Source organism: Kribbella sp. NPDC004138 (assembly GCF_053603655.1).
Window position 1 is genome coordinate 1 of the sequence record NZ_JBSGFZ010000017.1, and the last position, 207,623, is coordinate 207,623.

Annotated in this window: 210 protein-coding genes, 1 tRNA gene, 1 rRNA gene, 1 pseudogene and 1 riboswitch; of the genes and pseudogenes, 113 read left to right on the forward strand and 100 right to left on the reverse strand. The window is 69.3% G+C overall.

Going from position 1 to position 207,623, the window contains the following annotated elements; all coding sequences use genetic code 11:
- Positions 1-225 precede the first annotated feature (225 nt).
- Positions 226-1,128, reverse strand: a complete 903-nt coding sequence (locus tag ACWEOO_RS23490) for a LysR family transcriptional regulator (RefSeq protein ID WP_452144815.1) — start codon at positions 1,126-1,128, stop codon at positions 226-228.
- Positions 1,129-1,220: 92 nt separating this feature from the next.
- Here ACWEOO_RS23490 and ACWEOO_RS23495 point away from each other — a divergent pair, with 92 nt between their 5' ends.
- Positions 1,221-2,435, forward strand: a complete 1,215-nt coding sequence (locus ACWEOO_RS23495; protein ID WP_452144816.1) for an MFS transporter — start codon at positions 1,221-1,223, stop codon at positions 2,433-2,435.
- A 12-nt stretch (positions 2,436-2,447) separates the two neighbouring features.
- Positions 2,448-3,272 (forward strand): phosphotransferase enzyme family protein, encoded by an 825-nt coding sequence (locus ACWEOO_RS23500; RefSeq protein ID WP_452144817.1) that lies wholly within the window; start codon positions 2,448-2,450, stop codon positions 3,270-3,272.
- Positions 3,273-3,380: 108 nt separating this feature from the next.
- Here the strand turns inward: ACWEOO_RS23500 and ACWEOO_RS23505 are convergent, their stop codons facing one another.
- A complete protein-coding gene (locus tag ACWEOO_RS23505) occupies positions 3,381-3,833 on the reverse strand; it encodes a winged helix-turn-helix transcriptional regulator (RefSeq protein WP_355693912.1) in 453 nt (150 codons plus the stop codon).
- An 85-nt stretch (positions 3,834-3,918) separates the two neighbouring features.
- On the opposite strand from ACWEOO_RS23505, the gene ACWEOO_RS23510 reads away from it, so the two are divergent.
- From ACWEOO_RS23510 to ACWEOO_RS23520, 3 genes are read left to right on the forward strand one after another with little or no spacing between them, the layout of a single operon-like run.
- On the forward strand, positions 3,919-4,509 hold the full coding sequence (locus tag ACWEOO_RS23510; RefSeq protein ID WP_452144818.1) for a dihydrofolate reductase family protein: 591 nt from the start codon (positions 3,919-3,921) through the stop codon (positions 4,507-4,509).
- Positions 4,510-4,521: 12 nt separating this feature from the next.
- Entirely contained in the window at positions 4,522-4,905 is a 384-nt protein-coding gene (locus ACWEOO_RS23515) for a TIGR03618 family F420-dependent PPOX class oxidoreductase (RefSeq protein ID WP_363706412.1), read from the forward strand.
- Positions 4,906-4,920: 15 nt separating this feature from the next.
- Complete coding sequence (locus ACWEOO_RS23520; protein ID WP_452144819.1) at positions 4,921-5,610, forward strand: dienelactone hydrolase family protein; 690 nt, start codon at positions 4,921-4,923, stop codon at positions 5,608-5,610.
- A 2-nt stretch (positions 5,611-5,612) separates the two neighbouring features.
- Here ACWEOO_RS23520 and ACWEOO_RS23525 read toward each other — a convergent pair whose 3' ends face one another.
- Both ACWEOO_RS23525 and ACWEOO_RS23530 read right to left on the reverse strand, forming a co-directional pair.
- Positions 5,613-6,353, reverse strand: coding sequence for an SDR family oxidoreductase (locus ACWEOO_RS23525; RefSeq protein ID WP_452144820.1), 741 nt, complete (start codon positions 6,351-6,353; stop codon positions 5,613-5,615).
- Between the two features lie 78 nt (positions 6,354-6,431).
- Positions 6,432-7,247, reverse strand: coding sequence for a hypothetical protein (locus tag ACWEOO_RS23530; RefSeq protein WP_452144821.1), 816 nt, complete (start codon positions 7,245-7,247; stop codon positions 6,432-6,434).
- A gap of 82 nt (positions 7,248-7,329) precedes the next feature.
- Here ACWEOO_RS23530 and ACWEOO_RS23535 point away from each other — a divergent pair, with 82 nt between their 5' ends.
- Positions 7,330-8,232: an AraC family transcriptional regulator gene (locus ACWEOO_RS23535; RefSeq protein ID WP_452144822.1), complete on the forward strand. Its 903-nt coding sequence runs from the start codon at positions 7,330-7,332 to the stop codon at positions 8,230-8,232.
- Between the two features lie 18 nt (positions 8,233-8,250).
- On the opposite strand, the gene ACWEOO_RS23540 is transcribed toward ACWEOO_RS23535, so the two are convergent.
- Together ACWEOO_RS23540 and ACWEOO_RS23545 are read right to left on the reverse strand one after the other, a co-directional pair.
- Positions 8,251-8,775 carry a putative immunity protein gene (locus tag ACWEOO_RS23540; protein WP_452144823.1) on the reverse strand — a complete coding sequence of 175 codons (525 nt, stop codon included), beginning with the start codon at positions 8,773-8,775 and terminating at the stop codon, positions 8,251-8,253.
- Between the two features lie 39 nt (positions 8,776-8,814).
- Positions 8,815-9,747, reverse strand: a complete 933-nt coding sequence (locus ACWEOO_RS23545; protein ID WP_452144824.1) for an AraC family transcriptional regulator — start codon at positions 9,745-9,747, stop codon at positions 8,815-8,817.
- A gap of 91 nt (positions 9,748-9,838) precedes the next feature.
- On the opposite strand from ACWEOO_RS23545, the gene ACWEOO_RS23550 reads away from it, so the two are divergent.
- Positions 9,839-10,672: an NAD(P)H-binding protein gene (locus ACWEOO_RS23550; RefSeq protein ID WP_452144825.1), complete on the forward strand. Its 834-nt coding sequence runs from the start codon at positions 9,839-9,841 to the stop codon at positions 10,670-10,672.
- A gap of 131 nt (positions 10,673-10,803) precedes the next feature.
- On the opposite strand, the gene ACWEOO_RS23555 is transcribed toward ACWEOO_RS23550, so the two are convergent.
- From ACWEOO_RS23555 to ACWEOO_RS23565, 3 genes are all read right to left on the reverse strand, one after another.
- Positions 10,804-11,961 (reverse strand): hypothetical protein, encoded by a 1,158-nt coding sequence (locus tag ACWEOO_RS23555; protein WP_452144826.1) that lies wholly within the window; start codon positions 11,959-11,961, stop codon positions 10,804-10,806.
- 94 nt (positions 11,962-12,055) lie between these two features.
- A complete protein-coding gene (locus ACWEOO_RS23560; RefSeq protein WP_452144827.1) occupies positions 12,056-12,865 on the reverse strand; it encodes an ABC transporter permease in 810 nt (269 codons plus the stop codon).
- Positions 12,865-13,833, reverse strand: a complete 969-nt coding sequence (locus ACWEOO_RS23565; protein WP_452144828.1) for an ATP-binding cassette domain-containing protein — start codon at positions 13,831-13,833, stop codon at positions 12,865-12,867. Before ACWEOO_RS23565 ends, ACWEOO_RS23560 begins: the two co-directional genes overlap by 1 nt.
- A gap of 87 nt (positions 13,834-13,920) precedes the next feature.
- Between ACWEOO_RS23565 and ACWEOO_RS23570 the strand changes: the two genes are divergently transcribed.
- Together ACWEOO_RS23570 and ACWEOO_RS23575 are read left to right on the forward strand one after the other, a co-directional pair.
- Positions 13,921-14,886 (forward strand): helix-turn-helix transcriptional regulator, encoded by a 966-nt coding sequence (locus ACWEOO_RS23570; protein WP_452144829.1) that lies wholly within the window; start codon positions 13,921-13,923, stop codon positions 14,884-14,886.
- Complete coding sequence (locus ACWEOO_RS23575) at positions 14,883-15,467, forward strand: YdeI/OmpD-associated family protein (protein ID WP_452144830.1); 585 nt, start codon at positions 14,883-14,885, stop codon at positions 15,465-15,467. Before ACWEOO_RS23570 ends, ACWEOO_RS23575 begins: the two co-directional genes overlap by 4 nt.
- Positions 15,468-15,572: 105 nt before the next feature.
- Here the strand turns inward: ACWEOO_RS23575 and ACWEOO_RS23580 are convergent, their stop codons facing one another.
- The 5 genes from ACWEOO_RS23580 to ACWEOO_RS23600 all read right to left on the reverse strand — a co-directional run bounded on the left by ACWEOO_RS23580 (position 15,573) and on the right by ACWEOO_RS23600 (position 20,325).
- The gene (locus tag ACWEOO_RS23580) at positions 15,573-15,914 is read right to left on the reverse strand and encodes a hypothetical protein (RefSeq protein ID WP_452144831.1); all 342 of its coding nucleotides are present in this window, start codon (positions 15,912-15,914) and stop codon (positions 15,573-15,575) included.
- A 67-nt stretch (positions 15,915-15,981) separates the two neighbouring features.
- Positions 15,982-16,791 carry a phytanoyl-CoA dioxygenase family protein gene (locus ACWEOO_RS23585; protein ID WP_359936009.1) on the reverse strand — a complete coding sequence of 270 codons (810 nt, stop codon included), beginning with the start codon at positions 16,789-16,791 and terminating at the stop codon, positions 15,982-15,984.
- Between the two features lie 176 nt (positions 16,792-16,967).
- Entirely contained in the window at positions 16,968-17,870 is a 903-nt protein-coding gene (locus tag ACWEOO_RS23590) for a UbiA prenyltransferase family protein (protein ID WP_452144832.1), read from the reverse strand.
- 57 nt (positions 17,871-17,927) lie between these two features.
- A complete protein-coding gene (locus ACWEOO_RS23595; RefSeq protein ID WP_452144833.1) occupies positions 17,928-18,764 on the reverse strand; it encodes a Vgb family protein in 837 nt (278 codons plus the stop codon).
- Complete coding sequence (locus ACWEOO_RS23600) at positions 18,751-20,325, reverse strand: ABC-F family ATP-binding cassette domain-containing protein (protein WP_452144834.1); 1,575 nt, start codon at positions 20,323-20,325, stop codon at positions 18,751-18,753. Before ACWEOO_RS23600 ends, ACWEOO_RS23595 begins: the two co-directional genes overlap by 14 nt.
- A gap of 101 nt (positions 20,326-20,426) precedes the next feature.
- Here ACWEOO_RS23600 and ACWEOO_RS23605 point away from each other — a divergent pair, with 101 nt between their 5' ends.
- The 3 genes from ACWEOO_RS23605 (at position 20,427) to ACWEOO_RS23615 (ending at position 22,602) form a co-directional block, all read left to right on the forward strand.
- On the forward strand, positions 20,427-21,005 hold the full coding sequence (locus tag ACWEOO_RS23605) for a TetR/AcrR family transcriptional regulator (RefSeq protein ID WP_452144835.1): 579 nt from the start codon (positions 20,427-20,429) through the stop codon (positions 21,003-21,005).
- Positions 21,006-21,067: 62 nt separating this feature from the next.
- Positions 21,068-21,781: a VOC family protein gene (locus ACWEOO_RS23610; protein ID WP_359935999.1), complete on the forward strand. Its 714-nt coding sequence runs from the start codon at positions 21,068-21,070 to the stop codon at positions 21,779-21,781.
- Positions 21,782-21,834: 53 nt separating this feature from the next.
- Entirely contained in the window at positions 21,835-22,602 is a 768-nt protein-coding gene (locus tag ACWEOO_RS23615) for an SDR family NAD(P)-dependent oxidoreductase (protein ID WP_452144836.1), read from the forward strand.
- Here ACWEOO_RS23615 and ACWEOO_RS23620 read toward each other — a convergent pair whose 3' ends face one another.
- A complete protein-coding gene (locus ACWEOO_RS23620; RefSeq protein WP_452144837.1) occupies positions 22,603-24,120 on the reverse strand; it encodes an LCP family glycopolymer transferase in 1,518 nt (505 codons plus the stop codon). It abuts the gene before it with no gap.
- A gap of 36 nt (positions 24,121-24,156) precedes the next feature.
- Here ACWEOO_RS23620 and ACWEOO_RS23625 point away from each other — a divergent pair, with 36 nt between their 5' ends.
- Positions 24,157-24,654 (forward strand): GNAT family N-acetyltransferase, encoded by a 498-nt coding sequence (locus tag ACWEOO_RS23625; protein WP_452144838.1) that lies wholly within the window; start codon positions 24,157-24,159, stop codon positions 24,652-24,654.
- 292 nt (positions 24,655-24,946) lie between these two features.
- On the opposite strand, the gene ACWEOO_RS23630 is transcribed toward ACWEOO_RS23625, so the two are convergent.
- Positions 24,947-25,294 carry a hypothetical protein gene (locus ACWEOO_RS23630; RefSeq protein WP_452144839.1) on the reverse strand — a complete coding sequence of 116 codons (348 nt, stop codon included), beginning with the start codon at positions 25,292-25,294 and terminating at the stop codon, positions 24,947-24,949.
- Between the two features lie 176 nt (positions 25,295-25,470).
- On the opposite strand from ACWEOO_RS23630, the gene ACWEOO_RS23635 reads away from it, so the two are divergent.
- The gene (locus ACWEOO_RS23635; protein ID WP_452144840.1) at positions 25,471-26,277 is read left to right on the forward strand and encodes a DUF3152 domain-containing protein; all 807 of its coding nucleotides are present in this window, start codon (positions 25,471-25,473) and stop codon (positions 26,275-26,277) included.
- Here ACWEOO_RS23635 and ACWEOO_RS23640 read toward each other — a convergent pair.
- The gene (locus ACWEOO_RS23640; protein WP_359935989.1) at positions 26,268-26,633 is read right to left on the reverse strand and encodes a VOC family protein; all 366 of its coding nucleotides are present in this window, start codon (positions 26,631-26,633) and stop codon (positions 26,268-26,270) included. The two genes, ACWEOO_RS23635 and ACWEOO_RS23640, sit on opposite strands and share 10 nt — an antisense overlap.
- Before the next feature lie 255 nt (positions 26,634-26,888).
- Positions 26,889-27,506: a MarR family transcriptional regulator gene (locus tag ACWEOO_RS23645; RefSeq protein WP_452144841.1), complete on the reverse strand. Its 618-nt coding sequence runs from the start codon at positions 27,504-27,506 to the stop codon at positions 26,889-26,891.
- A 59-nt stretch (positions 27,507-27,565) separates the two neighbouring features.
- Here ACWEOO_RS23645 and ACWEOO_RS23650 point away from each other — a divergent pair, with 59 nt between their 5' ends.
- Together ACWEOO_RS23650 and ACWEOO_RS23655 are read left to right on the forward strand one after the other, a co-directional pair.
- Positions 27,566-28,366 (forward strand): SDR family NAD(P)-dependent oxidoreductase, encoded by an 801-nt coding sequence (locus ACWEOO_RS23650; protein ID WP_452144842.1) that lies wholly within the window; start codon positions 27,566-27,568, stop codon positions 28,364-28,366.
- A 204-nt stretch (positions 28,367-28,570) separates the two neighbouring features.
- A complete protein-coding gene (locus ACWEOO_RS23655) occupies positions 28,571-28,801 on the forward strand; it encodes a hypothetical protein (RefSeq protein WP_359935983.1) in 231 nt (76 codons plus the stop codon).
- A 225-nt stretch (positions 28,802-29,026) separates the two neighbouring features.
- On the opposite strand, the gene ACWEOO_RS23660 is transcribed toward ACWEOO_RS23655, so the two are convergent.
- The 5 genes from ACWEOO_RS23660 to ACWEOO_RS23680 all read right to left on the reverse strand — a co-directional run bounded on the left by ACWEOO_RS23660 (position 29,027) and on the right by ACWEOO_RS23680 (position 33,438).
- The gene (locus tag ACWEOO_RS23660; protein WP_452144843.1) at positions 29,027-29,383 is read right to left on the reverse strand and encodes a VOC family protein; all 357 of its coding nucleotides are present in this window, start codon (positions 29,381-29,383) and stop codon (positions 29,027-29,029) included.
- A gap of 102 nt (positions 29,384-29,485) precedes the next feature.
- Positions 29,486-30,265: a M23 family metallopeptidase gene (locus tag ACWEOO_RS23665; protein ID WP_452144844.1), complete on the reverse strand. Its 780-nt coding sequence runs from the start codon at positions 30,263-30,265 to the stop codon at positions 29,486-29,488.
- Positions 30,262-30,927, reverse strand: coding sequence for a hypothetical protein (locus ACWEOO_RS23670; RefSeq protein ID WP_452144845.1), 666 nt, complete (start codon positions 30,925-30,927; stop codon positions 30,262-30,264). Before ACWEOO_RS23670 ends, ACWEOO_RS23665 begins: the two co-directional genes overlap by 4 nt.
- Before the next feature lie 79 nt (positions 30,928-31,006).
- Complete coding sequence (locus ACWEOO_RS23675) at positions 31,007-31,150, reverse strand: hypothetical protein (protein WP_452144846.1); 144 nt, start codon at positions 31,148-31,150, stop codon at positions 31,007-31,009.
- Between the two features lie 41 nt (positions 31,151-31,191).
- Complete coding sequence (locus tag ACWEOO_RS23680; RefSeq protein WP_452144847.1) at positions 31,192-33,438, reverse strand: HelD family protein; 2,247 nt, start codon at positions 33,436-33,438, stop codon at positions 31,192-31,194.
- A gap of 183 nt (positions 33,439-33,621) precedes the next feature.
- Between ACWEOO_RS23680 and ACWEOO_RS23685 the strand changes: the two genes are divergently transcribed.
- Positions 33,622-34,149, forward strand: a complete 528-nt coding sequence (locus tag ACWEOO_RS23685; RefSeq protein ID WP_452144848.1) for an NADPH-dependent FMN reductase — start codon at positions 33,622-33,624, stop codon at positions 34,147-34,149.
- A gap of 30 nt (positions 34,150-34,179) precedes the next feature.
- The gene (locus ACWEOO_RS23690; protein ID WP_452144849.1) at positions 34,180-35,199 is read left to right on the forward strand and encodes an LLM class flavin-dependent oxidoreductase; all 1,020 of its coding nucleotides are present in this window, start codon (positions 34,180-34,182) and stop codon (positions 35,197-35,199) included.
- 62 nt (positions 35,200-35,261) lie between these two features.
- Here ACWEOO_RS23690 and ACWEOO_RS23695 read toward each other — a convergent pair whose 3' ends face one another.
- Positions 35,262-35,795, reverse strand: a complete 534-nt coding sequence (locus ACWEOO_RS23695; RefSeq protein ID WP_359935966.1) for an Lrp/AsnC family transcriptional regulator — start codon at positions 35,793-35,795, stop codon at positions 35,262-35,264.
- Positions 35,796-35,927: 132 nt separating this feature from the next.
- Between ACWEOO_RS23695 and ACWEOO_RS23700 the strand changes: the two genes are divergently transcribed.
- The 4 genes from ACWEOO_RS23700 to ACWEOO_RS23715 all read left to right on the forward strand — a co-directional run bounded on the left by ACWEOO_RS23700 (position 35,928) and on the right by ACWEOO_RS23715 (position 38,789).
- Entirely contained in the window at positions 35,928-37,076 is a 1,149-nt protein-coding gene (locus ACWEOO_RS23700) for a trans-sulfuration enzyme family protein (RefSeq protein WP_452144850.1), read from the forward strand.
- Positions 37,077-37,245: 169 nt separating this feature from the next.
- Entirely contained in the window at positions 37,246-37,602 is a 357-nt protein-coding gene (locus ACWEOO_RS23705; RefSeq protein WP_359935962.1) for a helix-turn-helix domain-containing protein, read from the forward strand.
- Between the two features lie 45 nt (positions 37,603-37,647).
- A complete protein-coding gene (locus ACWEOO_RS23710) occupies positions 37,648-38,400 on the forward strand; it encodes a phosphotransferase family protein (RefSeq protein WP_452144851.1) in 753 nt (250 codons plus the stop codon).
- Complete coding sequence (locus ACWEOO_RS23715) at positions 38,397-38,789, forward strand: GNAT family N-acetyltransferase (protein WP_452144852.1); 393 nt, start codon at positions 38,397-38,399, stop codon at positions 38,787-38,789. The genes ACWEOO_RS23710 and ACWEOO_RS23715 overlap by 4 nt, the downstream gene beginning before the upstream one ends.
- Here the strand turns inward: ACWEOO_RS23715 and ACWEOO_RS23720 are convergent.
- Complete coding sequence (locus tag ACWEOO_RS23720) at positions 38,776-39,651, reverse strand: hypothetical protein (protein WP_452144853.1); 876 nt, start codon at positions 39,649-39,651, stop codon at positions 38,776-38,778. The two genes, ACWEOO_RS23715 and ACWEOO_RS23720, sit on opposite strands and share 14 nt — an antisense overlap.
- Before the next feature lie 95 nt (positions 39,652-39,746).
- On the opposite strand from ACWEOO_RS23720, the gene ACWEOO_RS23725 reads away from it, so the two are divergent.
- Complete coding sequence (locus ACWEOO_RS23725) at positions 39,747-40,949, forward strand: MFS transporter (protein ID WP_452144854.1); 1,203 nt, start codon at positions 39,747-39,749, stop codon at positions 40,947-40,949.
- Between the two features lie 35 nt (positions 40,950-40,984).
- Positions 40,985-41,899, forward strand: coding sequence for a DMT family transporter (locus ACWEOO_RS23730; RefSeq protein WP_452144855.1), 915 nt, complete (start codon positions 40,985-40,987; stop codon positions 41,897-41,899).
- Here ACWEOO_RS23730 and ACWEOO_RS23735 read toward each other — a convergent pair.
- Complete coding sequence (locus tag ACWEOO_RS23735) at positions 41,836-42,513, reverse strand: TetR/AcrR family transcriptional regulator (protein WP_452144856.1); 678 nt, start codon at positions 42,511-42,513, stop codon at positions 41,836-41,838. The two genes, ACWEOO_RS23730 and ACWEOO_RS23735, sit on opposite strands and share 64 nt — an antisense overlap.
- Before the next feature lie 48 nt (positions 42,514-42,561).
- Between ACWEOO_RS23735 and ACWEOO_RS23740 the strand changes: the two genes are divergently transcribed.
- Positions 42,562-43,473 (forward strand): SDR family oxidoreductase, encoded by a 912-nt coding sequence (locus tag ACWEOO_RS23740; RefSeq protein ID WP_452144857.1) that lies wholly within the window; start codon positions 42,562-42,564, stop codon positions 43,471-43,473.
- Between the two features lie 107 nt (positions 43,474-43,580).
- Here the strand turns inward: ACWEOO_RS23740 and ACWEOO_RS23745 are convergent, their stop codons facing one another.
- Together ACWEOO_RS23745 and ACWEOO_RS23750 are read right to left on the reverse strand one after the other, a co-directional pair.
- Positions 43,581-44,384, reverse strand: coding sequence for an MBL fold metallo-hydrolase (locus ACWEOO_RS23745; RefSeq protein WP_452144858.1), 804 nt, complete (start codon positions 44,382-44,384; stop codon positions 43,581-43,583).
- 15 nt (positions 44,385-44,399) lie between these two features.
- Entirely contained in the window at positions 44,400-44,996 is a 597-nt protein-coding gene (locus tag ACWEOO_RS23750) for a LysE/ArgO family amino acid transporter (RefSeq protein ID WP_452144859.1), read from the reverse strand.
- Positions 44,997-45,069: 73 nt separating this feature from the next.
- On the opposite strand from ACWEOO_RS23750, the gene ACWEOO_RS23755 reads away from it, so the two are divergent.
- The gene (locus ACWEOO_RS23755; protein WP_452144860.1) at positions 45,070-45,957 is read left to right on the forward strand and encodes a LysR family transcriptional regulator ArgP; all 888 of its coding nucleotides are present in this window, start codon (positions 45,070-45,072) and stop codon (positions 45,955-45,957) included.
- 3 nt (positions 45,958-45,960) lie between these two features.
- On the opposite strand, the gene ACWEOO_RS23760 is transcribed toward ACWEOO_RS23755, so the two are convergent.
- Together ACWEOO_RS23760 and ACWEOO_RS23765 are read right to left on the reverse strand one after the other, a co-directional pair.
- On the reverse strand, positions 45,961-46,800 hold the full coding sequence (locus ACWEOO_RS23760; RefSeq protein ID WP_452144861.1) for an SCO6745 family protein: 840 nt from the start codon (positions 46,798-46,800) through the stop codon (positions 45,961-45,963).
- Positions 46,797-47,303, reverse strand: coding sequence for an N-acetyltransferase family protein (locus tag ACWEOO_RS23765; protein WP_452144862.1), 507 nt, complete (start codon positions 47,301-47,303; stop codon positions 46,797-46,799). The genes ACWEOO_RS23760 and ACWEOO_RS23765 overlap by 4 nt, the downstream gene beginning before the upstream one ends.
- Positions 47,304-47,367: 64 nt before the next feature.
- On the opposite strand from ACWEOO_RS23765, the gene ACWEOO_RS23770 reads away from it, so the two are divergent.
- Positions 47,368-48,471 (forward strand): calcium:proton antiporter, encoded by a 1,104-nt coding sequence (locus ACWEOO_RS23770; RefSeq protein ID WP_359935936.1) that lies wholly within the window; start codon positions 47,368-47,370, stop codon positions 48,469-48,471.
- On the opposite strand, the gene ACWEOO_RS23775 is transcribed toward ACWEOO_RS23770, so the two are convergent.
- The 3 genes from ACWEOO_RS23775 to ACWEOO_RS23785 all read right to left on the reverse strand — a co-directional run bounded on the left by ACWEOO_RS23775 (position 48,437) and on the right by ACWEOO_RS23785 (position 51,412).
- The gene (locus tag ACWEOO_RS23775) at positions 48,437-49,873 is read right to left on the reverse strand and encodes an ankyrin repeat domain-containing protein (RefSeq protein WP_452144863.1); all 1,437 of its coding nucleotides are present in this window, start codon (positions 49,871-49,873) and stop codon (positions 48,437-48,439) included. The genes ACWEOO_RS23770 and ACWEOO_RS23775 overlap by 35 nt on opposite strands.
- Before the next feature lie 142 nt (positions 49,874-50,015).
- Positions 50,016-50,375 carry a YybH family protein gene (locus ACWEOO_RS23780; RefSeq protein ID WP_452144864.1) on the reverse strand — a complete coding sequence of 120 codons (360 nt, stop codon included), beginning with the start codon at positions 50,373-50,375 and terminating at the stop codon, positions 50,016-50,018.
- The gene (locus ACWEOO_RS23785; protein WP_452144865.1) at positions 50,372-51,412 is read right to left on the reverse strand and encodes an amidohydrolase family protein; all 1,041 of its coding nucleotides are present in this window, start codon (positions 51,410-51,412) and stop codon (positions 50,372-50,374) included. The genes ACWEOO_RS23780 and ACWEOO_RS23785 overlap by 4 nt, the downstream gene beginning before the upstream one ends.
- A 110-nt stretch (positions 51,413-51,522) precedes the next feature.
- Between ACWEOO_RS23785 and ACWEOO_RS23790 the strand changes: the two genes are divergently transcribed.
- From ACWEOO_RS23790 to ACWEOO_RS23800, 3 genes are read left to right on the forward strand one after another with little or no spacing between them, the layout of a single operon-like run.
- Positions 51,523-51,966 (forward strand): hypothetical protein, encoded by a 444-nt coding sequence (locus ACWEOO_RS23790; RefSeq protein WP_452144866.1) that lies wholly within the window; start codon positions 51,523-51,525, stop codon positions 51,964-51,966.
- Positions 51,967-51,976: 10 nt separating this feature from the next.
- Positions 51,977-52,399 (forward strand): thiol-disulfide oxidoreductase DCC family protein, encoded by a 423-nt coding sequence (locus ACWEOO_RS23795; protein ID WP_452144867.1) that lies wholly within the window; start codon positions 51,977-51,979, stop codon positions 52,397-52,399.
- Positions 52,359-53,027, forward strand: coding sequence for a TetR family transcriptional regulator (locus ACWEOO_RS23800; RefSeq protein WP_359935924.1), 669 nt, complete (start codon positions 52,359-52,361; stop codon positions 53,025-53,027). Before ACWEOO_RS23795 ends, ACWEOO_RS23800 begins: the two co-directional genes overlap by 41 nt.
- Here ACWEOO_RS23800 and ACWEOO_RS23805 read toward each other — a convergent pair whose 3' ends face one another.
- Complete coding sequence (locus tag ACWEOO_RS23805) at positions 53,028-53,537, reverse strand: DinB family protein (RefSeq protein WP_359935922.1); 510 nt, start codon at positions 53,535-53,537, stop codon at positions 53,028-53,030. It lies immediately after the preceding gene.
- A 378-nt stretch (positions 53,538-53,915) separates the two neighbouring features.
- Between ACWEOO_RS23805 and ACWEOO_RS23810 the strand changes: the two genes are divergently transcribed.
- The 4 genes from ACWEOO_RS23810 to ACWEOO_RS23825 all read left to right on the forward strand — a co-directional run bounded on the left by ACWEOO_RS23810 (position 53,916) and on the right by ACWEOO_RS23825 (position 58,073).
- Positions 53,916-55,307, forward strand: a complete 1,392-nt coding sequence (locus ACWEOO_RS23810; RefSeq protein ID WP_452144868.1) for a DEAD/DEAH box helicase — start codon at positions 53,916-53,918, stop codon at positions 55,305-55,307.
- A 63-nt stretch (positions 55,308-55,370) separates the two neighbouring features.
- Positions 55,371-56,279 carry a phosphotriesterase family protein gene (locus tag ACWEOO_RS23815; protein WP_452144869.1) on the forward strand — a complete coding sequence of 303 codons (909 nt, stop codon included), beginning with the start codon at positions 55,371-55,373 and terminating at the stop codon, positions 56,277-56,279.
- Positions 56,280-56,295: 16 nt separating this feature from the next.
- On the forward strand, positions 56,296-56,661 hold the full coding sequence (locus ACWEOO_RS23820; RefSeq protein WP_452144870.1) for a DUF1304 domain-containing protein: 366 nt from the start codon (positions 56,296-56,298) through the stop codon (positions 56,659-56,661).
- 38 nt (positions 56,662-56,699) lie between these two features.
- Entirely contained in the window at positions 56,700-58,073 is a 1,374-nt protein-coding gene (locus ACWEOO_RS23825; RefSeq protein ID WP_452144871.1) for an MFS transporter, read from the forward strand.
- On the opposite strand, the gene ACWEOO_RS23830 is transcribed toward ACWEOO_RS23825, so the two are convergent.
- On the reverse strand, positions 58,054-58,695 hold the full coding sequence (locus tag ACWEOO_RS23830) for a LysE family translocator (protein WP_355694018.1): 642 nt from the start codon (positions 58,693-58,695) through the stop codon (positions 58,054-58,056). The genes ACWEOO_RS23825 and ACWEOO_RS23830 overlap by 20 nt on opposite strands.
- A gap of 361 nt (positions 58,696-59,056) precedes the next feature.
- A riboswitch (adenosylcobalamin (AdoCbl) riboswitch) is annotated at positions 59,057-59,149 on the forward strand.
- A gap of 44 nt (positions 59,150-59,193) precedes the next feature.
- On the opposite strand from ACWEOO_RS23830, the gene ACWEOO_RS23835 reads away from it, so the two are divergent.
- From ACWEOO_RS23835 to ACWEOO_RS23870, 8 genes are all read left to right on the forward strand, one after another.
- Positions 59,194-59,391 carry a CbtB domain-containing protein gene (locus tag ACWEOO_RS23835; RefSeq protein WP_359935910.1) on the forward strand — a complete coding sequence of 66 codons (198 nt, stop codon included), beginning with the start codon at positions 59,194-59,196 and terminating at the stop codon, positions 59,389-59,391.
- Positions 59,392-59,396: 5 nt separating this feature from the next.
- Positions 59,397-60,149 carry a CbtA family protein gene (locus ACWEOO_RS23840; protein WP_452144872.1) on the forward strand — a complete coding sequence of 251 codons (753 nt, stop codon included), beginning with the start codon at positions 59,397-59,399 and terminating at the stop codon, positions 60,147-60,149.
- On the forward strand, positions 60,146-60,700 hold the full coding sequence (locus ACWEOO_RS23845) for a histidine phosphatase family protein (protein WP_452144873.1): 555 nt from the start codon (positions 60,146-60,148) through the stop codon (positions 60,698-60,700). The genes ACWEOO_RS23840 and ACWEOO_RS23845 overlap by 4 nt, the downstream gene beginning before the upstream one ends.
- A 57-nt stretch (positions 60,701-60,757) precedes the next feature.
- Positions 60,758-61,861, forward strand: coding sequence for an alpha/beta hydrolase (locus tag ACWEOO_RS23850; RefSeq protein WP_452144874.1), 1,104 nt, complete (start codon positions 60,758-60,760; stop codon positions 61,859-61,861).
- On the forward strand, positions 61,858-62,229 hold the full coding sequence (locus ACWEOO_RS23855; protein ID WP_359935902.1) for a hypothetical protein: 372 nt from the start codon (positions 61,858-61,860) through the stop codon (positions 62,227-62,229). Before ACWEOO_RS23850 ends, ACWEOO_RS23855 begins: the two co-directional genes overlap by 4 nt.
- Before the next feature lie 56 nt (positions 62,230-62,285).
- Positions 62,286-62,675 carry a hypothetical protein gene (locus ACWEOO_RS23860; protein ID WP_359935900.1) on the forward strand — a complete coding sequence of 130 codons (390 nt, stop codon included), beginning with the start codon at positions 62,286-62,288 and terminating at the stop codon, positions 62,673-62,675.
- 66 nt (positions 62,676-62,741) lie between these two features.
- Positions 62,742-63,983 (forward strand): alpha/beta hydrolase, encoded by a 1,242-nt coding sequence (locus ACWEOO_RS23865; protein WP_452144875.1) that lies wholly within the window; start codon positions 62,742-62,744, stop codon positions 63,981-63,983.
- A complete protein-coding gene (locus ACWEOO_RS23870; RefSeq protein WP_452144876.1) occupies positions 63,980-64,360 on the forward strand; it encodes a hypothetical protein in 381 nt (126 codons plus the stop codon). Before ACWEOO_RS23865 ends, ACWEOO_RS23870 begins: the two co-directional genes overlap by 4 nt.
- A gap of 6 nt (positions 64,361-64,366) precedes the next feature.
- Here the strand turns inward: ACWEOO_RS23870 and ACWEOO_RS23875 are convergent, their stop codons facing one another.
- From ACWEOO_RS23875 to ACWEOO_RS23890, 4 genes are read right to left on the reverse strand one after another with little or no spacing between them, the layout of a single operon-like run.
- Entirely contained in the window at positions 64,367-64,744 is a 378-nt protein-coding gene (locus tag ACWEOO_RS23875) for a VOC family protein (protein WP_355694031.1), read from the reverse strand.
- A complete protein-coding gene (locus tag ACWEOO_RS23880) occupies positions 64,741-65,352 on the reverse strand; it encodes a class I SAM-dependent DNA methyltransferase (protein WP_452144877.1) in 612 nt (203 codons plus the stop codon). The genes ACWEOO_RS23875 and ACWEOO_RS23880 overlap by 4 nt, the downstream gene beginning before the upstream one ends.
- 37 nt (positions 65,353-65,389) lie before the next feature.
- Positions 65,390-66,238: a fumarylacetoacetate hydrolase family protein gene (locus tag ACWEOO_RS23885; RefSeq protein WP_452144878.1), complete on the reverse strand. Its 849-nt coding sequence runs from the start codon at positions 66,236-66,238 to the stop codon at positions 65,390-65,392.
- 15 nt (positions 66,239-66,253) lie between these two features.
- The gene (locus tag ACWEOO_RS23890; RefSeq protein WP_355694036.1) at positions 66,254-66,961 is read right to left on the reverse strand and encodes a GntR family transcriptional regulator; all 708 of its coding nucleotides are present in this window, start codon (positions 66,959-66,961) and stop codon (positions 66,254-66,256) included.
- A 271-nt stretch (positions 66,962-67,232) separates the two neighbouring features.
- On the opposite strand from ACWEOO_RS23890, the gene ACWEOO_RS23895 reads away from it, so the two are divergent.
- The 3 genes from ACWEOO_RS23895 (at position 67,233) to ACWEOO_RS23905 (ending at position 70,245) form a co-directional block, all read left to right on the forward strand.
- Entirely contained in the window at positions 67,233-68,324 is a 1,092-nt protein-coding gene (locus ACWEOO_RS23895) for a mandelate racemase/muconate lactonizing enzyme family protein (protein ID WP_452144879.1), read from the forward strand.
- A gap of 13 nt (positions 68,325-68,337) precedes the next feature.
- Entirely contained in the window at positions 68,338-69,177 is an 840-nt protein-coding gene (locus ACWEOO_RS23900; RefSeq protein WP_452144880.1) for an amidohydrolase family protein, read from the forward strand.
- An 84-nt stretch (positions 69,178-69,261) separates the two neighbouring features.
- Positions 69,262-70,245: a phosphotransferase family protein gene (locus tag ACWEOO_RS23905; protein ID WP_452144881.1), complete on the forward strand. Its 984-nt coding sequence runs from the start codon at positions 69,262-69,264 to the stop codon at positions 70,243-70,245.
- On the opposite strand, the gene ACWEOO_RS23910 is transcribed toward ACWEOO_RS23905, so the two are convergent.
- The 5 genes from ACWEOO_RS23910 to ACWEOO_RS23930 all read right to left on the reverse strand — a co-directional run bounded on the left by ACWEOO_RS23910 (position 70,242) and on the right by ACWEOO_RS23930 (position 74,710).
- Positions 70,242-71,318, reverse strand: a complete 1,077-nt coding sequence (locus ACWEOO_RS23910; protein WP_452144882.1) for a DNA polymerase IV — start codon at positions 71,316-71,318, stop codon at positions 70,242-70,244. The genes ACWEOO_RS23905 and ACWEOO_RS23910 overlap by 4 nt on opposite strands.
- A gap of 18 nt (positions 71,319-71,336) precedes the next feature.
- Positions 71,337-72,158 (reverse strand): ABC transporter permease, encoded by an 822-nt coding sequence (locus ACWEOO_RS23915; RefSeq protein WP_452144883.1) that lies wholly within the window; start codon positions 72,156-72,158, stop codon positions 71,337-71,339.
- Positions 72,155-72,967 (reverse strand): ABC transporter permease, encoded by an 813-nt coding sequence (locus tag ACWEOO_RS23920; RefSeq protein ID WP_452144884.1) that lies wholly within the window; start codon positions 72,965-72,967, stop codon positions 72,155-72,157. The genes ACWEOO_RS23915 and ACWEOO_RS23920 overlap by 4 nt, the downstream gene beginning before the upstream one ends.
- Entirely contained in the window at positions 72,964-73,968 is a 1,005-nt protein-coding gene (locus ACWEOO_RS23925) for an ABC transporter ATP-binding protein (protein WP_452144885.1), read from the reverse strand. The genes ACWEOO_RS23920 and ACWEOO_RS23925 overlap by 4 nt, the downstream gene beginning before the upstream one ends.
- Before the next feature lie 277 nt (positions 73,969-74,245).
- On the reverse strand, positions 74,246-74,710 hold the full coding sequence (locus tag ACWEOO_RS23930) for a GNAT family N-acetyltransferase (RefSeq protein WP_452144886.1): 465 nt from the start codon (positions 74,708-74,710) through the stop codon (positions 74,246-74,248).
- A gap of 30 nt (positions 74,711-74,740) precedes the next feature.
- On the opposite strand from ACWEOO_RS23930, the gene ACWEOO_RS23935 reads away from it, so the two are divergent.
- A complete protein-coding gene (locus tag ACWEOO_RS23935; RefSeq protein WP_452144887.1) occupies positions 74,741-75,151 on the forward strand; it encodes a PaaI family thioesterase in 411 nt (136 codons plus the stop codon).
- 8 nt (positions 75,152-75,159) lie between these two features.
- Here ACWEOO_RS23935 and ACWEOO_RS23940 read toward each other — a convergent pair whose 3' ends face one another.
- Positions 75,160-75,516, reverse strand: a complete 357-nt coding sequence (locus ACWEOO_RS23940) for a TFIIB-type zinc ribbon-containing protein (protein ID WP_452144888.1) — start codon at positions 75,514-75,516, stop codon at positions 75,160-75,162.
- Positions 75,517-75,600: 84 nt separating this feature from the next.
- Complete coding sequence (locus ACWEOO_RS23945; RefSeq protein ID WP_452144889.1) at positions 75,601-77,502, reverse strand: penicillin-binding transpeptidase domain-containing protein; 1,902 nt, start codon at positions 77,500-77,502, stop codon at positions 75,601-75,603.
- A 229-nt stretch (positions 77,503-77,731) separates the two neighbouring features.
- On the opposite strand from ACWEOO_RS23945, the gene ACWEOO_RS23950 reads away from it, so the two are divergent.
- The 3 genes from ACWEOO_RS23950 to ACWEOO_RS23960 all read left to right on the forward strand — a co-directional run bounded on the left by ACWEOO_RS23950 (position 77,732) and on the right by ACWEOO_RS23960 (position 80,212).
- Positions 77,732-78,061, forward strand: a complete 330-nt coding sequence (locus ACWEOO_RS23950) for an L-rhamnose mutarotase (RefSeq protein WP_355694057.1) — start codon at positions 77,732-77,734, stop codon at positions 78,059-78,061.
- 70 nt (positions 78,062-78,131) lie between these two features.
- Entirely contained in the window at positions 78,132-78,686 is a 555-nt protein-coding gene (locus tag ACWEOO_RS23955; RefSeq protein ID WP_452144890.1) for a hypothetical protein, read from the forward strand.
- Positions 78,683-80,212: an FAD-dependent monooxygenase gene (locus tag ACWEOO_RS23960; protein WP_452144891.1), complete on the forward strand. Its 1,530-nt coding sequence runs from the start codon at positions 78,683-78,685 to the stop codon at positions 80,210-80,212. Before ACWEOO_RS23955 ends, ACWEOO_RS23960 begins: the two co-directional genes overlap by 4 nt.
- Here ACWEOO_RS23960 and ACWEOO_RS23965 read toward each other — a convergent pair.
- The 4 genes from ACWEOO_RS23965 to ACWEOO_RS23980 all read right to left on the reverse strand — a co-directional run bounded on the left by ACWEOO_RS23965 (position 80,154) and on the right by ACWEOO_RS23980 (position 84,700).
- Positions 80,154-80,861, reverse strand: a complete 708-nt coding sequence (locus ACWEOO_RS23965) for a pirin family protein (protein ID WP_452144892.1) — start codon at positions 80,859-80,861, stop codon at positions 80,154-80,156. The genes ACWEOO_RS23960 and ACWEOO_RS23965 overlap by 59 nt on opposite strands.
- Positions 80,862-80,927: 66 nt before the next feature.
- Positions 80,928-82,331, reverse strand: coding sequence for a S1C family serine protease (locus ACWEOO_RS23970; protein WP_452144893.1), 1,404 nt, complete (start codon positions 82,329-82,331; stop codon positions 80,928-80,930).
- Positions 82,332-82,430: 99 nt separating this feature from the next.
- Positions 82,431-83,918 (reverse strand): sensor histidine kinase, encoded by a 1,488-nt coding sequence (locus tag ACWEOO_RS23975; RefSeq protein ID WP_452144894.1) that lies wholly within the window; start codon positions 83,916-83,918, stop codon positions 82,431-82,433.
- Positions 83,919-84,007: 89 nt separating this feature from the next.
- Positions 84,008-84,700: a response regulator transcription factor gene (locus ACWEOO_RS23980; RefSeq protein ID WP_355485247.1), complete on the reverse strand. Its 693-nt coding sequence runs from the start codon at positions 84,698-84,700 to the stop codon at positions 84,008-84,010.
- Between the two features lie 106 nt (positions 84,701-84,806).
- On the opposite strand from ACWEOO_RS23980, the gene ACWEOO_RS23985 reads away from it, so the two are divergent.
- The gene (locus ACWEOO_RS23985) at positions 84,807-85,619 is read left to right on the forward strand and encodes an acetamidase/formamidase family protein (protein WP_452144895.1); all 813 of its coding nucleotides are present in this window, start codon (positions 84,807-84,809) and stop codon (positions 85,617-85,619) included.
- Here ACWEOO_RS23985 and ACWEOO_RS23990 read toward each other — a convergent pair.
- Positions 85,578-86,552: a TIGR03560 family F420-dependent LLM class oxidoreductase gene (locus ACWEOO_RS23990; RefSeq protein ID WP_452144896.1), complete on the reverse strand. Its 975-nt coding sequence runs from the start codon at positions 86,550-86,552 to the stop codon at positions 85,578-85,580. The genes ACWEOO_RS23985 and ACWEOO_RS23990 overlap by 42 nt on opposite strands.
- On the reverse strand, positions 86,549-87,448 hold the full coding sequence (locus ACWEOO_RS23995) for a DMT family transporter (RefSeq protein WP_452144897.1): 900 nt from the start codon (positions 87,446-87,448) through the stop codon (positions 86,549-86,551). Before ACWEOO_RS23995 ends, ACWEOO_RS23990 begins: the two co-directional genes overlap by 4 nt.
- A gap of 81 nt (positions 87,449-87,529) precedes the next feature.
- On the opposite strand from ACWEOO_RS23995, the gene ACWEOO_RS24000 reads away from it, so the two are divergent.
- Together ACWEOO_RS24000 and ACWEOO_RS24005 are read left to right on the forward strand one after the other, a co-directional pair.
- Positions 87,530-87,994 (forward strand): Lrp/AsnC family transcriptional regulator, encoded by a 465-nt coding sequence (locus tag ACWEOO_RS24000; protein WP_452144898.1) that lies wholly within the window; start codon positions 87,530-87,532, stop codon positions 87,992-87,994.
- A 154-nt stretch (positions 87,995-88,148) separates the two neighbouring features.
- Entirely contained in the window at positions 88,149-89,360 is a 1,212-nt protein-coding gene (locus ACWEOO_RS24005; protein WP_452144899.1) for a pyrophosphate--fructose-6-phosphate 1-phosphotransferase, read from the forward strand.
- On the opposite strand, the gene ACWEOO_RS24010 is transcribed toward ACWEOO_RS24005, so the two are convergent.
- Positions 89,351-89,773, reverse strand: coding sequence for a low molecular weight protein-tyrosine-phosphatase (locus ACWEOO_RS24010; RefSeq protein ID WP_452144900.1), 423 nt, complete (start codon positions 89,771-89,773; stop codon positions 89,351-89,353). The two genes, ACWEOO_RS24005 and ACWEOO_RS24010, sit on opposite strands and share 10 nt — an antisense overlap.
- Positions 89,773-90,159 carry a phage holin family protein gene (locus tag ACWEOO_RS24015; RefSeq protein WP_355485260.1) on the reverse strand — a complete coding sequence of 129 codons (387 nt, stop codon included), beginning with the start codon at positions 90,157-90,159 and terminating at the stop codon, positions 89,773-89,775. Before ACWEOO_RS24015 ends, ACWEOO_RS24010 begins: the two co-directional genes overlap by 1 nt.
- Before the next feature lie 103 nt (positions 90,160-90,262).
- On the opposite strand from ACWEOO_RS24015, the gene ACWEOO_RS24020 reads away from it, so the two are divergent.
- Genes ACWEOO_RS24020 through ACWEOO_RS24055 form a run of 8 tightly spaced genes read left to right on the forward strand, consistent with a single transcriptional unit; the run spans position 90,263 to position 99,093 of the window.
- Positions 90,263-91,375, forward strand: a complete 1,113-nt coding sequence (locus tag ACWEOO_RS24020; RefSeq protein ID WP_452144901.1) for a DUF4185 domain-containing protein — start codon at positions 90,263-90,265, stop codon at positions 91,373-91,375.
- Positions 91,372-92,079: a FadR/GntR family transcriptional regulator gene (locus ACWEOO_RS24025; RefSeq protein ID WP_359935837.1), complete on the forward strand. Its 708-nt coding sequence runs from the start codon at positions 91,372-91,374 to the stop codon at positions 92,077-92,079. Before ACWEOO_RS24020 ends, ACWEOO_RS24025 begins: the two co-directional genes overlap by 4 nt.
- A gap of 19 nt (positions 92,080-92,098) precedes the next feature.
- On the forward strand, positions 92,099-93,373 hold the full coding sequence (locus ACWEOO_RS24030; protein WP_359935835.1) for an ABC transporter substrate-binding protein: 1,275 nt from the start codon (positions 92,099-92,101) through the stop codon (positions 93,371-93,373).
- Positions 93,370-94,296 (forward strand): carbohydrate ABC transporter permease, encoded by a 927-nt coding sequence (locus ACWEOO_RS24035; protein WP_452144902.1) that lies wholly within the window; start codon positions 93,370-93,372, stop codon positions 94,294-94,296. Before ACWEOO_RS24030 ends, ACWEOO_RS24035 begins: the two co-directional genes overlap by 4 nt.
- On the forward strand, positions 94,283-95,092 hold the full coding sequence (locus ACWEOO_RS24040) for a carbohydrate ABC transporter permease (RefSeq protein ID WP_363706219.1): 810 nt from the start codon (positions 94,283-94,285) through the stop codon (positions 95,090-95,092). Before ACWEOO_RS24035 ends, ACWEOO_RS24040 begins: the two co-directional genes overlap by 14 nt.
- Positions 95,093-95,108: 16 nt before the next feature.
- Complete coding sequence (locus ACWEOO_RS24045; RefSeq protein ID WP_359935829.1) at positions 95,109-95,855, forward strand: SDR family NAD(P)-dependent oxidoreductase; 747 nt, start codon at positions 95,109-95,111, stop codon at positions 95,853-95,855.
- The gene (locus ACWEOO_RS24050; RefSeq protein WP_359935827.1) at positions 95,852-97,066 is read left to right on the forward strand and encodes an enolase C-terminal domain-like protein; all 1,215 of its coding nucleotides are present in this window, start codon (positions 95,852-95,854) and stop codon (positions 97,064-97,066) included. The genes ACWEOO_RS24045 and ACWEOO_RS24050 overlap by 4 nt, the downstream gene beginning before the upstream one ends.
- A complete protein-coding gene (locus ACWEOO_RS24055; RefSeq protein WP_452144903.1) occupies positions 97,063-99,093 on the forward strand; it encodes a hypothetical protein in 2,031 nt (676 codons plus the stop codon). The genes ACWEOO_RS24050 and ACWEOO_RS24055 overlap by 4 nt, the downstream gene beginning before the upstream one ends.
- Before the next feature lie 3 nt (positions 99,094-99,096).
- Here the strand turns inward: ACWEOO_RS24055 and ACWEOO_RS24060 are convergent, their stop codons facing one another.
- The gene (locus ACWEOO_RS24060; protein ID WP_363706211.1) at positions 99,097-99,765 is read right to left on the reverse strand and encodes a GntR family transcriptional regulator; all 669 of its coding nucleotides are present in this window, start codon (positions 99,763-99,765) and stop codon (positions 99,097-99,099) included.
- A 173-nt stretch (positions 99,766-99,938) separates the two neighbouring features.
- Here ACWEOO_RS24060 and ACWEOO_RS24065 point away from each other — a divergent pair, with 173 nt between their 5' ends.
- Both ACWEOO_RS24065 and ACWEOO_RS24070 read left to right on the forward strand, forming a co-directional pair.
- On the forward strand, positions 99,939-101,579 hold the full coding sequence (locus ACWEOO_RS24065) for a phage tail tip lysozyme (protein ID WP_452144904.1): 1,641 nt from the start codon (positions 99,939-99,941) through the stop codon (positions 101,577-101,579).
- A 13-nt stretch (positions 101,580-101,592) separates the two neighbouring features.
- Positions 101,593-102,210, forward strand: coding sequence for a PEGA domain-containing protein (locus ACWEOO_RS24070; RefSeq protein WP_452144905.1), 618 nt, complete (start codon positions 101,593-101,595; stop codon positions 102,208-102,210).
- Positions 102,211-102,221: 11 nt separating this feature from the next.
- Here ACWEOO_RS24070 and ACWEOO_RS24075 read toward each other — a convergent pair whose 3' ends face one another.
- The gene (locus ACWEOO_RS24075) at positions 102,222-103,094 is read right to left on the reverse strand and encodes a dimethylarginine dimethylaminohydrolase family protein (RefSeq protein ID WP_452144906.1); all 873 of its coding nucleotides are present in this window, start codon (positions 103,092-103,094) and stop codon (positions 102,222-102,224) included.
- A gap of 156 nt (positions 103,095-103,250) precedes the next feature.
- Between ACWEOO_RS24075 and hisC the strand changes: the two genes are divergently transcribed.
- Together hisC and ACWEOO_RS24085 are read left to right on the forward strand one after the other, a co-directional pair.
- The gene (hisC, locus tag ACWEOO_RS24080) at positions 103,251-104,330 is read left to right on the forward strand and encodes a histidinol-phosphate transaminase (protein ID WP_359935815.1); all 1,080 of its coding nucleotides are present in this window, start codon (positions 103,251-103,253) and stop codon (positions 104,328-104,330) included.
- 3 nt (positions 104,331-104,333) lie between these two features.
- Positions 104,334-105,044, forward strand: a complete 711-nt coding sequence (locus ACWEOO_RS24085; RefSeq protein ID WP_452144907.1) for an SDR family NAD(P)-dependent oxidoreductase — start codon at positions 104,334-104,336, stop codon at positions 105,042-105,044.
- A 127-nt stretch (positions 105,045-105,171) separates the two neighbouring features.
- Here the strand turns inward: ACWEOO_RS24085 and ACWEOO_RS24090 are convergent, their stop codons facing one another.
- Together ACWEOO_RS24090 and ACWEOO_RS24095 are read right to left on the reverse strand one after the other, a co-directional pair.
- Positions 105,172-105,765 carry a hypothetical protein gene (locus ACWEOO_RS24090; RefSeq protein WP_359935811.1) on the reverse strand — a complete coding sequence of 198 codons (594 nt, stop codon included), beginning with the start codon at positions 105,763-105,765 and terminating at the stop codon, positions 105,172-105,174.
- A 478-nt stretch (positions 105,766-106,243) separates the two neighbouring features.
- A complete protein-coding gene (locus ACWEOO_RS24095) occupies positions 106,244-107,182 on the reverse strand; it encodes an EamA family transporter (protein WP_452144908.1) in 939 nt (312 codons plus the stop codon).
- 455 nt (positions 107,183-107,637) lie between these two features.
- On the opposite strand from ACWEOO_RS24095, the gene pdhA reads away from it, so the two are divergent.
- Genes pdhA through ACWEOO_RS24110 form a run of 3 tightly spaced genes read left to right on the forward strand, consistent with a single transcriptional unit; the run spans position 107,638 to position 111,230 of the window.
- On the forward strand, positions 107,638-108,801 hold the full coding sequence (pdhA, locus tag ACWEOO_RS24100; protein WP_452144909.1) for a pyruvate dehydrogenase (acetyl-transferring) E1 component subunit alpha: 1,164 nt from the start codon (positions 107,638-107,640) through the stop codon (positions 108,799-108,801).
- A 3-nt stretch (positions 108,802-108,804) separates the two neighbouring features.
- Entirely contained in the window at positions 108,805-109,782 is a 978-nt protein-coding gene (locus tag ACWEOO_RS24105; RefSeq protein WP_363706196.1) for an alpha-ketoacid dehydrogenase subunit beta, read from the forward strand.
- Positions 109,782-111,230 carry a dihydrolipoamide acetyltransferase family protein gene (locus tag ACWEOO_RS24110; RefSeq protein WP_452144910.1) on the forward strand — a complete coding sequence of 483 codons (1,449 nt, stop codon included), beginning with the start codon at positions 109,782-109,784 and terminating at the stop codon, positions 111,228-111,230. Before ACWEOO_RS24105 ends, ACWEOO_RS24110 begins: the two co-directional genes overlap by 1 nt.
- Before the next feature lie 75 nt (positions 111,231-111,305).
- On the opposite strand, the gene ACWEOO_RS24115 is transcribed toward ACWEOO_RS24110, so the two are convergent.
- On the reverse strand, positions 111,306-112,139 hold the full coding sequence (locus tag ACWEOO_RS24115) for an SDR family NAD(P)-dependent oxidoreductase (RefSeq protein ID WP_452144911.1): 834 nt from the start codon (positions 112,137-112,139) through the stop codon (positions 111,306-111,308).
- A 150-nt stretch (positions 112,140-112,289) separates the two neighbouring features.
- On the opposite strand from ACWEOO_RS24115, the gene ACWEOO_RS24120 reads away from it, so the two are divergent.
- Positions 112,290-112,718, forward strand: a complete 429-nt coding sequence (locus ACWEOO_RS24120; protein WP_452144912.1) for a MerR family transcriptional regulator — start codon at positions 112,290-112,292, stop codon at positions 112,716-112,718.
- The gene (locus ACWEOO_RS24125) at positions 112,715-113,671 is read left to right on the forward strand and encodes an NAD-dependent epimerase/dehydratase family protein (protein ID WP_452144913.1); all 957 of its coding nucleotides are present in this window, start codon (positions 112,715-112,717) and stop codon (positions 113,669-113,671) included. Before ACWEOO_RS24120 ends, ACWEOO_RS24125 begins: the two co-directional genes overlap by 4 nt.
- On the opposite strand, the gene ACWEOO_RS24130 is transcribed toward ACWEOO_RS24125, so the two are convergent.
- Positions 113,654-114,610: a hypothetical protein gene (locus ACWEOO_RS24130; RefSeq protein WP_452144914.1), complete on the reverse strand. Its 957-nt coding sequence runs from the start codon at positions 114,608-114,610 to the stop codon at positions 113,654-113,656. The genes ACWEOO_RS24125 and ACWEOO_RS24130 overlap by 18 nt on opposite strands.
- Positions 114,611-114,664: 54 nt before the next feature.
- Between ACWEOO_RS24130 and ACWEOO_RS24135 the strand changes: the two genes are divergently transcribed.
- Complete coding sequence (locus tag ACWEOO_RS24135; protein WP_452144915.1) at positions 114,665-115,501, forward strand: EamA family transporter; 837 nt, start codon at positions 114,665-114,667, stop codon at positions 115,499-115,501.
- A gap of 162 nt (positions 115,502-115,663) precedes the next feature.
- Here the strand turns inward: ACWEOO_RS24135 and ACWEOO_RS24140 are convergent, their stop codons facing one another.
- Together ACWEOO_RS24140 and ACWEOO_RS24145 are read right to left on the reverse strand one after the other, a co-directional pair.
- Complete coding sequence (locus tag ACWEOO_RS24140) at positions 115,664-116,434, reverse strand: hypothetical protein (RefSeq protein ID WP_452144916.1); 771 nt, start codon at positions 116,432-116,434, stop codon at positions 115,664-115,666.
- A gap of 458 nt (positions 116,435-116,892) precedes the next feature.
- Positions 116,893-118,296: a S8 family peptidase gene (locus ACWEOO_RS24145; protein ID WP_452144917.1), complete on the reverse strand. Its 1,404-nt coding sequence runs from the start codon at positions 118,294-118,296 to the stop codon at positions 116,893-116,895.
- 255 nt (positions 118,297-118,551) lie between these two features.
- On the opposite strand from ACWEOO_RS24145, the gene ACWEOO_RS24150 reads away from it, so the two are divergent.
- The 5 genes from ACWEOO_RS24150 (at position 118,552) to ACWEOO_RS24170 (ending at position 122,959) form a co-directional block, all read left to right on the forward strand.
- Positions 118,552-119,283, forward strand: coding sequence for a GntR family transcriptional regulator (locus tag ACWEOO_RS24150; RefSeq protein WP_359935786.1), 732 nt, complete (start codon positions 118,552-118,554; stop codon positions 119,281-119,283).
- Complete coding sequence (locus ACWEOO_RS24155) at positions 119,280-120,596, forward strand: MFS transporter (protein ID WP_355694128.1); 1,317 nt, start codon at positions 119,280-119,282, stop codon at positions 120,594-120,596. Before ACWEOO_RS24150 ends, ACWEOO_RS24155 begins: the two co-directional genes overlap by 4 nt.
- A gap of 88 nt (positions 120,597-120,684) precedes the next feature.
- Positions 120,685-121,665, forward strand: a complete 981-nt coding sequence (locus ACWEOO_RS24160) for an ATP-binding cassette domain-containing protein (protein ID WP_452144918.1) — start codon at positions 120,685-120,687, stop codon at positions 121,663-121,665.
- Positions 121,662-122,474 (forward strand): ABC transporter permease, encoded by an 813-nt coding sequence (locus ACWEOO_RS24165; RefSeq protein ID WP_452144919.1) that lies wholly within the window; start codon positions 121,662-121,664, stop codon positions 122,472-122,474. The genes ACWEOO_RS24160 and ACWEOO_RS24165 overlap by 4 nt, the downstream gene beginning before the upstream one ends.
- A gap of 41 nt (positions 122,475-122,515) precedes the next feature.
- On the forward strand, positions 122,516-122,959 hold the full coding sequence (locus ACWEOO_RS24170; protein ID WP_452144920.1) for a VOC family protein: 444 nt from the start codon (positions 122,516-122,518) through the stop codon (positions 122,957-122,959).
- Here ACWEOO_RS24170 and ACWEOO_RS24175 read toward each other — a convergent pair.
- On the reverse strand, positions 122,956-124,308 hold the full coding sequence (locus ACWEOO_RS24175; protein ID WP_452144921.1) for a serine hydrolase domain-containing protein: 1,353 nt from the start codon (positions 124,306-124,308) through the stop codon (positions 122,956-122,958). The two genes, ACWEOO_RS24170 and ACWEOO_RS24175, sit on opposite strands and share 4 nt — an antisense overlap.
- Positions 124,309-124,393: 85 nt before the next feature.
- Here ACWEOO_RS24175 and ACWEOO_RS24180 point away from each other — a divergent pair, with 85 nt between their 5' ends.
- Complete coding sequence (locus ACWEOO_RS24180; RefSeq protein WP_452144922.1) at positions 124,394-127,639, forward strand: BTAD domain-containing putative transcriptional regulator; 3,246 nt, start codon at positions 124,394-124,396, stop codon at positions 127,637-127,639.
- Here the strand turns inward: ACWEOO_RS24180 and ACWEOO_RS24185 are convergent.
- The 5 genes from ACWEOO_RS24185 to paaI all read right to left on the reverse strand — a co-directional run bounded on the left by ACWEOO_RS24185 (position 127,636) and on the right by paaI (position 131,908).
- The gene (locus ACWEOO_RS24185) at positions 127,636-128,262 is read right to left on the reverse strand and encodes a TetR/AcrR family transcriptional regulator (protein WP_359935775.1); all 627 of its coding nucleotides are present in this window, start codon (positions 128,260-128,262) and stop codon (positions 127,636-127,638) included. The two genes, ACWEOO_RS24180 and ACWEOO_RS24185, sit on opposite strands and share 4 nt — an antisense overlap.
- Before the next feature lie 76 nt (positions 128,263-128,338).
- Entirely contained in the window at positions 128,339-128,860 is a 522-nt protein-coding gene (locus tag ACWEOO_RS24190; protein ID WP_452144923.1) for a DinB family protein, read from the reverse strand.
- A 116-nt stretch (positions 128,861-128,976) separates the two neighbouring features.
- Positions 128,977-130,275: a phenylacetate--CoA ligase PaaK gene (gene paaK / locus ACWEOO_RS24195; RefSeq protein WP_452144924.1), complete on the reverse strand. Its 1,299-nt coding sequence runs from the start codon at positions 130,273-130,275 to the stop codon at positions 128,977-128,979.
- Between the two features lie 9 nt (positions 130,276-130,284).
- On the reverse strand, positions 130,285-131,487 hold the full coding sequence (gene pcaF / locus ACWEOO_RS24200; RefSeq protein WP_452144925.1) for a 3-oxoadipyl-CoA thiolase: 1,203 nt from the start codon (positions 131,485-131,487) through the stop codon (positions 130,285-130,287).
- On the reverse strand, positions 131,477-131,908 hold the full coding sequence (gene paaI, locus ACWEOO_RS24205; RefSeq protein ID WP_452144926.1) for a hydroxyphenylacetyl-CoA thioesterase PaaI: 432 nt from the start codon (positions 131,906-131,908) through the stop codon (positions 131,477-131,479). The genes pcaF and paaI overlap by 11 nt, the downstream gene beginning before the upstream one ends.
- Positions 131,909-131,980: 72 nt before the next feature.
- Here paaI and paaN point away from each other — a divergent pair, with 72 nt between their 5' ends.
- The 12 genes from paaN (at position 131,981) to ACWEOO_RS24265 (ending at position 145,093) form a co-directional block, all read left to right on the forward strand.
- Positions 131,981-133,654: a phenylacetic acid degradation protein PaaN gene (gene paaN, locus ACWEOO_RS24210; protein WP_452144927.1), complete on the forward strand. Its 1,674-nt coding sequence runs from the start codon at positions 131,981-131,983 to the stop codon at positions 133,652-133,654.
- A gap of 120 nt (positions 133,655-133,774) precedes the next feature.
- The gene (locus ACWEOO_RS24215) at positions 133,775-135,145 is read left to right on the forward strand and encodes a serine hydrolase domain-containing protein (protein ID WP_452144928.1); all 1,371 of its coding nucleotides are present in this window, start codon (positions 133,775-133,777) and stop codon (positions 135,143-135,145) included.
- The gene (locus tag ACWEOO_RS24220; RefSeq protein WP_452144929.1) at positions 135,142-135,660 is read left to right on the forward strand and encodes a flavin reductase family protein; all 519 of its coding nucleotides are present in this window, start codon (positions 135,142-135,144) and stop codon (positions 135,658-135,660) included. Before ACWEOO_RS24215 ends, ACWEOO_RS24220 begins: the two co-directional genes overlap by 4 nt.
- A gap of 42 nt (positions 135,661-135,702) precedes the next feature.
- Positions 135,703-136,266 carry a TetR/AcrR family transcriptional regulator gene (locus tag ACWEOO_RS24225; protein ID WP_452144930.1) on the forward strand — a complete coding sequence of 188 codons (564 nt, stop codon included), beginning with the start codon at positions 135,703-135,705 and terminating at the stop codon, positions 136,264-136,266.
- Positions 136,263-136,817 carry a hypothetical protein gene (locus ACWEOO_RS24230; protein WP_359935757.1) on the forward strand — a complete coding sequence of 185 codons (555 nt, stop codon included), beginning with the start codon at positions 136,263-136,265 and terminating at the stop codon, positions 136,815-136,817. Before ACWEOO_RS24225 ends, ACWEOO_RS24230 begins: the two co-directional genes overlap by 4 nt.
- Positions 136,818-136,832: 15 nt before the next feature.
- Entirely contained in the window at positions 136,833-137,864 is a 1,032-nt protein-coding gene (locus ACWEOO_RS24235; RefSeq protein ID WP_452144931.1) for a zinc-dependent alcohol dehydrogenase family protein, read from the forward strand.
- A gap of 202 nt (positions 137,865-138,066) precedes the next feature.
- A complete protein-coding gene (locus tag ACWEOO_RS24240) occupies positions 138,067-139,347 on the forward strand; it encodes an ABC transporter substrate-binding protein (RefSeq protein ID WP_452144932.1) in 1,281 nt (426 codons plus the stop codon).
- Positions 139,348-139,390: 43 nt separating this feature from the next.
- Positions 139,391-140,293 (forward strand): carbohydrate ABC transporter permease, encoded by a 903-nt coding sequence (locus ACWEOO_RS24245; RefSeq protein WP_363706142.1) that lies wholly within the window; start codon positions 139,391-139,393, stop codon positions 140,291-140,293.
- Positions 140,290-141,183, forward strand: coding sequence for a carbohydrate ABC transporter permease (locus tag ACWEOO_RS24250; protein ID WP_452144933.1), 894 nt, complete (start codon positions 140,290-140,292; stop codon positions 141,181-141,183). The genes ACWEOO_RS24245 and ACWEOO_RS24250 overlap by 4 nt, the downstream gene beginning before the upstream one ends.
- Positions 141,184-141,324: 141 nt before the next feature.
- On the forward strand, positions 141,325-142,959 hold the full coding sequence (locus tag ACWEOO_RS24255; RefSeq protein WP_359935747.1) for a hypothetical protein: 1,635 nt from the start codon (positions 141,325-141,327) through the stop codon (positions 142,957-142,959).
- 42 nt (positions 142,960-143,001) lie between these two features.
- A complete protein-coding gene (locus ACWEOO_RS24260; protein WP_452144934.1) occupies positions 143,002-144,783 on the forward strand; it encodes an NHL domain-containing thioredoxin family protein in 1,782 nt (593 codons plus the stop codon).
- A gap of 61 nt (positions 144,784-144,844) precedes the next feature.
- The gene (locus ACWEOO_RS24265; RefSeq protein WP_363706134.1) at positions 144,845-145,093 is read left to right on the forward strand and encodes a DUF6458 family protein; all 249 of its coding nucleotides are present in this window, start codon (positions 144,845-144,847) and stop codon (positions 145,091-145,093) included.
- Between the two features lie 37 nt (positions 145,094-145,130).
- Here ACWEOO_RS24265 and ACWEOO_RS24270 read toward each other — a convergent pair whose 3' ends face one another.
- The 5 genes from ACWEOO_RS24270 to ACWEOO_RS24290 form a co-directional block, all read right to left on the reverse strand.
- On the reverse strand, positions 145,131-145,901 hold the full coding sequence (locus ACWEOO_RS24270; protein WP_452144935.1) for a DUF4097 family beta strand repeat-containing protein: 771 nt from the start codon (positions 145,899-145,901) through the stop codon (positions 145,131-145,133).
- 117 nt (positions 145,902-146,018) lie between these two features.
- The gene (locus ACWEOO_RS24275; RefSeq protein ID WP_452144936.1) at positions 146,019-147,251 is read right to left on the reverse strand and encodes a hypothetical protein; all 1,233 of its coding nucleotides are present in this window, start codon (positions 147,249-147,251) and stop codon (positions 146,019-146,021) included.
- Entirely contained in the window at positions 147,248-147,895 is a 648-nt protein-coding gene (locus tag ACWEOO_RS24280; protein ID WP_452144937.1) for a hypothetical protein, read from the reverse strand. The genes ACWEOO_RS24275 and ACWEOO_RS24280 overlap by 4 nt, the downstream gene beginning before the upstream one ends.
- A complete protein-coding gene (locus ACWEOO_RS24285; protein ID WP_452144938.1) occupies positions 147,892-149,124 on the reverse strand; it encodes a hypothetical protein in 1,233 nt (410 codons plus the stop codon). The genes ACWEOO_RS24280 and ACWEOO_RS24285 overlap by 4 nt, the downstream gene beginning before the upstream one ends.
- Positions 149,125-149,422: 298 nt before the next feature.
- Entirely contained in the window at positions 149,423-151,282 is a 1,860-nt protein-coding gene (locus tag ACWEOO_RS24290) for an acyl-CoA dehydrogenase (protein ID WP_452144939.1), read from the reverse strand.
- An 84-nt stretch (positions 151,283-151,366) separates the two neighbouring features.
- On the opposite strand from ACWEOO_RS24290, the gene ACWEOO_RS24295 reads away from it, so the two are divergent.
- Positions 151,367-151,882, forward strand: a complete 516-nt coding sequence (locus tag ACWEOO_RS24295; RefSeq protein ID WP_452144940.1) for a histidine phosphatase family protein — start codon at positions 151,367-151,369, stop codon at positions 151,880-151,882.
- A gap of 56 nt (positions 151,883-151,938) precedes the next feature.
- Positions 151,939-152,169, forward strand: coding sequence for a hypothetical protein (locus tag ACWEOO_RS24300; RefSeq protein WP_452144941.1), 231 nt, complete (start codon positions 151,939-151,941; stop codon positions 152,167-152,169).
- Positions 152,170-152,213: 44 nt separating this feature from the next.
- On the opposite strand, the gene ACWEOO_RS24305 is transcribed toward ACWEOO_RS24300, so the two are convergent.
- The gene (locus ACWEOO_RS24305; RefSeq protein WP_452144942.1) at positions 152,214-153,122 is read right to left on the reverse strand and encodes an endo-beta-N-acetylglucosaminidase H; all 909 of its coding nucleotides are present in this window, start codon (positions 153,120-153,122) and stop codon (positions 152,214-152,216) included.
- Positions 153,123-153,312: 190 nt separating this feature from the next.
- Between ACWEOO_RS24305 and ACWEOO_RS24310 the strand changes: the two genes are divergently transcribed.
- From ACWEOO_RS24310 to ACWEOO_RS24330, 5 genes are read left to right on the forward strand one after another with little or no spacing between them, the layout of a single operon-like run.
- Positions 153,313-154,590, forward strand: a complete 1,278-nt coding sequence (locus ACWEOO_RS24310) for an MFS transporter (RefSeq protein WP_452144943.1) — start codon at positions 153,313-153,315, stop codon at positions 154,588-154,590.
- Between the two features lies 1 nt (position 154,591).
- Entirely contained in the window at positions 154,592-155,743 is a 1,152-nt protein-coding gene (locus tag ACWEOO_RS24315; protein ID WP_452144944.1) for an anhydro-N-acetylmuramic acid kinase, read from the forward strand.
- A 15-nt stretch (positions 155,744-155,758) separates the two neighbouring features.
- Entirely contained in the window at positions 155,759-156,277 is a 519-nt protein-coding gene (locus ACWEOO_RS24320) for an AAA family ATPase (protein WP_359935722.1), read from the forward strand.
- 34 nt (positions 156,278-156,311) lie between these two features.
- Positions 156,312-157,325, forward strand: a complete 1,014-nt coding sequence (locus tag ACWEOO_RS24325; protein WP_452144945.1) for a DNA polymerase III subunit beta family protein — start codon at positions 156,312-156,314, stop codon at positions 157,323-157,325.
- Positions 157,322-158,497 carry an MFS transporter gene (locus ACWEOO_RS24330; RefSeq protein ID WP_452144946.1) on the forward strand — a complete coding sequence of 392 codons (1,176 nt, stop codon included), beginning with the start codon at positions 157,322-157,324 and terminating at the stop codon, positions 158,495-158,497. The genes ACWEOO_RS24325 and ACWEOO_RS24330 overlap by 4 nt, the downstream gene beginning before the upstream one ends.
- Here ACWEOO_RS24330 and ACWEOO_RS24335 read toward each other — a convergent pair.
- Positions 158,464-158,904: an N-acetyltransferase family protein gene (locus ACWEOO_RS24335; protein ID WP_452144947.1), complete on the reverse strand. Its 441-nt coding sequence runs from the start codon at positions 158,902-158,904 to the stop codon at positions 158,464-158,466. The genes ACWEOO_RS24330 and ACWEOO_RS24335 overlap by 34 nt on opposite strands.
- Before the next feature lie 105 nt (positions 158,905-159,009).
- Between ACWEOO_RS24335 and ACWEOO_RS24340 the strand changes: the two genes are divergently transcribed.
- From ACWEOO_RS24340 to ACWEOO_RS24355, 4 genes are read left to right on the forward strand one after another with little or no spacing between them, the layout of a single operon-like run.
- Positions 159,010-159,243 carry a hypothetical protein gene (locus ACWEOO_RS24340; RefSeq protein ID WP_452144948.1) on the forward strand — a complete coding sequence of 78 codons (234 nt, stop codon included), beginning with the start codon at positions 159,010-159,012 and terminating at the stop codon, positions 159,241-159,243.
- Positions 159,240-159,629 carry a type II toxin-antitoxin system VapC family toxin gene (locus ACWEOO_RS24345; RefSeq protein WP_452144949.1) on the forward strand — a complete coding sequence of 130 codons (390 nt, stop codon included), beginning with the start codon at positions 159,240-159,242 and terminating at the stop codon, positions 159,627-159,629. The genes ACWEOO_RS24340 and ACWEOO_RS24345 overlap by 4 nt, the downstream gene beginning before the upstream one ends.
- Positions 159,630-159,675: 46 nt before the next feature.
- Entirely contained in the window at positions 159,676-160,275 is a 600-nt protein-coding gene (locus ACWEOO_RS24350; protein WP_452144950.1) for a DJ-1/PfpI family protein, read from the forward strand.
- Positions 160,272-160,796 carry a MarR family winged helix-turn-helix transcriptional regulator gene (locus ACWEOO_RS24355; RefSeq protein WP_359935708.1) on the forward strand — a complete coding sequence of 175 codons (525 nt, stop codon included), beginning with the start codon at positions 160,272-160,274 and terminating at the stop codon, positions 160,794-160,796. Before ACWEOO_RS24350 ends, ACWEOO_RS24355 begins: the two co-directional genes overlap by 4 nt.
- On the opposite strand, the gene ACWEOO_RS24360 is transcribed toward ACWEOO_RS24355, so the two are convergent.
- Positions 160,774-163,278, reverse strand: coding sequence for a polysaccharide lyase family 8 super-sandwich domain-containing protein (locus ACWEOO_RS24360; RefSeq protein WP_452144951.1), 2,505 nt, complete (start codon positions 163,276-163,278; stop codon positions 160,774-160,776). The two genes, ACWEOO_RS24355 and ACWEOO_RS24360, sit on opposite strands and share 23 nt — an antisense overlap.
- Positions 163,279-163,445: 167 nt before the next feature.
- On the opposite strand from ACWEOO_RS24360, the gene ACWEOO_RS24365 reads away from it, so the two are divergent.
- Positions 163,446-163,871 (forward strand): hypothetical protein, encoded by a 426-nt coding sequence (locus ACWEOO_RS24365; RefSeq protein WP_452144952.1) that lies wholly within the window; start codon positions 163,446-163,448, stop codon positions 163,869-163,871.
- On the opposite strand, the gene ACWEOO_RS24370 is transcribed toward ACWEOO_RS24365, so the two are convergent.
- Positions 163,844-166,411, reverse strand: a complete 2,568-nt coding sequence (locus tag ACWEOO_RS24370; protein WP_452144953.1) for a hypothetical protein — start codon at positions 166,409-166,411, stop codon at positions 163,844-163,846. The two genes, ACWEOO_RS24365 and ACWEOO_RS24370, sit on opposite strands and share 28 nt — an antisense overlap.
- A 201-nt stretch (positions 166,412-166,612) precedes the next feature.
- Here ACWEOO_RS24370 and ACWEOO_RS24375 point away from each other — a divergent pair, with 201 nt between their 5' ends.
- Positions 166,613-167,293 (forward strand): TetR/AcrR family transcriptional regulator, encoded by a 681-nt coding sequence (locus ACWEOO_RS24375; RefSeq protein WP_452144954.1) that lies wholly within the window; start codon positions 166,613-166,615, stop codon positions 167,291-167,293.
- Positions 167,202-167,963, forward strand: coding sequence for a CPBP family intramembrane glutamic endopeptidase (locus ACWEOO_RS24380; RefSeq protein ID WP_452144955.1), 762 nt, complete (start codon positions 167,202-167,204; stop codon positions 167,961-167,963). The genes ACWEOO_RS24375 and ACWEOO_RS24380 overlap by 92 nt, the downstream gene beginning before the upstream one ends.
- Here ACWEOO_RS24380 and ACWEOO_RS24385 read toward each other — a convergent pair.
- Positions 167,898-168,692: an SDR family NAD(P)-dependent oxidoreductase gene (locus tag ACWEOO_RS24385; RefSeq protein ID WP_452144956.1), complete on the reverse strand. Its 795-nt coding sequence runs from the start codon at positions 168,690-168,692 to the stop codon at positions 167,898-167,900. The two genes, ACWEOO_RS24380 and ACWEOO_RS24385, sit on opposite strands and share 66 nt — an antisense overlap.
- 100 nt (positions 168,693-168,792) lie before the next feature.
- On the opposite strand from ACWEOO_RS24385, the gene ACWEOO_RS24390 reads away from it, so the two are divergent.
- From ACWEOO_RS24390 to ACWEOO_RS24405, 4 genes are all read left to right on the forward strand, one after another.
- Positions 168,793-169,566, forward strand: coding sequence for a hypothetical protein (locus ACWEOO_RS24390; RefSeq protein WP_359935694.1), 774 nt, complete (start codon positions 168,793-168,795; stop codon positions 169,564-169,566).
- Positions 169,563-170,399, forward strand: a complete 837-nt coding sequence (locus ACWEOO_RS24395) for a DUF4097 family beta strand repeat-containing protein (RefSeq protein ID WP_452144957.1) — start codon at positions 169,563-169,565, stop codon at positions 170,397-170,399. Before ACWEOO_RS24390 ends, ACWEOO_RS24395 begins: the two co-directional genes overlap by 4 nt.
- A 100-nt stretch (positions 170,400-170,499) precedes the next feature.
- A complete protein-coding gene (locus ACWEOO_RS24400; protein WP_452144958.1) occupies positions 170,500-170,745 on the forward strand; it encodes a hypothetical protein in 246 nt (81 codons plus the stop codon).
- A gap of 197 nt (positions 170,746-170,942) precedes the next feature.
- Entirely contained in the window at positions 170,943-172,439 is a 1,497-nt protein-coding gene (locus ACWEOO_RS24405) for a hypothetical protein (protein ID WP_452144959.1), read from the forward strand.
- 49 nt (positions 172,440-172,488) lie between these two features.
- Here ACWEOO_RS24405 and dcd read toward each other — a convergent pair whose 3' ends face one another.
- Positions 172,489-173,064, reverse strand: a complete 576-nt coding sequence (gene dcd / locus ACWEOO_RS24410; RefSeq protein ID WP_452144960.1) for a dCTP deaminase — start codon at positions 173,062-173,064, stop codon at positions 172,489-172,491.
- A gap of 147 nt (positions 173,065-173,211) precedes the next feature.
- Complete coding sequence (locus tag ACWEOO_RS24415) at positions 173,212-173,652, reverse strand: MarR family winged helix-turn-helix transcriptional regulator (protein ID WP_359935684.1); 441 nt, start codon at positions 173,650-173,652, stop codon at positions 173,212-173,214.
- A gap of 394 nt (positions 173,653-174,046) precedes the next feature.
- On the opposite strand from ACWEOO_RS24415, the gene ACWEOO_RS24420 reads away from it, so the two are divergent.
- Positions 174,047-174,120, forward strand: a tRNA-Gly gene (locus tag ACWEOO_RS24420).
- A 78-nt stretch (positions 174,121-174,198) separates the two neighbouring features.
- Here the strand turns inward: ACWEOO_RS24420 and ACWEOO_RS24425 are convergent.
- The 11 genes and pseudogenes from ACWEOO_RS24425 to ACWEOO_RS24475 all read right to left on the reverse strand — a co-directional run bounded on the left by ACWEOO_RS24425 (position 174,199) and on the right by ACWEOO_RS24475 (position 186,149).
- Entirely contained in the window at positions 174,199-174,915 is a 717-nt protein-coding gene (locus ACWEOO_RS24425; RefSeq protein WP_452144961.1) for a tyrosine-type recombinase/integrase, read from the reverse strand.
- 238 nt (positions 174,916-175,153) lie between these two features.
- Positions 175,154-175,534: pseudogene (locus ACWEOO_RS24430) on the reverse strand (RRQRL motif-containing zinc-binding protein); the annotation flags it as partial.
- Between the two features lie 199 nt (positions 175,535-175,733).
- The gene (locus ACWEOO_RS24435; protein WP_452144962.1) at positions 175,734-175,898 is read right to left on the reverse strand and encodes a hypothetical protein; all 165 of its coding nucleotides are present in this window, start codon (positions 175,896-175,898) and stop codon (positions 175,734-175,736) included.
- A 175-nt stretch (positions 175,899-176,073) separates the two neighbouring features.
- The gene (locus tag ACWEOO_RS24440) at positions 176,074-177,081 is read right to left on the reverse strand and encodes a hypothetical protein (protein ID WP_452144963.1); all 1,008 of its coding nucleotides are present in this window, start codon (positions 177,079-177,081) and stop codon (positions 176,074-176,076) included.
- Positions 177,082-177,384: 303 nt separating this feature from the next.
- Entirely contained in the window at positions 177,385-178,488 is a 1,104-nt protein-coding gene (locus ACWEOO_RS24445; RefSeq protein WP_452144964.1) for a right-handed parallel beta-helix repeat-containing protein, read from the reverse strand.
- 556 nt (positions 178,489-179,044) lie between these two features.
- Complete coding sequence (locus ACWEOO_RS24450; protein ID WP_452144965.1) at positions 179,045-179,851, reverse strand: SGNH/GDSL hydrolase family protein; 807 nt, start codon at positions 179,849-179,851, stop codon at positions 179,045-179,047.
- 212 nt (positions 179,852-180,063) lie between these two features.
- On the reverse strand, positions 180,064-180,489 hold the full coding sequence (locus ACWEOO_RS24455; RefSeq protein WP_452144966.1) for a hypothetical protein: 426 nt from the start codon (positions 180,487-180,489) through the stop codon (positions 180,064-180,066).
- Between the two features lie 106 nt (positions 180,490-180,595).
- The gene (locus tag ACWEOO_RS24460) at positions 180,596-181,447 is read right to left on the reverse strand and encodes a galactose-binding domain-containing protein (RefSeq protein ID WP_452144967.1); all 852 of its coding nucleotides are present in this window, start codon (positions 181,445-181,447) and stop codon (positions 180,596-180,598) included.
- On the reverse strand, positions 181,444-183,015 hold the full coding sequence (locus tag ACWEOO_RS24465) for an alkaline phosphatase D family protein (RefSeq protein WP_452144968.1): 1,572 nt from the start codon (positions 183,013-183,015) through the stop codon (positions 181,444-181,446). Before ACWEOO_RS24465 ends, ACWEOO_RS24460 begins: the two co-directional genes overlap by 4 nt.
- A gap of 99 nt (positions 183,016-183,114) precedes the next feature.
- The gene (locus ACWEOO_RS24470) at positions 183,115-183,909 is read right to left on the reverse strand and encodes a hypothetical protein (protein WP_452144969.1); all 795 of its coding nucleotides are present in this window, start codon (positions 183,907-183,909) and stop codon (positions 183,115-183,117) included.
- 86 nt (positions 183,910-183,995) lie between these two features.
- On the reverse strand, positions 183,996-186,149 hold the full coding sequence (locus ACWEOO_RS24475; protein ID WP_452144970.1) for a (Fe-S)-binding protein: 2,154 nt from the start codon (positions 186,147-186,149) through the stop codon (positions 183,996-183,998).
- A gap of 189 nt (positions 186,150-186,338) precedes the next feature.
- Here ACWEOO_RS24475 and ACWEOO_RS24480 point away from each other — a divergent pair, with 189 nt between their 5' ends.
- The gene (locus ACWEOO_RS24480; RefSeq protein WP_452144971.1) at positions 186,339-186,854 is read left to right on the forward strand and encodes a hypothetical protein; all 516 of its coding nucleotides are present in this window, start codon (positions 186,339-186,341) and stop codon (positions 186,852-186,854) included.
- A 106-nt stretch (positions 186,855-186,960) separates the two neighbouring features.
- Here the strand turns inward: ACWEOO_RS24480 and ACWEOO_RS24485 are convergent, their stop codons facing one another.
- Positions 186,961-188,412: a GAF domain-containing protein gene (locus ACWEOO_RS24485; RefSeq protein ID WP_452144972.1), complete on the reverse strand. Its 1,452-nt coding sequence runs from the start codon at positions 188,410-188,412 to the stop codon at positions 186,961-186,963.
- An 82-nt stretch (positions 188,413-188,494) separates the two neighbouring features.
- On the opposite strand from ACWEOO_RS24485, the gene adh reads away from it, so the two are divergent.
- A complete protein-coding gene (adh, locus tag ACWEOO_RS24490; protein WP_452144973.1) occupies positions 188,495-190,018 on the forward strand; it encodes an aldehyde dehydrogenase in 1,524 nt (507 codons plus the stop codon).
- Between the two features lie 4 nt (positions 190,019-190,022).
- Complete coding sequence (locus tag ACWEOO_RS24495) at positions 190,023-190,400, forward strand: DUF779 domain-containing protein (protein WP_359935665.1); 378 nt, start codon at positions 190,023-190,025, stop codon at positions 190,398-190,400.
- A 45-nt stretch (positions 190,401-190,445) separates the two neighbouring features.
- On the opposite strand, the gene ACWEOO_RS24500 is transcribed toward ACWEOO_RS24495, so the two are convergent.
- From ACWEOO_RS24500 to ACWEOO_RS24535, 8 genes are all read right to left on the reverse strand, one after another.
- The gene (locus tag ACWEOO_RS24500; RefSeq protein ID WP_452144974.1) at positions 190,446-191,669 is read right to left on the reverse strand and encodes an McrC family protein; all 1,224 of its coding nucleotides are present in this window, start codon (positions 191,667-191,669) and stop codon (positions 190,446-190,448) included.
- Complete coding sequence (locus tag ACWEOO_RS24505) at positions 191,669-194,905, reverse strand: AAA family ATPase (RefSeq protein ID WP_452144975.1); 3,237 nt, start codon at positions 194,903-194,905, stop codon at positions 191,669-191,671. The genes ACWEOO_RS24500 and ACWEOO_RS24505 overlap by 1 nt, the downstream gene beginning before the upstream one ends.
- 31 nt (positions 194,906-194,936) lie before the next feature.
- Positions 194,937-195,425, reverse strand: a complete 489-nt coding sequence (locus ACWEOO_RS24510) for a hypothetical protein (protein WP_452144976.1) — start codon at positions 195,423-195,425, stop codon at positions 194,937-194,939.
- Between the two features lie 16 nt (positions 195,426-195,441).
- Positions 195,442-197,913: a GH116 family glycosyl-hydrolase gene (locus tag ACWEOO_RS24515; RefSeq protein ID WP_452144977.1), complete on the reverse strand. Its 2,472-nt coding sequence runs from the start codon at positions 197,911-197,913 to the stop codon at positions 195,442-195,444.
- Positions 197,897-198,526, reverse strand: a complete 630-nt coding sequence (locus tag ACWEOO_RS24520; protein WP_452144978.1) for a hypothetical protein — start codon at positions 198,524-198,526, stop codon at positions 197,897-197,899. The genes ACWEOO_RS24515 and ACWEOO_RS24520 overlap by 17 nt, the downstream gene beginning before the upstream one ends.
- Positions 198,523-199,335 carry a carbohydrate ABC transporter permease gene (locus ACWEOO_RS24525; protein WP_452144979.1) on the reverse strand — a complete coding sequence of 271 codons (813 nt, stop codon included), beginning with the start codon at positions 199,333-199,335 and terminating at the stop codon, positions 198,523-198,525. The genes ACWEOO_RS24520 and ACWEOO_RS24525 overlap by 4 nt, the downstream gene beginning before the upstream one ends.
- Positions 199,332-200,132 (reverse strand): carbohydrate ABC transporter permease, encoded by an 801-nt coding sequence (locus tag ACWEOO_RS24530; protein WP_452144983.1) that lies wholly within the window; start codon positions 200,130-200,132, stop codon positions 199,332-199,334. Before ACWEOO_RS24530 ends, ACWEOO_RS24525 begins: the two co-directional genes overlap by 4 nt.
- A 62-nt stretch (positions 200,133-200,194) precedes the next feature.
- Entirely contained in the window at positions 200,195-201,493 is a 1,299-nt protein-coding gene (locus tag ACWEOO_RS24535) for an extracellular solute-binding protein (RefSeq protein WP_452144980.1), read from the reverse strand.
- 323 nt (positions 201,494-201,816) lie between these two features.
- On the opposite strand from ACWEOO_RS24535, the gene ACWEOO_RS24540 reads away from it, so the two are divergent.
- The 3 genes from ACWEOO_RS24540 to ACWEOO_RS24550 all read left to right on the forward strand — a co-directional run.
- Positions 201,817-203,013: a S53 family peptidase gene (locus tag ACWEOO_RS24540; protein ID WP_452144981.1), complete on the forward strand. Its 1,197-nt coding sequence runs from the start codon at positions 201,817-201,819 to the stop codon at positions 203,011-203,013.
- Positions 203,014-203,285: 272 nt separating this feature from the next.
- Positions 203,286-206,138, forward strand: a complete 2,853-nt coding sequence (locus ACWEOO_RS24545; protein ID WP_452144982.1) for a M36 family metallopeptidase — start codon at positions 203,286-203,288, stop codon at positions 206,136-206,138.
- Positions 206,139-207,343: 1,205 nt separating this feature from the next.
- Positions 207,344-207,623, forward strand: a 16S ribosomal RNA gene (locus ACWEOO_RS24550); the annotation flags it as partial.

The window sequence follows — 207,623 nt, forward strand, 5'->3', positions numbered from 1 at the left end:
TCGAGCTTGTCGACCGCGGCGATGTCGGTGCCCGGGTAGACCCGGGTGGCTCCCTTGAACGAGACAGTTGCCATGTCGCGCTTCCTCTCCTTCGCCGGCAGGAACGTGCCGGACGATCCGTAGCAAAGGCTCCCAGGTCTTGGGTGTCTGCTTGGTGATACATCACCAAGTGCTAGTGACAACCGATGCCGACGTTCTTACATTCCCGAGTGATGTAAATCGCGCCTAGAAGTACGGGCCCTCGAGCCGGGTCGAGTCGCCGATCAGCTCGAGCAGGGCAGTCACCGCTCGGCTCGGCCGCCGTCCGGCCGGCGTGACCACGGACAGCGTCCAGGTCAGCTCGGTGCCCTCGATCGGGAGTTTGGCGACGCCGTGCGCGGCGGGCAGCTCCAGGTCGGGCACGACGCCGACGCCGAGCCCGACCCGGACGTAGTCGGGGATCGTGGTCAGCTCCGGCACCTCGACCTGGATCCGGCGCGGCATCCCGATCGCGTCGAAGGCCCGGTCCACCAGCTTCCGGTTCCCGAACCCGGCCGGCATGTCGACGAACCGCTCCTGGGCCAGCTCCGGCAGCCGTACGCCGGTGCGTCCGGCGAGCGGATGCGCCGACGGCACCAGCGCCACGAACGGCACCGTCGCGATGTCGCGGACGTCGAGGCCGCTGAGCTCGGGCTTCGGCAGGCCGAGCAGGGCGACGTCCAGCCGGCCGTGCCGGACGTCGTCCGCGAGGCCGGTCGACCCGCTCGGCGACGTCGCGACCTGCACCTCGACCAGCGGGTACTTGCGGTGGAACGCGCCGAGCAGCTCGGCCATGTTCACCAGGCTCAGCCGGGCCAGTGTCCCGATCCGGATGCTGCCGCGGAGCCCCGACGATGCCTCCTCGACAGCGGCCCGCGCCCGGTCCAGCGCCTCCAGTGCAGCCTTCGCCTCGGGCAGCAACGCCTGACCTGCGGTCGACAGCACCACCCGCCGGGTCGAGCGGTCGAACAAGGTTGTCTTCAGGTCCGTCTCGAGCGCCCGGACCGCGGCCGAGACCGTGGACTGCACGGTGAACAACCGCTGCGCGGCGCGGGTGAAGCTCAGCTCCTCGGCGACGGCGACGAAGTACTCCAGCTGGCGACTGTCCACAGCATCGAATTATCGGATCTGACGATAAGAGCATGCAAGAACATTCGTTGGACTCGATAGATGCCGCGGAGCAGGCTGGAACCATGTCCACCATGACGTCTTCGCGGACCGGCGTACGGATCCGGTTCGCCCACGCACCAGGGTTCTGGGTGATCGCGGCGGCCTTCCTCACCACGATGGCCTTCTCGACGATCCCGACGCCGCTCTACGCGATCTACCAGCAGCGCGACGGCTTCCCGACGTACGTGATCACGGTGATCTTCGCCAGCTACGCGGTCGGCGTGATGGCGTCGCTGTATCTGGCCGGGCATGTGAGCGACTGGCTCGGCCGGCGGCGGGTGGCCCTGCTCGCCGTTCTCGCGGAGGCGTTGGCGGCGGCGATCTTCCTGATCTGGCCGGAGGTCCCCGGTCTGCTGGTGGCGCGGTTCGTCTGCGGCGTCGGGGTTGGCGTACTGACGGCGACCGCGACCGCGCACCTGTCCGAGCTGCGGCAGGTCGCGCGTCCCGGTGAGGACCCGAGCCGGTCCGCGCTGATCTCGAGCATGGTGAACCTCGGCGGGCTGGCGTTCGGACCGCTCATCGGTGGTCTGCTGGCGCAGTACGTGTCGTCGCCGTTGCAGCCTCCGTACGAGATCTTCCTGGTGCTGCTGCTGATCAGCGCCGTGGGGATCGCGCTGGTGCCGGAGACGGTCGAGCGCCTGGAGGAGCGTCCGGCGTACCGGCCGCAGCGGGTGGCGCTGCCCTCGTCGGCGCGTCCGCTCTTCTTCGCGTCCGCGATCGGCGCCTTCGCGGCGTTCGCGATCTTCGGTCTCTTCACGTCGCTCGCGCCGACCTTCCTGGCCGGCGTCCTGCACCACACGTCGCGGCTGCTGGCCGGTGTGGTGACCTTCGCCGTGTTCATCGCGGGAGCCGCGAGCCAGGTCGTCTTCGTCCGACTCGCTCGCCCGGCCCAGCTCCGCCTCGGGTTGGTCGCGATGTCGGCCGGTCTCGTTGGCGTGGCGGTTGGCGGGCTCATCCCGAACCTCTACCTGTTCGTCATCGGCGGTGTCGTCGCCGGTGCCGGTGTCGGGCTGGTCTTCCGCGGTGCGGTGGCGACCGCCGCCTCACTCGCCGACCCGTCGTCCCGCGGCGAGGTGCTGGCCGCGCTCTTCCTGATCGCGTACGCCGGACTCGCGATCCCCGTCCTCGCGATCGGCCTGGGCATCGCCCTGCTCCCGGCTGAAGTCGCCCTGCTGCTCTTCTCGGCGCTGATCCTGATCCTGGTGAACGCCGCCGTATTACGGATGCTGGCCGCCCAGCAAAGGTGATCTGATGCGTGGGTGGATCTCGAACGCGACTACGGGCTGACCGTCACTGAGCTGGTGCCTCATGCCGGCGGATTCGCCACCGACGGGTGGGTGGCGGACCGCCGGTGGTTCGTGAAGGCGTGGCAGCCGGGCGAGCCCGCCATCGGGTTGGAGAGACTCGAGCAGTTGAGGGCTCTCGGGCTTCCGGTGGTCGAGCCGTTGCGGACGTCGCAGGGGGAGTTGTTCGCGATGAGTAATGACCGGGCGTACGCGGTCTTTCCTTATATCGAAGGGCGTACGGCGGACAGGGGCGACTGGCGCGTGGCAGCTCGTGCGTTGCGGCAGGTGCACGAAGCGCCGGCGCGGGTGACGCTGCCGGCCGCGGACGTCACCGAGCCGCACATCCGCGACCTGATGGGGTACCTGCAGCACCCGTGGATCGCGGATCGCGCGGACGAGGTCGCGGCGGCGATCGCGCGGCTGGACGACGTACGGGCGCGGCTGGAGCCGGTGCGCAACGTCGTCTGCCACACGGACTTCCACGGGTTGAACGTCCTGATCGACGACCAGGGCGAGGTGGCCGCGATCCTCGACTGGGAGAACGCCGTCATCGGGCCGCGGGAGTACGACGTGTGGGTCGCGGCCGACGGGGATCATCTCGTGGAGTTCCTCGACGAGTACGGCGCGGACGATCTCGACCCCGGTCACCTGGAGTTCGCGCTGCTCGCCCGCGGACTGCGCGACCTCTCGGCCAGGGTGATGAACGAGGTCGACCGCCCGGGCGTCGACACCTGGGGCTTCGACCGGATCGCGCGCGTGGACAGCGACCTCGAGGTGTTCCGCCGGTACTGCGGGTAAGAGCGCGGTCAGCTCGACAGGACGTATGCGTCCACTGCGTGCCGCGCCACGCTCAGCGCGGCCGCAGATCGTACGCCGAAGGCGGATACGTCCTGTCGAGAGTGCACATCAGGCCGCGGCGCCGGGGCCTGGCAGGACGTCGATGTCGTCCGCGTGCATCGGCTTGCCGCAGTGGGCGCAGACGAGGTCCACGTGGCTGATCTCGCCGCACGCGTGGTGGCGGTAGAGGACCGGCGGCCCGGCCGTGCCGGCGAGCCATTTGTCGCCCCAGGCAACCATCACCATCAGGACGTCGACCAGCTCGCGGCCCTTGCCGGTCAGCACGTACTCGTACCGCGGGCGCTGGTCGTACGGCCGGCGTTCGATCACTCCGCGGTCGACCAGGTGGTTCAGCCGCTCGGTCAGCACCTTGCGCGAGATCCCGAGATCCGCCTGGAGCTGCTCGAACCGGGAGAACCCGACCCAGATGTCGCGCAGGATCAACGGCGACCACGGTTCGCCGATCACGTCTAGCGTGCGCGCGATCGAACACGCCATCTCACTGAAGTCTGTCCGCTGCATGACAGCAGTCTAGCGTTTGGGGTTCCCTCAAGGAACTCCAGCATGTTAGCGTTCCTTCAAGGAACCCAGAGGGAAGGTGACAACGATGAGCAAGGTGATCTGCGCTCTCGCGGTCTCGGTCGACGGCTACATCACCGGACGCGGCTCCGGTCCGGACCACGGGCTCGGCGATGCGCCCATGCTGTTCGACTGGTACTTCGACGGCGACACCCCGAGCCAGGTGTTCGACGGCTTCAAACTGAGCGCGCCGAGCGCCCGGGTGTTCGACGCGCTCGCCAGCCGGGTCGGCGCGGTGGTGGCCGGCCACAAGACGTACGACGACTCGGGTCACTTCGGCGGCGGCAGCCCGCATCCGAAGGCCTCGCTGGTCGTGCTGAGCCACGGTCCGGTGGCGGAGATCAGCGAACGGCAGACCCTCGCCAACAGCATCGACGACGCGATCGCCGCGGCCCGTGAGTTGGCCGGCGGCAAGGACGTCGGCCTGATGGGCGGCGGAGCCGCGACCGCGGCGCTGCGGGCCGGGCTCGTCGACGAGATCGTCCTGCACCAGGTGCCGGTCCTGCTCGGTGGCGGCCGGCCGTTCTTCCAGGAGTTGCCGGAGCACGTGCGGCTGAACCTGATCGAGGCAGTTCCGGCGCCCGGCGTCACCCACCTCCACTACGAGATCGCCCGCTGAAGGAGCAGAACCATGTTGAAGCCCGCCGTACGCAATGCCGTCGAGAGCACGTCCATCGCCCACCTGGCCACGGTCCTGCCGGACGGGTCGCCGCATTCCATTCCGCTGTGGGTGAGCACGCTCGGCGAGAAGATCATCTTCCTGACCGGTCCGGGCTCGCAGAAGGCGCGCAACCTCCGCAACGACCCGCGCGTCGCGCTGTCGCTCGCCCCGGTCGACAACCCGTACGAGCCGGTCATCGTCCGCGGCCGAGTCGTCGAGTGGATCGACGGCGACGCCGGCTGGCAGCTCGTCGACCAGATCGCCCAGAAGTACATCGGCCAGCCGTACGGCCGCGACGTCGAGCGCGTGGTCGGCGTCATCGAGGTGGACCACCAGACGGTCGGCGTCAGCTGACCTTAGGATGCGCGCATGGGTGTGACGGTGACGGTTGGGGAGCAGGACGCTTATCTCGCGCGGGTCGGCCGGGTCGGCATGGTGTTGCTGCCGATGATCACCGGGATCGGTGAGCAGGTCCGGGCGTGGGCCGACGAGCTGGCCGGGGAAGGGATCACGGCGCTGGTGTGGGATCCCTTCAAGGGGCGCAGCACCGACAACGCCACCCGGGAAGAGCTCTCCGGGATGCTGCGGGAGATGGACGACGACACCGCCCTCGGCGAGCAGAGCGCATTGCTGGACTACCTGTTCGACGAGCTCGGGTGCAGCAAGGTCGGCGTGATCGGGTGGTGCCTGGGAGGCCGTTTCGCCTTCCTGCTCGCGGCGCGCGACCAGCGGGTGGCGAATGTCGTCGCCTTCCACCCGACGCTGCCGTCGGACCGGCCGCCGCACCACACGTACGACGCGATCGCCGAGTCGGCCGGGATCACGGCGCCGGTGCTGGTGAGCTACCCGAGCGCGGACGCCGCCGTACCCAACGCGGACTTCGAGACGCTGCAGACCGTGTTGCAGGCACGGACCGCCGGCGCGACGTTCACGCAGTACTTCCCCGGCGCCGACCACGGATTCTCGGACAAGTCCCGGCACGACAAGGACGTGAACGCCGACGCGTTCCGGCTGGCGTGGCCGCAGGCGCTCGCGTTCATGAAGTCGACAATCGCCTGAGCTCAGCCTTGGGCAGTCGGACGCACGATCAGCTCGTTGACGTCCACCGCGGCCGGCTGCTGCACGGCGAAGGCGATGGCATCCGCGATCGCGGATGCCGGGATGGCCAGTTGTGCGGCCGCTTCCCGAGCCGCACCTTGAGCCTCGGCCGAACCACCTCGGTCGGTCAACTCGCTCTGCGTGAAGCCAGGGCTGACGACGGTCACGCGGATGTCCTGGCTCTCCTGCCTCAGACCCTCGGACAAAGCCGCGACGGCGAACTTGGTCGCGCTGTACACGGCCGCCGTGGGATCCACGCGATGGCCGGACACCGACGACACGTTGACGATGTGCCCACCGCCCTGCCGGCGCATCTGCGGCAGAACGGCGGCGATTCCATACAGGACGCCGCGCAGGTTGACGTCGATCATCTGCTCCCACTCGGCGACCCGCAGGTCCGCCAGGGGAGACAACGGCATCACCCCCGCGTTGTTGACCAGTACGTCGATCCGGCCGAACTCCTCCACTGCCGCGGCGGCGAAGGCCTGGACCGACTGCAGGTTGGTGACGTCCAACTCCCGGTAGGCCACGGACGCCCCGCCGTTGCGGAGTTCCTCGGCGAGCGACGCCAGCCGGTCGGTGCGTCGGGCGCCGATGAGGACCGAATGGCCCAGGCCCGCCAGCCGCCGGGCTGTGGCTTCGCCGATCCCGCTGCTGGCGCCGGTGACCAGGACGGTCTTGGAAGGTGTCGAAGTGGTGCTCACTGCTATGTGCTCCTCGGAAGTGTGTTGGCAGATGACCGCCGTGCTGCGGCGGGTCGAGTGAGGCTGGAGGTTGTGGGTTCAGTGGGACGAGGCGGGCGCTGCTTCTCGCTGGGCCCAGGTGGCGAAGGTGGTCGCGGGGCGGTCGAGTACGTCGGTCACGCCCGTGGAGACGTACGAGTCGGCGCCGGACCTGATTGCGTTGAGCATCGCCATCCGCCACTGGATGTACATCTCCGGCGTACCTGCGGCGCGCAGGCGATCGACGTGGTCGCCGTCGCTCTCGTCCTCGAACCGGACACTCACACCAGTCGTCTGCGCGAGCTGGTCCGCCGCCTCCTCGAAGGTGATTGCTTCCGGGCCGGACAGTGCCAGGATGCGTCCGTCGTACTCGCGCTTGGTCATCACGGCGGCTGCCACGGCGGCGACGTCCGCCACGTCGACGAACGGCTCGGCTCCGGTGCCGGCCGGAGCGACGATCCGGCCGTCGGCCGGGACGAACATCGCTTCGGTGAAGTTCTGCGCGAAATGCGACGGGCGCAGGATGGTCCACGGGATCGGTCCTCGCTGGAGCGCCTGCTCCGCACGCCCGACCGCGCCGTCGGGCAGGAACTCCACGGCCCGCGCCGACAGCAGGACGACGTGCTCGGTGCCCAACTGACGTGCGAGGTCGAGCAGCCGGGTCAGCTGAGGGCTCCAGTCGCTGGACGAACCTGGGCCAACGACGAACATGCTGGTGACACCGTCGAGAGCAGTGGGCCAGGTGGATTCGTCATGCCAGTCGAAGACGGTGGCCGTCGAGCGGCTCACGGGGCGCGTGGGGTGGCCGGCGAGGTCGAGAAGCAAGGTCAGCCGGCGGCCGACCTTGCCGCTGCCACCAAGGATCAGATGAGTCATACGGGCACCGTAGGTCCGGTTCCGTGGACGAAAAATGTGTGATCTGCTCACATCCATTCGTTATCGTCCAAGGATGGACATCTTGAGCGACCAGCTCGCTCGAGCTCGCGCCCAGGGCGCGGTCTTCTCCATCTTGCGTCGAGTCGAACCATGGGGTGTGCGGTTCGCGGGGCGCCGGCCACTCACCGCGCATCTGCTGCTCGAGGGGGAAGGGTGGCTCGAGCGGGAGGGGCGGCCGCCGGTGCACCTTGCTGCCCGGGATGTCGCGCTAGTCACGGCCGGTCGCTCGTACGTCGTTGGCAGCGCACCGGGGACCGCGGCGATTCCGATCGATGAAGCACGCCGGCAAGGCTCCGATCGCGGGCCCGGTGCCGCATCGGTGCTGTTGTGTGGGGCCTACGTCCTCGACGGCAGTGTCGCGGCCTCCTTGCTGAACAGTCTCCCGGACTTGGTGCTGGTCCGGGCCACCGATCAGGAGCCGTCGCACGCGGCCGCCATCGACCTGCTGGCCGCGGAGGTGCAGCGCGATGCACCGGGTCATCAGGCGCTCCTGGACCGGCTGCTGGATCTCAACCTGATCTACACGCTGAGCGCGTGCTGGGAGCAGTCCAGCGCGCAAGCACCCGGCTGGTTCCGGGCCTTGTCGCATCCGGAGGTACGCCAGGTGCTCGAGAGCCTGCACGCGAATCCCGCGGCGGATTGGACCCTCGAGACGATGGCGCAGCTTGCCGGCAGGTCCCGTGCGTCGTTCGCCGCCACCTTCCGCGACCTGGTGGGCGTGTCTCCCGGTCGTTACCTGACCGAGTTGCGGATGAGTCGCGCCGAAGACGCCCTGGCCAGAACCGGTGCGCCGCTGGCGACGATCGCACGAAATGTTGGCTATAGCAACGAATTCGCCTTCGCCACAGCATTCCGGCGTCACAGCGGCAGCTCACCAGGGCAGTGGCGCCGCCGCTTCGAGAGCCCTCAGCCGGACTCGTCGTAACGGCAACGCAGTGCTTAGCTATCGGCGAAGGCAGTCCTCCAGACGGCGGTGCAAGTCGCCGAGCCTGCCGCGGCCGGGAGCGCCGAGCGGGTAGCGCGCGAGAATGTCGCGGACCGCGGGTGGAACTCGTTCGATGGCCCATCGGACGACGGCATCGGCCGCCGACGGATCTCCGGTCGCCAGTTCCTGCGCGTAGGCGGCGTACTGCGCGGACGCGACGATGTGCTTCACCTGCGTGGCCGCCGCGAACGGATGCAGGTACGCCGAACCGGCCGCGCCGACCGCGGCCCGGGCGGCTGCCTCCGCGGCCGGATCGTGCATCTCGCCGGCCGCCTTCAGCGCTTCGAACGCGGCGGTCCGGATCGCCTTCGTACGCTTCCCTCCGGCGCCGAACAGGCGAACGGCCTCGATCGCGTCACGTGGTCGCCGATCGTCCGGAGCGGCGGCCTCGTAGAGCGGCAATGACTGCTCGGCGCACTCGGCGGTCCACAGGCTCAGCTGCCGCAGTTCGTCCAGGCTCAGCGGGATGTCTTCATGACCCATGAGCCTCAATCGTATCGTTGAACCCGTCAGTTGAAGCTTTCACGCGGCCCGGCGGTGTGCGGTCGGCGTGATTCCCCGGACCCGCTTGAACGCAACGCTCAACGCGAACGCATTGGCGTACCCGACCCGGCGGGCGATCGTCTCGACGGTGTCCCGGGTCGACCGGAGCTGATCCGCGGCGAGCGTGATCCGCCAGCCGGTCAGGTAGCTCATCGGCGCCTCGCCGACGACCGCGGTGAAGCGCCGGGCCAGCGACGCCCGCGAGATCCCGACCCGGTCTGCGAGCTCGGTGACGTTCCACGGGTACGCCGGGTCCTCGTGCAGCAACCGCAACGCCGTACCCGCGACCGGATCGGTCTGCGCCTGGTACCACCCGGGCGCGTGCGAGTCCGGCCGTGCGAACCAGGCCCGCAACGTGGTGATCAGCGCGAGGTCGAGCCACCGGTCCAGGACGGTCTGCTGCCCCGGCGCGTCCCGCTGGATCTCGCTGGCGATCATCTCCATCACCGATCCCGCGACGTCGGCCGCCGGCACGACCAGGGCCGGCGGGAGCGCGGTGATGAGCCGGCGGCTGACGTCGCCCGCGACCTGATAGGTGCCGCTGGCAACCATGACTTCGCCGGACTTGCGGCCGCCGTACGTCCGCACGCCCAGCCGGGCCGAGTAGTCGATCGGTGCCCCGGGCAACGGTTCGCAGATGCCGCCGGGGTGGATCCGCAGTTGCGGCGCGGTGGTCAGGCTGTCGCTGACGACGTACGGCTCCGGGCCGGTGACGATCGCGACGTCGCCCTGCTCCATCCGCAGCGGTTCGAGGCCGTCGCGCGCCAGCCAGCCGGAACCGCGGACCAGGGTAGCGAGCGCCAGCGGCGCCTCGTCCCGGATCTCCAGGGACCAGGGCAGGTCGAGGATCGTCAGGTTGAACACCCCGTCCTGCGCGCGGGTCCCGGCCAGCAGTTCGTCGAGCACGTCCATACGAGGAGCCTACGACAGGCTGAGCGTTCCGAACATCGAATTGCGGCGTACGGCCATGGTTTGTCTCACCGGGCTCCGGTGAACTGGTGCCATGAACCCGATTCTGATCCTCAGTGGCAAAGGCAAGACCGGCCGTCGCGTCGCGGCGCAGCTCGACGCGCGGGGCATCCCGTACCGGCTGGCGTCCCGCTCGAGCGCGCAGCCGTTCGACTGGTACGACGAGAGCACCTGGGCGGGCGCACTGGCCGGTGCGGACACGGCGTACCTGGCACCGCCGGTGGGACCGACCGGACTGGCGCAGGCCGGCAAGTTCGTCCAGCAGGCCCGCGGGCTTCGGCGACTCGTCCTGCTGTCGGGCCGTGGCGTCGGCAGCCCGGGCCGCGACTTCGCCGTGTACGACGGTTCGCTCGAGCTGGAGAGTGTGGTGAGGGCGAGTGGTCTCGACTGGACCATCGTGCAGCCGGCCTGGTTCGCGCAGGGCTTCAGCGAGGACTTCCTGCGCTACCACGTCCTGGCGGGCGAGATCCGGCTGTCGGCCGGTGCCGGCGGCGAGGCGTGGATCGACACCGACGACGTCGGCGACGTGATGACCACGGCGCTGCTCGACACGTCGTACGCCGGCCGCACCCTCGCGATCTCCGGCCCGCGCGTCCTCACGATGACCGAGATCGCCGCCGAACTCACCGCCGCAACCGGCCGCCCGATCTCGTACGTCGACCTCGACCCGGCAGCGCACGTGGCCGAACTGATCGCGCAAGGCCTCACCTCGGAGGATGCCGACGCGGTTCGAGATCTGTTCGCCGTCATCCGCAACCACCGCTCCGAGTACGTCTCCGATGGAGTCGAGCAGGTTCTCGGTCGCAAGCCCCGCGACTTCACCGACTGGGCCCGCGAGACCGCGAAGAGCGGGGTCTGGGGCGGATGATGTGCGGACGCCCAGCACTCAACAACTGAGGCTTCGGCCGTCGTCGCACGCTCAGCAGGGCGGGCTGAGGGCAGTTGATCAGTGCTGCAGATCCGCCTCCCCGCCCACCTGAAGGCGGGGAGGCGGACCGGTCACCGGTGCTGCATCTCGGTCCACTCGTCGTGGGTGAGCTCCTGCAGCTCCGACGCGGGGGTCTTCGCGAGCGGCGCGGATCCGCCGCCGACCGCGCCGCCGCCGAAGACGATGTTCGCCCAGTTGTTCTGCGCGATCAGGATCGACGTGGTCTTGTCGCCGTTGATGTCGGCGGCCGTCGTGGTGTCGGTGGTGTCGCCGTCGCAGTTCCAGTCGATCGGCCGGTTCGCCGCGCCGGCCGTGGTCCGGGTCGAGCCGTTCGGGCACTTCCAGCTGGTCCGGTAGGCGGCGCCCAGGCTGCCGAGGCCGACGGTCTCGTCCGGCCGGGCCTCGTTGATCGACGTCGGCTGGACGCTGGAGTACCCCCAGTACTTGGTGCCGTCGGCCTTGAGCACACCGCCGAGCTGGAACGAGTAGTTCATCACGCTCAGGTAGTTCGGCTTGTAGTTCAGGTTGTCGGTGCCGCCGTGCTTGAGGCCGATGTTGTGGCCGAGCTCGTGGATGAACGTGCCGACGTTGATGTCGTCGGTCGCGTTCCAGTTGCACTTCGGGCCGACCGTGACGATGAACGTGTCGTTCGGGATGTTGAAGGCCTGGCCGCTGCTGCAGCCGCCGTCGTAGCTGTCACCCCAGAGCATGTAGTGGAAGACCGCCTTGCGCGCGGACGCGAAGTTGGCCGCCTTGATCGCGTTGGTCTGGGTGGCCGAGGGGTTCAGGTCGGCGTCGTACGTGACCTCGTTGCCACCGCCGAGGTTGTACGTCGCGCCGCGGGCGGCGCCGGCGTCGAGGTGGATCTTGACGCCGGTGCTGCCGTCCGGGTTGCTGACCGGGGCGGAGGCGAAGACCTGGACGATCCGGTCGAGCGCGGCGGTGGTCGCGAGCCGGCCGGACATGTAGTCCATCTCGACGAACAGGTCCTTCTTCTTCGGGTTCGCGCCCATCGCGGGCAGATTCACGTCGACGGTGCCGTCACCGTTCGCGTCGTACCCGTTCGTCTCCCAGATGTCCGGGAGCGAGTCGCCGTCGGTGTCGGTCGCGGCCACCACCGAGCTGGCGGCGTCGGCGGCAGGGACCGGCGCAGCCACCGCGCTCGACGTAGCGAGCGCGGCGGCGGCCAGAGATGTCAGTACGGCGAACAAGGCGGGGCGGGGCCTCATCAGATCTCCTTAGGGGGCGGTGGGTGATCTGACCGCTACCGTAGGTGATTTCCCCCGGTGAGGACGGCCCAGCCGGGTCACTGACTCATTTGGGTCAATCGGCCGAGCGGAGCATCGTGCGGATGCCGACGGTCAGTCCGAGGCCCGCGGTGACGATCGCCGCGACCCAGCCCCAGAGCACCGCGCCGGACAGTACGTCGCCCGAGAACAGCGTCCGCTCGGCGTCGACGAGGTATGACAGCGGGTTGAACTTCGACGCGACCCGCATCCAGCCGGGACCGGTCTCGAGCGGCAGCAGCATCCCGGACAGGATCATCAGCGGGAACAGGAACGTCTGCTGCACCACCCAGAACATCCAGTCCTGCTTGCGGACCGCGATCGCCAGCGCGTAGCTGAACGAACCGAGCCCGACGCCGAACACCGCGAGCAGCGCCAGCCCGACCAGCGCACCGCCGACGTGCAGGTCGAACGCGAACGGCGTCATCACCGCGATCACGATCACCGCCTGCCCGAACAACGGCACCATCTCCTTCAGCGCCCGGCCGATCAGCAACGAGGAGCGGGACAGCGGCGTGACCAGCATCCGTTCGTGCGCGCCGGTCTGGAACTCGAACAGCAGGTTCGCGCCGGTGGTCGAGGTACCGAACAGCGTGGTCATCACCAGGATCGACGGGACGAACCACTGCCAGACGCCGTCGCCGAACGTGCCGCCCATCGAACCCGACAGCAGCGGGCCGAACAACGCCAGGAACACCAGCGGCTGGATCATCCCGAACAACAGACTGAACGGATCCCGCAGCACCGGCTTGAGCTCGCGGGTCATCACGATGCGGATGTCGCGCAGCAGGTTCCGCGAGGGCTGGACCGCCGGGGCGGTGGTCACCGGGAGGGTGAGGGTGGTCATCAGGCTGCCTTTCCGTTCGAGTCCTCACGCAGGCTGCGGCCGGTGAGGTTGAGGAACACGTCGTCGAGGGTCGGGCGGTGCACCTGCGCCGCCGCGATCGGTACGCCGGCACGCTGCGCGGCCGCCACCAGCTCGGGCAGCGCCGCCGGACCGTCCGCCACCCGGACGCTCAGCTCGTCGCCGACGGCGACCACTTCCCGGGCCCCGGGCAACTTCTCCGCGACCGGCAGGAGCCTGTTGACGTTGCTAGGGGCAACGGTCAGTGCGATCCGGTCGCCGGCCAGCGTTCCCTTCAGGCCGTCGGCGGTGTCGTCGGCGATCACCTCGCCGTGGTCCACGACGACCACGCGCTCGGCCATCGAGTCGGCCTCGTCCAGGTAGTGCGTGGTGAGCACGATCGTCATCGCGTACTGCTCGCGCATCCGCAGGATGTGGTCCCACAGGTTCGCCCGGTTCTGCGGGTCGAGACCCGTCGACGGCTCGTCGAGGAACAGCAGCGACGGCGCGTGCACCAGGCCCATCGCGACATCGAGCCGCCGGCGCTGACCGCCCGACAGCTCCGACACCTTGCGCTGGGCCAGGTCGGTCAGCTCGAGCGCTTCGAGCAGTTCGCCGGCCCGCCGCCTGGCGGTGCGGCGGTCGAGTCCGTAGATCACGCCCTGCCCGACCAGTTCGTCGCCGGCGCGCTGCGCGTGGCCCGCGCCGTTGCCCTGGCCGACGTACCCGATCCGGCGCCGGACCTGGCCGGGATCCGCGGTCACGTCGTACCCGGCGACCGTCGCGGTGCCCGAGGTCGGCGTGATCAAGGTGGTGAGCATCCGCAGGGTGGTGGTCTTGCCGGCGCCGTTCGGGCCGAGGACGGCGACGAGTTCGCCGGGTTCGACGTCCAGGCTGATCCCGCGGACGGCGTGCACGGTCTCGGTCCGGCTCACCGCGAAGTCCCGGGTGAGCGCTCGGGTGCTGATCACGATCTCTCCTTCGGTCTGGGTCTCTGGCCTCCACATTTCCAGTGGAAGAGGACAGGTTCTGGCCGCTACTCGTGGCAATCTGAGGTCATGTCCGAGACCTCAGCCCGCTTGCTCGCGCTGCTCTCCCTGTTGCAGGCGCGCCGCGATTGGCCCGGCCAACTGCTGGCCGAGCGCCTTGAAGTCAGCCCGCGGACCGTCCGTCGGGACGTGGACCGGCTGCGCGACCTCGGGTATCCGGTCCGCGCGACCAAGGGGCCCGACGGCGGCTACCGCCTCGACGCGGGCGCGGATCTGCCGCCGTTGCTGTTCGACGACGACCAGGCGATCGCGGTCGCGGTGGCGCTGCAGACCGCGACGACCACGGTCACGGGGATCGAGGAGGGGGCGTTGCGCGCGCTGGCCACGGTCCGTCAGGTGATGCCGGCGCGACTGCGGCAACGCGTCGACGCCCTGCAGGTCACCACGGTCGATCGCTACGCCAACCGCCGTACGACGGTTGACTCCGACCAGCTGATCGCGATCGGTACGGCGGTCCGCGCGCACGAGGTACTGCGGTTCGACTACGCGGCGCCCGGCGCGGCCATCGACGAGTGGGTGCCGCCGCGGAAGGTCGAACCGCATCACCTGGTGACGTGGGGCGGGCGGTGGTACCTCGTCGGCTGGGATCTGGATCGCAACGACTGGCGGACGTTCCGGGTGGACCGGATGACGCCGCGGACGCCGACCGGCCCGCGGTTCACGCCGCGGGAACTGCCGGCGCCGGACGTGGCGACGTACATCTCGGCCAAGTTCCACGGGCAGGACCAGAACCCGTGCCGCGGCGAGGCGATCCTGCAGGCGCCCGCGTCGCTGATCGCGCAGTACGCCGGGCGCGGGTCGATCGTCGAGGAGGTCACGCCGACGAGCTGCCGGCTCGTCCTGACCGCCTGGTCGTGGACCGGGCTGGCCGCGACATTCGGGATGTTCGAGTGCGATCTGGAGTTCGTCGGACCGCAAGAGTTGAAGGACGCGGCGACGCAGTTGGCCGCGCGCTACCAGGAGGCTGCCTCATGACCCCGGAACTGATCGTCGCGGATGCCACCGCCTGGCTGAACTGGCTTCGTGAACATCACGAAGCGTCGGACGGGATCTGGCTGGTACTCGCGAAGAAGAACGTCACGACGCCGACGAGCCTCAGCTACGACGAGGCGCTCGAGGAAGCCTTGTGCCACGGGTGGATCGACGGGCAGCGCCGCGGTCGCGACGAGCACACGTTCATCCAGCGGTACACGCCGCGGCGCCCGCGGAGCCTGTGGTCGAAGCGGAACGTCGACCTGGTCGCGCGGATGGAGACCGAGGGCCGGATGCGCCCGGCCGGCCGCGCCCAGGTCGAGCTCGCGAAGGCCGACGGCCGCTGGGACAAGGCGTACGACGGGTCGCGGGCCCAGGAGGTGCCGCCCGACCTCGCGGCGGCGCTGGCTGCGGAGCCGAAGGCGCAGGCGATGTTCGAGATCCTGACCAGCGCGAACCGGTTCGCCGTCGTGTTCAGGGTGAACGACGCGAAACGCCCCGAAACCCGGGCCAAACGCATCGCCCTCTACGTCGACCAACTGGCCCGCGGCGAGACGATCTACCCCCAGAAGCGAACGCTGTGAGCAAGCTCGACAGGACGTGTCCGTGGACTCGCCGCCGTTGCAGGCGGCGAACAGCCGTCGGCCGATCGGCAGTGGGGCAGACGTCCTGTCGAGCGTGCACGTCCGCTACTGCTCGATCAGGTCCAGCGTCGCGTCCTGGCCGGCGGTGAGCGGGAAGTAGGCGAGGAACGTGACGCCTTCGTCCTCGGTGTCGAAGCGGGCGATGGTCTCGACGGCCGGCTCGTAGAACACGTCGCCGGGGCCGAGGACCTGCGGCTCGCTGTCCGCGGCCTGCTGGTAGACGGCCGAACCGGACACGATGTTGCCGAACACGGGGCCGTTGTGGACGTGCGCGCCGAGGGCGGTGTGCGGGTCGATGGTGATCCGGCGGACCTCGACGCGCTGCACCGGGAGCTCCTCGGGCAGGTGCTGGTCGAGCACGACGACACGGCTGATCGATGTGTTCATGGCAACATCGTACATACCAATAGGTACAGGCGCCGTGTGAGTTCGGGCGGCGCCGGCTCGGGGCCGGTCAGTAGAGGATCGGGTTGAGCGGGGAGGTGACGGGATCGCCGGGCTGCGCGCCGGGCATCCAGTGCGCGAGATCGATCTCCTGGTTCTTGTTCGCCGGTGCGGCGATCCGCATGTCGGCGTCCATGTAGATGATCGTCATCACCCGGCGCGGGACGTCGGTGGTGTTCGGCGGCGCGTGGTGGAAGGTCCAGCCGAGGTGGTAGCTGACCTCGCCTAGCTCGTACGGCTCGGACACCTCGGGGAAGTGCTGCTCGGCCAGTGCCTCCTGCAGCACCCGCTCGGACTCGTCGCTGATCGGCAGGTCCCGGCCGTGCTCGAACGTGTGACTGCCGGCCGCGAACGACAGCGGCCCCATCTCCATCGGCGTTTCCTGCAACGGGATCCAGATCGTCACGCACCGATCGGACGCGAACGGCCAGTAGTACTGGTCCGCGTGCCACGGGGTGACGCCGCCGCCGGACTCCTTGTACAGCGCCTGGTCGTGGTACAGCCGGACGGACTGTACGCCGAGCAGTTGCGCCGCGATCCGCGCCAGCCGCGGCGAGGACACGAACTCCAGCACCCGCTCGCTGTCCTGCCACAGGTTCGTCACCTGCAGGAACGCCTTGCCGTAGGTGTCGCGCTCCTCCAGCGGCACGTCCTGGGTGTTCAGCTCGATCACCTTGCCGGTGATCTCCGGCTCGTACTCCGCGATCGTGTCGGCGCTGAGCACGTTCTTCAGCTTCACGAAGCCGTGCTCGCGGAAGTGCGCGATGTCGGACCGGCCGAGGGTGTAGTCGGTCTCGAGCTCCGGGCGGGTCAGAGTCATGCGACCTAAGGGTTCCGGGACGCTCCATCGCTGTAAAGATCAGTGATCAAATCTTTGCCCTGCGTGCACGTGCACGTGCACGCAGCGCTCACCGGAGCCGTGGCCCTCCTGCTCGACCAGGTGCAGCTCCGCGTCCGGCCAGGCGGCGTACCCCAGTAGTCGATCTCCGGATACATCTAGAGGACTCCGGTGTAGGTGAGGGCGAACGTTCCGCAGGGGAAGAGGAACAGCGAGGCGAGGATGATGATGCCCTTGAAGGACTGGCGCGGGCCAATGAGTTTGCCGTACGCCGCGACCAGCACCGGGACCATCACCACCTCGAGCAGGAGCATGCTGCGCGGGATGATCGTGCCGGTCGCGGCGAGGATGACGGACAGTGCGGCCGCGGCGATCCAGGCGCCGTACCCGAGCAGGTACGTCGTGCGCGCGCCGAAGCGGACCGCGATGGTCTGGTACCCGGCGGCGCGGTCCGCGTCCAGGTCGGCGAGCGTCGTCGGCAGGTACAGGCCGATCGCGGCGAGCGTTCCCTGGAGACCCATCAGCCAGGGGAAGTCGCTCAGATCCGGGTTGATCGCGGCCCAACCGGCCAACGGCCCGAAGGCGCCCAGCGCCACAGCATTCACGGCGACGTCGAAGCCGGCGCGGGTCTTGAGGCGGACCGGCGGGACGGAGTACGCGTAGCCGAGGAGGACAGCGAGCAGAACACCCAACGCGAACACGACCCCCACGTGCAGGCTCAGCCCGACCGCGGCGACCGCCGCCGCGAAGGCCAGCCGCTTCACCGCCCGGAGCGTGATCCGCCCGTCGAGCAACGGCGACTTGGCCTTGCGCGGGTTGAGCCGATCGCTCGGCAGGTCGTACGCGTCGTTGACCGCGAGCACCGCCAGCCAGACCAGCGGGCCCATCACGACCGCCCCGACGATCAGCCGCGGCCACTCGTCCACCGGCGGGATCAGGCGGTGCGTGGCGAGCAGGATCCCCGTGTAATAAGGCACGATCGACACCACCCAGAACGCCGGGCGGCCAACCGCGATCACGTCACGAACCCGCGGTCCCCGTACCTGCACGTCCGTGCTCACGTCACCACTGTGCTCCCCGGCTGGTGCTCGCGTCCTCCCTCCACCGAGTGAACCTGCTCACCCGTTCGGTGGGATGTGAGCCACGGAACCCTTCTCCAGTGCGACCCACACCGAGCCGTCGGCGTACAGGCCGTGCGGCTCCGCGCCCGCGCCGAACGCCACCCGCTCGGTGAGGTTGCCCTTGGCATCGATGTGGACGAGCTCGGCTGCGGCCCACAGCGTGAGCCAGCACCCACCGTCCGGTGTCGCGGCGGCGGCATGCGGCTTGGAATCGGCCGCCAGCGGGAACTCCTCGATCTTTCCGTCGGCGCCGATCCGTCCCGCCTGGCTCGCGAGCAGTTCGGTGAACCAGACGCCGTCGGGTCCCGCACTGATCCCGACCGGTCCGGCAGCGGCGGTCGGCAGGGGATATACGGTCACCTCGCCGGTCGTGGTCATCCGGCCGATCGCGTTCGCCTGGTTGAGTGTGAACCACAGGTCGCCCGCGGACGTCGTGATCATGCCGGGGAACGCGCCTGTCGTACCGATCGGGTACGTCGAGACGGCGCCGTCGACCGTGATCCGCCCGATCGTGTCGGTGCTCATCAACGTGCACCACAACGCGCCGTCGGGACCGACGCACAGTCCGTACGGCGCGCCCGCGAGCTCGAACGCCGAGACGGCGCCTTCGTACCCGATCCGCCCGATCCGGTCGTCGCCGTTGCGTGTGAACCAGACGGCGTCGTCGGGACCGTCGATGATCACACTCGGGCGGGCCCCGGGCGCGTCGAGGTCGAAGACCCGGCCCGAGACGGTCGCGACCCGGCCCGTGTGGACGAGGGTTGTCCACACTTCACCACCGGCCGCGACCACGCCGTACGGGGCGCCGTCGACCGTGATTTCACTGACTGACATAGGCGTTCTCCTTCAGGTCGATGACGGTTCCGCGCCAGCGGGAGACGAAGCGGCGGTCGTGGCTGACCACGACGAGCGCACCGGCGTACCGGTCGAGCGCCGCCTCCAGTTCCTCCACGAGCACGAGTGACAGGTGGTTGGTCGGCTCGTCGAGCAGTAGGACGTCGTACGGCGTGGTCAGCACCCGGGCCAGCGCGAGCCGCCGGCGTTGGCCGGTCGACAGCGCGCCGACTCGGGTCTGCAGCGTGTCCTGACGGAACAGCCCGAGAGCGGCCGCGCCAGGATGCCGCGCGAGTGCGGCACGCAGGGTCTCGCCCGGTCGCGGTTCGGCTGACTCCTGTTGCAGGTAGCCGATCCGTCCGTGGCGGTCGACGTACCCGGAGTCCGGTTGGAGCACGCCCGCGAGGACGTCGAGGAACGTCGACTTGCCGGATCCGTTCGGTCCGGTGATCAGCACGCGACCACCGGCGGGTACTTCGAGCGACATCGGTCGCAGCCGGCCATCGACCGCGACGCCGACCGCATCCAGTCCGGCCGCGGCGCCGGTCGTACGGATCGAGGCCGTGAACCGCAGCGGCTTCGCCGGCACCGGCGGCGGGTCGTCCTCGAGCCGGCGCAGGCGCTCCTTCGCGTTGCGGATCTTGCTCCGCTCGGCCTCGTTGACCCGGCCGGTCGCCCGGTCGTACGCGACCTTGTTGTTGTCCTTGATCGGCCGGCCGTACGCGACCCGGTCCGCGGTGGTCCGGACGAGCACGCGCAGCTCCGCGACGTCGTCCTCCCACTGCTGCCGGGCCTGCTCCCGGCGCGCCCGCTCCGCCGCCTTCTCCTGCAGGTAGCCCTGGAAGCCGTTGCCGTAGCGCGTGATCCGGTGCGTGTCGCCGTCGACCTCGACCAGCGTCGACGCGACCCGCTCCAGGAACGCGCGGTCGTGCGACACGACGACCGTCGTGCCGCGCCGGGACCGCAGGTGGTCTTCCAGCCAGGTCGCGGCCGACACGTCCAGGTGGTTCGTCGGCTCGTCGAGCAGCAGGATCTCCGGCGCCGATGCGAGCACGGCGGCCAAATGCAGCCGCGCGAGCTCGCCGCCGGACAGCTCGGACAGCCTGCGATCACCCGGCACCGTCGACAGTCCGAGACCGTGCGTCGCCCGGGCGAATCGCGCGTCCGCGTCGTACCCCTCGCGGATCTCGAAGACGGTCTGGAGCTCGCCGTACTCGTCCAGTACGTCGCGCCCGTCGGCCAGGAGGCCTTCGAGTTCGCGCATCCGCGTCTCGATCCGGCGCAGGTCGGCGAGGGCGTGATCAGCCAGCGCCTGCACGTCGAGATCGAGTGACAACGGGTTGTCCTGCGCCAGGAAGCCGATGCTTCCCGCTGCCTGTGCCGTGCCGTCGGTTGCGAGCTCGAGACCGGCCAGGATCCGCAGCAGCGTGGACTTGCCGGAGCCGTTCTCGCCGATCAGTCCGCTGACCCGTCCCGGCGGGAAGGCGCAGGTGATCCGGTCGAGCACCAGGCGGTGGTCGTAGGACTTGGTGACGTCGTGCAGGGACAGCTGGGTAGACATGAGGATCCTCCTGACCTCTCGCGGGTTCGTGATGGCGAACGGCGGGTCAGAAGATCACTGGCTGCTCCCTAATGCGACGGATGTTGCGTTAAGATCATGCCGTGATCGACGCCGATCGCGCAAGCAGGCCAGGAGGGCGGACCGCCCGGGTGCGGTCCGACGTGCTCGCGGCGGTGGAGTCCGAGCTGGCCGAGCACGGGTACGACGGGCTCACGATCGACGCGGTCGCGGCGCGTTCCGGCGTCCACCGCACGACCTTGTACCGGCGGTGGAAGACCGTGCCCGGCCTGCTGGTCGACCTGCTCGAAGCCGGCGCCGACGACGCGTGGGAGCCGGCCGACACAGGCTCGCTGGAAGGTGACCTGATCGAGGTCAACCGCGAAGTGCACGCCGCGCTGACCGCCCGGCCGTCCGTCACCCAGGCGGTGATCGCCGCCTCGTTCCGTACGGCGGAAGCGGCCGGGGCGCTCACCCGCTTCTGGGAAGACCGCTACGCGCGCACCGCTCTGGTCGTCCGGCGCGCGGTCGAGCGCGGCGAGCTCGCCGCGGAGGTGGACGCGCATCGGCTCCTGCTCACCGCGACCGCGCCGCTGTACCACCAGTTGGTTCTGCTCCGGCAGCCGATGAGCCGCGCCGAGGCCGATCAGCACGCCCGGATCGCCGCGGCCTCGGTCTGCTAATTGCTTTGCGGCGCCGCTCGGCTCCGACCTACCGTGGCAGCCCGCGGCCGATGGGAGATCCGATGAGCACCAACCTGTACGCACTGTCGTTCGATGCAAAGGATCCCGCCGCGCTGGCGCGGTTCTGGGGCGGCCTGCTCGGGTGGGAGGCCGACGGCAACGACCTGTTGCCGGACGCGAAGACCAGCTTCCGGTTGCGGTTCCAGCAGAGCGACCTCGAGAAGGATCGCCCGAACCAGATCCACTTCCACCTGACGAGCCAGACCCCTGAGCAACAGCAGGAGACGGTGGCGCGTGCGGTCGAGCTCGGCGGCCGGCACCTCGACGTCGGGCAGCGGCCCGAAGAGGGACATATCGTCCTCGCCGATCCCGAGGGCAACGAGTTCTGTGTGATCGAGGCGGGGAACAACTTCCTCGCGAACACCGCGTTCCTCGGCGAGCTGGCCTCGGACGGCACACAGGCCGTCGGGTACTTCTGGAGCAAGGCGCTCGACTGGCCGCTGGTCTGGGACCAGGACGAGGAGACCGCGATCCAGGCGCCGGCCGGCGGACCCAAGATCGCCTGGGGCGGACCGCCGGTCAGCCCGAAGGCGCCGAAGAACCGGATGCACTTCGACCTCGTCGTGCCCGCCGACGGTGACGTCGACGCCGAGGTCGAGCGGCTGGTCGCCCTCGGCGCGACCCGGCTCGAGAGCGGCCAGGACGGTCCGGATGCGATCCCGATGGCTGACCCGGACGGCAACGAGTTCTGCATTCTGACCACTCCGCGAAGGTGAGGTCCACCTCCGACTAGGGTCGACACCCGAGGCCCTGGTTCAAGGAGGCGTTGGTGACTGGTCGGTTGGCGAACGAGGTTGTGCTGGTGACGGGTGCCGCCCGCGGGATCGGGCGGGCCGTCGCGGTGAAGGCGGCGGAGGAAGGTGCCGCGGTCGCGCTCGTCGACATCCTGGCCGACGCACTGACCGCGACCACCGCGGAGCTGGCCGAGACCGGCGCGACCGTGGCCGCCGCGGTCGGCGACATCACCGACGAGGCATCGGTGCGGCAGGCGGTCGGGAAGCTGACCGACGACCTCGGCAAGCCGGTCACCGTGCTGGTGAACAACGCCGGCAAGAACTCGTACGCCGACCCCGCGAGAATGTCCGTGGCCGAATGGGACGACGTGTTCGACGTCGACCTGAAGGGTGCGTTCCTGATGTCGCGCGAGGTCCTGCCGCCGATGATCGAGGCCCGGCACGGCTCGATCGTCAACATCGCCTCGATCCACTCCAAGCTGACCACGGCCGGCATGTTCCCGTACGCCGCGGCGAAGTCCGGCCTGGTCGGGATGACCCGGTCGCTCGCCCTCGACGTCGCGCAGTACGACGTCCGGGTGAACGCGGTCAGCCCGGGCTACATCTCCACCGACCTGCTCGAGGAGTTCTTCGACACCATCCCCGGCGAACGCGAGAAGGCGCTCGGCGTGCACCCGCTGGGCCGGATCGGTACGCCGGAGAACGTCGCCGAGGTGGTCTGCTTCCTCGCCTCCGGAGCGGCCGCCTTCGTCACCGGCGCCAACTGGGCCGTCGACGGCGGCCTCGGCGTCCGCTACGCCTGATCACCCGGGCGGTCCCGGGGTGTACGCGCACGCCGCGGCCAGGTCCCCGGTGTCGGGCTTCGGCGTGGTCCGCGGCTGCGTCGCGGTCGACGGACTGGTGGTGGTGGGTTTGCGCGGTGTCGTCGGCGCCGACGGGGTCGTCGGGCGGCGGACCGGGTTCAGCGCGTTGGCCACGATCTCGCGCATCGCGGCATAGTTCGGGTTCCGGCCGTTCGGGAAGTTCTTCTTCTTGTCCAGGTCGATGTTGGCGATCTTCGCGGTCTTGACCCGCTGGCCGAGGGCGACGAGCGGCTCCAGCAGGTCCTGCGGGATGTCGGTGCGGATCAGCTGCTCGCCGGCCGCCGCGATCGCCTGGTAGTTGGTGAGCACGTTCTGCGGGGTGGCGCGCTCGACGATCGCCTTCACCGTGCAGCGCTGCCGCGCCTGGCGGGCGAGGTCGGCCGTCGCCACGCCGTACCGCCCGCGGGCGAACCACAGCGCGTCGGGACCGTCCAGCTTCCGGTTCGGGCCGGGCTCCAGGTACCGGCTGGGCGGGATCTTCTTGTCGTCGTTGCCGCCGACCGGGACCGGGTAGTTGATGTTCACCGTGATCCCGCCGAGCGCCTCGACCAGCTGCGCGAACCCGGCCAGGTTGACCTGCACGTAGTAGTGGATCCGCAGCCCGAGTGCCTCGCCGACCGACAGCTTGAGCACGTCCGCGCCTTTGTTGTCCGACGGGCCGAGGCACTCCGGGCACAGCTTCGGGACGTTGCGGTACATCGCGTCCAGGTAGTACTCGGACTGCTCCTTCTCGCCGTTCGGGTCCCAGAACCCGGTCGGGAACTTCTCGTGCAGCTTCGAGCCGGCCGGGAACGGCATCCGCATGAAGTTCCGGGTCAGCGAGATCAGCGAGGTGTTGCCGGTCTTGGTGTCGATGCTCGCGACCATCACCGTGTCGGTCCGGGTGTCGTCCCGGCCGGGGCCGTCGTCGGCCCCGAGCAGCAGGATGTTCAGCCGCGGCAGCTGCTGCCAGAGGTCCTTCTTCGCGACGATGGTCGGCCGCGTCTGGCTCTTCGTCCCGCCGAACAACTTCTTCACCAGGCCCCGCTGCGCCATCAGGGTCTGGGCGCCGGTGGCCGAGCTGACCGTCAGCGCGAAGCAGACCGCACCGACGACGAGCGCCCCGAGCAGCCGGGACCCCGGTCCGGCGGTGAGCGGGCGGAGCATCTTGTACGAGGTGATCAGGACGATGATCCAAGTGAGTGCGACCGCGACCAGACCGACGATCATCCAGAGCAGCAGCGCCGGGTCGAGCGCCCACCCGATCACCGCGTCGCGCTTCCGCAGCCCGACGTACGCCGCGCCGCCGTACAGCGCGAGGCTCAGCACGATCAGCGTCGAACCGAGCTTGGTCCGGCGAGCGGCGAGGTACGCCGTCCCGGGGAGCAGCAGCCCGAGCACGGCGATCGTCAGCGCCGCGAACGCGGAGCGCCGACGCGAGGTCGTCCGGCGTGCGCGCGACGCTCTGCTCGGGGCCATGCCCTCTACGATTCACTGACGCGGCAAAAAGTTGGCATGATCGATCGAGTGACCGACATTCACGTACGACGGGCGAAGCCGGACGATGCGGAGTCGCTGGTCCACTTACGCGGATTGATGCTGGCCGCGATGGGCAACGACGTCGGCGGACCGGACGCACCCTGGCGGCGTACGGCGCGGGACTGGTTCGCCGAACAGCTCGCCTCGCCGGACACGTTCGCGGCGTACGTCGTCGACGACCCGGGCGCCGGCGTGGTCGCGGGCGCGGCGGGGAACGTGGACGCGCACCCGCCGGGCCCGCGTGACCTCACCACCTTCCGCGGCCACCTCTACAACGTCAGCACCCACCCGGACTTCCGCCGCCGCGGTCTCGCCCGGGCCTGCGTCGCCGCGCTGATGGAGTGGTTCCAGGACGAGACCGGCGTCGGCCAGGTCGAGCTGCACGCGACCGACGACGGTATCGACCTCTACCGCGCACTCGGCTTCAGCGAGTCGCGTTTCCCGACGCTCCGCTTCCGGACCACCAGGGCGTAGTCCCGCGCGCGTCGCGGAGGCAGCCGGACCAGCTCGTCCGCGCGCAGACCGCTCGCGGTCGCGGGCTCGAACGTGTCCTGCAGCCACATGTCCTTCCAGCCGTCCGGCGTCCCTTCGACGAAGCGCACAGTGGTTGCCTTCCGCAACGTGGAGGCGAACTCCTCCCATTCGCCCGGTACGCCTTCCTGGTACGGTGCGGTGCCGCCCCATCAGCCGTTTCCGTCGCCGAGCCGGCTGCAGTCGCACGCCGTTGTGGAGGTCCTTCGCGCTCAATGTGCCGGCGGACCGTCCGTCAGCGAACACGCGGGCCTTGTCCGCTGGGGTGGCCGTGACAGTTCCGGTCGCGTCGTACGAAAGGTTGCGTTGGGCATCGATCGTCAGCCGTGCGAGCTCGGCCGTGTCGCGCGGACCGTTGATCCGGATCGACCGTGCAGCGGCGCTCGTCGTCGTCCAGGTTGGGCAGGAAGATCGCACCGCGGGTGTCGGTCCAGGTCGACTTGCCGGCGTCGTCCGCGCGGGTCAGCAGTCCGTCGCGGTTCACATCGGCGGTCAGCCGCGGGGCGGGCGCCGTACCCCAGGCGGTGAGTGCGGGAGTCACGGCGGTCACCAGGGTCGCGAGGCCTGCGGTCCAGCGGCTCATCGAAGGCTCCTTATTTGATACAGGTGTGCTTCTTCGATCGAAAATAACACGGGCGTATCAGAAACGGCAGGTGGAAATCCGGCGTCCACCTGTGGACGGAGAAGGGTTTCGGGGCACAGTGGCAAGAAGAGAGTGAGGACACGCCCGCCCGGGGCGTGGTGGGAGGAGCTCACCGGATGCGCCGTCGCAGTGTTGTCAGGACGATCGGGTTCACGGTCGCGGTGGTGGCCGGGCTCGGGGTGCTGTGCCAGCTGCCCGCCAGCCCGTTCGCCCGGCACGGGTACCCGGAGCGCGGCGTCGTACCGGCCTCCGCCCAGTCGCCGCAACCTGAGCGCGAGCCGGCCCGATCCGTCGTCTCGCAACGACCGCCGGTACGGCCCGCGGAGGTGATCACGTACCCGGCCGCGGGGACGGGGTCGTACGCCGTCCTTCCCGGGGATCCCGCGGTGATCGGCCGCGGCGGCCCGCTGATGCGGTTCCAGATCGCGGTCGAGGGCGGGATCACCGGGATCGATCGCGGCGCGTTCGCGCGGTTCGTGCGGGCGACGTACGGCGGAGCTCAGGGGTGGGCGTCGCACGGGCTGTGGCGGTTCCAGCAGGTCGGGCCCGGGACGAATCCCGACTTCACGGTGATGCTGGTGACGCCCGGGACGCGGGACGTGATCTGCGGCGCGGCGCCGGACCGGTACACCAGCTGCCGGATCGGGAACCGGGTCGTGCTCAACGTCGCGCGGTGGGTCCACGGCGTCCCTAAGTACGGGGCCTCGCTGACGACGTACCGGCAGTACATGATCAACCACGAGACCGGTCACCGGCTCGGCCGCGGCCACGAGCTCTGCCCGGGCCCCGGCCAGCCGGCACCGGTCATGCAGCAACAGACTCTCGGCCTGCACGGCTGCACTGCCTACGCCTGGCCTTACGTGAACGGCCAGCGCTACAAGGGGCGCTTAGGTCAGTACGACGACCCGGTGCCTCACGCCTGAATGACCGAGAGCACGTTGCCGGCCGGGTCCTTGAACCAGGCGATCAACGGCCCCTGACCTCGGTAGATCCCGAGCTCGTCCTGGTCGTCGCTGTACTTCTCGAACGTCACGCCGCGCGCGACCAGTTCACGCACCGTCGCCTCGACGTCGTCGACCGGGAAGTTGAGCGTCGTGTACTCCGCCGGTACGTGATTCGGCTTCGGGTACACGAGCACCGGGTTGCCGCCCGCGACCCGCAGGCGCAACATCCCGTTCTCCTCGTCGACGCCGAGCCCCAGCGTCCGGCTGTAGAACTCTTTGGCCCGCGGCACGTCATCCACCGAGAACCCACTGAACGCCTTGCTGTCCTGCAACATCTGATGCCTCCTGACTCATTCGACACCAGGGACGTCGACACCAACCGCCCGTTCTCGACACAACCACACGAACAGATGCGTCGGTAGGGGCGAGGCCCTGTCTGGTGGTCCATCGCCTACTGCGGGGCACTCGGCACGGCACCTCGCCGCACGGGTGCAAAGGCCACGATGCTCCGCATCGAGACCTTCGCCCCCGCACGCCGATGCACCGCACCGAGCACCTCCTCGCTACGGCGCTGGACCACCAGACAGGACCTAGTTGTGCAGGACCCGCTGGGGATTGACGGCGGCAGCTACCGACGCGGACTCGAGGCCGTCGGCCACGGTGTGCAGGAGACGGGCCAGGTGGGCCGCGTCGGTCGGGCCGAGGATGCCGGTGACCACGTCGAGCACGCGGACCGTGAGACCGTCGAGCTGCGAGAGCCGCGCCTGGCCCAGCGAGGTGACGCCGAGGGCGGGAGCGGTCCGGGCCATGCCGAGTGCTTCGAGGTCGGCGATCGCCAGCTCGGCCTCGCCGGCGGTGATGCCGACCTGCTGTGCGACCTCGGCGATGGTCGTGCAGCCGTTCGCGATGGCGCTCAGCACGAGCGCGGCGGGCATCTTGATGCCGGTTGCTTCTTGCAGGCCCATGATCAACGGGTGGGCGTGACCCCGGACGCGCTCCAATGCGTCGAGCAGCCGGAGCGCGGTGCTGACATCGCTGATCAGCTGCTCGGTCTGGACGGCCGCGATCCCAGCCGGCCCCGGATGGACAGGTGACGGGACGACGCCGCCGATCACCCGCTCGGGCACCACGAGGGCATTCGCCAGCAGTTGCTCTTCCTCCTCGGATCCCGTCGACAGCGGTCGGATTCCAGCGTCTTCGATGGTCACGTCTCCCAGCCTATGGAGCCGTTCCGACAGCTTCGGCGTGTCCTTCCTGAGGAAACCCTGTGAATCTCACGACGTTCCTGATCTACGCTCCGGCCATGCAGCTGAACGGGAAACGTGTCCTGGTGATCGGTGGCGGCGGTGGCGGGATCGGCCGGGCGACGACCGACGCCCTCGGCAACGAAGGCGCCGCGGTGCTGGTCGCGGACCTCGATCCGGCCCGCGCCGAGGAGGCCGCGCAGGCGGTCCGGACGCGCGGCGGCACGGCGTACCCGATCTCCGGTGACGTCCGCTCGGCGACCGACATCGAGGCGATGGTCGCGGGCGCGGTCGACAAGCTCGGCGGGCTCGACGTCCTCGTCACGGTCGTCGGCGGACAGGTCGCGTTCGTGCCCGCGGTCAAGTTGCACGAGATGGCCGACGAGGACTGGGACACGATCTACGAGGTCAACCTCCGGTACGTCGCCCGCGCGGTCCGGGCCGCGCTCCGCGTGTTCCTCGACCAGGGCACCGGCGGCGCGATCGTCAGCGTCGGCTCCGTCACCGGCTTCATGGCCGCGCCCGCGCAGGCGGCGTACGGCGTGATGAAGGCCGGCATCCTGAGCCTGGCCCGCACGGTCGCCGCGGAGTACGCGCGGGACGGGATCCGGATGAACGTCGCCGCGGCCGGCGCGATCGCCACCGCCGTCGCCAACGCGAACGTCGCGGCCGAGGTCGTCGAGGAGATCCCGGCCGGCCGGTTCGGGCGGTCCGAGGAGGTGGCCCAGGCGGTGGTGTACCTGGCGTCCGACGCGGCGTCGTACGTCACCGGGCAGCAGCTCGTGCTGGACGGCGGGGTGTCCGTGCGCGGCCCGTTCGGGTAATCGAACAGACGGGCGAAAGAATTAGGTTCCGGCGGGTCCGAAAAAGTTTTGCCGGGCGGCCAGAAAGTCCGGATTCGGGCGTGACCTCGGCTCTGCGTCCTCCGTTGGATCTGACGTGACGGTGAACACAACACGGCGCACCGGCACCGCGCTCGCCCGCGTTTTCCAGGCCGTCCACCCTCGAAGTAACAGCCAGGAGGACCAGTGACAACCGCCACCGCCACCCAGACCGTTCAGCGCCGACGCGTGCGTGTCTGGTTCGGTGAGCACGTGATCGCCGACTACAACGCCGAGCCGGCGTTGGCCGAGCGGTATGCAGACGCCATGAGCCGTCGATTCGCCGGTCTCCGGGTCACGAACGACCCGATGCCGACCGTCGACAAGCTCCCCGACCCCCTGCCCGGCGAGCGCATGTGGGACGTAGCACCCCGCTGAGAAGCCTCCGGTACCTTCCGCGTTCCGCACTCACCAGACAACCCACTCGGAACGTCGCCGGTCGAGTCGCCTCACCTCGACCACCCGAAGGCACCGGTGATTCGGCGGCAAGCGAGCGTGGGCGCTCTGCCCCTCGCTTGCCGCCTTTTTCTCCCCTGCAAATGCGCCTGACAAAGACAACCAACCGTTCGCACCGGATCCCCCAAGATCCGGTGCGAACGTTTTTCATTTCTGTGCGTAGTACTCGGGTTTCATCTGGATGAGTTGTACGTAGTTGCCGTCCGGGTCGAGCAGGGTGGCGAACCAGCCGATGCCGCGGTCCTCCGGCGGCACCAGCCACTCGACACCGAGGGTCCGCAGGTGCGCGGCCGCCGCCTCGATGTCGTCCACCGCGAAGTTCACGATGTGCCGCCCCGGCTCGGGGTTCTTCGCCGCGACATCGTCGCGCTGCTCGATCACCAGACCGAACCCGCCGAGGTCGAGATTGCCGTAGCCGTCCACCTCCGCCCGGAACCCGTCGCGGTACCACGCCTTCAACCGCTCGGCGTCCGTACTGCCGAGCAACATGCTGTTCAGAATCACGATCGTCCCTTCCGCCTGACGCTGACGCCGGTACGTCGGAGCCGTGCGCCAGGTCTCGACATGACCCGCCGGTTCGGATGACCCTCGGCGAGGTCCTGGAGTTCAGCAGTACGAGCGGCAGCCGCGATCCACGCCGTACTTGCGGTGAAGCGTCGCCACCAACGCGGCGGGTGACAACTGGCGGCCCTGATGCCAGCTGTTCAGGAACTGCTGCGGTGGGACTGCTCCACGTCGGATCCACCAGACGCCGGGCCCGGTCGGCCAACTGATTCCGAAATGCAGGTGCGGTGGCGTGGGCCGGGCGCTGCCGGTCTTACCGGTTCGCCCCAGAATCTGCCCGGCCCGCACCGTCACGCCCGGTGCGATCCCGCGTTGAATCGCGGAGAGGTGCGAGCCGTAGTACCGAACACCGTCTACGCCCAGCACGGAAACCGACAGGCCTCCCCTGTCGGCGCCCCGGTTGGTCTTCGGATTCCATGAGTCGGCCCGCGTCACCTCGTCGACCCGCCCGTCGACCGGAGCGACGAAGAGGCACCCGACATCCGCGAAGATGTCCGACGCCGGGTAGTCGTGGTGGGTCTGCGAGGCATCCGCGCGGCAGCCGGCCACGGGGAACACGTACCTGTGCACCGGGTCCGGCCGCACCGGCCTACTCGGCCGGGCCGATCGGGTCGTCAGCTGTGCGCGCGGGGTGGCGGTCGTGGTTCGCGGCGCTGTCGAGGCCTTGGTCGATGCTGGGGTCGACGATGGTGCCGGGCGAGGTGTGTCTGGTGCTCCGGACGGCGCGTTGTCGAAGACGCCCGCCGCCGACAGCCCGAACAGGCCACCGCCGCCCACGATCACCACCGCCACCAGGAAGGCAGCCCAGGCCTGCCGCCTCACGGATACCAGAACGCGTTGACCGTCGCCGCGGGATACACCGTTTCGCACGGAATGCCGTTCTTGTCGGCATCCATCCGGTCCGGCATCCCGTAGTACCACCAGTACCGAACAGCCTCGCCGTACGAAGCCCCGCGCGCGACGAGATCCCGGCAGTACAGCCCGGCGGACCAGAACGTGACTCCGCTGATCTCGCGCCCGTTCCAGTACGCGGCGACGGCGCTCCGCGAGTACACGGTCTCGCACGGGATCCCGTTGAGGTCGGCGTCCATGCGATCCGGCTGCCCGTGCAGTCGCCAGTAGTCCACCGCGGCGACGTAGCTGTAACCCTTCGCGTTCAGGTCGCGGCAGAGCAACCCGGCCGGCAGTGACCGGACGTCGCTGACGGCCGGCGCGGAGTTCGACGTCTTCTTGGCCGCCGGTGGCGGTGTGACAGTCTTCGTCACCGTCGGGGCCGGGACGGATGCCGCCGGCGCCACCGCGGCCGGAGTGGTCCGCTGTGTGGCGGCCGTGCGCGACGGATCATCCTTCGTCATCAGTACGACGAGCCACGCCAACAGGACGAGGATGATGCCGACAGCCACTCCGCCGAGCGCTGCCAAGGTCGCGTTCCCGCGATCGTTGTGCCGGTGCCAAGACGTGTGTGAATACAGTTCTCCATTCATGATTCCCCCCGCGAGCCATTGAAGCCTCGTCACTTTCTGCTGTCCATGCTTCAGCGGGGACTGTGCTCGTCGTGGGCCTTCACTGACCTGCGCCGAAGTCGTTCAGCGTGAGCTTGTCGCGGGTCGTGCCGCACCCCAGACAGCGTTGGTAGCGCTGCCCTTCTTCGTTGTGCTCGGTCTTCCACGTGTGCAGGTGGAGCCGACATCGAAGCGGCTTCTTCATCTTTCGACGGTAGGCCGCTAGACCGGTATCGAACAGACCCGTCAGCCGCGGTTTTCCCAGGCCGGCAGGCCTTGGAGTACGTCGGGTAGCGCGCCGACGACACCCAGGCGTTGAGTGCAGCGCGTGAGGGCGACGTACAGGTCGCGGAGGCCGCGTGGCGACTCGATCACGATGCCGTCGGGGTCGACGACCAGGACCGAGTCGAACTCGAGACCCTTGGCCTCGCGGGCGGTGAGGACCGTGACGCCGGACAGGCCGTCGACCGCCTCCTGGATCAGCTCGAGCCGGCTGCGCGACGTGATCACGCCGACCTCGCCGTACGCCGTCTCCTCGGCCGCCATCTTGTACACGTACAGCGCTTGCTCGGCCGCGGGTACGTCGATGTGCCACGGCCGCACGCCCGTGGAGCGGACCGACTGCGGGGCCCGTGCCGACGGATCGACCGCCAGCAGGACAGCCTGCGCGAGCTCCATCACCTCGGCCGGGGTGCGGTAGTTCAGCGTCAGCTCGGCCAGCCGCCACCGGTTGCCGAACGTCTCACCGAGCGCGGACGACCACGTCGTACCGCCGCCGATCGAGCTCGTCTGGGCCACGTCGCCGACCACCGTCATCGACCGCAGCGGGCACCGCCGCGCGATGGCCCGCCACGCCATCGGCGACAGCTCCTGCGCCTCGTCGACGATCACGTGACCGTACGTCCACCGCCGGTCCGCCGAGGCTCGGTCGGCGAGCGTCCGGTCGTCGTCCGCCTCGTAGCGCTCGGCCAGCGCCTCGGCGTCGAGAATGTCCTTCGCGGTCAGGATCTCGGCCTCGTCGTCCTCGTCCCAGTCCGTCGAACCGGAGCCGGACAGCACGTCCAGCGCCCCTTGCGCATAGGCAACGGCCCGTGCCCGCGCCGCACGCTCCCGCGCGGCCTCGGACCCGTCGTCACCGAGCAGCTCCGCCGCCTCGTCCAGCAGCGGTACGTCGGACGGGCTCCAGTCGTCGCCGTACCGCAGCAGGTGCTCGCGGTCCAGCTCCGACAGCTGCGGCGCCGCCGACGCGAGCCGGGCCTCGTCGCCGTACAGGTCCTCGAGCAGCCGCTGCGGGCTGAGCAACGGCCACAGTTGCTCCAGCAACGCGACCACCGTGGGCTCGGAGAGCACTTCCTTGCGCAGCTCGGACAGCTCGTAGTCGTCGAGGAGCTGCTCACCGTCGAGCGGGTCGGTGCCGATCAGCTCGGCGTACTGGTTGGTGAGGTGGTCGGTGATCTCGTTCAGCACGAAGGGTCGCGCCTGGTTGTGGGTGAGGTTGCGGTTGCGCACGCGCTCGTGGGCGGCTCCTACGAACGCCGGGTCGAGCGTGAGCTCGGTCCGCTCCACCGAGACCCGCACCGGGTGCTCCGGCAACCACTGCCGGTCGGCGACCGCCTGCGCGATCACGTCGGCCATCACCGTCCGGCCCTTGACCTCCGCGCTCTCCGGCGTCTCCGGCCGGGTCGCGGTCAGCCCGGGGAACAACTCGGCGATGGTGACCAGCCGGACGCCGTCCTCACCGAGCGACGGCAGCACCTGGCCGATGAATCGCAGGAATGCGGCATTCGGCCCGACGACGAGAATTCCGCGCTTTTCCAGTTGTTCGCGGTGGGTGTACAGCAGAAAGGCCGCGCGATGCAGCGCGATGGCGGTCTTCCCGGTGCCCGGCCCGCCCTGGACGACGAGGATTCCGGGGAGTTCGGAGCGGATGATCCGGTCCTGGTCGGCCTGGATGGTCTGGACGATCGACTCCATCCGGCCGGTCCGGCGGGCCTCCAGCGCCTTCATCAGCACGGCCTCGCCGATCACGCCGGTGCCGGGCTTCGACGCGTCGGCGGCCTCCCGGCCGAGGTCGAGCTGCTCGTCCTGGACGTCGACCACGCGGCGCAGCCGGGTCTGGATGTGCCGGCGGCGGACGACGCCGTGGTTGGCGACCGCGGTCGCGATGTAGAACGGCCGCGCTGCCGGGGCGCGCCAGTCCACCAGCAGCGGCTCGTAGTCGTCGTCGTGCAGACCGATCCGGCCGAGGTGCAGGACCTCGCCGTCGGCGGTGTCCAGGCGGCCGAAGTACAGCCCCTCCTCGGCGGCGTTCAGGCGCGCCTGCCGGAGTTTGAGGTCACGGATCCGGCCGTCGCGCTGGTGCAGCGCCTGCGCGTTGCGGGTGCGGACGAGTTGCTCGTCGTCGGTGCGGGCGTCGGTCCGCGCACGCTCGGCGTCCAGCGCGGCGTAGAAAGTGGTCAGGTGTGCCTGTTCGGCATCGACTGGATTCGGCAATTCCTGTCCCTTGTGCTAAAATACGTCCCGTTGGTTTTCAGGCCGCATTTCTGGAATTCTCCCGGCGGCAGCCACAAATCCTTGAGTTTATCCCGTCACCGGCTTTTCCTGAAGTGGTGTTCCGGGACTGCCGGTTGAGACGGCTTGACCTCAAGTCTTGTTGAGGTATTAGCGTCGTTCGACGTGACTGTTCATCCGCTGCGGCTCGTCGTGCTGACGCGCAATCTCGAGGTGGGCCGGTTCGGGACGGCGGTGACGCGGTGGTCCGCGCGGGAGGTCGAGCGGGCCGACGAGTTCAAGCTCGACCTGATCGACCTGAGCCTGCTGCCGCTGACCGAGCTGCCCGCGCGGATCGACGACGCGGACGCGGTGCTGATCGTCACCGCCGAGTACAACCACGCCTATCCGGGCGACGTGAAGACCGCGATCGACGCCGTACGCCGGCCCTGGTACGCCAAGCCGGTCGGCTTCGTGGTGTACGGCGGACGCTCGGGCGGGCTGCGGGCGGCCGAGCAGCTGCGTCTCGTCTTCGGCGAGCTGCACGCGGTCACGATCCGCGACAGCCTCGGCTTCCGCGAAGAGGACTTCACTGCGGACGGCGAGCCCGTCGACCCGACCACCTCCGCTGCCGCGGCCGCGCTGCTTCGCCAGCTCGCCTGGTGGGCCCGCTGCCTGCGAGACGCCCGCGCGGACACGCCGTACCCGGAATAGGCGGCCGCGGGCCGCGGTTGGCAGTTGGACGTGAGTGCTGAAGCGATCCCCCTGTCCGTGCTCGACCTCTCGCCGGTGCCGACAGGCACACGGCCGTCGGAGGCGTTGCACGAGACGCTGGAACTGGCCCGCACGGCGGAGGCGGCCGGCTACCACCGCTACTGGCTGGCGGAGCACCACAACATCCCGAGCGTGGCGAGCTCGACCCCCGAGGTGATGATCGCGGCGGTCGCGGCGGCGACGTCGACGATCCGGGTCGGATCCGGCGGCATCATGCTGCCGAACCACTCGCCGCTCAAGGTCGCCGAGACGTTCCGCGTCCTCGGCGGGCTGTACCCGGACCGCATCGACCTCGGCATCGGCCGTGCGCCGGGCACCGACCAGCGCACGGCGCTCGCGTTGCGCCGCAGCCGCGAGGCGCTCGGGGCCGACGACTTCACGGAGCAGTACGCCGAACTCCGCGCGTACGCCGAAGGGTTCCCGGCGGGGCATCCGTTCGAGCCGATCAGCGCCCAGCCCGACGACGTACCGCTGCCGCCGGTGTGGATCCTCGGCTCCAGCACGTACGGCGGTCAGGCGGCCGCCGCGCTCGGGACCGGATTCGCGTACGCGGGGCATTTCGGGACGCTCGATCCGGCCGGCGTGATCTCGGCGTACAAGACCAACTATCAGCGGTTCGAGCACGACGGCGGCCCGCACGCGATCCTGGCGCTGGCCGCGATCGTCGCCGAGACCGAGGAGCGCGCGCAGCAGCTCGCCCGCGCCAACGCGCTGTCCATGCTCCGCCTGCGCTCCGGCCGGCCGGGTCCGCTCCCGTCCCCGGAAGAGGCCGAGGCCTACCCGTGGTCCGAGGCGGAAGCGGCCGCTGTCGAGGAGTGGGCCGGCCTGGTGTCCGTCGGCACGCCTGACCAGGTGGCCGGCGACCTTCGCCGCCGGGCCGACGCCGCCGGTGCCGACGAGCTGATCATCACCACCAACATCCACAACCCGGCCGAACGCCGCCGCTCGTTCCAGCTGCTCGCCGAGGCCTGGGGCCTGAAGCCCCGCTGAACCGCGGACCTGTGCCACTCACCAACACCCCGCCGACCGGGCACGACCGGGTCAGCTGCGCCTCAGCGCGGCGATTTGGGCGCGGTTGGTGAGTGCTGCGCGTCCGGCGTCCCGCGGACGTGCTCGAAGATCAGGCTCGTCTCCGCGTGGCTGACCGCCGGATCCGCGGTCAGGTGGTCGAGGACGAACTCCCGGAGCGCGTCCGGGGTCGCCGCGCTGACGTGCAGCAGGTAGTCGTTGGCGCCGCTGACATGGAACAGCGACAGCACACCCGGCAGGCCGGGCACCTTCGTGCGGAACCGGTCGATCTCGTCGCGAGAGTGCGCCCCGATGCGGATCGCGATCAGCGCCTGCAGCGGCCGGCCCAGCGCGGCCAGGTCCACGTCGGCGTGGAACCCGCGGATCACGCCGCGCTCGCGTAACGACCGGACGCGGGTCAGGCACGTCGACGGCGCGATGCCGGCCGCCTCGGCGAGCGCGTTGTTCGGCATCCGGCCGTCCGCGGCCAGCAGACCGACGAGCGTCCGGTCGATCTCGTCGAGCCCTTCCGGCACCGGCCGCGGCGCCGGTCCCGGGCTCCGACGATCCTTCGGCATACCACCACTGTAGGGCTCGTCCACAGAATCCACAGCGTGTGGATGACCCTGTGGACGAATTTTCTTCGGAACTATTGCAGTCTGTGCGCAGAAGATTCCATCCTCCTCCACAACCCCGGTGAGGAGGCAGCGATGACCCAGCTGGACACCAGGTCGGTGCACGCCGGCCGCGACGACCTGGCCGCTCTCGGCGTCCACGTCCCCCCGATCGACCTGTCCACCACCTACCCGCTCCCCGGCGTCGACGCCGGCGGAGCGTCGTACGACGAACTCGCCGAGGGCCGCGGGCCTGACGGCGGGAGCCTCGTCTACCAGCGCCTGTGGAACCCGACCGTCGCTCGCTTCGAGGACGCGCTCGCCGAGCTCGAGTACACCGACGGCGCGGTCGCGTTCGGGTCGGGCATGGCCGCGCTCACCGCGTGCCTGCTCGCCACCGTCGCCGCGGGCCGCCCGCACGTGGTCGCCGTACGCCCGCTGTACGGCGGCAGCGACCACTTGTTATCCACAGGCCTCCTGGGGACAACCGTCACGTATGTGGATCCGGCCGGTGTCGCCGCCGCGATCCAGCCGGACACGGGTCTGGTGATCGTGGAGACGCCGGCGAACCCGACCGTCGACCTCGTCGACATCGCGTCCGTCGCCGCGGCCGCGGGTGACGTGGCTGTCCTCGTGGACAACACCTTCGCCACACCCGTCCTGCAGCAGCCGGCCCGGCACGGGGCGAGCCTGGTGTTGCACTCGGCAACCAAGTACCTCGGCGGTCACGGCGACGTCATGGGAGGCGTCGTCGCGGCCGGCGTGGAGTGGATCAGCCGGCTTCGGCAGGTCCGCGCTGTAACAGGTGGCCTGCTGCACCCGTTGGCGGCGTACGAACTGCACAGGGGACTGCAGACGCTGCCGGTGCGAGTACGGGCGCAGCAGGCGACCGCGATCAAGGTCGCGGACTGGCTCTCCGCGCAACCCGCCGTCGAGCGCGTCCACTATCCCGGACTGACCGACCCGTCCGGCTTGATCGGCCGCCAGCAGGCGGGCCCGGGCGCGGTCCTCGCCTTCACGCTCAGCGGCGGTTACGCAGCGGCGTCCCAGGTGGCGAGCCGCGTGAAGCTGATCACCCACGCCGTCTCGCTGGGCGGAGTCGACACGCTGATCCAGCACCCCGCCGCCCTCACCCACCGCCTCGTAGCCGCCGACGCGAAGCCGTCACCCGGCCTCCTCCGCCTGAGCCTCGGCCTAGAGGACCCCGAAGACCTCACCAGCGACCTCGCCGAGGCCCTCGCCTGACCACACTTTGGGCACCCACCAACCACTTCCCGCCCACGAAACTGGTTGGTGCGTGCACAAAGTGGATTCTGCGGAGGGCAGAAAGTCTGCTCAGGGCAGATTCGGGGCGGAGGGCCCGGGTGGGGTGGCACACTCGGTACAGGAGATCCGGACGCGAGGAGGGCCAGACGTGTTGCTACGCCAGGTGATCGGGAACGTGTTCCGCCGGCTGCGGCACGAGCGGGGAATCACCCTGCGTGAGCTCGCCGAGCTGGCCCAGGTGTCGGTGCCGTACCTGTCCGAGATCGAGCGCGGCCGCAAGGAGCCGTCCTCGGAGATCCTCGCCGCGATCTGCCGGGCGCTCGGGCTGGAGCTGTCCGACCTGTTGTCCGAGGTGCAGTTCGACCTGACCACCGCGGTCCGGAAGACGCTGCCGGTCCGGCTGCAGACCGCCGCGATCCGGGTCGAGGACCGCGGTGCGCAGCGCATCCCGTCCGGTCCGCGCGCCTACTCCGCCCCGGCCACGGCGTACACGCTGGTCGCCTAGAAAAATCAGTCACGCCGGGCGGGCCGATGTCCCTAGCCTGACCTGGTGCCGAACTACGTGAAGCGCCGAGAGCCTGCCGCGCCGGGCTCGATCCCGGCCGTCCTGAACATGTTCCAGAACGAGGTCCGGTTCTACCAGGAGATCGCGCCGGTCGTCGGCGTACGCGTGCCCGAGTGCTACCAGGCCGAGTCCGGTCCGGCCGGAACGCGCCTGGAGCTGGAAGACATCTCCGGCTGGACGCCCGGCGCGGAGCCGGAGGCCGGCGCGCGCACTCTCCGCGAGCTGCACGACCGCTGGAGGGGGCGGGCCCACAACAAGTGGGCCTGGCTGCGACAGCCCAGCGCCGGGGATGTCCTGGTGGCCGGGCTGTACGACCGCACGTGGCCGGCGTTGGCGAAGCGGTCGGACCTGTCCGCCCCTGTTCGTGCGTTCGGCGAGCGGATGGTGGGCAGGGTGCTCGACGCGGAGGCCGAGGTGGCGTGGGCGGGTGAGCCGACGTTGGTGCACGGCGACGCGTCGGCGGCGAACATGCGGACCGGACCGGACGGCGCGGTCGCGCTGCTCGACTGGGAGGACGTGTCGGCGGCGCCCGGCGTGCTCGATCTGGCCTGGTTCCTGGTGTCGTCGGTGGAGCCGGCGAGGTGGGACGAGGCGCTGGCGGCATACGGCGATCTGAGCGGTCTGAGCGCCGTCCTGCCGTCGGTCGCAATCCAGGGGTATCTGAGCCTGTCGGACCTGCCGGACGGTTCGGCCGTCGAGTGGAACGCTCGCCTGGAAGCGGCGGTGGGGATGCTGTGAAGTACGTCGTACGGTTCCCGGTCGACGATCGCGAATTGTCCGCGCTGCATGCGGCCGCGTTCGACAGTGCAGTGAGTGTGCAGCCCTGGGGCGCGCAGCTGGAGCGGTGGGCGCTGACCTGGGTAGGGGCCTTCAGCAACGATCAGCTGGTCGGGTTCGTCCAGGTGTGCTGGGACGGCGGGTCGCACGCGTTCGTGCTGGACACCGCCGTCCACCCCGACCACGGTCGGCAGGGCATCGGCAAGCAGCTCGTGCTGACCGCGGCCGAAGAGGCGCGTCAGGCCGGGTGTGAATGGCTGCACGTCGACTACGAGCCGCACCTCAAGCCCTTCTACGAAGAGGCCTGCGGCTTCCGCCCGACCGACGCCGGCCTGCTCAAGCTCCGGTGACGGTCAGGCCTTCAGTGGAGATGCACGACGTCAGGCAGCGTTCCTTCGCGTCGCCGAGCAGGTCCGCGGTCCAGGTGGTGAAGCCGCCGTCGCCCAGTCCTGCGCCAGCGCGGTCGATGCCGAGCGCGGTGCCCGCGTAGTAGCCCGCGCTCTTGGTCCGCTCGGTGTCCTCGGTGAACGCGACGCCGAGCGCCGGGCGGACGGTGTCTTCGATCCGGTCGCGCAGCGCCGACTCCGTGAACGCCGTGAAGGTGAGTTCAGCCTTCTCGCCGAGTACGGCGTGCCAGAAGCTCAGGTGGTCGATCAGCAGCTCCGCCTCGGTCCGGCACGACCCGGTGTCCCGCGCGCTCGACACCAGCACGAACAGCTCGAAGTGCGCCGACATCGCCGGCTCGTCGAACGGTTGCGCGCGGACGACCCGCTGACACGCCGCCAGGTGGACGCGGTCCTGCCCGGCACGACGTCGTACGGCGGCCTCGACGGCCAGCTCGTTGGTCGGATCGCTGGCGACCTCAGTGCCGCGGATGGTGCTGACCACCTGGTGCTGGTTGACGGTCGCGACCGCCGAACTCGTCCCCAGCGGCGTGATCGGGGACAGCTGCACGCCGTCGAACTTCTCCGGCAGCAGGTCCCAGAGCCGCTGCTGGGTCTTCACCAGCTCCCGCGGATCGATGGTGGACGGCCGCACGAACCGGTCCTGCTGCCAGCGCTGCAGGAGCCGCGCCGGCGTCACCTTGGCGGCGCGCTCCCGTGTCACGTCCAGCAGGACCGACTGCAGTTCGGACTGGCTCAACCCGTCGACGAGGGCGTCCCGGCTGCCCGCCGGCAGCTTCGCCCAGAATCGTTCGCTGACGTCTCCCATCGCTCCACTCTGACGGACAATTCGGGTGCTCCGCGCGCCATTTTTGCCGTATCTTCGGATCTATGAGCCCCCCGCGTTGACGCACCGATCGAGGGTTGTCGCTCCGGATCATCGCCTTCGAGGCGTTGCAGGACTTCATCCCGCTCTACCCGCTGTATCAGCTGCTGTTCGCCGACCACGGGCTGTCGGCTGCCCAGATCTCGACGCTGTTCGTCATCTGGTCGGCGACCGGATTCGTGCTCGAGGTGCCCTCCGGCGCCTGGGCCGACACGTATTCGCGACGCAAGCTGCTGATCCTGGGCGCCCTGCTCAGCGCCGTCGGGTACGCCGTATGGATCTCGCTGCCGTCGTACGCCGGGTTCGCGCTCGGCTTCGTGCTCTGGGGTACGTCGTCCGCGCTGATCTCGGGCACCTACGAGGCGTTCGTGTACGACGAGCTGGCGGCGCGGGACCGCACCGAGCACTTCCCGACGCTCCTCGGCCGCGCGCGCTCCGCGTCGTTCGTGATGAACCTGGCGGCGACCGCGCTGGCGACACCGCTGTTCGACCTCGGCGGATACGCCCTGGCCGGGGTGGTGAGCGTGCTGAGCTGCCTGACCCAGGCCGCCGTCGCGTGGTCGTTGCCCGAGGCGCGCGCGGTCGAGGCCGCGCGGGAGTCGGACGAACCTGGCGCCCGGGCAGCGTTCGCCGCTTACCTGGCCATGTTGAAGTCCGGTGTGGCTGAGGTGCTCACGAGTCGATTGGTGCGGCGGGCGGTCCTTCTGGTCGCGCTGCTCGGCGGGTTCCTGGCGTTCGACGAGTATTTCCCGCTGCTCGCCCGCGAGACCGGGGCGGCGACCGGCGTGATCCCGCTGCTGATTGCCGGAACCGTTGCCGCGCAGGCGATCGGCGGCGCGCTCGCCGGTGCGGCCTACAAGTTGCCAGCAGCAACTTTCGCGGCGGGTCTGGCGGCGACGGCGGTGCTGATCGCGACCGGTGCGCTGAGCGGATCCGCGTGGGGCTTCCTGCCGATCGCGATCGGGTACGGCGTCATGCAGCTGGTGATCGTGGTGTCCGAGTCGCGGTTGCAGGACGCGATCACCGGCCCGGCGCGGGCGACCGTGACGTCGGTGTCCGGCCTGTTCGCGGAGGTCTCCGCGATCGCGGTGTACGGCGGATTCGCGCTCGGATCGCTGTGGTTCACGATGTCGGTCCTCGTGGCGGCGTTGACGATCCCGGTGCTGCTGACGGCGTTCGTCGTACCGTTCACGCTGCCGGCGCCGCGCAGTTCGGTCAGCGCCGAAGCGAGTGACACCTAGCCTCACATCATGGGCTTCGAGGACGTTCCACACGTATGAGGAAACAGGGTGCGCTCACCGCCGGTGCGGCCGCGGTGACGGTGGTGTTGTGGGCGTCGGCGTTCGTCGCGATCCGGCACGTCGGCGAAGAGATCTCGGCGGGCGCCCTCTCGCTGGGCCGACTGCTGATCGGCAGCGTGCTGCTCGGGATCTTCGTCTTCAGCAGGCCGCGCCGATGGCCGGCTCGGGCGGACTGGAAGTACCTGCTGGTCTGCGGGCTGCTCTGGTTCGGGGTCTACAACGTCGCGCTGAACGCGGCCGAGCGGCACCTCGACGCCGGGACCACGTCGATGCTGGTGAACACCGGGCCGCTGCTGATCGCCCTGCTGGCGGGGATGGTGCTGGGTGAGGGATTCCCGCGGCAGTTGGTGATCGGCAGTCTGGTCGCCTTCGGCGGAGTGGTGGTGATCGGCCTGTCCTCCTCGCACGGCGGCGCCGATGCCTGGGGCGTGATGCTCTGTGTGGTGGCCGCGGCGGCGTACGCGATCGGTGTCGTGGCGCAGAAGCCGTTGCTGGGCCGTCTGCCCGCACTCGAGGTGACCTGGTTGTCCTGCGTAATCGGCGCCGTCGCCTGCCTGCCGTTCGGGCCGACGCTGCTGCGCGAGGTGTCCGACGCGCGTCCGTCCACCGTGTGGTGGGTGGTGTTCCTCGGTGCGTTTCCGACCGCCATCGCGTTCACCACCTGGGCCTACGCGCTCGCCCGGACGACGGCCGGCCGGATGGGCGCCACGACGTACCTCGTGCCGCCGATCACGATCTTCCTCGGCTGGCTGCTTCTCGGTGAGAGCCCGGTGCTGCCGGCTTACGCCGGAGGCCTGCTGTGCCTCGGCGGGGTCGCGATCTCGCGCTACCGGCGCATGCCGGCGACCAAGGTGGACAGCCCCGATTCGAAGCCGCTGTCGAAGTCGTAGGCGAGTCCGTCCTCGCCGAGCTCGTTGACGATCCGGGCCAGGGTCGGCGCCCTGTCCGCGGGCAGCGCGCGGACGCGGGTCAGCAGGTCGGGGGCGAGTTCGAAAGTCTCCGCGCGGACGGACGCCTCGCCGAGGCTGAAGCCGTGGATGAAATCGATCAGCGTGTTCGCGGCCTCGAAGATCTCGCGCGGCGCGAGACCGGCCCGGTCGAGAGCCCGGTAGAACGGCTCCATCGTGACCACGACGACGTCCGACACCGCGGACGTGTCGGACAGCACCTGCAGCGCGAGATTCGGGTGCTGCCGCAGACCGTCGCGGTAGGCGCGGGCGGCCACCTTGAGTTGCTCGTCCCACGGCACGGTGTCGCCCGGATCCGGGAGCTCCAGGCCGGCGAACACCAGCTCCGCGAGGCCGGCCAGCACGGCGGCCTTGTTCGGCAGGTGGTGGTACAGCGACATCGGGTTGACCTGCAGCGTGGCCGCGAGCCGCCGCATGGTCAGCGCGTCGATGCCGTCGTCGTCGACGATCCGCAGCGCGGCGGTCAGGATCGCCTCCCGGCTCAGTCGCTCCTCTCCGGCGCGCGGCCGTCCGGAGCGCTTGCCGTCGTTAACCATACGCCGTATGGTACATAATCGTACGACGTATGGATAAAGGAGGGCGGCATGCAGCCGTTGGCGGGGAAGGTGGCGCTGGTGACCGGGGCGACCCGGGCAGCCGGACGGGGGATCGCGGTCGAGCTCGGTGCGGCCGGCGCGACCGTGTACGTGACCGGGCGGAGCACCCGGGAGCGGCGGTCCGAGATGGGCCGGCCTGAGACGATCGAGGAGACCGCGGAGCTGGTCGACAAGGCCGGCGGCCGCGGCATCGCCGTAGCGGTGGATCATCTGGACCCGGCGCAGGTCCGGGCCCTGGTCGAGCGGATCGAGCGGGAGCAGGGCGCGCTGCACATCCTGGTGAACGACATCTGGGGCCAGCACGGCGAGCCCGAGTGGGACAAGACGGTCTGGGAGAGCGACCTCGACGGCGGTCTGCGGTTGTTGCAGCTTGGCGTGCACACGCACGTGATCACCAGCCACTACGCGCTGCCGTTGCTGATCAAGTCACCCGGTGGCCTGGTGATCGAGATGACCGACGGCACCGACGAGTTCAACGCGGACAACTACCGGGTCTCGTTCTTCTACGACGTCGCGAAGGGCGCGGTCAGCCGGGTCGCGTTCGCGTTGGCGCACGAGCTGGACAAGTACGAGGCGACCGCCGTCCTGCTGACACCCGGCTGGCTGCGGTCGGAGGCGATGCTTGAAGGATTCGGCGTCCGCGAGGAGAACTGGCGGGACGCGACCGAGCGAATCCCGCACTTCGCGATCTCCGAGAGCCCGTCGTACGTCGGCCGCGCGGTGGCGGCGCTGGCGGCGGACCCCGACGTACGGCGCTGGAACGGCAAGTCGACGTCGAGCGGCGAGCTCGCCCGGATCTACGGCTTCACCGACCTCGACGGCAGCCGGCCCGACGCGTGGCGCTACATCGTCGAGGTCGAGAACGCCGGCAAGCCCGCCGACACGACCGGCTACCGCTAGACCGGGACCGAAGAACAGGTAGTGCACCCCTGAGACGCTGTACGCGGAGGCGAATCTACGCTCAGGTGCACTACCTCCAGCCGGACACGTCCTGTCGAAATGGCCCGTCAGAGCTTGTGTGGCGGGCAGACGTCGTAGCCCGCGGTCGGGACGGGCATGGCGCGCACCGGATCGACCGACAGTGGTGCGTGAGGGTGTGCGGCCGCGATCGGGACGCCGGTTGCGGCTGCCAGGGTGAGGAGTTCCTGGCGTGAGGTGATGGCGACGGCCGGGTCGCGCTCGTACACGTACGTCAGCTCCGGCCACTGCGCCTGCGCCGGGTGTACCAGCACGTCACCGCCGAGGATCGCCCGCTCCGTCACGACCGACTGATGCCCAGGCGTATGCCCCGGCGTCGGCACCAGCCGCATCCCCTGCAGCGCGACCTCGCCATCCACCACGCGTAGCTGCCCCGCCTCCTCGATCGGCCTGATCCGGTTCGAGTACGTGGACCCGCCGCGCACGTGCTCGAGCTCGGCCCGCTGGACGACGTACTCGGCCCGGGGAAACCCTGCTCGCACCCCGTCGGACGCCCACCCCACGTGATCCAGATGCACATGCGTCAACACGACCGCGTCCACATCCGCCGCCTCCACACCGACCTGCGCCAGCAACCCGGGCAGTCGGCCGGCGACCCCCAGCCATTCAGCCGCTTCCCCGCCCGCCGGCCCGACCCCCGCGTCAACCAGCACCACCCCGGCGTCCCCGACCACGAGATAGCTGTGGAAATGCAGGAACCACCCACCGTCACGAACGTTCCCCGGCATCACCAGCCCCGTCCAAGCAGCCGCCTCGTCGCCCCACTCCGGCAACGCCGTCGAAACCTCTTCGGGGAAAACCGCCACCGCGTCACACAGCACAGTCACGTCCACCGCCCCATTGTGTGATCAGGACAGGAGCATCCAGGTGGCGAGCGTGGTCATCAGGAGGGCGATCGTGGAGTCGAGGAGTTGCCAGGACCGGGCGCGGGCGAAGAGGGCGGACAGCTTGCGGGAGAAGAAGCCCAGGGAGAAGAACCAGGTGAAGCTGGCGGTGACGGCGCCGAGGCCGTAGAGCCACCGGCCGTCGGTGCCTCGCTGGTTGGCCAGCGAGCCGAGCAGGACGACCGTGTCCAGGTAGACGTGCGGATTCAGGTAGGTGAAAGCCAGACACGTCAGTACGACGCTGCGCAGGGCGGCGGGGGCGTGGTCGGCGGGAGTGATCGAGCCGGGCCGGAGGGCACGTTTGGCGGCCAGAAACGCATACGTGTAAAGGAAAGCGGCACCGCCGAACTTGGCGATGTCGAGGGCCAACTGGTTACGGGTGAGGAGTGCGCCGAGGCCGAGGATGCCGCTGGAGATCAGCAGCGCGTCCGAGAGCGCACAGGTCAGGACCACCGGGAGGACGTGTTCGCGGCGGAGTCCTTGACGCAGGACGAACGCGTTCTGGGCGCCGATCGCGACGATCAGCGACAGTGCCGTGGCGAAACCGGCGAGGAGGGGCATGCCTTCGACGGTAAGCAGTCGACCTGCTGCAAACCAGCTAAAGATTCTGATGCACCTTTAGGATTGCTTCATCATGCAATTCGACTCCGCACAGCTCGAGACGTTCGTTGCCGTCGTCGATGAAGGCAGCTTCGACGCCGCCGCACGGCGATTGCGCATCACGCCGTCCGCGGTCAGTCAACGGATCAAGGCGTTGGAGAGCCGGCTCGGTCAGGTCGTGGTGATGCGCGGCCGGCCGGCCCGGGCGACCGCGGCGGGCGCCGCGCTGCTGCGACTCGCCCGTCAGGTCTCGCTGCTCGAGCTGGAGGCGATCGCCGCCGTCCGCGGCACGATCGACGCGCAGCGGATCCCGATCGCGGTGAACGCGGACTCGCTCAACAACTGGTTCCTGCCCGCGATGCTCGACCTGTCCCGGACCCATGACGCCCGGTTCCTGGTCCACCAGGAGGACGAGGAACACTCGGCGCAGTACCTCCGCAACGGGACGGTCCTGGCTGCGGTGACCGCTGATCCGCGCCCGGTGCAGGGCTGCCGCGTCGTCCGGCTGGGGAAGATGCGCTACCTGCCGCTCGCCACCCCGGAGTACGCCGAACGGTGGCTGCACGGCAAACCGCTGCCGGAGGCGCTGGCCGAGGCGCCGATGGTGGTGTTCAACGAGAAGGACGTCCTGCAGCACCGGCTGGTCCGCAAGGTGACCCGGCGCACACTGGATCCGCCGTCGCACGCGATCCCGGCGTCCGCGCCGTTCCACGAGGCGGTCCGGATCGGGCTCGGCTGGGGGATGATCGAGGATCAGGTAGCCGGCCCCGAGCTGGCGGCCGGCCGGCTGGTGGAGGTCGCCCCGGGCAAGTACATCGACGTGCCGCTGTACTGGCAGCACTGGAAACTCGAGTCCGGCATCCTCGACGCGCTCACCGCCGCGGTTCTCCGGGCGGCCGACGCGGGCCTTCGGACCTCGTAGAGGTCAGTCCCAGCGCAGGGCCATCGGGTTGTCGGCGGGGATCAGGCCGTCCGACATCAGGATCGCGCTCAGCGGACGGACGAGGTCGTGCAGTTCGGTGGCCAGTTCGTCGCCGAGTGCCTGCCACCCCTGGTCGGCCAACGAGTCCGTGGTGTCCTCGACCTGCTGCCGCAGCGCCCGGCCGCGTTCGGTGAGTGCCCCGTCGGCGTCGAGCAGGCCCCGGCTTCGGAGGTCGTCCGAGGCGGCCGCCCACTCGTCGTCGCTCCAGTGGCGGTTGAACTGGAAGACCTCCTTCGAGGGCCCGCCCGCCGCCGAGATCGTCACCAAGGCCTGACACGGAGTGAGACCGGCGGCGACGAGTGTCGCCACGTGCCCGTCGCCGCGTGATTCGCGCAGGATCGTGGTCGCCTGCCACAGCACCAGATGCGGCTCGTCCGGCCAGTCCAGCGCCGCGTTGGCGGCCGCGATCGGCCGGCCGGCGATCGGAGCGAGCTCGGCCGCGCGTCGCCCGAGCTCGGCCGCCCGGTCGAACGACCCGTCGGGGAACAATCGCCGTACGGCGGCGTCCACCGCCGTCAGCCTGGCGTCGAGGAGCTGGGCCGGCGTGGCGTAGCTCCAGGCGTCCGGGAGTGAGCGCGCGACCATCGCGGGGTGGAAGTTGTAGAACACCGCGGCCACGAACTCCGGGCCGACTGCGCCGAGGGGCGCTGAGCGGCAGCCGAAGTAGCTCATCCACCCGCCCTTCAGCCCGAGTGCATCGGTCGCCTTCCGCGTCTCGGGCGCGAAGTAGGTGATCGCGTGGTACGGCTCGAGCGCCTTCCACATCCGGCGGGCCCTTGTCATGGGAGGGGGCGGTACATGACGTGCAGGCCGACGTACCCGAGTTTGGGGTGGTCGAAGGCTTCCGGGACGGTGCCGGCGATCCGGAAGCCGAGGGACTGCCACAGATGGACGGCGGGCTCGTTCGTCTCGACGACCGCGTTGAACTGGATCGAGCGGAACCCGGACCGGCCGGCCCAGGCGATCATGTCCTCGCAGAGCAGCCGGCCGACGCCCTTGCCGCGGGCCTTGCCGTCGACCATGAAGCTGGCGCTGGCGACGTGAGCGCCGGGACCCGGGCGGTTCGGGTACATGTTGGCGCTGCCGAGAACGGTGCCGTCGGCATCGACCGCGACCGTTGTCCGGGCCAACGGCGAGCTGGACGGCGACATCCAGAGTGCGCGGGCCTGCTCCTCGGTGAGGTCCGGATCGTAGGTATAGGTCTCGCGCGCGGTGACGATCTCCCGGAAGAACGGCCAGATGGCCGGCCAGTCGGCAGCGGTCGCTTCCCTGATGTCAACAGTCATATTGGGAGAAGCATCACCCGCGACGCGCCGGATGCCAAGGGGATTCCCGATAGGCTGTCTGAGGATGAGAAACTCCGTGACCCAAGGTCTGCCGCGCTGGACGCTGGCCGTGCCGCTGCTCGCCTTCGTCGACCTGATCGGGACCTGGCACCGCAACCTCGGCGCGGTCTTGCTGATCCTGGTCTGTCTCGGTCTCGGTGCCGCGGTGATCGCCGCCGTGCACCACGCCGAGGTCGTCGCGCACCGGGTCGGAGAGCCGTTCGGCACGCTGATCCTCGCGCTCGCGGTGACGATCATCGAGGTCGCGCTGATCGTCACGCTGATGGCGTCCGGCGGCGACAAGGCCGCGTCACTGGCCCGTGACACGGTGTTCGCCGCGGTCATGATCACCTGCAACGGGATCCTCGGGCTGGCGCTGGTCGTCGGCTCGCTACGGCACCGCGTGCAGGAGTTCCGGGTGCAGGCGTCGTACTCCGCGCTGTCGGTGACGACCGCCCTGGTGACGTTGAGTCTGGTGCTGCCGACGTTCACGACGAGCGCGGAAGGGCCGCAGTTCAGTTCGGCACAGCTGGCGTTCGCGGGCGTGACGTCGCTGGTGCTGTACGGCGTGTTCGTATTCATCCAGACCATCCGGCACCGTGACTACTTCCTGCCGGTGGGGGCGGATGGCGCGGTCGACGAGGACGAGGACCATCACGCGGCCGCGCCGAGCGGGAAGACCGCACTGCTGAGCCTCGGGTTGCTGTTCGTCTGCTTGATCTCGGTGGTCGGGCTGGCCAAGACCGTGTCGCCGAGGCTCGAGTCCGCGGTGGAGTCGGCCGGCGCGCCGCTGGCCGTCGTCGGTGTGGTGATCGCGCTGCTCGTCCTGCTGCCGGAGACGGTTGCCGCTGTGCGTGCCGCACTGCGCAACCGTCTCCAGACCAGCGTCAATCTGGCGCTCGGGTCAGCGCTCGCCAGCATCGGCCTGACCATCCCCGCGATCGCCGTCGCGTCGATCTGGCTGAGCGGCCCGCTCGTCCTCGGGCTCGGCGGCAAAGAGATGGTGCTGTTCGCGTTGACCGTCGTGACCGGGCTGTTCACCCTCTCGACCGGCCGGGCGACGCTGTTGCAGGGCGCCGTTCACCTCGCCGTGTTCAGCGCGTTCCTGTTCCTCGCTGTAAGCCCCTGAGGTAGTCGATCACCGATTGCTGGTGACTGTGCTCGGCCCAGCTCAGAGCGTCGCCGTTGTAGTTCGGATCTCGCAGAGTCGGGTCGGCGCCGAGTTCGACGAGTTTCCGGACCGTCTCCAGGTGGCCGTTGAGCGCGGCCCGGTGGATCGGCGCGGCACCGCCGGAGATCCGGCTGAGGTCGTACCCCAGTCGCTGCAACGGTTCCATCGCCACGGCACGACCGACCTCGGCGGCGCGAACGGGCAGGTGCGGTGTCCGGGCCACCGCGCGGGCGGCGAGTTCGGGATCGACGTCGGGCAGCTCACCGCGCATCGCGGCGGCGTACACCTGGTGGATCTCGTCCAGCGGCGCCGCGCCCCTCGCCCGGAGCAGGTCGGCGATCTCGGTATGGCCCTGGACGGCGGCCAGTTCGTACGGTCGATGTCCGCCGAAGACCGGATGCCGGGTACCGACGCCCTCCGGATCGGTGCCCTGGGCAAGTACCAGCTCGGCCCGGTGGGTCAGGCCGGCCCATGACGCGAAGACCAGTTCGTCCTCGAGCAGCTGTCGCGGGGTCGGGTGTGCAGCGGTCAGCCGGGCGTGCCACGGGCCGCCGTCGCCGCGCCCCAGCCCGTACTCCAGCAGGAGCTCCAGGTGTACGTCGTCGTACGGCGGGGGACACCCGGGGCCGCAGTTGTACATCGTCTGGCTGTCGTTCGGGTCGGCGCCGGCATCGAGCAGGAGCCGAGCCAACTCGACGCGATGCCGGTGCGGCGGCTGGTCGCCCTCACCGCGGCCGAAGACGCCGGTGAGGGCGGTGAACGGTGACGGCAGGCCCTGCCACAGGTAGCCGGCGTTCGGGTCGGCGCCGTGCTCGAGCAGGAGCCGGGCAATCTCGATCTGGTTCGGCGCGTCGAGACGGCTGTAAGTGAGGTAGAGAAGCGGCTCCCAGCGGTACGGCCCGCCCTCCGAGCTCGCCTGGCTGAAGTCGATCCCGTCCAGGTCGCCGGCCACCACTTGTGTGTAGATGTTGCTCTGGGCAACCTCTGGGTAACGCTCGAGAAGGTCGCGGGCGGATCGTTGCCGGGCCGGATCATCCTCCCCGTAGTGCAGTGTCGCGAGCCGGAGGAACTCGTCGGCACGCTCCGCGGGCGTGTCCAGCGGGCCGCCGACCGGCTGCCGGTGCGGCGAGCGGCTGTAGCGGTCGACCAGCTCCAGATGCCGCACGATCCGCGGCCAGCTGGGGAACCCGTAGCTGCGCGCGATCACCAGTTGGGCGTCCGCCAACGTCTGCACGGGATGGAACTCGGCGGCCAGTGCGACAGCGGCGCTGTCGCCGGCGCGGACCTGTTTGAGCAGGGTCTTGGCCTGACCGCGCAGATGGTCGAGGTGCGGGTCGTTCGGAAGATTCCGGGTCGGCATCGCCGACCTCCTCTCTACGAGCCTGCTGTCCGCATCGTCAGGCGAGAAAGGAGGTCAAGCGGTACTACGCCCTGATTCTCAGGTGGGCTGAGCCCTTCCCGCGGACCGGTGGCGCCCTGAAGCGCCTCACCGGCAGCGTAGCTCAGCGCGGCTTCTCCATCCACCACTCGGTGAACTCGAACGCACGGTCCTTCTCCAGCCGGATCACCCAGAGGTTGCTGAACTCGCCCGGCGGATTCGTCAGGTACGTCGTCCAGCCGCGGACGAAGCCGACGCCGTCCCCGAAGCCGAGCACCTCGTACTCGAAGGTCGTCTCGCCCGGCGCGTCGGAGACCTCCAGCCACGCCGCGACGATCGCCTCCCGGCCGGTCACCGGCGCCTCGTCCGGCCGCCGGTACCAGATGGCGTCCTCGGTCCAGAGCGCGGCGATGTCCTTGGGATCGTTGCTCTCCCACGCCTTCCGGTACTTCTCGACCCAGCGGTCGAGGTCCTTCTCCTTCATGCGATCCGCCGGTCGTTGAGGACGACGGCCGCCGGTCGCGCGAGCACGCCGGGATGGTCCCGCGGGTCCGCGTCGTACGTGACGAGGTTGCCGGCGCCGGTCAGGCCGAGGAAATCCTGCGCGCCGGTGGAGGCCGCGGTGAGCGCCTGCTCCATGGTCAGCCCGTGCTTGACGAGCAGGTCGATCTCGCCGGCGACCGTGCCGACCACGTCCGATCCGGTCAGCACGCGCACGCCGTACCGGTCGGCCAGCGGCAGGATCGACGCGAGGTACGCCGACCGCTCCTCGCGCCGGGCCCGCCGCTCCGGGGTCTCGTCCGGGCCCGGGCCGACCGAGGCGCAGAGCGTCGGCGTCCACGCGCCGCCGCGGGCGCCGAGCGCCTGTAGATCCTGCTCGGTGAGCGCCGTACCGTGCTCGACCGAGTCGATCCCGACCCGGATCAGCTCGCTCACGTGGTCGGTGTTCACATGCGCGGCGACCCGGGCGTTCCGCGCGTGGGCCAGCTCGACCATCGCGGCGACCAGTTCGACGTCGTACGACGGACTCACCTTGCTGCCGCGGATCGGGCCGTCCGGGCCGACCTCGGGGAAGTCGCCGACCAGCTTCAGCCAGGTCGCGCCGTCGGCGATCTCGGCCTCGACCGCGGCGAGCAGATCCTCCGGCGCGACCGGCTCGTACGCCTGCGGGAAGTAGCGGCCGTCCGGGGCGAGGAACCGGCCGGCCGCGAGGACGAGTGGGCGGCCGTCGTCCGCGGTCCGGGCGAGCCGGAGCGTGACGTCCCGATTGCCGCCGACGTCGCGGACCGCGCTCACCCCGGCGCCGGCGAGTTCGCCGAGCCGCTCGTCGGCGTAGTCCGCGCCGCGCAGGACCGGCCCGTTCGCGCCGGGGGCCATCGTCAGGTGGCAGTGCGAGTCGACCAGGCCCGGTACGGCGTACCTGCCGGGCAGCTGCTCGCCGGACGGGTCCGGCCCGAACGTCAGGCGGCGGGCGGTGTCGCCGGAGGGCAGCACGGTTCCTTCGAAGACCCAGGTCGTCATGCGGGCCATTCTCGCCCCGGACGAGATCCAGATCACGTGACGCTCGACTTGAACATGTTCAAAACAGCGGCGTACGGTCAGGGCATCGACAATTTGAACATGTTCAAGAAGTGGGGAGAACGATGGACATGACGGTCACGACGTACCTGGTCTACCTGCTGATCGCGGTGCCGCTGACGATCTGGGTGGCGCGCACGCTGAGCCGGAACGGGCGGATCTTCCTGGTCGACGTGTTCCACGGCAACGCGGAGTTCGCCGACGCGGTGAACCGGCTGCTGGTGGTCGGGTTCTATCTGATCAACCTCGGGTTCGTGACGCTGTTCCTGCGCAGCGGGCGGCCGGTGCTGGACGCGAGCGGCGTGTTCGAGCAGTTGAGCGTGAAGCTGGGGATCGTGATGCTGGTGCTCGGCGTCGTGCACCTGACGAACGTGTGGATCTTCAACAAGATCCGCACGCGCAGCCGGCTCGACTCGATGACCCGCCCGCCGGTGCCGCCGAACGACACCGTCCAGCCGCTCACGATGACCGAGCAGGCCGCTCGGTACGGCTATTGAAGGCCGCCCGGTGCGTGAGCTGACCGTGCTGTACGACGCCCGCTGCGGACTGTGCCGGCGGTTCAAGGACTGGCTGGCAGCGCAGCGACCGGCGCCGGACGGGTACGGCGGGGTGGTGCGTCTGCGGTTCGTCGCGGCGGGGTCGGCGGACGCGCGGGCGCTCTACCCGGCCCTCGACCACGCGGCGACGCTGCGGGACGTGACGGTGGTCGCCGACGACGGGGCGGTGTATATCGGTGATCGCGCCTGGATCGTGTGCCTGTGGGCCACGGGGGACCACAGGCACACCGCCGTCCGACTGGCGAGTCCGGCGCTGCGGCCGGTCGCGCGGGCGATCGTGCAGGCGGCGGCTGGACTGCGGCGGGTGAGTGGAGGTGATTACGCTGACGGGTGTGACGGACAGTGCGACCGCGAAGGGCGAGCAGACGCGTGAGCTGATCCTGTCGACCGCATTGCGGTTGTTCCGGGAGCAGGGGTACGGGAAGACCACGATGCGCGCGATCGCCAACGAGGCGGGCGTGTCGGTGGGGAACGCGTACTACTACTACGGCTCGAAGGACCACCTGATGCAGGCGTACTACGACCTGCTGCAGGACCAGCACCGCGAGGTGGTCGAGCCGATCCTCGCCGCGGAGAAGGCGTTCGTGCCACGGCTGGCCGGCGTACTGCGGGCCTGGCTGGACGTGGCCGCGCCGTACCACGAGTTCGCGGGCACGTTCTTCAAGACCGCCGCCGATCCGCGCAGCCCGCTGTCGCCGTTCAGCGACGAGTCACGACCGGCGCGGGACGCGAGTATCGACGTGTTCCGCCGGGTGATCGACGGGTCCGATCTCAAGCTCCCGACCGACCTGAAGTCCGAGCTGCCCGAGCTTCTCTGGCTCCTGCAGATGGGCGTGGTCCTGTTCTGGGTGCACGACCAGACCGACGACGTCCGCCGTACGCGCGTCCTCGTCGACCGGGCGGTCCCGCTGGTGGACCGCCTGCTGCGGCTGACCCGCATCCCCGGCGTCCGCGGCGTCACGAACGACGTGGTCGCCCTGATCCGCTCGATCAAGCCCTAGCTATTCGCCGGTGGCGCCGTCGATGGCCTGCCGGAGCAGGTCCGCGTGGCCGTTGTGGCGCGAGTACTCCTCGATCATGTGCAGATAGAGGTAGCGCACCGAGTGCAGCGGCTCCTGGCCCGGACGCAGGAACGTGTCGTCCAGCGAGTAGTTCGCGGCCAGCGCGTCCGAGGTCTTGATGATCTGGCGGAAGTCCTCGAGGTCCTCCGCGACGATCGCCGGATCGACGTGGTCGAAGTCGCCGTCGGGGAACTCGCGGCTCCAGTACTTCGGCGGCGAGTCATGGTCGGCCAGCGCGCGGTGGAACCAGTACTTCTCGACCTCGCTCAGGTGCCGCACGAGTCCGATCAACGACAGGCTGGCCGGCTCCACAGCGCGCTGGACGAGTTGTTCGTCCGTCAGCCCGGAGAGCTTCCACAGCAGGGTGCCGCGGTGGAAGTCGAGGAATCCCTGCAGGAGCGCACGCTCGTCGGCGACCGTGGGTGGGGCCGCCCGGAACTGTTCCGTCACGTGCCGAACCTAGCCTGTGTGAGGAGCATCCCGCGAGTAACGGCCTGTCGGTGCCGTAGACTGGTTCCGACGGCCCGCCCAGTTCTGCCTCGGGCCGGTGAGCGCAACTACAGTGCGCCAGCAGTCGACCACCACGCGCCGCGGCCCTCGGCCGCGCCGGGCAGGACGACCCCCGATCTTTGGAGTACTTCTATGGCGGCCCGCCGCCCCACGTCTACAACCACGCCCAATCAATCCCAGCAGTCCTCCGGCGACCGGTCCGCGAAGACCTCGCGCGACGGGCAGTCGCGACCGCGGCGTCGCCGCCGCTCGAGCGCCGGACGCAGCCAGTCCGCCGGAGCCGATCGTCACGTCGAAGTTGCTGTCAGCAACGATGAGGTGCCGGTTGCCCCTGACAACCGTACGTTCGCGGAGCTCGGCGTCCCCGGCCGGCTGGTCGCCGCCCTGGCCACGGCCGGTGTGACGAAGCCGTTCCCGATCCAGGCGGCCACGCTGCCGGATTCACTGGCCGGCAAGGACGTTCTCGGTCGCGGCCGGACCGGCTCCGGCAAGACGTATGCGTTCGTCCTGCCGGTCCTGGCGAGGCTCGCGGTCAGTGACACGAAGCGTCGCGCGAATCATCCGCGGGCGCTGATCCTGGCCCCGACCCGCGAGCTCGCGACCCAGATCCAGGCCTCGATCAGCCCGCTCGCCGAAACCCTCGGCCTGCGCTCGATGACGATCTTCGGCGGTGTCGGCCACGGCCCGCAGATCAACGGCCTGCGCAAGGGCGCCGACATCGTCGTCGCCTGCCCGGGACGGCTCGAGGACCACGTCCAGGCCGGTCACGCGAAGCTCGGCGCGGTCGAGATCACCGTGCTCGACGAGGCCGACCACATGGCCGATCTCGGGTTCCTGCCCGCGGTCCGCCGGATCCTCGAGGCCACCCCGGCCGAGGCTCAGCGGCTGCTGTTCTCCGCCACGCTGGACGCCGGCGTCGACGTACTCGTCCGGCGCTTCATGACCGACCCGGTCACGCACAGCGTGGACTCGGCCCGGTCGCCGGTCGCGCGGATGACGCACCACGTCCTGCACGTGAAGCCTGACACGCGCCTGCCGGTGCTCGTCGACCTGACCGCGGCGCCGGGACGCACGCTGGTGTTCACCAGGACGAAGTACGGCGCCAAGGCGCTGACGAAGAAGCTGATCGCCCAGGGCGTCCCGGCTGTCGAGCTGCACGGCAACCTGTCCCAGGGCGCCCGCACCCGCAACCTCGAGGCGTTCGCGGACGGTTCGGCGCGGACTCTGGTCGCGACCGACATCGCGGCCCGCGGGATCCATGTCGACGGCGTCACGCTGGTGATCCACGCCGACCCGCCGATCGAGCACAAGGCGTACCTGCATCGCTCGGGCCGGACCGCCCGCGCCGGCGCCGAGGGCACGGTCGTCACGCTGATGACCGACGAGCAGGTCCGCGACGTCCGGGACCTGACCCGCAAGGCCGGCATCGCCCCCACGGTCACCAAGCTCGCCGCCGGCGACGCGCTGCTGTCCGAGCTGGCGCCCGGCGAACGCACGTACGTCGAACCACCGGCCAAGCAGGAGCCGACTCCACGGCAGTCCACCAGGCGGCCGTCGCGCAAGCCGGAGTCGGCCCAGCGCGCGTCCGCCAAGGGTGCGCAGGCCAAGGACTCTGCGGGCACCCGGGCTGGGAACGGCCGGGCCGCCGGTCCCGGCCGTCGGTCTTCTCGCCGTGGGCGTCGTCGCCCCGCCGGTCAGCAGGCAGCCTGAGGTCGAGCCGACTGTCGGGTTACGGTTCCACTGCTGGTGCCGTGACCTGACAGAGAGGCCATGATGCGGATCCGTACGGTCCTGAACGACCTTGTGCCGGAAGCGCTCGGCGTGACCGATTCGCACGACCACCTGTTCTTCCGGTCGGCCCTGATCCCGGGGCAGGAGCTGGACGACGAGGCGGCGGCGATCGCCGAGGTGCGCGCGTTCGCGGACGCCGGCGGCCAGGCGATCGTGCAATGGACCCCGCACGGGCTGAACCGCCGGGCCGGCCTCCTGCCCGGGATCTCCACCGCCACCGGGGTTTCGATCGTCGCCGCGACCGGCCTGCACCGCCGCGAGCACTACCCGGACGGGTACGTCGACAAGGTCCGCGACCAGCTGGCCGAGATCTTCGTCCGCGAGCTGACCGACGGGATCGGCGACACCGCGATCCGGGCCGGGCTGATCAAGGTGGCCGGCGGCTTCCACGTACTCGACGCGCACGCCGAGCTCGTGATGCGGGCCGCGGCGGAGGCCCATCACGCGACGAACGCGCCGATCGCCGTCCACCACGAGCTCGGGTCGGCCGCGGACGCCGTACTCGATCTGCTCGTCGACACGCTCGGCGTGCATCCGGGTGCGGTGATCCTCGGGCACCTCAACCGGTTCCCCGATCATCGTGGGCATCTCGAGCTGGCGGAGCGCGGCGCCTGGCTGGCGTTCGACGGGCCGTCGCGGGCCAACAACGCGACCGATCCGCGGCTGACCGACTGCCTCGCCGCGCTGATCGACGCCGGGTACGCGGACCGCCTGCTGCTCGGCGGTGACACCACCACGGCGCGCGCCCGGTCGACCGCCGAAGGGCCGGGGATGCCGTACCTGCTGACCCACCTCAGGCCGCGGATCACGCACTACTTCGGCGCTGACCTCGCGGACGCCGTGTTCCGGAACAACCCAGCGCGCGCCTTCGCCACGGATTGGCGGGCGTAGCGGTACGTTTCCCGCCATGAGCGTCGTCGCGCAGGTCTTCGTCGTCGTGGCCGGTGTGTTCCATGTGGTCGTGTTCGCCCTGGAAAGCGTGCTGTTCCGCAAGCCCAGCACCTACCGCCGGTTCCTGGTGAAGGACAGCGAGGTGGAGGCGGCCCGGCCGTGGGCGTTCAACCAGGGCTTCTACAACCTGTTCCTGGCGATCGGTGCGCTCGGCGGCCTGATCTGGGGCGGCGACAAGGGCCACGCCATCGCGCTCTTCGCGTGCGCGTGCATGGCCGGCGCCGGCATCGTCCTGCTCGCCTCCGACCGGCGGATGCTGCGCGCCGCCGCGACCCAGGCCGTGCCGCCGATCCTCGCGCTCGTGCTCGCCGCGATTCTCTAGTTGACTTAAAGTGCACTTGAACAGCGATGGTCGTCGTCATGACCATCACTGCCGAGCCGGCCGCTGAGATCGGCGGCGTCCTTTCACCGCGGTACCGCGCCCTGACCGTCGGGATGGTCGCGCTGATCACCCTGGTCGCGTTCGAGTCCCTGGCGGTCGCGACCGCGATGCCGACCGTCGCGCAAGCGCTGGACGGCCTCAGCCTGTACGCGCTCGCGTTCGGCGGACCGCTCGCCTCCGGCGTGGTCGCGATGGTCGTCTCCGGCACCTGGAGCGACCTGAAAGGCCCGACCCGTCCGCTCTGGCACGGTACGGCGTGGTTCCTGGCCGGCCTGCTGATCGCCGGCCTGGCACCCTCGATGGAGATCCTGGTCGCGGGCCGGATCATCCAGGGCTTCGGCTCCGGCCTGCTCACGGTCGCGCTGTACGTCGTCGTCGGGCAGCTGTACCCGGCGCGTCTCCGCCCGCGGATCTTCGCCGCGTTCGCGACCGGCTGGGTCGTACCGTCGCTCGTCGGGCCCGCGATCGCCGGGCTGATCGTCGAACACACCAGTTGGCGGCTCGTCTTCCTGGCCGTCCCGGTGATCGCGGTCCCGGCCGCACTCGTGATGCGTCCCGGCCTGGCCCGCGGCAGCGCGTACGACGTACGGCAGGGGAAGCTGTGGGACAAGCGGGCGCTGTGGGCGATCGCGGCCGCGGTCGGTGTCGGCCTGCTGCACTACGGCGGGCAGCAGCGTGGCGCCGTACAGCTGGCACTGCTGGCGATCGGTCTGGCCGGGGTGATCGCGTTCGGTCCGCGGCTGCTGCCGTCCGGGACCTTCGCCTTCGGGCGCGGGCTGCCGTCGGTGATCGCGCTGCGCGGTCTCGTCGCGGCGGCCGGGTTCGGCGCCGAGGTGTTCCTGCCGTTGATGCTCACCCGCGAACGCGGCCTGTCGCCGGCGCTCGCCGGACTCGTCCTGACGGTCAGCGCGCTGAGCTGGAGCGCTGCGTCGTGGTACCGCGGCCGGCCGAACCAGCCGTTCTCACACGCGGTCTTCCTGCAGGCGGGCATGCTCGCGATCCTGCTCGGCATCGTGACCGCGGCGCTGACGCTCGACCCGCACGTACCGGTGCTGGTCGGCATCCTCGGCTGGAGCCTGACCGGCCTCGGGATGGGGACCGTGTTCCCGACGCTGTCCGTGCTGGTGCTGGAGTACTCCGAGCGCGACGAGCAGGGCGCCAACAGCTCGGCCCTGCAGCTCAGCGACTCGTTGTCGACCGCAACGATCCTCGCGATCGGCGGGTCGTTGTTCGCGGCGCTGGAGCCACATTCCGCGATGACGGCGTACCTGGTCGCATTCGGTCTCCCGGCGCTGCTCGCACTGCTCGGCGTCCCGGCAGGACGGCGTACGGCTATTCCTTCGAGCCGGTGACCGCGATGCTGGCGCCGAGGCCGATGATCATCAGGCCGCCGGTGCCGCCGACGAGCTCGAGCCGGCGCGGCGACCGCGCGAACCACTCCCGCGCCGTACCGGCCACGAACGCCCAGACACTGTCCGAGCAGAGCGCGATCAGGATGAAGATCGTGCCGAGCACCAGGATCTGAGCCCACGCCGGCGCAGCCGCGCCCTTGTCCACGAACTGCGGCAGCACCGCCGCGAAGAACACCGCCGTCTTTGCGTTCGTCACCCCGACCAGGAACCCCTGCCGGATCGTCCGACGCGTCGTGCTCGGCTTCGCCGTACCCCGCATCGCCTCGACCAGCGACTTCCGCGACCGGAACGCCTGCACGCCGAGATAGATCAGGTACGCCGCACCCGCCAGCTTCACCACCGTGAGCGCGACCGCGCTCGCCGCAATCAACGTCCCCAGCCCGAGCGACACCGCCCCGAGCAGAATCGCGGCGCCGAGCGTGTTCCCCACCATCGTCAACACGGCTTCCCGCCGCCCGACCGCCAAGGCGCGACCGACGATGAACAGCACACTGGGGCCCGGCACGACGATGATGATCAGCGCGGTGATCGCAAACGCGACCAGATGATGAGCGGACGGCATGCCGCTCAGGATAAGCCGCCCCACCCGCACTCCGCAGGTGCTTACTTCGTCACGGGGCCCCTCAGCGCACTTGCTTCGCGCGCTCCGACCCGCCCCGCTTGGCGCGGGTGTCGAGTCGGCTTCTGGCTGGTCGCGGCCTTCGACCCCGAGTCGTGGCGTTTGGCTCCCGGGCCCTGCGCCGAGTCGTGGATATCGGTCCGTTCTCACCGCCAATCTCCACGACTCGACGACCCCGGCCGGAACGCGTGGCTGGTCGTACCTGCGCCGCGTGGCCCCGGGGTGCGCAGGTGGGATTGGTCACCGGCGCGCCGGGGTGCGTTGACCGGGGGTTGGTGGGGACCTTACGGTTCGAGGGTCAACCTGCGGTGCCATGAGGGAAGCCGGTGCGAATCCGGCGCGGCCGCGCCACTGTGATCGAGTTTCGGCTCGTAAGTCAGGACGCTCGGGCATCGCAGCCTTTCGAAGGGGACGCGCACTTCCCCAGGAGGTTCAGTTCAGATGGCAGCTCCTGCCCGCTCGGTCGCCGTACCGGCTCTTTCTCCCAGGCTCCTCGCCGTCGCGCTGCTCAGCGTCGGCCTGATGTTGCTGCTCGCGTATCTGGTCGGGTTCGACCAGGGTGCGGTGTCTCGTTCGGGGATGTTCCTGCACGAGCTGATGCACGACGGTCGGCATCTGCTCGGCGTGCCCTGCCACTAGATCAGATGCGCACCTTCGGACAGCTCCTGGTGCGCGGACTGATCGTCGGACTCTTCGCCGGCCTGCTGGCCGGATCGTTCGCCTACGCGCTGGGCGAGTCGCGTGTCGACGCGGCGATCGCGATCGAAGAGGCCGGTGCCGCGCACTCCCATGACCATGACCAGGCCCATGAGCACGGCGACGACCACGGGGAAGAACCGCTGGTCAGCCGCGAAGGCCAGAAGGCCGGTCTGTTCCTCGCGACCAGCTTGTACGGCGTGGCGCTCGGCGGTCTGTTCGCCGTCGCGTACACGCTGCTGCGCCGCAAGCTCGGCACCGGCAACGACGCGTACGCCGCGCTCGGACTCGCCGCGGCCGGTTTCGTCGGCGTCGTACTGGTCCCGTTCCTCAAGTACCCGCCGAACCCGCCCGCGGTCGGTGATCCGGAGACGATCACCAAGCGGACCGTCACGTATCTGCTGACGCTGGTGATCGGCCTGCTGGCGGTCTGGGCCGGTGTCGCGCTGTCCCGGTGGGCGGCGCGGTACGGCGAGGTCGCCCGGCTCGCGGGCGGTGTCGCCGGGCTGGTCGTCACCGTCGTGGCGGCGTACCTGATTCTGCCGCGGATCAACGAGGTTCCGGAGTCGTTCCCCGCTACGCTGCTGTGGCAGTTCCGGTTCGCCTCGCTCGGTACGCAGGCGACGCTGTGGCTCCTGCTCGGACTCGGGTATGCGGTCGCGGTGGACCGCCGGCCGGCCCGAGAAAAGGTAGCGATGTGACGGGGTTGACCTTGGTCGCGCACGCCTTGACGCCTGCGCTGCGTGGACTCGTGCTCGGTGGTGACGCCGAGCCGGATCGGGCGAGTGTCGAGACGGCGCGCGAGTTGAAAGTGGCCGCGGATGCGGCGTACGCCGGTCCGGAGCGGGCCGCCGTACGCACGGCGGCGGCGCTCGGGCTCGACCCGGTGGTGGAGCCGGCGTTGCGCGATCGCGAATACGGCGACTGGGCCGGACGCGGGCTGGAGGAATTGCTCGCGTCCGATCCGTCGGGCGTTGCGGCGTGGCTGGATCGGCCGCACACCGCGACACCGAACGGCGAAACCGAGAACGACGTGATCGCCAGGGTCGCCGACTGGCTGGGCGACGTCGCGGCGCGGGACCACGGCTCGGCGGTCGTGGTCGTCCACCCGGCGATCGTCCGCGCGATCGTCCTGTACGTCGTGGACGCGCCGGCGGAGTCGCTGCGCCACGTCGACGTACGCCCGCTCGCGGCGGTCAACCTCTCGCACCACTCGGGCAACTGGTCACTTTCCCTGGCCCCCTGGAGCTGACAAACTGCGGTTGGCCCGGTTACACGCCCAGGTGACCGGCTGTCACGGGGAGTCACGATGGCTGAGTCCGACCAGCTTGCCGAGCGGTTCCGTGCGAATCATGCCCTGCTCGTCGCGGCCCGCGATCGTCTGCAGAGTGCGGTCGACGCCGAGACCGCGACCGATGCGGACAAGAAGCGGCTGGCGACGATCGAGGAGCTGCTCACCCCTGTCACGGTGTCCGAGCTGGATGCCGACGGCAACGTCATCGAGGTGCAGCGGCCGCGGCAGTTCTACTCGGTGGACCCCGACGGTCAGGGGCGTGCGGTCGAGGTGCTCGGCGACCTCCAGCAGGCGCAGAACGTCGCGGTGCTGGTGCCCGGCATGGGGAACAGCCTCGACACGTTCCGCGGACAGTCGGACCGCGGCGACCTGATCAAGCAGGAAGCCGGCCCGGGTACGGCGGTCGTGGTGTGGCTCGACTACGACTCGCCGCAGGGCCTGGTGGAAGCGGCGAGCAAGGACGCGGCGATCGAGGGCGGCCCGCGGCTCGCGGGGTTCGTCACCGAGCTCGACGAGCTCAAGTCCGAGGACGCCGAGGTCACGCTGGTCGCGCACTCGTACGGCACGGACGTGGCCGCGCAGGCGGTGATGGCGGGCGCCCGGCCGAAACGGCTGGTGATGACGGGATCGCCAGGAATCGCGAAGTACATCGACGAGGCCGCGGACTTCGTGCAGCCGCCGACCCGGTTGTACACCGAGCGCGCCCCGGGCGACTACGTCTCGTACTCGGAGTGGCACGGGCCCGATCCGGCGACCTTCCCGGACGCGATCCGGATGGCGACCGCCGACCCGCGGGGCGACGACCCGGTGTCGGTGCACTGGCACAACGAGTACTACCGGCCGAACAGCGAGGCGCTGCGCAACATCGGCCGCGTGGTCCGGGGCGATCTGGGGCACATCACCACCACGAACACCAGCCGGGCGACCGAGACCAAACTCTTCCTCGGTACGTCGTGGGGCGGTGCGCTGAACGGTGTCGCGGGCGCGGCGTCGAGGGTGTACGACGGAATCGTGGCGCTCACCAAGCCGTCGAAGCAGTCGGCCGGCTCCGCCGCCGGGCAGACCGCGGCGCACCGGACGAACAGCGCGGCACGAGGCCCGGAAGGGCGGCAGCGATGACGAGCGACCGGGAGTTCCTGCGCAGCGAGTTGCTCGCGGTGGCGGAAGCCGTCGTACCGGATCAGCGTCCGGTCGTCACGCACGACCCGGGGCCGGTGAATCCCGGCGTCCTGTTCGACGGTCGCGGCACGGCCACGGTCTGCCGGGTCACCGTCGAGACCGGCAACCCGAAGGCGCCCGACCCGTCCGCGACGGTCGACGCCGCGGCCGCGACACTCCGCGCGCGGGGCTGGACCGCGGACGTCGTACCGGAGGAGGACGGTCACTATCGCGTCGCGGCCAGCCGCGACGGCTTCGACGTCGCCGTCCACGCCTGGGCGACGGACTGGCGGATAACGTTCACCGGGGAGACACCGGTCGTTTCTTGACGGCCGAAACGCGGCGTGTCCTCGCGAGCCTTGGCCGCACGGTGTATCACGGAAGCGTGACCCTGACCGAAGCCCGCAACTTCCTCCGCTCGGAACTCCTCGCGGTGGCAGCCACTGTCGTCCCTGACCAGAAGCCGACGGTGACGCAGGACGTCGGCCCCGTCGACCAAGGTGCGCTGTCCGACGAGAGCGGACCCGAGTCGGTCTGCACGATCACCGTCGAAACCGGCGATCCGACCACCGCCGCCCCCGATCCCGGGGCCCAGATCGGCTTCGCCGCCGAGACCCTGGAGTCCCGCGGCTGGAAGGTGACCGTGTCCGAGCCCGTCGAAGGCCGCCACGAACTCACCGCCCGCCGCCAGGGCTACGACCTCACCGCCACCGCCCGGACCACGGACTGGCGCCTGACGTTCACCGGCCAGACGCCGTACGTCGACGAGCTGTAGGAGGACCTCGGCCAGGACCTAGGATGCACCGGCAAGCGTTTGTCGCCGTGTCTGGTGAGGTGAGGGATGTCCGAGGACCTCGATGCGCTGCTCCTGCGGTTGCGGGACCTGCCGGACGACCGGGCGGTCGCGGAAGCGGACGCGTTCTTCCGGTCACTGCCCGCCGAACAGGCGATCGCCCTGGCGGAGAGCCGGCCGGAGCAGGTCGGGCCGTTGGAGGGCGCGCCGCCCGAGCTGCGGTACCGCGCCAACCAGCTGATCCTGGTCGCGGCGCAGCAGCGGCTGCACACACTGGTCGAGAACCGGCAGGCGACCCTTGCGCAGCGCCGGCGGCTGGTGACGCTCAACGAGATGCTCGAGCCGGCCGGGAAGCGCCTGGACGTCGACGCCGACGGCAATCGTGTCGAGGTGGAGGTTCCCCGGCAGTTCCTGCTCGTCGACCCGGAGGGTCAGGGCCGGATGATCGAGGTCCAGGGCGATCTGCGGACCGCCAAGAACATCGCCGTCCTGGTGCCGGGGATGAACAACGACCTGGAACGCGTGCGTGCGCAGTCGGTGCGGGCGAAGGAGATCGGCGAGGAGGCCGGCCGGGGGACGGCGACGATCGTCTGGCTCGGGTACCACGCGCCGCTCGGGTTGACGCAGGGCAGGTCCACCGAGAGTGCCCGGGCGGCGGCGCCGTTGTTGTGCCGCTTCCAGGAGGGGCTCGCGACGGTGCGATCGCCGGGCGCGAAGGTCACGCTGATCGGGAACAGCTACGGTGCGCAGGTCGTCACCCGGGCGATGATGCAGGGCGCCCGCGCTCATCGGTACCTGTTGACCGGCAGCCCCGGCGTCGATCCGAGTGTCACGTCGGCGGCGCAGCTGACACCACCTGGTACCGAGTTCTTCGCGGTGGCGCGATCGCGCGGCGATTACGTGTCGTACGCCGAACAGCATGGCCCCGATCCCGCGTCGTTCGCCGACGCCGTACGGATCGAGACCGACAACGAGCAGGTGCAGATCACCGGGCACATGGCCTACTTCGCGAAGAACAGCGAGTCGATGAAGAACGTCGGCCGGATCGTTCGCGGCGAGCTGGGCGCGGTGACGCTCGCGGCTCGGACGACGCCCGCCGAGGAGACCCGGATGCTGGGGATGTCCTGGGCCGGGCCGTTGCGTACGCTCGGGCAGTCGCCGGTGGTGGTGCCGATCTCGAAGGCGTTCGACGGACTCGCGATGCTGCGAACGGTCGCGTCGACCCCGTCGAGGAAGACTGTCCTCGACGGAACCCCGCGTTCGCGGCAGCAGGAAGGACCTGAACGATGACGTTGACCGAGGCCCGGGACTTCCTCCGCGCCGAACTGCTCACGGTCGCCGCGGCCGCCGTACCGGGCTTCGAGGGCATCGTCGCCCATGACGTCGGACCGGTCGATCCGGGCGTGATGTCGGACGGCAGCGGACCGGACACGGTCTGCTCGATCACGGTCGAGAACGGCAACCCATCCGTGGTCGACCCCGCGGGCGAGGTCGCCGCAGCTGTCGCCGCCCTGGCCGCGCGCGGCTGGCAGACCAACGTCGCGCCGGTGGAGAACGGTCACCACCGGGCCACCGCGCAGTACAACGGCTTCCAGGTCACCGTCCACGGCTGGGACGACGACTGGCGCCTCACCCTCTCCGGCGAGACGCCGTCGATCCCGGAGTAGAGCCGGTCAGCTGGTTGCCGCGCGCTCGGCGGCGCTGCGGAGCACGCAGAACTCGTTGCCTTCGGGGTCCTGCATGACGACCCAGCCGGTGCCGTCGGCCTCGCGGCGGTCGTGGGCGATGGTGGCGCCGAGAGTGAGCAGCCAGGCGACCTCCTCGTCGCGGGTGGTGTCCGGCTCGAGGTCCAGGTGGGCCCGGTTCTTGACCGACTTCTCGTCGTTGTTCTGCTCGAACAGGACCGTGAGGCCGTCGGTGGGCACGGAGGCGTACGGGTCGCCGGGCTGGTCGTCGTCGGGACGCTCGGCGCGCAGGACCTGCAGCCAGAAACCGGCGAGCTCGTACGGATCGTGGGCATCGAACGTTACCGTTCGCACGCGAGAAGTCATGCCGCAGAGGCTACTTTCCCGAAGAGCAACCGGTCCTCGGGAAGCTCCGACGGGTACGGCGTGAAGCCCGCGGCGACGGCCAGCTCGGTCAGGGCCGGGGCCGTCCATCGGTGGACGTGGATGTTCATCGGATGCCCGCCGTACCCGGAGGTCTTGTGGGTGGACTCGGTGCCGACGTGGAATCCGAGCAGCAGCACGCCGCCGGGCGCCAGAACCCGGTGGAACTCGGCGAACGCCTGCGGCACGACGTCGCGCGGCAGGTGGATGATCGACCACCAGGCCACGATGCCCGCGACCGAGCCGTCCAGGAGGTCGAGGGCGGTCATCGAACCGACCCGGAAGTCCAGGTCCGGGTGGTCGCGGCGCGCGACCTCGATCATGCCCGGCGACAGGTCGATTCCGACGACCCGCAGGTCACGCTCGGCCAGTAGAGCGCTCGTCCGGCCGGGTCCGCACCCGGCATCGAGCACCGGCCGCCCGCTCCCCGCGACGAGCTTGGCGAGCAGGTCGAAGGCCTCCGCCTCCCAGTCGGCGCCGTCCACCACGAGCTCGGCGTACGAGACCGCGACGTTGTCGTACGAGCTGCTGATGTCGTCCAGGTAGGTCACCCGGCCGACCCTAGGACCGGCCGGGGACAGTTTTTCGTCAGGCCTTGCCGAGGGACTGTTTCTGCCGGCCGAGACCCTCGATCTCCATCTCCATCTCGTCACCCGGCGACAGGTACGGGAACCGGCCGGACAGCGCCACGCCCTCCGGCGTACCGGTGTTCACGACGTCGCCGGGGCTGAGCACCATGTACTGCGAGAGGTCGCGGATCAGCGCGGCCACCGAGAAGATCATGTCCGAGGTGTTCGAGTCCTGGCGCGGCTCGCCGTTCACCCAGGAGCGCAGGCTCAGGTTGGTCGGGTCGACCTCGTCGGCCGGAACCAGCGCCGGGCCGAGCGGGTTGAACGTCTCGCAGCACTTGCCCTTCGACCACTGGCCGCCGGAGACCTCGATCTGGAACGCGCGCTCGGACACGTCGTTCGACACCGTGTAGCCGGCGATGCAGGCGAGCGCGTCCTCGTCGGTCTCGACGTAGCGCGCCTGTTTGCCGATCACCACCGCGAGCTCGACCTCCCAGTCGGTCTTCGCGGAGCCGCGCGGCACCAGCACCTCGTCGTACGGACCGACGACCGTGTTCGGGTGCTTGAAGAAGACGATCGGCTGCTTCGGCGGCTCGGCGCCGGACTCGGCGGCGTGCGCCGCGTAGTTCTGGCCGATGCAGACCACGGCGCCCGGCCGCGCGACCGGGGCGCCGACCCGCAGACCCTCCGTCGCGGCGACCGGCAGCTCGCCGGCCTCGAGCGCGGCGCGGGTCCGGGCGACGCCGTCGGCGGCCAGGAACGCGCCGTCGATGTCAGCGGTCAGGGGGGTGAGGTCGTGAACGGTGCCGTCGGCGGCGCGCACGTACGGGCGCTCCTCGCCGACCGCGCCGAGGCGGAGCAGTTCCACAGGTGTCTCCCTGGATCAGTCAGTCTTGGTCGAGGCGTCGAACATGGGCCGCAGACGGGCGCGGGAGGCCTCGATGTGCGACCGCATCGCCGCGGACGCCTCCTCCGGATCGCCCTTGCGGACGGCGGTCACCACTGCCTTGTGCTCTCGCAACGCCTTCGTCGCGATGCCGCCACCGTAGTACAGCCGGAACAAGTGCAGGTGGCAGTGTGTCCGCTGGAAGGACAGCCGGGCCGTCTCGTTCCCGGACAGCTCCAGCACCAGGTCGTGGAACCGCTGGTCGTGCGCGGCCATCGCCCGGTAGCTCTCGTACGACGGACGGTCCGGGACGTCGGTGTAGCTGAGCATCTCCGCCTTGAGTCGGGCCAGGTCGTCGGTGCCGGACCGCTCGGCGGCGCGCCCGGCCGCCCACGGCTCGATGTGCAACCGGTACTCGAAGAGGTCCTCGAACTCCGCGCGGGTCAGCCGGGACGACACCCGGTACCCGCGCAGCGGCTCCTTGATCACCAGGCCGTCGGACTCCAGCCGGGCCAGCGACTCCCGGATCGGGGTCTGCGAAATGCCCAGCTCACGGGTCAGTGCATCGATGTTCAACCGGGTCCCGGGCTCGACCACGCTGTCCATGATCAGGCCCTTGACCGTCTCGTAGACGTCGTCGCTGAGCACCTGACGCTGGGGCAGGCGGGTGAGCTGCCCGGCCAGACCTACATGCGCATCCGTCACCTTCGCTCCTCCCTGAAATGCATTCTGCCCGACCTAGAGGCCCCGCAAAGAGATGGCGCCTGCTGCGCGCCGCCCCGCGGGCACTGGGCGGCGTTGTCGTCGGTCGGAAGGACTCCGTCCTGCCTCCCTCCTCCGCCTTGCCCAGCACTCCACGGGACGACGCTCGCGACGGCCCCATCTCTTTGCGCGACCTCTGCAGTCCGTCTTGACGCGTCCAGTGTGAAGCGGCAGCATCAGGATGCGCAATATCCTATAGGATCTTGGAGGCAATGTGAGTACGGCGATCGTCCGGGCCGAGGCCTATCTCGTCGACCTCGAGGTCGAGACCGTCCGGACCGACGCCGTTCAGTCGTTCCTCAAACAGGAGACGATCTTCGTCTCGCTGACCACGGCGGACGGCCTGACCGGGCTCGGCTACTCGTACACGATCGGCACCGGCGGCACCGCCGTACTCGCGCTGCTCCGGGACCACCTGCTGCCGCGCCTGGCCGGCGCGGACGCGCGCAACGTCGAGGCGCTCTGGTCGGACCTGTTCTGGTCCACCCACGCGACGACCGTCGGCGCGATCACCTCCTTGGCACTGGCCGCCGTCGACACAGCACTCTGGGACCTGCGGTGCCTGCGGGCCGGAGAGCCGCTGTGGCGGCTGGCGGGCGGATACCGGCAGCGCGTGCCGCTGTACGACACCGAAGGCGGTTGGTTGCACCTGACAACCGATGAACTGGTCGCCGGCGCGCTGGCCTCGCAGAAGGCCGGCTGGCCCGGCGTGAAGCTCAAGGTCGGGAGACCGCAGGTCCACGAGGACCTGGAGCGGCTGCGGGCCGTCCGGGACGCCGTCGGACCCGCGATCGACATCATGGTCGACGCGAACCAGTCCATGACGTACCCCGAGGCGCGTCGCCGGGCCGCCGCCTTCGAGTCCGTGGACCTGACCTGGTTCGAGGAGCCGCTGCCGGCCGACGACGTGACCGGGCATGTGCGGCTCTCCTCGGGGACCTCGATCCCGATCGCGGTCGGTGAGTCGCTGTACTCCGTGTCGCAGTTCCGGGAGTACGTCGCCGCCGGTGGCGCGGGGATCGTCCAGGTGGACGTGGCGCGGATCGGCGGCATCACGCCGTGGCTGAAGGTCGCGCATCTGGCGGAGACGTTCAACCTGTCGGTGTGCCCGCACTTCCTGATGGAGCTGCATGTCAGCCTGACGGCCGCCGTACCCAACGGCCGGTATGTCGAACACATCCCGCAACTGCGGGCGATCACGTCGACCGAGATGGATATCGTCGACGGGCACGCGGTCGCTCCGGACACCCCCGGTCTCGGAATCGACTGGAACCAGGACGCCATCGACGACCGCCGGGTCGGATGAGGAGAGGCCGCCGATGAGCAAGGTGGACGCACATCACCACGTCTGGGACCTGACTGTCCGTGAACAGTCGTGGATGGTCGGGCCGGAGCTGGACCCGATCCGGCGGAACTTCTCCCTGGAAGACCTGGCGCCGTTGGCCGTGGCGGCGGATGTTTCGGCGACGGTGCTCGTGCAGACCGTCGGCCTGGTCGAGGAGACCGTCGAGTTCCTGGAGCTTGCCGCTGGCAACGATCTGGTGGCAGGCGTAGTGGGGTGGGTCGACCTCACCGCGGACGACATCCGGGACGTGCTGGACGGTCTGCTGGCGCGGCCGGACGGCTCGTATTTGAAGGCGATCCGCCACCAGGTTCATGACGAGCCGGACGTCGACTGGTTGCTGCGTCCCGACGTACAGCGGGGTCTGGCGGCTGTTGCTTCGGCTGGTCTTGCGTATGACTTGCTCACCAAGACGCCGCACCTTCCCGCCGCGATCCAAACCGCGCGCAGTCTGCCGGAGCTGACCTTCGTCGTCGACCACATCTCCAAGCCCGTCATCGGCGAGCCGCTGTCGCCCTGGGCGTCGCACCTTCGCGAGCTGGCGTCCCTCCCCAACGTCACCTGCAAACTCTCAGGCATGGTCACCGAGGCCCCGTGGACCGCCTGGAAACCGTCAGACCTCCAGCCGTACGCCGACGTCGTCCTGGACTCCTTCGGCCCTGACCGCGTCATGTTCGGCTCCGACTGGCCGGTCTGCCTCCTGGCCGCGACGTACGCCGAGGTCCTACAAACCGCCGAAACCCTGACCGCCGCCCTGACTCCCACCGAACAAGAAGCCGTCTTCGCGGGTACAGCCACTCGCACCTACAGCTTGTAGGCCCCAGCTGGGGAGGATCCCTTACCGAATCGGGTACCAAATCCTCCCCAACCCTCTGCTCCGCCGCCCCGGCAGAATGCGGGCATGGAGCTTCGGGATGTTGGGCGGGGGGCGGGGGCGTTTCAGCGGTCTCTCGATGTCGGGGAGATCGAGGCTGTTTGTCGGCGGGCGTTCGGGAAGGGCAGCGTGCCGGTGCGGGCCGTTGAGCTGGGGTTGGGTGGGTACAACAGCGTCTACCGGATCGAGTTCGCTGGGTGGGACGAGGCGGTGGTGTTGCGCGTAGCGCCGGCCGATGGGGCGCAGTTCGGGTCTGAGCGGTGGTTGATGCGGAACGAGTACGCGAGTGTGCCCTGGCTGGCGGGGATTGCGGGCCTCATGCCGAGGGTGCTGGCTGTGGACTGGTCGCATGACGTGGTCGATCGGGACTGGATGATCCAGAGCTGTTTGCCGGGTGTTCCGGCGCCGGAGCATCTCGGGCGGTATCCGCGGGCCGGGCGGACGACGTTCTTCCGGCAGCTCGGGGCGATCGCCCGGACCGTGCACGACGTCCGTGGGCCGTACTTCGGTCGTGTGGACGGGCCGGCGCACGCATCCTGGAGTGAAGTCGTCATCGAGTCGTTCACGCGGATAGTGGACGACCTACAACGAGCAGGACTGGACGCGGCCGACGTGCGGCAGGCTGCCGCGATCGCGGAGCGGGGGCGGGCGACGCTGGACGAGGTGCAGGAACCGCGGCTCTTGACGGGTGATCTGTGGACGGTGAACTGTCTCCTGGACGCCGACGCACCCGAGCCGCTGATCTCAGGCGTGCTCGACTTCGACCGGACCGAGTTCGGCGATCCGGCGGCGGACTGGACGATCCGGATGGCGCAGGCGAAGGACGACGAGCGGGTGGCGTTCTGGGAGTCGTACGGCGAGCTGGACCGGTCACCCGCCGCCACCTGGCGAGCGGCGATCTACGAGGCGCGCCACCTCGCAGCGATCCGGCTCGAGCGTTATCGGCTCGGGAAACACGACGCGGTCCGCGAGAGCTACGGCGCGATGGCTACCACGCTCGCGGAGGTCTAGCTCTCGGGCGGGACGAACTCGACGCGGACGCCCAGGAGGCGGATCGGGCGGCGGAGTTCGAACTTTTCCAGGAGGAGAAGGGATGTGGTGGCGATGACCTCGGGGTCCTGGGTGGGTTCGGGGAGTTTGCGGCTCTTGATGGGGGTGTAGAAGGTGATGAAGCGGACCTTGACCGACACGCGTTGGATGGTGCGGCCTTCGGCGACGACTTCCTGGGTGACTTCGGTGGCGATGCGGCGGAGTTCGCGTTCCACGTCGGCGCGTTCGACGAGGTCGGTCGTGAAGGTTTCCTCGTGGCTGCGGGAGACGGGCTCGCGGGGTACGTCGGTGACCTGGGTGTCGCCGAGGCCGCGGCCCAGGGCGGCGTACCAAGTGCCCATCTTGGGGCCGAAGCGTTTCTTCAGGACGTCGAGGTCGGCGGCGGCGAGTTCGGCGACGGTGGTGATGGCGAGTTCGGCGAGGTTGCGTTCCATCCGCGGGCCGATGCCCCACAGGTCCCGGACCGGGCGGTGGTCCATCACCGACCGCCAGTTGTCCGCGGTGAGTCGGTAGACGCCGGCACCGCCCGCGGCGCCTTCGAAGGGTTCGGCGTGGGAGCGTTCGTGCTTGGCGAAGCCGGTGGCGAGTTTGGCGCGGGTCTTGTTGTCGCCGATACCGACCGAGCACGTCAGCCCTGTCCGTGCGGCGACGGCGGTGCGCAGTTCGAGCGCCAGCGCTTCCGGATCGTCGGTCTCGGCGCCGACGAAGCACTCGTCCCAGCCCCAGACCTCGACGACGACCGGGAAGGACCGCAGCGTGTCCATCACCTCGGTCGACGCGGCCTCGTACGCGGCCGGGTCCGACGGGAGGAACACCGCCTCGGGGCACTTCTTGTACGCCGCCCGCACCGGCATCCCGGAATGTACGCCGAAGGCCCGCGCCTCGTACGACGCGGTGGCGACCACCTGCCGTGGCTGGGTCGGATCGCCGGACCCGCCCACCACGACCGGCAGCCCACGGAGCTCAGGTCGCCGCCGGATCTCGACAGCAGCGATGAACTGATCCATGTCCACGTGCAGGAGCCACCAGCTCATAGCTGACAGGTAACCACATCAGCTCGACGCGCTGGAGTACGTCAGCAGCCCGCGCCGCCACACCAGCCGTACCAGTCCCTGGGCCACGACCGCCAGCGCAACACCCATAGCAACCGGCCCCCACCCCAGATCGCCCGACAGGGCCCGTACCGGGAACGTCGTCGCGAAGGCCACCGGGAAGGCGAACGTGAGGAACGTCCGGACCGCGACCGGGAAGAAGACCAGCGGATACCGCCCGGCCTCCACCAGGTTCAGGAACACGAACCCGATGGGGTTGACCGACTGCAGCCAGAACGCCAGGAACGACATCGCCGACCAGACCGCGGTCAGCAGCACCAGACCGCAGGCGACCAGCACGACGGCCTGCACGACCTGACCGGCGCCGAACGCGATGTCCGCCTGCACCAGCCCGATCACCAGCACAACGATGCCGCTGGCAACGTTCGTCAGCTCCGCGACGTTGATCCACCGCAAGGTCAGGTAGAACTGGCTCGACACCGGCCGGAGCAGTACGCCATCCAGCTCGCCCTCGGTCAGGTACGTCGTCATCCGGTTCAGGTTCGGCGCGACGAAGGTCGCCAGCAGCCCGGTGACGATCTGGAACACCCCGACCAGCGCGATCACCTCGGCCCGCGACCAGCCGTGCACCTCGCTCGTGAACCCGAACAGCAGCAACGTCGGCACGATGCCGAGCCCGAGCTGCACGAGGCCGACGAGCAGCGTGGTCAGGAAATGCGCACGGAAATGTGTTTCCCGCACCACCGCCTGCGCGAAGAACCGCCGCCACAGCCGCAGATGCCGCCACTGCTTGTGCCACCAGGTCCGGTCCAGCGTGCTCATGCGCCCACCGCCGAGTACGCGCGGATGCCCGCTGACCACACCAGCCGGGCGATCGCCGCGAACACCACGACGTACCCGAGCTGGATCCCCAGCCCCACCAGCAGTTCGTGCCTGGTCAGCTGGCCCGCGACGATCTCGACCGGGAACGACACCGTGTACCGGAACGGCTGGTGGTCGACGAAGCCCTTCGACCACGACGGCATCAGCGCCAGCGGGACGACGGCCCCGGACAGCACGCTCGCGACGATCACCCGGGCCTGCACGAGTGCGCTCACGTCGTCCATCCAGAACGCCAGCGACGCGATCAGGATGTCGATCGTGAACACCAGCATCGCCCCGAGCAGGAGGCTGATCGCGAACAGCGCCCAGCGTCCCGGGCCGGCCGGGATGTTCATCGAGTCGCGGAAGATCCACCACACGATGCCGATCATCGGCACCAGCGCGAACAGCTTCAGGAACTTCTCGGACAGGTTGTTCGCGACGAACCCGGTCAGCAACGACGCCGGCCGGACCATCCAGCTGGACAGCTTCCCGAGCCGGATGTCCTGGGCGAGGAACCCCGCCATCCACGACGACGTCGCCATCGTGACGAAGCCGAGCAGCACGAAGTACGTCGTGATGTAGCGCTCGTCGACCGGCAGTTGGGCTCCGCTCGCGAGCGCCGTCCGCCAGATCAGCAGCGAGATGATCGGCATCGTGATGTTCGCCAGCATGAAGATGATCCACGCGCCGCGGTACACGGACTGCTGCGCGATGTCCGCGGCGGTCATCCGGCGTACGACCCGGAGGTTGCGCGCCAGCGTGCTCATGACAGGTCTCCCAGCGTGCTGCGGCGCAGGAAGAGGTCGCGCATGAGGTCCTCGATGTCCGCGTCGGACACGTCGAGGTCGACCAGCGGGCCGAGCCGGGTCAGGTGCTCCATCACCGCACCGGCCTGCTCACGATCCGCCTCGAGCGCGACCTGCTGCCCGGACACCTCGACCGCGGTCACGCCGTCCAGCCCGCTCAGCCGCACGGCGTCGACGGTCGTCGCGTACGTCGCCCGGACAAGCTTGCGCGGACGCGCCGTACGAACCAGCTCGTCGAGGCCGCCGTCGAACTGCAGCCGGCCGTGGTCGATGATCATCACCCGCGAACAGAGCGCCTCGATGTCGTCCATGTCGTGGCTGGTGATCAGGATCGTCGTACCGCGGACGCGGTTCACGTCGGCGAGGAACGAGCGGACCCGGGCCTTCGCGACCACGTCCAGGCCGATCGTCGGCTCGTCCAGGAACAGGATCTCCGGCCCGTGGACGAGCGCGGCCATCAGCTCGAGCTTCATGCGTTCGCCCAGCGAGGTCTTGCGGACCTGCACGTTCAGCAGGTGCTCGACCTCGAGCAACTCGGCGAGCTCCGCGACGTTGCGGTCGAACTCGGCGGTGGACAGGCCGTACATGTCCTTGTGCAGCAGCAAGCTCTCCATCGCCGGGACGTCCCACCACAGCATGGTCTTCTGGCCCATGACGAGCGCGATCCGGCGCAGGTAGTCGTGCTTGCGGTCCGACGGCGTGTGGCCGAGCACCTGCAGGTCGCCGGAGGTCGTGTACAGCAGGCCGGACAGCATCTTCAGCGTGGTCGTCTTGCCGGCGCCGTTCGGGCCGAGCAGGCCGACGACCTCGCCCTGTCCGATGGAGAAGGTCACCCGGTCGACGGCGAGCCGGGTCTCGTACTTGCGTTTCACCAGGCTCTTCAGCGCACCGCCGAGCCCGGCACGCTGCTGATGAAAGGTGTAGGTCTTGGTCAGATCGTGTGCCGCAATAACAGGCGTCACGGAGTGCACCGCTTTCCACAGGAGTCGGTTGATGACGGACCGGGCAGCGTCAACGCGCAAACGCGCAGAGCGCAGGACGATCACTTCGCCAGGTGAGATCGGCCAGGTGGACTCCGTGGTCCGTCCCGGCTCCGCGATCCGGTGCGATCGCGCGGGCTGACGTCAAATCAACCGTTATCTCGACGAGGTGTCGACATCGCTCCCTGTGGGTCCTTCCGACGTGCGGCTGCCACCGACCACGGTAAGCCGTCCCGGAAAGCGCCGTCCAGCGGCTTTTTCAGAGGTCCTTGCGCATCCGCTGCGAGATGACCGAGTAGCCGAGCGAGTCGTACAGCGCGATCGCGGTGGCGTTATTGCCGAAGACGTTCAGGTCCAGCTGGTCGTAGCCGAGGCGGCGGCACTCGTCCTCTGCGGCCAGCATGATCGCCCGGCCATAGCCTTTGCCTCGATGGGCGCGGTCCACCTCGATGCCGAAGATGAACGGGACCTTCGGCTTGGTGCTGATCCACAGGCTGCCGACCGGCGCGCCGTCCGCGACCGCGATCCAGATCAGTTGCTGATCGGTTGCCGGTCCCTCGGGCAGGAGTTGTTCGGTCTCTTCGTACGCGACCGCGAGCGCCTCGTCCGGCGTCAGCCCGCGGGCCGGTCCGACGCCGGCCGCGAACGACGCCGCGGCGCGCTCCATCCAGGTCGGGTACTCGCTGTCGGCGATCGGACGCAGGTGCACCGGCGGTGTCGTCACGTGCTGACCTTAGCCGGGTTAGCGTGAATCATGGAGCTGACTTTCGAGCTGGCCGAGAAGGTGCTTGCCGCGCAGCCGTTCAGCGTGCTGCTGGGGACGCGGCTCACCGCGTTCGGCGGCAGTGCGGCGACCCTCGAGCTCACGATCCGTGACGATCTCCGCCAGCAGAACGGGTTCCTGCACGGAGGTGTGCTCAGCTATGCGGCCGACAACGCGATCACCTTCGCCGGCGGATCCGCGCTCGGCCCGGACGTGCTGACCGGTGGCTTCACGATCAGCTACGTCCGCCCGGCGCAGGGCGTCGTACTGCGGGCCGAGGCCCGGGTCGTGCACGCGGGCGGCCGGCAAGCCGCGTGTACCTGCGAGCTCGTCACCCTCGACGAGAACGGCGACGGCACCCTGTGCGCGATCGCCCAGGGCACCGTCGTCGGCCGTCGGTAAACGCCCTCTCAGTCGAAGAGCTCTTCGAGGAACGACTTCTTCTTTTTCTTGTGCTGGTGCTGGTTCCCGTACCGCGGGTCGTAGCGCCGGTCGTCGTTGTCGTAGCGCCGCTCGTCGTACCGCCGCTCGTCCGGGCGGCGGTCGTCGTACCGGCGCTTGTCGTCGTACCGCTGCTCCTCGTGGCGCTTCTCCTCGCGCCGCGGCTCCTGCGGTGCGTTGAACCGGAGCTCGGCGTCCACCAGGTGCTCGAGCTCACCCCGGTCGAGGAAGATGCCGCGGCACTCACCGCACTGGTCGACGGTGATGCCGCTGCGCTCGTACGTCCGCATCGCGCCCCGGCACTTGGGACAGATCAGGCTTTCCATCCGGCAACGGTAAGTGACGAAATCCCCGTCAGGCCGCCCTCTCAGCCAACTCTCAGCAACTTCCTACCCAGCACCGGCCAGGCCCTACTTGAAGCTCGACAGGAACGTCTTCAGGATCGGCCCGGCGGTGTGTGAGCCGGACTCGCCGCCCTCGACGATCACCGCGAACGCGACGTCGCCGCGGTAGCCCGCCATCCAGGCGTTGGTGGTGACCTTGCCCTTCACCACGACCTCGGCCGTACCGGTCTTGGCGGCGACCGCCCCGTTCCCCGCGAGCACGCTGGCGGTACCGCCGGTGACCGTGGTCCGCATGAACGTCCGCAGCGCCGCAACAGTTGCTGCTGGCAACGGAGAGGCGGCCGCGCCGGCGGCGTCCTTGCCCGGCACGAGCACCGGCTTCATCGCCGTACCGTGATCGACCGTTGCGGCGACCAGCGCGATCGCCAGCGGGCTGGCGGTGACCGTGCCCTGGCCGATCATCGACGCGGCCTCCTCGACGTCGTCCTTCGGCGCCGGGACCTGGCCGCCGTACGCCGAGAGCGACAGGTTCAGGTCCCGCCCGATACCGAACATCGCCGCGGCCTTCGTCATCCCGTCCTTCGGCAGCCGGGCGTGCTGCGAGATGAACGCGGTGTTGCAGGACTTGTTGAACGCCGTCTGCATCGTGCCGTTGCCGTACGCCGCGAGCGCGTCGTAGTTCTTGAACGTCTTGCCGAACACGTTGATCGTGTCCGTGCACGGCAACGGCGTCGCCGCGGTCTCACCGCTGCCGAGCAAGGCCGCCGAGGTGACGATCTTGAACGTCGAGCCCGGCGCGTACCGGCCCTGGAAGGCGCGGTTGTAGCTCGCCACCTGCGGGCCGTTCGCCGCGGCCAGGATCTGGCCGGTCGAGGCCTGGACCGCGACCAGCGACGCGGGCAGCTTGCTGGTCGCCAGCGCGGCCTCGGCGGCCTTCTGCATGTTCGTGTCCAGCGTGGTCTTGACCGGTTTGCCGGCGGTGCCCTTCTGGGTGAAGACGGTCTTGATCGTCAGCTTGGTCTTGCCGTCCCGCAGCGCGACCGTGCCGCCCGGCGTCCCGGCGAGCTGCTGCTGGAACGCGTACTGCAGGCCGGTGGTGCCGACCTGGTCCTGCGCCGACGCGGTCGGCCCGGCGTTCTTCAGCGTGTCCTCGTTCGCCGTCTTCATGGTGCCGATGATCGAGCGGGCGAACGTCGCGGTCGGCGGCAGCGACTGCGTACCGCCCATGGTGAGCACGCCGGGCAGCTTGCTCATCGTCGGCCGCAGCGCCTCCCACTCCTCGGCGCGGATCGTGATCGCGTCGACGAACTGCCCGGCCGGCGCCGCCTTCGCCCGCGCGGCGAGCTTCGCGCCGTCCACGTCCAGGTACTTCGTGAACGCGGCGTACGTCGCTGCCGTCGCCTTGGTGCCCGACGCGACACCGACGGTCACGACCGGCCGGTTCGCGGTCAGGGCGACGCCGTTGCGGTCCTGGATCGAGGCCCGGGCCGGCAGCGCGCGGACCCGCTTCAGGTAGTTGCTGTCGCCCAGCCCGGGGTAGATCGTGTCGCCCGACGCCTTGATCTTCCACGCGTCGCCGGTCTTCACCGCGGTCGCCGTGCTGGTCCACTTCATCGCGCCGATCCCGCGTAGCTGCGCCTCGACGGCGAGCTCCTGGGTGCAGCTCGTGCCGTCGGTGCACTTCGGGTCGCCCTGCGGGGTCACCGTGACGGTGCTCGCGACCAGCGCGGTGTCGACGTCGTCGAGCCGCTTGCCGAACACCGTCGGGTTGTCGGTGAGCGCACCGGCCGCGTCCGGCTTGCCGTCCGGGGCCCAGGCCTTCACCCAGGCGTCGGCGAACTGCTTGATGACCGCGCCGGATGCCTGCTGCTCGTCGCTCCCGGACTTCCCGCCGCCGGACTTGCTGTCCGAACAACCAGCGGTGATCAGCAGACTACTCAGGCAGACGATGGCAGTGGTTCGCTTCACGTTCCCAACTCTCGCACGACGACGGATGGACACCGGGCACAGTCTTCGGCGTGTGGCTCCTGGCCACGAGGGCGAAACTACTCAACTCACCCAACTACGACGCGCGCACCCGCTCGGGAGTTGGCGCCAGACGGCGGGCGAATCGCGACCAAGACGCTGTGCGTATCGGCCCGGCCGGATTCTGGAACCGCGTTCCACGGTCGCCGTACCGAGCGTATTCTGCTCCTTTGTGACCCGCCTTGCTCTGCACAGCCGCCTGCTTCCCGGTACCGAAGAGGCCTACGAGATCGAGCACGCCCGCGTCTGGCCGGAACTGATCACGGTGATGCGCGCCGCCGGGATCAGCGACTGGTCGATCTGGCGCAGTGGCCGCGACCTGTTCCACCTGGTCGTCTCCGACGACTTCGAGGCCGCCGTCGCGCAGCTCAAGGACGACCCGGTCGACCAGCGCTGGCAGCAGCACATGAGCCAGTTCGTCGAAGGCTTCGCCCAGAACCCCGAAGGCGTCGCCGGCCAGTCCCTGCGCCATGTCTGGACCATGAGCGAACAAACCGACTAGTACCAAGGTCCCGGGCCGGTCGGGACCTTGTGACGTAACCGGGCGGCCGCCGCCGCGCGACGGTGGTGACGTGGAGCATTTGCGATTGGGCGTGGCCCTGCCGCGGTTGGCGGCCTGCGCGGGGCGGACCGCCGTACAGCTTGCCCGCAGACGCATCCGCTTCCCGCGAGGTCAGGTCGGCCGGCGGGTGCGGTTCGCCGACGGGTCGACGGCGTACGTCTACCGCGAGACGGTGATGGAGCTGCCGGCGGCGCCGCTGGACCCGTGTGTGTTGATCGTCCAGTTCCGGCTGCGGCGCGTCAGAGGAGTCGGACACCGGCTGTTCCGCGCCGAGAGCTGGCTGAACACTCCGTTGTTCGCCGGTTTCCCAGGGTTCGTGTCGAAGCTCTGGTTCGCGGCGGACGAGTCCGGCGTGTACCGCGGCTTGTACGACTGGGACGGCCCCGACCAGGCCGAGGCGTACGTCCGCGCCCTCTGGTGGCCGCTCGCCCTCGTCTCCGAACTCGACTCGATCCACCACCGCGTGCTGCCAGGCCTCCGGCGCGACGACGTGCTCGCCGACCCGACCTGCGTCGACGGCCCTGCAGCCCCCGACCAGTGGTGGCGGCCGCAGGAGTCCTGGTGACACGTGTCCTGGTGGTGGGCGCGGGGCCGACCGGCCTTGCTCTTGCGCTGCAGGCCCACGCGTTGGGTGCCGCGGTTCGGGTGATCGACCGGCGTACCGAAGCAGCCAGGCCCTCGCGGGCGATGATGCTGCACGCGCGATCGCTCGAGGTACTGCGTCCGCTCGGCGTTGTCGACTCCCTGCTGAAGTACGCCGACAGTGCGCCGACCGTACGGCTCCACCTGCGAGGGCGTGTGCTCCCGGTGCGGATCGCGGAGCTCGCGGTGCCGGACACGGCGTACCCGCATCTGACGCTGCTCCCTCAGGCCCGGGTCGAGTCGGTTCTCGCGGCCGCGCTGGAGAGCCGGGGCGTCCCGATCGAGCGGGGAGTCGAGCTCGCGTCTCTCAGGTCGGCGCGGAGGAACGGCGTACAGGTGCAGTTTCGTGGGCTTGGCGAGGCGACTTGTGACTATCTGGTCGGGTGTGACGGTGCCGACAGCACTGTTCGCCAGGCGGTTGGCATCGGGACGAGCGGCGGAGTCTACGACCGGGAGATCGTGCAGGCCGATCTGGAGCTGGACGGCGGCCTCGGTACGGACACCGCGCATGTGTCGACCACTCGCGCCGGTCTGATCTTTCTGTTCCCGCACGGCGATCAGGCGGCGTGGCGGCTGCTGGCGACCAGGCCGGTCGGTGGTGGCCCGATGTCGCCGCGGGACGTGCAAGAGATGTTCGACGCGGCTCGGCTGCAGACGCGGGTCAGCCGGGTTGCCTGGTCGGAGATCGTGCCGATGCGCCACCGGCTGGCCGATCGCTACCGGGACGATCGGGTGTTCCTCGCCGGCGATGCCGCGCATGTCCACTCACCAGCCGGCGGACAGGGGATGAACACGGGGATCCAGGACGCGATCAACCTCGGCTGGAAGCTGGCCCAGGCCGCGTACGCCACCGATCCGGAAACGCTGCTGGACTCGTACGAGTTGGAGCGCCGGCCGGTCGCCCGTGCCACGACCGCCTGGACGAACCTCGTCTTCTGGGCAGAGTCCGGCCTGGATCCGATCGCCGCACTGATCCGCACGGTCCTGCTGCCGGTCGGTGCACCGTTGGTGGTGCCCACCTTATTGCGGCGGAGGCATCTGACGGCCGCCGGTTTTCGGATCCTCGCGCAGCTCCGCGTCGCTTACCCGAGCAGCCGGCTGTCGATCGACGACGGCCGGCCTGACTCGCTCCCTCTGCGGGTCGGCGACCGGCTGCCCGATCTGCCAGTAACAGTCGCGGACGGCAGCACTCGGCTGCAGACGCTCACAGCTCAGCCCGGTACGCATCTCCTGCTGCTCCGAGACGCGCCGACGGTCGAGGTGGACGATGCGTCGATCCATGTCCATCGGCTGCTGGATCGTGGCGGTCGCGGCCTCGTCGCCGTACGACCTGACGGTTATGTCGGTCTGCGGACGACCGAGGCCTCGTCGCCGCAGGTTGCGCACTGGCTCAGCTCGACTGGTGCATCTCCCACACCAGCAGTTCTGCGCCGGCGGGGCCCGCGGTGACGCGCTCGCCGTCGGCGTGTGTGATTCGTACGGCGTCTGCCGTGGCGAGGTCGCCGGCCCCTTCGAGGTTCGCCGTACCTGCTGCGACGAAGAGGTGGAGGTACTGCGCTGCTGGGAGGGTGATCGCGGCACCGGGGGCCAGGCGGGCGACGGACATCCCCGCCGACTCCTGGTTCAGGCGGATGGCCGTGGTGCCCGCGTGCCTGGCGAGCCCGGACGCCACCGGGATCAGCTCACCGGTCGTCAGATCGAGCTCCGCCTGCTCGTACGACGGCGGCAGATCGAACCGGTCCGGCCGAACCCACATCTGCACGTAGTGCACCGGCTCGGCGCCGTCGTTCCACTCGGAGTGCTGAATCCCCGACCCGGCACTCATCCGCTGCGCGAGCCCCGGATACACGCTCCCGCTGTTCCCCTCCGAGTCCCGGTGCGCCAGCGCCCCCCGCAGCACCCAGGTCACGATCTCCAGATCCTGATGCGGATGCGTCCCGAACCCCGTGCCAGGGGCAACCGTCTCGTCGTTGTGCGCGACCAGGAACCCGAACCCGACATTCGCCGGATCGTAATGCCCCCCGAACGAGAACGAGTGCCACGACTCCAGCCACCCGTCCTCGGTCCGGAACCGCTCCTGAGCCCGATGGATCTCCACGGAACCAAGTAAAACGGACTGCGCCGCTCGGTGGGCGGCGCAGTCCGGTCTTGGTTGGACGGTTGGTCAGCCGGTGGGGTTCCCGTTGTCGGAGCCGAGGGTGGCGTTGACGGTCTGGGGTTTGCCGTTGCGGGTGATGGAGAGTTTCACTTCATCGCCCGGGCGGTGCGAACGGACTGTGGCGACCAACGCGTCCCCTGACGCGATCGCCTTGCCGTCTACAGCGGTCACCACATCACCCGACTGCAGACCGGCCTTGTCCGCCGCACCGCCGGACGTAACCTCGCCGAGGCGTGCTCCGTTCGTGAGCCCGTCGGAGGACTGCGCGTCGCCGACCGTCACACCGAGCCGCGCATGCGTGGCCTTGCCCTTGGCCACCAGCTCGTCGATGATCGGCTTGGCCTGGTCGATCGGGATTGCGAAGCCCAGGCCGATGTTCCCGCCCTCGGATTGTCCCGATCCGCCGGCGGTCTTGATCGCGCTGTTGATACCGACCACCTGGCCGGCGAGGTCGATGAGGGCGCCGCCGGAGTTGCCCGGGTTGATCGCGGCGTCCGTCTGGATTGCTGGGAAGACTGTCGTGCTGTCCTGCTGCTCGTCGCCGGACGTCACCGGCCGGTTCAGCGCCGAGACGATCCCGCTGGTCACGGTCGCCTCCAGGCCGTACGGCGAACCGATCGCGACCACGCCCTGCCCAACGGCGAGCTTCCCGCTCTGACCGAGGGTGGCCGGCGTGAGACCGGTGGCGTTCGCCTGGATAACCGCCAGGTCGGTGAGTGGGTCGGTGCCCTTGACCGTGGCCGACACGGTCCGGCCGTCGTTCAGGATCACGCTGAGCTGAGCGCCCTGCCCGGCGCCGGATACGACGTGGTTGTTGGTGACGATCAGCCCGTCCTTGCTGATCACGATGCCGGACCCGGTCGCCTGGCCCTGCTGGGTCGCGACCGCGATCTTCACCACGCTCGGCAGGACCTTCGCGGCGGCGCTCTGCACGGAGCCGTCAGGCGCCGACGCGGGTGCCGCCTGGTTGCCGTTCAGCGGGGCGGTCACGGACGGGGTGTTCGCGGTGTGGTCGGTGGTGGCCGAGTAGACGGCCGCGCCGCCGACACCGCTTGCGGTGCCGACCAGCAGCGCGGTCAACGCCACCACGGCCAGACCGGCCCGTCGCTTCGGCTTCGGCGCGGTGGCCGTGGCCTGCTGCGGGCCGAGGGGCCAGTTCGGGCCCGGAGACGCCCCCTGATGCGTCCCCGGTGCGCCGAACTGCGGATACGCACTCCCACCTGTGGAGTACTGTCCCGGCCGCTGCCCCTGCGGCCCCGAGTCCAGCCGCGGCTGCCCGCCCTGCGGCGCGAACTGCTGCTGCTGATGCTGCCCGTACATCGGCAGCTGCTGCGTCCGCTCCGGCCCCTGCGGTCCCTGTACGTCGTGGCCGGGCTGGTTCTGCGGCTGCTGCGGCTGGTTCTCGGTCATGGCAATACTGTCTCGGCCGGACCTGAGAGGGCCCTGAAGATCAGCTCGGAGTGACCGAAGAACTCCATGAAGATCCTCTGAAGGATCTGTCAGGAACTCTCAGCGGGTCTGGGTCGCCGCGTGCGGCAGCCACAGCGTGAACTGGGCGCCGGCCCCCGGCACGTTCCGCGCGTAGATCATCCCGCCGTGCTGCTCGGCCGCGTGCTTCACGATCGCCAGGCCGAGCCCGGACCCGGGGCGGCCGCGCGCCTCGCTGGACCGGTAGAACCGGTCGAACACGTGCGGCAGGTCCGCCTCGGCGATCCCCGGCCCGGAGTCGGTGACTGTCAGTACGCCGTCCACGAGCCGGACCGTGACGTGCCCGACGGGCTGCCCGTCGCTGTGCTGCGCCGCGCCGTCGGGAACGCTGTACTTCGCGGCGTTGTCGAGCAGATTCGTGACCGCGCGCCCGAGCAGCCGCTCGTCACCCCACACCGGGAACGGCGTGAGCTGGACGTCCCACTCCAGTCCGGGCGCACGACGCCGGACCTTGATGACCGCGTCCTCGACCACGTTGGACAGCTCGATCAGCTCCGCGTTCCGCACCTGCGGGGTGTCGCGGGCCAGCTCGGTCAGGTCGCCGATCAGCGTGGTCAGCTCGTCCATCTGCGCGCGGACGTCGTCCAGCAGTTGCTGTCGGTCCTCGGGCCGGAGGCCGCCGCGCTTGTCGGCCTGCGCGAGCAGGTCCAGGTTCGTCCGGACGCTGGTCAGCGGCGTACGCAGCTCGTGGCCCGCGTCGCCGACCAGCCGGCGCTGCCGGTCGCGGGACTGTGCGAGCGCGCCGAGCATCGCGTTGAACGCCATCGCCAGCCGGGAGATCTCGTCGGTCCCGGCGACCGGGATCGGTTTCAGGTCCTCGGTGCGCGCGACGTGCTCCGCCGCGCTCGTCAGCCGCGCCAGCGGGCGCAGGCCGGACCGCGCCACCGCGTTGCCCGCGAGCGCGGCGCCGATGACGCCGATCAGCCCGAACGCCCACAGCACGATACCCAGGTTGTGCAGTGTCTGGTCGATCGCGCCCAGCGACTGCGCGACGACCAGGGCGCCCGGCTGGTACAGGCCGGGCTCCTCGTCGCAGGGTGCGTTGGCGGGACAGTAGCGGGCCGGCACGGCAACCACCCGGAAGTGGGAGCCGCCGTTGCGTAGACCGACAGTGCGCAGACTGGCCTCGTTGCCCTGGTTCTGGGCGATCTGCAGCTCGTCCGGCCCCATCGGCGGGAGCGGACTGTTCCGTGGCGCCCACTTCTGGCCGTCGGCGCTCAGGACGCCGACCCGGATGTCGCTCAGGCCCAAGGCGTCGGCCGAGGCGTTCTGCAGGTTGTAGAGGTTGGTCAGGATGCCCTTCTGGGAGGCCTGGCTGGCGCGCTGGATCAGGCTGTCGTCCAGATTCTGGTACATCTGCTGACGCACCGTGACGTACGCAGCGACGCTGACGATCGCCACCGCCAGGCCGACCGCGACCGCCGCGAGCAGCGTCACGCGGGCGTGCAGGGTCAGCTTGTGGAGCGTCTCGTTCCACCAGCTCTGGGTGCGGGCGGCTGTCGCCGCCACACGGTTTCCATTGCTCTTGGCAACAGGTGGTGCGGGTTGCGGTTGCGGCCGGTCGGTGTACGACGGAAAGCCCTCGGGGTGTTGCTGGCTCACGGCGGGGTGTCCCTCAGCACATACCCGATACCGCGGACGGTGTGGATCAGGCGGGGCAGGCCCTCGACCTCGGTCTTGCGCCGCAGGTAGCCGATGTAGACCTCGAGGGAGTTCGCCGTGGTGGGGAAGTCGTAGCCCCAGACCGCGTCCAGGATGACCGCGCGCTCCAGCACCCGGCGCGGGTTGCGGATCAGCAGCTCGAGCAGCGAGAACTCGGTGCGGGTGAGTTGGATCGGCACGTCGCCGCGGTGCACCTCGTGCGCGTCGACGTCGACCACGAGGTCGGCGTACTGCAGCACCTCGCCGCGCTGGCCGCCCTCGCCGGGCGTGGTGCTGCGGCGCAGCAGCGCGCGCAGCCGGGCCAGCAACTCCTCCAGCGCGAACGGCTTGGTCAGGTAGTCGTCGCCGCCGGCGTCCAGGCCGTCCACCCGGTCCGCGACCGCGTCCCGCGCGGTGAGCACCAGGATCGGCACGTTGTTGCCCGCGGCCCGCAAGGCCTTGGTGGTCTCCAGCCCGTCCAGCCGCGGCATCATCACGTCCATCACGACGACGTCCGGCTCGACGTTGCCGATCACCGCGAGCGCCTCGGCGCCGTCGGACGCGGTCACCACCTCGAAGTCGTTGAACTCCAGCGAACGGCGCAGCGAGTCCCGGACCGCCCGGTCGTCGTCCACCACCAGTACCCGCATCGTCTGCCCCGCTCCACTCGAAGTTCCGTGACCGAGAGTAGGTCGCTTCTGTGAGAATCGCCTGAGAACCCGCTGATCCTCACCAATAGGTTGCCAGACGTGGACATTGTCGAATTCACACCTGAGCCCGCCAACTTCGCCTGGACCTTCGGCGGGGTGCCTCCGGTACGCCGGGTGCGGCCCGTCCGCGACGATCCCGTTCTTCGGCGGCCTGACCAGCACGGACCGGACCGCGACGCTGCAGGACCCGCTGCCGGAGCGGACCTGGATCTACGAGGTGGACAGCGCTCGCCGGACGGTCGGCTTCCAGGCGCAGGGCAGCGATCTGGAGGTCGCGCTGCCGCTCGAGCCGATGCTCGGCACCGTCGGGGTGGCCCCGGCGGGCGGTGAGGTCCGCTCGGCGCTGGTGCCGGACACCTTCGGCGGGAACATGGACACCCCGGAGATGCGCTCCGGAACCACCTGCTACCTGAACGTGAACGTCGAGGGCGCGCTGTTCTCGGTCGGTGACGGTCACTACCGGCAGGGTGAGGGCGAGTCCTGCGGCACCGCGGTCGAGGGCGCGATGAACGTCGTACTGATCGTCGACCTGCTGAAGACGCCCGGACCGGTCTGGCCGCGGCTGGAGAGTGACGACTACCTGTCTGTCGTCGGCTCGAGCCGGCCGCTCGAGGACGCGTGGCGGGCCGGTCAGGTCGACATGGTGCGCTGGCTCGGCGAGCTGTACGGACTGGACAAGCTGGACGCGTACCAGCTGCTCAGCCAGGTCAGTGAGGTCCCATTGGCCAACGTGGTTGACGCCAACTACAGCGTTGTCACCAAGGTCCCGAAGCGCCTCCTCCCAGACGTGACGGCGTACGACGGGATCCACCGGCGGCTAGCTGAACTGCGGAACGACCTCCTCGGCGAAGCGCTGTAGCGGCTCGTGGTCGTAGGCGACGCCGGGGATGTACGAGATCACGTAGTCGACACCGGCCTCCGCCAGCTGTTCCACGTGCTCGCTCAGCTGCTTCGTCGTGACCAGCTCTGCCAGCACATGTGACGTCCCGCCGGAGCCGATCTCCAGGAACTCCTCCAGGCTGTACCGCCCACGGGCCCTGGCTGTCGCGGCCACCGGGTCGGCACCTGCCTCGACCGGAAACACGTTCAGGCTGGTCGACTTGATGATCTCGTCGTAGTCGCGGCCGACCTCGTCGCAGTGCTTGCGGAGGATCGCCAGCTTCTGCTCGATGACGTCGACACGTCCGGTCCCGAAGTTGCAGGCATCGCCGTACTTCGCCACCAGCCGCAGCGTGACCCGCTCGCCGCCGCCGCCGATCCAGAGCTTGGGGCGGCGCCGCGGGACGACGTAAGGCTTGTCGACGGAGTGGTACTGCCCTTGGAACACGACCTCGTCCTCGGTCCACAGCCGATGCAGGAGCTCGACGGACTCCTTGAACGAGCCCATCCGCTCCTTCTGGCTCGTCCAGGGGTAGCCGTACGCCCGCCACTCGTGCTCCGACCAGCCGGCGCCGATCCCGGCGTACATCCGGCCGTGGCTGGCCACGTCCACCGTGGCCGCCATCTTGGCGAGCAGCGCGGGGTTGCGGTACCCGTTGCAGCCGACCAGCTGACCCAGGTTCACCCGGGTCGTGTCCCGGGCCAGGGCGGCTGTGGTTGTCCACATCTCGAAGACGGTCTCGCGGGCGGGCTCAGGGACGGTGTGGAAGTGGTCGAAGAGCCAAATCGAGTCCCAGGGACCGGCGTCGGCCGCCTTGGCCACAGCGGTCATCGCCTCCCACTGCTCGACCGGGTCCGCCAGCTCGACCAGATCCATCCGCCAGCCCTGCGGAACGAACACACCGAACTTCATGCTGTCCTCCTGGAGATGGCCACGCCGGCCAGGCACAGTGCGCCGCCGGTGAGGGCCAGTGCGGTGGGAGCCTCGCCCAGCGACAGCCAGGCCAGGACGATCGCGACAACCGGTACGGCGTAGACGGTGACGCCCATGCGTCCAGCACTCGTACGGCGGAGCGCGAAGGCCCAAGTGGTGAAGCCGAGCGCGGTCGGAAACGCTGCCAGGTACACGACCCACCAGATGGTCGCTGCGTCCGCGGCCTGGAGCTCAGTGACCAGTCTCGGTGCGAACGGCAGGCAGACGACCGCGCCGATCGTGCAGGCGAGCCAGGTGACCTCAGCGGCGGGCAGACGGCTGAGCAGCGGCTTCTGCGTCACCACGCCGACGGCGTACGAGATGGCGGCGACCACGCACAGCACCACGCCCCACGTCTCGGCGCGGCCGCTGGACGTCGACGTACCGATCACGACGATGCCGGCGAACGCGACCAGGCCGCCGATCACCAACTGCCGCGGGAAACCCTCGCCCAGACCCAGTCCGGCGAGCACTGCGATCAGCAGCGGCGCGATGTGGACGAGCATGGCCGCCGTACCGGCGTCGAGCCGGCGCTCGGCCTCGTTGAGAGCCAGGTTGTAGACGCCGAACCACAGCACACCGCACGCGGTCAGCGGCAACCAGTCGCGCCGGACCGGCCAGCGCCGTACTGCGGGCTGCTGCCGCTTGACCAGCAAGGCCCCGAGGAAGACGCTGCCCAGGCCGAGCCGGGCCAGCGAGAGCGGGCCGGCGGAGATCTGGGTGCCGACGTGCCGGATGGCGACGAACGACGACGCCCACAGCACGACCGTGGCAGCAGCAGCACCGGCTGCGAGGCCGATCCGCGGCCGGGCTTCGGTAAGTGTTGTCACGCTCATTACAGTAGAAATGAAGTCTGCGGCGATCCATGGTGATTCGGAGCCCAGGAGGCGATCTTGCTTACCGAAACGAGAAGTCAGATGCTGGATGAGCTCAATACCCGAATCCTGGACGAGCTGACCGCCGATCCCCGGCTGCGGACCACCGAGCTCGCCCGCCGGCTCGGGGTGTCCACGCCGACGGTGCGCGAGCGGGTGGCGCGGCTGGAGGAGTCGGGCGTGATCCGCGGGTACCGCCTCGACATCGACCCCGCCGCGCTCGGCCGGCCGGTCGCCGCCTGGGTGCGGCTGCGCCCCGGCCCCAACCAGATTCCGAAGATCATCGAGCTCGCCGGCCGCGTCCCGGAGGTCGTCGAGTGCCATCGGATCTCCGGCGAAGACTGCTTCCTGATGCGCGTCCAGGTCGCCGAGATCGCCGCGCTGGAGGAGGTGCTGGACAAGTTCCTGCCGCACGGGCAGACGACCAGTTCGTTCATCGTCTCCACCCCGGTGCCGCCGAGGTCGGTCCCGCTCCGCGGACCTGGGCCACTCACCAACCTCGCCTAGCGCGGCGGCTCACGCCGCAGCTCAGCGTGGGACGAGCCTGTCGGAGCGACTTGGTGAGTGATGGAGGTCCGCATCACGGCCCGACCACCTCCCACAGTGGTCCGCATCACTAGTCTGGTGGCGACTTCAGCGACTTCCGGAAGGACCCTGACCCATGGCTGCCGACAAGTCTGTCCGCAGAGTTGCCCTGCTCACCGCCGGCGGGCTCGCGCCCTGCCTGTCGTCCGCCGTCGGCGGGCTGATCGAGCGCTACACCGCGGTGGCGCCCGACGTGGAGATCATCGCCTACCTGAACGGGTACCACGGCCTGCTCAGCGGCCAGTTCCTCGAGGTCACGCCGGAGGTCCGGGAGAAGGCGGCGCTGCTGCACAAGTTCGGCGGCAGCCCGATCGGGAACAGCCGGGTGAAGCTCACCAACACCGCGGACCTGGTGAAGCGCGGCCTGATCCAGGACGGGCAGAACGCGCTGCAGGTCGCGGCCGAGCGGCTCGTCGCGGACGGCGTCGACGTCCTGCACACCATCGGCGGTGACGACACCAACACCACCGCCGCCGACCTCGCGGCGTACCTGCAGGAGCACGACTACAACCTGACCGTGGTCGGGCTGCCGAAGACCATCGACAACGACGTCGTCCCGATCCGGCAGAGCCTGGGCGCCTGGACGGCTGCCGAGCAGGGCGCGCTGTTCGCCCGCAACATCATCGCCGAGCACAGCTCGAACCCGCGGATGCTGATCGTCCACGAGGTGATGGGGCGCAACTGCGGGTGGCTGACCGCGGCCACGGCGCAGGCCTACCAGCAGTGGGTCGACGAGCAGGAGTGGAACCCGGGCATCGGCCTGCGCAAGGGCGGCTGGGACGTCGACGCCGTGTACGTGCCGGAGGCAACGATCGACCTGGACGCCGAGGCCGACCGGCTGCGCAAGGTGATGGACGAGGAGGACTGCGTCAACATCTTCCTGTCCGAGGGCGCCGGCGTGGAGTCGATCGTGGCCGAGATGGAGGCGCGCGGCGAAAAGGTCGGCCGGGACCCGTTCGGGCACGTGAAGCTGGACACCATCAACCCGGGCGCCTGGTTCGCGAAGCAGTTCGCGGAGCGGATCGGCGCGGAGAAGACGATGGTGCAGAAGAGCGGGTACTTCAGCCGCTCGGCCGCGGCCAACGACCGCGACCTGGCGCTGATCAAGGAGTGCACCGACTACGCCGTCGACGCCGCGCTGCGCGGTGAGTCCGGCGTCGTCGGCCACGACGAGGAGCGCGGCGACGAGCTGCGCGCGATCGAGTTCCCGCGGATCGCCGGCGGCAAGGCGTTCGACCCGGCCGCCGACTGGTTCGTCGCCCTGAAGGCGGGCATCGGTCAGAGCTGAGCGCGGAGGCGGTCGACCCACTGGTCGGCCGCCTTCTCGATCTGGGCGAGGACCTCGTCGAAACCGTCGTCCTCGCCGTAGTACGGATCCGGTACGTCGTCGTGCGCGAACAGCTGCGCCGCGGCGCCGTACCGGGTGAGGGTGTCGAGGTGGCCCGCGTCCATCGCGAGGATCAGGTCGGGTGTCCACGACCGGTCGAACTGGCGGGCCCGGTGCGCGCTGCCGTCGTACCCTCGGCGCCGGAGCGCGGCCGCGGCCCGCGGGTCCATCCGGTCACCGACGTGCCAGCCGCCGGTGCCCGAACTCGTCACCTCGACGTCGTCGAGGCCGGCCTCGACGAGCTTGGCGCGCAACACCACCTCGCCCATCGGCGAGCGGCAGATGTTCCCGGTGCAGACGATCTCGACGCGCACTAGTGGACTTCGGCCTTGTCCGGCAGCACGACGTTGATGAGCATGCCGACGACGCTGATGATCAGCGCGCCCCACAGCGCGGCCCAGAACCCGTCGACGTGGAACTGGACATCGAGCTTCCCGGTGATCCAGGACGTCAGCCACAGCATGACCGCGTTGATCACGAAGGTCAGCAGGCCGAGGGTGAGGATCAGCAGCGGCAGCGACAGCAGCTTCACCACTGGCTTCACGATCGCGTTCACGACGCCGAAGATCGCGGCGACGATCAGCAGTGTGAGCACCCGCCGGCCGGTGGTCGCGCCCTCGAGCGTGATCCCGGACACGAGCCAGGTCGCCACGCCCAGCGCGATCGCGTTGGCGAGCAGCCTGATGATCAAGTTCTTCATGCCGTCGATCCTCCCACCCGCGCGGTAGCACCACTCCCGGTACACGCCCTGATCCGTCCCTGACTCTTGACAGCGAAAATGACCAAGTGATCTGATCATTTTCATGTCCCGTCCACTGATCGCGGTAGTCGCGTTGTCACTCACGACAGCGGGCCTCGCTGTCCCCGCTGTGCCCGCCGCCGCCGACCCGTCGAGTTGCAGCGCCGTCAGCACCACCTGGACCGCTCAGTCATCGCCGCACGCGGCGCCCGAAGGCCTCCTCAACGCCTACAGCGACACCGGGAAGGGCTGGACGGGTGCGGACAGCACCTACTCCGTGCCGCTGCCCGGCGGGCGGACGGCGTGGGTCTTCTCCGACACGTTCCTCGGCCCGGTGAACGCGGACGGCAGCCGTCCGACCACCACGCCGTTCATCAACAACTCGTTCGTGATCCAGCAGGGCACGAAACTGAAGACGGTCACCGGCGGTACGGCGACTAGCCCCACCGCGCTCGTCCCGCCGCCGGCCAACGGCTGGTACTGGTTCGGCGCCGCGCAGACCAGCCATGCTGGCCGTGACCTCGACGTGGTCGCCCTGCGCTTCGAGAAGACCGGGACCGGGCAGTGGGACTGGCGCTGGGCCAGCAACTACCTGGCCCGGTTCGACAGCACGACGTACAAGCTGAAGAGCCTCACGCCGATCCCGTCCGGTGCGAACGTGCAGTGGTCCGGCTGGCTGCTCCGCGACAGCGGCTACACCTACGTCTACGGCGTCGAGGACCTGGGCGCCTCGAAGTACCAGCACGTCGCCCGGGTCCGCGGCGACGACCTGACCGCGAAGCCGTGGGAGTACTGGACCGGGTCGGGCTGGTCGGCCGACGAGACCGCCTCGGCCCGAGTGCTGCAGGGCGTCGCAAACGAGCACAGTGTGACCCGTTGGAGCGATGGCTATCTGCTGGTCACGCACGACACCAACGAGCTCTTCAGCAAGCGCGTCCTCGGGTACTTCTCCTGCTCGCCGACCGGCCCGTGGGTGAAGCCGGTCGAGCTGTACCAGACCCCCGAGACGGGCGGGAATATCATCACGTACAACTCCCACGACCACCCTGACCTGCGTCGCGGTACGTCGCTGCTGGTGAGCTACAACGTCAACAGCCTGGTGAGCGACGAGCTGTACGGCGACGTGAGCATCTACCGCCCGCGCTTCGTCTCGGTCACGCTGGCGGCGGCCGGATGAGCGCCACCGGAGGCGTCGTGCGGCGCAGTCTGCTGGACGACCTGGCCACGTCGATGCTCGCCCTGATCGCGGAGCGGAAGCTGGCGCCGGGTGACCAGTTCGAGGCGGTGCGGTCGCTGGCGGAGCGGTTCAAGGTCGCCGTACCGACGGTCCGGGAGGCGCTGCGCCGACTGGAGGCGACCGGAGCTGTGGAGCTCCGGCACGGCTCCGGCGTGTACGTCGGGCCGAACGTCGGCCGGCTGGTTCTGGCGAACCCGCTGGCGCTGGCGCCGAGCCCGGACCGGTTGGTGGAGCTGCTACAGGCCCGTGCCCTCATCGAGCCACCTGTGGCCGCGCTGGCCGCACAGACCCGTGGTGAGGCCGCACTGGAGCAGATGGCCAAGGACTTGGAGAGTGCGGCCGAGCTGATCGCTTCCGGCGACCACGCGCAGTTGGCCGAGGTGAACATGGACTTCCACCGCTCACTGGCACAGGCCTCCGGGAACTCGACCCTGGCCGAAGTGGTCGAGTCGGTCACGGTCGTGAATGCCCGGGAGCAGCTGGAGATCCTGCACATCCACGGTGACCGCCAGGCCGACCTCGACGAGCACCGCGCGATCTACGACGCGGTCCACTCCGGTGACGCCGACCTGGCCGAACTCCTCACCCGAGAGCACCTCGACGGCGTACTGGCCGTCATCAACGAACGACTTCAGCACCCCTGAGCTGGAAGGACGCATCAACATGCAACGCAACAACCGCAAGGCGCTGGCGGCTCTGGTGATCGCCGGCGCGCTCGCGCTGTCCGCCTGTGGAGGCGGCGGGGCGGCTGCCCCGAAGAAGGGCGAGGACAAGCCGGTCGACTCGCTCAAGTTCTACAACGACAAGGGCGGGTGGAAGGACGCGTTCACCCAGGTCGGCGCGGCGAGCAAGAAGGACGTCGGCGTCGGGATGGAGCCGGTCGGGTACTCCGACTCGAACACCTACACCGCGTTCATCCGGTCCTCGTTCCGGACCAAGGAGAAGGCGGACCTGTTCACCTGGCACACCGGCAAGGAGCTCCAGGACCTGGTGGACCAGAAGCTCGTCGCCGAGACCACCGACCAGTGGACCAAGGCGATTGCCGACGGCAACATCCCCGAGCAGCTCAAGCAGTACTTCACGTTCGGCGACAAGCAGTACTGCGTCCCGCTGAACGCCGGCTACTGGGTGATGTACTACAACAAGGCCGTCTTCAAGAAGGCCGGGATCACCCAGACCCCGAAGACCTGGGCCGAGCTGACGCAGGTGGCCGACAAGGTCAAGGCCGCCGGGGTGAAGCCGTTCTACCAGACCAACATCCTGTTCTCGTTCGTGTGGTTCGAGACGCTGCTGGCCGGCAAGGACCCGGACCTGTACGACGCGCTCGCCGCCGGCAAGGCGAAGTACACCGACCCGGGCGTGGTCGAGGTGATGAACGAGTGGAAGAAGATGATCGACGCCGGGTACTTCAGCGACCCGGGCGCGAAGACCGAGCCGCAGGCGCAGCTGAAGAACGGCGACGTCGCGATGATCAACTTCGGCACCTGGTTCAGCGGCAACCTGAACACGCTGAAGATGAAGGCCGGGACCGACTACGACTTCTTCGTGATCCCGAACGTGAACCCCGACCTGCCGAAGACCTCGATGATCTTCGAGACCGGTCCGGTCTGCTCGGCCGCGGCGTCGGACCACGCGTCGACCGTCAAGAAGTGGACCGACTGGTGGGTCACGCCGCAGGCGCAGACCGCCTGGGCGAACTCCCGCGGCGACCTGTCGTTCAACCCGAAGGCGGAGGTCAAGGACCCGGGTCTGGCGCAGCTGAACAAGGACGTCAACGGCTACCGCCTGATCAACCGGTGGTTCGAGGCGACACCGGTCCCGGTGGCGAACAAGGCGCTCGAGGTGTTCGGCGCGTTCGTGACCAAGCCAGGTGACCCGATGCCGGGCCTGCAGAAGATCCAGGCCGAGGCGGACGCGTACTGGGCCAAGCAGAAGTGACTGCTGTCACCGAGCGGCCGGTGGAGACCCGCCGGCTGAGCGCCACCCGCGCCGCGCGGACCGGAGCCCGGATGGCACCGCTGTTCGGGCTCCCGGCCGCGGGCGTGGTCGCGCTGCTGCTCTACCTGCCGTTCCTCTGGACGACGTACGTCAGCTTCACCGACTACGACGGGCTGGCCTCGCCGGTGTGGTCCGGGCTGGCCAACTACAAGGCGATGTTCAGTGACCCCGATCTGATCGGGGCACTGGTCAACACGCTGCTGTGGGTCGCGGGCATGATCACCCTGCCGGTCGTACTCGGCCTGCTGGTGGCTGTACTCACCTACGGCCACAAGTGGGGCACCTGGCTGCGGCTGCCGTTCCTGCTGCCGTACGCGATCTCCGGTGTGGCCGTCGGCGTCATCTGGGGCTTCGTGCTGCAGCCGGACGGCGCACTGGGCCAGGCACTTGGCTTCTTCGGGCTCCCGGGTGCCCACACCGGTTGGCTGCAGTCCGGCCCCGGCAACACCCTGATGATGATCGTGGCAACGACTTGGCAGGCCGCAGGCGTCAACGCCCTCCTGTTCGTGGTGGGCCTCCAGTCCATCCCGACGGAGCCGCTGGAGGCTGCCCGCCTGGACGGGGCCGACGGCTTCAAGCTCTTCCGGTATCACTTGTGGCCACAGCTCAGAGCCATCACCACAGTCGTCATCGGACTGTCGATCGTCGGCAGCCTGAAGACCTTCGACGTGGTGTGGGTCATGACCCAGGGCGGCCCGGGTACGTCCTCGGAGACCTTGGCGCTGTCGATGTACAAGGAGACGTTCGTGCTGAACGACTACGGCCAGGGCGCGGCGATCGCGCTGTTCCTGAGCCTGGTCACCTTCGCGGCCTCGGTCCTCTACCTGCGCTACCAGTTGGGGGACGCCCGTGAGCAAGGTTAAGACAGGGTTCCTGGTCCTGCTGGGGCTGATCTGGCTGGCGCCGGTCTACCTGCTGATCGTCAACGCGTCCAAGTCCGTCGACGGGTACGACGCGAAAACCGTGTGGAAACCGGCCGGCTTCTCGCTGTTCGCGAACTTCGGGGACGCGTGGAGCAAGGCGGCGCTCGGTGACACGCTGGTGGCGACGACGATGTACAGCGTGGTCGCGCCGGTGCTCGCGGTGCTGATCGGCGCCGCGGCCGGCTACGCGATCGTCGTCCTGCGGCTGAAGCGCGGCTTCGGTTGGTTCGTGTTCATCTTCGGCGGGACGATCTTCCCGCTGCAGATGATCCTGATGCCGTTGTTCTCCGGGTACGCGAACTCCGGGCTGTACGACACCCGGACCGGGATGATCATCGTGTACACCGCGATCAGCGTGCCGTTCTCGGCGTTCGTGATGCGGAACTTCTTCACCGGCATCGCGCGCAGCGTGTTCGAGGCCGCGGTGGTCGACGGCGGCGGGCTGTTCCGGATCTTCCGCAGCATCTACCTGCCGATGGCCGGGTCGGCGCTCGCCGCGATCTTCATCCTGCAGGCGACCTTCGTCTGGAACGACCTGCTGCTCGGCCTGACCCTGAGCCAGTCGGAGTCGGTGCGGCCGATCATGCCGGCGTTGACCGGCCTGCAGAGCACGTACGGCGGCGCGGCGCTGCCCACCGTGCTGGCCGGCGGCCTGCTCGTCTCGCTGCCTACCGTCATCCTCTTCCTCGCCGCCCAACGCTTCTTCTCCCGGGGCCTCGCCCTCGGTCAGTTCTGATTCTCGGAGGACATATATGAGTAGCCGCACAGTCGTCGTGACCGGCGGCGCCGCCGGCATCGGACGAGGTGCCGTGGAACGGTTCCTGGAGGCCGGTGACCGGGTCGTCGTGCTCGACCGCGACATCTCTTCTGTCGGCGACCAGGCAACTGGCGTGCAGGTGGATGTTTCGGACCGGGCCGCGCTCGCCTCCGTCGCGGAGGAGATCGGCGCGGTGGACGTGCTGGTCTGTGCAGCGGGCGTCCAGCGGTACGGAACCGTCGTCGACACGCCCAGCGATGTGTACGACGAGGTGATGGCGATCAACGTCGGTGGCGTGTTCTTCGCCTGCCAGGCGTTCGTGCCGCACCTGCCGCGGGGCGGGAGTGTTGTGGTGGTCGCGTCCGTGCAGGCCTATGCGGCGCAGACGAGCGTCGCGGCGTACAGCATGGGAAAGGGCGCCCTGCTCAGCCTGGTCCGGGCGATGGCGGTCGACCACGCCCCGGACGGGATCCGCGTGAACGCGGTCTGCCCGGGCTCGGTCGACACCCCGATGCTGCGGACGTCGGCCGCTCAGTTCGGCGGCGGGCGCAGTACCGACGAGGTGGTGGCGGAGTGGGGACGCTCGCATCCGCTCGGACGGGTCGCGACACCGGGAGAAGTTGCCGAGGTCATCTACTTCCTGTCCTCGCCCGCGGCGTCGTTCGTGACGGGAGCCGACGTGAAGGTCGACGGCGGGCTGACCGCCGGGCTGGCCGTCGTACTGCCGGAGGACGCGAAGTGAAAATCGTCGACGTGCGCGCGACCACGGTGACGATGCCGCTCGAGGCGCCGCTACGGCACAGCAACGGGGCGCACTGGGGACGCTTCGTCCGAACTGTGGTGGAGGTCGAGGCCGACAACGGCCTGATCGGTCTCGGCGAGATGGGCGGCGGCGGGCAGAGCGCCGAGGCCGCCGTCACCGGGCTGAAGGAGTACCTGGTCGGCCACGACCCGGCCCGCACCGAGGCGTTGCGCTGGATGCTCGCCAACCCGACCGCGAGCCTCTACAACAACCGGACCCAGTTGCTCGCCGCGATCGAGTTCGCCTGCCTGGACCTGCAGGGTCGCGAGCTCGGCGTCCCGGTGCACGCCCTGCTCGGCGGCAAGGTCCGCGAGCGCGTGCCGTTCGCGAGCTACCTGTTCTTCCGGCACGCCGCGGACGACGGCACCGGCGAGATCCGTACGCCGGACCAACTCGTCGCCCATGCCCGCTCGCTGGTCGACGCGCACGGGTTCAGCGTGCACAAGCTGAAGGGCGGCGTGTTCCCGCCGGACTACGAGCGCGAGTGCTTCCGGGCGCTGGCCGAGGCCTTCCCGGGGCACCGGGTGCGGTTCGACCCGAACGGCGCGTTCGGCGTCGAGGAGGCGATCCGGTTCGCCCGCGGCATCGAGGACCTCGACAACGACTACCTCGAGGACCCGACCTGGGGCCTGAACGGGATGCGCCGGGTCCGCGAGAACACACCGATCCCGCTCGCCACCAACACCGTCGTGGTGAACTTCGAGCAGCTGGCCGCCAACGTCCGCGACCCCGCGGTCGACGTGATCCTGCTGGACACCACGTTCTGGGGCGGCATCCGGCCGTGTGTCAAGGCGGCCGGCGTCTGCGAGACGTTCCAGCTCGGGGTCGCGGTGCACTCTTCCGGCGAGCTCGGCATCCAGCTCGCGACGATGCTCCACCTCGGCGCCGTCGTCCCGAACCTGTCGTTCGCCGCGGACGCGCACTACCACCACCTGCGCGACGACATCATTGCCGGCGGCAAGCTCCCGTACGCCGACGGCGCGATCGCGGTCCCGGACGCGCCCGGCCTGGGCGTGGAGCTGGACCGCGACAAGCTGGCCGAGTACGCCGAGCTGTTCCGCGAGCTCGGCCCGTACCCGTACGACCGCGATCCGGCCCGCCCGGACTGGTACCCCCTGCTACCGAACACCGATTGGGCAGACCCCTCATGATCCCGCGCAGCGCCGACCTGGCCAGCGACGTCCTCACCCACACCTACGACGACATGTTCAACCCGCCCGGGCTGACGAACTTTCTCGGCACGGCACAGGTCGACCACGACGTGATGGCGATCCGGAGCGTGAACTTCCCGCCGTACTCGCACGGCGACACCATCACCGGCCAGCTGTACGTCGACGGTCGGCTGGCCCGCTCGTACGGCGGCACGGTCGAGGTGGTGTGGCGCCCGGACTGCGTCGTGCGCTCCACCTCGGTCGACGGCCTCGACCTGCGCACCACGACCGCCTGCGCCCCCGGCCGACCAGCTGTCGTCGTACAGTTGGACGTGTCCGGGCAACCAGGGCGGTCCGTGCGGCTGGGGCTTGCACTGGCCAGTACCGCGACTCGCTCGTCCGCCGGCTGGCTGCGCCCGGAGCCGCCGTCCGAGCCGAACGTCCTGCGGGTTGTCGACAATCGGGTTGTCGGCACCGGCGAGTCCGCCTCAGCCGTCAGTGTGCAAGGTCTTGATGTGCCCGGCACCGTGGACAGGTCCGTGCTCGAGGCAACTGTCGTGCTGGACGAGCGTGGGCGCGGTCGGCTGTCGTACGTGCACGTGCTGGCGGGGTCGCTGGAGGAGGCGACGGAGCACTTCGACGTGTGCGTGGCCGACGTACCTGCCGTGATCTCGGTGGCGGAGAGCATGTGGGACGTGGCGATCGCGGACGCCTTCGACCCGGCCAGCGACGGGTTCAGCGGCTCGCTGCCGGTGCTGGAGACGTCGAACGAGGCGCTGCGGAAGCTGTACTGGTGGGGTGTGCTCGGAGTCATCTGGTTCCGGCGGGACAACCCGGCCAGCGTGCTCGGCCGGACGTACGACACCTTGATGCCGCGGTACTGGCAGACCACGACGTTCATCTGGGACTACAGCCTGTCCTCGCTCACGCATGCGTTGCTCGACCCGGAGCCGATGCGGAAGCACATCGAGCACTGGATCGACCTGGACACCCACAAGCACTTCGGCACCGAGTGGCTGACCGGGGGACCGGTCGGCTACTGGTACTCGGTCAACGACTTCGCCATGACCAGGCTGGTGCGCGACTACGTGCGCTTCACGGGGGACGACGCGTTCCTCGACGCGACCGTCGGGCCGAAGGCGGTCGGCGACCATGTGCACGACTGGGCGACCGCCTGGCGCGGGCTGCGCGGTGAGCACGCACTGGCCGACTACGGCGGCATCGACAACCTGCTGGAGTGTGTCAGCAGCTACGTGCACGAGGTGGCGAGCTTCAACGCGGCCAACGTCTGGTGCATGCGGGTGGCGGCCGAGATCGCGGATCGCTCCGGTGACGCGGACCGTGCCGTGCTCCTCCGCAAGGAGGCCTCGGCGCAGGCCGGCCATGTCAACGAGCTGTACGTCGAGGGCAAGGGCTTCTGGCACGCGCGGCAGCCCGACGGGTCGCTCGTCCCGGTCCGGCACTGCTACGACTTCAACATCGTCGGTACGACGATCCCCGACGACCTGTCCGAGTCGCAGTGCGCCGAGATGGTCTCGTTCTTCCAGCGGGAGCTGCAGACGCCCACCTGGATGCGCGCGCTGTCGCCGTACGACGCGGATGCCGCATTCAGCGTCCGGCCGGACCACCAGTGGAACGGCGCGTACCCGGCCTGGCCGGCGGACGCCGGGCGCGCCCTGTTCGCGCTCGGGCGGGGCGACGTACTGCTCGACTGGCTGCCGGGTCTCGCCAAGACGGCGAACCAGGGGCCGTGCGGGCAGGCGCACTTCGTCGAGGAGGCCCAGCCGGCGATGGCCGGCGGGGCGCGGAAGTCGCCGCCGCAGTTCCCGTACCTGATCGACTGGTCCTGCTCGTCGTCCGGCGCCTGGGTCAGCCTGGTGCTGGAGGGCATCTTCGGCATCGAGGTCGCCCTGGACGGCACCGTGACCGCCAGCCCGCAGGTCGCGGCACTCGACCCGGACGCCCGCCTGACCGGTCTCCGAGTCGGTTCGACGACGTACGACGTGACGGCCGACGGACTGGTCTGAGGGTCAGCCCGGAGGCATCGCGATGGCCTCGAGGAGCGACTCCTCGGCGCCGGCGAGGTGATGGCGGAGCTCCTCGACGCACTCGTCGAGCTCCCCGCGCTCGAGCAGCCGGATGAGCTTGCGGTGGGACGCGACCTGCTGGCGCGCGTCCTGCCGCAGCGCGTCCACCCGGGCCAGCGCGAGCCGGGCCTCACCGGTGATCGAGTCGGCGGTCGCGATCAGCCGCTCGCTGCCGGTCAGCGCGACCAGGCTGCGGTGGATGGCCAGGTGGGTCTCGGTCATCGCCTCCGGGTCCGCGCCGTCCTTGGCGGTCGCGGCGAACACCCGCATCGCCTCCCGGACCCGCTCCCGGGCCGCCTCGTCGGCGTCGTACCAGGCCCGGATCCCGGCGGACTCGAGCACGAACCGGGCGCGGCAGATGTCGGCCACCGCCGCGGGGTGCAGGATCGCGACGCTGACCCCCTTGTTCGGTTCCCGGACGGCGAGTCCCTCGGTGACCAGCATGGTCATCGCCTCGCGAATGGTGCTCCGGGCAACCCCGAGCGCCTCGGCGAGCGGCTGCTCGCGCAGCGGCGTCCCCGGCTGCAGGTCACCGGCGAACAGGGCGCCCCGCAGCGCGTCGACCACCCGGTCCACCGTGGTCGAGCGGTCCACCCGCAGCCGTTCGTACATACCGAGATTCTCGTCCAGACCCGGCTCGTTGTCGCGCCCGACCCGGCCCCGGACAGCTGCCTGTGGATAACTTCCGACCTCATGACCCGGTTTTCGGGCAGCATTTCCCTCTAGTGGCCGCCCCTTCCCGCGGACCGGCGCGGGGAGCCACTCGGAGCAGCGAGGAGCAGAGCGTGGGAAAGATCAGTCCGGCTCAGCTCCTTGGTGCGATCGGGCTGGTGCTGCTGCTGCCGTTGGTCATCGTGCTGCTGATGCTGCTCAGCGTTCTGGGCGGGCTGGACTCGGCCGAGGCGCAGTGCGCGCAGCACGCCCAGGACGAACCCATGATGGGCTGGCCGACCGATCGGCACCAGATCGACGGCGAGTGGTCCTTCTTCCACCAGGGCTACGACTTCAAGGTCGACGAGGACGCCAAGGTCTACGCGTCGCACGACGGCAACGTCGTCGCTGCGTCGGCGCACGAGGTCCGGATCCGGATGGCCTCGAAGAACGGGGACACCGTCACCCTCGAGAGCGTCGAGACGCGGTACAAGTACCTGAAGACCGTGAGCGTCGCCAATGGCGCCCAGGTCAAGCGCGGCGACGTGATCGGCACGGCCGGCGTCGGCAACGAGGGGACCGACGGCCAGGGGGCTCCGGTCGGGCTCGCCGGCGTGCACCTGCATTGGGAGATGTGGGCCGACCAGGAGAACAACAACAAGTGGTCGATCGTCCCGAAGCCGGAAGAGAACCTGTTCGAGATCGACACCTCGAAGGGTGGCGGCTGCAGCTGCGTCGACGGCAACCTGTCCGGGGCCAACAACCTGCAGAAGGCATTCAACTTCTTCGTCCAGAACGGCTACTCCAAGGAGCAGGCCGCGGGCATCGTCGGCAACATGATCAGCGAGTCGAGCGTCGAGCCGGCCCGCCTGCAGGGCACGAGCCCGGGCACCGTCAGCATGCCGAACGCGGTGGTCAACTCCTCGCTCGGCTGGGGCATCGTGCAGTGGACACCGGCCGGCAAGATGATCAACCCGTCCCGGGACGCGGGTGTCCCGGACGAGAAGATCGCCTCGCTGGGCTACCAGCTGGAGTTCCTGGTCAAACAGCTCAACGGCGACCCGCCGCTCGCGGAAGGGGCCGCCGGGCGGGCGATCAAGGGAGCGACGTCGGTCGAGGACGCCGCGTACCAGTTCGGGCACATGTTCGAGCGGTTCGCCGGCAGTGAGAACCCGAACCACGAGCGGTACGCCGAGCGCAAGGCGAACGCTCGGCACGTGTTCGACCAGTTCGCCGGCTCGGCACCCGCCGGCGGCGGAGACGCGGCGGCCAGTACCGGAGGCGGTTGCGGCGCCGGCAGCGGCAACATCGCCGAGGTCGCGAAGAACCTCGCCTGGCCTTCCGAGAACCACAACACGCAGCCATACAAGGACGCCGCGACCGACGCTTATCAGCAGAATTTTCACAAGTACAACAACGCCTCGGAGAGCGACGACATCGCCTGGACCGACTGCGGCCGATTCGTGGCTACCGTGATGCACATGAGCGGCGCCGACCCCGACTACCCCGACGTATCCACCGGGGTGCAGGAGCAGTACCTGCGGAGTTCCTCGAAGTACGAGGTGCATGACGACTGGGACGAGTCGAAGCTGCAGCCAGGCGACATCCTGATCGGCCCCGGTCACACGTACCTGTTCGTCGGACCGTGGGCCGACGGCCACAACTCGGCGAGCGCTTCGCTGGACGGCGACGCCCCCGGCCCGGGGCACGTGCCGGAGGCGACCAACGCGTACGAGGTCGGCACGAGGTACGCCGTCGCGCGGTTGAAGAAGTAGGGAGTAGCGCATCATGCGGGAGTCGAATCGCGGACTGATGGTCGGTGTCGCCGCACTGACGGTCGTGCTGATCCTGATCGGCGGCATCATATTGTTCCGCGGCAGCGGCGGCTCGGAGACGACGCTGTCCGTGGCGTCGATCCCGAACGATCTGACCCTCACCTTGGACGGCCACGAGATCCCGGCGAACGGCGAGGTCAAGATCAAGGAAGGCACGCACACCCTGGTGGGCTCGCGGCGCGGCTTCCAGAGCTACACCAAGACGTTCACCTCCGGCAGCGACCCGCTGAGCTACAAGATGTATCTGTACGCCAACAGCGCCGAGGGCCGGGAGTGGACCAAGAACAACCCCGAGCAGGAAGCAGAGCTGGAGGAGCAGGCCAGCAGGCGCTACGACGAGATCCAGAGCCGGCTGAAGGCCAAGTACCCGATCCTCGCGCAGCTCCCGTACATCGGCCCCGGCTTCCAGGCGACGTACACCCGCTCCAAGTCCGACCCCAACAACCCCGAGGCGATCTCGATCGTCATCGAGACCTGGACCCCCGAGGCCAAAACCAAGGCCCTCCAATGGATCAAGGGCTACGGCTGGGACCCCAACACCCTCGACATCGTCTGGAAGGCCGACAAGTAACCCAGCCCGACTCAGGCGGGGAGGATGAGTTCGCCGCCTGGGCTGGTGATGGGGGTCAGCGGGAAGTCGAGCGGGTTGGTGAGGCAGCGGGCCGAGCCGCCGCCCTTGTGGAACTCGGACAGGTCCAGGACGACGACGCGCAACCCGAGCCCGGTGAAGATCTCGTGCAGCCGCGGTGAGCAGGCCGGCATGATGATCGTCTCGCCGACCACGATCGAGTTCCCGCTGAACGCGAACGCCTCCTCGTCGGTGAGCACGATCGGGTCCGGGACGATCCCGGACAGCTCGGCCTGACTCGCGGCGTCGAACGCCGGCGGGTAGACCATCGCGTGGGTGCTGTCGACCGGGCAGAACGGCAGGTCGAGGTGGTACATCCCCTCATGCGCGATCCGCAGCCCGCGCACCCGGATGTTCCACTCGGTCGCGAGCTGCTTGAGCGCCTCGACCTCGGTCCGCGGCCCGCACCCGACGACCAGGCTGTCGCCGAACACGAACGCGTCGCCGGACTCGAAGTGCGCCCCGACGCCCTCACCGCCGGTCCGCTCGAGCCGGAAGCCGTTCCTGGTGAACCAGTCGGCCGCGCTCAGCGACTCCTTCCGGCGCGGCTCGAACCGCATGTGCGAGAGCATCGCGCGCCCGTCCGCGGTGGCCAGCCCGAGGTTCATCGCGTACACCATGTCCGGCGAGTCCTCGCGCTGGTCGAGCACCTCGACCGTGCCGCCGGCGTCCACGATCGCCTGGCGCAGCGACTCCCACTGCTTGAGCGCCAGCGCCGGGTCCGGCTGGTCGTGGGTGGACATGTACGGGTTGATCACGTAGTCGATCCGGAAGTGGTCCGGCCGAACCATCAGATACCGACGACCCCACTCCAGCGGCTGTCCCATGAACACCCTCCCATGACCGTTGAGACCTGATCGCCAGATCCCCTGATTGTCCGACAATCAGTCAGTTTGAGGCTCGGTGTACCCGGAGTCAAACCCTCGCGGCAGGTCACTCGGGACAGGGTGGTTCTGGGAATCGGTAAGGACTAACCTGCGAGCATGACCCCTGACAACGAGGTTCGCTTTCGCGCCTGTCTGGACGATGTCGCGGCTTACAAGCCGGGCCGTCCGCCGGAGCGCTCCGACGGCCGCCCGACGTACAAGCTGTCCAGCAACGAGAACCCGTACCCGCCGCTGCCCGGGGTGCTCGCCGCCGCGACCGAGGCCGCTGCGCACATGAACCGGTACCCGGACATGGGCGCGGTCGAGCTGCTCGAGGCGCTGTCCGCCCGGTTCGGCGTGCCGGTGAGCGATCTCGCGGTCGGGACCGGTTCGGTCGCGCTGCTGTACCACCTGCTGCAGGCGACGGTCGCCGACGGTGACGAGGTGATCTACGCCTGGCGCTCGTTCGAGGCGTACCCGATCGCGGTGCAGCTGACCGGCGCGACGTCGGTCAAGGTCCCGCTGACCGCCGAGGCCCGCCACGACTTCAAGGCGATGGAGGCGGCGATCACCGACCGTACCAAGGTCGTGCTGGTCTGTACGCCGAACAACCCGACCGGCCCGGTGGTACGCCGCGACGAGCTGGTCGCGTTCCTCGACGCCGTACCGTCGAACGTGCTGGTCGTGATCGACGAGGCGTACCGCGAATTCGTCCGGGAGACCGACGTCGTAGACGGTGTCGAGCTGTACCGCGACCGGCCGAACGTGCTCGTCCTGCGGACGTTCTCGAAGGCCTACGGGCTGGCCGGGTTCCGGGTCGGATACGCGATCGGTCACCCGGACGTCGTCGCCGCGATCCGGAAGTGCGCGCTGCCGTTCGGCGTCAGCTACGTGGCCCAGGCGGCCGCGATCGCGTCCCTCGGTGTCGAGGACGAGTTGCTGGAGCGCGTCGACGCCCTGGTCGAGGAGCGGCAGCGGGTCATGGCCGCGCTCCGGGCCGCCGGCTGGGACGTGCCGGAGTCGGAGACGAACTTCGTCTGGCTCGACCTGGGCGAGGACACGGTCAGGTTCGCCGAGGCGGTCCAGGCCGAAGGGGTCTCGGTCCGCCCGTTCCCCGGCGAAGGCGTCCGCGTCACTATCGGCGAACGCGAGGCCAACGATCTGTTCCTGCAGGTCGCCCGCGCCTGGCGCCAGTGACCGTTGAGTAGTCTCGTCTGGATTTCCGGGGCCTCTGCCGGGATCGGTGCCGCGCTGGTTGCTGCGGTGCCTTTCCCGGACGCCCGGATCATCGACATCTCCCGTGGCGGGGGCGCGGCCGAACACTTCAAGGCCGACCTCGCGGATCCCGCGGACTGGTCGCGGGTCGCGGCGCAGTTCGCCGACGAGTTGGCGGCGTACGACGGTGAGCGCGTGGTCTTCATCCACAACGCCGGCACGATCACGCCCATCGGCCCGGCGGCCGAGGCGGATCCGGACGCCTACAACCGGGCCGTCCTGCTGAACTCGGCCGCGCCGCAGGTCCTCGGCGCCGCGTTCCTCCGCGCGTCGGCGCACCTCACCTGCGAGCGGCACCTGGTCATGCTCTCCTCCGGCGCCGCGACAACGGCGTACGCCGGTTGGTCGTCGTACAACGCAGGCAAAGCAGCAGTGGAGCACTGGGTCCGGACCGTCGGCCAGGAACAACCCGCCGACGGCGGCCGTGTCATCGCCGTGGCGCCAGGCGTTGTCGACACCGCCATGCAGTCCGAGATCCGCGCGACCGACGAGACCGTCTTCCCGGCCGTGAGCCGCTTCCTCGAGCTCGAACGCACCGGCGCCCTGACCACGCCCGAGGCGGCGGCCACCGGCATCTGGTCCCTGCTCACCCGGGATCTCCCCAACGGCTCCTGCGTCGACCTCCGCACACTCTGAGCCCGGCCGGACACGAAGAAGCGGCGCCGGGAGGAGTGAGGCTTGCTCCCGGCGCCGCGGTGTTGCTCCGAATCAGTCACCCCACCGAGGTGGCTCTTTCGGGTCCTGCATCACTGACCAGGGAGGGTCAGTTGTTCTGCTCGTTGCTCTGCTCGCAGGTCTTCAGCGAGTCGACGGAGTTGCCGTCGTTGTCCAGACCCAGGATGCCGACCGGGTTCGTCAGCGGCACGTTGCCACCGATGCCCGAGCCCGAGATCTCGTTGTGGCAGACCTGCCACGGACCGACCTTGTTGTCGGACACGGACACGACGCCGTTGCCGTCAGCCTTGTACCACTTGCGGTTCTGCTCGTTGTCCTGCTCGCAGGTCTTGACGGCGGTCACGCTGTTGCCGTCGTTGCCCCAGCCGATGATGCCGGTGATGTCCTCGGCCGGCACGTTGCCGCCGATGCCGGTGGCGGAGCCGAAGTTGTGGCAGGCCTGGAACGCACCGAGGTCGTTGCGGTCGATGGCGACCAGCGAGCCGTCCTTGTGCATGCCCCACCAGCGAGCGTGGCCCTCGTCGTAGCCCTTGCTGGCCGAGGAGACCGCGTCGGCCAGGCCCGTGACCTGAGCCTTCTGCTGCGCGTCGTCGAGAACGTTGGCGCTCACGACGGTGGCCAGGCCGAGGGTGGCAACGGTCGCCACTGCCGCGGCGGCGACGATCTTACGAGTTACCTGCATTATGCCAGGTTTCCTTTCGGGTTTTGACGGATTCGTCTTAGTGGTAACGACACCTGGCACCCCTGGTTACAAACTTTTTTGTCAACTATTCCGGCGGCGCCGGAGTGCATAGCCGCGCGGTGATGACTTCCCTGACGGAACAACGAAACCCGCCGCTGACCAGGCAACTTGCTGGTAATGAAGCGGTCGGGAGAGTGAGTGGAAGTTGAGATGAAAAGACCCGTAACCGCGATCCGGGTGCGTCGTTGAGTCAGCGCGGGTGACGGACGCCCGGTGAATCGGAGAGATTGTTTCGGTGGGCTCGGTGGCTGCCGAATTGGCAATAGCACGATTCGTCGGAATATGTTGGAAGCATTGCCGGAGTATCGCGCCGTGTTTTTTCGGGGCAGGGCGCGACCGGCGGCCAGACCCGCTGCCGCGCGCATCGGCAGCGGTGGGAGACCCGGGTCCCTTGGGCCCGGGTCTTTCCTTTGCCGGGTTACCGGCGCCGGCGCTCCGCGGTGACGACGAGTGCGACGCCGACGATGATCACCGCGCCGCCGAGCAGGATCTGCCAGGTCAGGCTCTCGCTCAGGATGAGCCAGCCGAGGAACACCGCGACCGCCGGGTTCACGTACGCATAGGTGCCGACCAGCGAGATCGGCGCGTTCGCCAGCAGATACGAGTACGCCGTGTACGCGAGCAGCGACCCGAACACCACCAGGTACGCGAGCGCGATCCACCCGCTCCCGTGGATCCGGTCGAGGTGCAGCCGCCCCGGCTCGCCGCGCAGTGCGGCGAGCAGCACCATCGCCGTACCGCCGAAGACCATCTCGTAGAGCGCTGTCACCAGCGGGTCCCGCGGCAGCCCGAGCCGCGGCGCGTACCGCGAGCCGATCGCCCAGCAGATCGTGCCGCCGACCAGGATCGCCACCGAGAGCGGCTTCGCGCTCGTGTTGCCACCTGACAACGCGAGCAGGGCCGCCCCGCCGAACCCGATCAGTACGCCGACCCACGTCATCGCCCGCGGGCGCTCACCGCTGCCGACCCGCAGCAGCATCAACCACAGCGGGATCGCTGCGACCAGCAACGCCGCGAGCCCGGACGGCACCGTCTGTTCCGCGACTGCGACGGCACCGTTGCCCAGGGCAAGCAGGAGGATACCGACCGTGGCCGCGCCGACGGCCTCCCGGCGGGTGATCCGCAGCCGCTGCCAGCCGGACTTCAGGGCCAGCCCTGTCGCCAGCAGCACTGCCGCGGTCAGGAACCGGGCGGCCATCCCGAGCATCGGCGGAATCTCGGCCTCGACCACCACGCGGATCGCCAGGTACGTCGAGCCCCAGACGACGTAGACGACCGCGAGCGCGGTCCAGATCATCGCGCCCGAGGCCGTCCGGGAACCGGTCTCGGCCACTCTGGCCGGAGCGGATGTGGCCATCGTGCGACTCCTCGAAATGTCAGGGGCGTTCTACAATAACGATGCTTACGCTACGACCGGGGTGCGACGCCCGCAAGGTGATATCCGGCCAGTGGCCAGCGGGATCCCGCCACGCCGCGGAGGCCCGCAACCAAGTTGTGACACTTCTCGTCGAGATGCCCGATCGCTGTCATATGAGCGGGCCGACCGGACCAGTGGATGGACTGGTGTCTCACCGCGAGACCGATTTCGGTACCGCCGTACCTGCCGGAGTCCAGACAGTTAGCGGATCAGGCACCTGGTCGGTACGGTGTCCGGCAAGATGGGAGTGAGACCAGTGAGGAGGTCCACTGCCAGCAGTGCATCAACCCTGGATCCACGCGGACCTGCCTGCGAAAGCCGCACCCGGCAGAGCGGGGGGACCCCGTGCAACGTTGCGGTCGCGGCGATCCCGCGCTCGAACCCGAGGAGTGCATGTGAGTGAGTCTGTGCCGGGCCCTGCCCCGGAAGTGTTCGCGCCCCACGAGGCGCCGGTCAGTCCGCCCCAGGCCTCCGAAGAGGTCGAGTTCGTCCAGCTCCTGACGCCCGAAGGTGAGCGCGTCGAGCACCCGGACTACTCGTTCGACCTGGACGACGAGGCGATCGAGGGCTTCTACCGGGACATGGTCCTGGTCCGCCGGATCGACGCCGAGGCGACCGCCCTGCAACGCCAGGGTGAGCTCGGGCTGTGGGCGTCGCTGCTCGGCCAGGAGGCCGCCCAGATCGGCTCCGGCCGGGCGCTGAACAAGAAGGACATGGTCTTCCCGACGTACCGCGAGCACGGCGTCGCGTTCTGTCAGGGCGTCAATCCGCTGAACCTGCTCGGCCTGTTCCGCGGCGTCGACCAGGGCGCGTGGGACCCCAAGGACAACAACTTCCACCTGTACACGATCGTGATCGGCGCGCAGACCCTGCACGCGACCGGGTACGCGATGGGCCAGCAGCGCGACCACGCGGTCGGCGACCCGGACTCCGGCGAGGCCACGATCGCGTACTTCGGCGACGGCGCCAGCAGCCAGGGCGACGTGAACGAGGCCTTCATCTGGTCCTCGGTGTTCAACGCGCCGGTGGTGTTCTTCTGCCAGAACAACCAGTGGGCGATCTCGGAGCCGATCGACCGGCAGACCCGGATCCCGCTGTACCAGCGCGCCGCCGGCTTCGGCTTCCCCGGCGTCCGGGTCGACGGCAATGACGTGCTCGCGACGTACGCCGTCACGCAGCAGGCCCTGAAGCGCGCCCGCGAGGGCAGCGGGCCGTCGCTGATCGAGGCGTACACGTACCGGATGGGGGCGCACACCACCTCCGACGACCCGACGAAGTACCGGCTGAACGAGGACCTCGAGCACTGGAAGCTCAAGGACCCGATCGAGCGCGTGCACGCGTACCTGACCCGGCACGCCGGGATCGGCAACGACTTCTTCGACGACGTCGACGCCGAGGCGGACAAGGTCGCCGCCGAACTGCGGGCCGGCTGCCTCGCGCTGCCCGACCCGGTGCTCACCGACTTCTTCCAGAACGTCTACGTCGACGAGACGCCGCAACTGGCCGAGCAGCGGGAGCAGTTCGCCGCGTACGCCGCTTCGTTCGAAGGCGAGGGCTGAGCGATGACCAAGATCACTCTCGGCAAGGCCATCAACGCCGGGCTCCGGGCCTCGATGGAAAAAGACGCCAAGGTCGTCGTGATGGGCGAGGACATCGGCAAGCTCGGCGGCGTGTTCCGGGTCACCGAAGGGCTGCAGAAGGACTTCGGCGAGGACCGGGTGATCGACACCCCGCTGGCCGAGTCCGGCATCATCGGCACCGCGGTCGGCCTGGCGCTGCGTGGCTACCGGCCGGTCTGCGAGATCCAGTTCGACGGGTTCGTGTTCCCGGCGTACGACCAGATCATCAACCAGGTCGCCAAGATGCACTACCGGTCGATGGGCAAGATCAGGATGCCGGTCGTCATCCGGATCCCGTACGGCGGTGGCATCGGCGCGGTCGAGCACCACTCGGAGTCGCCGGAGACGCTGTTCGCGCACGTACCGGGGCTCAAGGTGATCTCCTGCGGCGACCCGGTCGACGCGTACTGGATGATCCAGCAGGCGATCGAGTCCGACGACCCGGTGGTGTTCTTCGAGCCGAAGCGCCGCTACCACGAGAAGGCCGAGCTGGACGAGTCCGTGCCGCCGGCGCTGCCGCTGCACAAGGCCAAGGTGGTCCGCGAGGGCACCGACGCGACGCTGCTCTGCTACGGGCCGATGGTGAAGACCTGCCTGCAGGCGGCCGAGGCCGCGGTCGAGGACGGCCGCAACCTGGAGGTCATCGACCTGCGGACGATCGCGCCGTTCGACCTGGCGACGATCTTCGCATCGGTTCGCAAGACTCGTCGTGCGGTCGTGGTGCACGAGGCGCCGTACTCGTTCGGGCCGGGGTCGGAGATCGCGGCGCGGGTGACCGAGGAGTGCTTCTACCATCTCGAGGCGCCGGTGCTCCGGGTGACCGGGTACGACACACCGTACCCGCCGTCGCGGATGGAGGACGACTACCTGCCGGACCTCGACCGGGTGCTGGACGGCGTCGACCGGGTGATGGGGTACTGATGGGCGTCCAGCAGTTCCGTCTCCCCGATGTCGGTGAAGGACTCGTCGAGGCCGAGATCGTCAGCTGGAAGGTCAAGCCCGGCGACACGGTCAAGCTCAACGACACCATCGTCGAGATCGAGACCGCGAAGTCGCTGGTCGAGCTGCCGGTCCCGTTCGCGGGCGTCGTGACCGAGCTCCTCGTACCGGAAGGCGAAACGGTCCCGGTCGGTACGCCGATCATCTCCGTGCAGACCGACTCCGCCGAAGCCGCCGAGGCCCTCGCCGACGACATGGTCCCGTCGGTCCCGGAACCGGAGGAATCCGGCGGCCGTACGGCGGTCCTGGTCGGCTACGGGCCCAAGACCACCGAAGCCAAACGCCGAGCCCGCAAACCCGCGGCCTCGGCCGGCTCGGCTCCGGCCGCGGGCGGGACGACCGCAGCTGCGACAGCACCCGCCGCGCACGCCGGTACCGCCGTCCCCGCGCCGCAGGCGCCGGCCGCCCAGCCGGCACCTGCTGCCGCGGCGGTGCCGTCCACGGCCTCCCCCGCCTCGACGCCGCAGGCGCTGGTTGCCGAGGGCAACGGGTCTGTGCATGTGCTGGCGAAGCCGCCGGTGCGGAAGCTCGCCAAGGACCTGGGGATCGACCTGGCCGCGGTTGCCCCGACCGGGCCGGGTGGTGTGATCACCCGCGCGGACGTGGAGGCCTACGCCGCGGCTCCGGTCGACGCGCCGGCTGCTGCGACGTACGAACCGGTGGTCAGCGGGCGCGAGGACACGCGCGTACCGGTGAAGGGCGTGCAGAAGGTGATGGCGCAGGCGATGGTCGCCAGCGCGTTCACCGCGCCGCACGTGACCGAGTGGATCACCGTCGACGTGAGCGCCACCATGGAGCTGGTCGAGCGGCTGAAGTCGGACCGGGCGTTCAAAGATCTGCGCGTCTCGCCGTTGCTGATCGTCGCGAAGGCCGTCACGCTGGCGGCCCGCCGTACGCCGATCGTCAACGCGGCCTGGGACGAGCAGGCCCAGGAGATCGTCTACAAGGGCGCGGTCAACCTCGGTATCGCCGCCGCCACCCCACGCGGCCTGATCGTCCCGAACATCAAGGGCGCCGACGCGCTCACCCTGCCGGACCTGTGCCGGGCGCTGAACGACCTGGTCGCGACCGCCCGCGAGGGCAAGACCCAACCGGCCGACCAGGCCGGCGGCTCGTTCACGATCACCAACGTCGGCGTGTTCGGGGTCGACGCCGGGACGCCGATCATCAACCCGGGCGAGGCCGCGATCCTCGCCTTCGGCGCGGTCCGCAAGCAGCCGTGGGTGGTGGACGACGAGATCGTCCCGCGCTGGATCACCACGCTCGCGCTGTCGTTCGACCACCGCCTGATCGACGGCGAGAAGGGCTCCACCTTCCTCGCCGACGTGGCCGGCATCCTCGAGGATCCGGCCCGCGCACTGATGTTCTGACCCCGACCGGCGAAGCTGGGGAGGATCTTCTGCCCGAACAGGGACGGGATCCTCCCCAGGCCGGCGGCGCCGCGTTCAGCGGGCGTGTGCGCGGGCGGAGAAGTCCTGCCAGTCCGACCACGTCTTCAGCCGGTCGGCGTACGCCTGCTCGATCATCGGGTAGAAGCCCTGCCCGAAGAGCACCCGCAGCGGCGGGTTGTCGGCGTCGACGAGCTCGAGCAGTGCCTGAGCCGCCGCGGCCGGATCCCCGGCCGGCTGCTTCCCCACGAGCTGACCGAGACGCCGACGGAGCCCGTCGTACGCCGGGTTGGGCTCGGCCACATGTCCGTTGTCGAGCGGGTTCGGGTTCTTGCCGTCGCGGGTCGCGTACCCGGCCGGCTCGATGACGGTGACCTTCACACCGAAGTCCGCGACCTCGCCCGCGAGGGCTTCGTTGAGTCCCTCCAGCCCCCACTTGGACGCGTGGTACGCGCCGCCGAGCGGCATCGCGACGATCCCGGCCGCCGAGGACAACTGGACGATGTGGCCCGCACCCTGAGCGCGGAGGTGCGGCAGCACGGCCTGAACGACCCAGACCGCACCGAACAGGTTGGTCTCCAGTTGGTCGCGGAGATCCTGCTCGGTCAGCTCCTCGATCGCGCCGATCTGTGCGTACCCGGCGTTGTTCACGACGACATCGATCCGCCCGAAGTGTTCGACGGCCCGCCGAACGCCGTCGAACACTGCATCCCTGTCGGTCACGTCCAACTCCAGCGGGAGCACGGCGTCGCCGAAAGCGGCGACCAGGTTCTCGAGATCTTCGACGTTCCGGGCTGTCGCGGCCACCTTGTCGCCCCGGGACAGCGCAGCCTCCACGAAGTTGCGCCCCAAGCCACGCGACGAACCGGTGACGAACCAAACCTTGCTCATGATGTCCTTCCGTTCTCTCGATCCTTCCTTCGACCATGAGGTGCCGGCCACACGATCCCTGTGACAGCCGACGGACGTGACGCCGGGCACAGGGGACGCGGGACCAGGACTGTTGACCTCAAGCGCTTGAAGTGTGTGAGCGTGGACGGCATGACGAGTTTCACCATTCAGGAGGTCGCGCGCCGGAGCGGGTTGAGCGAGCCGACGCTGCGGTACTACGAGGACGTCGGGCTGGTCGGCCCGATCGGCCGGGACCAGAGCAGCGGGCATCGGCGCTACCGCAGTACGGACGTCGACACGCTCGAAGCACTGGCCTGTCTCCGCGCGGCCGGCGTCAGCATCGAGGACATGCGGACGTATCTCGCCAACCGCTCGCGGGGACGGGAGGCCGCGGCCGAGCAGCGCGACCTGCTGCTGCGGCACGCGGAACGGATCGAGGCCGAGATCGCGGCCCAGCGCGTCCGGCTCGCGTACCTGCGCGGGAAGGCCGAGCTCTGGGACGCCCGCGATCGCGGCGACGAAACAGCTGAGGCCGAGGCGATCCGCCGGCTCGTGCCCGTGGTGGGTGAGCTGCGATGATCCTGGTCACCGGCGGTTCCGGCTACTTGGCGACCCATCTGATCGCGCGGCTCCTGCGTGACGGGCACTCGGTCCGTACGACGGTGCGCTCGGCCGCACGCGGCGCCGCGGTTCGCGCCGCCGTACGCCGTGGTGGTGCCGACGACGCGCGCCTCGAGTTCGTCGAGGCGGACCTGATGTCGGACGACGGGTGGAAGGCCGCGGTCGACGGCTGTGCGGAGATCCACCACGTCGCTTCCCCGATTCCCATCGAGCAACCCGACGATCCGGACGAGCTGATCGTCCCGGCGCGTGAGGGGACGCTGCGAGTCCTGCGGGCGGCGCGGGACGCCGGTGCGCGGCGCGTCGTACTGACGTCGTCGTTCGCCGCGGTCGGGTACACGCCGAAGCCCGGGGCCGAGTTCACCGAGGCGGACTGGACGGATCCCGACACGCCGGGGCTCGCGCCGTACCCGCGCTCGAAGGCGATCGCCGAGCGCGCCGCGTGGGACCTGATGCGTGACAGCTCCACCGAACTGGTCGTCGTCAACCCGACCGGCATCTTCGGACCGACGCTCACCGCCGACCTGCGCTCGTCGACCCAGCTGATCAAGATGATGCTCGACGGGTCACTGGACGTCGTCCCGCGCGCCCGCTTCGGCGTGGTCGACGTCCGCGACGTCGCCGACCTGCACGTCCGCGCGATGGCCGCCCCCGACGCCGCACGTAACCGCTACCTCGCCGTCGCCAACGGTCCGACGGTCAGCTTCCTCGAGATCGCCCAGATGCTGCACCGCCGCCTCGGCGTCGCGACTCCTGTGGAAGAAGCGCCAGGACCGGAGCTGCCGCGCCCGATCATCCACAACGACCGCGCCCGCGCCCTCGGCTGGCAGCCCCGCGACGTCGAAACCACCATCATCGAAACCGCCGAGAGCCTGCGCGACCTCGGGCTGTGGTCACCAGACGTCCTCTGAACGCCAACGCCGGCCGGCCATCGACGGGCGGCCGCGGCGACCGGCCACCATCGAGTGGAACGTTGCCCGCCAGCGTCCGGGCGGCTGCCGAAGAGTACGCAGTATCTCGTCGGCAAGCCGCTCCGGCTCCTTGATCGGGAAACGGAGGAAGACCTGGAACTTCTCGACTTCGACGACCAGCGACACCAGGAACTGCCGCGGGTCGCGGTGGTCCTGCGCGGCCCAGTTGAGCCTCAAGCCCGCAGCTGCCAGAAGCTCGCGGTCGGCGGACTCGAGCACCAGCCGCACCACCGTGTCCGCCGGCCGCTGCCAACCACGGTCGGCGCCGATCCGCTCGACCTCCGCGTCGTACGCCGCGGCTTCGAAGGAGACTCCATGGCCGAGCGGTACGTCCACCGACCAGTCCCAATGGACGACGCCGTCGTCGCGGACGATCCGGGCCTCGGTCGAGCCGCAGCCCGTTTCGCCGCAGGAACACCGGGCAACGATCACGCGCTGCGGCTCGGTGGTCGCCACGAGCCGATTGGCGGGGACGAACAGATCGAACGGGTGCATTCCCATGCCGGCGCCGGCCTGGGTGATCTCCAGCTCGTTGACGTGGATCAGCACCTCGAAGCCTTCGTCGCCTGACGTGATGTCCAGGCGGAGGCGGTCGGTGGGCAAGCGTGCGTACGACGTACCGCTGACGCGTTGACCAGGTGCGGTCGGGTCAGGACGTGGAATGGCGAGCTGCTCCAAGGCGTCGAGGAGCAGGCGGCGGATCGGCCCGGACCGGGCGGAGCGGGGCTCGCCCGCGAGCTCGCGCAGGGCAGGGGAGTCGAGGCCGTCCACGAGAGCCTGGGTCGCAGCCTCGATCGGACGGTCCGTGTCGGCCCAGTGTGGATCCACGGAGCAGCGCGCTGCAGCGTCGTACAGGCGATGCCTGGCTGAGGTCTCCACGTGACCATCATCGCGGTAATCCAGCTGACCACCCCGAACGCACGGTGAGAGGGTGTGGGGGTGGTGGTGATCCTGGTGGTGCTCGGGGCGGCCGTTCTGCATGCGACGTGGAACGCGATGGCTCACGGGGCGCCGGATCGGGTGGCCGGGCTGGCGCTGTTCGAGCTTGCGGCCGGGGTGATCGGTCTCGTCGCGGTGCTGGTGATGGGATTGCCACCGGCCGGGACTTGGGGATACATCATCGCGTCAGCCCTGCTGCACGTCGCTTATCTGGGTGGGCTGCTGGCGTCTTACCAGCTGGGGCAGTTCAGCCAGATGTACCCGCTCGCCCGCGGTACGTCGCCGTGGGTCGTGGCCGTGGTGTCGATCGTCGTACTGCACCAAACGCTGGCTGTGCTGGAGCTGGCCGGTGTCCTTCTTGTCTCGGCCGGTCTGATCGCGCTCGTCTTCATCGGGCGCCCGGGACGTGGTCAGGCCCCGGCGTTGTTCGCGGCGATCGGCACGGGGCTGATGATCGCGTCGTACACGGTCGTCGACGGGGTCGCCGTCCACAAGATGCCTGTCGCGACCTACATGGGCTGGGTCTTCATGCTGCAAGGCTTCGCCATCCCGCTCGCGGTCCTGGCCTGGCGCGGCCCGCGCACCTTCGACCTACCCCGCCCCGCGATCCTCTCCGGCCTAGCGGGCGGCGTCGTCTCGATGGCCGCCTACGGCCTCGTCCTCTGGGCCCAAACCCGCGGCACCCTAGCCGCCATCGCCGCCCTCCGCGAAACCAGCATCATCTTCGGCGCCATCATCGGCGCCATCTTCTTCCACGAACGCTTCGGCCCCAAACGAGCCGCCGCCGCAGCCGTAGTAGTGGCCGGCATCATCCTGATCACCGCCGGCTGACGTGGCTGCGGTGGCCCCGCGCCCTCACCTCGAAGACCACCGGCTCGAACGGCCGCCGAGTCGTGGAATGTGGTTGTGAATCACCGCCTCGATCCACGACTCGGCGATGGCCATCGGAGCCAATCGCCACGACTCGGCGGGTCCGCGATCGGACGAGCGGGTTCAGCGATGCGCCGGACCCGCTTGTTGTGCAGGGCTGATGGCCGGGCGAAGGCGAAGCAGTCCCGGGGGCAGCGTGTCGGCCCATTCGGCCATCTCGGCGGTGACCCGGAACGGTTCGACCATCACGAAGGGCTGAGCTTGTGCGTCGGCGCCGGTGCCGAAGGACTCCAGACGCCACGCCTGCCAATGGGCATGCAGTACGTCGTAGAGCTCGTCGATCTGCGCGCGGGTGAACCGGCTCGGCACCACGCAGAGCTGATCAGGCAACTTCGGCGACAACCGCCGGATCACCTGATCGACGTCGCCGGCCGCGACGACCAGGACTTCGTGGTCCGGGGACGGACGGAAGATCACCTGGTCGACGATCGCCCCGGACGTTCGCAGGTCGCCGAGATCGAAGTCCAGTTCGAAGGTCACGACGTCGCGACGCCAGCCACCGCGGGGCGGCGGGCAGGGTGGATCCGTCCACTGCGCAAGCGGCTCCGGAGGAGGGATCTCCGTCGTCTGTGTCTCGACCTCGATGATCTGGTCGCGCCATATCCCGACCACCAGGACGTAGCCCGGGACCCGGTTCGGTGGAACGTCACTGAAGGCTGCATCGACGTCGACCCCTATCAGCCGGATCGAACGATCAGACTTCCAGTCAGGCGGTCTGAAGGTCAGATCATGGACGCGAGCCACGTCCAGCCAATCACCATCAGCACGCACCACGATCCGCCCCCAGGTCCGGACTCGATCGCCGACCGCGAACACCAAATCCCTGGCTGCCATGACTACATGGTCCGTCGGCGCACCGATTGGTGCTGGCCGACGCGAACGCCGTCGCGCCGGTGCCGGACCACGAGACAGTGATCGAGATTCCGGCAGACATCCTGAAGATGTACGCGCTTCGATACATCGAAGAGCAGGGCCACTGACCAGCGAGCCGGCGATTCGAGCACCACCCGCACGATCTCGCCGCCACTTTGCGGACTACGAGAAGAGAGCCCGGGACCGTGCCGTGGGCGATCAGTTGGTAGTCGCTCGCGAGCGCCAGCGAGCAGAAGGCGGGCGGCAGCCCGCAGCGCGCCGGCGGTAGCGGCAGCAGATGCTCCGGCGCCAAGCCGGGGGTGGGCGGGAGCGGCGCGTAGCACGGCGACGAAGGAGTCGTGCGTAGTCGGCGCGTGGGGCTGATTCCACGTGCGAGATAAGTGTGAACGGGGGTCCCGGGCGGGGGACCCCCGCTCGGATCAGGGGGTTACGGCGTCTAGGGCGTCGGTGATGCCTTCGCCGTAGAAGGCGTTGTTGGTGGTGGTGCCGGTGCAGCGGGGGTCGGGGGTGGTGGGGCAGGCGGTGTCGTCGGCCTCCTGGTGGAGGGCGCGTTCGATGTCACGCGGGCCCCACCACGGGTGGGTGGACTTCATCAGGGCCGCTACGCCGGTGACGTGCGGCGAGGCCATCGACGTACCGCTGGCGAGGCCGTAGCGGTTGCCGGGGAGGGTGGAGAGGATCGAGCTGCCGGGGGCGGCGACGTCGATCTTGTTCAGGCCGAAGTTGGAGAAGCTGCTCTTCGCGCGGGCCTGGGTGGTGCTGGCGACGGTGATGACGCCGGGCAGCTCGGTCGGCATGTCGAGGCAGTCGTTGTTGATCGTCCGCGTGACGGGGGTCGTGTCGTTCGGGCTGTTGCTGTCCGTGGTCTTGTTGGACAGGTCGTAGTTCGAGTTGCCGGCGGCCGCGACCGAGAGCGTGCCTTCGTCGCTCGCCCACGCGTACGCGCGCCGGACGGCTTCCTGTACGGCGCCCTGGTCGCCGTTGTCCTTGCACCAGAACTCGAACGGGTCGATGAAGTAGCTGTGGTTCGTCACGGCCATGTTGTGCTGCGCGGCCCACACGATCCCGCAGATCGAGTACTCCGGGTAGATGAAGCCGTCGTCGTTCACGACCTTGACGGACGCGATCCGTACGCCGGGCGCGACGCCGACGATGCCGACGCCGTTACGGGCCGCCGCGACCGTGCCGGCGACGTGGGTGCCGTGCGAGCTGGTCGTCGGCCGCCAGGCGCCTGTGGTGGTGTCCGGTACGCCGTTGTTCACGCAGTTGACCGAGTCGGCGGCGTCGAAGTTCGGCGCGAGGTCGGGGTGGGTGTCGTCGACGCCGCTGTCGTTGATGCCGACCAGGACGCTCCGGGAGCCGTCGGTGACCGCGTGCGCCTGGTCCGCCTTGATCTGGACCATGTCCCACTGCTCGCCCTCGCGCGGGTCGAGGACGGGGGTCGCCTCGGCGTCGTCGATGCCGTTCAGCCCGCCGGGGCCTTCGCTGACCGCGGCGGTCCGGGTGGCGCCGACGGACTGCACCTCGCGCCCGTTGTGCGTCGCGCGGATGTCGGTCCGGAAGTTGGGGTTGGTCGACTGCGCGACGACCACACCGAATTGCCGGTACGACGTGAGCACGGTGCCGCCGGCGTCCTTGACCGCGTCTTCGGCCTTGCGGACGTGACCCGGCGTGGCCTTCGTGTTGACCACGTAATTCATCAGCGGACCGGCGGCGTCGGGCGTGGCGGCGCTGGCTTCGGTCGCGGCGGCGAGGGACACGCACGCCAGCGCGGCGGCGGACAGGCCGGCCGCCAGCCGGCGGGGACGGGACGTTCGGGACAAGGTGCCTCCTCAGGGCAGCGCCCAGGCGGACGGGCCCAGGCCGGTAACCCGAGACTCTAGGACGAATCGCCGACCGGCGGAGTCGTTCATCCACAACGCTAGGGAAACCCTGCATGACGCTCCGTTGCCCACATCCTGTGGATCTGCCTGTGGATAACTCGTGGACAAGCTGGGGAATATCGGCCGCCCGCGGTGGATTACCTGTGTGTGTAAGATAGATACAACACAGATACGAGTCGTATGGGTGGGAGTTCAGTGGCAAGCGGGGAGCCGGTGCAGGCGCCGGACGCGTTGGTGTTGGGTGACGAGACCGCGGAGATCGCCCGCGTGGTCGTCGAGGCGGCGCCGGGGGTGGAGAAGATCCCCGCGGCCGAGCGCGTGTATGCGTACGTGAAGGCCGCGATCCTGGACCGGGCGTATCCCGGGGGCGAGCTGCTCACCGAGGGTGAGCTCGCGACGGCGGTCGGCGTCTCCCGTACGCCGGTGCGCGAGGCGCTGCTGCGCCTGGAGGAGTCCGGCCTCGTCAAGCTGTACCCGAAGAAGGGCGCGCTGGTCCTCCCGGTGCTGCCGCAGGAGATCGAGGACGTCCTCGAGGCCCGCGAGCTGATCGAGACGCACGCCGCCGCCAAGGTCTGGCCGCGCCGCAAGCAGCTGATCGAGACCCTGACGCAGCGCGTCGACGAGATGCGCGCTTGCCGCAAGACCGGGGACGCGAAGAGCTTCCTGGAGGCGGACCGCGCGTTCCACGAGGCCATTGTCGGTGCCGCCGGCAACCAGATCCTCGCCAAGCTCTACAACAGCCTGCGGGACCGGCAGGTCCGGATGGGCGTGCCCGGTATCGAGGTGCAGCCGGCCCGGATGGACAAGTCGATCACCGCGCACCAGGAGATGATCGACGCGCTCGGCGGCAACAGCGTCAAACGCTTCCGCGAGCTCGTCGTCGCTCACATCGCCGAAGCCGCGACAGATCTGCGGGGCACTCGGTGACCGAACTTCTCTTCCCCCTGGGCGGACGGCGAGCCTGGGCGGTGTGGGCCACTGCTGTCCTGACGTACCTCGTGACGGTGCTGCACCGCGGCTCGATGAGCGTCGCCGGGCTGCAGGCCGCCGAGCGCTTCGACATCTCCGCATCCGCCCTGGCCAGCTTCACGGTCGTCCAGCTCACGGTGTACGCCGCGATGCAGGTGCCGGTCGGCGTGCTGCTCGATCGGTACGGCTCCAAGCGCCTGCTGATCGCTGCGTCCGGTCTGCTCTTCGTAGCGCAGTCAGCCTTCAGCCTGGTCGATTCGTACCCCGCCGCGCTCGCCGCACGCGCCGTACTGGGTGTCGGTGACGCACTGGTCTTCATCAGCGTGCTGCGTGTGGTCATGTCGTGGTTCCCCGCGCTACGCCAGCCGGTGATGTCACAGGCGACCGGAATGCTCGGTGGTCTCGGAGCGATCATGTCGACCGTGCCGATGGCTGCTGCCTTCCACGCCTTCGGCTGGACGCCGACATTCGCTGCTGCGAGCCTGCTGAGCGTGGTGACCGGACTGCTCGTCCTGTTCCTCGTGAAGAACACCCCGTACGACGAGCCGCTCCGCCGCGCCAAGCAGCCGCTGCACGAGGTGAAGCGCAACCTGCGCCGCGCCTGGAAGGAGCCGGGCACGCGGCTCGGCCTGTGGACGCACTTCACCACCAGCTTCTCCGGCAGCACGTTCGGCCTGCTCTGGGGCTTCCCGTTCCTGGTGCAGGGTCAAGGACTCGCTCCGACGACCGCTGCGGCCATGCTGATCATCCCGGTGCTGGCCGGCCTCTGCTACGGACCCCTGGTCGGGCGGTACGCCGCCAAGTTCCCGTTCTACCGGTCGTGGATCGTGCTGGCGGTGATCGCCGGCTCCGTGGTCATGTGGACCGTCGTACTGCTCTGGCCGGGGCGTGCTCCGCTGCCCGTGCTCCTGCTGCTGATCGTCGTACAGGCTGCCGGTGGACCGGGCTCGATGCTCGGCCTGGACTACGCCCGGACCTTCAACCCGACGACACGGTTCGGCGCGGCCAACGGGATGGTCAACACCGGCGGCTTCATCGCCACGCTGATCTGCATCGGTATGGTCGGCGTCCTGCTCGACGCATCGTCCGGTGGCGCCCCGCAGTCGATCGACGACTTCAAGTTCGCGCTCGCGTTCCAGTATGTGCTGTGGGCGATCGGCACCCGGCAGATCCTCAAGTACCGGCGGAAGGCCCGCGGTCACCTGGCGCGCTACAACCCGGAGGCGTACCAGGCCCTCCTCGCCAACCAGATCGTCCCGCTGAAAGGCTGAGACAGCGGCCTGACAGCGGAGTGCCAGGCCGGTGCCAGAGCACCGCGGCACGGTAATCCCAGTGAAGTGAGTCAACTGGGAGGAACCGATGACCACAACGAACCAGGTCGCCATCGAGGCGGTCGGCTTGGTCAAGAAATATGGCTCTACGACCGCGCTTGCCGGCGTCGACCTGAGCGTGCCGACCGGCACCGTTCTCGGGGTCCTCGGCCCGAACGGCGCCGGCAAGACGACCGCGGTCCGCATCCTCGGCACCCTGCTCCGGCCGGACGGCGGTCACGCCACGGTCGGCGGGTACGACGTCGTCCGGGAGGCCGGCAAGGTCCGCAGCATCATCGGCCTGACCGGGCAGTACGCCTCGGTCGACGAGGACATGTCCGGCCGCCGGAACCTGATCATGATCGGCCGGCTGCTCGGGTACTCGCGGCCGCAGGCCCGCGCCAAGGCGGACGAGCTGCTGGAGCGGTTCGAGCTGACCGAGGCCGGTGACCGGATCGCGAAGACGTACTCCGGCGGTATGCGCCGCCGGCTCGACCTGGCCGCGAGCCTGGTCGGCAACCCGAGCATCCTGTACCTGGACGAGCCCACGACCGGTCTGGACCCGCACGCCCGCAACGGCGTCTGGGAGACGGTCCGCAACCTGGTGCTCGACGGGACCACGGTCCTGCTCACCACGCAGTACCTGGAAGAGGCCGATGCGCTGGCCGACTCGATCGTGGTGTTCGACAAGGGCGCCGTGGTCGCGAACGGGCGGCCGGCCGAGCTGAAGGCGCAGGCGGGCAAACAGTCGCTGGACGTCCGTCCGGCGGAGCCCGCGCACCTCGAGCGGGTCGCGGCCATTGTCGCCGAGTCGGTCGGTACCCGGCCGTCCGTGGACGTCGTCAACACGCTGGTGAGCGTGCCGGTGACGGACGGCTCGTCGATGCCCGTCGTCGTACGGCGGCTGGACGAGGCGGGGATCGCGGTGACCGAACTGTCGCTGCGGCTGCCCAGCCTGGACGAGGTGTTCCTGGCGCTGACCGGTCACACCGCCGAAGAGCAGAAGATCCTGGAAGGAGTGGGCCGATGACCGCCGCGACACTCGAGCCGGCGCACGTCGCCAGGCGCGCCAATCCGCTGGCGTGGGTGCAGCAGAGCCTGACGCTGGCCTGGCGGAACGTCGTACGGATCCGGCAGAACCCGGAAGCGCTGGCGGACGTGACGTTCCAGCCGATCATCTTCCTGGTGCTGTTCTTGTTCGTGTTCGGCGGGGCGATCGCGCAGGGCGCCGGCTGGCGTGACTACCTGCCGTTCCTGCTGCCCGGTCTGCTGGTGCAGACGGTCGTGTTCTCCACGATGGGCACCGGGGTGGCGCTGAACGACGACTTCGCGAAGGGCGTGTTCGACCGGTTCCGGTCGCTGCCGATCGCCCGCGTGGCGCCGCTGGTCGGCGCGGTGCTCGGCGACGCGGTCCGGTACACGTTGTCGATCGTGATCCTGATGGGGACCGGGTTCGCGCTCGGCTTCCGGTTCCAGAACGGCGTCGGGTACGGCGTCCTCGCGCTGGTGGTCGTCCTGGCGTTCGCGCTGTCGATGTGCTGGATCTGGGTCTGGCTCGGGCTCTCGCTGAAGACCGCCCAGGGTGTGCAGGGTGTCGCGTTCCTGGTGATGTTCCCGCTCACCTTCGGCAGCAATGTGTTCGTCCAGACCGACACGCTGCCCGGCTTCCTGCAGGCGTTCGTGAAGGTCAACCCGGTCAAGTACCTGGTCGACACGATGCGTGGCCTGATGCTCGGCGGCCCGATCGAGAAGCCGCTGCTGATCACGCTGGCCTGGATGGTCGGCCTGGTCGCGGTCTTCGCCCCGCTGGCGATCCGCGCCTACCGCCGCCGTACCTGATAGCAGCGAATCTGTCGGTGGTGAGCGTCAGAGTGGTCGGTATGACGACCAACTGGACGCTCACCATCGACTGTGCCGATCCGGCGCTGATCGCGCGCTTCTGGTGTACGGCGCTCGGCTACACGGAGTCCGATCCGCCGCCGGGCTGGGACACCTGGGAAGCCTGGCTGACCGACCTGGAGGTCCCCGAGGAGGAGTGGGGCGACGGCGCCTCGATCTCCGATCCCGAGGGTGTGCTGCCGTCCATCTCCTTCCTCAAGGTCCCCGAGCCGCGCACGGTCAAGAACCGCCTGCACCTCGACCTCCAGGTGGCCGGCGGCCGCGCGGAACCGCAACACCTGCGCGAGCAACGCATCCGCGCCACCGCCGAAACCCTCACCAAAGCCGGCGCCACCGTGGTCCGGGAAGTCCTGATGGACAACTCCACCGAGCTCGACCACCTGTGGATGGCAGACCCTGAAGGCAACGACTTCTGTGTGGTCTAGACGCCGCTGAGTTCGCCGAAGGACAGCGGCTCGCGGGTGCAGAGATAGGTTGCCCAGTGCAACTTTGTGGGATGGCCGGCCGGGTCGCGGGTGATCCGCAGCAGCTCGCCGGTCTCGCGGCCGGAGACGGTGCGGTAGACGTCCTCGGACAGACGCTCGAAGACAGCGGGGGACTGGTACTCGGCGGCGGCCGGGGATTTCGCCTCCAGGACACCCTGCTTCACCGAGAACACGAACGGCGAGCCCTCGGAGAACCAGGTGCCGAGGACGCCGGACAGCTCGTCGGGGACCGAGGTGCCGGGGACCCAGGCCTCCGGCGGCAGCGGGTCGTCCTCCAGGACCTTGATGATCAGGTCGGTGGCCAGCGCGCTCGGCGCCGGCGACGACGTGGACCCGAACAGCGCGATCCCCGCCGTACCGGACGAGCGGTCGACGAAGGTCGACGTGATGTGTCCGGGCATCCCGCCGTCGTGGCCGACGAACAGCCGGTCGCCGCGGCGCAGCAGCATGAACCCGAGCCCGAAGGCGAGCTGCCAGCGGTCGACGTCGGCCATGATCTGCACGTGGCACATCTCGTCCAGGGTGTCCTTCGACAGCACCTCGTCGACCGGGTTCGCGACGAACATGGCCCATTTCGCCAGGTCCTCGGCGGTCGACGCGAGGCCGCCGCAGGCGTCCATCGCGCCGATGTCCAGCAACGGCTCGCGGACCGGTACGTCGGACCACGGCGGCACGTAGTACCCGGTCTGCGCCGGCCCGCCGTCCATCCCGACCGTGGTCCGGCGCATCTCCAGCGGGTCCAGGATCCGCGCCTTGACCGCGTCGTACCAGGACCTTCCGTCGAGCCGCGCGACGATCTCGCCGAGCAGCGAGAACACCAGGTTGGAGTAGTGGAAGCGGTGGTGCGGCTTGCCGATCCGCTCCGCCGCGTTCCAGCCCGGCACCAGTTCCTCGCGGGACGGGAACTTCATCAGGTCCCACACATCGCCGACCGGCTCGCGCTGCATGCCGCTGGCGTGGCTGAGCATCTGCCGCACGGTGATGCCCTCGTGTGTGCTGTCCGGGATCAGCTTCTCGATCGTGTCGTCGAGGCTGAGCTTGCCCTCGTCGCGCAGCGCCATGATCGCCACCGCGGTCAGCGTCTTGCTCTGCGACGCGATCAGGAACTGCGTGTCCGCGGTCGGCGGGACGCCCGGATTGTCCAGGTCGGCCGACCCGGCTCCGGTCGACCAGGCCAGCGCCCCGGCGCGGGCGACGGCGCCCACCACACCGGGCACCCAGCCCTTGGCTTGACGTTCGGCGACGATACGGGAGAGCGCGACCTGGGTCTGCGCGGCGATTTCAGTCACGAACCCCGACCTTAGGCTCCGGGATGACAAAAGGCACGGGTGTTTGGTCGGGAGGATGTGCGAGGCTGGTGGGGTGCGCATAGCGGTGCTTGGGCCTCTCGCGATGTGGGCGGCCGACGGGACTCCGCTCGACATCCGCGGTGTCCGCCTGCGCGGGCTGCTCGCGCGGCTGGCGTTGAGCGCCGGACGGCCGGTGAGCGTCGAGACCCTGGTCGACGGACTGTGGGGCAGTGAGGCCCCGAGCGCGAACGCTCTGCAGTCCCTCGTGTCGCGCCTCCGGGCGAGTCTGCCGGCCACCGAGTCGAGCGTCTCCGTCCAGTCCGGCCCGGCCGGCTACACCCTGACGCTGGGGCCGGACTGCGTGGACGCCCTCCAGTTCGAGGAGCTGGTACGGCGAGGGCGCGCGCTGCTCACGTCCGAGCCGGAGCAGGCGCACGCGCTCCTCACCCAGGCCGAGAAGCTGTGGCGCGGCGAGGCCTTGACAGACCTGCGCGACCTGCCGTTCGCCGCGGTCGAGGCGGACCGGCTCGCGGAGCTGCGCCTGGCCGCGTCGGAGGACCTGGCCGAGGCTGCGGTGAGCTCCGGCCATGCCCGCGACCTGACCAGCGACCTGGAGCATCTGGCTGTCACCCATCCACTCCGCGAGCGCATCCACGAGCTTCTGATCCGCGCCTTGTACGCCGACGGTCGCCAGGCGGAGGCCCTCGCGGCGTACGAGCGTATTCGCACCACCCTGGCCGACGAGCTGGGCGCTGACCCCGGCACACGTCTGCGCGACCTCCACGTCTCTGTACTGCGTGGCGACGCAGTAGACCCGGCTGCGAAGACCGCCGCCGTGCCAGCGCCCGTCGCGCCCCGCAGCAACCTGCGTGCGCCGTTGACCAGCTTTGTCGGCCGCAGGGAGGACGTGGCCGAGCTGACGCGCCTGCTGAGCAACGGGACCCGCTTGGTGACCATGGTCGGACCGGGTGGTGCCGGAAAGACCCGACTGGCCACCGAGACCGGGCGCTCGCTGGTGGGCCAGTCCGGCGACGGCATCTGGTTCGTGGAGCTCGCGCCGCTCGGTGACGCGGCCGATGTGGCGCCCACCGTGCTGTCCACGCTGGGTGCCAGCGAGTACGTCGACATTGCACCGGCGCGCCTTGCGCCCAAGCACATCCCGACCAGCCGCGCGGCGACCCTGCGACTCGTCGAGGTCATCGGTGACCGGCGCATCCTGCTCGTCTTCGACAACTGCGAGCACTTGGTCCAAGAGGTCGCCGGACTTGTCGACTCGCTGCTCGCGTCCTGCCCGCGGCTGCGGGTGCTGACCACGAGCCGTGAGCCGCTGAGCATCCCCGGCGAGCACCTGCATCCGGTCGGTCCCCTCGGGATGCCCCCGGAGCACGCGGCCACCGACGCGTACCCGGCCGTGCAGCTCTTCGTCGACCGCGCCCGCGCCGTGCGTCCTGACTTCCAGCTGACCGACGCCAACCGGGAGGCGGTCGCGGAGATCTGCCGGCGACTGGACGGTATGCCGCTGGCAATCGAGCTCGCGGCGGCCCGGCTGCGGGCGCTGACCCCGCCGCAGATCGTGGACCGGCTCGCGGATCGGTTCCGGCTGCTGACCAGTGGCTCTCGGACCGCGCTGCCGCGCCACCAGACCCTGCGCGCGGTGGTGGAGTGGAGCTGGGACCTGCTGGACCCGGACGAGCAGGCGGTGGCCCGGCGACTCTCACTGTTCTCGGGCGGTGCGACGCTCGAGGCCGCGGAGCAGATCTGCAGCGACGAGACCATCCCCGCCGAGTCCGTGCTCGGGGTCCTCGCGTCCCTGGTGGACAAATCACTGGTCGAGGCGGCCGCGGACGAGCGGTCCGTGCGCTATCGGATGCTGGAGACGGTCCGCGCGTACGGCGCCGAGCAGCTGAAGGCCTCCGGCGAGTACGACCGCTTCCGGCACGCGCACCGGACCTACTTCAGCCGCATGCTGCGCAAGGCGCGACCGAAGCTGCGGACCGGTGAGCAGATCGAGTGGATCGCCCGCCTGACCGCCGACAACGAGAACCTGCTCGACGCCCTGCGGACGGCGATCGACGCCGGGTCGGCACGGGTCGCCGTCCAGATGGTCGCCGTCCTGGGTGAGTACTGGACGATGAGCGGTCGCCCCGCCGAAGCGGTGAGCTGGATGCAGGCCGCCCTCGCCGTCCCCGGCCCGACCGTTCCGCTGGACAAGGCCGAGGCGCTGTACCTGCTCGCGCTCGGCCGGATGTCCACCGAGGAGGACCCGGCCACGTCCTTCCAGCAGATGATCCGTGGACTCGCCACGGTCCGCTGGATGACCCGTCGGCACCGGATGCTCGTCGACTCCGGGATCGGCCTGTTCACGAATGCGGTGTGGGCGGCGATCCGGCGCGACAAGGCGACCTGCTTCGCCGAGCTCGAGGCCGCCGGCCGGCACCCGGATCCCTGGATCCGGAACATGGGCGTGATGTGCGGCGCGATGTTCCGCGAGAACGAAGGCGAGATCGAGGAGATGGCGGTCAACCTGACCATCGCGCTCGACGGCTTCCGCGAGCTCGGCGACCGGTTCGGTATGTCGATGGCGCTGCGCGGCCTCGCGGGCTACAAGGCGGGCCACGGGGAGCACGCCGAGGCGCTGGAGTCGCTGACCGAGGCGCTGCGGCTCGTCGAGGAGCTCGGTACGACGGAAGGCGTTGCCCAACTGCTCGGCAGCAGCGCAATGAGCCGGATCGAGCTGGGCGATCACGACGGCGCCCGGGCCGATCTGGAGCGCGCGATGCGGCTGTCCGAGGAGACCGGCTCGCGCGGCAGCCAGGCGATGGCGCTGATGGGACTCGCGCGACTCGCGCACCGCACCGGCCGCTTCGAGGAGGCGAAGGAGCTCGCGGAGCGCGGCTACTCGATGCTCGACGCCGCGGCGGAGCGGATCGCACCGCACGGTCAGGCCGCGCTGCTCTCGCAGCTGAGCCGGATCTACGCGTCGACCGGCGACGTCGAGCAGGCGCAACGCTGCGGCCGTGAGGCGGTCCAACTCGCGCTGGGCACGGAGGACATGCCGGTCGCGGCCGCCGTTGTCGAGACGTCGGTGGACTCGTTGGTGCTGGCCGCCCGGACACAGGCCGCCGAGCTGACGGCCGCCGCCCGCACGCTCGGTCTCGCGGCCGCGATCAAGGGCACCCGAGCGATCCCGGACGCCGACGTCCAGCGTCTCGTCGACGGCCTCCGTGATGCCCTGGGCAACGAAGCGTACGAGACGGCGTACGACGAAGGCGCCGCGCTGACCCGCATCGACGCGGTCGCCGAACTCCGCAAGCGCTACGCCACGGATTAGGCCGTAATCAGCTCCACAGCCAGGTCGCGGAGGGAGTTCTGGACCTTCTGCTCCAATGGCCGGGGCTCGGTGAGCATCCAGTCGTGGACGACCGCGTTGACCGCGCCGAAGAACGCCAGCGCGAGGAACCGGAAGTCCTTGCGCTTGATCTCGCCGCGCTCGACCGCGGTGTCGCCGAGGTCCCGGACGTTCCTGATCAGCAGGTCGCGGAACGCGATCCGCTGCTCCTCGACCGCGGGGCTCGCGCCGACCACCTCGACGAACGAGATCCGGGCCCGCCGGAGGTCGGTCATGATGGTCCGCAGGTACGAGTCGACGGCCGCGGTGATTCGCTCCCGAACCGGCCGGTCGGCGGTCCGGCGGAGCGCGTCGCCGGTGCTCCGGACCGCCAACTCGATCACCTGCGCGTGCACCGCGAGCAGCACGGCTTCCTTGTTCTGGAACTCGTGGTAGAAGTGCCGGGTGGACACTTTCGCCTGTGTGCACAGGCGTTCCACGGATGTCGCCGGATATCCTTCGGTCCCGAAGAGTTCGAGCGCGGCGGCCAGTAGCCGTTCCCGGCGCGCGGCCTTCCACTCCTCGACTGACCGCCCGGAATAACGGCGTACGGAGGGTTCCCTCATCACACCTCTTGTCGCTACCCCGTGCCAGATGCCGGACATCCTATCCACCCCTCGGCGCGGCCGTAACCGGGTTGCGTCACTCCGGTTCGGTGTAGCCCTTCACGCCGTCGATCAGCTCCCGGATGATGTCCAGGTGGCCGACGTGCCGCGCGGTCTCCTCGATCATGTGGCACAGCGCGAACCGCAGTGACGCGGCCTCCTCCGCGGGGCGGCCGCGCTCGACGACGTCGAGGGAGAGGTCGGCGATGGTGGCGTTCGAGCGACGGCACTCCTCGTCGTACTCGTCCAGCAACTGTGCGATCGGTACGTCGTCGACGAACATCTCCGCGTCGACGTGCCCGTCCTCGGTCCACGGCGTCTGGCCGGTGTCCGGGACGCCGGCGATCCCCATCTGGAACCAGGTGTACTCGACCCAGCGCAGGTGCGCGACGAGTCCGGCCGGTGTCATCAGCGGCGAGGTCGGCAGGACCTTGCGGTGGGCATCTTCCTCGCTGAGCCCGGTGCATTTCATCCGGACGAAGGACCGCTGCAGGTCGAGCCATCCGATCAACTGTGTGCGCTCGTCCGCAGTCAGCGGCGGCCGTTCTACTTGAGTCATATGTGCGCACCGTACCGCTGGACTTTGTGCACCGACCAACCATTTACGGCGGCCCGGAATGGTCGGTGAGGGCTCAAGGTCGGTTTGCGGGGTGGCACCGCTCGGCTGACCGGCCGCTAGCGGCGGTCGTCCCGGATGCGTTTTGCCTTGCCCAGGGAGCGTTCGAGGGCGTGGGGGGCGACGACCTCGACGGTGGCGGTGATGCCTACGCGGTCCTTGATGCGGCGGGACAGGGTTGCGGCGGCGGTGGTGCGGTCGGTGAGGTCGGGGGCCGCTTCCACCTGGACCGTCAGTTCGTCGAGGCGGTGCGGGCGGGTCAGGACGCAGAGGTAGTGCGGGGTGAGGCCTTCGACCAGGAGGATCTGTTCCTCGATCTGGGTGGGGAAGACGTTCACGCCGCGGACGATCATCATGTCGTCGGTACGGCCGGTGATCTTCTCCATCCGGCGCAGCCCGGGGCGCGCGGTGCCGGGGAGCAGGCGGGTGAGGTCGCGGGTGCGGTACCGCAGGACCGGGAAGGCCTCCTTGGTGAGCGTGGTGAAGACCAGTTCGCCCTCGGAGCCGTCCGGGAGCACCTCGCCGGTGACCGGGTCGATGATCTCCGGGTAGAAGTGGTCCTCCCAGATGTGCAGGCCGTCCTTGGTCTCGACGCATTCCTGCGCGACCCCCGGCCCCATCACCTCGGACAGGCCGTAGATGTCGACCGCGTGGATCCCGGTGCGCTCCTCGACCTCCTGGCGCATCTGCTCGGTCCACGGCTCGGCGCCGAAGATCCCGATCCGCAGCGACGTGTCGCGGGGATCGAGGCCGCGCTCGGTCATCTCGTCGACGATCGAGAGGAAGTACGACGGGGTGACCATGATGATCCGCGCCCCGAAGTCCCGGATCAGGTCGACCTGCCGCTCGGTCATCCCGCCGGACACCGGTACGACGGTGCAGCCGAGTCGCTCGGCGCCGTAGTGCGCGCCCAGCCCACCGGTGAACAGCCCGTACCCATAGGCGACGTGACAGACATCCCCCGCGCGTCCGCCGGCGGCGCGGATCGAGCGCGCCATCAGATCGGCCCAGTTGTCCAGGTCCCGCCGCGTGTACCCGACCACCGTCGGCCGCCCGGTCGTGCCCGACGACGCATGGACCCGGACCACCTCGGTCCGGGGCACCGCGAACATCCCGAACGGGTAGTTGTCCCGCAGGTCGTTCTTCGCGGTGAACGGCAGGCGGGACAGATCCTCCAAGGACTGCAGGTCACCGGGCTTGAAGCCGACCGAGTCCAACACCCCGCGATAGTGCGGGACGTTCTCGTACGCCCGCCGTACGGTTGCCTGCAGCAACGACAACTGGCGGGACCGCAGTTCGTCGACCGACAGTCGTTCGCCGGCGTCGCGCAACTCCATCGGGCAGGCATCACCCAGCATGACGACTCCTCAGGGACGGGCGAGCAGGGTCGCGATGCCCTGACCGACGCCGATGCACATGGTGGCCAGGGCGTACCGGGCGTCGCGGTGGCGAAGCTCCAGGGCCGCGGTGAGGGCGAGGCGGGCGCCGGACATCCCGAGCGGGTGGCCCAGGGCGATGGCGCCGCCGTTCGGATTGACGTGGTCGGCGTCGTCGGGAAGGCCGAGCTCCCGCAGTACGGCGAGCGACTGTGACGCGAAGGCCTCGTTCAGCTCGATCACCTCGACATCGGACAGCGCGACGCCGGTGCGGTCGAGCAGCTTCCGCGTCGCGGGCGCCGGCCCGATCCCCATGATCCGAGGCGGTACGCCGGCCGCCGCCGTCCCCACCACGCGGGCAATCGGCGTGACGCCGTGCTCCTCCACGGCCTCCCCGCTCATCACCAGCAAAGCCGCCGCCCCGTCGTTCACCCCCGAGGCGTTCCCGGCCGTCACAGTCCCAGGCGATCGGAAAGGAGTCTTCAGACCAGCCAAGGCTTCGAGCGACGTCTCCCGCGGATGCTCGTCGACATCGACAACAGTCACCGCACCTCGCTTCCCCGGCACGTCGACCGCGACGATCTCCTCGGCGAGCCGCCCGTTGGCCTGCGCCTTGGCGGCCCGCTGCTGCGACCGCAGCGCGAAGAGATCCTGATCCTCACGGCTGATCCCGAACTCGGCCGCGACGTTCTCGGCTGTCTCCGGCATCGAGTCGATCCCGTACTGCGCCTTGAGCGCCGGGTTCACGAAGCGCCACCCGATCGTGGTGTCGAACACCTCGGCCTGCCGCGAGAACGCGGTCGTCGCCTTCGGCATCACGAACGGCGCCCGCGACATCGACTCCACCCCGCCGGCCACCACGATGTCGTTGTCCCCGGCAATGATCGACCGGGCGGCGTACGCGACCGCGTCCAGGCCCGATCCGCAGAGCCGGTTGATCGTCGTGCCCGGGACCGAGTCCGGCAGCCCGGCGAGCAGCACCGCCATCCGCGCGACGTTGCGGTTGTCCTCGCCGGCCTGGTTCGCACAGCCGAGGATCACGTCGTCGATCAGCGCCGGGTCCAGCGCGGTCCGGTTCAGCAGCGACGAGATCGCGTGCGCCGCCAGGTCGTCGGCGCGGACCGCCGACAGCGCACCGCCGTACCGCCCGATCGGCGTCCGGACGCCGTCGACGAGAAAGGCCTCATGACTCATGTACTTCCTCCGAAAGGATCGTTCCGGACAGTTGGCGGCTGCGGCCGCGGAACTCGGCGATCACCTCGTCGCCGCGGGTGACGGTGATGTCGTAGATCCCGTTCCGGCCGAACGCGGTGCGCTCCCGGGCGTCGGCGACGAGCAGGTCGCCGCGGCGGGCCGGGGCCACGAACACGATGTCGCAGGCCTGCGCGACCGTCACCTGGTTGCGGGAGTTGCAGGCGAACGCGAACGCCGAGTCGGCCAGCGTGAACACGAATCCACCATGCGCGATCCCGTGCCCGTTGACCATGTCCTCGCGGACGGTCATCTCGAGCCGCGCGGTGCCCTCGCCGACCGCGGCCAGGCGCATCCCCAGCCCGGCGCTGGCCGTGTCCTCCGCCCACATCGCCGCGGCCACGCGCGCCGCCAAGTCGTCCATACGCTTGCCCAATCGAGAAGAGCCTTGTGACACCCTAGTCCGAATCGCGTCAACGACTGTAACATCGCAGCCATGACCACCGACCTGCTCTCTTCCCACCGCGACCGCCTGAACGGCGCGCTGAAGGCGATCCACGACCGCGGGTACCACTCCGCGTTCCCGGAGTCGCCCAGCCCCCGGGTGTACGGCGAGACCGCGGCGGCCGACGGCAAGGCGGCCTTCGAGGCCCACCTGGGGACGACGTACGCGCTCGACATCCCCGGCGCGCGCGGCACGGTCGTGACCGAGCAGTCGCCGTACGGCATCAGCATGGACGTCTCCTACCCCCGGATGGTCGAGGACGGCCTGGACGAGCTGCTGACCGCGGCGCAGCAGGGTCTCGCGGATTGGCGCCGGGCCGGGATCGACGGGCGGACCGGGGTCACGCTCGAGATCCTCGACCGGCTGCACAAGCGGGTGTTCGAGCTGGCCAACGCGGTGCAGCACACCAGTGGTCAGGCGTTCGTGATGGCGTTCCAGGCCGGCGGCGCGCACGCGCTGGACCGCGCGCTGGAGGCGGTCGCGTACGCGTACGAGGAGATGAGTCGCTACCCGGCCACCGCGACCTGGGAGAAGCCGGCCAAGGGCGACCCGATCCGGATGGAGAAGACGTTCACGGTCACCGGCCGCGGTGTCGCGCTGGTGATCGGCTGCAACACGTTCCCGACCTGGAACTCGTGGCCCGGCCTGTTCGCATCCCTCGTCACCGGCAACGCGGTCGTCGTGAAGCCGCATCCGCTGGCCGTGCTGCCGCTGGCGATCACCGTCGACGTGTGCCGCGAGGTGCTGGCCGAGGCCGGCTTCGACCCGAACCTGGTCACCCTGGCCGCCGAGCGGGCCGGTGACGGCCTGGCCAAGCCGCTGGCGACCCGGCCCGAAGTGAAGCTGATCGACTTCACCGGCGGCAGCGAGTTCGGCGAATGGCTGGAGCAGAACGCGACCCAGGCGACGGTGTTCACCGAGAAGGCCGGTGTGAACGCGGTCGTCATCGACTCCACCGACTCCTTCAAGGCGCTCTGCAACAACCTCGCCTTCACCCTGAGCCTGTACTCCGGCCAGATGTGCACCACCACCCAGAACCTGTTCGTCCCGGCCGGCGGGATCGAGACCGACGAGGGCCACAAGTCCTTCGAGGAGGTCGGCGCCGGGATCGCGACGGCGATCTCCAAGCTGCTCGGCGACGACGCCCGCGCGGTCGAGATCCTCGGCGGCATCGTGAACCAGGCCGTGATCAGCCGCCTCGAGCTCGCCGACGAGTACGGCGACGTCGTGCTGGCGTCCCGCGCGATCGAGCATCCGGCCTTCCCGGACGCGGTCGTCCGGACGCCGCTGCTCGTCGCGATCGACGCCAAGGACGCCGAGGTGTACGGGCGTGAGTGCTTCGGCCCGGTGTCCTTCCTGGTCAAGACCGCCGACACCGCGCAGTCGATCGACGTGTTCCGCTCGACCGTCACCGAGGACGGCGCGATGACGGCCGGGATCTACTCGACCGACGAGAAGGTGCTCGAGGAGGCCCGCGAGGCCGCGCTCGACGCCGGTGTCGCCCTCTCGGAGAACCTCACCGGCCAGGTCTTCGTGAACCAGTCGGCCGCCTTCAGCGACTTCCACGGCACTGGCGCGAACCCGGCCGCGAACGCGACCTACACCGACGGCGCCTACGTCGCGGGACGGTTCCGCGTCATTCAGTCACGCCGCCACGTTGGGTGAGCGCCTCCCGGGACTCGCGGTCAAGTTGCTGCTGAAGCGTCTTTGAGCTGACCCTGAGGCGGAAGGTATGACTGAACTGCCGTTCTGATCTCCATCCGCCGATCCGTCCAGGAGACCGCCGTGACCCAGAGCTTGACCGAGGTACTCGCCTACTACGACAGCTGGCTGGCGTTCAACCAGCACTACCAGCGGGTCCCCGGGGTCCAGGTCGCGGTGTACGCCGGAGACGCCGTCGCGTTCTCCAGCGCGTACGGTCTCGCCGACGTGGAGAACGACGTACCGCTGACCGAGCAGCACCTGTTCCGGATCGCGTCGCACTCCAAGACGTTCACCGGGACGGCCGTGCTGCAACTGGTCGAGCAGGGCCGGCTGCGGCTGGACGACAAGGCGGAGCAGCACGTCACCGAGATCGTTGGTACGCCGCTCGGCCAGCGGACGGTCCGGGAACTGCTCGCGCACGCGAGCGGTGTCACGCGCGACGGCCTGGACGCCGACTGGTGGCAGCTGTCCCGGAGCTTCCCGGACCGCGACCAGCTGCTCGACGTACTGCGGCAGGCGTCGTCGGCCGTGATCCCGGAGAACGACCGCTTCAAGTACTCCAACATCGGCTACGGCCTGCTCGGGCTCGTGATCGAGGCCGCGAGCGGTACGTCGTACAACTCCTATGTCCAGACCGCGATCGTCGACAAGCTCGGGCTGGCGGGCCTCGGCCCGGAGCTGGACCCGTCCCGGCTGGCCGAGTACGCGGCCGGATACAGCGCGCTGTCGTACGCCGACAAGCGCGTCCCGATCGAGCACGTCGACACCCGGGCGCTGGCCTCGGCGACCGGGTTCTTCGGCAACGCGCGGGACTTGGTGACCTACTTCTCCGCCCACCTGCCCGGCGACGACCGGCTGCTGTCGGACAAGTCGAAGCGCGAGATGCAGCACCCGCTGTGGACGACCGGTTCCGACGAGAAGGCGCGGTACGGCCTCGGTCTGTCGGTGACGAAGGTCGGCGAGCGGCAGGTGTTCGGTCACGGCGGCGGGTACCCGGGCCACATCACCAGGACCCTCGTCGACCCCGAGCAGCGGATCGTCGTGTCGGTGCTGACGAACGCGATCGACGGGCCCGCGGCGCAGCTGGCGGAGGGCCTCTTCCGGCTCCTCGACCTCGCCGACTCCGAGGACCGCGGCGACGCTGCCGACCTGCAGCGCTTCACCGGCCGCTTCGCGAACCTCTGGGGCGTCACCGACTTCGTGCTGATCGGCGGCCGGCTCTACGCGACCGATCCGTCCGGGGCGAACCCGGCCGACGACCCGCAGCCGCTCGAGGCCGACGGCGACGCACTCCGCGTCACCGGCGGCAACGGCTACGGCTCGTACGGCGAGTCCTACCGCTTCGAGTTCGACGAGAACGGCACGGTCCGAACCGTCCGCGGATCCAGCGGCCTCAGCCTGCACCCGATCGACCGGTTCGGCCTGGGAGAACGCGTTACCGTGGCTCCGTGACGATCCACGGTGACCACCCGTTCCTGCCGCCCGAGTCGGAGCGGAGTCCGGTACGGCGGTTGCGGGGGCGGCTGGCTTCGCCGGTCGGGCTGTGGACGACGGCGTACGACGGGAAGCGCGCTGGGCTCACCGTGTCGTCGATGCTGGTCGCGGACGGCGAGCCCGGGTACGTGATCGGGCTGCTCGACCCGGACTCCGACCTGTGGGAAACGTTGCGCGAGGCAAGGACCGCGGTGGTGTCGCTGCTCGGCGAACCGCACCGCCAACTGGCCGACGCCTTCGGGTTCGTGGCCCCGGCGCCGGGCGGGCCGTTCCGGCTGGCCGACTGGACGGACACCGCCTGGGGGCCCGCGCCGGTCGGCGTCACCACCTGGGCCGGCTGCACGCTGGTGAACCAGGACCCGCCCCAGGTGGGCTGGGGCCTGCAGGTGCAGCTCGAGATCGCCCACGTGGAGTTCGCCGCGGACGACGTACCCGCCCTGGTCCACCGCCGCGGACGGTACGTGACGATCTGACCCTGTTGACGACGGCTGGCTAATGGCGTTAGCCTATGGGCTATGGTCGTAAAAAGGTCGCTGACGCCTGCTGCCGTGGTCGAGGTGGCGCTGGGCGTCGTCGACGAGCACGGGCCGGAGGGCCTCACGCTCGCCGCCGTCGCGCAGGGCTGCGGGGTCGCCACGCCGTCGCTGTACAAGCACGTGGCGAGCCTCGGTGAGCTGAAGGCGCTCGTCGGAGTGCGGGTGCTGGAGGACATGACCGACCAGTTCACGGCCGCTGTCCTGGGCAGGGGTGGTGACGAGGCGGTCACCGCGCTGATGCACGCCTATCGCGCCTACGTCGCCGCGCATCCGAAGCGGTACGCCGCGATGCCGATGGACCCGCTGCACGATCCGGTGCAGGAGGCTGCGGGCACGAAGCTGGTCGGCGTCATGTACGCCACGCTGCGCGGCTACGGGCTCGAGGGCCCGGCCGCGGTCCATGCGACCCGGCGGCTGCGGGTGCTCGTCCACGGCTTTGCGTCCGTCGAGTCGGCAGGCGGCTTCGGCCTGCCCGAGGACCTCGACGAGACCTACGACCAAATCGTCCGGATGTATCTCGCCAGTCTGAGGAACGAATCATGAGGATCCCACTGTCCGTTGCAGGCGTTCTGTTCCTGCTCTACCCCGCCCTTCGCCCGTGGGAGGACGAGACGACCACGTCCGGCGCCGCGGCCGCGATGGGCTCCACCGCCTGGGTCGTCGCGCACCTGTGCGCGATGCTCGGGTTCATCCTGGTCGCGGTCGCGTTGCTGCAGCTCGACCGCACGGCGGCGATCGTGTTCTGGATCGGCGCCGGTCTGACGCTGCCGTACTACGGGGCGGAGGACTTCGGCCTGCACGCGATGGCCAACCAGCCGAACATCCTCGACCTGGCCGAGTCCGTGCGCTACAACCCCGTCGCCATGACGATGTTCGGCGTCGGACTGCTGACCATGGCGGCGGGCGCGATCGTGGTCGCGGTGCGTCTGAAGACGGTGCCGGCGATCCTGTTCGCGGTCGGGTTCGGGCTGTTCCTGCCGCAGTTCTTCGGACCGCCCGCCCTGCGGATCGGTCACGGTGTGCTCCTCGCCGCCGCCTGCGTCTGGCTGGCCTGGAGTGCCAAGCGGGTCGAGAAGGTCCCCGTTCCGGCCTGATCTACTGTGGGCTCCATGCGAGCTACGGTGATTCACGGAGCATTCGACGTACGGCTGGAAGATCGCCCGGATCCGAAGATCGACGGGCCGGGCGATGCCGTCGTCAAGGTCGTTGCCTCGTGCATCTGCGGGTCCGACCTGTGGCCCTACCGCGGGGAGAACCCGGTCAAGGAGCCGCGGCCGATCGGGCACGAGTTCGTCGGCATCGTCGAGGAGATCGGGTCCGAGGTCCGCACGGTCAAGCCGGGCGACTTCGTGGTGGCGCCGTTCGTGGTCAGCGACGGCACCTGTCCGCACTGCCTGGCCGGCTACCAGACCGCCTGCCAGAACCTGGTGGGCTACGGCAGCGCCAAGGCCGACGGCGGTCAGGGCGAGTACGTGAAGCTCCCGTACGCCGACGGCACGCTGGTCGCGACGCCCGAGGTGCCCGACAACTCGCTGGTTCCGTCGCTGCTGACGCTGTCCGACGTAATGGGCACCGGATGGCACGCGGCCCGGTCGGCGCGGGTGAAGGCCGGTGACACGGTCGTCGTCGTGGGCGACGGCGCGGTCGGGCTCTGCGGTGTCCTCGCGGCCTCGCGGATGGGCGCGGAGCGGGTCGTTGCCCTGTCGCGGCATGAGCCGCGCCAGAAGTTGGCGAGGGAATTCGGTGCCACGGACATCATTTCCGAGCGCGGCGACGCGGCCCGGGACGCCGTCCTCGAGCTGACGAAGGGCATCGGCGCCGACGCCGTCCTGGAGTGTGTCGGCACGAAGCAGTCGATGACGACCGCCTTCGACGTCGCGCGGGCCGGGGCCACGGTCGGTTTCGTCGGCGTACCGCACGGCGTCGAGGTGCCGATCGGGACGATGTTCGGTCGCAACGTCGGCCTGAACGGCGGCGCCGCGCCCTGCCGGGCGTACCTGCCGGACCTGATGGCCGACGTACTCGCCGGGGAGATCGACCCCGGCAAGGTGTTCGACTCCCAGATCCCGCTGAGCGACGTCGTCGACGGGTACGCCGCGATGCACGAGCGGCGCGCGATCAAGGTGCTGCTCCGACCCTGACCTTTTGCGCAACGCGGCTGCGCGCAGTACCCACGCGGGCCAGCGATGTGCGCGCTCTCACACTGTCAAGGTGCACGGGGTCACGGCTGCGCAACGCGCCTGCGCGGAACGTTGACACCCGGGCTGCCGCGTGACCACAGTTGGGCCGTCAAGGGGGCATCGTTGTCACAGGCGGCTCCATCAACTGATCGGAGAGTGAATCATGCGTGGTGGTCTGAGCAAGACCCTGGCGCTGGTGGGCGCGGCGGGTCTTCTCGCGGTGAGCGCCTGCGGGAACAGCGACAACAGCAGCGGTGATAGCAGCTCGTCGGCGAACAAGGACGTCACCGTCTTCACCTGGTGGGCCGACGGTGGTGAGAAGGCCGGTCTGGACGGCCTGGTCTCGGTGTTCAACACCGAGTGCAAGGACTACAAGTTCGTGAACTCGGCGGTGGCCGGTGGCGCCGGCGCGAACGCGAAGCAGGTGCTGGCGAACGATCTGCAGGCAGGCAAGCCGCCGTCGACGTTCCAGGCGCACGCCGGTGCGGAGCTGAAGGACTACATCAACGCCGGCCAGGTCGACGACGTCAGCCAGTTGTACAAGGACTTCGGGCTCGACAAGGCGTTCCCGCAGAACCTGCTCGACAACCTGACCGTGGACGGCAAGATCTACTCGATCCCGGCGAACATCCACCGGGCGAACGTGGTCTGGGCCAACCCGACGGTGCTGAAGAAGGCGAACATCGACGCCACCAAGGCCCCGGCCTCCGTGGACGCGTGGATCGCCGACCTGAACAAGCTGAAGGCCGCCGGCGTGAAGGCGCCGCTGGGCCTCTCGAAGGGTTTCGCCCAGGAGATGCTGGTCGAGGCCGTGCTGCTGGCCGAGCTTGGCCCGGAGAAGTTCACCGGGCTGTGGGACGGCAAGACCGACTGGGCCGGTGGCGACGTGACCGCGGCGCTGAACAAGTACAAGACGCTGCTCACCTTCAGCAACAGCGACCGCGAGGCGATCGACTGGGCGGACGCGCTGGGCTACGTGAACAAGGGTCAGGCCGGCTACACGCTGATGGGTGACTGGGTCGCCGCGCAGCAGCTCGCCGACAAGGTCCCGGACACGGCGTACACCTACTGGCCGGCACCGGGCACCGCCGGCAACTTCCAGTTCCTCGCCGACTCCTTCACCCTGCCGACCAACGGGCAGAACCCGGACGGCGCGAAGTGCTGGCTGAAGGTCACCGGCTCGGCCGACGGCCAGAAGGCGTTCAACACCAAGAAGGGCTCGATCCCGGCCCGCTCGGACGCCAACCCGGCGGACTACCCGAAGTACCAGCAGAGCGCGATGGCCGACTGGAAGCAGGACAAGATCGTGCCGTCCTGCGCCCACGGTGCGGCCTGCACGGCGGGACAGAACAACGACATCCTGTCCGCGCTCAGCCAGTTCAGCGGCAGCCCGGACGTCGCCAAGCTGCAGACGGCGCTCGGCAACGCGATGAAGACGAGCTGATGCGGAACGAGTTGCGGACCGGTTCCCGGGCGGTGAGCTGAGCATGCACGGAAGAATTCGCACCTGGGGTCCTGGAGCCCTGGTGCTACTGCCGACGGTGCTACTGCTCGGGTACTTCGTGTACGGGCTGATCGCGTGGACGTTCAACACCTCGCTGACCGATCGGCACACCGCGCGTCGAGGGGGCTCGGTCGACTACGTCGGGTTCGAGAACTACACGAACCTGTTTCACGAGGACCGGTTCCTCAACTCGCTGAAGAACCTCGGCGTGCTCACGGTGCTGTTCATCGTGGGCACGCTGGTCTTCGGTCTGATCTGGGCGCTGCTGCTGGAGAAGGGTGTCAGCGGCGAGGGAGTGTTCCGGTCGGTGTTCCTGTTCCCGATGGCGATCTCGATGATCGCCTCGGGTGTCGTCTGGGGCTGGTTGCTGAACCCGTCCCAGGGTGACGACGCCCGCGGCCTGAACCGGTTGTTCGAGATCCTCCAGCTGCATTTCCTGGAGAACGCCTGGTGGACCGCCGGGAGCAGATGGACGACGATGGCCGCCATCGCCCTGCCGGCGGTCTGGCAGCTGTCCGGGTACATCATGGCGCTGTTCCTGGCCGGGTTCCGGGGGATCCCGCCGGAGTTGCGCGAGGCGGCGCGGGTCGACGGCGCCTCGGAGTTCAAGCTCTACCGGCACGTGCTGTTCCCGCAGCTGTCGCCGATCGCCCTGTCGGCGCTGATCATCCTCGGGCACATGTCGCTGAAGCTGTTCGACCTGATCTACGCGATCACCGGGCCGAACCAGTTCCGTACCGAGGTGCCTTCGATCCTGATGTGGAACACCTTGCTGCGCGGCGACCAGGCCAAGGCGGCCGCGATCGCGATCGTGATGCTCGCGGTCGTCGCTGTCCTCGTCATCCCGTACGTCGCGTACACCGTCCGGCAGGAGAGCAACGAATGACCGCCGTCGATGCCGCCACCGGCACCACCGCGAGCGCGATCCGCCACAAGCCCCGGGCGGGCGCCGACGGGACGACCCGGCTGAGCCGGACGATCAAGTACGTCATCCTGCTGCTGTTCCTGCTTTTCGTGCTGATCCCGGTGTACGTCGTGGTGGTCGGCAGCTTCAAGACATCCGCCGACACCACGGCCGCCGCGCAGTGGAACCTGCCGGAGATCTGGACGCTGGAGCCGTGGCGCAAGTCCTGGGACGTGTTGCAGCCGTACATGGTCCGGTCGCTGTCCTTGGCGATCCCGGCCGCGATCATCTCGTCGATGATCGGGTCCGTGAACGGGTTCGTGCTGGCCCGCTGGCGGTTCCCGGGCGCGAACATCGTGTTCGCGTTCATCCTGTTCGGGATGTTCATCCCCTACCAGGCGGTGATGCTGCCGCTGCGGACGACGTTCACCGAGCTGGACATCACCCGGGGCATCCCGACGCTGATCATCGCGCACTGCATCTACGGCATCCCGATCTGCACGCTGATCTTCCGGAACTACTACGCCACCGTCGTGCCGAACGAGATCATCGAGTCGGCCCGGGTGGACGGCGCCGGGCTGCTCCAGACCTACGCCCGGATCATCCTGCCGATCTCGATCTCCGGGTTCGTGGTGACGCTGATCTGGCAGTTCACCTCGGTCTGGAACGACTTCCTGTTCGCGCTGTTCCTCACCACGCAGCAGAACGGCCCGGTGACGCTCGGCCTGGCCGCCCTGGCCGGCGGACAGAAGGTCGACTACGCGGCCAGTATGGCCGGCGCCCTGATCACGTCGTTCCCGACGCTGCTCGTCTACATCGTGCTCGGCCGCTGGTTCATCGGCGGCCTGATGGCCGGTGCCCTGAAGGGCTGACGCCGCGGTCACCCGCTGACCTGGAGGGTTGCCCACCGGAAATCTCGGTGGGCAACCCTCCGTCTGTGGGGGCAGCCAGTTATCCACAGGGCGCGCGGACGGGACTGCGGGGGAGTGGGACCGGGCGGTAATCTCACGGAGGTGACCAAGTCTCCGAGCGGACGGGACGGACGACGCAGCCATCTGCGGCTCGTCGGCGCCGAGCCCGGCGAGCCGCACGTGCCCCCGGCGGGTGTCGACGTCGACACCACGCCGAGCGTCGCCGTGCTGGAGACGCTGCTTGAAACGTTGACCCTCGACCTCGCCGCGGCGCCGAGCGCGCTGCACCCGGTGATCGCCGAGGCGTCGGTGGCGCGTTCGGCGGCGATGCTGGCCGATCAGCTGTGGCCGGCCGGGCGCCCGGACGAGATCGGTGAGGTGGAGCGGTTCTTCTGGGCCGACGCGGCCCGGGTGCTCGGCGAGCGCCGTGACCTCGAGTCGTTCGTCCTGCTCACCAGCCTCGCGCGGACGGTCGGCCCGGCCGGGCGGCTGCCGCTGCAACGAGCCCACGTCTCCCGGCTGCGGACCCAGGACGAAGTGCCCGAGTGGGTGACCCGGATCGCCGGTTTCCGGCTGACCAGCGCGATCGTGTCCGAGGACATCACCGGTGACGGGCTGAGCGTCGTGCTCGACTACGACGACGAGCAGCATCCGCACACCGTGGTGGTGTTCATCGACAACAATCTCGGCGCGATCATCAAGGACGTCTTCGTCGGCCCGCCGGTCGACCGCGTCCTGGAGGCGTACGAGCGCGGCGGCCGGGTGACGATCCGGACCGTCCGGGCACCGATCGCGGCCGGCATCATCCTGCAGGCGCTCGGCGAGACCCGCGACTTCGACGACCCGCCGGTCAGTGAGGACTTCGAGTTCTTCACCGGCCTGCTGGTGAACCGGCTGACGCAGATCCCGGAGCGCCCGGTCCGGCCGCCGGTGCGCCCGCTGCTGACGCCGCGGCAGCGTGACCAGCTGGTCGAGGACTTCCTCGACTCGCGGTTCGCCGTGGAGCTGCCGGACGACGCCGGGGACATCGCCCGGCTGTGGATCGACCACGCGGTCGACAGCACCGTCGGCGGCCCGCTGCGGGTCAGCGCCGTCCTGGTCGAGCTGTTCCTCGCGCACTGGCTGCCGCGCAAGGTGCTTGCTGACAGCACCTACTTCGACGCGGTGCCGGTGGTGGTGAAGGCCTGGCTCGAGTTCGCCGGCGACCGGACCCACCTACCCCTCGACGCGGTCGACGAGGCGGTCGACGCCGTCGACGTCTGGCAGCCCGCCCTGGAGGCCGCCGCGATGATCGACCCGGTCGGCTCGAAGCCGGGCGAGCGGGTCTTCCTCGACGACGCCACCAACGACCTGGAAGACGCTTACCGAGCGCTGGCCGGCCTGGGCTCCCCGCCCCAGCCCGACCTCCGCGGCCTGGACAACCACCAGGCCGCGACCCTCTCGGTCCTGGCGCCGCACGCCTGGCTGATGGCCGGCGAAACCCTCGGTACGTCGTATGCGCCGGACGCCTTCGACATCGCCGAGCGCCTGGTCCGCGACGCCCCCGACCTGCTGGCCAAGGCCCGCCTCTCCACCTGGCCCCGCGCCATCGTCTGGCTCCTCGCCCACCGCCACCGCCTGGTCGGCCCCGGCGAGACCCTGACCCCCTACACCCTCGCCACCGACCTGTCGTCCTCCCCCGCAACGCTCCGAAAGACCGCCAAACTCCTCACCGACACCCTGATCCTGCCGCGCTGACCCGCCCGTCGGGGCGGTTGAGCGGCGACGGACAATGGGGACATGCATGTGCGTGCGCCGGAGTTGCGGGGTCGTGGGTGGTTGAACACGGGTGGGCGGGAGCTGTCGCTCGCGGACTTCCGGGGGCGCTTTTTGCTGCTCGACTTTTGGACGTTCTGCTGCATCAACTGCCTGCATGTGCTCGACGAGTTGCGGCCGTTGGAGGAGAAGTACGGGGACGCGCTGGTGATCGTGGGCGTGCATTCGCCGAAGTTCGCGCACGAGGGGGAGGAGGCGGCGGTCCGGGCTGCCGTCGAGCGGTACGAGGTCGGCCATCCGGTGCTGGACGACCCGGAGTTGATCACCTGGCAGAACTACACCGCGCGAGCCTGGCCGACCCTCGTGCTGGTGGATCCGAACGGGTACATCGTCGCGCAGTACTCCGGTGAAGGGCACGCGCACGCCCTGGACGCGCTGCTGGCCGAGTTGGTCGTCGAGCACGAGCAGGCCGGCACGCTCACCCGCGGCCAGTCGCCGTACGTCGCGCCGACGCCCGAGCCGACCGAGCTCCGGTTCCCGGCGAAGGTCGTTGCGCTGGACAACGGGTTCCTGGTGGCGGACGCCGGGAACCACAGCATCGTCGAGCTCGCCGCCGACGCCACCACCGTCGTACGGCGGATCGGAACGGGGCACCGCGGCTTCGCGGACGGCGCGGCCGGCGAGGCGAGCTTCTCCGAGCCGAACGGGCTCGTGGTGCTCCCGCCGGAGGTGGCCGGTGAGGTCGGGTACGACGTGGTGGTCGCGGACACCGTCAACCACGCGCTGCGCGGGGTGTCGCTCGCCGACGGTCAGGTGCGCACGCTGGTCGGCACCGGTAAGCAGTGGATGGACGGCGACGGGACCGATGTACTGAGCTCGCCGTGGGACGTCGCCTGGTGGGGCGGCAAGGTGTGGATCGCGATGGCCGGCGTGCACCAGCTGTGGACGTTCGATCCGTTCACCGGGGTGACCGCGGTCGCGGCGGGTACTACCAACGAAGGGCTGAAGGACGGTCCGCTCGACGAGGCGTGGTTCGCGCAGACCAGCGGGCTCGCGGCGGACGGCGATCGGCTGTGGCTGGCCGATTCCGAGATCTCCGCGCTGCGCTGGATCGACACCGACGTCCACACCGCGGTCGGCACCGGCCTGTTCGACTTCGGACTGCGCGACGGCAAGGCGAGCGAGGCCCTGCTGCAGCATCCGCTCGGCGTGACCGTGCTGCCGGACGGGTCGGTGGCGATCGCGGACACGTACAACGGCGCCGTACGTCGCTATGACCCGCGGACCGAGACCGTCGAGACCATGGCGACAGGCCTCGCCGAGCCGAGCGGTGCTGTTGTCGTGGGCAACGAACTGCTGGTCGTCGAGTCGGCGGCGCATCGCCTGACCCGCGTGCCCCTGGGCGCTTCGGCCACTGCGGACGAGTTCAGCACGCGCACGCAGCGCCCGCCGATGGATGTGGCCGCCGGAGAGGTCACGCTCGATGTCGTCTTCAACCCACCGCCCGGCCAGAAGCTCGACGACCGCTACGGCCCGTCGACGCGGCTGCTGGTGTCCTCCACGCCCGACAACCTGCTGCGCGAAGGCGCCGGCGACACCACCGACCTCGTGCGGCGCCTCGTCATCGACCCGCACGCCGGGTCCGGGGTCCTCCACGTGGCTGTCCAGGCGGCTTCCTGCGACGACTCCGCCGAGGTGGAGTTCCCCGCCTGCCACATGCACCGGCAGGACTGGGGCGTGCCGATTCGCGTCACCCCCGACGGCCCGACCAGAATCGAACTGGTTCTTTCCGGCGCGAGCGCGTGAGACTGCGTTTGGTAGCGGGTACCGTCGAAGGAGTAAGGGCTACTCGCTGGGAGGCTCTCTGATGAGCATCGGTGTGGGGATCTTCTTGATGGTGGTCGGCGCCGTGTTCGCGTTCGCCGTCCGCGACACCTGGGACGCCGTGAACCTGCAGGTCGTCGGCTACATCCTGCTGCTCGCCGGTCTGGCCGGCATCCTGCTGTCCTTCTACATCACCAACCGCCGCCGCCGCGTAGAAACCAACGCCATCGACCCCGCGGTCGAAGAGGAATACCGCGTCGTCGAGGAACACCACCGCGACATCACGGAGTAACCACCCTCGCTGAAGCGCGAGCAGGCGTGGAGCTTTGTCAGCCGGCGCGGAGTTCGATGTCGCCTGAGGTGGTGGTGGCGGTGAGAGTGTGGGAGGCGGTGGAGTTGTTGCCCAGGTTGTTCTCGACGTCGCCGTGCTTGGATTCGGCGGTGACGTTGTAGTCGCCACTGGGAGCGCTGATCTCGATGTCGCCGCTGGTGCCTTTGGCGTGCACGTCGGTGGATTCGGTGAGGGTCAGTTCGATGTCGCCGGATGTGGTCTCGACGTTCACCGCGCCGCCCTTCAAGCCGGACGCCTCGATGTCGCCGGAGTTGGCCTTGACGTCGAGTTTGCCGGTCAGGTCCCGGACCGAGACGTCGCCGGACGTCACGTCGAGGTTGACGTCGCCCTGGACGTCGCTCACCTCGACCTTGCCGGAGCGGGATTTCGCGTCGACTCCGGCCACGCCGGCGATCTGGATGTCGCCGCTGCCGTTCTCGCCGGTGACCTTGGTGCCGCGCGGCACGGTCACCTCGAAGTCGGCGGTGCACTGCCAGCCGCAGTCGCCGTCGAGCTTCAGGACGCCGTCCTTCACGGAGTACGCGTCGCCGTGCTTGAAGAACCAGAACTTGCGCTGCTCCTGCACCGACGTCGTGTCGTCGTCGGAGACCTTGATCGTGACGTCGGCACTGCCCGCGGCGAGCTGGACGGTGGAGATCTTGTCGTCGATCCGGTGCGTGTCGTCGGAGTCCCGGTCCCCGAACTGCCAGAACGCCAGCCCGGCCGCCGCTACCAGCAGGATCACTCCGAGCTGTTTGTTCTCCGCCATCGTCCGCCTCTTCTCGAGCCCACCCACGTTGTCGCAACGACAGTAGGCTCCGGCGTCCGGCTCCAGGATCCGGCAGATCCCCCGACGCGTCCCTGAACCACCATCAGGGAAGCCCTCTCACCGATGCAGCTCGCCGCGCGAGACGGCCCCGGCCAGGTCGTCCCCGGTGGTGCCGAAGAAGGTCCGGGCCCAGAGCGAGTCGTCGTGCCAGTACGGCCCGTCCTTACCGGGCAGCGACGCCGGCGCCGAGTGGCGCTTCAACGCCTGCCGGCACTCGGCGCACAGCGGCAGCGTGAGCGTCGTCCCGTCGGACTCCACCTTGGTCGGTCGACCGGACGCCCGGCCGTGCAGCGGGTTGAAGGCACACAGGTCCGGTACAGCGTCCACGCGCCGGCCGGCCGCGGCCGCGACCGCAGCGTCGTATTCACGTCGCGCCTTGTCCAGCAGCACCATGGCACCGACGAGGTCGACGAGGTCGGGCGACGAGTCGAGGACCCGCGCCGCGGCGGCGTGCCCGTCGAGCGCGGCCTGCTGGTGCGCCAGTCCGGCGCCTTCGGTCGTCGGCAGCGCTGCCAGCTCCGAACCGAGCGCGGTGAGCTCCGCGTCCGTCTCCCGAGTCAGCCGCCGACGCCGCTCGGCCGCCACCGTCGCGGCGACGTGCGGCGGGATGTGGAACGTCTTCTGCCGCCCCGGCCCCGAACCCCGGGTCCGCCCGATCACGAGACCGAGCCCGATCAGTACGACGAGGCCGCCGACGATCGACACGGCGACGATCCAGCCGTGGCCACCCGGCTCGCCGTAGCCGCGGCGCGACGGCGTACTGCTGCCCGGCCGCTGCGAGGTCTTCGGAATCCCCGGCTGGGCGAGCAGTTCGTACATCCGCGCCAGCACCTCGGTCGGCCCCGCGTCGTATCCCTCGTCGTCGAGTGCACGCTTCCGCGCCGCCTGCAGCTTCTCCTCGCTGACCTGCGACACGTCCCGCACCTCGTACCACGGGAACCGGCTGCCGCCGTCGACCACGACGTACAGCCCCGGCTGCCGCAGCGCGTCCATCACGAGGGTGAGCACGGTGCTCTCCTCGCCCTGGAACTCGTCGCTCGGCGTCAGCGGCAGCACCATCGTGTACACCGGGTACCCGAGTGCCTTCGCCTTCGCCCGCACGTCCGCCTGCAGGTTGGCGGGCAGCGCGGTCTTGTACGCCGGGTCGATGTACAGCGGGTCCTTGCGCAGCGCGGTCGCGATCTCCCGCGCCCGCTCCGCGGGGGTCCCGGTCGGGCCGGCCTCGGCCGGAGCCGCGACCAGCAGGGTCAGTGCCGCCGCCACAATCGTCAGCAGGAACCGGGTTCTCACGCGCGTCCTTCCCGTCGTCGCGGGCGGGACAGCGCCGCCACGATCAGTACGATTCCACCGAGGATGCCGCCGCCCATCAGGCCGAGGACGACGCCGCCGAGGCCGTTGCCGATCGCCTTGCCGACGGTGAACTTCTCTTTCGGGTACGTCCGTTCCGGTTCGGGCGGCAGCGGCGCGGTCCGGGCCGGCTTCGGCGTGCTGTACTTCGACGCACGCACCCCGTCGAGGTACTCCGAGAGCTGTTTGCTCAGCGACTCGTCCCGCTCCGCGTAGGTCCAGCTCGGCGCGTACACGCCGAGCTGGTGCGCGGCGCCGTACGACCGGTCGCCGTCCATCAGGACGTACAGCCCCGGCTTGCCGTTCGCGGCCGCCATCCGGCCGGCCAGCATCGGGATGTCGCCCTGCTCCGGGAACCACTCGCCGAACGGTACGACGGCCACGTACACCGGCACCTTCGCGCCCGAGATCACCTGCAGCGTCTCGGCGCGGTCGGCGACCGAGCTGTAGTCCGGGTCGACGTACAACGGTTGCGTCGCCCAGGCCGCGACCGCGGCGGTGATCCGCGGATCCGCCGGCGTGGCCGCTGACGCGGTCCCGGTCAGCAGCCACACAGTTGCCACCAGCAACAGGAGGAGCCGCCTCATCGGACCTCGTCCTTCCGGGCCGTGATCCGCTCGGCCAGGTCGTCGGACAGTGCGCCGAAGCCGGTCGCGACCATCGGGCTGTCCTCCGGGTCGAGCGTCCAGTACGGCACCTGCTTGCGGTCGTGCCCGAGCAGTCCCGACCTGGCCGGCACCTGCAGGCCGCGCGGCGTCTTCCTCCGCCGTACGGCGCTCGCGCACGGCTGGCACGCGGGCACCTCGACCTCGTCCGACCAGTCGACCTTCGCCGTCCCGGGGGCGTGCGTCGGGTCGAAGAAGCACGGCGGCTCGAGGGCCGCACCGGACGCGATCCGCTCGGCCTGCCGGGCCAGCACGAGCGCACCGGCCGCGGCCAGGACGTCGTCGGTCGTGTCCGCGCGCAGCGCCCGGGCCGCGTCGAGCCGGCGGTACGCGTCGTCGCGTCGGTCCAGTTGCTGCGTCGTCTTGTTGCGGCGTCGGTCCAGCCGTGCGAGGGCCCGCTCGGCCTGCGTGATCTTCCCGTCCGCCCGCAGCTCCACCCGGTGGGTGTCGACCGCCGGCGCGTCGGTCGGCCGGCCCTCGTAGGTGCGCTTCGATCCGCCGCGGCGCCGCAGCCCGATCACCAGTGTCAGCACCAACCCGAGCAGCCCGCCGACGCCGAGCCCGACGTACACGGCTCGGTCCGACTTGTCGGTCACCGAGAGGCCGCGGTGCGGGCGCTCCGGCTCCAGATCGCCCGCCGGGACCGCGGGAAGCGCGCGGCCGTCGAACGCCGTCGACGCCTGCTGGATGGTGCGGACGATCTGCGGCGCCGGACGGTCCGAGACGATGTCGAGGCGCCGCTTGTCGTCGCCCCGGACGCTGGTCAGGTCCCGTCCGCGGAGCCCGGCCTGCCGGTACAGCTCGGCGTTCGTCGACCAGTAGTTGCCGTCCACGACCGCCACCACATACAGCCCAGGGGCTCCGACCCGCGCGTGCAGCAGGGTCGGCAGGTCGTACCGGATTTTCTGCAGGGCCGGCGTCCGCGGCGTGATCGCGACGTACACGGGAACGGCGGCGGTGCGCATCGCGGTCCGGATCCGGTCCACCTCGGTCGCCGGGATCGCGGCCCGCAGCCGCTCATCGACGAACAGGTGATCGGTGCGCCACGCGGCGGCGATCCGGTCGGACGGCTCCGGGGTCTCCGCAGCGGCCGGGAGGGCCGGGAGGAACGCGAGTGCCGCGAGCAGGGCGGTGAGGAATCGGACGGGCATCGCGGACAGCGTACGACGACCAGGGCTGAACACATTCACACGGACGCAAGGCGACATCGGCTGGTTCCACCCCGGAGGAGTTGGCGCGACCCTGGCCCGGACAGGGGAGACCGAGCCAGGGTCACGGTGTTTCAGGGCAGAAACGTTGCTACACCGGCACGCTCCGCAACAGGGCAGATCGTGGGGCAACCTGGGGCAGATCAGCCGATTTCATGCCCCGGCCCCGCCGCGGGTGCTTGCCGACGGCCCCGAACCTCCGGCTCGACCCGCGCAAGTGGCCGAGCCGGAGGAGTACGGGTCAGAACGCGGACTCGGGCAGGTCCATCACGTCGAGGTCGGTGAGCTCGGCCTTGACCCGCTCGGCGCGCACCGACGGCATCGTCGACCGCACGAACCACTGGGCCGCGGCCAGCTTGCCCGCGTAGAAGTCCTGGTCGGCGGGGGACAGTTCGCCGCCCAGCTTCTCCAGCGCGACCTCGGCCTGGCGGAGCATCAGCCACGAGCAGACCACGTCGCCGAGGACGAACAGCAGCCGGGAGGTGTTCAGCCCGACCTTGTAGACGTTCCGCGGGTCGCCGTTCTCGGCCTGCGGGTTGGCGGCCATCAGGGCCTGCCCCATGATGCCCAGGATCTTCTGGGTGTCCTCGAGACCCTGCGCGAGCAGTCCGCGCTCCTCTTTCAGCCGGCCGTTGCCCGCCTCGGAGGCGACGAACGCCTGCACCTGCTCGGCCAGGTGGCCGAGCGCCTTGCCCTGGTCCTTGATGATCTTGCGGAAGAACAGGTCCTGGCCCTGGATCGCGGTCGTGCCCTCGTAGAGGGTGTCGATCTTCGCGTCCCGCACGTACTGCTCGATCGGGTAGTCCTGCAGGAAGCCGGAGCCGCCGAACGTCTGCAGCGACTCGGTGCCGAGCAGCGTCCAGGACTTCTCCGAGCCGTAGCCCTTGACGAGCGGCAGCAGCAGGTCGTTGACCCGCTCGGCCAGGTCGTCGTGCTCGCCGGCGTACCGCGCCTGCTCGGCCCGGTCCTGGTACGTCGCGGTGAACAGCACGAGCGCCCGCAGCGCCTCGGCGTACGCCTTCTGCGTCATCAGCGAACGCCGTACGTCGGGGTGGTGGGTGATCGTGACCCGCGGCGCGTCCTTGGCCGGCTGCGTCAGGTCGGCGCCCTGCACCCGCTCCTTCGCGTACTCCAGCGCGTTCAGGTAGCCGGTGGACAGCGTCGCGATCGCCTTGGTGCCGACCATCATCCGCGCGTACTCGATCACCTGGAACATCTGCGCGATGCCGTCGTGCACCTCGCCGAGCAGCCAGCCCTTCGCCGGCATGCCGTCGCCGAAGGTGACCTCGCAGGTCGTGGACACCTTGATGCCCATCTTCTTCTCGACGTTCGTGACGAAGGCGCCGTTGCGCTCGCCGGTCAGCTCACCGGTCTCGAGGTCGAAGTGGTGCTTCGGGACCACGAACAGGCTGAGGCCCTTCGTGCCCGGGCCGCCGACGCCCTCGATGCCCTGCGGACGGGCGAGGACCAGGTGGACGATGTTCTCGGTCATGTCGTGCTCGCCCGAGGTGATGAAGCGCTTCACGCCCTCGATGTGCCACGAGCCGTCGTCCTGCAGCGTGGCCTTGGTCCGGCCGGCGCCGACGTCGGAACCGGCGTCCGGCTCGGTCAGCACCATGGTGGCGCCCCAGCCGCGCTCGATGATGTGGTGCGCGATCAACTTGTCGCGCTCGGTGCCGTTGCGCCACAGCACGTGCGCGAAGTTCGGCCCGGCGGCGTACATGTGGACCGGCGGGTTGGCGCCCAGCACCAGCTCGGCGGCGGCCCAGCGCAGCGACGGCGGGGTCGGCTGGCCGCCCAGCTCGGCCGGCAGCTCGAGCTTGAACCACTCGGCGTCCATGTAGGCGTAGTAGCTCTTCTTGAACGCCTCCGGCATCCGGACCTCGTGGGCCTCGGGGTCGAAGACCGGCGGATTCCGGTCGGCCTCCGCGAAGGACTCGGCCAGCTCGTGCTTGGCGAGCCGGTCCACCTCCGCGAGCACCTCGCGGGCGGTGTCGACGTCCATCTCGGCGTACGGGCCCTGACCGAGCACGTCGCCCCGGCCCAGGACCTCGAGCAGGTTGAACTCGATGTCCCGCAGATTCGACTTGTAGTGGCTCACGGAGACTCCCCACTGGATTTACTCGTCAGTAACTTGAGTATATACCCGCCGGTAACGAGCTCCAAGAGAGATTGACTGTGAGCTATGAAGCTGATTTACGAGACGCACGCGACCACGGTCGACAACGAGAGCGGGATCGCGACCGGCTGGCTGCCGGGTGAGCTGTCCGCGGCCGGGCGGCAGCAGGCGCGGGAGCTCGGTGAGCGGCGGCGGGGTGTCGACGCAGTGTTCAGCTCGGACCTGCGACGGGCCGTGGAAACGGTGGAACTGGCCGGGCTCGGCGTGCGTCACTTCCTGGACTGGCGGTTGCGGGAGTGCAACTACGGCGCACTGAACGGTGCTCCGCGGGAAGCGCTCGAGCCGAGGGTCGAGCGTGTCGCTACGCCGTTTCCGGACGGACAGTCCTACGGCGACGTGCTCGAGCTGACACGGTCGTTCGTTGCCGACCTCAAGCGTTGGTACGACGACCGGGTGGTGCTCGTGGTCGCGCACTCGGCGAACCGCTGGTCCCTCGAGCATCTGTTCGGCAGTCGGGCGCCGTTGGAGCAGTTGGTTGCCGACGGCGTCAATTGGCAGCCGGGCTGGGTTTACGAGGTGTAGACCCTTCGGAAATCTACGATGTCGTGTCAGCGAACACGACGTGGGAGGCGGGCATAGTGAAGAAGCCTTGGGGCAACAACAGCGCGCGGGACGACCTTGCCGGGGACGTTGCGGAGACGAAGCAGCGGCAGTGGGGGAAGGTCGTGGACCGGCTCCAGACGGACGGCAAGACCGCGGCGGCCGAGGCCGTCAAGAAGGGCGGCGGCCGGGGCGATTCGCCGGAGGTGCTGCAGAGTCGCATCGACTCCGCCGCGAAGGGCCGCAAGGGCCGCGGCCGCGGCGAGTGACTGAACGGGATGGCCGGCCGTGTGGCCGGCCATCCCGTTTGTTTCTACGGTGTGTAGACCGTCGCGCTGCCGTACAGCTTCTGGGTGAAGGCGGTCATGTAGGACGCGGTGTTGGACTCGGTCAGGTTGTACGTGAGGAAGACGCCGTACCCCTCGTTGACGGTGCGCTGGGCCAGTGACGCCGCCGTACTCGAGCTGGTCGCCGTGTAGGAGACCGCCGCGGGGGAGAGCCGGGCCTTGTCGGTCGGGCCGCTCGGCACCGACCAGGTGCCGTAGTACGGGTTCCAGGCGTAGTCGAAGGTGTTCGCGATGCTCTGGCCGTTGTAGGTCAGGCGGTCGGCCGCCGGTCCGATGTCGTAGAGCGTGATGAGCTTGTTCGGGAGCTTCGCGCGGAGCGCCTGGACCAGGTAGACGAACGAGAAGTCGTTCGGCTGGCCGGTGCCGTTGTTGCCGTACTCGGCGTACTCGTCGTCGAAGTCGATGCCGTCCAGGCCGTACTGGTTGACGGCGTCGGCGAGCTGCTGCGCGAACGCGTCGGCGGAGGCCTGGTCGGGGAAGTTCGCGAACCCGGCGCCCTGATGGTTGCCGAGGATCGAGAGCAGGACCTTGATGCCCTTCTGCTGCAGCGGGCGGACCTGCGTGGCGACGTTGTTCAGCACGTTCGTCACCTGGTCGTTGAAGTGCAGGTACGCGCTGGTGCCGTCGTAGTTGATGTTCGCGGCGAAGATCACCGCGACGTCGATCACCTGCGCGCCGCTGTTGGCCAGCGTGTACTTGGCGGCGTTCAGCATGCTGTGGTCGTTGACCTCGATGTACGCGACGGTGACCGGGCCGGTCTTGGCCCGGGGGCGGCGCTTCGCGGCGGCCGCTGTGGCCTCCGTGGGCAGTGCGGCGCCGGTGGCGGCCGCGGCGGTCCCGGCGGCCAGGGCTGACAACAGGGTCCTTCGCTTCATGAGCTGATCGACTCCTCGTCACACAGATGGGCGGGCGCCGAACCGGTGAGATAAACCGGTTTAGCGGATGCCAAATCATCGATCCCGCGCGGACGTTGTGTCAAGGGTCTGTCACCTGGGGTCGCGCGTTGGTCAGTGATAGACGAAGATGTTGGTGGCGGGTGGGAGAAAGTTACGAAAGAGGGATCCGATGAGTGTCGCTGCCGAGATCCGGACCCGGCGGTCGCTGGTGGCCGGGACGGTCGGGAACTTCGTCGAGTGGTACGAGTTCGGTGCGTACGGATTCTTCGCCACCGTGATCGCCGCGAACTTCTTCAGCAGTACGGCGACCAGTGACGCCGAGAGCTTGATCAAGACGTACGCGTCGTTCGCGCTGGCGTTCTTCTTCCGGCCGATCGGGGCCGCCGTGTTCGGCCGGGTCGGCGACCGGATCGGCCGGCGTCCGACGCTGATCGTCGTACTCCTGCTGATGACGCTGTCGACCACGTTGATCGGCCTGCTGCCCACCTACGCGACCGTCGGGGCGGCCGCGCCGTGGCTGCTGACGCTCGTACGCGCGTTGCAGGGCCTGTCGGCGGGCGGTGAGTTCGGTGGCGCGGTGTCGATCATGACCGAGTTCGCGCCCCGGACGAAGCGCGGCCTGTACGGCGCCTGGCAGTCGTTCACCGTCGCGCTCGGCCTGCTCGCGGGCGCCGGGCTCGCGGCGATCCTCGCCACCACGTTGAGCAAGGAGGCGTTGTCGGACTGGGGCTGGCGGGTGCCGTTCCTGCTGGCGCTGCCGCTCGGTCTCGTGGCGCTGTGGTTGCGGCTCAAGCTCGACGAGACGCCGAGCTTCGCGCGCGTCCAGGAGCAGCCGCGACCGGCGTCGTCCGGCGAGGTGGCGAAGGCGATCGCGCTCGGCATCGGCCGGCTGATGGGCTGGTCCGCGGCGGGCTACACGTTCCTCGTGGTGATGCCGTCGTACCTGCAGGCGACGCTGCACGCGACCTTCCAGCAGGCGCTGGTCGCGACGGTGCTCGCGAACACCGGTTTCGCGCTCTCGATCATCCCGGCCGGGTGGCTGAGCGACCGGATCGGGCGGCGGCCGGTGATGGTGGCCGGCGCGGCGCTGGTCGTCGTACTGGCGTTTCCCCTGATGAACCTGCTGCAGGACAAGGAGTCGGGCAATGCCGCGAAGGGGATCGCGGTGTTCGTGGCGGGCCTCGTCGTCGGCCTGATGGCGGGACCGGGGCCGGCGATGCTGGCGGAGATGTTCCCGACCCGGGCGCGCTACACCGGACTCGGCCTGGCGTACTCGCTGTCGAACGCGGTCTTCTCGGGCTCGGCCGGCCTGATCATCACCGAGTTGATCAAGCGGACCAAGAACGTCGACATCCCGGCCTGGTACGTGGTGGTCACCTGTGCGGTGAGTGTGATCGCATTGCTCACGTTGCGCGGGGACGACCACCGACGGGAGTTGCGGGACTGACATGCGAGTGATCGGGCTGATGTCGGGGACGTCGTACGACGCGATCGACGCCGCTGCCGCGGACCTGCGGCTGAAGGGGGACGAACTGGTCCTGACGCCGCTGGGGATGCTCAGCCAGCCGTATCCGGACGAGCTGCGCGCCGCCGTCGCCGCCGCGCTGCCGCCGGCGTCGACGTCGATGGAGGACGTCTGCCGGCTGGACACCGGGATCGGGCAGGCGTTCGCGGCAGTCGCGCGACAGGCGGTCGAGCAGCTGTGCGGCGGATCCGCGGACCTGGTCGTCTCGCACGGGCAGACGATGTTCCACTGGGTCGACGGCGGGGCGGTGCGCGGGACGTTGCAGCTCGGGCAGCCGGCGTGGATCGCGGAGGCGACCGGCCTCCCCGTGGTGTCGGACCTGCGCGCGCGGGACGTCGCGGCGGGCGGACAGGGCGCGCCGCTGGTCAGCATCATCGACGTGCTGTGGCTGCGCGGGCGTCCCGGCGTACCGGTGGCGCTGAATCTCGGCGGGATCGCCAACATCACCGTCGTGCACGGCGAACCGGTCGCGTTCGACACCGGCCCCGCGAACGCGCTGATCGACGCGGTCGTGACCGAGCTGACCGGGCAGCCGTTCGACGCGGACGGGGTGATGGCGGCGCGTGGGCAGGTCCACGAGGAGCTGCTCGCGCGGCTGCTCGCCGATCCGTACTACGCGCGGCCGGCGCCGAAGTCGACGGGCAAGGAGCTGTTCAACCTCGCGTACGTGGCGCGGGCGATGGAGGGGCTGCCGGTGATCCCGGCGGAGGATCTCGTCGCCACGGTCACCACACTGACGGCACGGACCGTGGCCGACGCGGTCCGGCGGTACGGCGGGACCGAGGTGGTGGCATCCGGTGGCGGGATCCGGAACCCGGTGCTGATGCATCTGCTCGCCGACGAGCTGGACGTTCCGGTCCGGACCACCGACGAGCTGGGCATGCCGTCGGCGGCGAAGGAGGCGTACGCGTTCGCCGTACTCGGGTTCCTGACCGTGCACGGCCTGGGCGGAACGGTCCCGAGCTGCACCGGCGCCCGGCACTCCAGCATCCTCGGCTCGGTCACTCCCGGGCCGAGCGGACTGCCGGTGATTTCGGCCGCGGCACGACCTCCTGTGCGGTTGCTGGTCGAATGACCGCACACTAGATCTGTGACGAGGTTGTTCGTGGTGACCGGGGCGCCCGGGTCAGGGAAGTCCACGGTCGTGCCGGAGCTGGTCCGGCTGAGTCCGGGGAACCTGGTTGTGATGGACATGGACGAGCTGCTGGACGACAACGGCCGGCTGCTCGGGATCGACATCGCGAGCCCGACCGCGGCGCCGATCTGGCCTGCCTACAACGGGCTGTGGCTGCGGATCACCGAGTTGATCCGGCGCTCCGGGATTCCCGTGCTGCTGCTGACGCCGGCGCTGCCGACGGAGCTGCCCGAGGGGCGCTGGCTGCACCTCGACTGCCCGGACGCCATCCGCCGCAAACGCCTCGCACTGCGCGGCTGGGCCGAGGACCAGATCGCCGACGCCCTCGCCGACGCCGCCGAGCTCCGCACCCGGGTGCCGCGCTCCGTGCGCGGCGACATCTCGCCCGAGCGGGTGGCCCGCGGCATCTACGACTGGATCCGCGGCGAACGCTTCGGCAAGACGCTCAGCCTGTGGGGCCGGCTCCGGACTTGACCTTCGAGTTGGTGCAGGGGTGAGGGTCGGGCCCATGAGGCTGACGATCAGTGAGTTCGCGCGGCTCGTAGGGCTGGCGCCGAGTGCGCTGCGGTTCTACGACGACTGCGGTCTGCTCCCACCCGCCGAGGTCGACGCGACGAACGGCTACCGGTACTACGACAGGTCGCAGGCCGAACGCGCCCGCCTGCTCCGCGACCTCCGCGAGATCGACCTGCCGCTCCCCGATGTCCGGCTCGCCCTGGACGCCGCGCCGGCGGACGTCGCCGAGCTGGTCCGCGCCCACCTCCGTACCGTGGAGGCCAGGTCCACCGCGACCCGCGAAGCTGCCGCCCGCCTCCTCACCCAGCTCCTGGCGGAGCGGACGACCGCCGTACTGGGCGGCCCTGAGCTGGCCAGCGCCATCCGCCAGGTAGCGTCCGCGGCGGCCGCCACCGACGAGTACGCCGGCCTGGACTGTGTGCAGATCCAGCTCGCCCCCGAGGAAGTCACGTTCGTGGCGACGGACCGGTATCGGCTGGCGGTGCGGACCGTTCGGCCGGTGGAGTTCGGCGGGACGGCGGCTCGAGTGCTGGTGCGTGCGGACGAGTTGGCTGCGGTCAGTCGGTGGGCCGCGGCGGGGGACGCCGTGCGGGTGGAGGTGAACGGCGGGCTGGTGCTCGTGCGGGGCGACGAGTCGCGCTCGTTGACCGCGGTGGAGGCGGAGTATCCGGCGTACGAGCAGATCCTGGACGGGCTGACGCCGCCGGTGTGCCGCGTCGTGGTGGATCGGGCCGCGCTGCTGGCGGCGCTCGCCGGCCGGGATGTCGTCACCGTCGACCTCGACCAGGAGAGCCTGCGGATCGGCGACGAGGTGAAGCTCGAGGCGATCGGGTCCGGGGCGGTGCGGGTGGGGTTCACCGCGAGCCTGCTGGCGGCGGCCCTCGAGGCGAGTGTCGGGCCGGATGTCCTGCTCGAGATCTGCGAGCCGGCCCGACCGGTCGTCGTACGGTCGGCCGACCAAGGCACGTTCACCACCCTCGTCATGCCTGTCCGGCTGGACGGGTGAACCGGCCGTACTACGGCTGGCTGGCAGGTTCCACTCTCTCGGTCCTCGGTGACGCGGCGCTGTTCTTCGCGCTCGGATGGGCCGCGACGGGGATCGGCGCGCACGTCGCCGCCCTGGTGTTGACCGGGTTCACCCTGCCGCGCGCCGTGTTCCTCCTGCTCGGCGGTGTCCTCGGCGACCGGATCGGCCCGCGCCGGCTCCTGCTCGCCTGCACCGCGATCGTCGGTACCTGCTGCGTTCTGCTCGCCGTCTTGGTCGAGATGCGAGGGGTCTCGGCCGGGCTGCTGGTGACGACGGCGGTCGTGGTCGGCACCGTGGACGCGTTCGCGTTACCGGCGGCCGGTGTCCTGCCGCGGCTCTTCGTCTCCGACGATCAGTTGCCCCGGGCAATGGCTTTGCGGACGTCGGCCACGCAGCTCGTCACGCTCGCCGGCGGACCGCTCAGCGGCCTGCTCGTCGCGACGATCGGGCTGGTCGGGGCGTTACTGCTCGACGGGCTGACCTTCGCCGTCCAGTTCGCCGTACTTCTCGCGCTCAGGCCGCCGTACGACGTGACGCCGCGGCGCGATCACCCATCGGTGGTCCGCGATGCCGTCGACGGACTCCGGGTGGCCGTCGGCGATCCCGTGCTGCGGACGATCCTCGCGGTCGTCGCCCTGGTCGCGGCCTTCGTTCTGCCGGTCACCTCCTTGTGCGTCCCACTGCTCGCCCGTTCGCACGGGTGGGCGGCCGGTCAGGCGGGTCTCGTCGTGGCGGCGAACGTCGCGGGTGGACTAGGCGTGACGATCCTGGTCGGACGCTTCGGGACCTTCGACCGCGCCGAGCTGACCGGCGGTCTCGGTTGCCTGATCGCCGCGCTCGGGATCGCAGGTCTCGCTCTCGCGTCTTCCGTCCCGGCCGCGGTCGGCGCGGCCCTCATTCAAGGCGTAGGCATCGGCCTCTTCACGTCACATCTCGCGCCGCTGTTCGTCCGCAGCACACCGGCGTCGCACCTGACCCGACTCCAGTCCCTGCTCTCCCTGGCCCAGACCGTGCCCTTGATCGGCTCAACGAATCTCCTCGCGACGCTCCCAGTTCGTCACGCGCTGGCACTCGCCGCTGCTACGACCGCCCTGGCCGGCGTGGGCCTGCTGCGCGGCTACCGCGTGAACTCGATCTCGAAGGTTGGGTAGTCCGGCTGCGGGCACGGTTGCCCGCGGTGTCCCAGCCGCTCGTAGAACGGTGCCGAACGCTCGTGATGCGCTTGCCACTCCAGATGCCGCACCCGGGTCGACGCCCACTGAGCCACTGCTTCCATCAAGGCCCGCCCGACTCCGGCACGCCGCCGCTCCGGCAGGACGTACAAGTCGTGCAGCCGCCCGTGGTGCCGCCGTCCCGCCCGCAGGTGCGTGCCGTAGTCCTGCACGACGGCGTACCCGATCAGCCCGCCATCGTCGTACCCCAACGCCACCCAGCGCGGATCACCCACCAGCTCCTCGAAGTACCCCCGACTCGTCTCCTCGTCGAACTCCGTCCCGAAACCCCGCACCAACGGCCACAACTGGCCCCAGTCGTCCGTCCCCAGCTCTCGCACGCCCATCCATCCACCTTCCCAGCCGCTGCCTCCGTCGGCATCCGCATTGTCGGCATCCGCATTTCCGGGCGATCTGTGGTGATGTAAGACGTCGCGTCTTACACTGATTGCATGGCTGACACGATCACGATCCGCACGGACGCCGAGACGGAGCATGCGCTGGCGATCCTGACCCACGACGGCAGTTCGCGGTCGGTGGTGATCAGGCAGGCTGTGCTTGAAGCAGCCTTGCGCCGCGAACGTGCGGCGGAGTTGCGCCGCGCCGTCCTGCGGATGCCGCTCGGTGATCCCGACGGAATCGATGTCGCGGCCGAGCTCTCGCAGGACCGGGACGCCGAGCGGTGATCTACCTCGACTCGGCCGCCATCGTGAAGTTGGTGCACGCCGAGGCCGAATCGCAAGCCCTGCGCAACTGGCTGGATGAGCGGGCCGAGGTCGGTTGGACCAGTTCTGTGCTCGCGGAGATCGAGTCCTCCCGGGCTCTGGCGCGGTATGTCCCGCAGGCGGTGCCGAGACTGCATCTGGTTCTCGATCTGATCGACTTGATCGACTTGGACGCGGGTATCCGGATCTTGGCGCAGACTGTGCGGCCGGCGGCGGTCAGAAGTCTGGATGCCATCCACCTTGCCACCGCGCTGCGCGCACAGCCGCTCACCTCGTTCGTCACCTACGACAAACGCCTGGCGGATGCGGCGCGGACGGCCGGCCTGGCGGTCGATGCCCCAGCCTGACGACTTGCTATTGACAACATGCTGTCGTGATGACAGTATGTTGTCTATGAAGACGGCGTATGTAGCGGTGTACGAGACGTTGGCGGACTGGGAGATCGGGCACCTGGTCGTGGAGTTGCGGACCGGGCGGTTCACCGGGGTGCCTTGGACCGTGGTGACGGTGGGAGAGTCGCTCGAGCCGGTGGTGACGATGGGTGGGCTGCGGGTCGTGCCGGATGTGACGATCGCGGACGTGGTGCCGGACGCGGGCGATCTGCTGGTGCTCGCGGGGTCGGGGCAGTGGGATGTCGGTGGTGGCGAGGCGTTCACGAAGCTCGCGGGGCAGTTCCTCGACGCCGGCGTACCGGTTGCGGCGATCTGCGGCGCGACGGCCGGGCTCGCCCGGGCGGGGCTGCTCGACGAGCGGAAGCACACGAGCGCGGCCAAGGAGTACCTGCAGGCGACCGGTTACCAGGGCACGGACCGGTACGTCGACGCGCGGGCGGTCGCCGACGGCAACGTGATCACGGCGGGGCCGGACTCGCCGGTGCAGTTCGCGCGGGCCGTGCTGGAGCAGCTCGGGCTCGCGGACGAGCGGAAGCGGGAGGCGTACGAAGGTGTGTTCCACCGCGCCGACCCGGCCGCGTACGCGACGCTGGTCGGATGACCGAGGACACGCGATCGACCGCGCCGGTTGGGGAGACGGATACGGCCGGCGTCCCGCCTCGGGCCGAGTGGCCCGAGGTCGGGAAGCGGTCGGAAGGTGGGGTGGTGCTGACGGATGTCGTGCTGGCCACCTTCCGGCTGAACGCGCGGCTGATGGAGGCCGCGCAAGGCCTGGCCGCGAACGGCGGGATCACCGCGGCCTGGTGGCAGGTGCTCGGCGGCGTCCTCGACCAGCCGCGGTCGGTCGCCGACGCCGGCCGGCTGATGGGTGTCAGCAGGCAGGGCGTGCAGCGGATCGCCGACCTTCTGGTCGAACGCGGCCTCGCCGAGTACCGTCCGAACCCCGCGCATCGCCGCGCAAAACTGCTCGCCTGTACCGAGGCCGGCTACTGGGCGATCCGGCAGATCTCGGTCGCCCAGGGCCCCTGGACCTCCGAGATCGCCCGAGCGGTCGACCTCGAAGACCTCCGGACGACGCTCGCGACGATGGAGGCCCTGATCACCAGGCTGGAAGAAGCCTGATCGCGAGACTCCGCCCGAAGAGGTGCCGGGTGGTGAAGGTCAGCCTGGTCCCGGTGACCGTGCGCGTCACCTGAACTCCCGCGACCGGCGCGGCGGGCTTCAGATACTGCCCCTGCAGCTTGATCGTGATCGTGTCGCGCTGCGTCGTCGGATCGGAGACGGCGACCTCCACGCCGGACGCCTGACGGCGGATGAGCAGCGAGGCCGGGCCGTCGATGCTGAGCCCGGGAAGGTTGTGGATGCCGGGGCCGAAGGCGTTGGCGGCGGTGAGTTGCAGGCCCAGGTGGTGGACCGCCTGGAGCCTGGGGGTGTTGGCGAGCAGGGTCAAGCGGCCGTGCTGGTAGGACTTCATCGCGGATTCTGTTGCGTTGGGCACCAATGCGTAGGCGAGCGTGCGCTTGGAGTCCGCTGGTTGGGCGGCGGTGAGGGCAAAGACCTGCTTGGTGACTGCGGTGTCCGGGTTGGACGTCCGTACCACCCGGCGGCTCCGCGTGACTGCCTGCAGATCCACCGACAGTTCGGCCGGCTGCAGAAAGTGATAGCCCACTGAGGCCGAGCCGTTGGTGTAGCGGAGCCAGCGGGGCGTGACAGCGCCGGTGCCTGTCCACGGCGTGCCGTCGTGGCGTGCGCCGGTGATCGTCACGGGCGCGGTGGGCGCGGCGATGCGGGTGTCGAGGGTCGTGGTGACCGGGCGGGTCTCGTCGCCGACACCGGCCGCGAGGACGACGATCTCGTCGTCGAGCAGGAACCACGACTTGGTGGCCGACGCGTTCCGGTACGTGACGAAGCCGTCCGGCAGCGTCTCGCGCGACGCATACGCGAAATCGTCGGACTGCATCCATCCGGCCGCGCCGTACGCGTCGAGCGTCGCGCCGCCGGAGTACGCGTTGGTCCCGACCGGGAAGTAGACGTAGGTGTTCTGCGACTCCGACGAGGCCGTGAAGCCCGCGGCGGCGTTGTCGTAGTACGCCGTCCCATACAACTCCGGGATCGACTTCCGCGTCTCGACCGGCGCCGTCACGCCACCCAGCGCGTACGGCGACACGGTGGTGAAGTAGTCGATGCCGAACGCCTGCGTCTGGTCCTGACCGGCGAGGTACAGGTAGTGCGCGCCGTCGCCCTGGAACCAGGGCATCAGGTTCTCGCCGCTCATGTACTCGTACTTGCTGATCCGCGACGAGTTCCGCGCCAGCGCGAACGCGTACCCCGGCCGCCGGTGCACGGTGCGGTCCATCGCGTTGAACGCCGTACTCAGCTCCGCCGGGTTGAGATCGGCCGGCACGATCGACGCGTCCGCCTTGAGGTCCGCGAACCGCGCGATGCTGACCGGCGACGCGAAGCTGTTCACGTTGATCGTCGGCCGCGCGGTGAACTTCGCGAACGCCTTCAGCCGGGCGGAATCCGCCGCGGTCGCGTAGTCCGCGAGGTCGACGATCGCCTCCACGATCACCGCGACGTCGTCGTACCCGGTCCCGGTCCGGGAGACCGCGCGGCCCTTGACGATCTCCATCATCCAGCCCTCGAAGATCAGCGGCGCGAACCCGTGCTCGACCCAGCCCTGCACCACGCCGACCAGGTCGTCGCTCTGCGCGTACTCCGTGCCGGCGAGCACCTTGATGGTCTGCACCACCCTGCTGAGCAGGCCTTTTCCGTACGAGCCGGTGTAGGCGACCGAGGCGTGCTGGATGAACGAGCCGTCGGCGTAGTACCCGTCGGTGACGCCGTGCTGCAAGTTGTACGGGTCGACGGTCGCGAACACCGTGAACTGGTCCTGCAGCGCCTTCCGGATCCGCGCGTCGTCGTTCAGCAGGGCGCCCTGGAGGACGCGGTTCGCGGTGATGTCGACGAGGTTGGCGCCGGTGTGGAAGCGCGAGTCGAGGTCGACGTCGCCGACCTTCCCGTTGCGCAGGTACGCGTCCATCGACGCGACGTACCGCGTGACCAGGTCCGCCGGGGCGTCGATCAGCGCGAGCGTCTTCGACACGTACGTCGAGATGCCGATCTCCCAGGTGAACCAGTTGCCGTAGTACCCCTTCGACTGGTCGCCGTAGTAGGTGTCGTGCAGCCAGACCAGCTTGTCGGCGATCCGTGCGCGGAGCTGCTCGTTGCCCTGCAGGTCCGACGCGGGTCCGGGGCGCCGGTACGCGAGGGCCATCTCGTACAGGTGCTGGTACGACGCGCTCAGGTTCGGATCGCTGGTGCCGAGCGGGAGGCCGGCGAACAGCTCGCCCGCGCCGGCGCGGTCCAGCGCGGACAGCCAGGTACGAGCGGTGCCGTCCATCGCGGTCAGCTTCGCGGCGACCTCGGGACGCGCGTTCGACGCCGGCGTTCCGGCGTAGATCGCGATCGCGTTGGCCAGCAACTGGCTGGGGTCGGCGGTCATCGCACCCCTGGTGGCATGGGCGGCCGGAGCCGGGTTGACCGCGGTCAGCAGGGCGGTCGCGGGGACGAAGGACAGCAGGCGGCGGCGGGTGAGATCCACTGGTACTCCCGGACGGATGGGAAAACCTAACCACCGCAGTCAACCAGCCGGAACTATTCTTCAGCAACCGCTTACCGCTGAGTTGTCAGGAACCGGGTCCGCCGTGCGATCGTTCCCTCGTGACCTCAGACCCGCCTCCCGCCGGCCCTGATCCTGGCCCTGGCCCGATGGACCCTGGCCGGGAAGGCTCCGGCTCGTCCGACCCGGCCCCGGCTGCCTCGGTCGCGCCCGACAGCCGGGTGGCCTCGGTCCTGCGCTTCACCACCGAGTTGATTGCCTGGGTCGGCGCGCCCTGGGCGCTCGCCCCGCACTCCGTCCCGCTGGCGATCGGCTCGGTCGTGGTGCTGATCGGCTTGCCGACGATCTTCCAGACACCTGGTGACAAGCCGCACGTCGTCGTACCGGTGCCCGGTGCCGTCACCGTTCTGCTGGTCCTGCTGCAACTGGTCGCTGCCGTGGTGGCTGCGTGGTTCGCTTGGCCGACAGGCGTCGCGATCGTCGTCAGCCTGCTCGCGGCTGCGTGTGTGGTGACGGAGCAGCCACGGTGGCGGTGGCTGCTCTCGCCTCAGGCGCCGCCGGCGCCGACCAGTTGAGGGTCGATCGACAGGACCTGTACGGCGTCGCCGCTCGACTTGACCGGGATGACGAGCGCGACCTGGTGCAGGTAGTCCTGGTGCAAGGTCTGCGTGTACTTGACCATGCTGCTGAACGCGGTGGCCTCGCCGCTGGTCCAGTACGCGTTCGAACCCGGCTCTACGCGTTGCAGGTACTGCTCGGTCAGCGACAGGAACACCAGCGCGTCGCCGGACGCGGTGATGAACGTGAGGGGCTTTCCTGACGGCGCGAACGTGTCGGTGACGCTCGCGATGTACGGCTCGGCGGTGTCCGCGGCCTTTGACTTCCCGCGCAGGTCGAGCGTTTGGGTCAGGGCCGGCGACGGCGTGAACAGCTTCGACTGCGGCGCGTTCTTGCCGCCGCTGAGGTACGCCGCGAGGTCCTTCGCCACCGTCTCGGGCTGTCGCTGTAGTTGCTCGAGGTCGGCGGCTTGCGGGGTGCGCATCCCGTCGACGGCCGGCAGCTCGACCGCCTTCGGCGGGTAGACCGAGTGCGTCAGCAGCCACGGGCTGCCGGCGCTCTGGCGCTGCCAGACGCCGAGCTGACGGTTGCCGGGCGCGTTCGAGACGCCCGAGCTGACCACGAACCGCATCGGGTACGACGTGAACTGCGGCGCGCCGACCTCCGGGTCGGTGTAGCTGAACGGCTTCGACACCTCCTTGCCCGCGGCGTCGAGCTTCCGGCCGATCAGGAAACCCGCCTGGGTCTGCGCGAGTGTCGGGTTGCCCTCGATCGTCGCGGCCAGCTTGGCGTCCCGGGTCCGGTTCGCCTGGTTGTTGAGCTGGCTGTACCGCTGGACCACGGCCTGGGCATCGGCGAGCGTGACGGCCGGGCGGGAGTCCGCCGCGGTCAGCGTGTTCTTCGGCGGGACGAGGCTGCAGCTCGTCGCCGTCAGCAACAGCGCCCCGCTGGCCAGCAGCGCCGCCGTCCGCCGGACCGCCTCGTCGCTCTTCACGAACTCCGGCGAGACCGCCAGCGGAACAGTCTCCGGCGCGACGTCTTCCGCCGGCTCCTCGTGCGGCGGCTGTGCGGGCGCCTCGTGCCGCTGCGCGGCACCCGCCCCGATCAGCACCGGCGCCTTCGCCCGCGCAACCGCCGCCGCCGACATGAACACCGGCGCCACAGGCACAGCCGGCCGAACCCGAGCCCCCCGAACAGGCACAGCCCGCCCAGCCCCACCCGCCCCCCGCCCCAGCCCCACACCAGCCACCGACCCAGCCGCCACAGCAGCAGGTCCCGCACCGGCAGTCGCCGCAGCAGCAGTCCCCGCAGGAGCAGTCGCCGACCCCGCCGTCCCCGCAGCAGCAGGTGCCGCGCCGATCGTTGCCGCTCCGCGCGTTGCCGCCGCCCCAGCCGTTGCCGCGCCGATCGTTGCCGCCCCTGCCATTGCCGTGCCGGCCGCCGCAGCCGTCGCCGGGCTGGCCGACGCCGCCGCAGCTGATGCCGCGCTGGAAGTTGCCCCAGTAGCCGCTGCCGAGCCAGCCGTTGCGCAGCCGGCCGCTGCCGTGCCGACCGCCGCCGCAGCTGTCGCCGGGCTGGCCGACGCCGGCTCAGCTGATGCCGCGCCGGCAGTAGCCGCGACAGCCCGGGCCGCGGCAGCCCTGGCCGCGGCAGCCGTTGCCGTCCCGGCCGTTGCCGCGCCGGCCGGTCCCGCCTCGGTAGCTGCGGTTACGGCCGCCGCCGTCGCCTGCGCCGCCGTCGCGGCTGCTGCGGTCTGGGAAGCTGACTTGATGGCTGCCTTGACCGCTGCCGGCTCGGCCGGGGTTGGGGTTGGCGCGAACGGGCTGACGCGGTCGGGTGCGAACGGCGAGACGCGGTACGCGGGTGTGTTCTCCCGCGCGACCGGAGCCGTCGACACCAGCACCGGGATCCGGTCGTTCTTGATCACCGGGAGCTCGGTCGTGTCCGCGACCACCACCCGCCGGCGGCGCAGCATCAGCGTCAACCCGAGCGCCAGCACCAGAACACCCGCACCGAGCACCAGCAGGCAGATGCCGAACAGCCGATGCACCTCGATCCCGAACGTGACCTGCCCGCCGACCGCCGGCGTACCGTCCGCGTTCATCACGACGACGTCGTACAGCCCGTCCTGGATCGGCCAGCTGACCGACTGTGACCCGGCCACGGACTGCGCGACCCACCAGTCGAGCTCGCCGGGCGGCGTCAGCTTCGCGGACGCACCGCGCAGCTCCTGCGTGCCGAACATGCCCGGCGGGTCGAAGCGGACCAGCTGGGTGTGCGCGGCTCCCGAGAGGTAGTCGCGGACGTCCAGGTCGCGTCCGACGCCGACGAACAACGGTTTGTCGCCCGACGCGCTCACGTGCAGCGTCGGACCGTGCCGGTCGAGCAGGGCCGGGGCGGTGACGACCGCGAGGCCCCGGCTGGTGAGCTCACGGCCGGGCGTCGAGATCGTGTTGTCCGGGCCGACCAGCCAGAACGCCGCGACTGCTCCGGCGACGGCGGCCATCAGGCCGGACAGTGACAGCAGTAGACCCAGGGTGATGCGGGCGATGCGCATGAATGAGGCTCCCGTTGGTACGACGAGCCCGGCCACGGACGGATGGGCCGGACGGCGGGATCGCGGGTCCGGACCCCTCGTCCTGCGCCGAAAAGCGGTATCCGGAAGCTCACCCGTTGTCACTGACTAACTGATCCAACAAGGATCTGTTACGATTTCGTGTATTAGCGAATGGCGGTTCACAAACTCGGAGGCGGTGACATGGCCCGGCCGCGGCTGGTGAGCGACGACGCGATCCTGGACGCCACCCGCCAGGTCCTGGCCGAGCTCGGGCCGGTGAAACTGACGCTCGCGGCCGTCGGTGCGCGCGTCGGTCTGGCGCCGCCGACGCTGATGCAGCGCTTCGGGTCCAAGCGGGGTCTGCTGCTCGCGTCCGCCGCGCGGTCGCCGCTGATGGTCAAGCTCGCGGCCGAGGAGGCCGCCGCCCGGAACACCTCGCCACTCGCCACGCTGCGGGACTTCGCGCTGTCGGCCGTCGCGCACATCAAGCACCGCGAGGAGCTCGGCAACGGTCTCGGCTTCGTCCAGCTCGACGTCGCGGACCCGGAGTTCCGGCAGCACGCGCTGGCGCACTCCGCCGCGATCGTCGACAGCTGCGACACGTTCTACCGGTCCGCGGTGGAGGTCGGTGAGCTCCGAGCGGACACCGACGTCCCGGCGCTGGCCCGGCACACGCTTGTCTGTTTCAACGGCGCGCTCCAGGTCTGGGCGGTGAACGGCTGGGGCTCGCTGACCGAGTTCCTGACCGAGCAGCTCGACCTGATGATCGGCCCTTATCTCAGGAGTGACGATGTTTCTGCGCGTTCTGGTCTTCTACCTGGTCACGATGGTCTTCAGCGGGATCCTGAACGCGCTGCAGACAGCGACCGGGCCGAGTCCTGAGCTGATCCAGCTGGTCCAGTTCGCGCCGGCTCTCGGCGTCGGCGTGATGTTCCTGCTGTTCCGCCGTACCACCCGGGTCGACGCGCGCTTCACGCCGGCGACGGTCGCGGCCGGGCGGAGTGCGCTCGTGGTCGGCATCGTGATCGCGGCGATGCTCGTGTCCGTCCTGGTGCACGTGGTCGCGGGGCGGGCGTGGCGGGCGGACAGCCTGCCGTTCCCGTTCTGGGTGCTGGTGCTCACGATGATCGTCGGCGCGGCCGGTGAGGAGCTGGGGTGGCGGGCGTACCTGCAGCCCTACCTGCAGACCCGGTTCTCGGTCCTGCGTTCCTCGCTCGTCGTCGGCGTGCTGTGGGGCTTGTGGCACATCGGCGGATTCGCGCACGGGCTCGTGTACATGGGGCTGTTCGTCGTGATGGCGACCGCGCTGTCGGTGGTGCTCGGCGCGGTCCTCCGGGAGGCGCGCCGGACCAATCTCGTCGTCGCCACCGCGGCGCACGCCGCCGTCAACCTCTCGCTGATCCTGTTGTTCGGCGAGGAGGACGGCGACGTGTTCCCGATGGCGGTGCTGGCCGCGGTGTGGACGGTCGCCGCGGTGGTGGTCAGCTCAGTGCAGGTACGACGCGCCGTTGAAGTCGAGGACCGCGCCGCTGGCCCAGTTCGCGTCGGCTGAGGCGAGCCAGTAGATCGCGTTCCCGACCTCCTCGGCGGTGGCGACCCGGTTGAACGGGCTCTGCGCCCGGATCGCGTCCCCGCCGGGACCCGCGAGGAAGCTCTCGGTCATGTCGGTCGCGATGAATCCGGGCGCGATTGACGTCACGGTGATGTCATGCGGCGCCAGCGATGCCGCCAACGACTGCCCGAGCGAGTGCAGCCCGGCCTTCGAGGCGCCGTACGCCGGCACGTCGGGCTCGCCGCGGTACGCGCCCCGGGAGCCGACGTTGACGATCGCGCCCCGCCGTACGCCGTCCGCGGGATCCTGGTCGAGCATCTGCCGCGCCACGCACCAGGTCACGTGCGCCGCGCCCTCGAGGTTGACCGCGAGGGTACGGCGCCAGGTCGCGACCCACTCGTCGTACGACGTGTCCGCCAGCGGGTGACCGACCCGCCGGGAGCCCGCAACCGGCTCGTCGACGAACATCGCGGCGTTGTTCACCAGCACGTCGATGCGACCGAGCGCGGCGGCCGATTCCGCAACCAGTGAAGGGATTGCGGACGCGTCGCCGAGGTCCGCGGCGATCACCGCGTGCCCCTCGCCGGGCAGTCCGGCGCGAAGCTCCTCGGCGCGGTCGACCGCGCCCCGGCAGTGCAGCACGACCCGGTCGCCGGCCGCCGCGAACGCCCGGGCGGCGGCCGCGCCGACACCCCTGGACGCACCGGTGATCAGTACTCCTCTGGACACGTTTCCTCCTGTCGGTGACTGCACCACATTGTGCCCTTGCCGCCACCATGACATCAGCAGGGGTTGACAGTGACGTCACCATGACGTCATGCTTGCTGTCATGGAACTTGACCACTACCTCGAGTCGGTCCGGCGGAGCGTCGAGAACGCCACCGCCCTGGCCGACGAGCAAACCCGCTCCGTGGCCCAACGCCTCGGGGCCACGCTGGATGACGCGGGCCGCCTGGCCCTCATCTCAGCCCTGTCCGACGCCGCCGGGGAGATCAGCCGTGAGCTGTCCCCGGGCTCGGTCGAGCTCCGGATGGCCGGCGGCCGCCCGGAGTTCGTGGTCACGCCGGCGCCCAGCCAGCTGACCGGTCCGGACGAGACCGACGAAGACATCGACGACGAGCCCGAGGTCGCGGACGACGAGCAGTTCGTCCCCGACGCCGACGAGCCGACCGCGCGGATCACGCTGCGGCTGCCGATGTCGATCAAGAACAAGGTGGACGAGGCCGCGGCCGCCGAGGGCATCTCCTCGAACGCGTGGCTGATGCGCACCGTGATGACCGAGCTGAGCGAGCGCCGCCGCGGTCCACGCCCGCCCCGGCCGCCGCGCCCGCCGCGCGGACCGGTGTTCGGCCCGGAGGGCCCGCTGGGTCCGAACGGACCGCTCGGCCCCGACGGCGTCTTCGGCCCGAACGGCGTGTTCGGTCCGAACGGCCCGTTCGGCGAGGAAGGCGTCTTCGGCCCGGACCGGGGCCGCTGGGAGCGCGACCGGCGCCGTGACGACCGGGACCGCCGCCGCGAGGACAAGGACCGGCGGCGCGAGGACAAGGAACGCCGCCGTGGCGGACACGGGCCGGGCCAGCGACTGACGGGATGGGCGGAATGAACGGCTTCAGCCAGCAACTCACCGACGACGAGAACGACCGGATCGGACGGATCCGGATCGAGATCGGCTCCGGCCTGGTGGAGATCTCCGGCAACGGCGACACCAAGGGCACCACGGTGACGGTGGACGTCGACAGCGGGCCGGAGGAGGACGTGACCGTCGAGGTCGTCGACGGCGAACTGATCGTCGAAGGCCCGCGCAACGTCCGGCGGGGCCCCGAGATCCAGGTCCGGATCGCCACCTCGGAGGTGCTCGACGCCCGGGTCAGGACCGGCTCCGGCGACATCACCGCCGACGTGCCGCTCGGCTCGGCGCGGCTCGCGACCGGCTCCGGCGACGTCCGCCTGACCCGGGTCGAGAAGGAGCTCGGCGTCAACACCGGCAGCGGTGACGTCAAGGTCGGGAACGCCGTCGGCGCGGTTCGCGCCGGCACCGGCTCCGGCTCGATCGACATCGAGGAGGCCGGTGACGCGCTCGGCCTGAGCACCGGCTCCGGTGACGTCACGATCGGCGACGCCGCCGGTCCCACCTCCGTCAAGGTCGGCTCGGGGGACATCACCATCGAGCGGATCCGCGACCACTCGGTCGCCACCTCCGGTTCCGGTGACGTCAAGGTCGAGATCGCCGACGGACCGAGCGTCCAGGCCGAGACGGCCCGCGGCGACGTACAGATCGGCGTCCCGAACGGACTGCCGACGTACCTGGACCTGAAGACCGTCACCGGGCGGATCCGGTGCGACCTCGAGCCCGGCCAGAAGCCGGCCGAGGGGGAGCGCGCCCTGATGCTGCGCGCCCGCACCGTCTCCGGCGACATCACCGTCGTCAAGGTCTGACCCACCACCGCACGAGGTCCCGCCACTGGGGGCGGGACCTGGGCGAAGCATTGCCGAAAACCACCACACAGCACGGGGACAACGCGAGGGGAGCACCATCATGATCAGCGAACACCAGGAAGTCGCCCGCTACCGCGTCGCCGAGCAGTTGCGGGTCGCCGAGGCCCGGGCACGGCTGCAGGAGGACAGGACCCGGACCAGCCCGCGGGAAGGTCTGGCGGGGGTGCTGCGCAAGCTGGCCGACCGGCTGGAGCCGGCCTCACGCCGCCTGACCGAGCCGGCCACCCGGCCGCTGACCGAGCCACAGCCCCGCCACCGCGGGACCGGGCTCTCGATCGTCCGATGAACGGCGTGCCGCCGGCGGCCGGGACCGTCTACGCCGTACTGGAACGCCTCGGCCTTCTCGGAGCGCCGCGCCGCGCATAGTACTTGCAGGTTGCTGCAACGCCTGTGGATAACTGCCCGGACGGACCCGCGGCCACTGCTAGCGTTCAGGCGATCATTCTCGGCGACCTGGGAGAGAAACCAACGATGTTGCGTCCGATGGTGGCAACCACCGCTGTCACCGCTGCTCTGATCCTGCTGACCGGCTGCGGCGGCGACGACAAGAAGTCCGACTCGGGCTCCGAGAACAACGGCGGCACCTCCACCTCCTCGCCCACGCCGTCCGCCCCGGCCTTCCCGACGTTCGACCCGCCGATGGCCTTCACAGCCTCCGCGGCGTACCCGGTGCCCGACTGGGAGGGACGGGCCATGTTCGACGAGGCGATGCCCGGCATGGTCGGCCAGGTCGCCCTGGTCGCCAACTACCGGGGTGTTACCGGCCGCGACGTCGTCGACCCGAGCACGGCCTGGGAGGTCAAGTCGACCGCCGCCGACACCACCACGGTCAACGACGCGTCCAAGCCGATGGCGGTGAAGGTCGACGGCAAGGACGTCGCGGTGATGGCCTACGCGGAAGCCGACAAGGGCAATGGCACCCAGAAGCCGCAGGGCTTGGTGCTGGTCCAGTGGATCGACGTCGCGACCGGCCAGAAGCTCGCGGAGGTGTCCACGCCGGTGAGCACGGTGGACGGAAGCTTCGGTAATCCGGAGCTGAAGAACGTGCAGTACGACCCGGAGACCGGCCAGGTCGCCATCGGAGTGAGCGCCAGCGACAGACTGATCGTGAAGACGCGCTTCGCGACGGTCTACGCGGACCCCGCGACGAAGAAGTCCACTGTCGTGCCGGGCGTCCTGCCGGGCGCCGTCCACGGCGGCGTGCTCGCGGGTGCCAAGGCCGAGAGCAAGGAGAACGCGAATGACGCCGGCGTCGTGCTGGTCGACGGCGCGAGCGGCAAGGTGACGAAGCAGATCCCGCTGAAGCAGGGCGATGTGGAGCCGCTCACCGGTGGTGCCAAGCACGCGTTCTTCTACGGCACGCTGTACTCGAGCAACACCATGAAGGATGTCGGCTCGCTCTACTCGGTCGATCTGTCGACCGGCACCGTGGTGAAGTCGGTGCCAGGGCTACCGGAAGGTGGTGGCTACGACTGCACCTGGGACCACGCGAGCTCGATCGTCTGCAGGGACAGTGCGCCCAGCGGCCAGCACGAGATCTTCGGACTCGACGACAGCACCGGCAAGAAGACCTGGGGCTGGACCACCGAGTCCGGAGAGCGTGTCGTGCCCCGCGTGACCGCGGCGTACCACGGCGTCGTGTACGTGCAGACCGAGAAGCAGGCGGTACTGATGGACGCCAAGACTGGCGAGGACCTGCCGGGCGCGTCCCCGTCAGGCACCCCGAGCGGCAGCCCGTCGGCCGGCGAGACTCCTTCGAGCAGCGACTCCCCTTCGGACAGCAACTCCTCGACGGCCAGTGCCACGCCGTCTGACCAGAAGTCCGCCGGCGGGAGTGACATGAGCCTCTACGACGGCAAGCTGGGATCGCCGGGCGCGGTGTCGCCGTACGGTGGCGTTTATACACAGCTGCCGCAGGGCGGCGGCTTCGGCTCCAGCGACTTGCGGGCGGTCCTCGTCTACCTGAAGCCGAGCGCCTGACCTACCTGAAACGAAGGGCCCCGGGGATTCCGGGGCCCCTTTTCGTTGGTCAGACGTCGGTGCGGTGGAAGTTCTGGAACGAGCGGGACGGCGTCGGGCCGCGCTGGCCCTGGTAGCGGGAGCCGTACTTGGCGGAGCCGTACGGGTGCTCGGCGGGGGAGGACAGCCGGAAGAAACAGAGCTGGCCGATCTTCATCCCGGGCCAGAGCTTGATCGGCAGCGTGGCGACGTTCGAGAGCTCGAGCGTGACGTGGCCGGAGAAGCCGGGGTCGATGAAGCCGGCCGTCGAGTGGGTCAGCAGGCCGAGCCGGCCCAGCGACGACTTGCCCTCGAGGCGGGCGGCGACGTCGTCGGGGAGCGTCACGAGCTCGTACGTCGATCCCAGGACGAACTCACCGGGATGCAGGATGAACGGCTCGTCCCCCTCGGGCTCGACGAGCCGGGTCAGGTCGGGCTGTTCCTCGGACGGGTCGATATGCGGGTACTTGTGGTTCTCGAAGACCCGGAAGAACCGGTCCAGCCGTACGTCGACACTCGACGGCTGCACCATCGCAGCTTCGAACGGGTCCAGCTGGACCCGCTTCGCGTCGAGCTCGGCCAAGATGTCGCGGTCGGAGAGCAGCACGGTCGCACGTTAGCAGCGTGCCGCTCGTCCGTGCAGCACCGGAGGCCGCGGCCGCGGTGCTTCCCCGTGCCTGGTGGTGAGTCGTCCGGAGCCCTCAGCTCCCCGGCGGGAGCACACCACCAGACCGTGGGCCTGAGGCAACTATCGTCAGTTGGCCAGCTTGTTGAACTTCGACACCTGGGTGGCGAAGGTCTTGACCTGCGCCGGGGACCAGTCCTTGAGCAGGTCCTCGATCACCTTGTGCCGCTTCTTCCGGGCCGCCGTCAGCTTGCGCTTGCCGGCCGCGGTCAGGGTCAGCAGGGTCGCACGCGCGTCCGACTTGTCGGCGGCCCGCTTCAGCAGGCCCTCCTCCTCGAGTCGCGCGCAGGCCCGGCTGACCGGTCCCTTGTCCACCTCGAGCGCTGCCACCAGGTCGGCCATCCGCACCGGCGCCAGCTCCTCCACGTGGTTCAGCAACGCGTACTGCGCCGGCTCCAGGTCCGGATGCGCCTCGACGGACAGCGTCCGCTGCAGACCGCGCAGCCGCCGTGCCAACGTGACGAGTTCCTTCTCCAGGTTGTCCACCGCGTCAGTAGTGTCTGTTGCCACCGTTCACCCCTTCATTCCAGTTGCCCCGCAACCATGTCGCCCGGTCCAGGACCGCATCCTCACGTTGCGTTGAATGTTGCCCCCGGCAACGCGTTCTAATCTGCCAGAAGATGACGACCCTGCCCAGTCCTGAACGTGCCCTTTGTGAAAAACTGCCCAAGAACCTCCGGTGCAAACCGTCCGTAACCCCCTTTTCGATGCATTCGGCACCAAGTTCGGCCCCGGGCGGCTGACACCGCAGCAACCGGGCCCGCCGGCACTGGCAACGGGGTGGCCGGCGGGCGGCCCCCCGGGATGCCGACCGGGGCCGATCTACGACCCGGCGCGCGGACCCCACGTGGTTGCCGGCCCGCGGATCGGCTATGCTCGTCTCCGCTACCGGGAGACCGGCCGCGCGGGTGTAGTTCAATGGCAGAACATCAGCTTCCCAAGCTGACAGTGCGGGTTCGATTCCCGTCACCCGCTCCATAGCTCAGCCCCGGGTCAGCGGCATGTTGCCGACCGGGGCTGAGTCATGTCAGCGGCGTGAAACCGGCCGCGTGCCCGTTACGTGCCCGATGCGACCGGCAACGCGCCGTCTTCGTCATCTCCGTCCTGGTCGGTGCCGTCGGCCCGCAGTCCGTCGAGGTGTTCTGACATCGCTTGGGCGAGGAACCGCTGCCGACTGTCGCGAGTGTGGATGTACCGGACGGCAGCTCGGGTGCTGGCATGACCCATCCGCTGCATCAGGTCGGCCAAAGTTGCGCCCGCTTCGGCAGCCCAGTTGTTGCCGGTGTGGCGCAGGTCGTGGAAGTGGATCGTGCCGGGCAGCTCGGCCGCCGTCACGGCCTTCCGCCAGGCTCGCTGGAAGTTCGACCGGCGCAGCAGTGCTCCCTTCGGCCCAGTAAAGACGTGTGACTCCGCGCCAGGCTTGACGTAGATCTCGAAGTGAAACCGAAGGTCCTCCATCACCAGCTCCGGAAGGTGAATGTCCCGCATACCAGCGTCCGACTTTGGCGGACCGATCCTGAGTTCACCGGTCGGGAGTTCGACGGCAGCCCGCCGTACCTTGACGACCCCACGGGACAAGCTCACATCCCGCCTTTGCAGCCCGGCCAACTCGCCCCATCGCAGACTGCCCATCGCTGCGAGCAAAACAAGCGCTCGATAGCGAGGCGCAATCCCGCTTGCGATCCGGTAGACCTCGGCAAGCGTCAGGGTCGGCCGCTCGGGGCTCTTCTCGGTTGCAGCGCCTTTGATGTAGCAGGGGTTGAATTCGATCATTCGGTCCTCCACAGCCGTCGTCAGAATCGACCGCAGCAGCCGGTACGCCTTTGCGGTGGTGACAGGTCCCAGGCCGCTGTCCAGGAGTGATTTCCGCCAGGTCCGGAGCATCGGCGCGGTGAGCGAGTTCAGCGGCTCGGTTCCGAGCGCCGGCGCAATGTGGTTGCGCAGCAGTCCGTTGTAGAGAACGAGCGTCTTGGGCCTGCGGGTAGTTGGCGGCGTCGATGCAGTCGATGCAGCGGCCGTCAGAAGTGGGGATGCAGTAGTCGGTGACGGCCCGGCAGAGCTGGCAGGTGCGGCGTGCCTGCATGGCCTTGTCCAGTGCGTTGAGCTGAGCCGGGGACGGCACCCGCGACGGGCGAGCGAGGTCGAGCCGGTACAGCCACGCCCAGCGTTTGCCGTTGCGCCAGACCAGCAGCGCGTACGGCTCCTGCCCGCCCGGGCACATCCGCATGGCGCGGAGCTGGCGACGGGTGGCCAGTCCTGCGGGTGCCCACCGGAACCGGAACACCGGGGTGCCGTAGTAGTCCCAGCCGAGGGCCTGTTTGCCGTTCCACAGCTCGATCCAGCGCGAGGCGGCCGGGTGCAGGCTGGCGCGCTCGATCACCTGCCGGGTCACTTGCGATCACCCTTGCCTGCCTTGCTGGTCGCGTTGTCCCCGGCACCGTGCAGAGCGCGGTAGTGGTTGATGACGTGGCGTCCGAGTCGCAGTCGCATGCCGGAGCCTCGGCACTTCCCGCAGGGCCGGAACGCCTTGCCGAGCGGGGACTTGAGCTTGCCCTCGCCCTTGCAGCGGCGGCACTTGCCGAACGGCCAGATCAGGCAGACAGCAGGTAGATGCCGACGACGGCGGTCACGATGAGTGCCACCGTGGCGGCCTGAGTGATGGTGTGGATGGTCGCGGCCAGGTCGAGCGAGGCGCTACCCTGCCCGCTACCGTAGGTAGCGGCGGTGAGGGTAGAGGTAGCGGCGGGGGACAGCATGGAAAGCCTCCAGGAGCCGGTTTTTGGGCGTGCGGAGCCGTGGCCGCGACCCGCTACCTGCGGATATACGGCCTGGTCAGGTTGGAGATTGGAGGTAGCGGGACGGGTAGCGTTGCCGCTACCGGTAGCGCTCGGCGCGCTACCCCGACCCGTCCCACCACCCAGCTAGAGTTGATTACTCTCTGTTGCCTGCGGCTGAGCTGCCGGTCGGGTTGTCGCGGCGCTCGATCGCTGTGCGGATGTCGGCGGCGCGGGCACCCTTGCGGTTCACGCCGTCGCGCTTCACGTCCCGGCTCGGCACGTGCAGCGCTCGGGCCTGAGCCGAGATCGCCTCCGGGGTCGTGCCGTCGTACTGCTCGGGCATCTGCTCTGCGAGCCGTCCGGCGATCGCCTCCCAGTGCGCGGCGGTGTCGGCACCGAGCACGGTCAGGATGTCGGCCAGCACGTCGCGGCTGTTGCGCTCGATCTGCTCCCCGGCCGCCTCACCGGTCAGCAGGCCCTGAGCCTCGCGGTGCTTGCGGGCGGCGGTCAGGATCTTGTCGGCGTCCTTGGCGTCGGCCAGGTAGGTGCGCACGGTCGGCGGGTGGTCGTCTGCGCCGTACAGGTAGCCGACACCCCGGAACTTGTCCCCCAGCGGCAGCGTGGACGCGTCGTAGCCCTCCTGGTAGGCGTCGCCACCGAGCAGGGCCATGGACACGTCGCGGTTACCGCAGCGCAGCGCGAACCGCAGCGTGTGGTTGTCCCGGAACCGGTTGAACAGCCGCTGCACGTCACCCGCGCCGACGCCGGACGGCTTCTGCGAGCAGGAGATCAGCCACACACCCGCGCTCGGGCCGACAGCCTGGATCAGCGACAGCTTGCGGGCGATCTGCTTGTTGACCTCCTGGTCCTCGGTCTCGAAGTACTTCTGGAATTCCTCCATCACCAGCACCCACACCCGCAGCTCCGGGTAGCGCGGGTCACGGGCCAGTTCGGGGGTGAGCTTGCCGTCCGGGCACACGTCGACCGGCAGCTCGGTGAGCAGTGAGTTGACCTTGTCGATGTGGGCGATGATCTCGTCCAGGCTGGCGAGCAGGTGCCCGATCGGGTCGGGGTCGTTGGGGTTGGGGACCTCACCGAAGATGATGCGGTGGGCAACCTTCTTGAAGCCCAGCCAGTCCGGCTCGTCGCCGGCGGCGGCCATCGGGGCTGTCGAAGGGTAGCCCCGCTCCGGGGTCGTGCCCGATTCGTGCCCGATCGGATGGCACGCAGCACGCAACTGCGGTCAACCACGGTCAATTGGAACCCGCGACCCGGCCCGGCGACACCGGGCGTGGGTAGGCCGACGATGACAATCCTGTTCCCAAGCTGGCACGCGGGTTCGATTCCCGTCATCCGCTCCGGCGACGACTGCCCAGGTCACGCACGACACGGCCCGCGGCTGGCCGCGTATCGGGTCGAGGCGGACCCTGTCCAGCCGTAAGTTGACCCGCAGGTAGGCGTCACCTCACGGCGTGCACGTGATATTTACGCACTGGGCCGGATCTGCGTTACCGGCGGCGCGGTTTCCTCCGCCGTCGATGGTGCCGGCGACGGTGTTGATGCCCAGATTGCCGTTGTGCATGGCGCGGTTGCCAGTGAGGGTGGACGTCTCCAAGCCGGTCGATGGACCAAGCAGCTGGATCCCGTCCGAAGCGGCGTTGACGACGGTGTTATCCAGAATCAGGGTGTTGAGCACGCGGCCGCCCGCCTCCGGGCCGATGGCGATCCCGATGCCGGAGCCGATGACCCTGTTGCCAACAATCCGGTTGTCCGTGGCGGGACTGTGTCCCTCATCCTGGAAGTCATCCAGCTCGATCCCATAGCGCGGCGAGTCGATCAGGGTGTTTCTGGCCACGAGGATGTCGTTGCCGTAGATCTGGACGCCGATCCCGCACCCCTCGCACCTATCGGGAATGCTGTGGGAGATCTCGTTGTCGGTAATCTGCAAGCCGTCCGAGCTCTCGACGATGACCCCCGACCCGACAGACGTCATGGTGTTGCGCGTGACAACGGTCGCGTCCGCGAAGTTGTTCTCGACCCCCGCGCCCGCCTGCGTGAAGTAACTGTCGGTGATGGAGTTACCGACCGAGCCATCAAAGACGCCCAGTGCCGCATCGGCGATGCCAACGAAGGAGTTGTGGCTCAGGGCGTTGTTGCTTGAGCGCACGAGGATGATGGCCTTGCCGGCGATGTCCCGGAAGCGGACATTCGAGATGGCGCCGCGCGAGGAGTCGACGCCCAGCACACCAATGTCGAACTGCTCGATGGCCCCGTGAGTCACAGTGACGCCGGTGTGGCCCTCGCTCAGCACGCCGAGATTGTCCCCCACACCGCCCAGAGTGTGACCACCCAAGTCGATAGTCACATTGTCGGCGCCTACCTCGAGAGCGACATCCGGACAGCCGACCAGATCAGCCTTGAGCGTGATATCCGATGTCACCACCTCACCACAGCTCACCCCCGGCGCGACCGCACCTGAGGGGGACGCCCAGGCGACACTCATTGCCGTGGCCAGGACCAGGCTTGAAACGGTTAGGCTAAAGCGGTGGGCTGCCAAGTTCATGCTCATGTGAACCTCCCCCAAACTCGGCACGACGCGCCGATGACCAGGCGGGGCGACACCAAACGGCGCCCACTCCCACCCCGAGAGTCGGGCTACCCAAAACTGGCTCGCCAGCCGTGGTAGAACGACTCGATCATCCCACCGGCCCTTAGACGGCACAATCCGCCAGATGTCCTACTGCGCTTCGCCTCATGGCTGCCCACTGCCAGGGCTGAGCAGCCCAGGTGCCCCACCCCTTGGGACTCTGCGATCATCGATCCACCTCGTGCAGTCGCTATCGGCGTGTGACGAACGCGCCCGGATCGCCCATCGGGCCTCGTGCCCGATGCGTGCCCGACCGACCGGTCCATCGCGCGAACCGGCGGTCATCCGCGGTCAATTCGGCCCTCATTTCCCGGCAGCTCCGCCAAGCGCGGAACGAATGTGACTGACAGTTCTGTTCCCAAGCTGACAGTGCGGGTTCGATTCCCGTCACCCGCTCCACCGTGAGGACATGACAAGAGCCCGGGTCAAGGGGTAGTTCCCTGACCTGGGCTTTCGTCTTGTCCCGGCTGATCGTTCGCTACAGCCCGAGGATCTTCTCGACGACCGGCCAGGTGATCGCGGCCTCCGCGTTCTGGCCGGCGATGTTGTGATGGATCCAATCGGGCGCGAAATCTTCGAGCTTGTCCTGGTAGGCGGCGCGGGCGCCGCCATCGGTGTTGCACTGCCGGTACTTGGCGCACACTCGCGCCTGTTCGGCCTCGTACGCCTCGATGATGGCGGTGAGCGTCTTGAAGTGCGAGGGCATCAGCTCGCCCGCGACGTTGTAGAAGTCGCAGATGCCGGAACCGGTGACGGCGTACTGCGCATTCGGGTCGCGGGCAACGATCGCCCGCGTGAGCGCGGGGCTGGGAGTTCCCATCCGGCCCAGGATGAGGATCCGCGAGTCGGGCGACTTCTCGGTGATGGTATCCAGGGCGTCACGGACGTCCTGACCGAACTCGGGGATATGTTGCTTGTCGGTGCCGTCACACCGGATGTCGTTGCCGATGATCGAGATGATCACCAGGGCGGGTGCAGACACCTGCCGCAGCGCCGCATTCGCCTCGCCGTCCAATGCCGATGCGGTGGCGCCGTCGATCGCCGTGTTCGCGACGTGGCCCTTGTCCTCCGGTCGCACCTTCACCAGGCGCAGATAGATGCTGTTCACCTTCGGGTTCGTGCCCGTCGCCCAGGAATACTGAAGCCCGGCCTGCGGCGGCTCGGCCGTTCCGTGGCCAGTCAGGGCTGAATGCCCGATGGCTATCAGTCCGACCGGCTCAGCCGCAGTGCTGGAGGGCGTAGTCGACTTCGCCGGTGCCCCGCACCCCGCGAGCGTCAGCAGCACGGCGACAACGACGGCGCATCGGCGCATCCTGCTCCGCCGCCCCATGCCAGGCACCCAAGCCATCCCGCCCCCTAGGTCGCCGCGCCCAACAGCGAGCCTCTACACCAGATTCCGCCTTCGACGAAAGCCAAGTCAACGGGCCAAGAAACGTCGCCGAACCCGTTGCATCAAACGGCTGACCCACTCTCGAACCGCGCGGCGCTGTGAAGGGGTCAGATGATGGTGGTCTGGATCTTTGTGCTGGCCTGGCTGCCGATGAACGGGTTGTTCACGGCCCACAGCACGCCGGCGGAGTACTCCGGTACGTCGAAGTCGCACATCACCCAGCCGCCGTCGGCGCCTCGGGTGTTGAAGCATTCGCGGTACCAGCCGGACGGCGACGCGTCCTCCTTGATGGTGCCGGCGGCGGACTGGCCGTTCGCCACGGTGTCCTTCACCCAGACCTTGTCGCCGTAGGCCTTGAAGCACGCCTTGGCCCCGGTCGTCGACACGCACCAGACGTCCACGTCGTTCGGCGGCGCACCGCTCGGGGTTCCGGTCGTGGCCGATGCGGCGGTCGTCGTCGCCACCGTGGTCGCGGCCGTGACGACTACTACCGCCGCGGCGCCGCCGAGCAGCCTACGGGTGAGCTTGCGCATGAGTCTCCAAAAATCAGAGGTGGAATGTTCCTGGAACCGCGACATTCAAACATGCGCATGACCAAGACAGGTCATCGACAGTTCAAACAGTTGATTCAAGCAACGATCAGCTGCCGTAGACCTCCAGTTCGACGATGCGGGAGTAGGTGTGGTCGTTGCCGTCGAGGCAGAGGATGCGGACAGCGTCCGCCTGGACGGGGGTGAAGGTCGACGTGACGTGGCCGGCGGCGTTGCCTCGGACCTGGGCCACGGTCTGCCAGGCGCCGGCAACGCGGGCCTGCACGTCCCAGTCGCGCAGGCCGTTCAAACGGGCCGGGTACTTCGCCGAGTCGAGCGTGTACAGCTCCACCCGGTTGACGGTCGCGGACGCGGACAGCGCCACGTCGTACGTGTCGGGGAAGGCGGCGCGGGTGCCGTCGTTCCAACCGGTCAGCGTGTCCCAGTGTTCGGAGTCCTTGTCGCCGTCGACGGCGCCGCAGAGGGTGAAGTTGCCGTGCGTGGAGGACGCGGTCGCCTGTTCGCCGAGCGCGAGGTTGTCGCCCGGACCCTTCGGCGGCAGCGGGTCGACCGTCACCGGAACGCTCACCCGCGACCGGTCGACCTCCACGTCGATCGTGTAGTTTCCGGGCGCGGTGTCGCGCGGGACGCGGACCTCGACCGGCGCGGAGACCGGCTGGTCGGGGTCGACCGCGGGCAGCCAGGACGAGAACAGCGTGCGGGACAGCTGCAGCGGACCGGCCGGCTCGAGCGTCAGGTCGGCGTACCGGTCCTGGGGCCCGTTGTTGGTCATCGTCAGGTTCAGCAAACCCGGGAAGCAGGGCAGGCCGACCACGTTCAGCGTCTCCGGCGCGACGCCGATCGCCACGTCGGAAGTTGCTGAAGGCATCGAGCTGGAGCCGAGCAGGGCGGCCGCGACCAGCGCGCCGGCGGCGACGACGGTCTGTCGGGGGATCCTCATTGCTGTACCTCCGCGATGCCGGGGCGGCCGTCCTCGACGAGGAGTTTGGCGCGCGTGCTCACGATGCCGCCCTGGACGGACACCTTGTCGACGACGCGGTAGTCGGAGATCCACCGCTGCGGTGTGACGCTGCAGCTCACGTAGCCGCGCTGGAAGTTGCCGAACTTCAGGTGCGGGTTCTCCCGCAGCAACGTTGCGCCGCCGGCGTCGAGGTCCTCACCGTCCATCCCGGACGTGATCGACGTACCGACGAACTCGGCGCCGACCGTCGCCGACGCCGGATCGTCGAAGTCGAGCTTCAGGTCCGAGGCCACGCTGCGGTGCAGGTCGCCGGCGATCGAGACCAGGTTGCGGACCTTCCGCTGGACCGCGCCGCCGAGGATCCGGTTCCGGGACGCCTCGTACCCGTCCCAGGTGTCCATCGGGACCAGGACGCCGGGCCCGTCCTTCGTGTCCAGCCGGGCGATCGCGGTCTGGTGCGCCAGCACGTTCCACCGGGTCTGCGACGCGGCCCAGCCGTCGAGCAGCCACTTCTCCTGCGCGTCGCCGGTGATCGTGCGCGCCGGGTCCTTCGTCTCCGGCCCAGGTGCCTTCGTGCCGTCGCCGTACGCCTGGTCGGACCGGTACTGGCGGGTGTCGAGCACGCTGAACTCGGCGAGCCGCCCGTACCTGATCCGCCGGTACAGCTGCATGTCCGGACCCTTGGGCAGTTGCGCGAGCCGCAGCGGCATGTGTTCCCAGTACGCGCGGAACGCGTTGGCGCGGCGGACCCGGAACTGCGCCGGCGGCGCGCTCGGATGTGCCTCGTCGGCCCAGTTGTCGACCACCTCGTGATCGTCGAGCGTCACGATCCACGGCGCGTTCGCGTGCGCGCTCTGCAGGTCGGGATCCAGCTTGTACGCCGCGAACCGCTGCCGGTACTCGTCCAGCGTCACGGTCTGCTGGGTGATGTACGGCTCGTTCGAGTGCGGGCGGATGCCGCGGTCGATGCCGAACTCGTAGATGTAGTCGCCGAGGAAGAACACCACGTCGTGGTCGCGCCGGGCCATGTCGGCGTACGCCGTGTACCAGCCCTCCCACCAAGCCTGGCAGGACGCGAAGGCCAGCGACAGTTCAGGAACGACAGCGTCGTACGCCGGTGCCGTTTTGGTCCGGCCGACCGGGCTGAGCTGCCCGTTCACGCGGAAGCGGTACCAGTAGTGGCGCCACGGCTGCAGGCCACGGACGTCGACGTGCACCGAATGGCTCGACTCGGGCCCGGTCCGGGCCGTGCCCGAGCGGACGATCCGGTGGAACCGCTCGTCCGCCGCGACCTGCCACTGCACCTCGACCGGCCGCCGATCCATCCCGCCGAACGGCGCGAGCGGATCGGGGGCCAGCCGGGTCCAGATCACCACCGCGTCCGGCAACGGATCGCCGGACGCGACACCGAGCGTGAACGGATCCCGCCGGTCCGGCCGGCCCGTCCACCCTGCGACAGCCGTCCTGATCTCCGGAAGACTGCCGCCCAGCGCGAGCGCCGCCGCTGCTCCGCTGGCGGTGAGGAAGTTGCGTCGTGTAGTCGGCATCGGCACCCACCCACCCGATCATCCCGAGGTGATCACATCCGTAACGGGAGATTACGAGAAGTTCACACAACGGGGTGGGAAAATGACCGATTCCGGCCGTTACTGCGAAACGATCTTGCTCGCCGGCGGTGCGCTGATGTCCACCGGCTTGTTGTAGCTGGTCATGTCCATCACCATCTCCACCGGGCCCATCTCGAAGCTCATGCGGCGGATCAGGTGCGCCTTGTCCATGAACATCGAGTAGGTCAGCGTCGACGGGACGCCCTCGGGCACCTTCTTGCCCTGCGCGGCGAGCGCCTTCGCGGTGTTGACAGTCACGTCGTACCGGTCGAGCTTCTGTCCCAGCACCGTCTGGACGCCGACGTACTTGACGTTGACCATGCTGGAGCTGAAGGACTTGTAGATCTTGGTCGGGTCGCCGCCTTCGACCAGTTCGGAGAGCTGGCTGTTCAGGCCGGACTTGAACTTCACGAACTTCCCGGCCGGCGTCAGCCCGGGCATCGACACGTACGCGGTGCCCTTGACCACGATGACCTTGCCGGTCTTGCCCTCGAGGGCCGCGCCGCTCATCTCCATGGACATCGCGACCGGATTGGTCGTCTGGTAGCCGTCCATGGTCATCGCAGGTGTGCCGTTGACGGTCATCGTGCCGGTGGTGTGCCACGACTTCTGCTTGGCGATCGCCGTCGTCATCGCCGGGACGAACGTCACGCGGTTGAGGCGGGCGACCGTCGCGGGCTTGGCGGTGGTGGCGGCCGGCTTCGGCGTCGCCGTCGTCGACGCCGGTGTGGATGGCTTGTAGCCGGTGGCGGCTGGTTCGTTGTTGCCGCAGGCGGCGAGGCCGAGGGTCAGCGGCACAGCGGCCGCGGTGGCGATGGCGGCACGGAACTTCATGATGCGGTTTCCTCCCAGGGGATGCAAACGGTGGATCATATGGTCTGGACCACCTGGGAAGGAAGTGATTTGCAGCTAGTTGCAGGTCAGCTTTCCGAACGCTTTACAGAGGCGAGCAGCAGCTGCGCGACATCCTGGACCTCGACCGCCTCGCGGGCCGAGCCGTCGGCCTGCTTCGCGGTGAGGCCGTCGGACAGCATCACCCGGCAGAACGGGCAGCCGGTGGCGATCTTGTCGGCGCCGGTCTCGACCGCCTCGGTCGTGCGGTTCAGGTTGATGCGGGTGCCGAGCTTCTCCTCCATCCACATCCGCGCGCCGCCCGCGCCGCAGCAGAACGACTTCGTCCGGTTCCGCGGCATCTCGGCGTACTCCGCACCCGGGATGATGTCGAGCAGCTCGCGCGGGGCGTCGTACACCTGGTTGTGGCGGCCGAGGTAGCACGGGTCGTGGTACGTGATCTTCTGGCCGTTGAGTGAGCTGTCGGCCGGCGCGACCGGCGTCAGCTTGCCGTCGCGGACCAGCCGGTTCAGCAGCTGCGTGTGGTGGATGACGTCGAGCTCGACGCCGAGCTGGGAGTACTCGTTCTTCAAGGTGTTGAAGCAGTGCGCACAGGTGGAGACGACCTTGCGGACCTTGGTCTCCTTGAAGACCTCGGCGTTCTGCATCGCCAGCTGCTGGAAGACGAACTCGTTGCCGGACCGCCGCGCCGGGTCACCGGTGCAGGTCTCGCCGTCGCCCAGCACGGCGAACGAGACGCCGGCGATGTTCAGCAGCTCGGCGACCGCCTGCGTGGTCTTCTTCGCGCGGTCCTCGAACGCGCCCGCGCAACCGACCCAGAACAGGTAGTCGACCTCGTCCAGCGACTCGACGTCGGCACCGACCTGCTTGACCTCGAACGGCAGGTCCTTGGCCCAGTCCATCCGGCCGGACGGGTTCATGTTCCACGGGTTGCCCTTGTTCTCCAGGCCCTTGAACAGCCCGTTGAGCTCGGACGGGAACGACGACTCGATCAGCACCTGGTACCGGCGCATGTCCATGATCGCGTCGACGTGCTCGATGTCGACCGGGCACTGCTGGACGCACGCACCGCACGATGTGCAGGCCCACAGCGCCTCCTCGTCGATGACCGCGACGTCCGCGGGCCCGACCAGCGGCTTGTCCTGCTCGGCGAGCACCAGCTCCGGCAGCGACTTCCGCTCCTCGTCCGAGGACGCCAGCAGGTACGGCGCCTTGGCGTACGCGTGCTCGCGCAGGTTCATCATGACGAGCTTCGGCGACAGCGGCTTGTCGGTGTTCCAGGCCGGGCACTGCGACTGGCACCGGCCGCACTCGGTGCAGGTGGTGAAGTCGAGCAGGCCCTTCCAGGTGAAGTCCTCGACCTTGCCGACGCCGAGCGCCGCGTCCTCGTCGAGCTCGTCGATGTTCTCGAAGTCGATCGGGGCGCCGTTGACCATGATCGGCTGCAGCGCGCCCAGCGCCGTACCGCCGTCGGGCTTGCGCTTGAACCAGATGTTCGGCCAAGCGGTGAACCGGTGCCAGGCGACACCCATCGTGGCGTTCAGCGAGATCGTGATCATCCAGGCGAACGAGATCAGGATCTTGATCATCGCGACCAGGTAGATCGCGTTCTCCAGGCCCTGCTCGCTCAGTCCGCCGAAGAGGCCGCTGCCGATGAAGTACGTCATCGGGAAGTGGAACTTCGAGGCGCCGCTCAGCTCGTACTCCAGGCCGCGGAGCAGCAGGATGCAGACCAGCACGCCGAGGATCGTGTACTCGACGTAATACGCCTGCCACGACGTCGAACCGTAGAACCGGGAGTAGCGACCCTCGGCGCCCTTCGGCAGATGCCGCAGGCGGATCAGGATCAGCCCGACGATCGACACCAGACCCGTCCAGGTGAGCGCCTCGCTGACCCACTCGAACACGAACCAGTGCCCGATGATCGGCAGTGCCCAGTGCGGGTCGAAGAGCTGGCCGAACGCTGTCACCAGGGTGAGGAACAGCCCGATGAACCCGAACGCGACGAACCAGTGCATCACCCCGATGTGGCTCCACTGCAGCATCCGGGTGTGGCCGAGGGTTTCCTTGGCCAGGGTGACGGTCCGCTTGCCCGGCTCGTCGGTCCGGCCGGCGGGCTGACCGAGCTTGATGACGGACACCATGTGCCCGATCGTCTTGCCGAACAGCGCGACGGCGACCAGGGTCACCGCGAGCGAGACGACGATGGCGAGGATCTGCATACCAGCGATGTTATTGGTTGGTTACTCGTCAGTCATGTCTGTGTAGGGCTCGTCACGCCACCAATTGGGCTGTCACCAAACCGACACACAGCGTTACAGAAGACTTCTTGCCCTCATCATAGGCCAATTTGTAAGTTTCCAACTACTGCAACCGCAGTACCTGTCAATCGCTTTCGGTGGGAGAGAACGATGCGTCTTCGTCGGGGAATCGCTGCTGGAGTGCTGGTCGCGACCGGTCTGGTGGTGCCTGCCGGTACGGCGGCCGCGGCCAAGTGCGACACGAACACCGTCAACTGGTACACCCGCGGCGGTCACGAGGTGTACGTCGGGACGAACCTGTACAGCGACTGGATGGAGGCGCCGGGCCGGATCACCTACCAGAAGACCGCGACGTCGGAGTCGAACTCGTCCTGGTCCGGGGATCTCGGGGTGAGCATCCCGCTGGTGATCGCGGAGATCCAGAACAAGTACTCCAAGACCGTGGGCAAGTCCCATTCGGTGACCGACAGCTGGTCGTACACGGCGGAGGTACCGGCCGGGAAGGTCCGCCGGCTGCACCAGCTCAAGCAGTCCTGGCGGGTGCAGGTCGTGCGCTGGAAGTACACAACCAGCGACTGCAAGAAGACGAAGGAGATCAGCAACCGGACCGCCACGTTCCCGACCAAGAACCGCGACTACATGTGGATCCTCGTCGGCCGCGAGTGAGGGCGGACCTCAGTCACTCACCAACCGGTGGCGTCCGGGCGGGCTCACGCTCACCCGGACACCACCGAGGGCTGTCGGCGGAGGTTGGTGAGTGGTGGGTGTCCGCTCAATCGACGAGACGCGCCAGTCGGGCCGTGACCGCCGGGCGGCGTGGGTCGTCCGCGGGCAGCTCGCTGTCGAGGGTCTCGAACACCTCGAGGTCCTCGGCGCCGGTCGGTGTCTGGGCGAAACGCCACAGGAGTTCGGGGTCGGCGGTGTCGAGGACGGCGCGGCGGAGCGTGGCGTCGAGTTCGTCGCGCTCGGAGCGCAGCGCCGGAGCCTCGGACCGGGCGAGCAGCGGGCCGGCGTACGACGCGAGGGCCTTGTGGAGGTCACCGTTGCGGAGCGCGGTGTGCACCTCGGTGACGTCGCCGCTGACATCCGCGGCGATGCGGTACGGCTTGGTGTCCAGGACTCCGCCGCCGAGGAGATTCCGCAGCCGGTGCATCTCGGCGCGGACCGTGGTCGGGTTGCCCTCGTCGCCGTAGAGCTGGAGCATCAGCTGCTCGGCGGTCAGCCCGGTCGGCTGCAGTAACAACAGTGCGAGGACTTCGGCGCGCCGCAACGTGAGCGCGATCTCGCGGCCGCCGACGACCGCGATCGGCTGACCCGAGCCGAGCAGCTTCAATCGCAAGGACGGTCGCGCACGGCGTACCGGCGTACCGGGCATGCGCAACAGGTAGCCCTCGTCGAGTCGCTCGACCAGGCCCTCGCGCCCGTCGCCGAGATCGATCCGGTCGGCGCCTTCCGGTACGACGAGGCGATCGGGCAACCATTCGAGCGGCTGGACGGCGAGGACGCGGCCGGTCCGGGTCAGCAGTGCGCCGGGCGCGTCGCCGAGAGCCGTCAGATGCCGCATGTTGCGCGCCCGCAGCATCTCGTCGGCCGCGGCCATCCGGACCTTCAACTGGCCCTCGGCGAGCTGGGCAGCCGCGGTCACCAGCGCGACCATCGCGGGGTGCACCGTACGCAGCGGACCGGAGACGTCGACCGCGCCGAGCAGTCTGCCGGTGTCGGGATCGTGAACCGGCGCGGCCGCACACGTCCATTCGTGGATCCGGCGGACCAGGTGCTCGGCCGAGTGGATCTGGACCGGCTCGCCGACCGCGAGCGCCGTCCCCATCCCGTTGGTGCCGATCTGGTCCTCCGACCACACCGCGCCCTCCGACAGTGCGATCCGGTCGGCCGTCCGTTTGACGTCGGAGGCGCCCTCGCGCCACAGGATCATCCCCTGGGCGTCGGTGACGATCATGATGTGCGACGCCTCGTCGGCGATCGTCGTCAGCGTCTGCCGCAACACCGGCAGCACGGCGCGCAGCGGATGATCGGCGCGCAGCTCGGCGACGGTGCCCTCGTCGAGGACCATCGGCGGCGCGTCGAGCTCGGGGTCGACGGCTGCGGCCAGTGAGCGTTCCCAGGACGCAGCGACCAGTGGACGCGGGTCGGCCGGGGCCCGGCCGCCGCCGAGCACCTCGTCGTACAGCCCGCTCAGCCGGCGGGCCTGCTCCGGTGCGTCCATCCAGCCTCACTCCGCGGTGCAACGTCCGTGCAACGTGCCGGTGCCTAGTGTCCCGTCCAACGTCGGTTCCGAAGGAGGACCCATGACGATCTTCGCAGCTCCTGGGCAGGATGGCAGCCCGGTCACGTACAAATCGCGCTACGAGCACTACATCGGCGGCGAATGGGTGCCGCCGGTCAAAGGCCGGTACTTCGAGAACCCGACGCCGGTCACGGGACAGAACTTCACCGAGATCGCCCGCGGTACGGCGGAGGACGTCGAGGCCGCGCTGGACGCCGCGCACGGCGCCGCGCCGGGCTGGGGCCGGACGTCGCCGGCCGAGCGGGCGAACATCCTGAACAAGATCGCCGACCGGATCGAGGCCAACCTCGAACTGCTCGCGGTCGCCGAGAGCTGGGACAACGGCAAGGCCGTCCGCGAGACGCTGGCCGCCGACCTGCCGCTGGCGATCGACCACTTCCGGTACTTCGCCGGCGCGCTCCGGGCCCAGGAGGGCTCGGTGTCGGTGATCGACGACGACACGATCGCCTACCACTTCCACGAGCCGCTCGGCGTCGTCGCGCAGATCATCCCGTGGAACTTCCCGATCCTGATGGCGGTCTGGAAGCTGGCGCCCGCGCTGGCGGCCGGCAACGCCGTCGTCCTGAAGCCGGCCGAGCAGACCCCGGCCTCCATCCACGTACTGATGGAGCTGATCCACGACCTGCTGCCGCCGGGTGTGGTGAACATCGTCAACGGGTTCGGCGTCGAGGCCGGCAAACCGCTTGCCTCAAGCAACAGAGTCGCCAAGGTCGCGTTCACTGGTGAGACCACGACCGGCCGGCTGATCATGCAGTACGCGTCCGAGAACATCATCCCGGTGACGCTCGAGCTCGGCGGCAAGAGCCCGAACGTGTTCTTCGCCGACGTCGCGTCCACCCGGGACGACTTCTACGACAAGGCGCTCGAGGGCTTCACGATGTTCGCGCTGAACCAGGGCGAGGTCTGCACCTGCCCGTCGCGGGCGCTGATCCAGTCGTCGATCTACGACTCGTTCCTGACCGACGCTGTCGGGCGCACCCAGGCGATCAAGCTCGGCAACCCGCTCGACACCGACACGATGATGGGCGCGCAGGCGAGCAACGACCAGTACGAGAAGATCCTCGCCTACATCGGGATCGGCAAGGAAGAGGGTGCCCGGGTGCTCACCGGCGGCGGTCCCGCGGAGCTCGGCGGGGACCTGGCCGGCGGGTACTACATCCAGCCGACGGTCTTCGAGGGCGACAACAAGATGCGGATCTTCCAGGAGGAGATCTTCGGCCCGGTCGTCGCGGTGACCAAGTTCGACGACTACGCCGACGCGATGAAGATCGCCAACGACACGCTGTACGGCCTGGGGGCGGGGGTCTGGTCGCGCGACATCAACACGGCGTACCGGGCCGGCCGGGAGATCCAGGCCGGGCGGGTCTGGACGAACAACTATCACGCGTACCCGGCGCACGCGGCGTTCGGCGGGTACAAGAACTCCGGCATCGGCCGCGAGAACCACAAGATGATGCTCGACCACTACCAGCAGACCAAGAACCTGCTGGTCAGTTACAGCCCTTCGAAGCTCGGGTTCTTCTGAGCCCGTGGTGGCGAAGGTACTGCTCACCGACGAGGCGGCGCAGTGGTTGCGCCGCCTGACCGGGATGCACGGTCCGCTGATGTTCCACCAGTCCGGTGGCTGCTGCGACGGCAGTGCGCCGATGTGCTACCCGGACGGGGAATTTCGTACGGGGTCGGCGGACGTGCATCTCGGTGACCTGGTCGTCGACGGCGTGCAGAAGCCGATCGGCTTCTGGATGTCCGCTAACCAGTACGAGTACTGGAAGCACACCCAGCTCACCGTCGACGTGGTGAAAGGCCGCGGCAGCGGCTTCTCGGTGGAGGCCCCCGAAGGCATCCGCTTCCTGATCCGCTCCCGCCTCTTCACCGACCAAGAGTCCGCAGAACTAGGACTCCTCTGAACGAGTGCCGACCGTCCGGTGGCGTTGCCGGACGGCCGGCACTCCCTACGTCTTGGGTACGGCGGCGAGTGCGATCTGCCGGATGCGCGCCAGGATCTCCTGCGGCGTCTGGCGCAGGTTGATCGGAGCGGCGACGACCTCGACCTCCGTGTTCTTGATCCGCCGCCGGATGTCGTTGCCGCCACCGGCGTAGATCAGCCAGGCGACCGGAACCTGGAGGGACGTGCAGTAGGCGAGCATCTGGTAGTGGTCGGCGTTGGCGTCCCTTCCCGTGCCCGACGCGAGTTTGTACTTAGCGTCGAAGACGACGTCCGGGATGCCGGCCTCGTCCCGATGGACGGCATCCACCTTCATGAACACATCGCCATGGGGGCCTCCGGTCCGCCCCGTGGCCCAGTCCCCGTCGCCGGTCAGATAGGCGCCCAGTTGGCTCTCCAGGTGTCCGGGGCAGTTGGCCAAGGCCTCCCTGAGAGCAACCGTCACGAAGTCCTCGAAGACCTCCCACATCACGACAACGAACGCGGACATCTCGACGCCCTCCGCCGACACCCGAGTGGAACTGTGGCGCAGCAGAACCTCGGCCAGTCCCAAGGCGGGCTGGTATCGATCGTTGAGGCGCGAGGGTTGCCAAGCCGGAGCGGGCGTGCCCGGCAGCAGCCGGGTCACACCGGCGAACCTCGCAGCGAGGTGGAGCAGCCTGCGTCGGGTCTCGGGCTGCAGGCGGGGTACGCCGAGCATCAGGTGGATCGCGGCGAGCAGGATCTGGTTCTCGGCGATGTCCGGGCTGAACTCGTCGTACCTCACCTCGATCGGTACGACCGAGCCGGGCCGGCGGCGTAGTTGGTCCTCGAAGGCAATCCGTCCGCGGACCGTCAGCAGCGCTTCCTGCTCGGTGCGGTAACCCTGCAGGAGCCCCATCGTCAACGCTCGCTCGACGGACGCGACGAGCGACTGTGCCATCGCCGGCCACAGATCGCCGTACGTCTCGGCCGTTACTGTCTCGGGCCGGAAGCCCGGGTTCCTGGCGTAGCCCAGGAGGAACAGCAGGTGCGCCACCCCGAGTCTCTGCTTCGGGATCACCTCGATCTGGAGATCGTCGAAGCGCACGGCGCCGACTCGCCCGTTGGGCAGCAGGCGGTAGATCCCGGTGCCGGCAGGGCGGATGTCGACCAGCCCTGATCGGCCGAGTGGGGCCGCCTGGTCGGGACCCAGCCGGACCTCGATGCCCTCGGCATCGAGCTCGTCGAGCCTTTCGTACCGGAAGCTCATCAGGTGTCCGCGTCGTCCGGACTCGGGCCTGCCGCGGTCCGTTGCTCGATCCGTGTCCGCAGCGTCGCAAGGCCGAACTCCTGATCGATCGTCTCCGGGGACTTGGTGCCGTAGAAGTGTTCATGGAGCAGCGGCAGGATGTCGTAGCGCCAGACGAGTTCCAGCGCACCCGGAGCATCCAGCCCTTCCCGCATCAGGTACGACGGACCGATATGCAGGTCGTGACCGGGTTGTCCCATGGCCGAATTGAGCTCCGCGAGGAGCTCGACGCGGTCGTCGGTCAGCTGCTCACGTTTCGCGAACTCGGCGAGCACCCCACGCACAGGCTCCCGTCGCGGGTGCATCTCGTAGAAGGGGAACCGGCGCCGGATCGCCGCGTCGACGAGGGAGATCGAGCGGTCCGCGGTGTTCATCGTGCCGATGATGAACAGGTTGTCGGGAAGGCTGAACGGTTTATCCGGCCGGTACTGGAGCCGCACGGTCTCCTCGCGGTACTCCAGCAGGAAGTAGAGCTCGCCGAACACCTTGGCCAGGTTCGCGCGGTTGAGTTCGTCGACGATGAGTACGTAGGCATTGTCCCGGTTCTCTGCCTTCGCCGCCTCGGCTGCCAACAGCTTGAGGGGGCCGTCCTGGAGGGCGAAGTGCGGTTTGCCGTCGACCTCGACAGGACGGAAGCCCTCGAAGAAATCTTCGTACGCGTAGGAAGGGTGGAATTGCACGAGTCGGACTCTGCTGGGATCCTGCGCGCCCGCAAGCCTCTCGGCGAGCCTTTTCGCGACGTAGGTCTTGCCGGTGCCGGGCGGTCCATAGACGACCAGTTGCCGGCGCCGGTTCAACAGGTCGACCAACTCCTGGAGAGGGGCGACGGGCATGTACAGCTCGTCGGCGAGGTCCTTCGACACGGCCGGCAGCATGACCCGTTGCGGTGGCTTCCCGACGGCCGGTGTGGCGGCTTCGTCGTCCAGCAGGGCGGTCAGGAGATCGAGCACCGCCGTCAGATCGACGACGTGGCCCTCTTGTTCCAGGGCGGCACCGAGTTTGGGCGGGAGGCCCCCCAACGGTGTCCGCGCCGACCAGAGAACCGGCCGGGTCAGCGCGGACGGGGACGGGCCGTCGTCGGGTGACGGCTCGTCGACTGTGCCGAGGATGAGTTGCTCGTCGGTCAGGGCAACCACTAGGTCTTGTGGCTGTAGGCCTTCGAGGAACGTGTGATAGGCGACGGCGAGCTCTTCGCGTTGGGAGGGCGCCAGGTGTGCGTAGCCATCGCTCACGAGGCGCGAAACCGCCTTGGCAGTCATGTCGGAGGCCAGGGAGAGCCCGGCCTCGTCACGGAGATCGACACAGCTGTCCTCGACCCACCTGGTGACGTCGGCAGGCGCGTCCGAGCGGATGAGCCAAGCCCGCGGTCCGGAAGGCGAACCAGGCCGCCAGCGGTTGATGTAAGGCGGGTCGTACCACGAGTGGAAGTTCTTGTTCTTCCGTTCGTGCAGCGTTCGGAGCGCCACCAGATCGCGGGTGATCTCGTCGTCGTGGTCGCCGCTCGGCTCCCCGATGTCGGCGATCAGGCCGTTCCGGATCCGCCGCCGATGATCCGCGCTGACGATCGACGGGAAGAGGCCGGGCCACGCCAGGTACTCGATGGCGTAGCGAATGGAGGGCGAGTCGTCGGGAACGCCGGTCGTGATCTCGCGGAAGGCGAACGGGTCCCGCAGCGCCTCGTCGACGACTTCCGCGGGTTGCTCGAGCCAGTGGAGCACGAAGCGGGAGAGCCACTGCAGGTGCTCCGGGGCCTTGACGTGGTAACCCTGCCCGCCGGCGAAGGCGTGGCCGTCGTCCAGCGCGGCCACCTGTGGCTCGGGCAGACCGGGTGCGCCTGACATCGAGGCGAGGATGGTCCCGATGCGGTCGATCTTGGTCGAAGCGTTCATGTCGTGCAGCGGCGCGTCCCTGACGTAGAGGAGTTCGGCTGCGAGACAGAGCACCTCGTCGCGTGCCCCCTCGAGCTGCTGGACCAGCCGTTCGAAGAAGCGCAGACCGCTCTCGCCGGTCGTGAAGCGGTAGGCCAGATCCTGCGCAGCCTCGACGGACCAGCTCCGTACCCCGGTGACGAGAGCCGACCTCTCCCCGCGCAGCCCGGCGGACAACACTTCCCAGGCCCCACTCTCCATAATGGGACTGACCCCGGTGCCACGCTCGACCCGCACGTCGCCAGTGGCGCCCGTACGCCAGTGCTGCAGCTCGGCGCTCCTCATGGGCGGCCAAGTGTCCGGTGGCGCCCACTTCAGGACAACCCAACCGAGGCCTTGAGCGTCCAGCCGGTCCCGGAGCTGTGGACGCTCGTCGCCCCACCTCTCGAGCAGGCCGTCGCAGAGCGACAGCAGGGCCGAATAGCGCTCGCCAGGCGACGAGCCGGGACGGTCGCCTACCCTTGCGGCCCAGCCCGTTCCAAGGGCCGGTCGGTACGGCGGGTACGCGGTCGGGTCGACCCCGAGCAGCAGGCAGGATGCGAAGACCGTTCGATCGCCCGGACTCACGTACTCACTCCAGCTGCCGAGCTCCTCCGCGAAGGCGTCGACGGCATCGACCACGCCGGCCGAGTGGAGTTGCCCGAAGGCTGCCCGAACCTCATCGGGGTGGTCCTGGATGCGGTTGCGCAGCCACGTCTGAGCGAATGGATCGACGAAATTCCCTGCTGCGGCCGCGTGCCGGAGCCGCTCTGCCCAGTCAGGGCTCCCGGCTGTACAGGCCGCGCCCGCCGCGGCCCACTTCTCCGCCGCCTTCAGCTTGTAGTCGCGCTCCTCTGTGTCCAGGTCGATGTCCTCGACGAGCTCGCGGGCCCACCGCAGAAACGGCTCCCAGCCGGCACCTTGCGCCGCACCTTCGCGTTTGGATGCGTAGTAGCGCCGGCTGACCTGGAGCCAGAGTTCGTCCGCTGACAGTTCGTGGAGTGCCTCCGCCCCGCTGTCGGTCAGCGCATAGGCCTGGTTTTCGTCGCGGGTGAGCCAACCGCCGAAAGTGGACCACGACATCGCGGCGTTGGCAGCAGTCCGCCAGCGGACCTGGCCGCTGGCGTTCGCACTCAACTCCCGTTCGGTGAAGTCGATACGCTCGGCGACCCGCGACAGTACATCCGCGCTGCGCATCGGCCCTGCGCCCGACGCCAGGACCTGGTAAACGGTGCGGGTCAGGAGCCCGCGGCGTACCCCGTCGTTTTCACCCGCGTCGACGTCGCTCATTCCCCGACCATAACGGCGATCGAGCGCTTCCTCACCCATCCCCGAGTACGGCGCGGTAGATCGCCGAGCTGTCGCGGTTCTTCGTGCTGTCCTTCAGTTGCAGGATCCGCAAACGCTGCTCGTCGGCAGCGTCCCGGACGCGCAGCGCGTCAGCCACATGCGGGCGCTCGACCACGTGGAGCCAGAAGGTCAGGTCGATCTTCCAAGTTTCGGTGTGCAGGACTGCATAGAACCGTTCGTCGGTGAGGGCCGGGGTCGGGCGGCGGTCGGCGCGCTCGTCGCGGAAGTCGACTGCGCGCAGTGGCACCCGACGGTCCAGGGTGATCAGGCCGTTCAGGATGGTTGCGGCGTTCGCGTCGGGGGCGTCGAACATGACGTCGAGGTCGCGCTCGACCATCAGGCCGGAGAGGGCGCTGCCGATCAGGACCGGCTGCCAGGGGAAGGCGGTGCCGAGGTCCAGGGCCCGGTAGAGGGCCTGAGCCTCGGCCTGCAGCGTTTCGGCACGGTCGACGAGGGACATGCCTCGACGGTAGGGGTCAGGTTGTCGGGATCACCAAGGGTTTTCCGGGCACGATCGGGGCGTCGATCGGGTAGGCGGCGCTGTCGACCGTGATGGTTCGCAGGTCGAGGTGGCCGGCTTGGCAGGTGACGGTGAGAGCGCCTGAGGTGTAGGTGGCGGTCGCCCAGCCGGTGTTGGTGACGAACGGGGTGCTCCAGGACTCCGTCGTGCGGGCCAGGTCGAGTGGGGCGAAGGTGATGGTCTTGGTGATCGCGTTGTAGCGGTAGCCGGTGAGGGCTTCCAGGACGGACCAGCCGGCCGCGTTGCGGATGTAGTGGTCGCCGCATTCGATGGGGTTGAACGGGTTGCGGCGGGTGCCGTCGTATCTGGCCCAGAGGCCCTGCAGGATGGACATGCCCTCGTCGGTGAGGCCTTCGTAGAGGCAATGCGCGGCGACGTGGTACTCCGAGCCGGTCCAGACCTCGTCGCAGTACCGCGTGGGTACGTCGGGGCGACCGCCGTGCGGCCAGGTGCACATCAGGAGGCCGGTGTCGTCGCCGTCGGCGAAGACGCGGTACGGGTGGTCGAAGTCGTGGAACCCGGTCCGCAGGTTGTGCCGGACGACGTTGCGCAGCGCCGTACGGACGTGGTCCTCCGGGAGCAGGTGGCCGAGGTCGAGTTGGTGTGCCCACCACTGACCGATCAGCTGGTCCGCCAGGCAGCCGTCGCCCCACTGGAAGTCGCGAGTCTCGTCCGGGTCCAGGATCTGCCGGTAGTACTCGCCGGTGAACAGCAGCTCGTCGTACGCCGTGCTGCCCGCGTCGAACAGGCTGCGGTACTCCTTGGCGTCCTCGCCGAGCAGCACCGCCATCTCCTCAGCAGCACGCAGCGCGGCCAGCCACAGCGTGCCCATGAACGAGTTGACGCCACACAGGTCGATGTCGTGCGTGCTGGGCTGGATGCCGCGCAGTACGCCGTCCTGCAGCCACTTGCCGTGGATGTGGTCGAGCAGGCGTACGACGTTGGGCCAGCGACTGCGCAGCCAGCCCAGACCGGCTCCTTGGCGCACCTCACGGTATGTCTTGAGTACGGCGCCGAGCATGCCGTCCAGTGCTGGCTCCTCCGGGCCGCCGATCACCACGTCCCACAGCTGCTTCATGTAGAGCGGTGCGCGGACCCGGTGCGGGATGTAGCCCTCCGGCGCCTGCATGACGTCGTACTCCGTGTCACGCATGTTCTGCTCGAGCGACGGGAAGAGGCGGGAGAGCGTCTGCTCGTAGTTCCAGACATGTGTGCAGTTGAGTGGGCAGGAGCCGCCGTACCGGCCGCCCCACATTGCCGTGGACGCACCGAGCACACCTTCGAAGCCCAGTACGTCGCCGGCCGCGGTCTGGAACACGGTTGGACTCCGTACGTCGGCCACGAGCGCAGCGAGCCGCGGGCCGGTCTCGCCGGGCAGGCTGCTCGACTCGAACGCCTCGGTCCACGCTGTGGTCTGCGCGTGCAGCTCGGACCAGTTGGCGATGAAGGAGTCGGCCGCGGCGACGGCGTCCGGCGTACGACGGGTGTACGCGTTGCCCAGCCAGAAGCGACTGTGGCCGTACTCCGGGTGCGGGCCGAACTGGTTGAAGTCGACATATCGGTTCGGGAAGTGCCACGCGATCAGGAACCGGACCTGCGTGGTCTCGCCCGGCTGGAGGTTGAACGGGACGGCCAGCCCGCCGTTCCAGGTGCTCCCTGGCGCACTGGCACCGGCCGCCGGCGTCACCGGCCCGTTGAGAAAGGCAACCAGCTCCTCGGCCCGAGCCCACTGCGCACACACCAGTCCCGGGCTGTCAGTGGCAAGCACCAGTTGCCCTGATCCGGGGTGGTCGACGGGCAGCGTGGCGTTCTCGAGCACCAGGTAGGTCCAGTTGGCTGCGTGCCGGACGCGGTTCGTGTTACCGCCGTACCCGCTGTTCGCTACCCCGTCGATGGGTGTGACGCCGTCCCAGCCGACCGAGTTCTGCAGCGCGCCGGCCAGCTTGCCGTGGATGGCGATCTCGCCCGGGTTGTGCAGCGTGAACGTGAACCCGACGACGGGCTGCGAGCTGGCCGCGGCGTCGGACGGCACCAGCGGGTTGAAGACGTCCAGGTCGAGCTCGATCGGCAGGTCCGTCTCGTAGTCCACATGTGCCTGTGGATACGTTGCGGTGACCTTGGTCGGGCCGATCGGCTGGATCACCTCCTGCAGTCGGCGCTCCACAGTCGGGACTATGTCGTCGGTGACCAGCGGGGTGTCGGTGGGCTCGGACGGTGGACCTTGGAGGAGGCGGATTGCATCCAGCGGAGGTTCCACGCGGGACAGGCGGAGTGCGAAGAAGCTGTCCGGCACGTGGCCCTCGTGGTTGCCGATGTTGTGCAGCTGCCACTGCCGCAGCGCACCGTTGCCGGCCAACGCGACGGTGCCGGTGCCGAGACCTCCCAGCGGGAGCGCGAAGTGTCGAAGGTTGTCACCGGTGTAATGCATGTTTCTCCGTCCATGTACCGGCGGAGGCGAACAACGCCACCGGACCGGGGGCGAGCAGTAACAGTGAAGCGGTCACGGAGGTGCCGAGGAGCAAGGCGACAAAGGTCAGTGCGAGTACGCCGAGGGGCACCAGCGGGGCTCGTGCTACCAGGTGCAGCGCCGTGAGCCAGAGCGCTTTACCGCGCAGCCCTGTGGTCACACGCAGGCTGAAGGCGTGACAGGAGCCGAGCAGGGCGAGCACAGTCGCGCAACCGCTGACAGCCAGTGGGATCGCGAAGACCGCGCCGGAACTGAGCTGCCAGTTGAGCAGCGCCAGCGCGGCGATGACGGCCGGCACACAGGCGACCTCAAGGCCGGCCAAGGCGTGATGCTTGAGGTTCTGGAGTAGGAGCAGGACGCCCCCGCGATCGTCCCGGACGATGGAGTCGGTCGTCGCGGTCACGGCTGCCCACGCCGGTCCGACCAGCAGAGCGCCGAGCAGAAGGCTGATCGGGGACAGGCCGGGGCTGACGAGGACGACGAGGCCGGAGGACAGGCAGACCACGACTCCTGCGGCAACCAGGACCGGGAGCTCGTGCCACAGAGCCTTGAATGCCCGAGGCAGGAAGGTCATGCGCGCAGGCCCGTCGACGCGATCGACGCGATGAAGGAACGCTGGAAGATCAGGAACAGCACGAGGATCGGCAGGACGACCAGGGTGATGGCGGCGAACAGTACGACGGCTGGGCCGCCGCCGACCGCGCCCTGCAGCGAGACCAGGCCGACCGGAAGGGTCATCTTCTCCGGGGACGACAGGAAGATGTACGGCCAGAAGAAGTTGTTCCACGACGCCTCGAACACGAAGATCCCGAGCGCGGTGAGCCCGGGCCGCGCCAGCGGCAGGATGACGCGGAACAGGATCCAGAAGTGCCCGGCGCCGTCCATGATCGCCGCCTCGTCCAGCTCGCGCGGGATCGACGCGATGTACTGGCGCAGGAAGAAGATCCCGAACACGTTCACCAGCGCCGGCAACCAGATCGCCACCGTCGTGTCCACGAGATGCAGCCAGCGCATCATGATGAAGATCGGTACGACGGTGAGCTGCACCGGCACCACCAGCGCCGCCAGCAGCACCGAGAAGATCTGGTCCCGCCCGGGGAACCGCAGCCGGTTGAACGCGTACGCCGCCAGCGCGCTGGTCAGCAACGCACCGGCGGTCGTGAGGACCGCGATCTGCAGGCTGTTCCACGCCATCTGCGCGAACGGGATCAGGTCCGGAACCTGCTCGAAGTTCTGCAGCGTCGGCGGCCGCGGAATCCACCGCGGCGGCAACTGGAACGCGTCGATCGGCTCCGACAACGCGTTCACGACCAGCCACACCAGCGGCGCGATCATCACCACGCCGCCGAGCACCAGCATGAGGTCGAGCAGCTTCCCCTTCACTGGTGCACCCACCGGCGCGACAGGCGGAACTGCAGGCCGGTGACGGCCATGATCACCACGAACAGCACGAGCGACAGCGCCGCGGCGTACCCGACCTCGAAGGACTGGAAGCCCTTCTCGTAGGTGTATTGCACGATGCTGCGGGTCGCGCCGTCCGGGCCGCCCTGGGTCATGATCACCATCGGGTCGAAGATCTGGAATGCGCCGATGAAGGTGATCACGGTGGCGAAGAAGATCGTCGGCGACATCACCGGCAGCGTCACGCCCCAGAACCGCCACCACGCGTTCGCGCCGTCCACCCGGGCCGCCTCGTGCAGTTGCGCCGGCACGGTCTGCAGGCCGGCCAGCAGGATGATGAACGTGTACCCGATCGTGTGCCACCAGTCGACGGCGATCAGCGTCGGCAGCGCCCACGTCGGCGAGGCCAGCCAGTTCGTCGTCGACGAGAGGTAGTAGTTCGCCAGCCCGAAGGCCGGATCCAGGACGTACTTCCAGATCAGTGCGACCGCGGCCCACGACACCAGGAACGGGAAGAAGTACGCCGTTCGCACGAAGTACTTCGTCCCCCGCGTCATCGTCCGGTGGACGCCGAGCGCGAGCAGCATCCCGAACCCGATGTGGGTGACCACCGACGCGAGCGCGAAGACGAACGTGTTGAGCACCGCGCGGACGGTCGCCGAGTCGGTCACCAGTTGTCGGAAGTTGTCCAGGCCGGCGAACTCCGGCGTACTCAGCAGGTCCCAGTGGAACAGGCTGAGGCCGAACGCGGCGACCAGGGGGAGTGCGACGAAGACCACGAACAACAGGACTGCCGGGCTGATGAACAGGTAGCCCGGCAGCCAGTCGCGACGTTGGGGTTTCAGACCAATCCCTCCAGCGTCGTCTGCGCCTTTCCGAGCGCGTCGGCCGGCGCGGCGTTGCCGGTCAGGACCTGCTTCCAGCCGTCCTCGATCGCCCGCTGGATCGCGGCGCCCTTGTCCGGCGACGGGATCGGAGTCGCGTAGCTGAGCGCCTGGTACAGGTACTCGGTCCCCTTCGGCGCGTCGGTGAGGAACGACTGGCTGTTCGCGATCGACTTGCGCGCCGGGACGATGGTGCCGCCGAGCTGGGCGAACGTCGACGACCCTTCCTTGGAGATCAGGAACTTGATGAACGTCCAGGCGTCGTCCTTCTTCTTCGACGCCTTCAGGATCGGGTAGCCGTTCCAGCCGACCGGCGACCCCTGCCCGACCTTCGTGGGCCACGGCACGATGCCCATCTTCGCGGTCGCCTTCAGGTTCCGGATACTGATGATCGGCCAGCGGCCGCCGCCGAACATCGCCAGCTTGCCCTGCGCCGCCGCGGTGGTCGCGTCGAACGTGCCGCCGGGCGCCGGCGACAGCTTGTCCGCCACCAGCTTCCGGTTGAACTCCGCCGCCTCGATCACCTTCGGGTCGTCGTACGTCGGCGTCGACCAGTCCTCGCTGAAGCTGCTGGTGCCGTTCGTGAGCAGCCACGGCATGATCGCCGCGAAGTACTCCGGCCCGGCGGCGTACCCGAACGCGCCGGTCTTCGCCTTGATCTGCTCGCACGCGTGCCGGAAGTCGTCCCAGGTCCACTGCGCGGTCGGCTCCGGTACGCCGGCCTTCGCGAACAGCTCCTTCGAGTACCACATGCACATCGTGTTGAACTCGCCCGGCAGGTAGTACGTCTTGCCGTCGGTGGAGGCGTACTTCTTGTCCCATTCGATCAGGTTCGGGTCCATGTCGCCGTAGTACTCGTCGATCGTCGACTGGTCCTTCTTGATGTAGTCGTCGAGCGGCGCGAGCAGGCCCTTGGACGCGAACAGCCGCTGGCCCTCGGTGGCGATCTGGATGACGTCCGGCACCTGGCCGCCGGCGATCCGGGTGGAGAGCTTGTTGAAGAAGTCGCCCCAGTTCGACAGCGGGATGCCCTCGGCCTTGAGCTTGATCTCCGGGTGCTGCTCGGTGAACTTCGCGAACAGCTTGTTCCAGGTCGCCTGCTGCTCGGCCGTGCCCATGTAGACGAACGACAGCTCCTTGGTGGACGAGCCGCCGCCCCCGCTGCTGCCGCCTCCGCAGGCGGCCAGCGAGGCGGCGAGCGCCGTACCTCCGGTGGCTTGGAGGAACCGTCGCCGACTGAGCGGGGGGTGATCCATGAGCGGACCTCTCTCGCGGGAAATCGATTTCTCCGGAGCATAGTCCTGCGGGGTGAAACGGTGTCAAGGGTCGGGCGCCGGGAAACTCACGGGGAAACCTTCACTACGGCGCGAACGGTCGCGGGGCCCACGATCAAGCGCGAAAACGGTGTCCGCCGGGGCGGGTGTCATGGATCCGCCCATGACATTTGTCAGCGGTCCGATCGCTGGTATCCGTGCGCCCGGCAGGCGCACGATGCGATTACCCCCACATCACGCCGGCCTCCGCCCACCGGCCGAACGGGACCACGACGCGGAGGCCTGCCGAAACTCGAGGAGTCCAGTTGAGGCAAGGGATTCTCGTGTCCGCCCTGAGCGCCGGCGCACTGGCCGTCGTAGGACTGACCGCAACGGGAGCCGCAGCGGCCCCCACCCCGTACACCGCCGGGAAGCACGCCGCGAAGGTCTGCTCGGCGACCACAGCCGCGCACACCGCAGTCTGCGACGCGATCAAGCTGGTGAACGACAAGGGCGTCGCGCCCGCGTCCACCACACCGCCGTCGACCGGCCTGACGCCGAGCGGCCTCCGGGACGCGTACAAGCTGAACGGCCTGAGCGCCGGCGGCCGGACGGTCGCCATCGTCGACGCGTACGGCTACCCGAACCTGGAGCGCGACCTCGGTGTCTACCGGTCGCAGTTCGGGCTGTCGGCGTGTACGACGGCCAACGGCTGCCTACGGATCATCAACCAGACCGGCGGGACGTCGCTGCCGCGGTTCAACGCCGGCTGGGCCGGTGAGCAGGCGCTCGACGTCGACGCGGTCTCGGCCGCGGCGCCGGACGCCAAGATCGTCGTCGTCCAGGCCAATTCGGCGAGCTTCGCCGACCTCGGCACCGCGGTCGTGACGGCGTCCAAGCAGCCGGGTGTGGTTGCCATCTCCAACAGCTACGGCGGCGGCGACGCGTCCGACGCGACGTACGGCAGCTACTACAACCACCCGGGCATCGCGGTCACCGCGTCGACCGGCGACAACGGCTACCAGGGCGGCAGCTACCCGGCGTCCTCGTCGTACACCACGGCCGTCGGCGGTACGTCGTTGGTTGCCGCCAGCAACTCTCGCGGCTGGAGCGAGTCCGTGTGGAGCGGCGCCGGGTCGGGCTGCTCGTCATACAACACCGCACTCAGCGCCGCGTCGTCGTTCGACACCGGCTGCTCGAAGCGCGCCATGGCCGACGTGTCCGCGGCGGCCGACCCGTCGAAGGGCGGGATGGCGATCTACTACCCGACCAGCAAGACGGCGTCGACGTGGGCGCAGTTCGGCGGGACGAGTGAGGCCGCGCCGATCATCGCGGCGGTCTACGCGCTGTCCGGCAACACGGCCGGGTACGCGAACGCCTTGCCGTACGCCCACCCGGGCTCGCTGTTCGACGTGACCAGCGGCAGCAACGGCTCGTGCCCGACGACCCAGTGGTGCAACGCCCGCACCGGCTGGGACGGCCCGACCGGCCTCGGTACGCCGAACGGCGCCGGAGCCTTCTGACGAACACTGTTGGTGGTCGGGTCGTGGCTACGTGCAACGGCCCGATCACTAACGGTACTGTTCCGAGCACGAAGGACAACCCTCGACTCCACGACAATCCGGTGATTTCCCTTCCCCGGAACCCCCCTCGGAATTAGGGTCAGCCCCCGGGACGGGTCGTGGATGGCGACCCGCAGACACGAACTCCATGGAGATTTGCTGTGACAACATCACGCAGAGGGCGGGGGCTCCTGGCAGTCTCCGCCGTCTCCGCCGCCGCCACTGTGCTGGCGATGACCGCCGCTGGGGCAGACGCCGCACAGACGGCCGGTGCCGAGGGCAAGAAGCCCGCGCAGACCGAGAAGCAGGACGCCGGCAAGGAGCGGAAGGGCAACTACGACGCCCGGACGCCGAACGCCCGCACCACCTATGCCCGTTCCGCCAAGGTCGAGGGCAAGGAGACCGCGGCCGCGAAGAAGTTCCGCGACTCGCTCGGCACCCAGGGTGTCGTCGAGGTCGACCCGAACACCGGCACCCCGGCGCAGGTCACCAAGCTGAACGGCTTCCTCACCGGTAAGAGCGCCAAGAAGGCCACGGACGTTGCCCTCGGCTACGTGAAGGCCCACCCGGAGGTCTTCAAGCTTTCCGACGCCGACCTCGGCACGCTGAAGCTGCGCAAGGATTACGTCGACGACCTCGGCACCCACCACATCTTCTGGACCCAGGTGGTCGACGGCGTCGAGGTGTTCGGCAACGGCCTCAAGGCCAACGTCACCAAGACCGGCCAGCTGATCTCCGTGATGGGCTCGCCGGTCTCCGGCCTGACCACCGCCGCGCAGTCCCGGTCCGCCGCAGCCACGCCGAAGGTCTCGGCCGAGGGCGCGCGCAGCGCCGCGGTCAAGGACGTCGGCGGCAGCGCGAAGTCCGCGACCGCGAGCACGTCCGGTGTCAGCACGAAGTTCAGCAACGGCGACACCGCCAAGCGGGTGTGGTTCCACACCGCCGACGGTCTGCGCAAGGGCTGGCTGACCTACACCAACTCCGGCGGCACCAAGATCTACAGCCACGTCGTCGACGCCCAGACCGGCGCCACGCTGTACCGCAAGGACCTGGTCAGCGAGGGCAACGGCGACGCGCTGGTCCAGGACAACTACCCGGGCGCGCCCAAGGGCGGCACCCAGCGGGTCGAGAACCTGATCTACAACAAGTGGCTGCCCAAGAACGCGAAGACCCTCCTCGACGGTACGTCGGTCGCGGCCTGGGCGGACGTCAACGACGACAACCAGCCGAACGGCGGCGAGACGGTCAAGGTGCCCGGCACCAAGACCGGCGCCGAGTACAAGCTGACCCCGTTCCAGAGCGCGTCCTCGTTCTGCTCCACGTCGTACATCTGCACCTGGGACCCGGCGAAGCCGGACTCCTGGAAGACGAACATGAACCAGGACGTCACGAACGCGTTCTACCTGGCCAGCAACTTCCACGACTGGCTGGCGAAGGCGCCGATCAGCTTCACCCCGGCGGCCGGCTCGTTCGACGCCGCGGGCGGCGACCCGGTCCTGCTGAACGCGCTGGACGGCGCGGCCACCGCCGCGAACGGCGGCCCCGACGCCAACCACATCGACAACGCGAACATGTCGACCCCGCCGGACGGCACCCCGCCGACCATGCAGATGTACCTGTGGCACCAGCCGGGCGCGACCGACGAGCAGGACCCGTGGGTCCCGTCCAGCGGCGCGAACGACGCCAGCATCCTGTACCACGAGTACACCCACGGTCTGTCGAACCGCCTGGTCGTCGACGCCACCGGCAACTCCACGCTGAACAGCATCCAGGCCGGCTCGATGGGCGAGGCGTGGAGCGACTTCTACGCGATGGACTACCTGGTCTCGCACGGCCTGGAGAAGGACACCACCGCTGCGGGCGAGGTCCTCGAGGGCAAGTACGTCTCGCACGGCGAGCTGTTCCGTACCCAGGCGATCGACTGCCGGGTGAAGGCGGTCAGCCCGAACTGCGTCCAGCCCGACGGTTCGAAGGGCGGCTACACCTACGCCGACTTCCCGACCATCGGCGGCACGCCCGAGGTCCACGCCTCCGGCGAGGTCTGGGCACAGACCCTGTGGGACCTGCGCGAGCGCTTCGGCCGTAGCTACGCGATGAGCATCATCACCCGCGCGATGGAGCTGTCGCCGAACGACCCGACGATGCTCGACATGCGCAACGCGGTCGTCCAGGCCGACCTGGTCGCCAGCGGCGGCAAGAACGCCGACGTCATCTGGACCGTGTTCGCCAACCGCGGCATGGGCTGGTACGCCGGTGTCGTCGACGGCGGCGACGCCTTCCCGGCCGAGGACTTCCACAAGCCGCCGACAGGCGCCACCACGACGCTCAGCGGCACGGTGACCGACAAGGACACCGGCGCTCCGGTGGCCGGCGCGCTCGTCTACGTCGGCGGTCACTCGTCCGGCTACGCCGGCGACTACGCAGGCACCACGGATGCTGCCGGCAACTACAGCATCAGCAACGTGGCACCCGGCACGTACCCGAAGATCGTCGTGTCCGCACCGGGCTACGAGCTGATCGTCCAGTCCGTCAAGGTCTCCGCGGGCAGCAAGGCGAACTTCGCGCCGCGCCGCAACTGGGCGGCCGCGTCCGGCGGCGGTTCGGTCGTCGACTTCAACGGACCGGACTTCAGCTCCTTCAACTGCGGCCCGGGCGGTGCGATCGACAACGCGCAGGGCACTGGCTGGGGCAGCACCACCGGTGACGACAACGGCACCCCGACCAACCAGATGGTGCCGAAGTACGTCGACATCAAGCTGCCGGCGACGGTGACCGTCAGCGCGTTCAACGTCGACCCGTCCAACACCTGTGGCGACCCGGGCAGCGCCTCGACCGGTCAGTACCGGATCCAGACCTCGGCCGACGGCACCACCTGGGCCACCGCGGCCGAGGGCACCTTCGACGCCACCAACCGCGGCAAGTACAACCTGGTCACGCCGACCGGCAACACGACCGGCGTCCAGTACGTCCGCTTCTGGATGCTCAGCCCGCAGGTCCCGGACTTCCAGAACAACTGCCCCGCCGGCGCCTTCGGCGGCTGCCAGTTCACCGACATGACCGAACTCCAGGTCTTCGGCACCAAGTAACCCGCAACACCCCTCCCGGAAGGCCGGCCGAGCACCCGCTCGACCGGCCTTCCGGCTGTCGCGAGGGTGAACGCTGCAGGCAATCAGCCCACGCGTGCTCCAAGCCGCCCACATCATCGCTGCGCTTCTCAGCGCACCTGCTTCTCAGCGCACCTGCTTCTCAGCGCACCTGCTTCTCAGCGCACCTGCTTCTCAGCGCACCTGCTCCGCGGCCGCCTGCTCCGTCTCCGTGCTCTGCGCACGTGCTCTGCGCACGTGCTCCGCGCACACGTGCTCCGCGCACACCCACCCACCTCCGCTTGGCGCGGTGCATCTGCTCCCGGCCGGCGCCAGAGAGTTTCGGGCTATCACCGGAGTGCCGCCGGCGATCTGCAAGCTGGCGCTCGCGAGCGCCTGTCGGCGACCAACCGTCAAGTGGCGTGGCCGAACCCCGCATCCTGCGTGCACCTACCCAACTCGGCCGCCGGCCCGGTCACTTCCTGTGGCGCCGAACTGTGCGGGCTACTCACCGTCGCGCGTTCGCCGCCGCCTCGGTGTACCGATGCTCCGGGTACCCGGCTGAGGTCGAGCGCCCTGATCTGCCGACCGATGAGCAGTTGCAGGCGCCGGCATACTCGCTGGGGCGAGGGATGGCCTTCGTCGTGAAGCCGGCGGCGGCCCGGCGCCCCGGCCGCGCGGAGTGGCGTGACCAGAGGGACCGGGACCCCGATTAGGTTCTGAACCCGGAATGCCAGTAGTGTTCTTCCTGTTGGAGCGAAGCGGGACGCGAAAGCGGCCGGTCGCTCCGGCAAACTCCCTGAAGGTCTCGGAAGCCGAAACACGCCTCGGCGGGTTTCGGACGCTGAGTCGCGCAGGGGGGCTGGGTCGAAAAGAGCCGATTTGACCGGCTCGGGTCGAAACAGTAAAGTTTGGCGGGTTGCCCCGGAGCTTCGAACGAGAGTGCGAAGCGCGGTGTGCGTCCGATTCTTGAGAACTCAACAGCGTGCCGAAAGTCAATGCCGAAAGATGCATTAACCCTGTCCACAGGCGTTGAATGACTTCTCCTAGCCCTGGGTCTTTGATCTTGGGGTGTGGGTTGTTGTTTGTCTGTGGGTGGATTCCTTTGAAATTATTACGGATGACAAGCCAGTTAATGGTTTTGTTTCTGATTCAAAGGATCGCTTTTCGATTGTCGGCTTTCCAGCTTTGCTGGTTTGTCATATTTTTCAACGGAGAGTTTGATCCTGGCTCAGGACGAACGCTGGCGGCGTGCTTAACACATGCAAGTCGAGCGGTAAGGCCCCTTCGGGGGTACACGAGCGGCGAACGGGTGAGTAACACGTGAGCAACCTACCCTCAACTTTGGGATAAGCCTCGGAAACGGGGTCTAATACCGGATAATACTAGTCACCTCATGGTGGTTGGTTGAAAGTTCTGGCGGTTGGGGATGGGCTCGCGGCCTATCAGCTTGTTGGTGGGGTAATGGCCTACCAAGGCGTCGACGGG

What these genes read in the sequence shown, in the direction of transcription:
- ACWEOO_RS23870 (WP_452144876.1), top strand. Translation starts at nt 63,980, where the DNA reads ATGACGTTGACCGAGGCCCGGGACTTCCTCCGCGCCGAACTGCTCACG.
- ACWEOO_RS24225 (WP_452144930.1), top strand. Translation starts at nt 135,703, where the DNA reads ATGGTCGTAAAAAGGTCGCTGACGCCTGCTGCCGTGGTCGAGGTGGCG.
- ACWEOO_RS23915 (WP_452144883.1), bottom strand. Translation starts at nt 72,158, where the DNA reads ATGAGCACGCTGGACCGGACCTGGTGGCACAAGCAGTGGCGGCATCTG.
- ACWEOO_RS24395 (WP_452144957.1), top strand. Translation starts at nt 169,563, where the DNA reads ATGAACGGCTTCAGCCAGCAACTCACCGACGACGAGAACGACCGGATC.
- ACWEOO_RS24245 (WP_363706142.1), top strand. Translation starts at nt 139,391, where the DNA reads ATGCACGGAAGAATTCGCACCTGGGGTCCTGGAGCCCTGGTGCTACTG.
- ACWEOO_RS24020 (WP_452144901.1), top strand. Translation starts at nt 90,263, where the DNA reads ATGTCCCGTCCACTGATCGCGGTAGTCGCGTTGTCACTCACGACAGCG.
- ACWEOO_RS24060 (WP_363706211.1), bottom strand. Translation starts at nt 99,765, where the DNA reads ATGTACGAACGGCTGCGGGTGGACCGCTCGACCACGGTGGACCGGGTG.
- ACWEOO_RS24325 (WP_452144945.1), top strand. Translation starts at nt 156,312, where the DNA reads ATGAGGCTGACGATCAGTGAGTTCGCGCGGCTCGTAGGGCTGGCGCCG.
- ACWEOO_RS23540 (WP_452144823.1), bottom strand. Translation starts at nt 8,775, where the DNA reads ATGGGTCATGAAGACATCCCGCTGAGCCTGGACGAACTGCGGCAGCTG.
- ACWEOO_RS24015 (WP_355485260.1), bottom strand. Translation starts at nt 90,159, where the DNA reads ATGAAGAACTTGATCATCAGGCTGCTCGCCAACGCGATCGCGCTGGGC.
- ACWEOO_RS24265 (WP_363706134.1), top strand. Translation starts at nt 144,845, where the DNA reads ATGAGCATCGGTGTGGGGATCTTCTTGATGGTGGTCGGCGCCGTGTTC.
- ACWEOO_RS23815 (WP_452144869.1), top strand. Translation starts at nt 55,371, where the DNA reads ATGCGGATCCGTACGGTCCTGAACGACCTTGTGCCGGAAGCGCTCGGC.
- ACWEOO_RS24405 (WP_452144959.1), top strand. Translation starts at nt 170,943, where the DNA reads ATGGTGGCAACCACCGCTGTCACCGCTGCTCTGATCCTGCTGACCGGC.
- ACWEOO_RS23825 (WP_452144871.1), top strand. Translation starts at nt 56,700, where the DNA reads ATGACCATCACTGCCGAGCCGGCCGCTGAGATCGGCGGCGTCCTTTCA.
- ACWEOO_RS23765 (WP_452144862.1), bottom strand. Translation starts at nt 47,303, where the DNA reads ATGACTGTTGACATCAGGGAAGCGACCGCTGCCGACTGGCCGGCCATC.
- ACWEOO_RS24045 (WP_359935829.1), top strand. Translation starts at nt 95,109, where the DNA reads ATGAGTAGCCGCACAGTCGTCGTGACCGGCGGCGCCGCCGGCATCGGA.
- ACWEOO_RS24340 (WP_452144948.1), top strand. Translation starts at nt 159,010, where the DNA reads ATGGCTGACACGATCACGATCCGCACGGACGCCGAGACGGAGCATGCG.
- ACWEOO_RS23775 (WP_452144863.1), bottom strand. Translation starts at nt 49,873, where the DNA reads ATGCCGACCCGGAATCTTCCGAACGACCCGCACCTCGACCATCTGCGC.
- ACWEOO_RS24110 (WP_452144910.1), top strand. Translation starts at nt 109,782, where the DNA reads ATGGGCGTCCAGCAGTTCCGTCTCCCCGATGTCGGTGAAGGACTCGTC.
- ACWEOO_RS24305 (WP_452144942.1), bottom strand. Translation starts at nt 153,122, where the DNA reads ATGAAGCGAAGGACCCTGTTGTCAGCCCTGGCCGCCGGGACCGCCGCG.
- ACWEOO_RS24185 (WP_359935775.1), bottom strand. Translation starts at nt 128,262, where the DNA reads ATGAGGGAACCCTCCGTACGCCGTTATTCCGGGCGGTCAGTCGAGGAG.
- ACWEOO_RS24510 (WP_452144976.1), bottom strand. Translation starts at nt 195,425, where the DNA reads ATGTCCCTCGTCGACCGTGCCGAAACGCTGCAGGCCGAGGCTCAGGCC.
- ACWEOO_RS24355 (WP_359935708.1), top strand. Translation starts at nt 160,272, where the DNA reads ATGACCGAGGACACGCGATCGACCGCGCCGGTTGGGGAGACGGATACG.
- ACWEOO_RS23910 (WP_452144882.1), bottom strand. Translation starts at nt 71,318, where the DNA reads ATGAGCTGGTGGCTCCTGCACGTGGACATGGATCAGTTCATCGCTGCT.
- ACWEOO_RS24335 (WP_452144947.1), bottom strand. Translation starts at nt 158,904, where the DNA reads ATGGGCGTGCGAGAGCTGGGGACGGACGACTGGGGCCAGTTGTGGCCG.
- ACWEOO_RS23635 (WP_452144840.1), top strand. Translation starts at nt 25,471, where the DNA reads ATGCGCCGTCGCAGTGTTGTCAGGACGATCGGGTTCACGGTCGCGGTG.
- ACWEOO_RS23785 (WP_452144865.1), bottom strand. Translation starts at nt 51,412, where the DNA reads ATGACGACCTGGGTCTTCGAAGGAACCGTGCTGCCCTCCGGCGACACC.
- ACWEOO_RS23510 (WP_452144818.1), top strand. Translation starts at nt 3,919, where the DNA reads ATGAGCAAGGTGATCTGCGCTCTCGCGGTCTCGGTCGACGGCTACATC.
- ACWEOO_RS23700 (WP_452144850.1), top strand. Translation starts at nt 35,928, where the DNA reads ATGACCCAGCTGGACACCAGGTCGGTGCACGCCGGCCGCGACGACCTG.
- ACWEOO_RS24075 (WP_452144906.1), bottom strand. Translation starts at nt 103,094, where the DNA reads ATGGGACAGCCGCTGGAGTGGGGTCGTCGGTATCTGATGGTTCGGCCG.
- ACWEOO_RS23935 (WP_452144887.1), top strand. Translation starts at nt 74,741, where the DNA reads ATGGAGCTGACTTTCGAGCTGGCCGAGAAGGTGCTTGCCGCGCAGCCG.
- ACWEOO_RS24375 (WP_452144954.1), top strand. Translation starts at nt 166,613, where the DNA reads ATGGCCCGGCCGCGGCTGGTGAGCGACGACGCGATCCTGGACGCCACC.
- ACWEOO_RS23980 (WP_355485247.1), bottom strand. Translation starts at nt 84,700, where the DNA reads ATGCGGGTACTGGTGGTGGACGACGACCGGGCGGTCCGGGACTCGCTG.
- ACWEOO_RS23630 (WP_452144839.1), bottom strand. Translation starts at nt 25,294, where the DNA reads ATGAGCCGCTGGACCGCAGGCCTCGCGACCCTGGTGACCGCCGTGACT.
- ACWEOO_RS24105 (WP_363706196.1), top strand. Translation starts at nt 108,805, where the DNA reads ATGACCAAGATCACTCTCGGCAAGGCCATCAACGCCGGGCTCCGGGCC.
- ACWEOO_RS24095 (WP_452144908.1), bottom strand. Translation starts at nt 107,182, where the DNA reads ATGGCCACATCCGCTCCGGCCAGAGTGGCCGAGACCGGTTCCCGGACG.
- ACWEOO_RS23780 (WP_452144864.1), bottom strand. Translation starts at nt 50,375, where the DNA reads ATGAAGGAGAAGGACCTCGACCGCTGGGTCGAGAAGTACCGGAAGGCG.
- ACWEOO_RS23600 (WP_452144834.1), bottom strand. Translation starts at nt 20,325, where the DNA reads ATGTCTACCCAGCTGTCCCTGCACGACGTCACCAAGTCCTACGACCAC.
- ACWEOO_RS23905 (WP_452144881.1), top strand. Translation starts at nt 69,262, where the DNA reads ATGGAGCTTCGGGATGTTGGGCGGGGGGCGGGGGCGTTTCAGCGGTCT.
- ACWEOO_RS23530 (WP_452144821.1), bottom strand. Translation starts at nt 7,247, where the DNA reads ATGACTCATCTGATCCTTGGTGGCAGCGGCAAGGTCGGCCGCCGGCTG.
- pcaF (WP_452144925.1), bottom strand. Translation starts at nt 131,487, where the DNA reads ATGAGTCATGAGGCCTTTCTCGTCGACGGCGTCCGGACGCCGATCGGG.
- ACWEOO_RS24350 (WP_452144950.1), top strand. Translation starts at nt 159,676, where the DNA reads ATGAAGACGGCGTATGTAGCGGTGTACGAGACGTTGGCGGACTGGGAG.
- ACWEOO_RS23555 (WP_452144826.1), bottom strand. Translation starts at nt 11,961, where the DNA reads ATGAGGCCCCGCCCCGCCTTGTTCGCCGTACTGACATCTCTGGCCGCC.
- ACWEOO_RS23695 (WP_359935966.1), bottom strand. Translation starts at nt 35,795, where the DNA reads ATGCCGAAGGATCGTCGGAGCCCGGGACCGGCGCCGCGGCCGGTGCCG.
- ACWEOO_RS23920 (WP_452144884.1), bottom strand. Translation starts at nt 72,967, where the DNA reads ATGAGCACGCTGGCGCGCAACCTCCGGGTCGTACGCCGGATGACCGCC.
- ACWEOO_RS23495 (WP_452144816.1), top strand. Translation starts at nt 1,221, where the DNA reads ATGACGTCTTCGCGGACCGGCGTACGGATCCGGTTCGCCCACGCACCA.
- paaK (WP_452144924.1), bottom strand. Translation starts at nt 130,275, where the DNA reads ATGCTGGGTGATGCCTGCCCGATGGAGTTGCGCGACGCCGGCGAACGA.
- ACWEOO_RS24070 (WP_452144905.1), top strand. Translation starts at nt 101,593, where the DNA reads ATGCGGGAGTCGAATCGCGGACTGATGGTCGGTGTCGCCGCACTGACG.
- ACWEOO_RS24505 (WP_452144975.1), bottom strand. Translation starts at nt 194,905, where the DNA reads ATGAGCGACGTCGACGCGGGTGAAAACGACGGGGTACGCCGCGGGCTC.
- ACWEOO_RS23770 (WP_359935936.1), top strand. Translation starts at nt 47,368, where the DNA reads ATGAGAAACTCCGTGACCCAAGGTCTGCCGCGCTGGACGCTGGCCGTG.
- ACWEOO_RS23550 (WP_452144825.1), top strand. Translation starts at nt 9,839, where the DNA reads ATGAACCCGATTCTGATCCTCAGTGGCAAAGGCAAGACCGGCCGTCGC.
- ACWEOO_RS23820 (WP_452144870.1), top strand. Translation starts at nt 56,296, where the DNA reads ATGAGCGTCGTCGCGCAGGTCTTCGTCGTCGTGGCCGGTGTGTTCCAT.
- ACWEOO_RS24475 (WP_452144970.1), bottom strand. Translation starts at nt 186,149, where the DNA reads ATGCAGATCCTCGCCATCGTCGTCTCGCTCGCGGTGACCCTGGTCGCC.
- ACWEOO_RS23740 (WP_452144857.1), top strand. Translation starts at nt 42,562, where the DNA reads ATGCAGCCGTTGGCGGGGAAGGTGGCGCTGGTGACCGGGGCGACCCGG.
- ACWEOO_RS24435 (WP_452144962.1), bottom strand. Translation starts at nt 175,898, where the DNA reads ATGCTGTCCCCCGCCGCTACCTCTACCCTCACCGCCGCTACCTACGGT.
- ACWEOO_RS24005 (WP_452144899.1), top strand. Translation starts at nt 88,149, where the DNA reads ATGGCTGCCGACAAGTCTGTCCGCAGAGTTGCCCTGCTCACCGCCGGC.
- ACWEOO_RS23850 (WP_452144874.1), top strand. Translation starts at nt 60,758, where the DNA reads ATGGCTGAGTCCGACCAGCTTGCCGAGCGGTTCCGTGCGAATCATGCC.
- ACWEOO_RS23760 (WP_452144861.1), bottom strand. Translation starts at nt 46,800, where the DNA reads ATGACAAGGGCCCGCCGGATGTGGAAGGCGCTCGAGCCGTACCACGCG.
- adh (WP_452144973.1), top strand. Translation starts at nt 188,495, where the DNA reads ATGACGATCTTCGCAGCTCCTGGGCAGGATGGCAGCCCGGTCACGTAC.
- ACWEOO_RS23640 (WP_359935989.1), bottom strand. Translation starts at nt 26,633, where the DNA reads ATGTTGCAGGACAGCAAGGCGTTCAGTGGGTTCTCGGTGGATGACGTG.
- ACWEOO_RS24455 (WP_452144966.1), bottom strand. Translation starts at nt 180,489, where the DNA reads ATGCGCAAGCTCACCCGTAGGCTGCTCGGCGGCGCCGCGGCGGTAGTA.
- ACWEOO_RS24365 (WP_452144952.1), top strand. Translation starts at nt 163,446, where the DNA reads ATGGACCCTGGCCGGGAAGGCTCCGGCTCGTCCGACCCGGCCCCGGCT.
- ACWEOO_RS24425 (WP_452144961.1), bottom strand. Translation starts at nt 174,915, where the DNA reads ATGATCGAATTCAACCCCTGCTACATCAAAGGCGCTGCAACCGAGAAG.
- ACWEOO_RS24390 (WP_359935694.1), top strand. Translation starts at nt 168,793, where the DNA reads ATGGAACTTGACCACTACCTCGAGTCGGTCCGGCGGAGCGTCGAGAAC.
- ACWEOO_RS23865 (WP_452144875.1), top strand. Translation starts at nt 62,742, where the DNA reads ATGTCCGAGGACCTCGATGCGCTGCTCCTGCGGTTGCGGGACCTGCCG.
- ACWEOO_RS24030 (WP_359935835.1), top strand. Translation starts at nt 92,099, where the DNA reads ATGCAACGCAACAACCGCAAGGCGCTGGCGGCTCTGGTGATCGCCGGC.
- ACWEOO_RS24310 (WP_452144943.1), top strand. Translation starts at nt 153,313, where the DNA reads ATGAGTGTCGCTGCCGAGATCCGGACCCGGCGGTCGCTGGTGGCCGGG.
- ACWEOO_RS24465 (WP_452144968.1), bottom strand. Translation starts at nt 183,015, where the DNA reads ATGCCGACTACACGACGCAACTTCCTCACCGCCAGCGGAGCAGCGGCG.
- ACWEOO_RS23750 (WP_452144859.1), bottom strand. Translation starts at nt 44,996, where the DNA reads ATGCCCCTCCTCGCCGGTTTCGCCACGGCACTGTCGCTGATCGTCGCG.
- paaN (WP_452144927.1), top strand. Translation starts at nt 131,981, where the DNA reads ATGACCACCGACCTGCTCTCTTCCCACCGCGACCGCCTGAACGGCGCG.
- ACWEOO_RS23990 (WP_452144896.1), bottom strand. Translation starts at nt 86,552, where the DNA reads ATGAAGTTCGGTGTGTTCGTTCCGCAGGGCTGGCGGATGGATCTGGTC.
- ACWEOO_RS24535 (WP_452144980.1), bottom strand. Translation starts at nt 201,493, where the DNA reads ATGGATCACCCCCCGCTCAGTCGGCGACGGTTCCTCCAAGCCACCGGA.
- ACWEOO_RS24485 (WP_452144972.1), bottom strand. Translation starts at nt 188,412, where the DNA reads ATGGACGCACCGGAGCAGGCCCGCCGGCTGAGCGGGCTGTACGACGAG.
- ACWEOO_RS24240 (WP_452144932.1), top strand. Translation starts at nt 138,067, where the DNA reads ATGCGTGGTGGTCTGAGCAAGACCCTGGCGCTGGTGGGCGCGGCGGGT.
- ACWEOO_RS23625 (WP_452144838.1), top strand. Translation starts at nt 24,157, where the DNA reads ATGATCGATCGAGTGACCGACATTCACGTACGACGGGCGAAGCCGGAC.
- ACWEOO_RS23595 (WP_452144833.1), bottom strand. Translation starts at nt 18,764, where the DNA reads ATGTCAGTCAGTGAAATCACGGTCGACGGCGCCCCGTACGGCGTGGTC.
- ACWEOO_RS23730 (WP_452144855.1), top strand. Translation starts at nt 40,985, where the DNA reads ATGAGGAAACAGGGTGCGCTCACCGCCGGTGCGGCCGCGGTGACGGTG.
- ACWEOO_RS23900 (WP_452144880.1), top strand. Translation starts at nt 68,338, where the DNA reads ATGAGCAAGGTGGACGCACATCACCACGTCTGGGACCTGACTGTCCGT.
- ACWEOO_RS24515 (WP_452144977.1), bottom strand. Translation starts at nt 197,913, where the DNA reads ATGCATTACACCGGTGACAACCTTCGACACTTCGCGCTCCCGCTGGGA.
- ACWEOO_RS24140 (WP_452144916.1), bottom strand. Translation starts at nt 116,434, where the DNA reads ATGGCAGCCAGGGATTTGGTGTTCGCGGTCGGCGATCGAGTCCGGACC.
- ACWEOO_RS23835 (WP_359935910.1), top strand. Translation starts at nt 59,194, where the DNA reads ATGGCAGCTCCTGCCCGCTCGGTCGCCGTACCGGCTCTTTCTCCCAGG.
- ACWEOO_RS24115 (WP_452144911.1), bottom strand. Translation starts at nt 112,139, where the DNA reads ATGAGCAAGGTTTGGTTCGTCACCGGTTCGTCGCGTGGCTTGGGGCGC.
- ACWEOO_RS24270 (WP_452144935.1), bottom strand. Translation starts at nt 145,901, where the DNA reads ATGGCGGAGAACAAACAGCTCGGAGTGATCCTGCTGGTAGCGGCGGCC.
- ACWEOO_RS24460 (WP_452144967.1), bottom strand. Translation starts at nt 181,447, where the DNA reads ATGAGGATCCCCCGACAGACCGTCGTCGCCGCCGGCGCGCTGGTCGCG.
- ACWEOO_RS23505 (WP_355693912.1), bottom strand. Translation starts at nt 3,833, where the DNA reads ATGCAGCGGACAGACTTCAGTGAGATGGCGTGTTCGATCGCGCGCACG.
- ACWEOO_RS24055 (WP_452144903.1), top strand. Translation starts at nt 97,063, where the DNA reads ATGATCCCGCGCAGCGCCGACCTGGCCAGCGACGTCCTCACCCACACC.
- ACWEOO_RS23570 (WP_452144829.1), top strand. Translation starts at nt 13,921, where the DNA reads ATGTCCGAGACCTCAGCCCGCTTGCTCGCGCTGCTCTCCCTGTTGCAG.
- ACWEOO_RS23575 (WP_452144830.1), top strand. Translation starts at nt 14,883, where the DNA reads ATGACCCCGGAACTGATCGTCGCGGATGCCACCGCCTGGCTGAACTGG.
- ACWEOO_RS24090 (WP_359935811.1), bottom strand. Translation starts at nt 105,765, where the DNA reads ATGCAGGTAACTCGTAAGATCGTCGCCGCCGCGGCAGTGGCGACCGTT.
- ACWEOO_RS24380 (WP_452144955.1), top strand. Translation starts at nt 167,202, where the DNA reads ATGTTTCTGCGCGTTCTGGTCTTCTACCTGGTCACGATGGTCTTCAGC.
- ACWEOO_RS23855 (WP_359935902.1), top strand. Translation starts at nt 61,858, where the DNA reads ATGACGAGCGACCGGGAGTTCCTGCGCAGCGAGTTGCTCGCGGTGGCG.
- ACWEOO_RS24120 (WP_452144912.1), top strand. Translation starts at nt 112,290, where the DNA reads ATGACGAGTTTCACCATTCAGGAGGTCGCGCGCCGGAGCGGGTTGAGC.
- ACWEOO_RS23545 (WP_452144824.1), bottom strand. Translation starts at nt 9,747, where the DNA reads ATGGACGTGCTCGACGAACTGCTGGCCGGGACCCGCGCGCAGGACGGG.
- ACWEOO_RS23755 (WP_452144860.1), top strand. Translation starts at nt 45,070, where the DNA reads ATGCAATTCGACTCCGCACAGCTCGAGACGTTCGTTGCCGTCGTCGAT.
- ACWEOO_RS24315 (WP_452144944.1), top strand. Translation starts at nt 154,592, where the DNA reads ATGCGAGTGATCGGGCTGATGTCGGGGACGTCGTACGACGCGATCGAC.
- ACWEOO_RS24500 (WP_452144974.1), bottom strand. Translation starts at nt 191,669, where the DNA reads ATGAGCTTCCGGTACGAAAGGCTCGACGAGCTCGATGCCGAGGGCATC.
- ACWEOO_RS23995 (WP_452144897.1), bottom strand. Translation starts at nt 87,448, where the DNA reads ATGAGCGTGACAACACTTACCGAAGCCCGGCCGCGGATCGGCCTCGCA.
- ACWEOO_RS23675 (WP_452144846.1), bottom strand. Translation starts at nt 31,150, where the DNA reads ATGAAGAAGCCGCTTCGATGTCGGCTCCACCTGCACACGTGGAAGACC.
- ACWEOO_RS24235 (WP_452144931.1), top strand. Translation starts at nt 136,833, where the DNA reads ATGCGAGCTACGGTGATTCACGGAGCATTCGACGTACGGCTGGAAGAT.
- ACWEOO_RS23560 (WP_452144827.1), bottom strand. Translation starts at nt 12,865, where the DNA reads ATGACCACCCTCACCCTCCCGGTGACCACCGCCCCGGCGGTCCAGCCC.
- ACWEOO_RS23670 (WP_452144845.1), bottom strand. Translation starts at nt 30,927, where the DNA reads ATGAATGGAGAACTGTATTCACACACGTCTTGGCACCGGCACAACGAT.
- ACWEOO_RS23610 (WP_359935999.1), top strand. Translation starts at nt 21,068, where the DNA reads ATGAGCACCAACCTGTACGCACTGTCGTTCGATGCAAAGGATCCCGCC.
- ACWEOO_RS24025 (WP_359935837.1), top strand. Translation starts at nt 91,372, where the DNA reads ATGAGCGCCACCGGAGGCGTCGTGCGGCGCAGTCTGCTGGACGACCTG.
- ACWEOO_RS24520 (WP_452144978.1), bottom strand. Translation starts at nt 198,526, where the DNA reads ATGACCTTCCTGCCTCGGGCATTCAAGGCTCTGTGGCACGAGCTCCCG.
- ACWEOO_RS24470 (WP_452144969.1), bottom strand. Translation starts at nt 183,909, where the DNA reads ATGAAGTTCCGTGCCGCCATCGCCACCGCGGCCGCTGTGCCGCTGACC.
- ACWEOO_RS24480 (WP_452144971.1), top strand. Translation starts at nt 186,339, where the DNA reads ATGCGTCTTCGTCGGGGAATCGCTGCTGGAGTGCTGGTCGCGACCGGT.
- ACWEOO_RS23515 (WP_363706412.1), top strand. Translation starts at nt 4,522, where the DNA reads ATGTTGAAGCCCGCCGTACGCAATGCCGTCGAGAGCACGTCCATCGCC.
- ACWEOO_RS24260 (WP_452144934.1), top strand. Translation starts at nt 143,002, where the DNA reads ATGCATGTGCGTGCGCCGGAGTTGCGGGGTCGTGGGTGGTTGAACACG.
- ACWEOO_RS24170 (WP_452144920.1), top strand. Translation starts at nt 122,516, where the DNA reads ATGACGACCAACTGGACGCTCACCATCGACTGTGCCGATCCGGCGCTG.
- ACWEOO_RS24190 (WP_452144923.1), bottom strand. Translation starts at nt 128,860, where the DNA reads ATGACTCAAGTAGAACGGCCGCCGCTGACTGCGGACGAGCGCACACAG.
- ACWEOO_RS23940 (WP_452144888.1), bottom strand. Translation starts at nt 75,516, where the DNA reads ATGGAAAGCCTGATCTGTCCCAAGTGCCGGGGCGCGATGCGGACGTAC.
- ACWEOO_RS23620 (WP_452144837.1), bottom strand. Translation starts at nt 24,120, where the DNA reads ATGGCCCCGAGCAGAGCGTCGCGCGCACGCCGGACGACCTCGCGTCGG.
- ACWEOO_RS24445 (WP_452144964.1), bottom strand. Translation starts at nt 178,488, where the DNA reads ATGAGCATGAACTTGGCAGCCCACCGCTTTAGCCTAACCGTTTCAAGC.
- ACWEOO_RS23735 (WP_452144856.1), bottom strand. Translation starts at nt 42,513, where the DNA reads ATGGTTAACGACGGCAAGCGCTCCGGACGGCCGCGCGCCGGAGAGGAG.
- ACWEOO_RS23830 (WP_355694018.1), bottom strand. Translation starts at nt 58,695, where the DNA reads ATGCCGTCCGCTCATCATCTGGTCGCGTTTGCGATCACCGCGCTGATC.
- ACWEOO_RS23580 (WP_452144831.1), bottom strand. Translation starts at nt 15,914, where the DNA reads ATGAACACATCGATCAGCCGTGTCGTCGTGCTCGACCAGCACCTGCCC.
- paaI (WP_452144926.1), bottom strand. Translation starts at nt 131,908, where the DNA reads ATGGACGACTTGGCGGCGCGCGTGGCCGCGGCGATGTGGGCGGAGGAC.
- ACWEOO_RS24400 (WP_452144958.1), top strand. Translation starts at nt 170,500, where the DNA reads ATGATCAGCGAACACCAGGAAGTCGCCCGCTACCGCGTCGCCGAGCAG.
- ACWEOO_RS23875 (WP_355694031.1), bottom strand. Translation starts at nt 64,744, where the DNA reads ATGACTTCTCGCGTGCGAACGGTAACGTTCGATGCCCACGATCCGTAC.
- ACWEOO_RS24280 (WP_452144937.1), bottom strand. Translation starts at nt 147,895, where the DNA reads ATGAGGCGGCTCCTCCTGTTGCTGGTGGCAACTGTGTGGCTGCTGACC.
- ACWEOO_RS24000 (WP_452144898.1), top strand. Translation starts at nt 87,530, where the DNA reads ATGCTGGATGAGCTCAATACCCGAATCCTGGACGAGCTGACCGCCGAT.
- ACWEOO_RS24125 (WP_452144913.1), top strand. Translation starts at nt 112,715, where the DNA reads ATGATCCTGGTCACCGGCGGTTCCGGCTACTTGGCGACCCATCTGATC.
- ACWEOO_RS24440 (WP_452144963.1), bottom strand. Translation starts at nt 177,081, where the DNA reads ATGGCCGCCGCCGGCGACGAGCCGGACTGGCTGGGCTTCAAGAAGGTT.
- ACWEOO_RS23840 (WP_452144872.1), top strand. Translation starts at nt 59,397, where the DNA reads ATGCGCACCTTCGGACAGCTCCTGGTGCGCGGACTGATCGTCGGACTC.
- ACWEOO_RS24250 (WP_452144933.1), top strand. Translation starts at nt 140,290, where the DNA reads ATGACCGCCGTCGATGCCGCCACCGGCACCACCGCGAGCGCGATCCGC.
- hisC (WP_359935815.1), top strand. Translation starts at nt 103,251, where the DNA reads ATGACCCCTGACAACGAGGTTCGCTTTCGCGCCTGTCTGGACGATGTC.
- ACWEOO_RS24230 (WP_359935757.1), top strand. Translation starts at nt 136,263, where the DNA reads ATGAGGATCCCACTGTCCGTTGCAGGCGTTCTGTTCCTGCTCTACCCC.
- ACWEOO_RS24370 (WP_452144953.1), bottom strand. Translation starts at nt 166,411, where the DNA reads ATGCGCATCGCCCGCATCACCCTGGGTCTACTGCTGTCACTGTCCGGC.
- ACWEOO_RS23585 (WP_359936009.1), bottom strand. Translation starts at nt 16,791, where the DNA reads ATGACTCTGACCCGCCCGGAGCTCGAGACCGACTACACCCTCGGCCGG.
- ACWEOO_RS24285 (WP_452144938.1), bottom strand. Translation starts at nt 149,124, where the DNA reads ATGCCCGTCCGATTCCTCACCGCCCTGCTCGCGGCACTCGCGTTCCTC.
- ACWEOO_RS23520 (WP_452144819.1), top strand. Translation starts at nt 4,921, where the DNA reads ATGGGTGTGACGGTGACGGTTGGGGAGCAGGACGCTTATCTCGCGCGG.
- ACWEOO_RS24295 (WP_452144940.1), top strand. Translation starts at nt 151,367, where the DNA reads ATGAAGCTGATTTACGAGACGCACGCGACCACGGTCGACAACGAGAGC.
- ACWEOO_RS24160 (WP_452144918.1), top strand. Translation starts at nt 120,685, where the DNA reads ATGACCACAACGAACCAGGTCGCCATCGAGGCGGTCGGCTTGGTCAAG.
- ACWEOO_RS23970 (WP_452144893.1), bottom strand. Translation starts at nt 82,331, where the DNA reads ATGACCGAGAACCAGCCGCAGCAGCCGCAGAACCAGCCCGGCCACGAC.
- ACWEOO_RS24165 (WP_452144919.1), top strand. Translation starts at nt 121,662, where the DNA reads ATGACCGCCGCGACACTCGAGCCGGCGCACGTCGCCAGGCGCGCCAAT.
- ACWEOO_RS23720 (WP_452144853.1), bottom strand. Translation starts at nt 39,651, where the DNA reads ATGGGAGACGTCAGCGAACGATTCTGGGCGAAGCTGCCGGCGGGCAGC.
- ACWEOO_RS24545 (WP_452144982.1), top strand. Translation starts at nt 203,286, where the DNA reads ATGACCGCCGCTGGGGCAGACGCCGCACAGACGGCCGGTGCCGAGGGC.